At 36.1% G+C, this 230686-nt stretch carries 213 protein-coding genes, 2 tRNA genes and 1 riboswitch (2 of these 216 cut by a window edge); of the genes, 104 read left to right on the forward strand and 111 right to left on the reverse strand.

Annotated elements, in window-relative coordinates; genetic code table 11:
* Both AC5P2S_RS02515 and AC5P2S_RS02520 read right to left on the reverse strand, forming a co-directional pair.
* Positions 1-127: the beginning of a deoxyuridine 5'-triphosphate nucleotidohydrolase gene (locus AC5P2S_RS02515; RefSeq protein WP_494556098.1), read on the reverse strand. It extends 500 nt beyond the left edge of the window; only the first 127 of its 627 coding nucleotides appear in the window; the start codon lies at positions 125-127; the stop codon falls past the left edge of the window.
* Positions 127-882: a glycosyltransferase family 2 protein gene (locus tag AC5P2S_RS02520; RefSeq protein WP_494556099.1), complete on the reverse strand. Its 756-nt coding sequence runs from the start codon at positions 880-882 to the stop codon at positions 127-129. The genes AC5P2S_RS02515 and AC5P2S_RS02520 overlap by 1 nt, the downstream gene beginning before the upstream one ends.
* 158 nt (positions 883-1040) lie before the next feature.
* Here AC5P2S_RS02520 and leuS point away from each other — a divergent pair, with 158 nt between their 5' ends.
* From leuS to AC5P2S_RS02575, 11 genes are all read left to right on the forward strand, one after another.
* Complete coding sequence (gene leuS, locus AC5P2S_RS02525; RefSeq protein ID WP_494556100.1) at positions 1041-3854, forward strand: leucine--tRNA ligase; 2814 nt, start codon at positions 1041-1043, stop codon at positions 3852-3854.
* Positions 3855-4138: 284 nt separating this feature from the next.
* Positions 4139-5002 (forward strand): MotA/TolQ/ExbB proton channel family protein, encoded by an 864-nt coding sequence (locus AC5P2S_RS02530; RefSeq protein WP_283416203.1) that lies wholly within the window; start codon positions 4139-4141, stop codon positions 5000-5002.
* An 87-nt stretch (positions 5003-5089) separates the two neighbouring features.
* A complete protein-coding gene (locus tag AC5P2S_RS02535) occupies positions 5090-5692 on the forward strand; it encodes an ExbD/TolR family protein (protein WP_494556101.1) in 603 nt (200 codons plus the stop codon).
* A 9-nt stretch (positions 5693-5701) separates the two neighbouring features.
* Positions 5702-6241 carry an ExbD/TolR family protein gene (locus AC5P2S_RS02540; RefSeq protein ID WP_283416205.1) on the forward strand — a complete coding sequence of 180 codons (540 nt, stop codon included), beginning with the start codon at positions 5702-5704 and terminating at the stop codon, positions 6239-6241.
* Between the two features lie 34 nt (positions 6242-6275).
* Positions 6276-7100 (forward strand): energy transducer TonB, encoded by an 825-nt coding sequence (locus AC5P2S_RS02545; RefSeq protein WP_283416206.1) that lies wholly within the window; start codon positions 6276-6278, stop codon positions 7098-7100.
* 68 nt (positions 7101-7168) lie between these two features.
* On the forward strand, positions 7169-7354 hold the full coding sequence (locus tag AC5P2S_RS02550) for a C4-dicarboxylate ABC transporter (RefSeq protein WP_283416207.1): 186 nt from the start codon (positions 7169-7171) through the stop codon (positions 7352-7354).
* A gap of 1 nt (position 7355) precedes the next feature.
* Positions 7356-8228 carry a PstS family phosphate ABC transporter substrate-binding protein gene (locus tag AC5P2S_RS02555; protein WP_494556102.1) on the forward strand — a complete coding sequence of 291 codons (873 nt, stop codon included), beginning with the start codon at positions 7356-7358 and terminating at the stop codon, positions 8226-8228.
* Positions 8229-8347: 119 nt separating this feature from the next.
* The gene (locus AC5P2S_RS02560; protein WP_494556103.1) at positions 8348-9982 is read left to right on the forward strand and encodes a tetratricopeptide repeat protein; all 1635 of its coding nucleotides are present in this window, start codon (positions 8348-8350) and stop codon (positions 9980-9982) included.
* An 89-nt stretch (positions 9983-10071) separates the two neighbouring features.
* Positions 10072-10791, forward strand: coding sequence for a bacillithiol biosynthesis deacetylase BshB1 (gene bshB1 / locus AC5P2S_RS02565; RefSeq protein WP_494556104.1), 720 nt, complete (start codon positions 10072-10074; stop codon positions 10789-10791).
* A 37-nt stretch (positions 10792-10828) separates the two neighbouring features.
* Positions 10829-10904: transfer RNA gene (locus tag AC5P2S_RS02570), tRNA-His, on the forward strand.
* 63 nt (positions 10905-10967) lie between these two features.
* Positions 10968-12197 (forward strand): hypothetical protein, encoded by a 1230-nt coding sequence (locus AC5P2S_RS02575; RefSeq protein ID WP_494556105.1) that lies wholly within the window; start codon positions 10968-10970, stop codon positions 12195-12197.
* Positions 12198-12211: 14 nt separating this feature from the next.
* On the opposite strand, the gene AC5P2S_RS02580 is transcribed toward AC5P2S_RS02575, so the two are convergent.
* Together AC5P2S_RS02580 and AC5P2S_RS02585 are read right to left on the reverse strand one after the other, a co-directional pair.
* Positions 12212-12547: a DUF3276 family protein gene (locus tag AC5P2S_RS02580; protein ID WP_027383662.1), complete on the reverse strand. Its 336-nt coding sequence runs from the start codon at positions 12545-12547 to the stop codon at positions 12212-12214.
* A gap of 138 nt (positions 12548-12685) precedes the next feature.
* The gene (locus AC5P2S_RS02585; RefSeq protein ID WP_494556106.1) at positions 12686-14374 is read right to left on the reverse strand and encodes an ABC transporter ATP-binding protein; all 1689 of its coding nucleotides are present in this window, start codon (positions 14372-14374) and stop codon (positions 12686-12688) included.
* A gap of 171 nt (positions 14375-14545) precedes the next feature.
* Here AC5P2S_RS02585 and mqo point away from each other — a divergent pair, with 171 nt between their 5' ends.
* Positions 14546-16027 (forward strand): malate dehydrogenase (quinone), encoded by a 1482-nt coding sequence (gene mqo, locus AC5P2S_RS02590; RefSeq protein ID WP_494556107.1) that lies wholly within the window; start codon positions 14546-14548, stop codon positions 16025-16027.
* Positions 16028-16042: 15 nt separating this feature from the next.
* Entirely contained in the window at positions 16043-16438 is a 396-nt protein-coding gene (locus AC5P2S_RS02595; protein ID WP_494556108.1) for a hypothetical protein, read from the forward strand.
* Between the two features lie 37 nt (positions 16439-16475).
* Here the strand turns inward: AC5P2S_RS02595 and dapA are convergent, their stop codons facing one another.
* Positions 16476-17351, reverse strand: coding sequence for a 4-hydroxy-tetrahydrodipicolinate synthase (gene dapA, locus AC5P2S_RS02600; RefSeq protein WP_494556109.1), 876 nt, complete (start codon positions 17349-17351; stop codon positions 16476-16478).
* A 370-nt stretch (positions 17352-17721) separates the two neighbouring features.
* Between dapA and AC5P2S_RS02605 the strand changes: the two genes are divergently transcribed.
* The 5 genes from AC5P2S_RS02605 to AC5P2S_RS02625 are packed head-to-tail and all read left to right on the forward strand — an operon-like array spanning position 17722 to position 22892.
* Positions 17722-18489 carry a 5'-nucleotidase C-terminal domain-containing protein gene (locus AC5P2S_RS02605; protein WP_494556110.1) on the forward strand — a complete coding sequence of 256 codons (768 nt, stop codon included), beginning with the start codon at positions 17722-17724 and terminating at the stop codon, positions 18487-18489.
* Positions 18489-19439 carry a bifunctional metallophosphatase/5'-nucleotidase gene (locus tag AC5P2S_RS02610; protein ID WP_494556111.1) on the forward strand — a complete coding sequence of 317 codons (951 nt, stop codon included), beginning with the start codon at positions 18489-18491 and terminating at the stop codon, positions 19437-19439. Before AC5P2S_RS02605 ends, AC5P2S_RS02610 begins: the two co-directional genes overlap by 1 nt.
* 1 nt (position 19440) lies before the next feature.
* A complete protein-coding gene (gene porZ, locus AC5P2S_RS02615; protein WP_494556112.1) occupies positions 19441-21717 on the forward strand; it encodes a type IX secretion system anionic LPS delivery protein PorZ in 2277 nt (758 codons plus the stop codon).
* A 3-nt stretch (positions 21718-21720) separates the two neighbouring features.
* Positions 21721-22398: a DNA repair protein RecO gene (recO, locus tag AC5P2S_RS02620; RefSeq protein ID WP_494556113.1), complete on the forward strand. Its 678-nt coding sequence runs from the start codon at positions 21721-21723 to the stop codon at positions 22396-22398.
* 2 nt (positions 22399-22400) lie between these two features.
* Complete coding sequence (locus tag AC5P2S_RS02625; protein WP_494556114.1) at positions 22401-22892, forward strand: GNAT family N-acetyltransferase; 492 nt, start codon at positions 22401-22403, stop codon at positions 22890-22892.
* On the opposite strand, the gene recG is transcribed toward AC5P2S_RS02625, so the two are convergent.
* The 5 genes from recG to AC5P2S_RS02650 form a co-directional block, all read right to left on the reverse strand.
* Positions 22885-24972 carry an ATP-dependent DNA helicase RecG gene (gene recG / locus AC5P2S_RS02630; protein ID WP_494556115.1) on the reverse strand — a complete coding sequence of 696 codons (2088 nt, stop codon included), beginning with the start codon at positions 24970-24972 and terminating at the stop codon, positions 22885-22887. The genes AC5P2S_RS02625 and recG overlap by 8 nt on opposite strands.
* Before the next feature lie 122 nt (positions 24973-25094).
* Positions 25095-25628 carry a thioredoxin family protein gene (locus AC5P2S_RS02635; RefSeq protein WP_494556116.1) on the reverse strand — a complete coding sequence of 178 codons (534 nt, stop codon included), beginning with the start codon at positions 25626-25628 and terminating at the stop codon, positions 25095-25097.
* Positions 25629-25682: 54 nt separating this feature from the next.
* On the reverse strand, positions 25683-27194 hold the full coding sequence (locus AC5P2S_RS02640; RefSeq protein ID WP_283416223.1) for a peptide MFS transporter: 1512 nt from the start codon (positions 27192-27194) through the stop codon (positions 25683-25685).
* 22 nt (positions 27195-27216) lie between these two features.
* Positions 27217-28203, reverse strand: coding sequence for a PDDEXK nuclease domain-containing protein (locus AC5P2S_RS02645; protein WP_494556117.1), 987 nt, complete (start codon positions 28201-28203; stop codon positions 27217-27219).
* A 66-nt stretch (positions 28204-28269) separates the two neighbouring features.
* Positions 28270-29985 (reverse strand): peptide MFS transporter, encoded by a 1716-nt coding sequence (locus AC5P2S_RS02650; protein ID WP_494556118.1) that lies wholly within the window; start codon positions 29983-29985, stop codon positions 28270-28272.
* A gap of 132 nt (positions 29986-30117) precedes the next feature.
* Here AC5P2S_RS02650 and AC5P2S_RS02655 point away from each other — a divergent pair, with 132 nt between their 5' ends.
* Positions 30118-30627: a GNAT family N-acetyltransferase gene (locus AC5P2S_RS02655; protein ID WP_494556119.1), complete on the forward strand. Its 510-nt coding sequence runs from the start codon at positions 30118-30120 to the stop codon at positions 30625-30627.
* A gap of 93 nt (positions 30628-30720) precedes the next feature.
* Here the strand turns inward: AC5P2S_RS02655 and AC5P2S_RS02660 are convergent, their stop codons facing one another.
* The gene (locus AC5P2S_RS02660; RefSeq protein WP_494556120.1) at positions 30721-32391 is read right to left on the reverse strand and encodes a peptide MFS transporter; all 1671 of its coding nucleotides are present in this window, start codon (positions 32389-32391) and stop codon (positions 30721-30723) included.
* Positions 32392-32478: 87 nt separating this feature from the next.
* The gene (locus AC5P2S_RS02665) at positions 32479-33045 is read right to left on the reverse strand and encodes a hypothetical protein (RefSeq protein ID WP_494556121.1); all 567 of its coding nucleotides are present in this window, start codon (positions 33043-33045) and stop codon (positions 32479-32481) included.
* Positions 33046-33171: 126 nt separating this feature from the next.
* Here AC5P2S_RS02665 and AC5P2S_RS02670 point away from each other — a divergent pair, with 126 nt between their 5' ends.
* Positions 33172-33414: a hypothetical protein gene (locus tag AC5P2S_RS02670; RefSeq protein ID WP_494556122.1), complete on the forward strand. Its 243-nt coding sequence runs from the start codon at positions 33172-33174 to the stop codon at positions 33412-33414.
* On the forward strand, positions 33415-33696 hold the full coding sequence (locus AC5P2S_RS02675; protein ID WP_494556123.1) for a type II toxin-antitoxin system RelE/ParE family toxin: 282 nt from the start codon (positions 33415-33417) through the stop codon (positions 33694-33696).
* 49 nt (positions 33697-33745) lie between these two features.
* On the opposite strand, the gene AC5P2S_RS02680 is transcribed toward AC5P2S_RS02675, so the two are convergent.
* Positions 33746-35881 carry a S9 family peptidase gene (locus AC5P2S_RS02680; RefSeq protein ID WP_494556124.1) on the reverse strand — a complete coding sequence of 712 codons (2136 nt, stop codon included), beginning with the start codon at positions 35879-35881 and terminating at the stop codon, positions 33746-33748.
* Between the two features lie 103 nt (positions 35882-35984).
* Between AC5P2S_RS02680 and AC5P2S_RS02685 the strand changes: the two genes are divergently transcribed.
* The 4 genes from AC5P2S_RS02685 (at position 35985) to AC5P2S_RS02700 (ending at position 38701) form a co-directional block, all read left to right on the forward strand.
* Entirely contained in the window at positions 35985-36161 is a 177-nt protein-coding gene (locus tag AC5P2S_RS02685; RefSeq protein WP_494556125.1) for a hypothetical protein, read from the forward strand.
* Positions 36162-36349: 188 nt separating this feature from the next.
* Positions 36350-37717, forward strand: a complete 1368-nt coding sequence (gene trhO, locus AC5P2S_RS02690) for an oxygen-dependent tRNA uridine(34) hydroxylase TrhO (RefSeq protein WP_494556126.1) — start codon at positions 36350-36352, stop codon at positions 37715-37717.
* 12 nt (positions 37718-37729) lie between these two features.
* Positions 37730-38308, forward strand: coding sequence for a 5-formyltetrahydrofolate cyclo-ligase (locus AC5P2S_RS02695; protein WP_494556127.1), 579 nt, complete (start codon positions 37730-37732; stop codon positions 38306-38308).
* A 156-nt stretch (positions 38309-38464) separates the two neighbouring features.
* Positions 38465-38701, forward strand: a complete 237-nt coding sequence (locus AC5P2S_RS02700) for a hypothetical protein (RefSeq protein WP_283416234.1) — start codon at positions 38465-38467, stop codon at positions 38699-38701.
* Between the two features lie 46 nt (positions 38702-38747).
* Here the strand turns inward: AC5P2S_RS02700 and AC5P2S_RS02705 are convergent, their stop codons facing one another.
* Positions 38748-39326 (reverse strand): hypothetical protein, encoded by a 579-nt coding sequence (locus AC5P2S_RS02705; RefSeq protein WP_494556128.1) that lies wholly within the window; start codon positions 39324-39326, stop codon positions 38748-38750.
* The gene (locus AC5P2S_RS02710; protein ID WP_494556129.1) at positions 39310-40401 is read right to left on the reverse strand and encodes a hypothetical protein; all 1092 of its coding nucleotides are present in this window, start codon (positions 40399-40401) and stop codon (positions 39310-39312) included. The genes AC5P2S_RS02705 and AC5P2S_RS02710 overlap by 17 nt, the downstream gene beginning before the upstream one ends.
* Positions 40402-40567: 166 nt before the next feature.
* On the opposite strand from AC5P2S_RS02710, the gene AC5P2S_RS02715 reads away from it, so the two are divergent.
* The gene (locus AC5P2S_RS02715; protein WP_283416237.1) at positions 40568-40798 is read left to right on the forward strand and encodes a hypothetical protein; all 231 of its coding nucleotides are present in this window, start codon (positions 40568-40570) and stop codon (positions 40796-40798) included.
* Positions 40799-40847: 49 nt separating this feature from the next.
* On the opposite strand, the gene AC5P2S_RS02720 is transcribed toward AC5P2S_RS02715, so the two are convergent.
* The gene (locus AC5P2S_RS02720; protein ID WP_494556130.1) at positions 40848-41615 is read right to left on the reverse strand and encodes a TrmH family RNA methyltransferase; all 768 of its coding nucleotides are present in this window, start codon (positions 41613-41615) and stop codon (positions 40848-40850) included.
* Between the two features lie 244 nt (positions 41616-41859).
* On the opposite strand from AC5P2S_RS02720, the gene lptB reads away from it, so the two are divergent.
* Positions 41860-42588 carry an LPS export ABC transporter ATP-binding protein gene (gene lptB, locus AC5P2S_RS02725; RefSeq protein ID WP_283416239.1) on the forward strand — a complete coding sequence of 243 codons (729 nt, stop codon included), beginning with the start codon at positions 41860-41862 and terminating at the stop codon, positions 42586-42588.
* Positions 42589-42779: 191 nt separating this feature from the next.
* The gene (locus tag AC5P2S_RS02730; RefSeq protein ID WP_494556131.1) at positions 42780-43259 is read left to right on the forward strand and encodes a DinB family protein; all 480 of its coding nucleotides are present in this window, start codon (positions 42780-42782) and stop codon (positions 43257-43259) included.
* 44 nt (positions 43260-43303) lie between these two features.
* On the opposite strand, the gene AC5P2S_RS02735 is transcribed toward AC5P2S_RS02730, so the two are convergent.
* Both AC5P2S_RS02735 and AC5P2S_RS02740 read right to left on the reverse strand, forming a co-directional pair.
* Positions 43304-44266, reverse strand: a complete 963-nt coding sequence (locus tag AC5P2S_RS02735) for a helix-turn-helix transcriptional regulator (protein ID WP_494556132.1) — start codon at positions 44264-44266, stop codon at positions 43304-43306.
* Complete coding sequence (locus tag AC5P2S_RS02740) at positions 44259-45986, reverse strand: ABC transporter ATP-binding protein (protein ID WP_494556996.1); 1728 nt, start codon at positions 45984-45986, stop codon at positions 44259-44261. The genes AC5P2S_RS02735 and AC5P2S_RS02740 overlap by 8 nt, the downstream gene beginning before the upstream one ends.
* Positions 45987-46294: 308 nt before the next feature.
* Here AC5P2S_RS02740 and AC5P2S_RS02745 point away from each other — a divergent pair, with 308 nt between their 5' ends.
* The 3 genes from AC5P2S_RS02745 (at position 46295) to AC5P2S_RS02755 (ending at position 49107) form a co-directional block, all read left to right on the forward strand.
* On the forward strand, positions 46295-46867 hold the full coding sequence (locus AC5P2S_RS02745) for a cob(I)yrinic acid a,c-diamide adenosyltransferase (protein ID WP_494556133.1): 573 nt from the start codon (positions 46295-46297) through the stop codon (positions 46865-46867).
* Positions 46868-46989: 122 nt separating this feature from the next.
* Positions 46990-47625, forward strand: a complete 636-nt coding sequence (locus AC5P2S_RS02750) for a thiamine diphosphokinase (RefSeq protein ID WP_283416243.1) — start codon at positions 46990-46992, stop codon at positions 47623-47625.
* 90 nt (positions 47626-47715) lie between these two features.
* Positions 47716-49107, forward strand: a complete 1392-nt coding sequence (locus AC5P2S_RS02755; protein WP_283416244.1) for a type III PLP-dependent enzyme domain-containing protein — start codon at positions 47716-47718, stop codon at positions 49105-49107.
* A gap of 154 nt (positions 49108-49261) precedes the next feature.
* Here AC5P2S_RS02755 and AC5P2S_RS02760 read toward each other — a convergent pair whose 3' ends face one another.
* Positions 49262-49894 (reverse strand): NAD(P)H-dependent oxidoreductase, encoded by a 633-nt coding sequence (locus tag AC5P2S_RS02760; protein ID WP_494556134.1) that lies wholly within the window; start codon positions 49892-49894, stop codon positions 49262-49264.
* A 173-nt stretch (positions 49895-50067) separates the two neighbouring features.
* Here AC5P2S_RS02760 and AC5P2S_RS02765 point away from each other — a divergent pair, with 173 nt between their 5' ends.
* On the forward strand, positions 50068-50424 hold the full coding sequence (locus tag AC5P2S_RS02765; RefSeq protein WP_283416246.1) for a winged helix-turn-helix transcriptional regulator: 357 nt from the start codon (positions 50068-50070) through the stop codon (positions 50422-50424).
* A 28-nt stretch (positions 50425-50452) separates the two neighbouring features.
* On the opposite strand, the gene AC5P2S_RS02770 is transcribed toward AC5P2S_RS02765, so the two are convergent.
* The 5 genes from AC5P2S_RS02770 to AC5P2S_RS02790 all read right to left on the reverse strand — a co-directional run bounded on the left by AC5P2S_RS02770 (position 50453) and on the right by AC5P2S_RS02790 (position 55460).
* Positions 50453-52111 (reverse strand): serine hydrolase domain-containing protein, encoded by a 1659-nt coding sequence (locus AC5P2S_RS02770; RefSeq protein WP_494556135.1) that lies wholly within the window; start codon positions 52109-52111, stop codon positions 50453-50455.
* Positions 52112-52126: 15 nt separating this feature from the next.
* A complete protein-coding gene (locus AC5P2S_RS02775; protein ID WP_494556136.1) occupies positions 52127-52696 on the reverse strand; it encodes a YIP1 family protein in 570 nt (189 codons plus the stop codon).
* A gap of 4 nt (positions 52697-52700) precedes the next feature.
* Complete coding sequence (locus AC5P2S_RS02780; protein ID WP_494556137.1) at positions 52701-52967, reverse strand: DUF2089 family protein; 267 nt, start codon at positions 52965-52967, stop codon at positions 52701-52703.
* 136 nt (positions 52968-53103) lie between these two features.
* A complete protein-coding gene (locus tag AC5P2S_RS02785; protein WP_494556138.1) occupies positions 53104-53796 on the reverse strand; it encodes a hypothetical protein in 693 nt (230 codons plus the stop codon).
* Positions 53797-53831: 35 nt separating this feature from the next.
* Positions 53832-55460 (reverse strand): acyl-CoA carboxylase subunit beta, encoded by a 1629-nt coding sequence (locus AC5P2S_RS02790; RefSeq protein ID WP_494556139.1) that lies wholly within the window; start codon positions 55458-55460, stop codon positions 53832-53834.
* A gap of 306 nt (positions 55461-55766) precedes the next feature.
* Between AC5P2S_RS02790 and AC5P2S_RS02795 the strand changes: the two genes are divergently transcribed.
* The 3 genes from AC5P2S_RS02795 to AC5P2S_RS02805 are packed head-to-tail and all read left to right on the forward strand — an operon-like array spanning position 55767 to position 58536.
* On the forward strand, positions 55767-56666 hold the full coding sequence (locus AC5P2S_RS02795; RefSeq protein WP_494556140.1) for a DMT family transporter: 900 nt from the start codon (positions 55767-55769) through the stop codon (positions 56664-56666).
* A gap of 10 nt (positions 56667-56676) precedes the next feature.
* Positions 56677-57759: a putative type IX sorting system protein PorV2 gene (locus AC5P2S_RS02800; RefSeq protein WP_494556141.1), complete on the forward strand. Its 1083-nt coding sequence runs from the start codon at positions 56677-56679 to the stop codon at positions 57757-57759.
* Between the two features lie 21 nt (positions 57760-57780).
* Positions 57781-58536: a hypothetical protein gene (locus AC5P2S_RS02805; RefSeq protein ID WP_494556142.1), complete on the forward strand. Its 756-nt coding sequence runs from the start codon at positions 57781-57783 to the stop codon at positions 58534-58536.
* A gap of 69 nt (positions 58537-58605) precedes the next feature.
* Here AC5P2S_RS02805 and AC5P2S_RS02810 read toward each other — a convergent pair whose 3' ends face one another.
* Together AC5P2S_RS02810 and AC5P2S_RS02815 are read right to left on the reverse strand one after the other, a co-directional pair.
* Positions 58606-59241: a peroxiredoxin gene (locus AC5P2S_RS02810; RefSeq protein ID WP_494556143.1), complete on the reverse strand. Its 636-nt coding sequence runs from the start codon at positions 59239-59241 to the stop codon at positions 58606-58608.
* Between the two features lie 135 nt (positions 59242-59376).
* Positions 59377-59901 carry a hypothetical protein gene (locus AC5P2S_RS02815; protein ID WP_494556144.1) on the reverse strand — a complete coding sequence of 175 codons (525 nt, stop codon included), beginning with the start codon at positions 59899-59901 and terminating at the stop codon, positions 59377-59379.
* 113 nt (positions 59902-60014) lie between these two features.
* On the opposite strand from AC5P2S_RS02815, the gene AC5P2S_RS02820 reads away from it, so the two are divergent.
* From AC5P2S_RS02820 to AC5P2S_RS02840, 5 genes are all read left to right on the forward strand, one after another.
* A complete protein-coding gene (locus AC5P2S_RS02820; protein ID WP_494556145.1) occupies positions 60015-61763 on the forward strand; it encodes a glycoside hydrolase family 3 protein in 1749 nt (582 codons plus the stop codon).
* A gap of 146 nt (positions 61764-61909) precedes the next feature.
* On the forward strand, positions 61910-63064 hold the full coding sequence (gene bshA / locus AC5P2S_RS02825) for an N-acetyl-alpha-D-glucosaminyl L-malate synthase BshA (protein WP_494556146.1): 1155 nt from the start codon (positions 61910-61912) through the stop codon (positions 63062-63064).
* 209 nt (positions 63065-63273) lie between these two features.
* Positions 63274-64074 (forward strand): hypothetical protein, encoded by an 801-nt coding sequence (locus AC5P2S_RS02830; protein ID WP_494556147.1) that lies wholly within the window; start codon positions 63274-63276, stop codon positions 64072-64074.
* A 126-nt stretch (positions 64075-64200) separates the two neighbouring features.
* Entirely contained in the window at positions 64201-65469 is a 1269-nt protein-coding gene (locus tag AC5P2S_RS02835) for a DUF2851 family protein (protein WP_494556148.1), read from the forward strand.
* A gap of 17 nt (positions 65470-65486) precedes the next feature.
* Positions 65487-65723, forward strand: coding sequence for a PspC family transcriptional regulator (locus AC5P2S_RS02840; RefSeq protein WP_283416261.1), 237 nt, complete (start codon positions 65487-65489; stop codon positions 65721-65723).
* A 68-nt stretch (positions 65724-65791) separates the two neighbouring features.
* Here AC5P2S_RS02840 and AC5P2S_RS02845 read toward each other — a convergent pair whose 3' ends face one another.
* The 6 genes from AC5P2S_RS02845 to asnS all read right to left on the reverse strand — a co-directional run bounded on the left by AC5P2S_RS02845 (position 65792) and on the right by asnS (position 74720).
* On the reverse strand, positions 65792-66565 hold the full coding sequence (locus AC5P2S_RS02845; RefSeq protein ID WP_283416262.1) for a succinate dehydrogenase/fumarate reductase iron-sulfur subunit: 774 nt from the start codon (positions 66563-66565) through the stop codon (positions 65792-65794).
* A 23-nt stretch (positions 66566-66588) separates the two neighbouring features.
* Positions 66589-68598 carry a fumarate reductase/succinate dehydrogenase flavoprotein subunit gene (locus AC5P2S_RS02850; protein ID WP_379953374.1) on the reverse strand — a complete coding sequence of 670 codons (2010 nt, stop codon included), beginning with the start codon at positions 68596-68598 and terminating at the stop codon, positions 66589-66591.
* A 14-nt stretch (positions 68599-68612) separates the two neighbouring features.
* Positions 68613-69272: a succinate dehydrogenase cytochrome b subunit gene (locus AC5P2S_RS02855; protein WP_283416263.1), complete on the reverse strand. Its 660-nt coding sequence runs from the start codon at positions 69270-69272 to the stop codon at positions 68613-68615.
* 189 nt (positions 69273-69461) lie between these two features.
* Positions 69462-70925: an RNA polymerase factor sigma-54 gene (rpoN, locus tag AC5P2S_RS02860; RefSeq protein WP_120213943.1), complete on the reverse strand. Its 1464-nt coding sequence runs from the start codon at positions 70923-70925 to the stop codon at positions 69462-69464.
* A gap of 154 nt (positions 70926-71079) precedes the next feature.
* Complete coding sequence (locus AC5P2S_RS02865; protein WP_494556149.1) at positions 71080-73152, reverse strand: M13 family metallopeptidase; 2073 nt, start codon at positions 73150-73152, stop codon at positions 71080-71082.
* Between the two features lie 119 nt (positions 73153-73271).
* Positions 73272-74720 (reverse strand): asparagine--tRNA ligase, encoded by a 1449-nt coding sequence (gene asnS, locus AC5P2S_RS02870; RefSeq protein ID WP_494556150.1) that lies wholly within the window; start codon positions 74718-74720, stop codon positions 73272-73274.
* Positions 74721-74877: 157 nt separating this feature from the next.
* Between asnS and AC5P2S_RS02875 the strand changes: the two genes are divergently transcribed.
* Entirely contained in the window at positions 74878-75684 is an 807-nt protein-coding gene (locus AC5P2S_RS02875) for a helix-turn-helix domain-containing protein (protein ID WP_494556151.1), read from the forward strand.
* 186 nt (positions 75685-75870) lie between these two features.
* Positions 75871-77517, forward strand: coding sequence for a serine hydrolase domain-containing protein (locus AC5P2S_RS02880; protein WP_494556152.1), 1647 nt, complete (start codon positions 75871-75873; stop codon positions 77515-77517).
* Positions 77518-77521: 4 nt separating this feature from the next.
* Here the strand turns inward: AC5P2S_RS02880 and rimM are convergent, their stop codons facing one another.
* The 11 genes from rimM to AC5P2S_RS02935 all read right to left on the reverse strand — a co-directional run bounded on the left by rimM (position 77522) and on the right by AC5P2S_RS02935 (position 91290).
* Positions 77522-78064, reverse strand: coding sequence for a ribosome maturation factor RimM (gene rimM, locus AC5P2S_RS02885; protein ID WP_283416270.1), 543 nt, complete (start codon positions 78062-78064; stop codon positions 77522-77524).
* 78 nt (positions 78065-78142) lie between these two features.
* Complete coding sequence (locus AC5P2S_RS02890; protein ID WP_494556153.1) at positions 78143-78715, reverse strand: 30S ribosomal protein S16; 573 nt, start codon at positions 78713-78715, stop codon at positions 78143-78145.
* Positions 78716-78952: 237 nt separating this feature from the next.
* Positions 78953-81265 (reverse strand): FIDD domain-containing protein, encoded by a 2313-nt coding sequence (locus AC5P2S_RS02895; RefSeq protein WP_494556154.1) that lies wholly within the window; start codon positions 81263-81265, stop codon positions 78953-78955.
* A 64-nt stretch (positions 81266-81329) separates the two neighbouring features.
* Complete coding sequence (locus tag AC5P2S_RS02900; RefSeq protein WP_494556155.1) at positions 81330-82622, reverse strand: cryptochrome/photolyase family protein; 1293 nt, start codon at positions 82620-82622, stop codon at positions 81330-81332.
* A gap of 29 nt (positions 82623-82651) precedes the next feature.
* The gene (locus AC5P2S_RS02905) at positions 82652-83164 is read right to left on the reverse strand and encodes a nitroreductase family protein (RefSeq protein ID WP_494556156.1); all 513 of its coding nucleotides are present in this window, start codon (positions 83162-83164) and stop codon (positions 82652-82654) included.
* Between the two features lie 56 nt (positions 83165-83220).
* Positions 83221-83670, reverse strand: a complete 450-nt coding sequence (locus AC5P2S_RS02910) for a GreA/GreB family elongation factor (RefSeq protein WP_283416274.1) — start codon at positions 83668-83670, stop codon at positions 83221-83223.
* An 89-nt stretch (positions 83671-83759) separates the two neighbouring features.
* A complete protein-coding gene (trmD, locus tag AC5P2S_RS02915; RefSeq protein ID WP_283416275.1) occupies positions 83760-84434 on the reverse strand; it encodes a tRNA (guanosine(37)-N1)-methyltransferase TrmD in 675 nt (224 codons plus the stop codon).
* Between the two features lie 84 nt (positions 84435-84518).
* Positions 84519-85778 carry an NAD(P)/FAD-dependent oxidoreductase gene (locus AC5P2S_RS02920; RefSeq protein WP_283416276.1) on the reverse strand — a complete coding sequence of 420 codons (1260 nt, stop codon included), beginning with the start codon at positions 85776-85778 and terminating at the stop codon, positions 84519-84521.
* Positions 85779-85925: 147 nt separating this feature from the next.
* A complete protein-coding gene (locus AC5P2S_RS02925) occupies positions 85926-86957 on the reverse strand; it encodes a YncE family protein (protein ID WP_494556157.1) in 1032 nt (343 codons plus the stop codon).
* Between the two features lie 19 nt (positions 86958-86976).
* Positions 86977-88791 (reverse strand): TonB-dependent receptor plug domain-containing protein, encoded by a 1815-nt coding sequence (locus AC5P2S_RS02930; RefSeq protein ID WP_494556158.1) that lies wholly within the window; start codon positions 88789-88791, stop codon positions 86977-86979.
* A 25-nt stretch (positions 88792-88816) separates the two neighbouring features.
* Positions 88817-89011: riboswitch (cobalamin riboswitch) on the reverse strand.
* Between the two features lie 92 nt (positions 89012-89103).
* Entirely contained in the window at positions 89104-91290 is a 2187-nt protein-coding gene (locus tag AC5P2S_RS02935) for a T9SS type A sorting domain-containing protein (protein WP_494556159.1), read from the reverse strand.
* A 242-nt stretch (positions 91291-91532) separates the two neighbouring features.
* Here AC5P2S_RS02935 and AC5P2S_RS02940 point away from each other — a divergent pair, with 242 nt between their 5' ends.
* Positions 91533-93047: a tetratricopeptide repeat protein gene (locus AC5P2S_RS02940; protein ID WP_494556160.1), complete on the forward strand. Its 1515-nt coding sequence runs from the start codon at positions 91533-91535 to the stop codon at positions 93045-93047.
* Positions 93048-93137: 90 nt separating this feature from the next.
* Here AC5P2S_RS02940 and AC5P2S_RS02945 read toward each other — a convergent pair whose 3' ends face one another.
* Together AC5P2S_RS02945 and mutY are read right to left on the reverse strand one after the other, a co-directional pair.
* On the reverse strand, positions 93138-94022 hold the full coding sequence (locus AC5P2S_RS02945; RefSeq protein ID WP_494556161.1) for a T9SS type A sorting domain-containing protein: 885 nt from the start codon (positions 94020-94022) through the stop codon (positions 93138-93140).
* Positions 94023-94140: 118 nt separating this feature from the next.
* On the reverse strand, positions 94141-95172 hold the full coding sequence (mutY, locus tag AC5P2S_RS02950) for an A/G-specific adenine glycosylase (RefSeq protein ID WP_494556162.1): 1032 nt from the start codon (positions 95170-95172) through the stop codon (positions 94141-94143).
* 47 nt (positions 95173-95219) lie between these two features.
* On the opposite strand from mutY, the gene AC5P2S_RS02955 reads away from it, so the two are divergent.
* The 6 genes from AC5P2S_RS02955 to AC5P2S_RS02980 all read left to right on the forward strand — a co-directional run bounded on the left by AC5P2S_RS02955 (position 95220) and on the right by AC5P2S_RS02980 (position 101413).
* A complete protein-coding gene (locus AC5P2S_RS02955) occupies positions 95220-95510 on the forward strand; it encodes an HU family DNA-binding protein (protein ID WP_027383593.1) in 291 nt (96 codons plus the stop codon).
* A 236-nt stretch (positions 95511-95746) separates the two neighbouring features.
* A complete protein-coding gene (locus AC5P2S_RS02960; protein WP_283416282.1) occupies positions 95747-97303 on the forward strand; it encodes an Rne/Rng family ribonuclease in 1557 nt (518 codons plus the stop codon).
* A 138-nt stretch (positions 97304-97441) separates the two neighbouring features.
* Positions 97442-97948, forward strand: a complete 507-nt coding sequence (locus tag AC5P2S_RS02965; RefSeq protein ID WP_283416283.1) for a hypothetical protein — start codon at positions 97442-97444, stop codon at positions 97946-97948.
* Between the two features lie 170 nt (positions 97949-98118).
* Entirely contained in the window at positions 98119-99663 is a 1545-nt protein-coding gene (gene porX / locus AC5P2S_RS02970; RefSeq protein ID WP_283416284.1) for a T9SS response regulator signal transducer PorX, read from the forward strand.
* A gap of 270 nt (positions 99664-99933) precedes the next feature.
* The gene (locus AC5P2S_RS02975) at positions 99934-100698 is read left to right on the forward strand and encodes an exodeoxyribonuclease III (RefSeq protein WP_283416475.1); all 765 of its coding nucleotides are present in this window, start codon (positions 99934-99936) and stop codon (positions 100696-100698) included.
* Between the two features lie 82 nt (positions 100699-100780).
* Positions 100781-101413: a trimeric intracellular cation channel family protein gene (locus tag AC5P2S_RS02980; protein WP_283416285.1), complete on the forward strand. Its 633-nt coding sequence runs from the start codon at positions 100781-100783 to the stop codon at positions 101411-101413.
* 39 nt (positions 101414-101452) lie between these two features.
* Here AC5P2S_RS02980 and AC5P2S_RS02985 read toward each other — a convergent pair whose 3' ends face one another.
* From AC5P2S_RS02985 to panD, 5 genes are all read right to left on the reverse strand, one after another.
* Entirely contained in the window at positions 101453-102019 is a 567-nt protein-coding gene (locus AC5P2S_RS02985) for a DUF2892 domain-containing protein (RefSeq protein ID WP_283416286.1), read from the reverse strand.
* 59 nt (positions 102020-102078) lie between these two features.
* A complete protein-coding gene (uvrC, locus tag AC5P2S_RS02990; RefSeq protein WP_494556163.1) occupies positions 102079-103881 on the reverse strand; it encodes an excinuclease ABC subunit UvrC in 1803 nt (600 codons plus the stop codon).
* Between the two features lie 104 nt (positions 103882-103985).
* Positions 103986-105488 (reverse strand): DNA recombination protein RmuC, encoded by a 1503-nt coding sequence (locus AC5P2S_RS02995; RefSeq protein ID WP_494556164.1) that lies wholly within the window; start codon positions 105486-105488, stop codon positions 103986-103988.
* 69 nt (positions 105489-105557) lie between these two features.
* Positions 105558-106580 carry a lysylphosphatidylglycerol synthase transmembrane domain-containing protein gene (locus AC5P2S_RS03000; protein ID WP_494556165.1) on the reverse strand — a complete coding sequence of 341 codons (1023 nt, stop codon included), beginning with the start codon at positions 106578-106580 and terminating at the stop codon, positions 105558-105560.
* A 16-nt stretch (positions 106581-106596) separates the two neighbouring features.
* Positions 106597-106947 (reverse strand): aspartate 1-decarboxylase, encoded by a 351-nt coding sequence (gene panD / locus AC5P2S_RS03005; protein WP_283416290.1) that lies wholly within the window; start codon positions 106945-106947, stop codon positions 106597-106599.
* Positions 106948-107275: 328 nt separating this feature from the next.
* Here panD and AC5P2S_RS03010 point away from each other — a divergent pair, with 328 nt between their 5' ends.
* Complete coding sequence (locus tag AC5P2S_RS03010) at positions 107276-107566, forward strand: HU family DNA-binding protein (protein ID WP_283416291.1); 291 nt, start codon at positions 107276-107278, stop codon at positions 107564-107566.
* A gap of 72 nt (positions 107567-107638) precedes the next feature.
* Here AC5P2S_RS03010 and ribA read toward each other — a convergent pair whose 3' ends face one another.
* From ribA to AC5P2S_RS03055, 9 genes are all read right to left on the reverse strand, one after another.
* Positions 107639-108235, reverse strand: a complete 597-nt coding sequence (gene ribA / locus AC5P2S_RS03015; protein WP_494556166.1) for a GTP cyclohydrolase II — start codon at positions 108233-108235, stop codon at positions 107639-107641.
* 14 nt (positions 108236-108249) lie between these two features.
* Complete coding sequence (locus tag AC5P2S_RS03020) at positions 108250-108711, reverse strand: hypothetical protein (RefSeq protein ID WP_283416293.1); 462 nt, start codon at positions 108709-108711, stop codon at positions 108250-108252.
* Positions 108708-109322, reverse strand: coding sequence for a DUF4254 domain-containing protein (locus AC5P2S_RS03025; RefSeq protein WP_494556167.1), 615 nt, complete (start codon positions 109320-109322; stop codon positions 108708-108710). Before AC5P2S_RS03025 ends, AC5P2S_RS03020 begins: the two co-directional genes overlap by 4 nt.
* A 13-nt stretch (positions 109323-109335) precedes the next feature.
* Positions 109336-109536 (reverse strand): twin-arginine translocase TatA/TatE family subunit, encoded by a 201-nt coding sequence (locus AC5P2S_RS03030; protein ID WP_283416295.1) that lies wholly within the window; start codon positions 109534-109536, stop codon positions 109336-109338.
* 30 nt (positions 109537-109566) lie between these two features.
* A complete protein-coding gene (locus AC5P2S_RS03035) occupies positions 109567-111102 on the reverse strand; it encodes a murein hydrolase activator EnvC family protein (protein ID WP_494556168.1) in 1536 nt (511 codons plus the stop codon).
* Positions 111099-111899 carry a lipoprotein insertase outer membrane protein LolB1 gene (lolB1, locus tag AC5P2S_RS03040; RefSeq protein ID WP_283416297.1) on the reverse strand — a complete coding sequence of 267 codons (801 nt, stop codon included), beginning with the start codon at positions 111897-111899 and terminating at the stop codon, positions 111099-111101. The genes AC5P2S_RS03035 and lolB1 overlap by 4 nt, the downstream gene beginning before the upstream one ends.
* 127 nt (positions 111900-112026) lie before the next feature.
* A complete protein-coding gene (locus tag AC5P2S_RS03045) occupies positions 112027-113046 on the reverse strand; it encodes a sugar phosphate nucleotidyltransferase (protein WP_283416298.1) in 1020 nt (339 codons plus the stop codon).
* Between the two features lie 53 nt (positions 113047-113099).
* Positions 113100-114557, reverse strand: coding sequence for a lipopolysaccharide biosynthesis protein (locus AC5P2S_RS03050; RefSeq protein ID WP_494556169.1), 1458 nt, complete (start codon positions 114555-114557; stop codon positions 113100-113102).
* Between the two features lie 56 nt (positions 114558-114613).
* Positions 114614-116911 (reverse strand): GH92 family glycosyl hydrolase, encoded by a 2298-nt coding sequence (locus tag AC5P2S_RS03055; protein ID WP_494556170.1) that lies wholly within the window; start codon positions 116909-116911, stop codon positions 114614-114616.
* A gap of 177 nt (positions 116912-117088) precedes the next feature.
* Here AC5P2S_RS03055 and AC5P2S_RS03060 point away from each other — a divergent pair, with 177 nt between their 5' ends.
* Positions 117089-118426 carry a dihydroorotase gene (locus tag AC5P2S_RS03060; RefSeq protein WP_494556171.1) on the forward strand — a complete coding sequence of 446 codons (1338 nt, stop codon included), beginning with the start codon at positions 117089-117091 and terminating at the stop codon, positions 118424-118426.
* A 188-nt stretch (positions 118427-118614) separates the two neighbouring features.
* Here AC5P2S_RS03060 and AC5P2S_RS03065 read toward each other — a convergent pair whose 3' ends face one another.
* Entirely contained in the window at positions 118615-119217 is a 603-nt protein-coding gene (locus AC5P2S_RS03065; protein ID WP_494556172.1) for an FMN-dependent NADH-azoreductase, read from the reverse strand.
* Between the two features lie 113 nt (positions 119218-119330).
* Here AC5P2S_RS03065 and AC5P2S_RS03070 point away from each other — a divergent pair, with 113 nt between their 5' ends.
* Complete coding sequence (locus AC5P2S_RS03070) at positions 119331-119714, forward strand: winged helix-turn-helix transcriptional regulator (RefSeq protein WP_283416303.1); 384 nt, start codon at positions 119331-119333, stop codon at positions 119712-119714.
* Between the two features lie 108 nt (positions 119715-119822).
* On the opposite strand, the gene AC5P2S_RS03075 is transcribed toward AC5P2S_RS03070, so the two are convergent.
* Complete coding sequence (locus AC5P2S_RS03075) at positions 119823-120737, reverse strand: helix-turn-helix domain-containing protein (protein ID WP_494556173.1); 915 nt, start codon at positions 120735-120737, stop codon at positions 119823-119825.
* A gap of 49 nt (positions 120738-120786) precedes the next feature.
* The gene (locus AC5P2S_RS03080) at positions 120787-121626 is read right to left on the reverse strand and encodes an SDR family NAD(P)-dependent oxidoreductase (protein ID WP_494556174.1); all 840 of its coding nucleotides are present in this window, start codon (positions 121624-121626) and stop codon (positions 120787-120789) included.
* A 309-nt stretch (positions 121627-121935) separates the two neighbouring features.
* On the opposite strand from AC5P2S_RS03080, the gene AC5P2S_RS03085 reads away from it, so the two are divergent.
* The 8 genes from AC5P2S_RS03085 to AC5P2S_RS03120 all read left to right on the forward strand — a co-directional run bounded on the left by AC5P2S_RS03085 (position 121936) and on the right by AC5P2S_RS03120 (position 129594).
* Positions 121936-122817, forward strand: a complete 882-nt coding sequence (locus AC5P2S_RS03085; protein WP_120213991.1) for an SDR family oxidoreductase — start codon at positions 121936-121938, stop codon at positions 122815-122817.
* A gap of 9 nt (positions 122818-122826) precedes the next feature.
* Positions 122827-123453 (forward strand): Crp/Fnr family transcriptional regulator, encoded by a 627-nt coding sequence (locus AC5P2S_RS03090; protein WP_494556175.1) that lies wholly within the window; start codon positions 122827-122829, stop codon positions 123451-123453.
* Positions 123454-123525: 72 nt separating this feature from the next.
* Complete coding sequence (locus AC5P2S_RS03095) at positions 123526-124317, forward strand: sulfite exporter TauE/SafE family protein (protein ID WP_494556176.1); 792 nt, start codon at positions 123526-123528, stop codon at positions 124315-124317.
* Between the two features lie 80 nt (positions 124318-124397).
* A complete protein-coding gene (locus tag AC5P2S_RS03100) occupies positions 124398-125819 on the forward strand; it encodes an MBL fold metallo-hydrolase (RefSeq protein WP_494556177.1) in 1422 nt (473 codons plus the stop codon).
* 49 nt (positions 125820-125868) lie between these two features.
* Positions 125869-126492: a class I SAM-dependent methyltransferase gene (locus AC5P2S_RS03105; protein ID WP_494556178.1), complete on the forward strand. Its 624-nt coding sequence runs from the start codon at positions 125869-125871 to the stop codon at positions 126490-126492.
* Between the two features lie 13 nt (positions 126493-126505).
* Entirely contained in the window at positions 126506-127069 is a 564-nt protein-coding gene (locus AC5P2S_RS03110; RefSeq protein ID WP_494556179.1) for a YeeE/YedE family protein, read from the forward strand.
* A 10-nt stretch (positions 127070-127079) separates the two neighbouring features.
* A complete protein-coding gene (locus AC5P2S_RS03115) occupies positions 127080-127544 on the forward strand; it encodes a DUF6691 family protein (protein ID WP_494556180.1) in 465 nt (154 codons plus the stop codon).
* Positions 127545-127656: 112 nt separating this feature from the next.
* The gene (locus AC5P2S_RS03120) at positions 127657-129594 is read left to right on the forward strand and encodes a M1 family metallopeptidase (RefSeq protein ID WP_494556181.1); all 1938 of its coding nucleotides are present in this window, start codon (positions 127657-127659) and stop codon (positions 129592-129594) included.
* 103 nt (positions 129595-129697) lie between these two features.
* On the opposite strand, the gene ribB is transcribed toward AC5P2S_RS03120, so the two are convergent.
* Positions 129698-130819, reverse strand: coding sequence for a 3,4-dihydroxy-2-butanone-4-phosphate synthase (gene ribB, locus AC5P2S_RS03125; RefSeq protein WP_120213993.1), 1122 nt, complete (start codon positions 130817-130819; stop codon positions 129698-129700).
* A gap of 317 nt (positions 130820-131136) precedes the next feature.
* Between ribB and AC5P2S_RS03130 the strand changes: the two genes are divergently transcribed.
* A tRNA-Cys gene (locus tag AC5P2S_RS03130) sits at positions 131137-131207 on the forward strand.
* 136 nt (positions 131208-131343) lie between these two features.
* Here the strand turns inward: AC5P2S_RS03130 and AC5P2S_RS03135 are convergent.
* The 6 genes from AC5P2S_RS03135 to AC5P2S_RS03160 all read right to left on the reverse strand — a co-directional run bounded on the left by AC5P2S_RS03135 (position 131344) and on the right by AC5P2S_RS03160 (position 138417).
* On the reverse strand, positions 131344-132129 hold the full coding sequence (locus AC5P2S_RS03135; RefSeq protein WP_494556182.1) for a phosphatase PAP2 family protein: 786 nt from the start codon (positions 132127-132129) through the stop codon (positions 131344-131346).
* A gap of 23 nt (positions 132130-132152) precedes the next feature.
* Positions 132153-133175, reverse strand: coding sequence for a sulfite exporter TauE/SafE family protein (locus tag AC5P2S_RS03140; protein WP_494556183.1), 1023 nt, complete (start codon positions 133173-133175; stop codon positions 132153-132155).
* A gap of 78 nt (positions 133176-133253) precedes the next feature.
* Positions 133254-135239 carry an LTA synthase family protein gene (locus AC5P2S_RS03145; RefSeq protein ID WP_494556184.1) on the reverse strand — a complete coding sequence of 662 codons (1986 nt, stop codon included), beginning with the start codon at positions 135237-135239 and terminating at the stop codon, positions 133254-133256.
* A gap of 59 nt (positions 135240-135298) precedes the next feature.
* Positions 135299-136582 (reverse strand): sensor histidine kinase, encoded by a 1284-nt coding sequence (locus AC5P2S_RS03150; protein WP_494556185.1) that lies wholly within the window; start codon positions 136580-136582, stop codon positions 135299-135301.
* Positions 136583-136592: 10 nt separating this feature from the next.
* Positions 136593-137270 (reverse strand): response regulator transcription factor, encoded by a 678-nt coding sequence (locus AC5P2S_RS03155; RefSeq protein WP_494556186.1) that lies wholly within the window; start codon positions 137268-137270, stop codon positions 136593-136595.
* A 157-nt stretch (positions 137271-137427) separates the two neighbouring features.
* Positions 137428-138417, reverse strand: coding sequence for an SDR family oxidoreductase (locus AC5P2S_RS03160; protein ID WP_494556187.1), 990 nt, complete (start codon positions 138415-138417; stop codon positions 137428-137430).
* A gap of 278 nt (positions 138418-138695) precedes the next feature.
* On the opposite strand from AC5P2S_RS03160, the gene AC5P2S_RS03165 reads away from it, so the two are divergent.
* From AC5P2S_RS03165 to AC5P2S_RS03180, 4 genes are all read left to right on the forward strand, one after another.
* Positions 138696-139103 (forward strand): hypothetical protein, encoded by a 408-nt coding sequence (locus AC5P2S_RS03165; protein ID WP_494556188.1) that lies wholly within the window; start codon positions 138696-138698, stop codon positions 139101-139103.
* Between the two features lie 133 nt (positions 139104-139236).
* Complete coding sequence (locus tag AC5P2S_RS03170) at positions 139237-140574, forward strand: UDP-N-acetylmuramate--L-alanine ligase (RefSeq protein ID WP_494556189.1); 1338 nt, start codon at positions 139237-139239, stop codon at positions 140572-140574.
* A gap of 2 nt (positions 140575-140576) precedes the next feature.
* Positions 140577-140975 (forward strand): helix-turn-helix domain-containing protein, encoded by a 399-nt coding sequence (locus tag AC5P2S_RS03175; RefSeq protein ID WP_120213290.1) that lies wholly within the window; start codon positions 140577-140579, stop codon positions 140973-140975.
* A gap of 63 nt (positions 140976-141038) precedes the next feature.
* Positions 141039-141800: an SDR family NAD(P)-dependent oxidoreductase gene (locus tag AC5P2S_RS03180; RefSeq protein WP_494556190.1), complete on the forward strand. Its 762-nt coding sequence runs from the start codon at positions 141039-141041 to the stop codon at positions 141798-141800.
* Positions 141801-141825: 25 nt separating this feature from the next.
* Here the strand turns inward: AC5P2S_RS03180 and AC5P2S_RS03185 are convergent, their stop codons facing one another.
* The 3 genes from AC5P2S_RS03185 to AC5P2S_RS03195 form a co-directional block, all read right to left on the reverse strand.
* Positions 141826-142272, reverse strand: coding sequence for a thioredoxin fold domain-containing protein (locus tag AC5P2S_RS03185; RefSeq protein ID WP_494556191.1), 447 nt, complete (start codon positions 142270-142272; stop codon positions 141826-141828).
* Between the two features lie 85 nt (positions 142273-142357).
* Positions 142358-144397, reverse strand: a complete 2040-nt coding sequence (locus tag AC5P2S_RS03190; RefSeq protein ID WP_494556192.1) for a TonB-dependent receptor plug domain-containing protein — start codon at positions 144395-144397, stop codon at positions 142358-142360.
* Between the two features lie 165 nt (positions 144398-144562).
* Complete coding sequence (locus AC5P2S_RS03195) at positions 144563-145246, reverse strand: Bax inhibitor-1/YccA family protein (protein WP_494556193.1); 684 nt, start codon at positions 145244-145246, stop codon at positions 144563-144565.
* Between the two features lie 45 nt (positions 145247-145291).
* Between AC5P2S_RS03195 and AC5P2S_RS03200 the strand changes: the two genes are divergently transcribed.
* Both AC5P2S_RS03200 and AC5P2S_RS03205 read left to right on the forward strand, forming a co-directional pair.
* The gene (locus AC5P2S_RS03200) at positions 145292-145513 is read left to right on the forward strand and encodes a hypothetical protein (RefSeq protein WP_283416326.1); all 222 of its coding nucleotides are present in this window, start codon (positions 145292-145294) and stop codon (positions 145511-145513) included.
* A gap of 123 nt (positions 145514-145636) precedes the next feature.
* A complete protein-coding gene (locus AC5P2S_RS03205) occupies positions 145637-146788 on the forward strand; it encodes a homogentisate 1,2-dioxygenase (protein ID WP_494556194.1) in 1152 nt (383 codons plus the stop codon).
* A gap of 40 nt (positions 146789-146828) precedes the next feature.
* On the opposite strand, the gene AC5P2S_RS03210 is transcribed toward AC5P2S_RS03205, so the two are convergent.
* Both AC5P2S_RS03210 and AC5P2S_RS03215 read right to left on the reverse strand, forming a co-directional pair.
* Positions 146829-147548 carry a hypothetical protein gene (locus AC5P2S_RS03210; RefSeq protein ID WP_494556195.1) on the reverse strand — a complete coding sequence of 240 codons (720 nt, stop codon included), beginning with the start codon at positions 147546-147548 and terminating at the stop codon, positions 146829-146831.
* Positions 147514-147804 carry a hypothetical protein gene (locus AC5P2S_RS03215; RefSeq protein ID WP_494556196.1) on the reverse strand — a complete coding sequence of 97 codons (291 nt, stop codon included), beginning with the start codon at positions 147802-147804 and terminating at the stop codon, positions 147514-147516. The genes AC5P2S_RS03210 and AC5P2S_RS03215 overlap by 35 nt, the downstream gene beginning before the upstream one ends.
* A 242-nt stretch (positions 147805-148046) precedes the next feature.
* Here AC5P2S_RS03215 and AC5P2S_RS03220 point away from each other — a divergent pair, with 242 nt between their 5' ends.
* The 6 genes from AC5P2S_RS03220 to AC5P2S_RS03245 all read left to right on the forward strand — a co-directional run bounded on the left by AC5P2S_RS03220 (position 148047) and on the right by AC5P2S_RS03245 (position 154290).
* Positions 148047-149318 carry an acetyl-CoA hydrolase/transferase family protein gene (locus AC5P2S_RS03220; protein ID WP_494556197.1) on the forward strand — a complete coding sequence of 424 codons (1272 nt, stop codon included), beginning with the start codon at positions 148047-148049 and terminating at the stop codon, positions 149316-149318.
* A 111-nt stretch (positions 149319-149429) separates the two neighbouring features.
* A complete protein-coding gene (locus tag AC5P2S_RS03225) occupies positions 149430-150224 on the forward strand; it encodes a hypothetical protein (protein ID WP_494556198.1) in 795 nt (264 codons plus the stop codon).
* A 401-nt stretch (positions 150225-150625) separates the two neighbouring features.
* The gene (gene hppD, locus AC5P2S_RS03230; protein WP_494556199.1) at positions 150626-151756 is read left to right on the forward strand and encodes a 4-hydroxyphenylpyruvate dioxygenase; all 1131 of its coding nucleotides are present in this window, start codon (positions 150626-150628) and stop codon (positions 151754-151756) included.
* 83 nt (positions 151757-151839) lie between these two features.
* Positions 151840-153096, forward strand: coding sequence for a fumarylacetoacetase (gene fahA / locus AC5P2S_RS03235; RefSeq protein ID WP_283416332.1), 1257 nt, complete (start codon positions 151840-151842; stop codon positions 153094-153096).
* A gap of 97 nt (positions 153097-153193) precedes the next feature.
* Positions 153194-154015, forward strand: a complete 822-nt coding sequence (locus AC5P2S_RS03240; RefSeq protein WP_494556200.1) for a flavin reductase family protein — start codon at positions 153194-153196, stop codon at positions 154013-154015.
* Positions 154016-154041: 26 nt separating this feature from the next.
* A complete protein-coding gene (locus AC5P2S_RS03245) occupies positions 154042-154290 on the forward strand; it encodes a hypothetical protein (protein ID WP_283416334.1) in 249 nt (82 codons plus the stop codon).
* Between the two features lie 3 nt (positions 154291-154293).
* On the opposite strand, the gene AC5P2S_RS03250 is transcribed toward AC5P2S_RS03245, so the two are convergent.
* The 6 genes from AC5P2S_RS03250 to truA all read right to left on the reverse strand — a co-directional run bounded on the left by AC5P2S_RS03250 (position 154294) and on the right by truA (position 159374).
* Positions 154294-154653, reverse strand: coding sequence for a type II toxin-antitoxin system RelE/ParE family toxin (locus AC5P2S_RS03250; protein WP_494556201.1), 360 nt, complete (start codon positions 154651-154653; stop codon positions 154294-154296).
* Entirely contained in the window at positions 154604-154834 is a 231-nt protein-coding gene (locus AC5P2S_RS03255; RefSeq protein ID WP_494556202.1) for a hypothetical protein, read from the reverse strand. The genes AC5P2S_RS03250 and AC5P2S_RS03255 overlap by 50 nt, the downstream gene beginning before the upstream one ends.
* A gap of 55 nt (positions 154835-154889) precedes the next feature.
* The gene (locus tag AC5P2S_RS03260) at positions 154890-156638 is read right to left on the reverse strand and encodes an ABC transporter ATP-binding protein (protein WP_494556203.1); all 1749 of its coding nucleotides are present in this window, start codon (positions 156636-156638) and stop codon (positions 154890-154892) included.
* A gap of 210 nt (positions 156639-156848) precedes the next feature.
* Positions 156849-157616, reverse strand: coding sequence for an alpha/beta hydrolase (locus AC5P2S_RS03265; RefSeq protein WP_494556204.1), 768 nt, complete (start codon positions 157614-157616; stop codon positions 156849-156851).
* Positions 157617-157945: 329 nt separating this feature from the next.
* Positions 157946-158533, reverse strand: coding sequence for a Crp/Fnr family transcriptional regulator (locus AC5P2S_RS03270; RefSeq protein WP_283416339.1), 588 nt, complete (start codon positions 158531-158533; stop codon positions 157946-157948).
* A 106-nt stretch (positions 158534-158639) separates the two neighbouring features.
* Positions 158640-159374, reverse strand: coding sequence for a tRNA pseudouridine(38-40) synthase TruA (gene truA / locus AC5P2S_RS03275; RefSeq protein ID WP_494556205.1), 735 nt, complete (start codon positions 159372-159374; stop codon positions 158640-158642).
* 426 nt (positions 159375-159800) lie between these two features.
* On the opposite strand from truA, the gene AC5P2S_RS03280 reads away from it, so the two are divergent.
* The 4 genes from AC5P2S_RS03280 (at position 159801) to AC5P2S_RS03295 (ending at position 162264) form a co-directional block, all read left to right on the forward strand.
* A complete protein-coding gene (locus AC5P2S_RS03280) occupies positions 159801-160298 on the forward strand; it encodes a metallophosphoesterase family protein (protein WP_494556206.1) in 498 nt (165 codons plus the stop codon).
* 128 nt (positions 160299-160426) lie between these two features.
* Positions 160427-160921, forward strand: a complete 495-nt coding sequence (locus AC5P2S_RS03285) for a Smr/MutS family protein (protein ID WP_494556207.1) — start codon at positions 160427-160429, stop codon at positions 160919-160921.
* A 114-nt stretch (positions 160922-161035) separates the two neighbouring features.
* Entirely contained in the window at positions 161036-161875 is an 840-nt protein-coding gene (locus tag AC5P2S_RS03290) for an alpha/beta hydrolase (protein ID WP_494556208.1), read from the forward strand.
* Positions 161872-162264 carry a DUF1398 domain-containing protein gene (locus AC5P2S_RS03295; RefSeq protein ID WP_283416344.1) on the forward strand — a complete coding sequence of 131 codons (393 nt, stop codon included), beginning with the start codon at positions 161872-161874 and terminating at the stop codon, positions 162262-162264. The genes AC5P2S_RS03290 and AC5P2S_RS03295 overlap by 4 nt, the downstream gene beginning before the upstream one ends.
* 107 nt (positions 162265-162371) lie before the next feature.
* Here AC5P2S_RS03295 and AC5P2S_RS03300 read toward each other — a convergent pair whose 3' ends face one another.
* Positions 162372-162920 (reverse strand): YqgE/AlgH family protein, encoded by a 549-nt coding sequence (locus AC5P2S_RS03300; protein ID WP_283416345.1) that lies wholly within the window; start codon positions 162918-162920, stop codon positions 162372-162374.
* 341 nt (positions 162921-163261) lie between these two features.
* Here AC5P2S_RS03300 and pdxH point away from each other — a divergent pair, with 341 nt between their 5' ends.
* Positions 163262-163912 carry a pyridoxamine 5'-phosphate oxidase gene (gene pdxH / locus AC5P2S_RS03305; RefSeq protein WP_494556209.1) on the forward strand — a complete coding sequence of 217 codons (651 nt, stop codon included), beginning with the start codon at positions 163262-163264 and terminating at the stop codon, positions 163910-163912.
* A gap of 24 nt (positions 163913-163936) precedes the next feature.
* Here the strand turns inward: pdxH and hisIE are convergent, their stop codons facing one another.
* The 15 genes from hisIE to AC5P2S_RS03380 all read right to left on the reverse strand — a co-directional run bounded on the left by hisIE (position 163937) and on the right by AC5P2S_RS03380 (position 179221).
* Positions 163937-164524 (reverse strand): bifunctional phosphoribosyl-AMP cyclohydrolase/phosphoribosyl-ATP diphosphatase HisIE, encoded by a 588-nt coding sequence (gene hisIE / locus AC5P2S_RS03310; RefSeq protein ID WP_494556210.1) that lies wholly within the window; start codon positions 164522-164524, stop codon positions 163937-163939.
* Complete coding sequence (gene hisF / locus AC5P2S_RS03315; protein ID WP_494556211.1) at positions 164521-165273, reverse strand: imidazole glycerol phosphate synthase subunit HisF; 753 nt, start codon at positions 165271-165273, stop codon at positions 164521-164523. Before hisF ends, hisIE begins: the two co-directional genes overlap by 4 nt.
* Positions 165273-165989: a 1-(5-phosphoribosyl)-5-[(5-phosphoribosylamino)methylideneamino]imidazole-4-carboxamide isomerase gene (gene hisA, locus AC5P2S_RS03320; RefSeq protein WP_494556212.1), complete on the reverse strand. Its 717-nt coding sequence runs from the start codon at positions 165987-165989 to the stop codon at positions 165273-165275. The genes hisF and hisA overlap by 1 nt, the downstream gene beginning before the upstream one ends.
* Before the next feature lie 160 nt (positions 165990-166149).
* Positions 166150-166731 (reverse strand): imidazole glycerol phosphate synthase subunit HisH, encoded by a 582-nt coding sequence (hisH, locus tag AC5P2S_RS03325; RefSeq protein WP_494556213.1) that lies wholly within the window; start codon positions 166729-166731, stop codon positions 166150-166152.
* Between the two features lie 94 nt (positions 166732-166825).
* Entirely contained in the window at positions 166826-167962 is a 1137-nt protein-coding gene (hisB, locus tag AC5P2S_RS03330) for a bifunctional histidinol-phosphatase/imidazoleglycerol-phosphate dehydratase HisB (RefSeq protein WP_494556214.1), read from the reverse strand.
* Positions 167963-168002: 40 nt separating this feature from the next.
* Complete coding sequence (gene hisC, locus AC5P2S_RS03335; RefSeq protein WP_494556215.1) at positions 168003-169043, reverse strand: histidinol-phosphate transaminase; 1041 nt, start codon at positions 169041-169043, stop codon at positions 168003-168005.
* Entirely contained in the window at positions 169033-170328 is a 1296-nt protein-coding gene (hisD, locus tag AC5P2S_RS03340) for a histidinol dehydrogenase (protein WP_494556216.1), read from the reverse strand. The genes hisC and hisD overlap by 11 nt, the downstream gene beginning before the upstream one ends.
* A complete protein-coding gene (gene hisG, locus AC5P2S_RS03345; RefSeq protein WP_494556217.1) occupies positions 170325-171182 on the reverse strand; it encodes an ATP phosphoribosyltransferase in 858 nt (285 codons plus the stop codon). Before hisG ends, hisD begins: the two co-directional genes overlap by 4 nt.
* Before the next feature lie 231 nt (positions 171183-171413).
* Entirely contained in the window at positions 171414-172220 is an 807-nt protein-coding gene (locus tag AC5P2S_RS03350) for an aminotransferase class IV (RefSeq protein ID WP_494556997.1), read from the reverse strand.
* 48 nt (positions 172221-172268) lie between these two features.
* Entirely contained in the window at positions 172269-172655 is a 387-nt protein-coding gene (locus AC5P2S_RS03355; protein WP_120213323.1) for an START-like domain-containing protein, read from the reverse strand.
* Between the two features lie 392 nt (positions 172656-173047).
* Positions 173048-174226, reverse strand: a complete 1179-nt coding sequence (locus tag AC5P2S_RS03360) for an aspartate aminotransferase family protein (RefSeq protein WP_494556218.1) — start codon at positions 174224-174226, stop codon at positions 173048-173050.
* A 293-nt stretch (positions 174227-174519) separates the two neighbouring features.
* Positions 174520-176274, reverse strand: coding sequence for an OstA-like protein (locus AC5P2S_RS03365; RefSeq protein ID WP_494556219.1), 1755 nt, complete (start codon positions 176272-176274; stop codon positions 174520-174522).
* Positions 176274-176753, reverse strand: a complete 480-nt coding sequence (locus tag AC5P2S_RS03370) for a Fur family transcriptional regulator (protein ID WP_283416357.1) — start codon at positions 176751-176753, stop codon at positions 176274-176276. Before AC5P2S_RS03370 ends, AC5P2S_RS03365 begins: the two co-directional genes overlap by 1 nt.
* 27 nt (positions 176754-176780) lie before the next feature.
* Entirely contained in the window at positions 176781-178760 is a 1980-nt protein-coding gene (locus tag AC5P2S_RS03375) for a KUP/HAK/KT family potassium transporter (protein ID WP_494556220.1), read from the reverse strand.
* A gap of 134 nt (positions 178761-178894) precedes the next feature.
* Positions 178895-179221 carry a hypothetical protein gene (locus AC5P2S_RS03380; protein WP_494556998.1) on the reverse strand — a complete coding sequence of 109 codons (327 nt, stop codon included), beginning with the start codon at positions 179219-179221 and terminating at the stop codon, positions 178895-178897.
* A 41-nt stretch (positions 179222-179262) separates the two neighbouring features.
* Here AC5P2S_RS03380 and AC5P2S_RS03385 point away from each other — a divergent pair, with 41 nt between their 5' ends.
* Together AC5P2S_RS03385 and AC5P2S_RS03390 are read left to right on the forward strand one after the other, a co-directional pair.
* Positions 179263-179436, forward strand: coding sequence for a C1orf53 family protein (locus tag AC5P2S_RS03385; protein ID WP_494556221.1), 174 nt, complete (start codon positions 179263-179265; stop codon positions 179434-179436).
* Positions 179437-179491: 55 nt separating this feature from the next.
* Complete coding sequence (locus AC5P2S_RS03390) at positions 179492-180028, forward strand: DUF4136 domain-containing protein (protein WP_494556999.1); 537 nt, start codon at positions 179492-179494, stop codon at positions 180026-180028.
* 386 nt (positions 180029-180414) lie between these two features.
* Here the strand turns inward: AC5P2S_RS03390 and AC5P2S_RS03395 are convergent, their stop codons facing one another.
* The 3 genes from AC5P2S_RS03395 to AC5P2S_RS03405 all read right to left on the reverse strand — a co-directional run bounded on the left by AC5P2S_RS03395 (position 180415) and on the right by AC5P2S_RS03405 (position 184196).
* Positions 180415-181254, reverse strand: coding sequence for a restriction endonuclease (locus AC5P2S_RS03395; RefSeq protein WP_494556222.1), 840 nt, complete (start codon positions 181252-181254; stop codon positions 180415-180417).
* 141 nt (positions 181255-181395) lie between these two features.
* Positions 181396-182712: a sensor histidine kinase gene (locus tag AC5P2S_RS03400; protein ID WP_494556223.1), complete on the reverse strand. Its 1317-nt coding sequence runs from the start codon at positions 182710-182712 to the stop codon at positions 181396-181398.
* 140 nt (positions 182713-182852) lie between these two features.
* Positions 182853-184196 (reverse strand): sigma-54-dependent transcriptional regulator, encoded by a 1344-nt coding sequence (locus tag AC5P2S_RS03405; RefSeq protein ID WP_494556224.1) that lies wholly within the window; start codon positions 184194-184196, stop codon positions 182853-182855.
* 268 nt (positions 184197-184464) lie between these two features.
* Here AC5P2S_RS03405 and AC5P2S_RS03410 point away from each other — a divergent pair, with 268 nt between their 5' ends.
* The 11 genes from AC5P2S_RS03410 (at position 184465) to AC5P2S_RS03460 (ending at position 201043) form a co-directional block, all read left to right on the forward strand.
* The gene (locus AC5P2S_RS03410; protein WP_248875939.1) at positions 184465-185706 is read left to right on the forward strand and encodes an efflux RND transporter periplasmic adaptor subunit; all 1242 of its coding nucleotides are present in this window, start codon (positions 184465-184467) and stop codon (positions 185704-185706) included.
* 43 nt (positions 185707-185749) lie between these two features.
* Positions 185750-186526 carry a GIN domain-containing protein gene (locus AC5P2S_RS03415; protein ID WP_494556225.1) on the forward strand — a complete coding sequence of 259 codons (777 nt, stop codon included), beginning with the start codon at positions 185750-185752 and terminating at the stop codon, positions 186524-186526.
* Positions 186527-186562: 36 nt separating this feature from the next.
* Positions 186563-188020, forward strand: coding sequence for a DUF4932 domain-containing protein (locus tag AC5P2S_RS03420; protein WP_494556226.1), 1458 nt, complete (start codon positions 186563-186565; stop codon positions 188018-188020).
* A 21-nt stretch (positions 188021-188041) separates the two neighbouring features.
* Positions 188042-188908, forward strand: a complete 867-nt coding sequence (locus AC5P2S_RS03425; RefSeq protein ID WP_494556227.1) for a hypothetical protein — start codon at positions 188042-188044, stop codon at positions 188906-188908.
* 14 nt (positions 188909-188922) lie between these two features.
* Positions 188923-189645 carry an ABC transporter ATP-binding protein gene (locus AC5P2S_RS03430; RefSeq protein ID WP_120213337.1) on the forward strand — a complete coding sequence of 241 codons (723 nt, stop codon included), beginning with the start codon at positions 188923-188925 and terminating at the stop codon, positions 189643-189645.
* A gap of 83 nt (positions 189646-189728) precedes the next feature.
* Complete coding sequence (locus AC5P2S_RS03435) at positions 189729-192143, forward strand: ABC transporter permease (protein WP_494556228.1); 2415 nt, start codon at positions 189729-189731, stop codon at positions 192141-192143.
* Complete coding sequence (locus AC5P2S_RS03440; protein WP_494556229.1) at positions 192136-193770, forward strand: serine hydrolase; 1635 nt, start codon at positions 192136-192138, stop codon at positions 193768-193770. Before AC5P2S_RS03435 ends, AC5P2S_RS03440 begins: the two co-directional genes overlap by 8 nt.
* Before the next feature lie 13 nt (positions 193771-193783).
* Positions 193784-196222, forward strand: a complete 2439-nt coding sequence (locus tag AC5P2S_RS03445; protein ID WP_494556230.1) for an ABC transporter permease — start codon at positions 193784-193786, stop codon at positions 196220-196222.
* A 1-nt stretch (position 196223) separates the two neighbouring features.
* Positions 196224-197045 carry a GLPGLI family protein gene (locus AC5P2S_RS03450; protein ID WP_494556231.1) on the forward strand — a complete coding sequence of 274 codons (822 nt, stop codon included), beginning with the start codon at positions 196224-196226 and terminating at the stop codon, positions 197043-197045.
* Between the two features lie 21 nt (positions 197046-197066).
* A complete protein-coding gene (locus AC5P2S_RS03455) occupies positions 197067-198356 on the forward strand; it encodes a TolC family protein (RefSeq protein ID WP_494556232.1) in 1290 nt (429 codons plus the stop codon).
* A 587-nt stretch (positions 198357-198943) separates the two neighbouring features.
* On the forward strand, positions 198944-201043 hold the full coding sequence (locus AC5P2S_RS03460) for a type IA DNA topoisomerase (protein WP_494556233.1): 2100 nt from the start codon (positions 198944-198946) through the stop codon (positions 201041-201043).
* 124 nt (positions 201044-201167) lie between these two features.
* On the opposite strand, the gene AC5P2S_RS03465 is transcribed toward AC5P2S_RS03460, so the two are convergent.
* Entirely contained in the window at positions 201168-202655 is a 1488-nt protein-coding gene (locus tag AC5P2S_RS03465) for a glycoside hydrolase family 28 protein (protein WP_494556234.1), read from the reverse strand.
* A gap of 532 nt (positions 202656-203187) precedes the next feature.
* Between AC5P2S_RS03465 and fabV the strand changes: the two genes are divergently transcribed.
* A complete protein-coding gene (fabV, locus tag AC5P2S_RS03470; protein WP_494556235.1) occupies positions 203188-204390 on the forward strand; it encodes an enoyl-ACP reductase FabV in 1203 nt (400 codons plus the stop codon).
* Between the two features lie 93 nt (positions 204391-204483).
* Here fabV and AC5P2S_RS03475 read toward each other — a convergent pair whose 3' ends face one another.
* From AC5P2S_RS03475 to AC5P2S_RS03485, 3 genes are all read right to left on the reverse strand, one after another.
* Positions 204484-205281, reverse strand: coding sequence for a lysophospholipid acyltransferase family protein (locus tag AC5P2S_RS03475; protein ID WP_283416378.1), 798 nt, complete (start codon positions 205279-205281; stop codon positions 204484-204486).
* A gap of 43 nt (positions 205282-205324) precedes the next feature.
* Positions 205325-205954 (reverse strand): NUDIX hydrolase, encoded by a 630-nt coding sequence (locus AC5P2S_RS03480; RefSeq protein ID WP_120213347.1) that lies wholly within the window; start codon positions 205952-205954, stop codon positions 205325-205327.
* Positions 205955-206106: 152 nt separating this feature from the next.
* A complete protein-coding gene (locus tag AC5P2S_RS03485) occupies positions 206107-207459 on the reverse strand; it encodes a TolC family protein (RefSeq protein WP_494556236.1) in 1353 nt (450 codons plus the stop codon).
* 165 nt (positions 207460-207624) lie between these two features.
* Between AC5P2S_RS03485 and AC5P2S_RS03490 the strand changes: the two genes are divergently transcribed.
* From AC5P2S_RS03490 to AC5P2S_RS03505, 4 genes are all read left to right on the forward strand, one after another.
* Positions 207625-208314 carry an ABC transporter ATP-binding protein gene (locus AC5P2S_RS03490; RefSeq protein WP_120213605.1) on the forward strand — a complete coding sequence of 230 codons (690 nt, stop codon included), beginning with the start codon at positions 207625-207627 and terminating at the stop codon, positions 208312-208314.
* 62 nt (positions 208315-208376) lie between these two features.
* Positions 208377-209606: an ABC transporter permease gene (locus tag AC5P2S_RS03495; RefSeq protein WP_283416381.1), complete on the forward strand. Its 1230-nt coding sequence runs from the start codon at positions 208377-208379 to the stop codon at positions 209604-209606.
* Positions 209607-209625: 19 nt separating this feature from the next.
* Complete coding sequence (locus AC5P2S_RS03500) at positions 209626-210894, forward strand: ABC transporter permease (protein WP_494556237.1); 1269 nt, start codon at positions 209626-209628, stop codon at positions 210892-210894.
* A gap of 54 nt (positions 210895-210948) precedes the next feature.
* Entirely contained in the window at positions 210949-212142 is a 1194-nt protein-coding gene (locus AC5P2S_RS03505) for an efflux RND transporter periplasmic adaptor subunit (protein ID WP_494556238.1), read from the forward strand.
* An 87-nt stretch (positions 212143-212229) separates the two neighbouring features.
* Here AC5P2S_RS03505 and AC5P2S_RS03510 read toward each other — a convergent pair whose 3' ends face one another.
* The 3 genes from AC5P2S_RS03510 to dapF are packed head-to-tail and all read right to left on the reverse strand — an operon-like array spanning position 212230 to position 216652.
* On the reverse strand, positions 212230-214815 hold the full coding sequence (locus AC5P2S_RS03510) for a TonB-dependent receptor domain-containing protein (protein ID WP_494556239.1): 2586 nt from the start codon (positions 214813-214815) through the stop codon (positions 212230-212232).
* A gap of 26 nt (positions 214816-214841) precedes the next feature.
* Entirely contained in the window at positions 214842-215867 is a 1026-nt protein-coding gene (gene mltG / locus AC5P2S_RS03515; protein WP_494556240.1) for an endolytic transglycosylase MltG, read from the reverse strand.
* A 20-nt stretch (positions 215868-215887) separates the two neighbouring features.
* On the reverse strand, positions 215888-216652 hold the full coding sequence (gene dapF, locus AC5P2S_RS03520; RefSeq protein ID WP_494556241.1) for a diaminopimelate epimerase: 765 nt from the start codon (positions 216650-216652) through the stop codon (positions 215888-215890).
* A 213-nt stretch (positions 216653-216865) separates the two neighbouring features.
* Between dapF and AC5P2S_RS03525 the strand changes: the two genes are divergently transcribed.
* Positions 216866-217423, forward strand: coding sequence for an RNA polymerase sigma factor (locus tag AC5P2S_RS03525; RefSeq protein WP_283416386.1), 558 nt, complete (start codon positions 216866-216868; stop codon positions 217421-217423).
* Between the two features lie 15 nt (positions 217424-217438).
* Positions 217439-218293 (forward strand): lipoyl synthase, encoded by an 855-nt coding sequence (gene lipA / locus AC5P2S_RS03530; protein ID WP_494556242.1) that lies wholly within the window; start codon positions 217439-217441, stop codon positions 218291-218293.
* A 34-nt stretch (positions 218294-218327) separates the two neighbouring features.
* Here the strand turns inward: lipA and AC5P2S_RS03535 are convergent, their stop codons facing one another.
* Positions 218328-218516, reverse strand: coding sequence for a hypothetical protein (locus AC5P2S_RS03535; protein WP_120213357.1), 189 nt, complete (start codon positions 218514-218516; stop codon positions 218328-218330).
* Positions 218517-218691: 175 nt separating this feature from the next.
* Between AC5P2S_RS03535 and AC5P2S_RS03540 the strand changes: the two genes are divergently transcribed.
* Positions 218692-220035: an ammonium transporter gene (locus tag AC5P2S_RS03540; protein WP_494556243.1), complete on the forward strand. Its 1344-nt coding sequence runs from the start codon at positions 218692-218694 to the stop codon at positions 220033-220035.
* A 161-nt stretch (positions 220036-220196) separates the two neighbouring features.
* Complete coding sequence (locus tag AC5P2S_RS03545) at positions 220197-221528, forward strand: hydroxymethylglutaryl-CoA synthase family protein (RefSeq protein WP_494556244.1); 1332 nt, start codon at positions 220197-220199, stop codon at positions 221526-221528.
* A 92-nt stretch (positions 221529-221620) separates the two neighbouring features.
* Here AC5P2S_RS03545 and AC5P2S_RS03550 read toward each other — a convergent pair whose 3' ends face one another.
* On the reverse strand, positions 221621-222538 hold the full coding sequence (locus AC5P2S_RS03550) for a helix-turn-helix domain-containing protein (RefSeq protein WP_494556245.1): 918 nt from the start codon (positions 222536-222538) through the stop codon (positions 221621-221623).
* Positions 222539-222748: 210 nt separating this feature from the next.
* Here AC5P2S_RS03550 and AC5P2S_RS03555 point away from each other — a divergent pair, with 210 nt between their 5' ends.
* The 3 genes from AC5P2S_RS03555 to AC5P2S_RS03565 all read left to right on the forward strand — a co-directional run bounded on the left by AC5P2S_RS03555 (position 222749) and on the right by AC5P2S_RS03565 (position 226287).
* Entirely contained in the window at positions 222749-224275 is a 1527-nt protein-coding gene (locus AC5P2S_RS03555; RefSeq protein ID WP_494556246.1) for an aldehyde dehydrogenase family protein, read from the forward strand.
* Positions 224276-224604: 329 nt separating this feature from the next.
* Positions 224605-225639, forward strand: coding sequence for an alcohol dehydrogenase AdhP (gene adhP, locus AC5P2S_RS03560; protein ID WP_494556247.1), 1035 nt, complete (start codon positions 224605-224607; stop codon positions 225637-225639).
* A 258-nt stretch (positions 225640-225897) separates the two neighbouring features.
* Positions 225898-226287, forward strand: coding sequence for a DUF779 domain-containing protein (locus AC5P2S_RS03565; protein WP_494556248.1), 390 nt, complete (start codon positions 225898-225900; stop codon positions 226285-226287).
* A gap of 221 nt (positions 226288-226508) precedes the next feature.
* Here the strand turns inward: AC5P2S_RS03565 and AC5P2S_RS03570 are convergent, their stop codons facing one another.
* Complete coding sequence (locus tag AC5P2S_RS03570; protein WP_494556249.1) at positions 226509-227723, reverse strand: dicarboxylate/amino acid:cation symporter; 1215 nt, start codon at positions 227721-227723, stop codon at positions 226509-226511.
* 149 nt (positions 227724-227872) lie between these two features.
* Between AC5P2S_RS03570 and AC5P2S_RS03575 the strand changes: the two genes are divergently transcribed.
* Positions 227873-229123: a CinA family nicotinamide mononucleotide deamidase-related protein gene (locus tag AC5P2S_RS03575; protein WP_494556250.1), complete on the forward strand. Its 1251-nt coding sequence runs from the start codon at positions 227873-227875 to the stop codon at positions 229121-229123.
* Between the two features lie 40 nt (positions 229124-229163).
* Here the strand turns inward: AC5P2S_RS03575 and AC5P2S_RS03580 are convergent, their stop codons facing one another.
* Positions 229164-229907, reverse strand: coding sequence for a dienelactone hydrolase family protein (locus AC5P2S_RS03580; protein WP_494556251.1), 744 nt, complete (start codon positions 229905-229907; stop codon positions 229164-229166).
* A gap of 11 nt (positions 229908-229918) precedes the next feature.
* Positions 229919-230686, reverse strand: partial view of an MFS transporter gene (locus AC5P2S_RS03585; protein ID WP_494556252.1) — the 3' portion only. 426 nt of this gene lie beyond the right edge of the window; only the last 768 of its 1194 coding nucleotides appear in the window; its start codon lies beyond the right edge, outside the window; the stop codon is at positions 229919-229921.

The raw sequence follows: 230686 nt of genomic DNA on the forward strand, positions 1-230686 counted from the left end.
CGATAAGCTCAAAATACAATTTCTTGGACAGTAATTTGTCTTTCTTCAGTAATCTGAAAATCAACTTATCCTTTTCCGAATGCGAAAACTGACTGAGCGCGGCTTTAAATTCTTTTGAATATTCCATTAATTGAATAGTTTAGAATATTTCATAAATCCGTTAAAAGCCCAATTGGCTGTGTAATACAAAGATTTCAAAGTTGAAAATTTCATATAATTTTTATAAACCAGATATTGGTCTTTCATAATATTAGATTTATTCCTTGAAACACTGTTGGGAAGCATTCTGTATTTTGATAAAGTTTTTTGCAGAGGTTTTCCTTGTGGGATTTTTTTTAATAATTCCAGCCACATCACGTGGTCTTCACGTTTTGTACCTTCCGGAAAATAGAATTTCCCCACTCTTTCAGAATCATACATAGATGATAAAAGCGATAATCGGCAGGTCTTCAAAAGGTTACTGAAGGTCACAATGGTGTCTGCTTCAAAATCACCAATTTTTGTAGGATTTAGATTCTCATCACAACGAGAATAAGTGGAATAAGCCAATTCTGCATTTTCGGACTTCATAAAATTGACCATTTCTTCAAGGAAATTGGGTTCCCAAAAATCATCTGCATCCAGAAAAGTAATGAATCTTCCTGTCGCATTTTTTAACGAAATATTCCTAGCGTGACCCGCACCCCCATTTTTCTCGGCTTTGAAAACTTTGATTCGGGAATCTTTTTGATTGTGTAAAATTTCTACCGAATCATCTGTCGAACAATCATCAGTAATCAGCCATTCCCAATCCTGGAAAGTTTGATTGAGAACAGATTGGATGGTTTCATTCAGATATTTTGAAGAATTATAGTTCGGTGTGATGATAGAAATTTCTGCCACTTGCGATTTTTTGCAAAGATAAATAAAGCATGTAAGATAAAAGAATAAAGAGAAAGGACTCGAAAATTAATAGTGTTAAATTTAAAGTTGTCATTTCCTCTCAAAATCTTAACTTTGTGAATCTTAAAAAAAATCATTATTAATTCTTACTTCATAGAATGTTTTACGATCATCAGCAGATAGAAAAAAAGTGGCAGAAATACTGGGAAGACAATCAAACGTATAAAACTTCCAATAACACAGACAAACCCAAATTTTATGTTCTCGATATGTTTCCGTATCCTTCCGGAGCAGGACTTCACGTAGGTCACCCGCTTGGATACATTGCTTCCGACATTTATGCAAGATATAAAAGACATCAGGGTTTCAATGTGCTTCACCCTGTTGGTTACGACAGTTTCGGGCTTCCTGCTGAACAGTATGCAATCCAGACAGGTCAACATCCTGCGATTACCACTGAGCAAAACATTACAAGATACGAAGAACAGCTAAGAAAAATCGGTTTTTCTTTCGACTGGAGCAGAGAAGTAAGAACTTCCGATGCTTCTTATTATAAATGGACACAGTGGATTTTCATTGAATTGTTCCATTCATGGTATAATAAAGATACAGATAAAGCGGAACCTATTTCAACTTTAGTTAAACGTTTTGAAGAAATAGGAACAGAGGGTTTAAATGCCAATCAGAACGATGAATTGAATTTCACCGCAGAAGAATGGAAAGAAGCTTCTGAAATAGATAAGGAAGACATCCTTTTAAATTACCGTTTAGCTTATAGAGCAGAAACGACTGTGAACTGGTGTCCTGCATTGGGAACAGTATTGGCTAATGATGAGGTGAAAGACGGAAAATCCGAAAGAGGAGGTTTCCCTGTTTTCCAAAAGAAAATGATGCAGTGGAGCATGAGAATTTCTGCTTACTCTGAAAGATTATTACAGGGTTTAAAAACTTTGGACTGGCCGCAGCCTTTGAAAGATTCTCAGGAATACTGGATCGGAAAATCTCAGGGAGCACAGGTGAAATTTAATGTTGATGGTCATGACGAAATTGTTGAGGTTTTCACGACAAGACCTGATACAATCTTTGGAGCAACTTTTATGGTGTTGGCTCCTGAAAACCCTTTAGTAGAAACAATTACTACGGCAGAACAAAAAGCTGAAGTAGATACTTATATTGAAGAAACTTCCAAAAAATCTGAAAGAGACAGAATGTCTGACGTGAAAAACGTTTCCGGCGCTTTCACGGGAAGTTATGCTTTAAATCCTTTCAGTGGAGAAAGAATGCCAATCTATATTTCAGATTATGTTTTAATGGGCTACGGAACAGGAGCTGTAATGGCTGTTCCCGCGCATGATGAACGTGATCACAGATTTGCGAAGAAATTTAATTTAGAAATTAAAAAAGTTGTAGAAACGGACGAAGATGTTCAGGAGGCTTCTTTCGATTCTAAAGATTCGATTTGCGTAAATTCTGATTTCTTAAACGGTCTTAATTATAATGATGCAAAAGCAGCGATTATTGTAGCTATTGAGAAAAAAGGAATCGGTCACGGAACTACAAATTACAGACAACGTGATGCGATTTTCTCAAGACAAAGATATTGGGGAGAACCTGTTCCTATATATTATAAGGATGGAATGCCTTACACATTGCCAACTTCTACGTTGCCTTTGGAACTTCCTGAAGTTGAAAAATATTTGCCAACTGAAGACGGAGATCCGCCATTAGGAAATGCAAAAACATTTGCCTGGGACGAAGCAAATCAAAAAGTTGTTGATACGAATTTAATTGACGAAAAAACGGTTTTCCCGTTAGAATTATCTACAATGCCGGGTTGGGCGGGAAGCTCATGGTATTTCCTAAGATATATGGATCCAAATGATGATGAGGTTTTTGTAAAAAAAGAATTGGCAGATTATTGGGGACAAGTAGATTTGTATATAGGAGGTAGCGAACACGCAACTGGTCACTTATTATATTCCCGTTTCTGGAATATGTTCTTAAAAGATAGGGGATATATTAATCATGATGAGCCTTTCCAAAAGTTGATTAATCAGGGGATGATTTTGGGGATGAGTGCTTTTGTTTACAGAATTGATGGTACGAATCAATATGTTTCTAAAAATTTAGCAAAAGATTATAGAACGCAGGCTATCCATGTTGATGTATCTTTATTAAAAGGAACTTCTGATGAATTAGACACAGAAGCATTCAAAGCCTGGAGACCGGATTATGCTGATGCAGAATTTATTTTGGAAGACGGAAAATACATCACAGGCCGTGAAGTAGAAAAAATGTCTAAGTCTAAATATAACGTAGTAAATCCTGATGACATCTGTGAAGAATACGGAGCAGACGGTTTAAGATTATATGAGATGTTCTTAGGTCCGTTGGAGCAATCCAAGCCTTGGAATACACAAGGTTTAAGCGGAGTTTACGGTTTTCTTAAAAAATTCTGGAATCTGTATTTTGACGGAGATAATTTCTCTGTTTCTGATGAAGAACCGACAAAAGCAGAATACAAAGTTTTACATACATTAATAAAGAAGGTGGTTTACGATATCGAGAACTTCTCTTTCAATACTTCTGTATCTTCATTTATGATCGCTGTAAATGAATTACAAAAAATAAAATGCAACAAACGCAATATTTTGCAGCCTTTAGCTGTTATAATCTCACCATATGCGCCACATATTTGCGAAGAGGTATGGAATTTGCTGGGAAATAATGATTCTGTTGAATTTGAACCATTTCCTGTTCTTGATGAAAGCTATCTTGTTGAGGATGAGATAGATTATCCGGTAAGTTTCAATGGTAAGATGAAATTTAAAATCAAATTAGCGGCCGACTTAGGTAAGGAAGATGTTGAAAAATTGATGATGGAGAATGATGACGTAAAGAAGGTTTTAGGAGATAAATCAGTTAAAAATTTCATTTTTGTTCCGAAGAAAATCATTAATATTGTTATGTGATTTTACGGTTTTAAGAAATGTTAAGAAAAATTATCATTCTTTACATTGGAATTTATTAAAATTAAAATCATAATTTATGTAAATCAATTTTATATATCTTCCATTAATGTTTCTAAAAGAGATAATGAATTCATAAAAACACTGTTTTAATTTAATTAATAATTAAAAATTGCTATTTTAGCAGATAAAAAAATTGCAAGTCAAACGGAAAATAATTTTGCATTTTTCAAAAATTTGACTTTATTTTACACGATAAAATTTAACAATTATAATTTAGTTTTAATATGGAAATGAATGTTTCAAACACGGATGAGCAAGTAGTTGCTAAGAAAAAAGGAGGTCTTAACCCAGCGGTAATTATTCCTATCTTATTAGTAATAGGTATTGCCATTTATTTATTTGTTTGTGGTAACCCGTCTAACTTTCAAGAAGATGCGCGTATCAATGGTGTAGCTTCGGTTGCATTTGCAGATATCGAAAGTAAGGAATTGCACCCACACGGTCTTGGGATGGTTTACATGGGAGGGTTTATTGTACCAATCCTTATTACATTCATGATCACAGTAATAGTTTTCGCGATCGAGCGTGCATTCGTTTTGAGCAAAGCTTCTGGTAATGGTAATCTTGATAATTTTGTTTTAAAAATTAGAAGTTTATTGAACCAAAACAGAGTTGACGAAGCTCTTGAAGAGTGCGACAGACAACAAGGATCTGTAGGTAATGTTGTAAAAGAAGGTTTAACTACTTACAAAGCACTGGCGAAAGATACTACACTAGACAAAGAACAAAAAATGGCGGCTCTTAACAAAGCTATAGAAGAAGCAACAACTCTTGAAATGCCAATGTTGGAAAAGAACATGATGATCCTTTCTACTTTGGGAACAGTTGCAACATTAGTAGCACTATTGGGAACGGTAATCGGGATGATCAGAGCGTTCGCTGCTTTAGGTGGTGGAGGTGGAACTCCGGATGCTGCTGCATTATCAATTGGTATCTCAGAAGCCTTGATGAACACAGCTTTGGGTATTGGTACTTCTGCTATCGCAATTATCCTTTATAACTTCTTTACTTCTAAAATTGATGGTTTAACTTATAAGATTGACGAAATCTCTATGAGTATTCAACAGTCTTTTGCTGAGTTTCACTAAGAAATTAATAGCAATTGGAAATAAATAAAAATGTAAAACTTACATTTTTAAAATCATCATAAATTAGTTAACAAAGACATTTAAATAATGGCGAGAATTAAACCAAAAAGACATGGAGTAGTTACGGATATGACCGCGATGTGCGACGTTGCGTTCCTGCTACTTACATTCTTTATATTAACCACACAGTTCAAAAAACCTGATGTGGAGCAGATAAAACCGCCTTCTTCTATATCAGAGAAATTGCTTCCTGATGCAAGTCTTATGACGATTAATGTTACTCAGAATGGTGTATTCTATTTTCAACCGGTTGAAAACGGGACAGAAAGAATACAACTATTGGATAAAATGGGTCAGAAATACGGAATGAGTTTCACTGATCCTGAGAAAGTAGCATTTACAAAAGTACAGGCGGTAGGAGTACCAATGGGGCAGCTAAAAAGTTATTTGAATCTTCCAGAAGATCAGCAAAAAACTTTTAAGGCGAAAGATGGTATTCCAATGGATAGTACAAACAAGCAATTAATTGACTGGGTTCAACAAAGTTTAGCCGTTAATCCTAACTATAAGTTAGCAATTAAAGGAGATGTAACTACAAAATACCCGAAGGTGAAAAGTTTGTTTGAAGGTTTAAGAGATATTGACTTTCTTAAATTTTGGTTGATAACATCACAAGAAAAATCTGAATAATCAATAGAAATGGCAGAAGTTCAAGTAAAAGAGGATAGCGGGAAAGGCGGCAAAGTCCGTTCGAAAAAGCAGAACACCCGCGTAGATATGACGCCGATGGTAGACTTAGGTTTTCTTTTGATTACATTCTTTATGTTTACCACCACATTTAGCAAACCAAACGTAATGGATCTTGGTCTTCCTGCGAAACCGAAGGAAAACCAAAAACCACCAGATACAGAGATTAAACTAAGTAATTCAATTTCTATCATCATAGGCAAGGATAATAAGATTTTTTATCATCAGCAAGATCAACAAGGTCTTAACGATCAGACTCTTGTTGAAACCAACTTTGATAGAGAAGGAATTAGAAAAGTAATTGAGCAAGCAAAAGCTAGAGCAGCTGATAAAGACAAATTCACCGTAATTATCAAGCCGACTGACGATGCAGTATATAAGAACTTTGTAGATATTCTTGATGAAATGGCTATTACCAAAAATGAGAGATATGGGGTTACCGATATCAAACCTTGGGAATTGGCTGTTTATAAAAAGAAAGTTGGGGAATAACCTCTCTACAAGTATCATGTTAAAAATATAAACAATGGCAGATGATAATCTAAAATACGATCTGACTCTTGATGAGATTGTATTTGAAAATAGAAATAAAGAGTACGGAGCTTATGATCTAAGGACTACTTATCCTAAGTTGCTTACAAGGTCTTTTTTAATTGGGACAGCTTTCTTTCTTCTTTTGGCTGTTTCTCCGCTGATTTACCTTAAGATTCAACAAATGAATGCTAAGGAAAAAACCGAAGTGGATGCAAATCTGGTAAATATCCTGGAAGAAGAACCAATCATTGAGCAACCGAAAGAAGAAGAACCACCTCCACCACCTCCACCAAAAGAGGAAGAAAAACAGGAGGTAATCCAGAATGTTGTTCCGGAGCCGAAAAGAGTTCCAAAGATTGAAACACCACCACCACCAATTACACAACAATTGGAAACTACAACGGGGTTGCAGAATCAGGAAGGTGTGAAAACGCCAACTTATACGCCACCGCCACCGCCGCCGTCCACAGGTAAATCTACAACGGCTGAGGTAAAACCAGTAACAAACGAAGTTTATGAATCGGTTGATCAATCAGCTGAATTCCCGGGAGGTATTAATTCTTTCAGAAGTAAATTTCAAAATAATTTTGACTCTGGTAACTTGGAAGGTGAAGGTACTCTTAAAACGGAAGTTACTTTCGTAGTTGAAAAAGATGGTACACTAACTCAGGTAAAAGCCAATGGATCTAATGCTGATTTTAATAGAGAAGCTGAAGCTACTGTAAAAGGAATCAAGACAAAATGGACTCCTGGTAAAGTTAATGGACAGCCTGTAAGATCTAGATTTAGATTCCCAATTACAATGAATTTCCAATAGAATTTTTTTGTAATATCATATTAAAAAGAGAAGTTTTTATAACTTCTCTTTTTTTATTAGATTTGTATATGTTTAATTGGCTTTCTTTGATAACAGGAATTTTCTACATAGTTTTAGGAATCGTTGTTATACTTTATAAATTCTTCATCATTATTCTGGAACCTAATGTGGCTTACCCATTAGGAGGTTTATTAATAGCTTATGGTATCTTCAGAATAGTACGGGCTATTTTCAGAATTAAAAATGATAATTAAAATGAAAAAAATATTTTTCTTACTAGTGGCTATTTATGCTATTGCTTTTTCTTGTTCAAAAGAAAAGACAAAAGAAATTGATACGCCTAACAAAGGTGAAATTATCCTTGAGGCAGATGAGTCTTTTAAAAGCGTTACAGAAGCTTTAGTAGAAAGATATACTGCACTTAATCCTGAAACAAAAATCAATGTTGTTATCAAAAAAGAAGACTTAGGTTTACTTGATCTTTTAGATAAAAAAGTTAGGGTTATTGTAATGTCTCGTGAGCTTTCTGACGACGAAAAAAAAGCGTACGATGCCAAAATTGATTTGCCTTGGCAACCTGCCAAATTTGCTGCGGATGCAGTTCTTTTTGTTGTACCCAAAGATTCTCCTTTAGAATCAATTTCTATGGATGAAATTAATACTGAGTTGATGTCTGATAAAAAACGGTTGATTTTTGATGGTACCAACTCCAGTAATCTTAATTTCATTGCTCAAAAATTTAATAAAAATCCATCTGATCTGAAATTTTCAATTATCAATGGTAATGAAAATGTAGTAGAGCAATTGAAGAATTATCCCGACAAAATTGGCGTTATTAGTTTTAATACGATTAGCCGCCCTTTTGGGGAAGAAGCTCAAAAATTAAGAGCCCAATTAAAAGTTCTCAAAATTACAGAAGGAAATAAAAGCTATGAAGCTTCTCTTGATAATTTGAGAGATATGAGATATCCCTTTACAAGGGTTCTCTATTTTTTAACCAATGAAGCTTATTACGGATTAGGAAATGGATTTATACGATTTTCCTGTCAACAATTAGGGCAGATCATTGTTGAAAAAGAAGGTTTACAGCCTTACAATATATTCAAAAGGGAGGTACAAATGAGATAATATTAAATTTTAATATTATTTTAACTTAAAAAACTTTTTTTTATAAAATAATGGTCTGAATATTGCGATTCATACCAGCGATTTAATTTTTTGAAAAAATAATGAAAACAAAGTATATAATGAATTTAACGAAGAAAATTGCTTTAACTGCTGCAGTAGGTTTTTTTGTAAATCTAACTTTTGGACAAAGTGTCCAGGACGGTATCAATTATGTAGACAGTCAAAAGTATGCTAAGGCAAAACAAAATTTCACTGATTTAATTAATCAAAACCCTAAGGAAGCAAGTAATTATTTTTACTTAGGTAACACATATTTAACACAGTTCGATCCTAACTTCACAGAAGCTCAGGAAAGTTTTAATAAAGGTTTAGCCGCTGATCCGAAAAGTTATTTAAACAAAATCGGGTTGGCTTCTATAAAACTTGGTAAAGGTGACAAATCAGCAATCGCAGAAATTCAACAGATTGTAAAAGACTCTAAAGAAAAGGATGCGGAAGTATTGTTCAGAGCGGGAGAAGCTTTGACTTTATTTGAAAAAAACAGTTCTCCTGATCTAGCTATTACATATCTTAATAAAGCGATTGAAAAAGCACAAAAAGGAGGTGTTCCTGCCAATTATTATTATTCTTTAGGCGACGCTTACCGTTTGAAAAAAGATCCGGGAAATGCCATGTCTGCTTATGATAAAGCAGAAGCTGTAGCCAAAAATAAAGCTTCTGTATTCACAAGAAAAGGTACTCTTTGGATTGCTGCACAACAATGGCAACAAGCTAAAGAGAATATTGATAAAGCAATTGCCGTAGATCCTACTTATGCACCGGCTTACAAAGCTCTTGCTGGATTTAATATCAAGTATCAGAAAAATGCTGAGGCTACACAAAACCTTATTAATTATACAAAGTATGCGGACGATGATCCATATACCAAATTGGAAATTGCAAAACTTTACTTTACCAATGAAGATTATGCCAATGCTAAAAAAACCTTAGACGAGGTTTTTGATAAGGTTAATGACCCGATCAAATATAAATTAAGATCTTATATTCAATATGGAGATGGTGATTATGCTGGTGCGAAACAAAATATGGATACATTCCTTTCTCAGGCTGAGAAAAGTAGAGTACAGGCTTCTGATGAAGGTTTACAAGGTTTAATTGCTGCCGGATTAGCAAAAACTGAAAAGGATGCTGCTGTAAAAGCACAACTGGAAGCAGTGGCTCAACAGAAAGTTGCATTTGCGAAAGCCGCAAAAGATGAAACACTGAAATGGGACGAAGAATTGGCTAAAATAAAAGGCGGAATCAGTAATGCGTCTGCTAATCAAGGTCCAACAAATGCTACCATAGAGGCATTAAAAGCCAAAGTAGCAGCTAATCCTAAAGATACCGACTCACTTTATAAACTTGCTCAGGAATATCAAAATGTTCAGAACTGGAATGGCGCTATATTAACCTGGAGCAAGATGTCTTCTGCGTTACCAGATTGGGCTCCTGCTTATTATAGCCAGGGTTATGCTTATCAGCAGGCAGGAAATAATGATATGGCAAAATCTTCTTACGAAAAATTTATTTCTCTTGTGAAGCCGGCTGAGATAGAAGCGAGTAAGCAGAGTCTAGGTTATGCTTATTTCTTTATAGCTTATATGGAAAAAGATGCCAATCCTGAAAAAGCAAAACAAGCGATTGCGAAGTCACTTGAATATGAGCCGACATATCAGGATGCAATTAATCTTCAAAAGACTTTAAACAAATAATTTTTTAAAATTATTTTCATTATCAAACTTCCCAATTTCAAAAATTGGGAAGTTTTGTTTTAGTAAATTTGTATAAAAATTAGATTCAAATGAAATGTGATATTTTAGCAATCGGAGCTCATCCTGATGATGTAGAGTTGGGCTGTGGCGGAACCATTGTGAAATTGATTTCTGAAGGTAAAAAAATTGGTATTATTGATTTAACCGAAGGTGAATTAGGAACCAGAGGGACACGCGATACCAGAGCTGTTGAAGCGAAAAACGCGGCAGATATTATGGGAATCAGCATTAGAGAAAATCTTAAATTAAAAGATGGCTTCCTGAATAATTCTGAAGAGTATCAATTGAAAATTGTTGAAAAGATAAGAAAGTATCAACCGGAAATAGTATTGGCTAATGCTATAGATGATCGTCATCCGGATCATGCAAAAGCTGCAAAGCTAGTTTCCGATGCGTGTTTCTTGGCAGGATTGAGAAAGATAGAAACTTTTGATAAAGGAAACATTCAGGATGTCTGGAGACCGAAGCAAATTTTTCATTATATCCAATGGAAAAATATAACACCGGACTTTGTAGTTGATATATCTGGCTTTCTGAACAAAAAAATTGAAGCCTGTCTAGCCTACAAAACTCAATTTTATAATCCCGAATCCAACGAACCGATAACACCAATTGCAACCAAAGACTTTTTGGAGAGCCTGACTTACAGAGCACAAGATCTCGGAAGACTTTCAGGAGTAGAGTACGCTGAAGGATTCACAACAGAAAAATTGCTCGCTTTCAAAAATTTTGACGGAATTGTTTGTTAGTAATCGATAAAATTCTCTATATTTGCACACGCAAAACGGTGATTGTAGCTCAGTTGGTTAGAGCGTCGGATTGTGGTTCCGAAGGTCGTGGGTTCGAGACCCATCATTCACCCAAAACTAAAACGTTTCTCATAGAGAAGCGTTTTTTTTATTATATTGTAGGCTATAATTAATATATGGAAAATTACTTTAATCTTGTTTTTAATTATAAAAGATTATTGATAGCAAATATTCTTGTATTACTTTCTAAGTGTATAGTCATACTATTTTTTAAAGAACAATTTTCGGTCTTTGAAGATTATACTATTGCTGTAAACCTCATAAAATATCATCAATATTCCGAGTTTATTAATTTAGGCTCTACTGCTTATAAATTACCGATTTATCCTTTATTTGTCAGCATATTTGTCTATTTGTTCGACAGTGAAGCACTCAGATATGCTGCTGTAGCGCAATCCGTTTTATTTTTCTTAGTGCCTGTATTAATGTGCAAAATCACGAGATTTTTTAATCAGGAAAAAGTTGGGATAGCTGCAGGATATTTGTTTTTATTGTCTCCGGCTTACTATTTTTATTCATTTATAATAGAGGCGACTAACATATTTGTTCCGTTATTTCTTTATTGGATTTATTTATATTTAAAAATCTGGTTTCGGGATTCCGGTAGTTTTAAAGGCTATATTTTTTTCAGTTTTATAAGCGGAATATTATTTCTGACACAAGTTGTTGTGATTCCAATAGCCGGAATTTTAATTTTATCATTACTGATTTTCAAAAAGATTAATTTCAAAAATTTGATATTAATTTCTTTTGGAACAGTTTTGTTTTATTCGCCTTGGGTTATTAGAAATTATGTTGTATTTGACAAAATTATTATTTCAAAGACTCCGGTATGGCAAAACATTTATTTTGGATTCAAGGATAATGTTCAGTTTTTTGATGATTTGAAATTGATCCCTCTTAAAAGAGATGAAACCTTATATGAAATGAGAAGCGAGCATGATGAATTCTTATATGAAAAGGTTTTTAAAAATGAAGTAAGAAAAGTAACTAATTTTGAGCCTCATTTTTTCGTAAAGAAAGCTGTGGGCAATTTTATATGTCTTTGGTATGTGCCTTTGAAATATTATAATGACAATTCTTTATCAGTATTGGTAACAAGAAAATTGTACATTATTGTATTAAATATCCTAACCATAATCTCACTCGTATTTTTATACCGCCGATCAAAATTATTATTTTATTTTTCTCTTTTATTTTTTGCCAATTTTACCTTTCCTTATCTGATAGGTCATGCAGCAAACATTCGATTTAAGTTAGATTTTGAATGGTATCAGCTTATTTTAGCAGCATATCTGTCAACAGAATTAATAAAGAATTATAAACAAAAAAAGCGCATTATATAATGCGCTTTTTCTTTTTAAACCTCGTCGTCAGAATCTATCGTAAAAGATTTGGATTTGAAGTCTTTATCATGTCTTTCAGAAATTACATCCTCACCTTTTTGCTGGATAATAAAATCTGTCGATTCATTAAATAATTCCTGGAAACTTTTGAAATCTTCTTTATAAAGATAGATCTTGTGTTTTTCAAAAGTTGCTTCGCCATTTTCCCCGAAGTTTTTCTTACTTTCTGTAATGGTCAAATAATAATCACCCGCCTTTGTCTCCCGCACATCAAAGAAATAAGTTCTTCTGCCTGCTTTCAACACTTTAGTGAAAATCTCATTCTCATGTCGTTCCTTAAATTCACTCATTGTTAAATATTTTTTAGAAATCTGTATTAACAAATATAACAGAATTCTCGGAATTTCAAAATATTTTGTTAAAAAAATCTGTTAAATCCTCTTTTTTCTTAAAATATTGATAAAAAATGAGTTGAATTTATTTGTCGATTAATTCAAATATAGAATTTCATCTGCTCTTTTTGCGCTTGATTCTCTGTGAGTTATTATGATGGAAGTTGTATTTTTGATATCCTTATCAATGTTTTGTAAAATATTCTCTTCCGTTTCGGTATCCAAGGCGGAAAGGCAGTCATCAAAGATCAGAATATTGGGCTGTTTTATCATTGCTCTGGCAATACAAATCCTCTGTTTTTGCCCGCCAGAAAGCATTACACCGCGTTCACCAACCATCGTTTGATATTGCTCTTTGAATTCTTCAATATTTTTGTGAACATCTGCCTTTTTCGCCATTTCTACTACCAAATTATGATTTGGATTGTCAATGGCGAATCCAATATTGTTCTCTATCGTGTCAGAAAAAAGATAACTTTCTTGTGGCGTATAACCGATTTGGTCTCGGTAAAGTTTCAGATTATGAGTTTTTAGGTTCTTACCGTCGATAAGAATTTCACCTTCATCCGGATCAATTAACCGGCAAAGCAATTGTGCGATTGTTGATTTTCCGCTCCCGGTTTTACCCATTATTGCAAGCGATTTTCCGGCATTAATTTTAAAACTGAGATTTTCTATAGCCTTGATCCCCGTATTTGGATAAGTGTAGCTTACATTTCGGAATTCGATGTCGCCTGTTATCGGATAAACTTCATTATTTGTGTTAATAATTTCAGATTTCAAATCCAGAAACTCATTCACACGCTGCATACTGGCTTCCGCTCTTTGATTGACTGACGTTACCCAACCCAACATAGAGAAAGGAAAAATCAACATATTAATATACATAAAGAAGTCGGCAATGGTTCCTACACTCATTTCTCCGGCAATATATTTTTGCCCGCCAATGTAAAGAATCGCAACATTCAGAAGCCCGATGACGAAAATGATAATCGTAAAAAAGTAAGCTTCAGTTCTAGCCAGATCAAGCGCTTTGTCCTGATAATCTTTTACTTTGATTCCGTAATTTTTCTCAATATATCTTTCTTTACTGAAAAACTTTACAACCCGGATTCCGGAAAAACTGTCTTGTACAAATGTCGAAATTGCAGACTGGCTTTTCTGCATGACTTTCGATTTTTTGTTGATGATGTCGCTCACTTTATAAATCCCGTAAGAAAGGATCGGAAGCGGGATCAAAGTCCAAAGTGTCATCTGCAGATCGGTCATAAACATGTAAACGCTGGTAATGATTAATAAGATAATCAAATTCACAACATACATCACACCAGGCCCAAGATACATTCTGATGGCTACAACATCTTCACTCAAGCGATTCAACAGATCTCCAATGGTTGTCTTTTTATAATCTGTGACCGACAATTCCTGATAATGGCGATAGATTTTATTTTTTAGTTCGTACTCAATCCTTCTGGATGCTACAATAATAGTTTGCCTCATCATAAAGGTAAAGAAGCCCGAAAGTAACGAACACCCAATTAATATTCCTGAGTTGATAAAAATTACTCTGAAATAAGTCCAGTTATTCTTAACATTATCAATGATGTTAAGGTCTGATGATAAGTTAAGTGTTGAGTAATTTTTCTCAATGATATTAATGGTCTGACCGATATACTGGATTTTGTAGATCGCGAAAAAATTACTCAGGACAATGAATAAAAATCCCCAAAAAAGTAAGACGCGATGTTTCCAGAAATATGGATTCAGTGTTTTTAAAGCTTTCATTTTTTTACACTCCGATTTTCCAAAGTCCTTGCAAAATTAATGATTTAAAATTTCAGATAACACTTTACAACCAGATTTGAGATTTCTTAACAAATGATAAGTTATTTTGAAAATAATGAGGCACAAAACTTGACATTAATCTGTAATTTTGTAACCGAAAAATCTAAATAAATGACCCCTAAACCAAAGTATGATGTTGCATTGATCGGAGGTGGTATAATGAGTGCAACTTTGGCAACAATGCTTCACGAATTTGACCCGAATCTGGAAATTGTAATTTTTGAGCGATTAGGCGAAGTGGCAAAAGAAAGTTCATCTGCATGGAACAATGCAGGAACAGGACATTCCGCTTTTTGTGAACTGAATTACACGCCGGAAAAAGAAGGTAAAATTGACATCAAAAAAGCGGAATATATTGCTGAACAGTTCGAAGTTTCTAAGCAATTCTGGTCTTACCTGATTAATAAAGGTATTATTGATAAGCCGAAAGAATTCATCAATTCCTGCTCACATATGAGCTTTGTTTTTGGTGAAAAAGATGTGGAATATCTTAAAAAAAGACACGAAGCATTACAAAAGTCGCCTCTGTTCCAAGGGATGGAATATTCTGATGATCATCAAAAACTGAACGAATGGGTTCCGCTAATGATGCATAAAAGAATGCCATCGGACAAACTGGCTGCAACTAAAATGGATATGGGAACCGATGTCGATTTCGGAAAATTAACGTCGAAATTAATTGATCATCTCAACAGAACTGAATCTGTAGAAGTTTTCACTTACCACGAGGTTAAAGATATTGATGCCGATGGAAAAGGTGGCTGGGAACTGCAGGTCAATGACAGGAAAAATCTTCATAAACAAACTGTAAACGCTGACTTTGTTTTCATAGGAGCCGGCGGTTATGCTTTACCACTTTTGGAGAGTTCAGGCATCGAGGAAAGCAAAGGTTATGGCGGTTTTCCTGTAAGCGGGCAATGGCTGGTTACAACCAACCCGGAATTGGTGGAAAAACACCACGCTAAAGTTTATACACAGGCAACGGTTGGTGCGCCGCCAATGTCAGTTCCACATCTTGATCTTCGAATTATTGACGGAAAAAAAGCATTGTTGTTCGGGCCTTTTGCAGGATTTTCAACTAAGTTTCTAAAAGAAGGAAGTTATCTGGATTTGCCGGAAAGTGTTAACTTCAAAAATATCCGTTCTTTGTTCGGAGCTTGGTGGCACAATATGCCTTTAACGAGATATTTGATTCAGCAAGTAACGATGAACAAATCTCAGAGAATGTCACATCTGAGGGATTTTGTGAAAGATGCAAAAGAAGAAGACTGGGAACTGAAACATGCAGGACAAAGAGTCCAGATTATTAAAAGAGACCGTTTCGAAGGTGGAAGACTAGAGTTCGGGACAGAAGTTGTTGTGAACAAAGAAGGAAATATCGCATCATTATTAGGGGCTTCGCCTGGAGCAAGTACATCTGCATTTGCAATGATAATGGTTTTGGAGAAATGTTTTGAAAAGAAACTGACAACAGACTGGTATGATAAACTTCTGGAAATGATACCAAGTTATGGTAAAAAATTAGCTGAGCATCCGGAATTGATTCATCACATCAGAGATTATTCTAAAGAAAAACTGGAATTGGACTATTAATACAGAACTCAACCAATGAGTGAAACAAAAGTAAAACCGAATATCTCCGAAGACCTTCTTCTGAAACTGAAAACGGAAATCCTGGAAGAAAAGCAAGTCATATTGCATTGCTGTTACAAATCAGATGTGTTTTTGGAGGAGAAAATCAGAATTTGGTCTTCAACTTATTTGGTTGACAGGCATTCTGAACATATTTCCAAGCTGATTCATTTTGAGAATATCAGCTTGTTCCCGGATTGGACAGATGTCCCTTATGGAAAAGAATATTGGTTTACATTGATTTTCTCAGGATTACCAAAAGATTGCCTCGTTTTTGATTTTATCGAATTGATTCCTCAGAATGGCGGATTTTTTCAGGAAGGTATTGTAAGAAATTCTTCTGATGTATATAAAATCAAATTGGATATATAACAAGAAAGGTTCAGATATTTCTGAACCTTTTTATTTTTTAAGAAAGCTTTTGCATCTCTTGTCTTATTTTTTCCTGAAGTCCTTCCGAAGCCGCAACTAATGGAAGTCTCAAGTAATTTTTAATCAAACCTTTTTCCGCAAGGATAGTTTTGATGCCGCAAGGATTACCTTCAGCAAAGATCAATCTTGTGATTTCTACCAAAGAATTGTGAATTTTATAAGCTTCATCCACTTCTCTGTTGCGAGCCAATTTTACCATTGTAGAAAATTCTTTGGGATAAGCCTGGCCGATTACAGAGATCACACCGTCACCGCCCGCCAAAGTCACTGGCAAAGTATATTCGTCATCGCCGGACATTAGTGAAAAATTCTCTGGCTTTTGTCTCAGGATATCGAAATACTGCAAAATATTTGGCGCCGCTTCTTTAATCATAAAAAGATTCGGGAAATCGTTAGCTAAACGCAAAGTTGTAGAAGCTTCAACATTTTGACCTGTTCTTCCGGGAACATTATAAATAATAATTTTTTCGCCAGTTTCCGCCAAAGCTTTGTAATGCTGGTAAAGCCCTTCCTGATTTGGTTTGTTGTAATAAGGAGAAACGGATAAAACAGCATCAAAATCTGATAAATCTGTTTCCTTGATTTGTTTTACAATTTCCGCGGTATTATTTCCGCCAATACCTAAAACTAGTGGTAATCTGTTATTATTGATCTTGGTGATGTGAGCAACAACTCTGTCTTTTTCTTCCTTAGAAAGTGTTGCAGCCTCAGCTGTAGTTCCTAAAACAACTAAGAAACCGGTTCCGTTGTCTATATTATAATCGATTAATCTCGTAAGAGAATCAAAATCTACGGATAGATCTTCATTGAAAGGTGTTACCAAAGCTACACCTACGCCTTTTAGCTGACCCATTTTTATTTGAAAATTAAATTTCTCAAAGTTAATTTATTTTGATAAACAGACAATAGAACTCACTCACAATATTTATTTAAAAACATTGATGTTGCTGTTAAATTGTCAATATTAATATTTTTATTTGGGCAGCTATTTCCGTCCTCCGTTCCCGCTATCCGCCTGTGGCGGATGAGCTCCACTCAGGCCGGGCTGCGTGCAATTCATTTCATAAAAACAACATCTCAAAATGTTATAATTAAGAATCCAATTTGAAGAATCAATAACAGGATTAATTTAGTTTTAAAACCCGAAAATCATTAGATTTGTATCCATATTATTTTTAAATGAAATCGGAGATTCACGATTCAGTAATTAAGATAAAAATTAAATGAATAAAAATAAATTATTAGGATTTGGTATCATCAGTTTGTTGTTGATTGGTTGTAAAGCACCGCTCAATATAGCAAACATCCATACCGAAAAGAATATTTACATCACCAGCGATCTCACGGAGGATAAAGAAATGGCTGCTATCATAGAACCTTACAAACACGAATTGGAAGGTAAAATGAATACCAAAATTTCTCATACCAATACGGAACTTAATAAATCAGGAGACAACAGCAACCTGGGAAACCTTCTGGCGGATTATACTTTCGAAGGTGCTGACGAATGGGCGAAAAAGAATAATATTCCTGCAATAGATGCGGCAGTGATCAATATCGGAGGAATCCGAAATATAATTCCGAAAGGAGATATTACTCTGAAAAATATTTATGAAGTGATGCCTTTCAATAACGAAATTGTAATTGTAAAAATGTCCGGAAAGGTTATTGATGGTATGTTTCAATATTATTTAAAAACGCAGCAAAATAACCCAGTTTCTCATATGATAATAGAAACAGACGGAGGTGATATGATCTCGAAAAAGCTTATCAACGGCAAAACAATTGATGAGAACAAAACGTATTATATTGCAACATCGGATTATCTGGCTTTGGGAGGAGATAATATGTTTTTCTTTAACAAAGGCGAAATGATTCCTACCGGAATCAAAATGCGTGATCTGTTTCTGGAAAAGTTTAAGCAACATCCGGAAATTTCTGCGCCTGATGACGTCAGATTGATTTTCAAAAATAAAAAAATGCAGGAATAATGAAAAGAAAAGAGTTTCTAAAATATATTGGAGGCGGAAGTCTTGCTTTGACATTAGCGCCTAATCTTTTGTTAGCAGAACAATTTGATCTACTGAAAAAAGAATCTGCATACAAGCTGACGATTTTACATACCAATGATCAGCACAGCAGGATTGAACCTTTTGCTGATTCGTTTAAAAGTAATCCCAACCAGGGCGGTTTTGCAAGAAGAGCTTCATTAATCAAGAAAATCAGAAGCGAGGAAAGAAATGTTCTTCTTCTGGATTCCGGCGATATTTTCCAGGGAACACCTTACTTCAATTTCTTTGGCGGTGAACTGGAATTTAAACTGATGAGTATGATGCAGTATGATGCGTCAACAATGGGAAATCACGATTTTGATAACGGTTTGGAAGGTTTTCTGAAAGTCCTTCCGAATGCAAAATTCCCTTTCATTTGCTCTAATTATGATTTCAAAAATACAATCCTTGACGGAAAAACCGAGCAATATAAAATCTTCAACAAAGACGGAGTCAGAATAGGAATTTTTGGAGTCGGAATCGAGCTGAATGGTTTGGTTGGAAAGAAGAACTATGCAGAAACGGTTTATCACGATCCAATTGAAGTGGCTCAGCATTATGCCGATTTTTTAAGAAACGAGAAAAAATGTGATCTGGTAATTTGCTTGTCCCACATTGGTTTTGATTACCAGGATCAGCCTGAGAAAATGTCGGATAAACATTTGGCAGCAAAAACTTCCGGAATAGATTTGATTTTAGGAGGCCATACACATACTTTTTTGAAAGAACCATTAAACTTTCAGAATAAAGACGGTAAAAATGTCATTGTCAATCAGGTAGGATGGGCAGGGATTTTATTAGGAAGATTAGATTTTTATTTTGATAAAAACAAAAACATAAAAAATATTTCGTGGAATAATCAGTTAATAGATGAAAGCATAATAGTTTAAGATGAAAAAAATTTTATTACTTATATCAATTTTTATAACTCTGATTTCTCAGGCGCAGACAACCAAATGGAGTGATTTGTTTTCGTACAATAACGTTTTGGTAATACGTGAAGATGGAGATCGTATAATTGCGGCTACCGAGAATGGCATCTTTTACTATTATCCAGGAACAGGAGAGATTAAAAAGCTATCAAAAGCCAATGGTTTGCATGAAGTTAAAATTTCCGCCTTTGATTATAATGCAGAAACTCAAACGGGCATTGTGGGTTATCAAAGTGGTTCACTTGATGTAATTACTCCTAACGGTATTTTTATGGTAGTTGACATTCCTTTGGCAACAGGTTATAATGGTAGTAAAAATATAAATCATATATCCATTAATGGTGATAGAGCAATTATTTCATCAGGTTATGGCTTATCAATTTTTAATGTTTCGAGAAGAGAATTTGGGGATACTGCATTTTTTGCTGTAGGGGGAGTTTATCAGGCTGTAAATGCAGCAGTATTAAAGGATAACGTTGTATATGCAGCGACCGACGCAGGACTAAAGTATCATGAGGTTAATTCCACATTTCCCGTATATTCCAGTTGGGCAAACTTTCAGTCGGGAGCTTTTAAAAAAGTAGATGCAAATGCTGTTATTGTTTTTGCAAGTAATAATCAGGTCAAATATGGTACAGGGACAACTTTTTCAACAATTCCCAGAACGTTCACCAATATTCAGGATGTGAAAGTTACAAATAATCAGATCATCGTATCCGATGAATCACAGGTTTATGTTTATGGTACAAATGGAATTCAGCAGAAGAATTTTAATGCGGGAGAATTGATCAATACTGCTTTGGTATATAATACTGCTTTATTTACAGGAACCAAGGTTTCCGGGATGTATAATGAACAGAAAAGCAGTTTTAAACCGGATGGACCCTATAATAATAGATCTTATAAATTATCCCTTCTCAATAATCAGATATGGGTATCTTCCGGAAACAGAGACGCAGACCCTGTTGCTACGCCTACAAAACCTAATGAACAAAAAATTGGTTATTATCATTACGATGGCACAAAGTGGAACTACCCGCAATATTTTGTTAACAATTCGTCCATCCTTTTTAATATTTTGGATGTAGTTCCGGATCCATCTGATCCTAACACCGTTTATTTTACAAACTTTATTAGTAATGAATCTGCTCCAGCTGAGAAGGGTGTTTACAAAATGAAAAATAATGAGTTTGTAAAAAGATATAACTTTAATAATGGTAGTGCTTATTATTACAGACCTGTAGGGCTTACTTTTGATGAGCAAAATAACCTTTTCTGTAGTGTACAATGTACCATCCCGGCATTAAGCGGTAACTGTAGTGTTTCCAGTTTTTATCTGTTTAATAAAACCGCAGATGCTTTTGGGGCAGATCCTTTTACTACTTTTAATATCGGGGGTGTACAAAAACCGCTTACGAAAAACGGTATTATATATATTCCTGCACCTTTCTTTTCGGATGGGGGGCTTTTGATGTATGACTACAATAATACTGCGGCATCAACATCGGATGACAAATTCAAAGTTTTAAAAACCACTAATAATTTACCTATCAATGGAACATCATCTGTATCTGTGGATAATAATGATGATGTATGGATAGGGAATGGAGAAGGGCTTAGAATTCTATCTAGCCCCAAATCTGCTATCCTGGAAGAAAATCCGCAGAGCGATCCTATTGTTATTGAAGAAAATGGATTGGCCGAAGAACTTTTCAGGGATGCGAAAATTTTACAGATTGTAGTAGATTCCGGAAATCAAAAATGGATTTCTGTTGATGGTGGTGGTGTTTTTTATATCACACCCAATGGTGATAGAACAATTTATCATTTTACTAAGTCTAATTCATCATTACCCAACAACAGTGTAACAGATATCAAAATTGATGAAAAAACAGGCAAAGTTTATTTTGCGACTACAGATGGTATTGTGGTTTATCAAGGTGATGTTTCTGAAGTTACATCCAATTTTGGTAATGTATTGGTTTATCCAAATCCGGTAGTGTATGCTCAATACAAAGGTAATGTTAGAATCCGTGGATTAGCGCAAAAAACAAATATCAGAATTACTGATGCTGCTGGTAATCTTGTACATTCCGCAGTCGCGAATGGTGGTTATTTTGAGTGGAATCTTAATAATCAACGTGGTGTGAGAGTGGCTTCGGGGATCTATTATGTCTTGATGACAAACGAAGACGGAACAGATAAGGCTACCGCAAAAATTGCCGTTGTGAACTAATCAATGACACAGGAAGTTTTTTTATTGTCATATACAAAATATGGAGATCACGATGCTGTTCTCCATTGTTTTTGTAAGGAAAACGGATTCGAAAGTCTCTTTGCAAAAGGAATTTATGCCCCAAAGAACAAAAAGAAAGCATTCCTGTTTCCTTTGAACCAGCTATTTCTTCAGACATCAGACAGAAAGAAGAATATGCGGAATATATTGAAAATAGAACAAAAGAATGCTAATCTCTTCAGTTCTGATATCAGAAAAAATTCCATTTTGTTTTTTGTATCGGATCTGCTGAATCAGGTTCTCAGAAATGAAAGTCAGAATCAGAATATTTTTTATGAAATAACTAATTTTCTATATGAATTGCAAACAGAAAATTTCCAGTCACATTTGGTTTTTATTTTCCAGTTACTGAAGCATCAGGGCTTACAACCATTATTCAACCAACATGTTTTTTTGAACCCTGAGTCCGGAAACTTCGAAGAAACTGAATCACATCATTTTTTTAATAAGGATATTTCAGCCATTTGGAAAGAATTGTTGGTGTCAGAAAATCCTTATGACATTAAATTTAGCAGGATTGTAAAACAAAATTTTCTGGACTCTATTTTAGTATATTACCATTATCATTTAGCAGATTTCAGAGAGCCAAAATCCCTAGAAATTATTAAAGAAATTTTTTAATTATGATTATCAAAGCAAAAGAAAAAGATATTCCCACCATTCAGGATTTAGCAAAAAAGTCCTGGGTTGATGCTTATGCCGATATTTTGAAACAAGATCAGATTGATTACATGTTGGATATGATGTATTCTGGAGAAGCTTTGAAAAAACATTTTGAAAACCCCAATTTTCATTATTATCTGATCCGGAAAGAAAATCAGTTTTTAGGTTTTGTTGGGTTTGAATTCCATCAAGAACCGGAAACTACAAAGCTCCATAGGATTTACTTTTTGAAAGAAGCACAAGGAAAAGGCTTAGGCAAAGAAGTTTTGGAATTTGTGAAAAATGAAGCTAAGAAAAATGGAAACCGAAGACTGATTCTAACGGTTAATAAAAATAATTCTGCTCAAAAATTTTATGAATATCAAGGATTTAAAATTTATGAAGAAAAAATTTTGGATGTTGGAAACGGTTATGTAATGGATGACTATCTGATGGAATTACCAATTAGCTGATCTGCGACCATTTATTTTTTCCTTTATATTGCCTGATGTAATATTGTTTCATCACTTGATTATCAGGATGATTGAGAAGAGAATCTTTTTCCAGGATTTTTTCAACAGTTGATTTTGAAGCTTTGATAATTGCAGAATCTTCTATCAGGCTTAATTTTTTGAAATCGATAACACCACTTTGCTGAGTTCCGAGAATATCACCAGGACCACGCAATTCCATATCAACTTCCGAGATTTTGAAACCGTCATTCGTCTGAACCATCGTTTTGATTCTTGTTCGGCTTTCTTTGCTCAGTTTGTCGTCTGTCATCAGGATACAATAACTTTGTTCAGCACCTCTTCCAACACGCCCCCGCAACTGATGAAGCTGTGACAACCCAAATCTTTCCGCACTTTCAATCACCATAACAGAAGCATTGGGAACATTGACGCCAACTTCTATTACGGTTGTTGCAACCATAATCTGGGCATTTCCGGAAGCGAAGAATTGCATATTGATATCTTTCTCTGCAGGTTTCATTCTTCCGTGCACCATTGTTACATTATAGCTTTTGAAGAAAGTCATTACGTGATCCAGGCCTTCCATCAGATTTTTGTAATCCATGGTTTCCGATTCTTCGATGAGCGGATATACAAAGTAGATCTGGCGACCTTTTTCAATCTCATCCCTGCAAAATTGATACACGGAAAGCCGGTCTTTTTCCCGTCTGTGCGCTGTAATGATTGGTTTTCTTCCAACTGGCATTTCGTCAATCACAGAAACATCCAGATCCGAATAAAAACTCATCGCCAACGTCCTCGGAATCGGTGTTGCTGTCATTACCAAAATATGAGGCGGAATATTATTTTTTGCCCAAAGTTTCGCACGTTGAGCTACTCCAAATCTATGTTGTTCATCAATAATTGCCAATCCCAATTTTTGAAATTTCACTTTGTCTTCAAGGATTGCATGTGTTCCGATCAGGATAGATAGTTGACCATTTTCTAATTCTTCGTGGATGATTTTTCTTTCCGAAGCTTTGGATGAGCCGGTCAAAAGTCTGACGTTGATATCCGTATTTTGTAATAATTCTTGGATCGAATTGAAATGTTGCTGAGCCAGGATTTCTGTCGGAGCCATCAGGCAAGACTGGAATCCGTTATCCATCGCGATCAACATCGTTAACAAAGCAACCATCGTTTTTCCTGAGCCTACATCGCCTTGCAAAAGACGATTCATTTGAGTCGAACGTTTCATATCGGTTCTGATTTCTTTCAGAACACGTTTTTGAGCGTTCGTTAATTCGAAAGGAAGATTATTGTTATAGAAATTAGTGAAATGATCACCGACAATTGGGAACGGATTTCCAAATGATTTTGTTTTCTGATGCAGTTTTTTCAAGCCATAGCCTAGCTGCAAGAAAAAAGCTTCCTCAAATTTCAATCGTCTGTCAGCTGCTTCAAAATGTTTGAAATCTTTTGGAAAATGAATGTTGTAATAGGAATTCAGCCTTCCCATTAATTTCATCGATTTTAAAAGATAATCCGGCAGATTTTCTGAAATCAGTTGAGGCAGATCTTTTAAAAGGTTGAAAATGATATTTTGAAAAAACTTATTATTAATGCCTCGTTTACTCAGTTTTTCACTTCCAGGATAAACCGGTAAAAGCGTACCTGACAACGCTTTTTTTTCATCGGCTTCAATCTCTGGATGAGGCATCGAAAAATTCCCATTGAACAGGTTAACTTTCCCAAAAATAAAGATTTCTTTATTTAACGGAATCGAATCTTTCATCCAATTCGTATATCGGAACCAAACTAAATCCATCGTTCCGGTTTCATCCCGAAATTTTGCGGACAAACGTTTTCCCTTTTCGTAAACAACTTCCTGGATATCTGTGATTTTTCCTCTCAACTGAATATCCGCATCCGGCTCTTTTGTCAAATCACCGATTTTGTAAATCTTACTTTTATCAATATAACGTATGGGATAAAAGGTCAGCAAATCTTCCACAGTCGAGATTCCCAACACGTTTTTGATGAGTTTTGCGCGTTCGGTTCCGATATTTTTGAGAAATTCTATGGAAGTTTCTAAAGTCAAACAAGAAAAATTTGTTCCGACGAATTTCGGGAAAATTAAAGTAAACCACAAAAGTCACAAAAGAAAAACGCAAAATTTGTCACCGGAAAAGAATGTAGCATTAATTTTCTTTTGAATTTAAATTAATCCTTAATCTTCGACCTGAACTTTTTCTGGTAGCTTTCCCATTCTTTTCGGGTCTTGATGTTTTTATATTCGTCGGAAGCAATCATTGTGAAATAGGGTTCCACTTCTTTGGCTTTGAGCGCTCCGGAAAGGCTGGTGATTGGATCAGCTTTTTCATCCAGAAAAACCATTGTCGGAATCATATTGATGTTCATATACTTGGAAAACTGGTGAAGCGGATTTTTTGTTTTCTTGCTTTTATAGTCAGGATTGATGAATGTATGTCCGGCAAAACTAACCGTCTCATTGCCGTCACTTTCGAACTTAACAGCATAGAATTTTTCATTGATAATCTTCGCAATCTCCGGATGATTGAACGTGAATTTGTCCATCTCTTTACAAGGCGCACACCAATCAGCATAGAAGTCAATCAGGATTTTTTTAGGCTCTTTTTTCTGCGCAGCCAAAGCCTGCGTCATCGTCATCCAGCGGACCTGTGCAAAACCCGAAGCTTGAATTAGAAATAAGGTTAATAATAGTATTTTTTTCATCTGTGTTTATATTCAGTTAGCTTTCCATAATTATAGACGTTTCAATGATTCAGTTTACTTTACACCTTGCATTAGTTTTTTTACAAAAGGTGAAATCAAAATTAATATTACTCCGGCAATTAGAGCGTATAATCCCAATTGTTTATATCCATCGGTATAAGTGATGAGCGCATCATAGTTGTTGGCGCCGGCTTTTACCTTTGCCATTCCTGCACCTATTTGTCCCGCAACATATTGTCCATAAGCAGAGGCAAGAAACCACATTCCCATCATCATTCCCTGTAGTTTTTCTGTAGACAGTTTTGTCATAATAGACAGTCCGATTGGTGATAAACATAGTTCTCCGAAAGTGATTACTAATAATGCAATGGTGAAAATATTAAGCGAGGTGATCCCTTGCAGATTAGCGAAAAATTTGGTTCCGAAAAGAATATAATAACCTAGTCCCAGGAATATAAAGCCTAACCCGAATTTATTAATAGTATTCGGTTCCAGTTTCTTTTTATTTAACCAGATCCAAAGTAATCCAACCAGAGGTGCCAGAAAAATGATAAAGAAAGCACCACCAGAATTGTTAACGCCATTTGGATCCAATCCGAAAAGGTCTTTGTTGAGGTTTTTCGCTGCGAAAATACTTAATGAACCGCCGCTCTGTTCGTAGATTCCCCAGAATAAAATGGAGAAAATAATGAAAATCAACGCTGCCCAAAGTTTTTTGCGTTCGGCTGAATTCACTTTTGTCATCTCGTAAAAAAGATAGAGCAGTGTCAATGGTCCGACCGTCCACATAAAATAATCCGTGTATTGCGGAACGGAAACCATTATCATAATCAACGGAATGAAAACTAATGATAAAATGTAAACGCCATATTCTTTCCATTTGTCCAGTGGAGAAAATGTACCATCAGCATTCAGCTTTTGAGGCTGAAGTCCAATTGGCCCAAGGCTTCTTTGTGTAAAAATGAAATTAATCAGACTAACGACCATAACAATAGCCGCTAATCCAAAAGCTACATTCCATCTTTTATACTCCGGAATCAGATCCGAAAACATTTCGCCCTTTCCAATAGCAATACAAAGATAGCCTCCCAATAGCGCTCCAAGGTTGATTCCTGCATAGAACAGGGAAAATCCCGCATCTGTTCTGCTGTCATTAGGCTTATATAGTTTTCCAACCATTGTGGAGATATTCGGTTTGAAAAATCCTGTTCCCACAACAGTGAATGAAATTCCTAAAAAGAAATAATCGTGAGGATTGGCCGCAAGAATAAGGCTTCCGATAATCATCAGAATTCCGCCCCAAAATAAAGATTTTCTGAATCCAAGAATCTTATCGGCAAACAAACCGCCTACAAATGTAAATGCATAAACAAATGCCTGCGTTGCGCCATATTGAAGATTAGCCTGTTCATCGCCAAATTTTAATTGGGAAATCATAAAGAAAACGAGCATTCCCCGCATTCCATAAAAGCAAAAACGCTCCCACATTTCTGAGAAAAATAAAGACCAAATCTGTTTAGGGTATTTGCCTTTGAAATTCTGAATTTCTTCGAGGGTAAGATTCATAATAAGTTTATGATATTAAATTTTAATTATTGTTTTCTTTGTCTAGTTCAAACCGGATTCTATCTTGGTCTATAATCTGTTTCAGTTCTTCCTCTTTTGGAAGGTAGAGCAGATATTTACTGGCAAAGAGATTATTCTTATCATTAAGGACAGAATATTTTACAATGGTTTCATCTTTTTCAGAACACAGCAAAATTCCGATTGTCGGATTATCGCCTTCGTTACGTTTCAAATCATCGTACATTCTGACATACATATCAATTTGTCCAATGTCCTGATGAGAAAGTTCTCCGGTTTTTAAATCAATGATGACAAAGCATTTCAGAATGTAATTGTAGAAGACCAAATCAATATAAAAATCTGAAGTATCTGTAGAAATATGCTGCTGCCTAGCTACGAAGGCGAAACCTTTCCCAAACTCAAGCAGAAATTTCTGAATGTGGTCAATAATGGCAGTTTCGATTTCTTTTTCCGAAATCTTTTCATTCGTTTTTAATCCTAAAAATTCAAAAATGTATGGGTCCTTCAGAACGCTTTGGATATTCTCAACAGGAGATTTCTTATGTTCCAAAACTCTTTCGTAAGCCAGAGAATTGATTTGTCTTTTGAGGTCTCTGGAACTCCAGTTATTTTGTATAGATTCCTCAATGTAATAATTGATTTTTGCGGTAGAATCTATGTTTAATAGTAATCTATAGTGAGTCCAACTCAATTGTTGACGCACTGCGTCAAGAATTGGAAAAGTTTTATAAAACTTCCTCATATTAGAAAGATTCGTATAGTCAAAGCCTTTCCCGAATTCGAGAGTCAATTTTTTAGAAAGATTTTTTAGAACAAATTTTCCATACTCTGCCCGCTCATTTCCTTTTTGTTCATCTTCTACAATGAGTTGTCCAATTTGCCAATAAGAAATCAACAGAGTAGAGTTCGCCATTCGAAAAACACGTTCGCGCGATTGATTAATAATTTCTTTTACGGAAAGAAACAAAGAGTCTTCTGAGATTTCCATTATACGAATTTAACAAAAAACCACCGAATATCCGGTGGTTTGAATTTATAATCAATGTGAAAATTTTTATTTCACACCGTGCATCATTCTCTTAAGAATTGGCGATAAGAAGGCTAATAATACGGCTGCAATTCCACAAAGAACCACGAATACCATAAAGAATTCGAAAAGATTATGAATGGTGAAACCTGCGAATGTTGTGTATTCTGTCGGCAATTGTGCTGTAGCAAAAGCCTTTGCCTGTTCAGGATTAAGTGTTATTTTTTTATCCAGAACATCCTGAAGATTAACACCAATTTCCTGCGCTTTTGCAAATTTGTCTCCAGTTGCAGGGATGATTGCTCCCAAAGTTCCGGCTAACGCGTAACCTGCAGCATTGGCGATGAAGAATACACCATATAATAAAGATGAGAATCTTTTTGGCGCTAATTTACCAACCAAAGACAATCCGATTGGCGATAAACAAAGTTCACCCATTGTTTGGATCAGATACAGTAGAATCAACCATTTGATTGCTAATAATCCTGAGTTTCCAAGGTCTTTTACGTTGTAAGCGATGATGAAATAAGATAGTGCAATCAAAGCTAAACCGATCGCCTGTTTCAAAGGAGAAACCGGCTCTTTGTCTTTAGCTCTTAATTTATCCCAAAGTAAACTGAATGGTAAAGCCAAAAGCACCACGAAAAGCCCATTGAAAATCTGAACCATTGAAGGCGGCATATCCCAGCCAAAAATATTTCTGTCAGTTTGATTATCTGCGATGAAGGTTAGTGATGAACCTGCTTGTTCAAAAGCCGCCCAGAAGAAAATAATGAAAAACGAAACAATGTAGATCACCCAGATTCTTTGTCTTTCGATTTTATTTTCAGCAGAACTCATAATCAGGAATGCTAATGAAATCCCGGCTGCATAGATGAAAGGATAAATGATTCCCTTAATCAGCTGTCCCATTTCCACAGAATTGAATCCAAATTCGCCTACTAAAAAATATCTGAAGACAAAAAACAAAATCACAAATAATACCGTTGTTATTCCCATCGCTTTTCCTGTGAATTTTGCTGTTTGGGCTTCACCTTCTTCAAAGTCTTCGCTTGTATTATGCTTTGGTAATCCTCCGATTGGTCTTCCTTCCGGTGTTACCACATATCTGTTTTTAAGGATGAAGAATGTCACTGTTCCGATGATCATCGCAATAGATGCGGCTAAGAATCCCCATTTGAAAGCAAAGATATCTCTTACCCCGGCAGCATCTTTGACATCACCTACGTATGGACAAATGAACTGACCTAGAAATGCTCCGATATTGATTCCCATATAGAAAATCGTGAAAGCAGAATCCAGTTTAGATTTTTCTTGCTTTGGATAAAGACTTCCCACCATTGATGAGATATTCGGTTTGAAGAATCCATTTCCAAATATTATAATGAAAAGCGCCAGCCACATCAGGCCTTTTGCACCTCCAAGATTGTCAGAAAAAGTAGATGCACTTAGGAAAAGTAAGAATTGTCCAATTGCCATCAAACTTCCTCCAAGAATAATACAGTTCCTGTTTCCAAGATATTTATCAGAAATAAAACCTCCTAAAAGCGGCGTTAAATAACACAATGCTAAAAATCCACCATAGATGATAGAAGCATCGGCTTCCCTTATTAAGAGAGAGTTTACCATAAATAAGGTAAGTAAAGCTCTCATTCCATAGAAATTAAAACGCTCCCACATCTCCGTCCCAAAAAGGACCCATAAACCTCTAGGATGTTTTGAATTAGTCTGAACTGTCTCCATATAAATTAATTGTTAAATTTTCTTAAAGGTAACAAATATAGTTTTTTTTCATCAACGTAAGTGATTCAAGTTGCTGTTTATGCAAGATTTAATAATCCATATTTTACAGATTTGATTTAATTTTGTCTTTTTATGGAAATGTATTTAGAATTTAGAAAGGCAATTACCGAAGATTCTTCGGTGATTTGGGAAATATTACAGGACGCTATTACAAGGAGAAAAAACGACGGCAGCCGGCAGTGGCAGGATGGTTATCCGAACTTAGAAACTGTAAAATCTGATATCGAAAAAGGATTGGGTTATGTTTTACTGGTTGACGGGATTATTGCCGGTTACAGTGCACTTATTTTCAATGATGAGCCGGCTTATGACGCTATCGAAGGTGAATGGCTGACTAATGGAGACTTTTTGGTAGTTCATAGAGTTGCGATTTCAGATAAATTTGCGGGGAAAGGTTTATCTAAAAAGATTTTTAGTTTTATCGAAGATGTTGCAAAACAGAATAATACATTCAGTATAAAAGTGGATACCAACTTTGATAATCCGGCAATGCTGGCGATTCTGGATAAATTAGGCTACCAATATTGTGGAGAAGTTCATTTCCGGGGAAGTGCAAGGAAAGCTTTTGAAAAAGTATTATGACTTTATTGAAATTTAAGCAAATAAAAAGCGAAATTAATTAGACTAATTTCGCTTTTGCTTTCTATGAATTTCTATGAATAGGTCTTTGTCGATTTAATGTCCACTTTCTTTCATTATTCTGTTCAGTCGTTTTAGCATCATTAATCCTAGCAATGTTGCAAATATCAATAAGCCAAAATTGACTAGGAAATAATTGGCTTTGTTTTCATAATTGTACCAGGTACTTGCAAGGATTCCCGACAATTTGTTCCCAACAGAATTGGCTAAGAAGAATCCTCCCATCATCAAGGCTGTCAATCTTGCCGGAGATAATTTTGAAACGAATGATAATCCCATTGGCGACAGGCAAAGTTCCCCAATTGTTACTACGCCGTATCCCGCAATCAACCAAAGTGAAGAGACTTTTTCTGCACCATTATTTCCAGCATAAACGGCTGCAACCATTACAAGACAAGATAAGCTGGTGATGAATAATCCCAAAACGATTTTCGTGGGTGTCAAAGGTTCTTTTCCTCGTTTTCTCAGCATTGCCCAAACTCCGACAATTACAGGTGTTAATGCAATTACCCAAAATGGATTTATCGATTGGAATAATTCTGTATTATACAGGAAAACAGGTTTGTCGGGATTGGATTCTAATTCAGCTTTTTTCTCAGCGGAAACATTTCTAAAGTAAATATCTTTTCCGGTTTCTTTTAAGGTTTTTCCGTCAGCATCTTTCTGAGAACGGAATTGCCCATCAAAAATAGGTGTCTCTTTATCAGCATAACTTTTCTCCTCGACAAGATATAGCGAAGCCAAAGGCTTTTCGACTTTTTCAGACACGCTTCTGTCTGTGTAATAATTGGCCCATCTTGTCAAAGCCGTTCCATTCTGCTTGAAAACCGCCCAGAAAAACATACTGATGAGGAATATCGAAAGCAAAGCGCCAATCGCAGGTTTCTCCAATGGATTGGATTTGAAATAAAGTGAAACATAGAAGTAAATAACAGGAACACAAGCAAAAATAAAGGCATCTGTGTTTGTGCTTCCAAAGATATTAGTTCCTAAAACCATTGTTGGAACAAACCAGCCGATAACACCCGCTATAATCGCAGGAACAAAAACTTTCATCAGGATTTCAGACAATTTGGTGTCACCTTCCTGTTTCGGTTTCATCTGTGCCGCATGGATGTAGTGCTTTCTGCCAATCGTAAAAATGACCAATCCAAGCAACATCCCAACTCCTGCTGTTATAAATGCTTCGCCCCAACCGAATTTGTTACGCATAAATGCCGCAATGATATTACAGATAAATGCCCCGATGTTGATTCCCATATAAAAAATATTGTAACCGGAGTCTTTGTTAGCTTTATAAGGTTCTTCGGAATATAGATTTCCCAAAAGTGTAGAAATGGTTGGTTTGAAAAAGCCATTCCCAATAATAATTAATGCAAGCGAACCGTAAAACAGAGGCAATTCTTTAAAAACACCAACGCCGATATACCCAATTGCCATCAAAACACCGCCAAGATAAATGGATCTGATGTAACCTAAAACGCGGTCTGCCAAAAATCCGCCAAGAAAAGGTGTAAGATAAGTGAGCGCAATGAAGGTTCCGAAAATGTCATCAGCATCTTTATCCGGTATTCCCAATCCACCGGCAACACCTTGTGGCTCTATCAGATAGAGAACGAAAATGCCCAGAATCAAATAGTAACCGAAACGTTCCCACATCTCGGTAAAAAACAAATAAGGTAAACCTTTAGGATGCTTAGTCTTCATAACTTAATTTTTCACAACGTTTCCAAAAATAGGATTTTAAATTAATATACGAAAAAGCCTCTCTTATTTGAAAGGCTTTTGTTGTATTTACTCTTTAAGCATTTGAAAATAAGGCGTAATCCTTTTCTTCATTTCTTCTCTTTCTGCGTTCAACTCAGCCTGGATTTTTCCTTTGTCTTCCTGCAGAGCTTTAATCATTTGCGAATAATTTTTCGGGTCTTTCAGCTTTTTATAACCTTTGGTTTTGCTGATGTAGGTGTAATCATTGTTCTCATAATAATCCTGCGTCATTTTCAAAACCTTTGCATAATTGTCAGCATCAACAGCCAGATATATAAATAGACCTTCCTCCAGCAAGGTGTCATATTCACTACCAGTAGTATAATGTTCCTGTCCCAGATTATTAAGGTCTTCTGTTCTCATTTTCCCGAGATAGAATAGAAATCCACTTTCGTTATATTGATGATTCCTGAAATATTCCATTGATTTTTCAAAATACTTCACAGGATATTCTTTATCAGATAATTTGGCGTCCGAAAGAACTTTTTTGGAATCAATTTGCGCTATTTTCCCAACCGCTAATAATGAATCCGATTTTTCAATGACATTTTTGTACAGCAACAATACTTCTTTATCACTTTGACTAAAAATCATAATGTTAAATAGAAATAGAATGGGGACGATGATTTTGCGATTCATAAATTTAGGATGTGATTAAAGATAGCTTTTTTCAGCCAATTAAAAAAATTGCTAACTTTGATAAGGCTAAACACTTGAACAATGGAAATCACAATAAAAGATTTAGAAAAGGATTTGAAATCGCTGCCGACGGAACTTCTTCAGCAGGTGAGCGATTATGTGGCATTTTTAAAATTTAAGCACAGACAAGATTCAAATGATATGAGGCTGGAAGATTGGCAAAAAGAAATCTTGGATGAGAGATTATTGTATCTTGAAAAAAATCCTAATAATACTTTAGATTTTGATAATACAATTGCAGAATTGAAGAAAAAATATTCCTAAATGTATATTGAATTAAGTTTTCAGGCATTAAAAGATATCGAAGAGATTTTGGAATATTATTCTCAAATTAATCAAAAACTACCAGCTAAATTTCTTGAAAGAATTGAAGAAGCAAAATCGAGAATAGTTAATTCCGAATTAGGATTCGAAATAAAATACAAATCAGTTCGAACAGTCTTACTAAAACAATTTCCTTATCATTTACATTACGTTTTGAAAGATGACCAAATTATTATAATCGCAGTTTTACATAGTCGAATTAATCCCAAATTTTATTTATAAAAAAAGCATTCTGAAATCTCAGAATGCCTTTCAAAATTTAGATTAAGTTTTACAAATTCTCCAAAATAAAATTCGTCATCTTCTCATAAAGCTGAGATCTGGTGTTTCCACCATAGATTCCGTGATTCTTATCCGGATAAGCCATAAACTCAAACTGTTTTTTATTCTGAATCAATGCCTCAGAAAACTCCATAGAGTTCTGGAAATGCACATTGTCATCAGCTGTTCCGTGAATCAAAAGAAATTTCCCTTTCAACAGATTTGCAAAAGTGGTTGGCGAGTTTTGGTCATAACCTTCCGGGTTTTCCTGTGGCGTTTGTAAGAATTTTTCTGTGTAAACTGTATCATAATATCTCCAGTTTGTCACTGGTGCAACAGCAATTCCCAGTTTGAAAACATCCGCACCCTTTGTCAAAGCCAAAGAACTCATATAACCGCCAAAACTCCATCCGAAGATTCCAATTCTGGATTTGTCAATATAAGACTGATTCCCGAACCATTTTGCAGCAGTAATCTGGTCTTCGATTTCGTATTTTCCTAATTGCTTATAAATTACTTTTTTGAATTTAGAACCTTTGTAACCGGTTCCGCGTCCGTCCACACAAGCTATGACATAGCCTTTTTGAGCCAGCATTTCGAACCAGATTCCGTTTCCGCCGTCCCACGAATTGGAAACCTGCTGCGAACCAGGACCGGAATATTGGAACATAAACAATGGATATTTTTTGTTCGGGTCAAAGTTTTTCGGCTTGATGATCCAGGCATTGAGCTGGTCGCCAACCGAGTTTGGAATGGTAATGAATTCCTTCGTTACAAAATTATCTTTCTGAAGCTTAGAAAGCAACTCGTTATTATTTTGAAGTTCTTTGATTTCTTTTCCGTTTGCATCTTTCAATACATATTTATAAGGCGAAGCTGCTGTAGAATTGGTATTAATGAAATAATTAAATGACTTGCTGAAACTCGCTGAGTTGTTCCCTTCCGGATAAGAAATCAAAGTTGTTTTTCCGGAATTGATATTTAGCTTTGAAACTACCTTATTAAGACTTCCTTTTTCGGTGGTTTGAATATAGGCTTCTTTAGTTTTCGGATTGTAACCGTAATAATCTGTGATTTCCCATTGTCCTTTTGCGACCTGTTTTTTCAGTTTTCCATCTTTTTCGTACCAATACAATTGTCTGTAGCCATCACGTTCCGAAGCCCAAAGAAAAGAGTTGTCATCCAGAAATTCTAAAGTCAGATTGTCTGTTTCTATCCAGGCGTTATCTGTTTCTGAAAATAATTTGGTCAAATTACCGGATTTTGTATCTACTTTCAGCAAATCCACTTTGCTGTGGTGTCTGTTGCTGGTCGCCAACACTATTTCGTCTTTGCCATTCGTCTGCCAAAGTTGTGGGATATAATAATTTTCAAAACTTCCCAAATTCAAAGTTGTAGTCTTTGCCAAATTTAATTGATAAAGATTTGCCGTCACCGTCGAGTTCGTCTCGCCTGCTTTTGGATATTTGTAGCGCATCTCCTTTGGATATAGTGATTTTCCGTAGATAGGAATATAGATTTCCGGAACTTTGGACTCATCAAACCTCACGAAAACAATCGCATCACCTGCTTTGTTCCATTGATAATAATCAGCGTGACCAAATTCCTCCTCATAAACCCAATCTCCAAGCCCATTGATGATAGAATTTTTCTTCCCGTCATTCGTAATTTGCGTGATTTTTCCAGAAGTCAAATCTTGATAAAACAAGTTATTGTCAACAATGAAAGCGACTTTGCTTCCGTCTGGAGAAAATTTAGGTTCCTGGATATAATTGCCGTTATTAAGGGGCATTACTTTATTGGATTTCAAATCCTTCACATCAAATTTCCCTAAAAAAGAATGTCTGTAAATCTGTTCGCTTTCTTTCTGAAGCAAAATTTTGGATTCATCCGCCGAAAAAATATAAGACTCATAACTTCCATCCACAATGTTTCCAACTTTCTGGAAAGTCTTGTAGCTGTATTTTGCGATGCCGTCTTTTTCTATGGTTGCATAATTTTCACCATCATTCAGCGATGCAATTCCTGAAATTCCTTTTCCACGGTAATATCCGGAATAGATCTTATCTAATGTGATTTCCTGTGCACTAATGTTTTGGGAAAAAACTGCTGCCATCAAAACAACAGATAAGAGAATTTTCTTCATTTTTCAAATTTTAATGACGTAAATATAATAAAGATTAATTGTTTTGAGGCTAGTCCATATAAGGTTAATTGTATCTGTAATAGTCTGCTCAAATCTTGTAACAGTGTACTTAACTTTTGTAACAGTCAACATTGCTTCTGTAATTGCCAACTTTGGTCTTGTAACTGTTTACTTTACTTCTGTAATAATTTACTTTGCTTCTCTGACAGTCGACTTTACTCTTCTGATTGTCTACTTAACTCCTTTGGCAGTCTACTCAACACCTTTGATTGCTTACTGAAGCACTTTGATTGTCTATTTAAGAGCCTTTATTATCTACTGAAGGCTCTTGACGGTTTACTTAATTACTTTGACTGTTTAATCATATCGTTTGATGACCTACTGAATAGCTGACAACTATCAACCCAAAAATATTGGCCAAATTTCTTATCTTTGCGCCATTATTTTCTCACTTAAAACGTTTATAGCATGCAACTGTACAACACCTTAAGCGCAGAAGAAAGAGCTCGACTTATAGATGAGGCCGGAAAAGAGCGCCTTACATTATCTTTCTATGCGTATGCCAAAATTGAAGATCCCAAAAAATTTCGCGACGATTTATTTATAGCCTGGAATGCTCTTGATGCATTGGGTCGTATTTATGTCGCTCATGAAGGAATCAACGCTCAGATGAGTGTTCCTGCGGATCAGTTTGAGGCATTTCGCGAAACGCTGGAGGCTTATGATTTTATGAAAGGTATCCGTCTGAATGTGGCGGTGGAGCAGGATAATCATTCTTTTTTAAAACTAACCATCAAAGTAAGACACAAAATCGTTGCAGACGGTCTGAATGATGAAACTTTTGACGTTACCAATAAAGGAATTCACCTGAAAGCACAGGAATTCAACAATATGTTGGAAGATCCGAATACGATCGTGGTGGATTTCAGAAACCATTACGAAAGTGAAGTAGGGCATTTTGAAGGGGCTATTACTCCGGATGTTGAAAACTTCAGAGAAAGTTTACCGATCATCAACGAGCAGTTGCAGGATTTTAAAGAAGATAAAAACCTTTTGATGTACTGCACCGGCGGAATCCGTTGTGAAAAGGCAAGCGCTTACTTCAAACATCAGGGTTTTAAAAATGTTTTCCAGCTGGAAGGCGGAATTATAGAATATACACGTCAGATCAAAGAAGAGGGAATCGAAAGTAAATTCATCGGTAAAAACTTCGTATTCGATCATCGTTTAGGAGAAAGAATTACAGATGATATTATTGCACAGTGTCACCAGTGCGGAAAACCTTGTGATAATCATACCAATTGTGCCAATGATGCCTGTCATTTACTTTTCATCCAGTGTGATGAATGTAAGGCAGCAATGGAAAATACATGTTCTACGGAATGTCTGGAAACCATTCATTTACCTTGGGAAGAGCAGGTGAAACTAAGAAAAGGCCTTCAGGTTGGAAATAAGGTATTCAGAAAAGGAAAATCTGAAGCTTTAAAATTTAAAAATTCGGGAGATCTGTCGACACAGACTTTAGCAAAAGCGACTAAAGCTGAAACAAAGGATATCCGCCAGAAAATAAAAATCAAAAAAACTTTGATCGGAAAAGCGGAGCATTATTATTCAAAATCAAAAATCGCGCAGTTCTTCATTGAAAATAATGAACTTTCTGTAGGAGATAAGGTTTTAATTTCCGGACCAACAACAGGCGATCAGGAAATTACGGTTACTCAGATTTTTGTAAACGGTGATTTCAGCGATACGGCGAAAGCGGGAGATCAGATTACTTTTGAGCTGCCTTTCAGAGTCCGTTTGTCGGATAAACTTTACAAGATTTTAGAAAATTAATACAATTTAAAGGTGAATCTCAGTCTTACAAAAAAAGAACTTAGATCGATTTATAAAGCAAAAAGAATGGCCTTATCACAAGATGAGGTCAATTTTTTGTCTCAAAAAATCTTTGAACAATTCGTTTTACAATTTAATGTATTTGAAAATCAAAAGGTTAATGTTTTTTTACCGATTGGAAAAATGAATGAAATCAATACTCGGATTTTTATTGATTATTTTTTTGATAAAAAATTAAAGGTTTTTGTGCCAAAAATTAAAGGCGATAAAATGATATCTGTAGAGATTTTTCCTGATTCGGATTTTGAAATTAATAATTGGGGAATCAAGGAGCCGGTTTCTAATATTGACTCTAATGTTGATCTGGACTATGTTTTAGCACCTTTATTATACTGTGATCGATTTGGAAACAGAGTAGGTTATGGAAAAGGTTTTTATGATTCTTTCTTTTCAGGGGATTTTGGGATTCATAATAAAATTGGTTTAAACTTCTTTTTTCCGGATCAAGATGTTGCTGATGTTTTTGAATCAGATATAGCTTTAGATGGTTTGATAACGCCTTATAATTTTATTGATTTTAATATTAATTAACTGAAAATCAATAATATTTTTTTGTAAAATGCTTTACAAACGCTTTACAAGTTATTTCTAAATGATTTTTATCAGACCGTCCTAATTTTGTCTTGTTAATATGATTCAATATTAAAAGATAATATAATCACAATAATTAATTTAAATTTTTAGAAAATGAAAAAGTCATTATTTGTAGCTGCTATCGCTGCTATCGCTCTTGTAGCTTGTAAAAAAACTGATAACGTAGAAGCTGCTGCTGTTGATTCAGTAGACGCAAAAGCTGATTCTGCTGTTGCTGCTATCGATTCTACTGCTACTGCTACAGTTGATTCTGTAAAAGCTACTGCTGATTCTGCTAAAGCTGAAGTAAAAGCTGACGAAAAAGCTGCAAAAGAAGAAATCAAAAAATAATTAGAATCTAATTATTACAAAAAAAGCCGCTATTTAGCGGCTTTTTTTATTTGATACTGTCTATATTTTTTGGATAAAAACTTGTAAAATAGAATTTGAATTCTTTCTGGAATTTCACAGGCGAAGCCTTCAGCATATATTGTGCTTTTCTATTAACTGTAGTAATATAAGTTCTCTTGTTATCATAATATTCTACATCAAAAGTTGCAAAGTCAAGCGTATCCTTTTCCTTAATTTTTTTTGATGTCATTAGGTTATTGACTTTTGCATATCTTACTTTCAGGCTATCCATTTCCTTTAACAAAGGCTTAAGGTTATTTGAATCTTTTGTAAGAAAATGAGCTTGCATCTGTGTATAGATAACGGAATCTATTTCAGTATCCTTGTTTCCGGATGTATAAAGTGCCGATAAATCTAATAGATCCTGGACTTTTTGCGAAGTAATCACATTAGTAGCCTGCAAACTATCCAGCTTTGTTTTGGAATAGGTTACGTTATTGTTAGCATTTCTGAGTGTTTCCAGAGAATTATCATCACCTTCGTATTTTTTATTACAGGATATAATTCCGATAATCAGCAGAGCTGGTATCAACAACCATTTATATAAGTTATTTTTCTTTTCCATCATCAGTAATTTTGAATTTAATCATGACTATTTTACCGTTTTTCATCTGAGAATCGATCACTTCCAAATTTTCCAGTGATGTTGTAGGAAGCGTAACCAGCGAGATGTATTTTTGTTTATCCATTGTTTCAATGCCATAGATGTCACTATCTACAACCTGATAAATCAATGCGTTGTCGCTTATAAGCCTGTTGAGTTCATTAGTTTTTTTCTTAAAGTCCGTGATTGATTTTGAATAATAATAAAGCTGAATGGCATAGTCATTAGGCTTCAATTCAATATTTTCTGATTCCGGAGCGCTTGTCAAATCCCTGCTGACAGTGTCTGTCTTGTAGAAAGGGGAAGAGATGATCATCTTAAGCTTCTTGCTTTTTGTTTCATAAACAAAGGGAGAGTTAGGCTTCACTTTAAAAAGTATGGGAGATTCGTTTTCTCTGATGATTTTTACATCCAATTCTCCTTTTATAGAAGAATTTCTGTCAGCGTCAGTAAAAGCGTAAGTGTATTTTTTATAAAATAAATTGTCATAAAATACCAAAATCAAAACAACAGCAAATAAAAATGCAGAAATGCCTAACCACAAATATGTTCTCAGGAAATTTTGTTTAGGTTTATTAAAATTGATATTCTGATTAATCTCGTCAAACGCCTGATTGTCGATTGAGACCGGCGGTTTTTCAGCAATTGTAACTGGAACTTTTGACTCTATTACCTCAGGTTTGTTCTCTGAAGGAACTTCGACAGGTAAAGATGTCTGAAAGCTATCATTGACTGCTGTTACGATTGGGTTTTTCTTTTTGAATTCGAACCAGGAATTATAGCCTGCATAGACAGAAAGGATATTCAGCATATCGATTCTCGGGATTTTTTCCTGAGCATTATTTTTGAAATAAGTGTAAAAGGTTTTTTCGCTAATATTTCCTTTGGCTTTTTGTCTTAAGTCCTCTTGAAAATATATAATGTCAATACCCTTCCATTTGGAAATGTCATCATAGGACGGCGAGTGTGTCTCAAGATATTTTTCCTGAACGGCCTTTTTTAAGGATTGAAAATGTGAAAATTCTATATCGCTCAAAGTTGTATTTTGTTCTTAATTTGTTGATTTACAGTTGTTCTTATTTGTAAATCGTGTTTTACAAATATATTACAATTAATTTTCAAAAACAAGATTTATTTGTTGTCATAATTTTGTCCCGTTCAAATAAGGACAATCTATTAACTAACAATTTAATTTAATTATTATGAAAAAGTCATTATTCGTAGCTGCTATCGCTGCTGTTGCTCTTGTAGCTTGTAAAAAAACTGAAAACGTAGAAACTGCATCTGCTGATTCTGCTGTAGTAGATTCTTCTGCTGCAACTCTTGATTCTGCTGCTGCTAAAGTTGATTCTGCTGCTGTAAAAGTTGATTCTGCTGCTGCTAAAGTAGAAGGAGCTGCTAAAAAAGTTGATTCAGCTGCTGCTAAAAAATAATCTTAACCCTGTTAAGAATTATAAACCGCTTCTTTTAGAGGCGGTTTTTTTATTTGTCTAATTTCTGTCTCAGAATTTCGTAGCAAGTAATGGCAGCAGCGTTACTCAGGTTAAGAGAATCAATAGTTCCGGACATTGGAATCAACACATTTTCTCCTTTCCCTTTCCAGAAGTCACTCAAACCTGAATGTTCTGTTCCGAATAAAACAGCAGATTTGGCAGTCAAATCTTTCTCCTGAATAGGTTTTGCATCATCACTCATAAAAGTAGTGAAAATGCTATAATCATTGATTTTTAAGAATTCTAAAGTTTCTTCATTAGAAGCCTGGAAAATATTCATCCCGAAAAGACAGCCAACACTTGAGCGGATAACGTTTGGGTTGTAGAAGTCCGTTCTTGTATCGGTAACAATCAAAGCGTTTATTCCGAATGCTTCGCAACTTCTTAGGATTGCTCCAAGATTTCCCGGTTTCTCCACACTTTCTAAAATGATGATTGCCGAATCTTGTTTCGGTTTGAATTCATCAAGATTCCTTTGTTCTAATTTATAAATTCCTATAATTCCTTCGGTTGTTCCGCGATAGGCGATTTTTTCATAAAGCTTTTCCGAGACAAAATGAATTTTGGAATCGGGCAATATTCCTTTGAAAATAGTTTCGCAGATAAAATATTCTTCCGGTTTTCCGAAATGTAATGCGCGTTCGTTTTCCTGCTGACCTTCTACGATGAAAACACCGGCTTTTCTTCTGTCCTGATTTTTGGATAGAAGTCGTGTCAATCTTTTTATTTTTTCGTTTTGAAGGCTTTCTATGAGCATTTTTATATTTTTTGCAAATGTACAAAGTAGTTATGAATGATGCGTTATGAGTCGTGAAATGAATTTTTGACTAATATTTAACTCTGCGCAGTGCGTGAGGGATAGTAACGGAAATCCTTTTTGAACGCCCATGCGTTCAAAAAGATTGCAGTGGATAGCCCGGCCCGAGCTGTTGCATTGCTGAAGGCGAGGGACACGTCCAAATTGTTATAATGAGAAGATAAAAAATATCTATCTTTGTTTTATGATTTTACGAGGAGAAAATTTAATCAAGGAATACGGACCGAAAAAGGTGGTAAAAGGCGTGTCGTTGGAGGTTCAACAAGGTGAAATTGTCGGACTTTTGGGGCCAAACGGAGCAGGAAAAACAACATCTTTTTATATGATTGTAGGATTGGTGAAGCCAACCTTGGGCAATGTATTTCTGGATGATCAGAATATCACACAAGATGCGATGTACAGGCGAGCGCAGAAAGGAATCGGTTATCTCGCGCAGGAAGCTTCGGTTTTCAGGAAGCTATCTGTTGAAGATAATATCCTGGGTGTTTTGCAACTGACGAAGCTATCTAAAAAGGAGCAGAGAAAAAAATGTGATGAATTGATTGAAGAATTCCACCTGGAACACGTTCGTAAAAATCGAGGTGATCTGCTTTCCGGAGGTGAAAGACGTAGAACGGAAATTGCACGTTGTCTGGCAACAAGTCCGAATTTTATCCTTCTGGATGAGCCTTTTGCAGGTGTTGACCCGATTGCGGTGGAAGATATTCAGAAAATTGTAAGGTCTCTCGTAGAGAAAAATATCGGAATTCTAATCACCGACCACAACGTTCAGCAGACTTTGGCGATTACCAACAAAACTTATATTATGTTCGAAGGGAAAATCCTGAAAGAAGGTTTGCCGGAAGATCTTGCCAATGATCCGGAGGTGAGACAGGCTTATCTTGGAGAAAACTTCAGGTTTGAAAAGTTTTAGATTGTATCGCAAAGACGGACATTTTAAATTTGTTATAAATAGATAAAGTCGCAAAGGAAAACTTGGCGGCTTTTTTATTGTTCAAATCAAATATTTCTGCGCCTTAGCGAAAAAAAAATTATTCAAAAATCCTACTGACAAACTATTGTCACAACAGCGTTGTAAATTTGTATCAAATAAAACAAACTATTATGAACGCAAACGCAAAAGTCCTTGACTCACAACAACTTTTAATCCATTGGCAAGGCCACAGAAATCTGACCAGAAGAGTGATTGAAGCTTTTCCCGAGAAAGATTTATTCGAATTCTCGATTGGCGGAATGAGACCGTTTTCAAAATTAGCTCTTGAACTGATTGCTATTGGCGGACCAGCCCTGAAATCCATTGTTGAAGGAACAATTAATGAATTCGATGAAACTTTCAACCCGACAACTAAAGGTGAACTTCTTGCAAAATGGGACGAAGAAACGGAAACGATTAATGAATACTTTAGCCAAATTACAGAAGAAAGATTTCAGGAGACATTCAATTTATTTGGACAATATGAGTTTCCGGTTTATCAAAACATTCTTTATTTTGTGGACAACGAGATTCATCACAGAGGACAAGGTTATGTTTACCTGAGAGCTTTGGGAATTGAACCTCCGTTTTTCTGGGAAAGAGAAAGATAATTTTATACGCTTGATTTGATTTTAAAGTCTGCTTTTAGCAGGCTTTATTTTTTATTCAATTGGTTAGAAATCTGAGCAATTAAATCATTCATCGTATCTTTGAGATATTCAGGTTCAAGGATTTCCGCAAAATCTGCAAACGTAATTAGCCAGCGCGGAAAACCTTCATCGATCCACTCCGTTTCAAAGGTCATCAGCATCCGGTTACCACTTTCTTCTTCAGAAATCAATCCATAATATTTTTTAGAATTAACCAGAAAAGGCAGGATTTTTTTCTCAACCAAAAGTTTAACACTCACTTTTTGATTCTTTGATTTTTTTCGGTAATCTCCAACATTTCCATATTCTTGATGAAAGGAATTCTGAGTTTTCTCGATTTTCAAAATCCTATCAATCCGGAATTGTCTGAAATCCTTTCGCATTGTGCAAAACGCCATCATATACCAGTAATTGACTTCGTAGAAAATACCAACCGCTTCGATAATTCTTTCGCTAGCCTCGTCTTTTACATTTTTATAACTGATTTTTAACTGGTTCTTTTCGGCAATGCTTTCCAGAATTATTGGAATAATATTTTTGACATTGTCAGAATTTTTCGGGCGATAGGAATAGATGTCAATTTGATTCTCAATAGTCGTAACCAGATGTTTCTCCGAGTTTCTGATGACTGCTTTTACCTTTTCCATTGCGGAATTGTAATGAGAATCGAGACTTTCGTGAGAAAACTTCTGCATCAGTTTTTCTGCAGTAATGAAACTTAGAACTTCTTCTTTTGTGAACATCACAGGAGGAAGTTTGTAACCATCCACCAAAGAATAACCGGAACCAGCTTCCCCAAAAATCGGAATGCCGGCATTTTCCAAAGTCTTGATGTCTCTGTAAATCGTCCTGATACTGACATCAAATTTCTCAGCCAAATCCTGTGCTCGGACAATCGATTTGGTTTGCAGTTGTGTTAGAATCGAAGTAACTCGGTCTATTTTTTTAATGTAATGGTCTTCATTCATCCTTATAAGTTTTCACCAATCTATCCAGATTCAGACTCCTGGCAGACGCATCGAAAATTTCTCGGTAAGTTCCATCTTTTTCGTATAATTCTTCGTGCGTTCCGTTTTCCACAACTTCGCCTTTTTTCATCACGTAAATCATATCAGAATCCAAAATTTGCGACAACGAGTGCGAAATAATAATCACAGTTCTGTCTTTTTTAATCGCATCCAGAGAGTTTTTGATTTGTTCCGTTGCAATCGCGTCCAGACTTGCAGTCGGTTCATCCAGAAAAATAATCGGTGGATTTTTCAGGAATAATCTTGCAATTGCAATCCGCTGTTGCTGGCCGCCGGAAAGTTGCGTAGCGTCGTGATTATAACCATCCGGCAAATCCAAAATCTGCTCGTGAAGATAAGCTTTTGTAGCTGCTTCTTTGATTTGGTCTAAAGTGGCTTCAAGATTGCCGTAGCGTATATTATCTTCAATACTTCCTTTGAAAATATGATTTTTCTGAAGCACCAGACCAAGGTCATCACGCAAATAATCATTGTCAAAATCATTCAGATTATTGCCATCCAAAAGAATTTCTCCCGAATCCGGTTCGTAAAATTTACAAAGCAAATTGATAACTGTTGATTTTCCGGCGCCACTCAATCCAACCAAAGCCGTTGTTTTCCCATTTTCGATTTTTAGAGAAACATTTTTCAAGGCTTTCATACCGTTAGGATAAGTGAAATCTACATTTTTGATTTCGAAATTACCTTGAATTGGGATATTGTTAATAGTTCCGTTTGGTTCGGTTTCCTCATCGTCATTTAGGATTTCAAAATAACCTTCGGCATAGATAAACGCATCATTCATATCATCATAAATCCTGTGAAGCTGGCGAATCGGCGCAGAAACGTTATTGAACAACATAATATGAAGCATAATCGCACCAATCGTCATTTGCTGGTCAAGCACCAGATAAACGGTCAAAAGGATAATCAGAACAACGCCAAATTGCTCGATAAAAGTTTTCAAACCATCGAAAATAAAACTCGTTCTGCGCGTGTACAACTGGCTTTCCATCAAATGCATCTGGAGATTGTACTGTTTTCTGCCTTCAAATTTTTCACGGACAAAACTCTTAATGACCATTATGGAATTGATAAGATTCAGAAGTCCGGATGTTTTTTGTTCCCGTTGATTTCTTAAAGTCCGTCTTACATTTCCTAATTTTTTAGCTTGCCTCGAGGTTACATAAAAGTAAATCGGAATTACAAAAGTCGAAACCAAACCAACGTAAAGATTCTGCATATACATTACAATCAAAGCAATAATGGCAGTTGAAAATAAGGGCAAAATATCAATGAAAAAATTTTGAACCAATTTTGTCAAGCTTTCAATTCCTCTGTCGATGCGGATTTGAAGTTTTCCTGATTCGTGTCTATCGTCGTTATAATAAGCAATTCGGTAGGTTAGAATTTTGTCAATCGCCGCTTGTGCCAATTCTGAACTAACATTAATTCGGATCTTTTCGCCATAAAATTTCTGACCAAACTGAATGAAAATATTGGCTAATTCTTTTCCTAAAAGTATAATTGAAATCAGAATCAAAATATGTATCCCTTCCGACATCGGATGTGGAAGCTGCGTCAGCTTAGTTACTTCATCAACCGTATATTTCAAGACAATCGGATTGACCTGAGCGAACAAAGCACCGATAAAAGTCAAAGCCAAAGTCCCGAAAACCATCCATTTGTAAGGTTTTATAAAACTTTTCAGTTGGTTGAAAATATGGATAAGGTTGGTTGTTTTCTGAAAAGGTTTTTTCATATCAGCAAGTTAGGAAATATTGGAGTTTAACACAAAGACACAAAAGTTTTTATTCTCATTGATGATTTTTTAAGGCATAAGAAAAATCAAAGATTTTAATTTCTGACAAAGTCAAACCTTGTGCCTTAAAAACATTAGAATACTTCAAATTAATTCTTTGTGCCATTGTGTTTGACCTCAATATTCAAATAAAAAAAGTTAATTTTAAACTTTCATAAAAAGAAACAATGAAAATATATACAAAAACCGGCGACAAAGGTGAAACCGGACTTTATGGCGGAAGTAGAATCTCCAAAGCCAGCGCAAGAGTAGAATCTTATGGAAACATCGATGAACTGAATGCTAATATTGGCGTTGCGAAATCTCATATCGATGATGAAGCCGTGATTTCTCAGCTCAAAAAAATCCAGTTTGATTTGTTTACGGTTGGTTCCGAAGCTTCGACCCCGATTGATAAATTGTTTTTGGCTAATGGAAAAGCACGGCTTCCACTTGTGATTTCTGATAAAGAAATTGAAGAATTGGAAACTTGGATGGACGAAATGGAAGAGAAAGTTGAGCCTTTGCAATATTTCATTTTACCCGGCGGCGGAAAAGCGGCGACTTTTCTTCACGTAGCGAGAACGGTTTGCAGACGTGCAGAACGCAGTTTGGTTTTTCTCAATCAATCCGAAGAAGTACGAGCGGAATTAATCAAATATCTGAATCGTTTGTCAGATTACCTTTTTGTTTTGGCAAGATATGTTTCGAAACTTCATAATGAGCCGGAAGAATATTGGAATCCGAATGATAGAAGTTAAGATGATGATAAAGATAATTTTGATCTTAATTGGTGCTGTTTTTCTATCATCTTGCACAGTTTCGAAACCTACGAATGAGACTGATAAAGGCTTTTTCTTTAAATGGAAACATAAAAAAGATAATGAGAAATAAAGCACTTCTTTTCATCAACGGAGATTCTCCGAAATCAATTCCGAATTTGTCAGGTTATGATTTGATTGCTTGTACAGATGGTGCATTTCATTATTTGAAACAACTGAAATTTCCATTGGACAAACTGGACTTTATTTCCGGCGATTTCGATTCTCATAAAATTGAGGAAGAGATTCTTCGACAGGCTCAGAATGACAATTTTGAAATCATAGAAACGCCTGACCAGAACAAAACGGATTTTCATAAAGCCTTAGAAATCATTATCGAAAAAGGATTTGATGAAATTGATGTTTACGGTGGAAGTGGAGGTGAACAAGACCATTTTCTCGGGAATCTGAGTGTAGCTTTTGCTTTTAAGGATAAAGTGAATCTTCGTTTTTTTGATGAATACTCTTCATATTACTTTATTCCGAAAAAATTCGCAATTTCTGATGTTAAAGGGAAGATGATTTCTTTGATGCCTTTTCCTATAGCAAAAAATATCGAAACAAAAGGATTGAAATGGCCTTTGTATAAAGAAGATTTAATTTTGGGAGAACGGATCGGAACACGGAATGTTGCTGAAAATAAAGATGTTATAATTGAGTATAAACAAGGTGACCTGCTGATTTTTGTTGGGAATTAATTCATTAATTTTTATGGAATTATTAACGTGAATATTCAGTTTATTTCATCATTTTTGCATCGTAAAACAATTAAACTTTTTTAGCCAGAAATGAAAATAAAATATTCTGAACTAATTGACCAAACGCTTTATTTTCCAACTGAGGAATTCAGTGTAGAAGAAAATAATCTGAAGTTCCACGACATTAATCTGATGGAAGTTGTGGAAAAATTCGGGACTCCTTTGAAGTTCAATTATTTACCAAAAATATCTCAGAATATAGAAAGGGCAAAATTCTGGTTCAAAGAAGCTTTTGAAAAGAACGATTATCAGAAAAATTACAGATATTGCTACTGCACAAAGTCCAGTCATTTTGCATTTGTTGTAGAAGAAGCGTTGAAAAATGACATCAGTCTGGAGACGTCTTCGGCTTATGATATGGATATCGTGAAGTCGCTTTACGACAAAGGAAAAGTGACTAAAGATATCGAAGTCATTTGCAACGGTTTCAAAACTGATGATTATTTGGCGAAAATTTCGGAGCTTATTAATAATGGTTTCGAAAATATTACACCGATTCTTGATAACTACAGAGAGTTGGATAAGCTAACGGAAAGTATCGACAGGACTTTTGACATCGGAATCAGAATTGCTTCTGAGGAAGAACCGAAATTCGAATTTTATACCTCAAGATTAGGAATAGGATACAAGGATATTATTCCTTATTACAGCCAAAAAATTGCGGAGCATCCTAATGCTAGGCTGAAAATGCTTCACTTTTTCATCAATACCGGAATCAAAGACACGGCTTATTATTGGAACGAATTGTACAAATGTCTTCGCGTCTATGCTAGATTGAAAAAGATTGCGCCAGAAGTTGACTCGTTGAATATCGGTGGTGGTTTCCCAATCAAAACTTCACTTAATTTTGATTACGATTATGCTTACATGGTTAACGAGATCGTGTCTCAAATCAAAAAATTCTGCGAAGAAGAAGGTGTTGAAGAGCCAAATATCTATACAGAATTTGGAAGCTTCACAGTTGGAGAAAGTGGTGGCCATCTTTATAAAATAATTTCTCAGAAACGTCAGAACGACCGGGAAAAATGGAATATGATCGACTCGTCTTTTATGACAACTTTGCCTGATACTTGGGCGATTTCCCGTCATTTCATTATGTTGCCGTTGAATCGTTGGGATGATTCTTATGAAAGAGTTTTTCTTGGTGGATTGACTTGTGATTCAGATGATTATTATAATTCTGAGCAGCATACGAATGCGATCTATCTGCCAGTTTTCAACGAAACGAAACCTTTGTACATTGGTTTTTTCCATACAGGCGCTTATCAGGAGACTATTGGTGGTTACGGCGGTGTTCACCACTGTCTGATGCCTCAGCCAAAACATATTCTGATTGATAAGGATGAAGACGGAAACTTCACTTACGAACTATTCCGGGAAGAACAAAGACCAGAAGATGTTTTGAAACTTTTGGGATATTAAATTCAGACAATAGACTTTTAGATAAAAGATAATAGACGAGAAAAAGCGGAAATTTATTTCCGCTTTTTATTTGATTTTTTCTCGCAGGTTTTATGAATTAAACCGATTTTTTACAATCAGCGTAATCTGTCTAATCAGCGAGAGAAATATTTTTTTATTTGATTTCAGTAACGAACTCGTCTTTTGGAGTTCTGTATTTTTTAAGATTCACCAGCCAGTCGCCATTTTCTTCTCTGTAGCCCAGCGGTAAAATCACAACACTTTTCAAACCTTTCTCAGGGAATCCTAACAATTCATCAAGAGCAGCATTATTAAAACCTTCCATTGGTGTTGCATCTACTTTCTGCTCAGCAGCTGCAGCAATTGCCAATCCAAAAGAAATGTAGGCTTGTTTTGCAGCGTGTGTCGCATGCCATTCCTTTCCAAGCGGTTCGTACATTCCCCATAATCTGGTTTTGTAGTCATCCATTGCTTCTTTAGGGATTCCCCTTTCAGATGTTGTTTTTTCAAAAACTTCGGAGATGCTGTTGTGAGAATAACCGTCCCAGGCTGCCCATATCAAAAGATGAGAACCGTCTGTAATCTGCGCCTGGTCAAAAGCAATCGGCCGGATTTTTTCTAATAATTCTTTATTGGAAATGACGAATAATCTGTAAGGTTGCAAACCTGATGACGAAGGTGCCAATCTTGCAGCTTCTACGATGTAATCTACCTTATCTTGAGGGACGGCTTGTCCATTCATTTTCTTGGTTGCGTATCGCCAGTTTAAGTCTTCTAATAAACTCATTTTTTATAATTTTCTTGATTTGAGGCATCAAAGTTAAAAAACAAAAGTTTATATTTGTAATTAAGTTACTAAAAGTTACTGTTACAAAAAGGTAACTTATTTGATAATTAGTAAGTTGTGAAATTGAATTAACGTAAATTTAATTTACATTTCTTCAATAAAAGATATTATTTATGAAAATTAAATGTTGTAAAACCAACCTTCTCGCTGTACAGGATACAATGGATATTTTGAAAGGCCGATGGAAAGTTCAAATTATTGCGGCGCTTTGTTATGACAAAATGCGATTCTCTGATTTGCAGAAAGAAATCGCAGGTGTTTCTTCGAAAATGCTGAGCAGCGAACTGAAAGATTTGGAAATCAATCAATTGGTAACAAGAACAGTTCTCAGCACACAACCAATTAGTGTGGAATATGAATTAACGGACTACGGACGAACTTTGAAAAAAATCATTGAGAATCTTGCAGAATGGGGCATTGAGCACAGGAAAAAGATTACAGGCAAAATTCCCGAAGTTGCTGAAATTTAAAGGCTTCAAAAAAAGAAGCCTTTAAATTTTATTCCTTCGTGAAATAGTATGTTTTGCCGTTTTGCTTCAGCTGCAATTGATTCGGGAAGAAAACCACCTCGATGTTAGCTGGTGCGAATTTGAACAGATCTTTATCAACGTATTCCAAAGGAAATGCTGATTGTCCTTTTCCCTGCGCCAATAATTGATCATCTTCCGAATAGATTTTCAAACCCATAGCAATATCAGGCGAAGTATAATTACCAATATATTTTTGGAATTTCTCAGGTGTTTTAGAAATATCATTAGTTTGAGTTCCAAATTTTGGATATTCATAACCTGCATCATAAATCAAACTCAGGATCCCGATAGCCAGATTGTTGTGGGGAAATTCTTCTCCATTAATAATCATAGAAACCGAATAATCTTCTTTTGTATTATAAGAGGTGATCGAGTGGCTTCCGGCTGTATCACCTCCGTGTCCAAAAGAAACCTGATTGTAAAACGGAACAGGCATTATTCCTAATCCGAATTTTAAATCTGAACTTGGCTTTGGCAACATATTTTCCAGTGTTTCTTTTTTAACGAATTTATTGTTAAATAAGGCATTAATAAAAAGATTTAGATCATAAGGTGTTGAAACAATATCGCCCAAACCGATGCAATTGTGAAAATCGAAATCCTCTATTTCTGTCCAATTACCGTCTTTATTCTTGTAAGATCTGAAAACATTGGTAGGATTATCCAAAACTGACAAAGTATTTTTCATATTCGCTTTGCTCGTGATGTTTTCCTTTAAGAGAATATTATAAGGTTTTTTTGTAATTTTCTCCAGAATCCTGCTCAAAAGATAATATCCGGAATTGGAATATCTCGTTTTTTCTCCCGGCTGAAACTCTACGCCTTGTGCTTTGATCGTGTCAAGAATTGTTTTGTCTCCGACTGGTTTTTTGAATAACCATTGATAATGTTCTCCAACATAATCTCCCAGACCGCTGGTGTGATTCATTAGTTTTTCGATGGTGATTTTGTCTGCATTTGGAATGTCAGGACAATATTTGGACAGCTTGTCGTTGATGTTCAGTTTTCCTTTTTCTACCTGTTGCATCAGCATTACAGCTGTAAACAATTTGCTGATAGATCCAACCTGATACTGTGTGTCGGGATTCCATTTGACATTTGGTAATTGGTCTTGTCCGAAATTTCTTTGATAAATTTCTTTCCCATTTCTGAAAATCGAAATACTTCCAACAGACTGTTTGTTCGCCGTCAGGTAGTTTAAGAAATCATCAATTTTCTTAGTATTGATTTCTCTGTTGCCGATGTCTTTGATTTTTTGATCTTGTGGACTTGACTTAACGGTGCCGTCATTTCGGTAAAGATTTAACGGGAACGATCTTGAATTCTGTTCGAAGGTTCCTTCAAAATGATCGGTTTTGTATAGACCTTTGTAAGAAGCTTTCAGCTCATTCATTTCAAAAATCAATTCATCGTTACGGAATTCGGTTTTATCGACTGTAATAATTTTGTCTCCTTGCTTTGGACTTCTCGCAGTAGAAACATAAGCGTTGTTTTCTTTTTTGATATCAAGAAGCAAAGGCAGTTTCATTGCGCCTAGATCGATTTCTCCTCTCCAGGAACCTGTTAAATCCTGGGCGTAAAAAGTCTGTGCCAATAAAATCAGCACCAATAAAAGTTTGGTTTTCATAAAATTATATTTTGTTTAAAGTATAGTCTGGCTCGCGATTATTAGTATCAATGAAACAACTACGAAGAGAACAATGTGTTGCCACTTTTTGATATTGGTAGCCGTTTTGAATCCGTTATAATACAATACGAAACTGTAAATCATCAATGGTAAAGTTGCTAATGCAAAAGCCGTAACTATAATTAGATTAATTGTTTCCACTTGACCTGGATCGCCCGCGCTTTTTGTAACACTATCCGTAGCATTCTTAAAAAATGACATTCCGTAGACTGGCATTATTATAATTAATGGAATGGCAGATATGAGAATAGTATTAATGATATCGATGATTCTTGTTCTATTATTAAAGAATTTGGCAAGTATAAATAAAATAATAATTGCAAAGAGAAAGCTTAAAGAATTAATTCTCGCAACATCCCAAATCGTTTGATTTTCATCTAAATGAGAAAGATGAAAAATACTGTCATTTACATTTCCGGAATAATAACAACCAAAGATGTTCACAATGAAAAATATAATTCCTGTAATAAGCAGATGTATATCATTAAATTTCCCAAACGGATTGAATATAGTTTTCCAGGTCATAGGTTTAGTTTTGAAGTTTTTTTACTTTTTCGATGAGATCATCCATTTTGTTTCTCATTGTTGGGTAGGACAACTCAGCCTGTTTTGCCATTTCTTTGATGCTTCCGCTGGACAGAAAAAAATTGAGGACGAACTCTTGCTCTTCCCTGTTCAGTTTCAAAAGAACAGGTAATTCGTAGTCTCCATTCACCTGAGTTGCACAAGATGGACAAGTCATCTGGCTTACATTCAGAGTATGGTCGCAGCTTGGACATATGATTGGAAGTTTCATTTATTCTATTTTTGTTTTACAAATGTAATGATAATTTTAATAAAGTTAAAAAATATTTCAATTTTATTAAATATTTATTTAAATATAAAAAACCTCTCATTATTGAGAGGTTCACTTACATAAATACAATTTATAATTAATTTGTGATCTTAGTTTTATTTTCGGGTTTTACATAATCACTGTAGCTGATTGGCGAATAAGCTTTTTGCTCTACAATGTTTTTTGTAGCTCTCCAGTAATTCTGATCAAATTTTTTCATCAGTGTAATAGAGCACAAAAGCGCCTTGTTGGTTATTTTAACTTTTACGGAAGTAATGTAATTGCTGTCTGAATAATTGAATTGTGGAATCTTATCATCGGATTCGCTGGATTCTCCGTTAGAATAAGCAACAGTCCATTTGTAAAGATAATCAGAAGAATTGGCATTGGGAAAGAATGAAATAATGGATTCATTAACTTTCACATCTTTGAAATCATCGATTTTGATTCCGCAGCTGCTTTCAACAAGTTGTTGCCTGGAATCAATAATATTAATATCTTTCTCACATTGGACTAATCCTTTAGCTGTTAAAACAGAAACGGATATTGTGCTTTTACCAGTGCCTTTTCCTGTGACATTGATCTTATTGATCTTACTGTTTTCTTCAATTTTAACAACGTCATCATTTGATACTTTCCAGGAGTAACATTCTTCACATTGTGCTTTTGTGTCAACTGTGAAAGTTGTTGTTTCGTTCTGAACCGGAATTTTGCTTGCAGTGATGGTACATTGCCCATACAAGCTTGTGATCGCCAGGAATCCGGCAATCGGAATAAATAAATTTTTCATCTTTATAAGTGTGTCCTGCAAAGATAAAATAAATTTTATACCTGAATCACACCTAGATTAAATTTTTCTGTAATTGGAGAATGGTTGGCTGCTTCTATTCCCATACTGATCCACTTTCTTGTATCAATTGGGTTGATGATAGCATCTGTCCAAAGTCTTGCTGCAGCATAAGTAGGTTGGGTCTGTTTGTTATAATCCTTCAGGATTTTATCCAGAATATCTTTTCTTTCTTCTTCCGAAATTTCTTTTCCCTGTTTTTTGAGTGCTGATTCCTGGATTTGTAAAAGAACATTCCCTGCCTGTGAACCACCCATTACTGCCAGTTCTGCCCATGGCCAGGCGACAATTAATCTAGGATCATAAGCTTTTCCGCACATTGCGTAATTTCCAGCACCATAAGAATTTCCTGTAATCACAGTGAATTTCGGAACTACCGAATTGGATACAGCATTGACCATTTTTGCACCGTCCTTGATGATGCCGCCGTGTTCGGATTTAGAACCAACCATAAAACCTGTAACGTCCTGAAGAAATACCAACGGTATTTTTCGTTGATTACAATTCGCAATAAAGCGGGTCGCCTTGTCAGCAGAGTCAGAGTAGATAACACCACCGAACTGCATCTCGCCTTTGCCGCTTTTCACGAGTTTTCTTTGATTAGCAACAATTCCTACACTCCAGCCATCGATTCTGGCTGTTGCACAAATAATGCTTTTCCCATAATCTGGTTTATATTCTTCGTATTCCGAATTATCTACAAGACATTTGATGATTTCAAAAGTATCATATTGCTCAGATCTCACGGCCGGCATAATTCCGAAAATATTTTCCGGATTTTCTTTTGGAGGAAAGCTTTCGGTTCTGTCAAAGCCAGCTTTTTCGAAATCTCCAATAGATTTCATTATATTTTTGATGCGATCCAAAGCATCCTTGTCATCCTTGGCTTTATAATCTGTAACACCAGAGATTTCACAATGTGTAGTTGCTCCGCCAAGTGTTTCGTTATCGATATTTTCTCCAATTGCCGCTTTTACAAGATAACTTCCTGCCAGAAAAATACTTCCTGTTTTATCCACAATCATTGCTTCATCACTCATAATCGGAAGATAAGCGCCACCGGCAACACAACTTCCCATAATGGCAGAAATCTGGATAATTCCTGCAGAACTCATTTTCGCATTATTTCTAAAAATTCTGCCAAACATCTCTTTATCAGGGAAAATCTCATCTTGCATTGGAAGATAGACACCTGCAGAATCAACAAGGTAGATAATTGGCAAACGGTTTTCCATAGCGATCTCCTGAGCTCTCAGATTTTTCTTGCCTGTGATCGGAAACCATGCTCCGGCTTTTACAGTAGCATCATTCGCAACAACTATACATTGTTTACCAGAGATATATCCGATTTTTACAACAACGCCGCCTGCTGGACAACCGCCTTCTTTATCGTACATTTCATAACCTGCGAATGCCCCGATTTCTATAGAGTCAGAATTCTTATCAAAAAGATACTCAACACGTTCTCTGGCAGTCATTTTTCCCTGATCGCGTTGTTTCTGAAGTGCTTTTTCACCGCCGCCTAATTTGATTTTTGCCAAAGCTGCTCTGATGTCAGAAAGTTTCAGTTTGTTGATATCTTCTCTTTTATTGAATTCTAAATCCATAAGGGTTTTCTTTGGGCCTAAAGATAAAATTTTTTGACATATACCAAAACGAAAGAGTTTATTAATTATACAATCGTATTGATGGGTACTAAAATTTAATATTCGTTTTGTAATATTTTTTGATTTTTGGCGTTTTATTGATTAAATGAGATAAATTTTTAGTTAGTTTATGTTTATTTTTAATAAGTTTTCTTATTAAAAGATCCGTATAAAATTTTATACGGATTTTTTCATGTATTGATTAGAAAATATGCTCTGTGAACCCATAAATTTATCTTAGTTTTGCAAATTAAATCAATATTTCCAATGAAGAATTCTTATTTGCTGCGGTTACATTTTATCGTTTTTTTATGGGGATTCACGGCTATTTTAGGAAAATTGATTTCGGCTGATGCACACATCCTTGTTTTTTACAGAATGTCATTTGCTGCGGTTTTCCTTTACTTATATCTTCGGATTGTAAAAAAGGAAAGCATCAAAGTGACAAAAGGCTTATTATTAAAATTGGTAGGGATCGGAAGCGTAATGGCTTTTCACTGGCTGTTCTTTTTCCAGTCTATCAAGGTTTCTAATGTGTCGATTGCTTTATCATGTTTATCATTATCAACGTTATTTGCTGCATTGATAGAACCTTTGATATTCAGAAGGAAACCGGATTGGGTGGAAATTGTTATCGGCGTTATTATTGTGATTTGTATTTCTATGATTTTCAATGCCGAGCTGAAATATAAAGAAGGCATATTTTATGGCATTCTTTGCGCACTTTTCGGGACGATCTTTTCTGTTTTCAATGGTAAAATTTTTGGTAAAACCAGTTCCGGGAATATTATTTTCTATGAGATTGCCGGCGGTTGGTTAATCATCAGTTTGTTTTTTATTTTCACAGGACAAATTTCTTCTGTCAGTGAAATAAGTTATACAGATATTGCGTTAATAACATTATTGGCTTCTGTTTTTACTGCTTATCCAATGTTTGAAAGTGTCAAGTTGATGAAGTTTATTTCACCTTTCACGTTGATTTTGACTGTAAATCTGGAGCCTGTTTATGGGATTATTCTGGCTTTTTTTATCTTTGGAGCATCAGAACATATGAGTCCTGTTTTTTATATTGCTTCCTTGGTGATGATTATAGCAATTGTTATCAACGGCATTATAAAATCAAGACGGAAAAAAGAAGATATAACTACAGAAACCAACCATCTGTAAACAGCTTTTGATGAAAAGAATTTTATTTTTTTTACTGATTGTTTTTTCGCAACTTGTTGATGCTCAAATCATCAGGAAATATTCTAATGAATTTTTGAATATTGGTGCCGGTGCCAGAGGTTTGGCAATGGGAGGAGCAGTTGTTTCTAACCAGGATGATGTTTATTCCCCTATGTGGAATCCGGCAGGATTGATGAAAATTGACCGCGACTGGCAGGCTGCGGCGATGCATGCAGAATATTTTGAATCCATTGCCAAATACGATTATATCGCCTATGCGAAGCCTTTGGATTACGGAAACGGCGTTTTCGCAATTTCATTAGTAAGATTAGGTGTTGATAATATTCTTAATACAACTCAATTGATAGATTCTGAGGGAAATATTGATTATGATAAAATCAGTTCGTTTTCAACATCAGATTACGCAGCATTATTTTCTTACGCCTTTCATCCCAACGGAAATCAAAAATTAGATGTTGGGGCAACAGCAAAAGTGGTTTACCGAAATGTTGGAAAATTTGCAAGTGGTTATGGTTTTGGATTTGATTTAGGAGCTATTTACCATACAGATACCGATTGGAACTATGGATTTATGCTAAGAGATGCTACAACAACGGTCAATTTTTGGACCATTAATCAGAAAGAATTATCGGCAGTTGTGAATGGGGAAGAATTTAACCCGGCGCCAACGGACAAAATGGAAATCACGATGCCAAAACTGAATCTTGGTGTCAGCAGAACTTATGAGTTTAATAGAGATTTAAAATTATTACCGGAAGCAGGTGTCAACATAGATTTTGCTAAAACGGCTGCACTTATTTCCACCGATTTTGCCAGTATCACCCCTTATTTGGGTGGAGAATTGATTTTCCAGGATATGATTTTTGTAAGATTGGGATTGAATCGTTTCCAATCAATTACTGATATAGAAGACCTTAAAAGAAAAGTTTCTTTCCAGCCTAGTGCAGGTATAGGAATCCGTTACAAAGGTTTGACGCTGGATTATGCTATTACCAATTCCGGAATTGGCGGTTCTAATTTTTATTCCAATTTCTTTTCTCTGAAATTGGATATGCATGGTTTTAGAAATTAGAAAAATTATTAAATTCGAATTATGAAAAAGATACTTGGCTTATTATCAGTTTTTTTACTTGTTGCGATCAATGCTCAGACTGTTGGTGATTATAAATATGTCATGATTCCATCTGAATTTGCAACACTGAAAGAAAATTACGGAATGGATACGATTTTGAGAAATTCTCTGAAATCCAAAAAATATATAGTGTTATCTGCTGAAAAAAGTAACTGGCCTAATGATGCATTGATTAATCCATGTAAAATTTTGAATGCTGATGTTCTTAATGAAAAAAGTTTATTGAGAAACAAGATTTCCTTACAATTCAAGGATTGTAATAACAAAATCATTTACTTCGAAAAATCCAGCAGCACAATCAAAGAATTCGAACCTGGTTTTCAAGATGCTATGAGACAGGCTGCTGCAAAAATTCCTGTTTCCAATCCTGCCAATACATCTGTTGGTACAGCTCCCGCAAATGAAACCATTGCAATGCAAACAAATAACTCTGCTGCTAACAGCAAAGCTCAGGATATTAAAAAATCTGCCCAAAAATATTCTAAAGGTAACCTGACATTACAAAAAATACAAATTGATGAGTCTCAGTTTATCTTGGTTGATGGGAATAGCAGTGTTCCTTTTGCGACTTTTAAAACCACCGCAAAAAATGATGTTTTTCGTGTTAAACTTGCGTCTGGCGAGTCTACTTTGGGCTATTATGAAAATGGAAATATCGTTATAGAAATCCCTTTAAATACTGGAGACTTTGTCAAAGAAGTTTTTATAGCAAACTAAACAAGCAGTATTTCAAATAAAAATAAAAAGCTCAGGTAATCTGAGCTTTCTTTTTCTGTAAATCCAGAATTATTTATTTGGTTGTGGAGTATATCGTAAATAAGGTTTTATGACCTTCACGCCTTTTGTAAACTTCTTTTCAGCATCTTCCTGGGAAACTGCCGGCGGTATAATCACATCCTCGCCGTCTTGCCAGTCAACAGGTGTTGCAACGCCATAACCGTCCACTAATTGTAAAGAATCCAAAACTCTAAGGATTTCAGTGAAATTTCTTCCCGTTGAAGCCGGGTAAGTAATAATTAATCTTACTTTTTTGTTGGGATCGATAATTAATAAAGATCTTACAGTTAAAGTAGCACTGGCGTTCGGATGGATGAAATCATATAATTCTGAAACTTTTTTGTCCTGATCGGCAATAATCGGGAATTCAACTTCTGTATTCTGAGTTTCATTAATATCAGAGATCCAACCTTTGTGATTGTCAAGTCCGTCAACACTCAATGCTAAAACTTTTGTATTTCTTTTGTCAAATTCGGGTTTTAATTGTGATGTTTTTCCCAGTTCGGTTGTACAAACCGGCGTGTAGTCTGCGGGATGAGAAAATAAGATTCCCCAGGAATCGCCAAGATATTCGTAAAAGTTAATTTTTCCAAGACTGCTTTCTGCGTCAAAATCCGGAGCTGTATCACCAAGTTTAATAGACATATTTTTTAAATTTTGTAATTAATGGAAAACAAATTTAGTAATAAAAGTTTAATTCATACTAATTTAGTATTATTTATTTTTAATTATAAAAAAAACCACAAAAACTGTGGTTTTTAATTTCTTTATAAGATTGGATTATAATGTTCCAACTTTGCTGTCATTAATATTATATTTTTTAATAACCTCTTCGTAAGTCATTTTATGAATATCTGTAGCGTTCGTATTTTTATTACCAAACACTGCTGGCACAAGTACAACTCTGAAAGTCTTATTGTTCAGATATAATGAAGCCTGTTGTGATAGATCAAATGTTGCTCTGGTATAAATTTTAAAATCATTCACTGTAAAATCAAAGTCATAGTAAACTTCTTCACCTACAGCAGGATTAAATTTTGCAGGAAGTGCTGTCCATACAGGATTTCCATTAGAAGTTGTGTCTGTTTGAAGATATATCAAAACAATATCTTGACTAAGCATCGGTCTTGTAAAAGATTGAAAATAATTCCAACCATCATTTTGGTTGTAGGTAAAGTTAACATTTTTGAGATCATACACGGCAGGATAATCAACATTGACTTGTACATCATCATTATCGTCCTTACAACTGAAAATAAAAACACTAGTAACTAGCAATAATAAAAGGGGCAAAAACTTTTTCATAGGTATAATATTTTACGTTAAATTTTAATTGCAAATTGCAGACCATAAAAATAGCTAATTTCCGTGGAATTAATATCTTTATGGAAACTTTCTAAAATTTAGATTTTCAAAATATGAAAAGGTTAAGTCTATTTATAATAACTTTTATTTCACAATTTTATTTCACTCAGTATCAGCCTAAAAATCTATCTTCTATAGATATTAAAAAAGCAAACAGTTGGGTTGATATAACTTATAACTCACTTTCTCAGGATGAAAAATTGGGACAGCTTTTTATCGTAGCGCTTTATACCAACAAAGGTGAAGATTTTATTAATCAGATCAGGAACATTGTTGTCAATGATAAAATCGGGGGATTGATTCTGATGCAGGATGACGCCGCAAGAGAAATTAATCTGGTTAATGAGTTTCAGTCCAAATCAAAAGTGCCGCTGATGATTGGGATGGATGCAGAATGGGGGTTATTCCAAAGAATTGCAAAAGCACACAAGTTTCCCTGGGCGATCACACTAGGAGCAATACAGGATAAAAATCTGATTTATGAGATGTCTGCTAAGATTGCCGAGGATTGTAAAAGAATGGGAATCAACTGGGATTTTGCACCGGTTGTGGATGTGAACACCAATCCGAATAATCCGATTATCGGAAACCGTAGTTTTGGTTCTGATGTCAATAATGTTGTGAATTCTGCTTTGGCTTATTCCGATGGATTACAGGATAACAGAATTTTGGCAGCGATTAAACATTTCCCTGGTCACGGGGATACAGCTACGGATTCACATTTGGATTTACCATTGATTCCACACGATATGAAAAGATTGGAAGAAGTAGAACTCGCGCCTTTCAAAGCATTGATGAATAAAGGCGTTGGCGGTGTCATGGTTGCTCATCTGTATGTTCCGACTTTGGAAAACGAAAAAGGCATTCCGGCTTCGGTTTCAAAAAAAATAATTACAGGGCTTCTAAAAGAAAAGCTTGGTTACAAAGGTTTGATTATAACGGATGCACTGAATATGGGAGCTGTTGCCAATAAATTCAAAGCTGGAGAATTAGATGCGTTAGCTTTCAAAGCAGGAAATGATATTATGTTATTTTCACAGGATGTTGCAACCGGAAAAAAACTAATCCAGCAAGCGATTGATAAAGGAGAAATTTTACAAACCAGAGTAGAAGAGAGTGTTAAGAAAATTCTTTTGACCAAATATTATCTTGGTTTGAACCAATACAACAGCATCAATCCTGAAAACGTTAACGAAGATTTGAATAATGCATCACATTCGGCTTTGGTTCAGAAAATGTATGCAAATGCTTTGACATTAATCAAAGATGATAAAAAGTTATTGCCATTGGATTGTAAAGAAACTTATTATTACGTTCCGTTAGAAGAAGCGCCCTATGACACTTTCCTGAATCAAATCAATACAGGAACAACTGTAATTCTTAAAAAAGCTAATGAAATCAATACAATCCCTGCTAACTCAAAAGTGATTGTTGGTTTTCATAAAGATAATTCTACGGCTTACAAACCTTACAAAATTTCGGACACAAGCAAGAAGATTTTAGTGGATTTGAGCAAAAATCAGAATGTGATTCTGGATGTTTTCGGGAGTCCTTATGCTTTGAAAGATGTTGATATTTCTAAAGTTTCTACGGTTTTGGTTTCTTATGAAAACAATGACGATTCTATGAAAGCAACAGCCAGTGGAATTTTAGGACAAACAAAAATATCGGGAAGACTTCCGGTTTTGGTGAACGACAATTTGAAATTCGGAATGGGAATGGATGTCGAGGCTAAAATTCAAAATCAAACTGATAGAAAAAATAGTTCAGAAACTAAAAATTCTAAGATTGTAATGGAGTAAATTTATAACCACAAAAACTTAAGAATTTTCGTCTCGCAGATTTATAAGATATAACAGATTTTTATTTTAAATCTGCTGATTAGTGAAATCGGTGAGAATTTTAAAAATAAATTTTCACATTTTGTGTAAAACAATAAGAAAGTAAAATGAAAATAGGAATACTTTGCTATCCCACTTACGGCGGAAGCGGAATTGTGGCAACAGAATTAGGAATGTCTTTGGCCGACAAAGGTTATGAAGTTCATTTCATAAGTTCGGCATTGCCGGCACGTTTGGATGTTACGAATCCGAATATTTTTTTCCATAAAGTCAACGTTCAGACTTATCCGTTGTTTCAATATCAGCCTTATGATATCGCTTTGTCATCGATGATTTATCGCGTTGTGAATCTTTACAAATTGGATATTTTGCACGCCCATTATGCGATTCCTTATGCTTATGCGGCTTTTACAGCTAAGCAAATGTTAAAGGCTGAACACAAAGATGTGCCTTTGGTAACAACGCTTCACGGAACGGATATTACTTTGGTTGGTCAACATCCGAGTTATAAACACGCCGTGGAATTTTCTATCAACCAGAGTGATACGATAACTTCTGTTTCCGAAAGTCTGAAGAAAGACACATTACAGTTTTTCAATATTCAGAAAGAAATCCAGGTGATTACCAATTTTATTGATAATTCTGTTTTTGACGAAGATTGCAAAACTTGTCAAAGGGAGCAGTTTGCAAGTGATGATGAGAAGATTCTGATTCACGTTTCCAACCTTCGTCCGGTTAAAAGAATTCAGGATGTTCTGGAGATTTTCAAGAATGTCAACAAGAAAATAAAATCCAAACTGATAATCATTGGCGAAGGTCCGGATATGGAGAAGATTTCGGAGTTTATGGAAAACAATCCGGACTTGATTGGTAAAATCAAATTGCTGGGGAAAGTCAATGATTTGTATAGAATCCTTCAGTTGTCTGATGTTTTCCTTTTACCATCTGAGCAGGAGAGTTTTGGTTTGGCAGCTTTGGAAGCAATGGCTGCTAGAACACCAGTTATTAGTAGTAATGCAGGCGGAATTCCGGAAGTTAATATGCAAGGGGAAACAGGGTTTTTGGCCGAGATTGGAAATGTAGAAGCAATGAGTAATTATACAATCAAACTTTTGAGTAATGATGACCTTCTGGCGGAAATGAAGAATAATGCCAAGGCTCAGGCAATAAAATTTGATTTGAAAAATATTCTTCCGATTTACATTGATATGTACGAAACGACCATCGCTAAATTTGAAGAAGCGAAGTATAAAGAAGTTTGATAAAAATCTAAATTAAGAAAAAAGTCTTTCGACTCCGTTCAGTGTGACAATTATGGATATTACAATTGTCACAGTGAGCGGAATCGAAGTGTTTTAGGGAAATATTATAATGTATAATTATTTGAGGACTAATGTTTTGTTAAAAATTATTTTATAAATTAGAGAAAAATATTTCTGATAATTTATTGAATCATCAAAAGCACAACATTATGAGTATCAAAAAACACTTTCTTACAATCTTCTTTTTGTTAATTGGCTTCTTAGTTTATTCCCAAACTGATACCATTACAATGACCGACGGCAGCGAGCTCCGCGGAAAAGTCGTTAAGTATAATCCGAATGACATTACGTTTATTCATCAGAACGAGACTTTGGAATACACGCTCAACAAAAAAGACATTTCCAAAATCACATTTTCTTCCGGCCGCATAGAGTACCTTAATGCGACTGCTACTACGCCGAACACTTCACAGTCCATAGATTACAAGAACAAAGTAGCGATCTTGCCTTTCAGCTATGTAAGAGACCAGGAAAAAAGCAATGAGACAATGACCAAAAAAATCCAGCAGGAAACTTATACAATTTTCAATTCCAAAAAACAGAATCTTAAGTTCCAGGATCCTACGGAAACCAACGCGCTATTGTACAAAGCCGGAATCAATGAAAGTAATATGCAAGGCTTCACCATGGGCGAAATTGCCCACATCCTGAATGTAGAATATGTCATCAGCGGATTGGTTTCCATAGAAAAGACGAATACATATACCTCCAATTACGACAGCTCCAATACAGATGTTTCGCAGAAGAACAATGGTGCAAAGGTTAATTCCACGGGCTCGTCCTCTTCAACAACGTATCAGAATTACAATACCAGCATCACGATGAACATCTTTTCCGTTAATGGCGATAACCTTTTCACTCAAAACCATAATTCATTTTGGCCTTATGAGAATGCTTACAAAGCCACTTTAGAATATCTGGCGAAAAGAACACCGCTTTATAAAAGATAGTCTGAAATTATTGTATAAATTTTCGAATCTACATTTAAAATATTTCTGTAACTTAAAACCCTTTTAAAGTTTCAAACTTTGAAAGGGTTTTTTGCTTGAAAATTTTTATATAAAACGTCCACACAAATGAATGAAGAAATATTACAATACATCTGGAATTACAAAAAATTCCTGAACTTCGATTTTATCTCTACTGACGGGCGAATTATTGAAATCCCGGAGTTCGGAGAATGGAATAAGAATTCTGGTCCGGATTTTCTCTTTGCCAAAATTAAAATTGACAACATTATTTTTGCAGGAAATATCGAGATTCACACCAAAGCGTCCGATTGGTTTTTTCACAATCATTCCGGAAATCCTGAGTTTGAAAACCTTATTCTTCATGTGGTTTATATCAACGATTGTGATATCCCGGAATTAGAACGGCAGAATATTCCGACTTTGGAACTCAAAAATTATATTGATGAGAAGCTGATTCAGACCCATCAAAATCTAAAAGCAGAACACGCCTTTATTGCTTGCGAAGAATTATTTGATGAGAATAAAATCCCTTTGTTTTTTGAAGAAACGGTTTTGCTTAAGAAATTAGAAGCCAAATCCCAAATCTTCGAGGAATCACTACACAAAAATCATAACAATTATGAAGCTGTTTTATTCCAAAATCTGCTTTACACTTTTGGATTAAAAGTGAATGCCGAAATTTTTCTTCAAATAGCGGAAAGTCTTGATTTTGCAGTTGTCCAGAAAATCAAGCAAAATGATATACATCTGGAAGCTCTGTTTTTTGGAATCTGCGGTTTTTTGGAGGTTCCGAAAGATGAAATTATGCAAATCTGGAAACGGGAATTTGATTTTTTGAATTTGAAATTTAATTTGCCGGATGTCCGGATTTATCCCAAATTTTCCAAACTTCGTCCACCGAATTTCCCAACCATAAGATTATCCCAAATAGCCAATCTTTATCATTCTCAACCTAATCTTTTTTCAAAGTTGATTGAAGCAAAAACGATTGATGATTTGTACAGTCTGCTTAATAATGTCAAAGCTTCCGGGTATTGGGACAATCGGTTCAATTTCGGAAAGATTTCGACGGTAGAAAATAAAAAATATCTTAGTGAAGATTTCATTGATTTGATAATCATTAATACAATTCTGCCTTTGAAATATTTCTATCATAAAAATCACAATCCGGAAATAGTCGATGATATTTTTGATTTCTATAAGCAGATGAAATCTGAAAAAAATTCGATTATTGCTGAATGGAAAGTATTAGGAATGAAATTCGAAAATGCCTTACAGACCCAGGCCTTTCTTTATCAGTACAAAATATTTTGCAGTCAGAAAAAATGCTTAAATTGCAGTATTGGTTTTCAATTGCTGAAAACGGATGCTTAAAATTCGATTTAAAAGAAATGAAAGAGCCTAGAGTTGTTAACGGTTTACGACATAAGATGGAAAGGGAGTGGTTTGGTGTTTTGACGAGATACGGAACCAAACTCGGTATTCCTGTTTCCAAATTACGGGTTTTCTTTATATATTCTACTTTTGCAACAGCAGGGATTTTCTTTTTGTTTTATCTTGGCCTGGCTTTTATGCTTTGGGTAAAGGATTGTATCATTACCAAAAGGCCGAGTGTTTTTGATTTGTAAGTTATTCCAAATGAAAAATCCGGTTGAATTGCAACCGGATTATATTTTTTTATGCTCTGTTTTTTAGATTAAGAATTAGCTGTAGTAAGATTAGCTACGGCATATTCTCTGTTCATTCTTGCAATGTTTTCCAGAGAGATTCCTTTTGGACATTCTACTTCACAAGCTCCGGTATTGGAACAGTTTCCGAAACCTTCTTCGTCCATAGCTTTCACCATGTTCAGGACTCTTCTTTTCGCTTCTACACGACCTTGTGGCAATAATGCAAACTGAGAAACTTTGGCACCCACAAATAGCATTGCAGAACCATTTTTACAAGTAGCTACACAAGCTCCACATCCTATGCAGGCAGCGGCATCCATTGCTTTATCAGAATCTTCTTTTGGAACAAGAATATTGTTTGCATCGGTGGTGTTCCCGGATGTGTTCACAGAAATAAAGCCGCCTGCAGCCATTACTCTATCAAATGCGCTTCTGTCAACCACCAAATCTTTGATTACCGGAAAAGCAACACTTCTCCAAGGTTCGATGTGGATCGTTTCGCCATCCTTGAAATGACGCATGTGCAGCTGACAAGTGGTAATCCCAGTGTCCGGACCATGCGCTCTACCATTGATATATAGCGAACACATACCACAGATTCCTTCACGACAATCATGATCAAATGCAACCGGGTCTTTCCCGTCGTTGATTAGTTGTTCATTCAGGATATCCAACATTTCCAGGAATGAAGAATCTGTTGAAACGTCAGAAATTTTATAAGTTTCGAATTGTCCCTTCGATTTATTATTTTTTTGTCTCCAAATTTTCAGCGTAAGATTTAAGCCTTTTTTTGCACTCATTTTTATATATTTTTGAATGGAGATTATTTGTAACTTCTTGCTTTAACTTCGATATTTTCATACACAAGCTCTTCCTTGTGCATTACTTCGGCATTGATGTCCATACCTTTATATTCCCAAGCGGCAACATATTTGTAATTCACATCATCACGTTTTGCCTCTCCATCCGGAGTAGAGTGGTCTTCACGGAAGTGTCCTCCACAAGATTCGTTTCTGTTAAGCGCATCGATTGCCATCAGTTGTCCTAGTTCCAGGAAGTCAGCAACTCTGAAAGCTTTTTCCAATTCAGGATTCAGATTATCGGCTTCACCGGGAACTTTTACATTCTGCCAGAAGTCTTTTCTTACTTCTTCGATTTCTTTGATGGCTTCTCTTAAGCCCTCAGGCGTTCTTCCCATTCCAACTTTGTTCCACATGATGTGGCCTAGTTTTTTATGGAAATAGTCAACTGAATGCGTTCCTTTATTAGTTAAGAAGAAATTGATCTTATCTTTAATCTCTTTTTCTGCATCGTCAAAGGCTGCAGATTCTGTCGGAATTTTACCAGTTCTGATGTCAGCAGAAAGATAATCAGCAATTGTATAAGGCAAGACGAAATATCCGTCTGCCAAACCTTGCATCAAAGCAGAAGCTCCTAATCTGTTAGCACCGTGATCTGAGAAGTTAGCTTCTCCGATTACGAAACATCCGGGAATTGTAGATTGCAAATTATAATCTACCCATACGCCACCCATTGTGTAGTGTACAGCAGGATAAATTTTCATTGGCGTTTTGTAAGGGTCATCAGCGGTAATTTTCTCGTACATTACGAATAAGTTACCATATTTCTCTTCAATCCACTTTTTACCAAGATCGTATATCTGTTGTTCCGTTGGATTATGGATATGTTTTTCGATAGCGGCTTCTTTACCTTTTTTCATGATTTCTGTAGAGAAATCCAGGTAAACGCCTTCTTTCGTATCGTTATTTTCAATTCCGTAACCTGCATCACATCTTTCTTTACCAGCTCTGGAGGCAACGTCTCTTGGTACCAGGTTACCAAAAGCAGGATATCTTCTTTCAAGGTAATAATCCCTGTCTTCTTCTTTAATATTTTCAGGTCTAAGTTTTCCTTCTCTGATCGCTACAGAATCTTCAATATTTTTAGGAACCCAGATTCTTCCTGAGTTTCTAAGAGATTCTGACATCAAAGTCAGTTTAGACTGCTGAGTTCCGTGAACAGGAATACAAGTCGGGTGAATCTGTACGTAACAAGGGTTTGCAAAATAGGCTCCCTTTTTATGAATTTTCCAGGCTGCAGAAACGTTGGATCCCATTGCGTTGGTAGAAAGGAAATACACGTTTCCATAACCTCCGGAAGCAATAACAACTGCGTGGGCTGAATGTCTTTCGATCTCACCGGTTACAAGATTTCTTGCAATGATTCCTCTTGCTTTTCCGTCAACAATTACAAGGTCCATCATCTCATGACGGTTGTACATCTTGATTCTGCCTTTACCGATCTGACGGCTCATTGCAGAGTATGCACCTAACAATAGCTGTTGTCCCGTTTGTCCTTTTGCGTAAAATGTTCTTTTCACCTGAACCCCACCAAACGAACGGTTATCTAGCTGACCACCGTAATCTCTCCCGAAAGGAACTCCCTGAGAAACACACTGGTCGATAATATTAGCAGAAACTTCAGCTAATCTGTATACGTTAGCTTCTCTTGCGCGGTAATCTCCACCTTTGATCGTGTCATAGAACAATCTGTAAGTTGAATCACCGTCGCCCTGATAATTCTTAGCCGCATTGATTCCTCCCTGAGCTGCAATTGAGTGTGCTCTTCTAGGAGAATCCTGATAACAGAATGCTTTTACATTATAGCCTTGTTCAGCAAGAGTCGCAGCAGCAGAACCGCCGGCTAATCCTGTCCCAACAATAATGATATCTATTTTGTCTCGGTTGTTTGGAGCAACCAAGTTCATATGATCTTTATGATGTTTCCATTTGTCCTTAAGCGGACCAGCAGGAATTTTTGAATCTAAACCCATAATTAACTTTTATATTATTGAGTAACGAAATGATAAATTGCAATGATGATAAATCCAAGCGGAATGATAACGGAGTACCAATTTCCAAATGCTTTGATAAAAGGCGTATACTTTGGATGTCTTGCTCCTATAGATTGAAAAGAAGACTGGAATCCGTGTGCTAAGTGCAGGCCTAATAATACGAAAGCAATTACATACAGAACAACTCTCCATATATCATGGAACTTGTGGTGCAATTCTTCCCAATATCTCAACTCATCAGGATTGTTCCCTTGGATATACTTATAACTGATTTCCGGATACCAAAAATCATAAAAATGCAAAGCTAAAAATGCTAAAATAACAGCGCCGGAAATCAACATGTTTCTGGACATCCATGTAGAGTTTGCAGAACCATTGTTCATCGCATATTTTACAGGTCTTGCATTATTGTTCTTGATTTCCAGAACAAAGCCCATTACAAAATGGAAAACCACTGCAAAAATCAGGATTGGCTGCATCAAAAACTGAACGGCAGGATTGTATCCCATAAAATGAGATGCCGTGTTGAATCCATCTTCGCTGAAGATTGAAATAAAATTGGTGGACAAGTGCATCACCAAAAAAATCAGCAAAAACATTGCTGAAAGTGCCATAGCATATTTTCTGCCTATAGAAGACGTAATACCTGCCATAATTCTGTTGTTATTTGAATTTTCACAAATTTAGAAAATAGTTGAGTGATATAACATTGAGAAATGTCAGAAAAATATAGTTTGTAATCTTTCTAAATAACGTTAAAATAATGTTAACGAATGTTTCAAAATTTATAATACTCTGTTTGTAAAATCAATAAAAAACCTCGAAATAATTCGAGGTTGGATTTATAATTCTTTTCTTAATCTTGCTACCGGGATATTCAGTTGTTCGCGGTATTTTGCAATTGTTCTTCTTGCAATGTTGTAACCTTTTTCTTTGAGGATTCCCACAAGAGCGTCATCTGTATAAGGTTTTCTCTTATTTTCCTTGTCTATAGCTTCCTGCAGGTGTTGCTTGATTTCTTTTGTAGAAACCTCTTCGCCATCATCATTGGTTAATGAATCAGAAAACAGGTTTTTAAGATAAACAATTCCGTTAGGAGTGTCTGCATATTTGCTTTTTACGACTCTGGAAATGGTCGAGATATCGAAGCCTGTAATGTCAGCAACATCTTTCAGAATCATCGGTTTGATATTTTTCTCGTCGCCGGTCAGGAAATAATCTTTCTGAAGTTTTACAATCGCAGTAATAGTTTGCAGTAGTGTATTTTGTCTTTGGTTGATTGCATCAATATACCATTTTGCAGCATCCAGTTTTTGTTTGATGAAAAGTGCTGCCTGCTTATGTTCTGCAGAATTTTTATCGTGAGAATAAGTTGATAGGATCTCTTTATATTCTTCAGATACCCTTAGAGTCGGCGCATTTTTATTATTCAAAGAAGGAATAACTTGGTTGTCTTTGATTTGAATCACAAAGTCCGGGATAATCTCTTGATTAATAGTGATCGTTTGTGTATCAAAGTTTCCTCCAACTTTTGGTGATAATCTTGAGATTTCGTCCAAAGCTTCTTTCAGATCCTCTTCTTCGATGTCATACTTCTGAAGAATCTTATTGTAATGCTTATTTGCTAATGCATCAAACTGATTTCGCAGGATGTTTCCTGCTAAAATTACCGCGGAGTCAGAGCTTACTTTTTTCTCGATCTGCAAAAGAAGACATTCTCTCAGATCTCTTGCGCCAACACCTGGCGGATCCAGTTTTTGAACATAATTTTCAAGAATATCTGTTACTTTTTCGATAGTTGTATATATACCTTGTGAGAATGCTAGGTCATCAACGATGGATTTGATTTCTCTTCTAAGGTAGCCGTCTGTATCAAGGTTTCCGATAATATACTCTGCAATTTTCAAATCTTCTTCATCAATATTAGAAAGTCGAATTTGCTCCAAGAGATAATCGTAAAGTGTCTGACCTTCTGTTAAAAGGGACTGATTGTCAAATTCTTCATCATCGGCGGAATAATTACTGCTTGCGGTTTTATAGCTCGGTTCGTCATCGTAAAGATACTCATCAACATCAAAATCTGTTTCGATACTTTCATTGCCCTCACTTTCGTATTCTTCGTCTGCTTTGGAATAGTCTTCTTCCGCATTTTCATCCGCTACTTTTTCTAAAGCGGGGTTTTCTTCCAGTTCTCTTTCCAATTCCTCTTCGAACTCCAAAGTATGAAGTTGTATCAGTTTCATCAATTGGATCTGTTGAGGCGCTAGTTTTTGACCGAGTTTAAGTTGTAGATTTTGCTTTAGCATAATTTTTCAATTGTCAATTTAATGATCAACTTTACGAAGTTAGAAAAATATTTTTTAAAAACAACAAGTTTAGCACGATTTTTGATGTATTACTTTCAAGTTAAATAGTTAGTAAAATAAAAAACCTTCAGATTGCGGTCTGAAGGTTTTTTGTTTACCAGATTTTGATTCGGTTTTCCGGAGCTACGTACAATTTGTCTCCAGGCTTGATGTCAAATGCTTTTTGAAATGCATCCATATTCACCAGTGGTCCAAAACTTCTGTAATATCCCGGCGAATGCGGATCGGTTTTAACCTGGTTGGTCATATACTTGTCTGTAGATTTGGTTCTCCAAACGGTTGCCCAGCTCATAAAGAATCTTTGATCTTGTGTCAAACCGCTAATTTTTCCAGGATTTCCGTGGTCTTTCAGATACATTTGTAAAGCTGTGTAAGCAACATTAATTCCGCCTAAATCTCCAATGTTTTCTCCACTAGTGAATTTTCCATTCACGAAGCTTCCTTTCACTGGTTCGTATTTATCATACTGCGCTGCCAGCTGTCCCACTTTTTCATCAAAGTTCTTTCTGTCGCTGTCTGTCCACCAATTGTTCAGGTTTCCATCGCCGTCGAAACGGGAACCGCTATCATCGAATCCGTGAGAAATCTCGTGACCTATAACACCACCGATTCCGCCAAAGTTAACAGCAGGATCGGCTTTGAAATTGAAAAACGGCGGTTGCAATATCGCTGCCGGAAAGACAATTTCGTTATTCGAAGAACTGTAGTAGGCATTCACGGTTTGTGGCGACATTCCCCATTCCGTCTTATCTACCGGTTTTCCTACTTTGTCCAGATTCTTCGCATATGTCCACTCTGTGATTTTCTCGAGATTATCAAAGTAGGTTCCGCCATTGGATGCGAGTTTAAGATTTAATTTTGAATAATCTTTCCACTTGTCCGGATAAGCGATTTTCACTTTGAATTTTGATAATTTTTCCAATGCCTTTTCCTTGGTTACTGGCGACATCCATTCAAGATTTTCGATATGGAGTTTGAATGATTTTTTGATGTAATCTACATACGTTTCCATTTTTTGCTTGGCTTCCGCTGGGAAATTTTTCTCAACGTAAAGTTTTCCAAAAGCTTCTCCTAAAACGCCGTTGATTACTCCAAGTCCACGTTTTTCCATAGAACGCTGCTCCTGCTGACCTTGCAGATATTTGGAATAGAAATCAAAGCGGATATTGTCCAGATTCTGGTCCAGATTGCCTGCATTGTTGTTAAGAAGGTCATACTTCATATATTCTTTGATGAGTCCGATATTATTGTCTGTCATCCAAGAATCCATATTTTGATAATATTTCAATTCGCCAATAATCACTTTGTCTGTGTTAACGCCAACCGTTTTAAGATAATCCGGAAGGTTGATGTTTTTCACCAAAGGTTTTAATTCTTTAACGGTTTTCGGATTGTAACGCAAATTTGCATCACGACCTTGTTCCAGAGTCAAAAGATCTTGTGCCAGTTTTTTCTCGAAATCAACAATTTGCTGAGCTGTTGCATCAGGATTTTTGTTGCCTAAAACCGTCTCAAGTTTGGCAACATAGTTTTTATATTCAGCTAAAGTTTTGGTATTGGCATCATTTACTTTTTGATAGTAATCTTTGCCTAAACCTAAACTTGGTCCACCCAGATAAACCGCGTTCATTACGGAGTTTTTCATGTCTGCACTAACTCGCCATCCATAAAAAGGATTATCTCCGGAAGGTGTAGCTTCGATAAGATATTTTTGTAAATCCTTGACGTTTTTAATGGCGTCAATTTTCCCTAATTGTGATTGAATAGGCTTGATACCTTCTGCATTTCGTTTTTTCCAGTCTATGAAAGTTCCGTACAGTGCCTGAATTTTTTCGCCTTCCGAATTGGGTGCAAATTTCTCCGAAAGCACCTTGTTCAGAATATCCAAAGATGCCACGTCCACATCCTCTCTCAAAGCGTTGAATGAGCCCCAACTTGGCTTGTCAGAAGGAATTACTGCGGTTTTCATCCAGCCACCATTTACATAATTATAGAAGTCATCCTGAGGTCTCACATTAGTGTCCATATAGGAAAGGTTGATGCCTTCATCTTTTGGCGTGTTGGTTTGTACGGATTTCTGGCTTGCGGTTTTGTTCTGTGCCGTGACAGTACTGCCAACATAAAAGGTGGCGCCGACTGTCATCAGGTAAATGCTTAACTTTTTCATTAAAGATTTATTTTTAATATTTTCAAATCTAATGATTTTAAATTTTATCGATATTCATAAAAAAATTCCTTCAGTTTTAATTGAAGGAATTTTGCTTTTATTTATTGTCTGAATAATGCTTAGAATTCTGCACTTTTCGGTGTTCTTGGGAAAGGAATTACATCTCTGATGTTGGTCATTCCTGTTACAAAAAGAACCAGTCTTTCCAATCCTAAACCAAATCCGGCGTGCGGAACTGAACCGAATCTTCTAGTGTCAAGATACCACCAAAGTTCTTCTTCGTCAACGTGCATTTCTGCCATTTTCTTTTTCAAAACATCCAGTCTCGCTTCTCTTTCAGAACCACCGATAATTTCACCAATTCCAGGGAAAAGGACATCCATTGCTGCAACCGTTTTATTGTCATCGTTCAGTTTCATATAGAACGCTTTGATTTCTTTCGGATAATCGAACAAAACAACCGGACTTTCGAAATGTTTTTCTACTAAGAATCTCTCGTGCTCAGACTGTAAATCGGTTCCCCATTTTTCAACGGGATAAACGAATTTCCCTTTTTTATTTTCTTTAGAATTCAGCAAAATCTCAATCGCCTCTGTATAAGATACTCTTTTGAATCTCTTCGCAATCACATTTTCCAGCTTTTCGATAAGACCTTCTTTTGCTCTTTCTTTTTCTGGTTTTTGTTTTTGTTCTTCGGCAAAACGTTTGTCAAGGAAATCCAAATCGTCTTTGCAGTTATCCAAAACATATTTAATTACATATTTCAGAAAATCTTCTGCTAAATCGATATTATCTTCCAAATTGTTGAAAGCCACTTCCGGCTCAATCATCCAGAACTCAGCTAAGTGACGTGTTGTATTCGAGTTTTCTGCACGGAACGTTGGTCCGAAAGTATAAATTCTTCCCAATCCCATTGCCGCAGTTTCGCCTTCCAATTGTCCGGAAACTGTCAGGTTGGTTTTCTTACCAAAGAAATCCTGAGAAAAATCTATTTCGCCTTCTTCTGTTTTTGGAATTTGATTAAGGTCGAAGTTGGTAACGCCGAACATTTCACCAGCGCCTTCTGCATCAGCTCCTGTAATTACAGGCGTATTGATGTAGAAAAACTGATTTTGATTGAAGAAGGAGTGAATCGCAAAACTCACCGCGTGTCGCACTCTGAAAACTGCTCCAAACAAATTGGTTCTGAATCTCAAATGCGCTTGTTCACGCAATTTTTCCAAACTGTGTTTCTTAGGTTGAAGAATGGTTGCTTGTAATTCGTCAAAGAAATTATCTCCCAAAACAGTGATTTTCTTAGCGATGATTTCTACAGTTTGACCTGCACCTTGACTTTCCACCACTTCACCTACAACTTTCAAAGACGAAGCAGTATTGATTCTCTTGATAGTTTCTTCGTCGAAATTTTCAAAATCCACAACCACTTGCAGATTATTGATTGTAGAACCGTCATTAAGAGCTATAAAACGGTTAGAACGGAACGCTCTTACCCAACCCTGAACGGTAATGTCGTGATGCAAAACTTTTTTGTAATCTGCTAATAAGTCTTTAATCGTCTGTCTTTTCATCGTATAAACTTTGTAAAGTTCCTTCTTTAAAATTAAGTGAGTGCAAATTTAGAAAAAAAAGACAACCTGAATGTATAAATACTACCATATTGATATAGAATTAAATATAAATTTGTTTATTTGATGTAAATCCCGATATTTATTTTAAATTCAAAAAATGAACACACTTCGTAATGGCGAATTTTTTGGACGGACCAATGAAAAGCTCAACTTCGATGGATTGACCATTACGGACACAGAATACACGCATCCTTATGTCGATTGGCATTATCACGAGAATCCTTATTTCACTTTTCTGCTTCAGGGAAATATGACGGAAGGGAACAAGAAAGAAATCTACGATTGTTCTGCAGTAACTTTGCTTTATCATCATTGGGAAGACGCGCACTACAATATCAAACCTGACATTTTTACGCGAGGTTTCCACATCGAAATTACAGAAGAATGGTTTGAGAAATTTCATGTTTCGAAAGAAAATATGGAAGGCAGTTTCAATATCAAAAATCCTGCTTTCAAATTATTGATTTACCAGATTTTCAAAGAATCAAAATTGAATGATAATTCTTTTGAATTGAGTATTAATCAAGTTTTGTTGAATCTTTTCAGCCAATTGTCCAATCAGAAAAGTTACTCTGGAAAGAAACCGGTTTGGGTCAGCCAGATTGATGAAATTCTCCGCGAAAGTTTTACTGAGAAACTAAACCTCACAGAACTGTCTAAAACTTTGAATATTCATCCGATGCATTTGAGTCGTGATTTTCAAAAATATTTTCAGTGTAACTTGGGAGAATATATCAGAAAACTTAAAGTCGAAAAATCATTGATTTTACTTAATCAAAATGATTCTTTGTCCGAAGTTGCTTTGGAATGCGGATTTGCGGATCAAAGTCATTTTATCCGGTGTTTTAAAGAAAATATTGGAGTCACGCCATTTAAATTTAAAAATATTCTGAAAAAACTTTGATTTACCACAAAGACACAAAAGCTTATTTTTATAACACAAAGATCACAAGGCTTGACTTCGTAAAATATTAAAATAATTTGTGTTCTTTGTGAAAATCTCTGTGTCTTTGTGGTTAATCACAACGATGTTAATTTCATTCTATTTTTTCCGAAATTCAAAGTTTAATTTTGTCAGATAAAATTTACAATGAAATCAACTTTTTTATTTCTCCTAATTTTAGTCTTCGGATTTTCTCAAAGTCAAATCGAAAATATCGTTGAGCCTGAAAAAATCGAAAATCCCATTCAGAAAAAGCATTTGAACCAAATTCTGTTTTTAGATAAAGTAGTTTCAATTGACAATCTCCAGGAATCTGATTTTCTTAAAACTATGACTTTTCAGGAGGACAAAGATTTTGATATTCGGGTTTTTCTGGATAATTCTTTGGTCAATTATCTTTATCAGCTTGATGATTCTTTGACTGTTGATGAGTTGCTTAAAAAAGGAAATTACCAATTCAATTTTTATGTTGACGGAAAATTGATTTATACCGAAAATCTTAATTCCGGAGCGGGAAAAATGGAAGATAAAAAAATTAAAACCAATTTTAGAATTCCGTTTCTGAACACCCAAAATGAAGATTCTTGGGGAAGATATCTTTGGATGAGGTTTTTCTTTGCAAATGGCGGAATGGACGCTTTGGAAGTCGGAAATCATATTTTGAAAATCGAAATCAAACCATATTTGAAAACTTCAACATTGAAAGTTGGAAGCGTGATTGCATCCGGCAAAATCCAATTAACTGTTCCAAAAAAGAATATTTCCGAAGAACAAATCGCTGTTCAAAAAATCAAACCGAACAGCGGTTGGCAAATTTCTAATGAAAAAATCGACCAAGAGAAAATCAGACTTCTCAATCAGAAAATTGCTGAAAATAGATTCAGAGAGATTACAGGAATTGTTGTGATTAATGATGAAAAATTGCTGTTGGAAGAATATTTTAATGGCTATAATAGGGATAGTTTAAATGATACACGTTCGGTCGGGAAATCCTTTTCTTCAGCTTTGATGGGAATTGCAATCAAAGATGGTTATATCAAAAATGAAAATCAAACTCTGAAAGATTTTTATGATTTGAAACAATTCAAAAATTATTCTCCGAAAAAAGATAGTGTTACGCTTAAAAGCTTATTGACAATGGGTTCTGCTTTTGATGGCAATGATGCTGATTACGATTCTGTTGGAAATGAAGAAAATATGTATCCAACGGATAATTGGGTGAAATTCACTTTGGATTTGCCAATGACTGAGAATGAAATTGGAAAAATTTGGCATTATTTCACCGCAGGAGTCGTTGTTACCGGAGATATTCTGGACAAATCTGTTCCTAAAGGTTTAAAGGATTATGCAGACAAAAAACTATTCCAACCACTTGGCATTACGAATTACAAATGGCAGTTCACACCTCAAAACAAACCTTCTTTAGCAGGTGGATTACGAATGCGAGCTTTGGATTTTGCCAAGTTCGGACAACTTTACAAGAATAATGGAATTTGGAATGGCAGGCAAATTTTAGACAAAACTTGGATTCAGAAAACTTTCACCAACTATTTTGCTGATAACAAGGAATCAGAAGGTTACGGTTATCTGTTTTGGCGAAAAGTTTACAAGGTCGGAAACAAAAGCTATGAATCTTATCAATCCAGCGGAAATGGCGGGAACAAAATTATCATTTTTAAAGATCTTCCTATTGTAATGGTTATTACAGCAAAAGCTTATAACAGACCTTATGCACATTCGCAGGTAGATAAAATTGTTCAGGAATATTTACTTCCTTCTGTTTTGAATGAGTGATTTTTTATTCGTCCTTTTTAGAAGGAATTAAGAACACATCCATCAAACCTTCTGGTAAAAACATCTTGATGAATTTCTCTTCACGATTCACTTCCAGAATCCAGTCTCTGATAATCGGAATGATGATTTCTTTTCCGGCAAGGTCAAGGATGAAATAATTCTGAGCGGTCTGGTCATTGATAGAAACAATATTTCCACAAGTTTTTCCATCAGCTTCACGGATCTCGAAACCAATCACTTCATGGTAATAGAATTTTTTCCCGGTCAATGGCGGTAGAGTAGAAAGTGGAAGATAAACACCTTTTCCAAGCGATTGATTCACCAAGGCTTCGGAAGAATTTTTGAAAGAAATAATTTTGGTGTCTGCTTTGGACCAGGATTGTTTCTCCACAAAAAAAGGAACTAGTAAACCATTGACTTCCACAAAAATCGATTCCAGTTTGTTGTACATCTCAGGTTGGTCAGTGTCTAGTTTTAAGATAACATTCCCTTGTAATCCGTGTGTTCTGGTAATCGTTCCTAAAAAATAGCAATCTTCTTTTTTCATTATTTCCGATGATGAATTTTATTAAACAACAAAGACACGAAAACTTCGTGTCTTTGTTTTGTATCTTTTGTTAAAGAATTAAGCCTGAGTTTCTTCAGTTCCTTCTGCCTCAGCAGTTGGCTCTTCAGTAGCAGCTTCTTCTGTTGCAACTTCCTCAGCAGGAGCGTTAGCAGCCTCTTCAGCAGCTTTTGCATCAGCCTCAGCTTTCGCAGCAGCATCAATTCTTGCCTGGTTTACTTTTGCTTCAGCTTCCAGAGCTGCTTTTTTAGCATCAGCTTTAGCAGTTGATAAACCTTCAACTTTTCCTTGTACTTTAGCATCTTTTGCTTCAACCCAAGCAGCGAATCTCTTCTCAGCTTCAGCCTCGTCAAAAGCACCTTTGGCAACACCACCTTGAAGGTGTTTTTTGTACAAAGCACCTTTGTAAGAAAGGATAGCTCTTGCAGTATCAGTTGGCTGAGCTCCGTTGTTTAACCACTTTACAGCAGAATCAACGTTCAAATCGATAGTTGCAGGGTTAGTAATTGGGTTGTAAGTTCCTAGTTTCTCGATGAATCTACCATCTCTTCTAGCTCTTGAATCTGCAACCACGATGTGGAAAAAAGGTTTCCCTTTTGATCCGTGTCTTTGTAATCTGATTTTTACTGACATAAATTTTAAATTTGTGGGATCACGTCCCGATTAAATATTAAGTGCGCAAAGATACAAAAAAAGTTCAATGTTCAATAGCTTGAATTAAAAAATCTAAAAACCTTAAGAATAGAACTTTAAACTTTCAATTTTTAGGAGCCGGGAAACTGCTTTCCGTTGCAATTCCTCGCTGGGTCGGCTCCGCTATGCTCCGCCACCTCGCTGCGGGATTTCCACTACAATCAGGCTATTGAAGAATTATCTGTTTTTCAGTAAAATCCAGGAGCTGTATTTATGAATCACTCCTGTGTCTGGTTCTGTCCATTCCAGCATATACCAATATGATGCAGTTGGTAAAATTCGTCCGTTATGTTTTCCGTCCCAAATATATTTTCCGTCTTTTGATGCAAAAACGATTTGACCGTTACGGTCAACTATTTTAAATGTGACATGGTCTTTCAGGTTCAAGCTTGAGTAATCCAGTATATCATTTTTTCCGTCGCCATTAGGAGTTATAATATTAACAAGATTGATATTAGAAAATTCTCTCACAGAGGGAATGCATTTTTTAGCACTTCTTACATACACTTTCTGAATTCCTTTTGGAACATTATTAAAAGTATTTGAAGATTGCCAAATTATTCCATCCATAGAATACTCATATGGAGCGGTTCCCCCGGTTGCGGTAATTTTTAATATGTTATTTTCAATTTCTAAAATTTTGATAACAACTTCTTCCTCAGCAATTACATTCACTTTTTGTCTGGTTGTACAGCCATCAAATGTAAGGTCAACCCAATGTTCACCCACACTTAATGATCCAGAAGTAGAGAGTGTAGATCCAGAATCCCATAAATAACCATCAAAACCTGATCCGGCATCCAAGATTATATTGTTTTCTTTGCAGATAGTAACATCTTGTAGCATACTTGATATTTTCGGATTTTTGAAAATTAATTTTAATTCTCCGACTGCTGGGCAATCGATGTTATTTTCAAAGCGGAAAAAAAAACTTTTGCTGGTTTTAAGATCTTGTAAATTAGAAATACTATTTAGTTTTGTTTTTGCATCATTCGAGGTTTCATAGAAAGTAATGTTAGATGCCTGTGTAGTAAATAAATTGATGTAATCAATCAGGTTAATTGGTTCGTTTCCGGAGCGGTCTGTATCACATATTTCTATTGGTGATACACTATTCAGTAAAATCTGTGGGGCAATATTAAAATTGATTGTTCCAAAAACTGATGGACAAGCATTTTTACTTCTTACTTCAATAATGACTGAAGTATTTCTTGTGAAAGTGAAATTGTCAGATAAAGGTGTTGCCGGGTTAGATGTAAGATAGTAATAGACTTCAAAATTGTTAGGATTATTAACAATAATAGGAGTAATATCAGATAGTTTTAAGCTGATTGAATTATCCAGATCATTATCACAAAGATTAGCATTGTATAAGCTTGTATCTACATTGGGAACAGGATAGAAATTTAAAAATATTTCTGCAGAGTTTTCACACCCATTGGTTGTCATCACCCAGGCAAACACAGAACCTCCGGCTGAAGTGTAAGCTGAAGGATTTAGAATTTCTGTTCCGGGAATATGATCCTGAGCTTCCTGTAATGTCAGATAATATTTTATGCTTGATGTCGGTTCACTGGTAAGAACTGCAGATTTAAGATTAAAGACTCCTTGGTCCAAGTTGTTTTTACAAACTTTTAGATCAGGATTTAAAAGTGTAAGTGGTTTCCACTCGACCTTGATTGTTTCTACCCGAAAACATTCTGTTACTTTACTTTGAATCCTATAAAAATAGTTTTGATTGTTAAGTGTTAAAGGCCGGGTAATTCTATTTTCATCATAAGTAGCATCCTCGTATGTATCGTAATAAGTTACCTCAAAATCAGGATTACCATTTAATATATTAGATGTATAAGAAGAAAAATCATAAACTGTACTTGTGTTGCATAGTGCGATATCTGGAACTGTTCCGAAAGGATTGGGTGCAGAACTGAATGGGTCTTCCAGCATTGCTGTTCCTGTCCAATTAAGAGTAAATGAACCGTTGCCAATAGGTCTGTCAATAACTAAAAAGTAAGATTCACCAGCTAGAACATCTAGAGATTTTATATAACCATCGCCAAGTTCGCCCGGACCTTCAGAGAAATCACCGGCAGGTTCTGAATCTCTCATCCCTGTATGATTATCAGCCAAAAAAGCTGCTTCAGGATTTGTGGTAGAGCATCTGATAGAGCTTCCCAATGCGCTGCAAGAAGCCTTGGGCCCAAAAATCCAGAAATCATAATCGACATCAATGGCAGAACTTGTCGGAATAAGATCAAAGCCTAAAGTTCCACTGGTTTTTACTGTGAATTTCAGCCAAAGAGAATTATGTTCAATACTATGGCATACTTTGGTGCTGTCCAATTCCTGTACGCCATAGCCTGTTGGATTTAATGTAATGGTTTGATTTCCGCAGATTTGAATATAATTAATGCAATCATTAGCTTCGCGGTTTTGCGTGAAAAATAATTTACAGATTAGAAGAAAAATAACGATTGCAATTTTTTTCATCAGAGTTACGTGTTTTATTTTTTTGCAAAACTAAAAATAACTTTACTTTAAGACAAATATTTTATTAACTCAAAGCTTTCTTATAGACTGCCAAAGCTCTTTCTCTCGCAAATTGGTGTTCCACGATTCTGTTATTCAGAACACTGTTTTCAAAATCAGGATTCCACTTTTTGATATATTTCAAATCCTTATCAAATTTCTTTGTTTGCTCATCCGGATTGAAAACTCTGAAATAAGGCGCTGCATCGCAGCCGCAACCTGCTGCCCATTGCCAATTTCCGTTGTTGGCGGACAAATCATAATCCAACAATTTCTTAGCAAAATAAGCTTCGCCCCAACGCCAATCTATCAAAAGATGTTTGGTGAGAAAGCTGGCGACTACCATTCTGATTCTGTTATGCATTCGCCCGGTTTGGTTCAGTTGCCGCATTCCCGCATCTACAATTGGATAACCTGTTTCGCCTTTGCACCATTTTTCAAATTCAGATTCGTTGTTGCGCCATTGGATATCTTCATATTTTTCCTTGAAACAATGCTTCATTACTTTCGGAAAGTGAAAAAGAATCTGCATGAAAAACTCTCTCCAAATCAATTCATTCAGCCAGGTTTCATTATGACTCAAAGCAAATTTCACACACTTCCGAATCGAAATCGTTCCAAATCTCAATGCAATTCCCAAATGTGTGGTCGCATCCAAAGCAGGAAAATTTCTTTTTTTATCGTAAACATCAATGATTTTGGATTCCAGTTTTGGCTCTTCAAATTCCAAGTCTGTTTTCTCGAATCCGATTTCCTTTAAGGTTAAGATTTTCTTTTTTGGTAGTTTTTGAAATTGGTCGTTCTTCAGATTATTTGTGTTGTAATCCTTTTCTGAAAGCAATTTCTTCCACTTTTTAGAAAAAGGTGTGTAAACCGTGTAAGGCTCGCCATTATCTTTTACAACTTCGTTTTTCTCAAAAATCACCTGGTCTTTGAAATCGATAAACTCAATGTTTTTTGAATGGAGAAAATCCTTAACCTCGTCATCTCTTTTGATTGCCGAAGGTTCATAATCTCTGTTGCAATAAACCGATTGGATATCATATTCTTTTTGTAATTGTTTGAAAATATCCAAAGGTATTCCATAGAATGTCAAGAATGAACTTCCAATCTCGTGCAATTGGTTATTGATTCTTTCGACAGCTTGATGGATGTAATCTACACGACGGTCGTATTTATCTTCGAGAAGGTCAAGGATATCTTTGTCAAAAATAAAAATGGGGATTACTTTTTCATCAGCTTTCAACGCTTCGGACAAGCCTTTGTTGTCATCCAAACGAAGGTCTCTCCGAAACCAGAATATTGAGATTTTTTGCATTGATAATTTTATAATAAATCAATAAAAAATTATTCCAAACTTCCCAGATAAAACAATCCCAAACATTGTTGATTCTCTTCAATTTTCAAAGAATCTTTCAAGTTGTTTACGATTTTTGGAGAACTCCAATAACAGCCGATTCTGTAGGCGGTGCAAGTGAGATACATATTTTGTACAGCCATAGATGTTGCGGCAATTTCTTCCCAGTCCGGAACTAATCCGCTGAATTCGACCACAATTGAAATGACAGCGTTGGCTTTCGAAATTTTAAAACTAATATCATCATATTTTTTTTGCAGAAACTGAAAGTCTTGTGTGATTTCTTTGTAAATATTTTGTAATTCCTGTCCAAGATTTTGTTTTTCTTCTCCTTTGAAGACTTTGAAGCGCCAAGGTTTTGTACGTTTATGATTCGGAGCTAGGACGGCATTGCTGAGAATTTCGTCAATGATATGCTGTGGAATTTCTTTGTCCGAGTAATCTTTTGGGAAGATGCTTCTGCGCTCTTCTATAATGTGTTTGAGAATTGTTGCGTTTTCCATTCCGTAAAATTACGAATTAGAATTAGGTAATCTTTAATTTTGAAAATCAAAATCGATTAAAAAATTTCCACAATTTCCTGACTGATTCTATTAAGGATAAACGAATCGCCGGGTTTCATTCCCATCATTGTCTGCGCCATCGGACTTTCGGGAGAAATGGCATAAAAACGGTCACCCTGAAAGAAAAATTCTCCCAAAGAAACAGAAATATAAAAACGGGCTTTGTTGGTAATAACCAGTGAACCTAATTTTACAACATCGGATTCCGAATTCAGGACTTTTCGCATCTGGTTCTGCATACTTTTCAACGAAACCATTTGCTTATCCAAGTGATAAATCTCCTCCTGAATCTCCTCTCTTATCGAATCATATTTTGATGTTTTTTTGATGTCACGGCTGGCTTCCAGAGAGAAGTTGAGGTAAAATTCCAAAGTTTTCACTTTCCCCGAAATGCTGTCGTTCACAAAATCCCGTAATTCACTTTTATCATAAACAGTCTTCTGCATAAATCCAATTTTAAATAAAGATAATGATTTTAGAAACAAATAAAAACCTCTCTAGAAATTAGAAAGGTTATGTGTGATTATATCATTAATTATTCCAAAAGATCGGGTCTTCGCTCTTTCGTGATCCTCACAGCTTCATCGTGACGCCAATCTTCTATCGCTGCAAAATTACCGCTCAACAAAATTTTCGGAACAGCTAAATCCTTATAAACCTCAGGCCTTGTATAGATTGGCGGTGATAAAAGGTCGTCCTGAAAACTGTCTGTCAGAGCGCTTTGTTCGTCATTCAAAACACCAGGCAATAATCGGATAACAGAATCTGCCAAAACACAAGCTGCTAATTCTCCGCCGGTTAAAACATAATCACCAATGGAAATTTCTTTTGTAATGTGCAGATCACGAACTCTCTGGTCGATACCTTTGTAATGGCCGCAAAGAAAAATCAGATTCTTTTTAATTGATAAGGTATTGGCGATTCTTTGGTTCAATGTTTCGCCGTCAGGAGTCAGGTAGATGATTTCATCATAATCTCTTTGAGATTTAAGTTCGGAGATGCATTTGTCCAACGGTTCTACCATCATCACCATGCCAGCGCCGCCGCCATAAGGTTCATCATCGATCTGGCGATGTTTATTAATGCTCCAGTCTCTGATGTTATGAAAATGAACTTCTGCCAGTCCTTTTTCCATCGCTCTTTTGAGGATTGATGTTTTGAACGGACTTTCCATAAGTTCAGGAACTACGCTGATGATATCGATTCGCATATTTTTTTATAATTGATAAAAGATAAATGATGAATGATGAGCGACGAATTGTAATCAATTATCAATCATCGATTATCATCTATATTATTGTTCTGTTGGGTTTTTGTTGGAAGGTGCAATTATCAATCTCAGAGATGAGTCTTTATTAAAATAGCTCCACATCCAGTTGAAGAAAATCGCAATTTTGTTTCTGACGCTCAGAATCAGCATCAAATGTAAGAACATCCAGAAATACCAAGCAAGAAAACCCTGAAATTTAAATTTAGGCAAATCAACAACCGCTCTGTGTTTCCCGATGGTAGCCATAGAACCGCGGTCAATGTATTCGTATTCCTGCCAGTCTTTTTCTGAATTTTTTTTGAAATTTTTAGCGAGATTTTTCCCTTGATTGATTGCAACATTCGCGACCTGAGGATGACCTTGCGGATATTTTGGTGTTTCCATATAAGCGATATCACCAATTGCAAAGATATTATCGTAACCTTTTACCTGATTGTAACGATTAACGATATATCGGTTTCTCACAAGATTTTCTTTATTGAAATCATCAATGATATTTCCGGTAACACCTGCTGCCCAGATCACATTATTTGTGGGAATCGAGTTGCCACTTTGCATATAGATTTTGTCACCGTCATAATCTGTTACCCGTTCATTTTTCAGAAATTTCACACCAAGCTGAATCAGGTATTTTTCCGCAGCGTCCTGAGATTCCTGGCTCATTGCTTCCAACGGTTTGTCGCCGGAACTGATGAGAATGATGTTGAGGTCAGAAAAATTCATTCTTGGATAATCTCTCGGCATTATGTAGGTTTTCATTTCAGAAAATGCACCGGCTAGCTCAACACCTGTCGGCCCGCTTCCTACAATTACAAGATTCCAGTTGCCGTCATCGCTCGCTTTTCTTTCGATAATCATCTTTTCGAAAGTCATTAAAATGTGATTTCTGATGGTGATCGCTTCTTGAGTATTTTTCATTCCCAATGTCAGTTCCTGCATCTTTTGATTACCAAAAAAATTAGTTCTGCAGCCTGTCGCTATCACCAATTTATCATAGGTAAAAACACCATCTTTACCAATAATTTTATTTTCTGAAGGAATAATTTTCTCAATTTCTGTCATCCGGAACTGGATGTTTTTCGATTTCTGGAAAATCTTCCTGAAAGGAAAAGAGATGTTGGAAGGCTCAATGCGCCCGGTTGCAACCTGATAGAATAATGGCTGGAACATGTGGTGGTTCATCCTGTCGATGACCATTACTTTATATTTTGGATTGTTGTTAAGATGACGTGCGAGCTGTAAACCTGCAAAACCTCCTCCGATGATGACGATCTTTTCCCTCATTGTGAATTTTTTATAAAATTAAGCTTTATTTTTCGAATTCTGCTATGCAAAAATTGTGCTTAACAGTTTGGATTTGATTTTTATTTCCAAAAAATAAGCTCTTCCAAATACCAGGAAGAGCTTATAAAAACACAAATGATGAAAAAATTAATTTTTATAAAAACCTCCGGCGATAATGCCAGCTGAAAATGTTTTCTCAAGATTGCCGGTAAGAGAGTAAACAGAAATTTTAGATGCTTCTTTGTAATCCTTAGCATCGGAAATGAAAATTTTACCATTAAGAACTTCCAAAGCATAAATTGTAGAATAATCTGTAAACGGAGCAATCGTAAAAGTGGGAACAGGCGTAGATGTGCCTGATAAATCGGTTACATAAACGTTTCCTTTTGAATTGAAAACAACCTTGTTATTTCCAATACTCAGGTTTTCTCCATTTGGAATTCCTGCATATTTGGTTTCCTTTGTGATTTCACCCGCAGCATTGATTTGATATAAATAAGTATCCACATAATCATTGGTTAATGTATATACCACATTGTCAGCTGCAACAGTTTTAGTGATCTGTCCGTGTGGAAGTGTAATAAGTTTTTCTACTTCGTTTGCGCTGTTGATAACCGAAATTTTATTTCCAAATCCATAAGAAGCATGCTGAACAAAAACCTTATTACCAGCGGAAACAATCCTTTCTACAGTGTCTGTAAAGTTTATTTTTTTTACGAAATTGTTGTTGGCAGAATTATAAACCGCAACATATTGGTCTCCATTATAGGTGCTGTTTGTGACATAAAAACTGTTGTTCGCAAAAGTAATGTAACGTGGCTGCTTTACATTGTCCGTAATAGTTGCCGTTTTATTGAATCTGAAACGATTGACAACTTCGATTTTGTTAGAATTATTAGCAACAATATAGGCTTGATCTCCGGAAAACCCAATATTGTTAACAACATCTCCAAGATCGGCATTATTCACTTTTTTGTAGATTCCGTTTTCTATTGTAGAAAAATCGGCCGGGATAAAAGAAACTTCACCGCTAGGTGTTCCAAAGTTACCTTCATTTGAAACAAGGATTCCGCTGTATGACTTTTCCTGATTTTCGAAATCAAAGTCATCGTCATTACAAGAAGCAACCAGCAATAATGCCGATGCAAAAAAACAAGTTAAAAGGTTGTTGATTTTCATATGTATTAAAATTATTTATTTAAAAATTCAGGTTAAGATTGACAGCATAATTTCTTTTCGGCATAAAATAATAATTCACTGTTTGATAGATTTCATCAGTTATATTATTGATTTTAAATCCTAACTGTATGTGTTTCGTTGGATTCAGTTTGATTCCTGCATTGAGAACAAAATAATTCTCCAGAAAATTAATTTCACTGTCATCAACGTAACGCTTGCTGTTATACAAAGCCTGGAAAAATAATCCAATGATTTTGTATTGATAACTGCTGTTGAAATTGATCTGATGAAACGGAACGTAACTTAGCTGCTTTTTGGTTTCCAAATCTACAGATCTGGTGTGCGAATAGCTAATCTTGGCGTCAACCTTATGATTGTTCCAATTTTTATTAAAAGACAGTTCGGTTTCCAAGCCATAAAAATCAACTTTTTTTACATTCTTTGGAGACCAGATGGCAGGAGTTACAGGAACCCATTGGATCATATCAGTCATTTTGATATAATAAGGCGTAATTCCCAGTTTGAAATTGTGATAGCTAAAATAATGCGACATCTCTGCCTGATAAGAAGTTTCCGGAATCAGATCCCGGTTTCCGCCAGGTTCCCAATACAGGTCATTGAAAGTTGGGGCTTTGAAATTCCTGGAAATATTAATTGAGTTTTGATACCAGTTGTTGACGAGATATTTTGCACTGGCAGAAAACAGAAACGGACTCTTATAACCTTCTACAAAATCCTGTTTTGCGCCCAGCTCCCAGTAGAATTTTTCAAGGTTTCCGTTTCTGTAGAGTAAAGAAAAGTTAGCGGCGTTTCTTTTTGGATTCTGAATACCCGAACCAAAACCTTCTGCTTCATTATACTGATATTCTGTAATAAGGTTAAAAGATGATTTTTTTGAAACCAAAAAGTCAAGATCATTTCTTACAATATATTGTTTGCCAATTCCGCTGCTTGTTTTTGGTTTATCAATATCGCTGAAATACTGGAAATTGTCTTCTATATAAGCAAGCTTCAAATTATTTTTAAATTGTCCGGAACGTAATTTCCAACCCGCCAGATTTCGGATTGTCTGTACCTGATATTTTGTTTTGGTTTGATTTTCCGAAAAAATAGGGTAGTGCTGATCGCTGTCATAATATTGACTTTGCCAGTAGAGTTCATTATTCGGATTAATTTTATAACCTAAACCAAGATTGAAACTGGTGTTCTGGTATTCGCCGTTTCGGTTGATGAATTTTTTTTCAGTAATTTCAAAATCATTTTTGCTTTGTGAATGATTGATATCAGCATTGAAGCTGAAATTCTCATTACTAAATTTCCCCCGAACCAAAGAATTAATAGTTGCAAATGAACCATATTCTGAGAAAACAGTTCCTTCAAAACCCTTGTTATAATCCAGGCTATTGTTGAGATGTATTGATCCGCCAATGGCACCGCTTCCGTAGATTACACTTCCGCCTCCGAATTTGATTCCGACATTTTCATAACTCAAAGGATTCAAGTTATTAATGTCGCCTTGCCCCAGAAAAATTGAATTGATGTTGATTCCGTTCCAGACAAAAGCGGTGTGCGAAGCCAGTGTTCCCCGAAAAGAGGGTGATGAAGTTGAACCCCTTCCGTTCTCTTTGATGTAAATATTGGACTGGAATCTCAACAAATCTGATAAAGAAGTTGAATTTTCCAGGATTTTATCAGAAGTGAGGTTTGATGTTTTTGCAGTTTTTGAAACTTTACTGAATTGATTATCAATGAATACAGTGTCGATCAAAGATTCCTGGGCGGAAACCTGATGCAATAAGCTGATTAAAAAAAAAGTAACAATACGTCTCATCATAACCTGCCTTTCCTCCGAAAGCATTTATTAAAAATTATCCTTGGCAGGTCTCCTGACTTTCGCTGATTTTGCGCCTTCTCACTCGATTTTTGGCGAGCAATGGCAAGATTGCAAAATATTGGATTGCGATTTACAGTTGCGGGGACAGTCGGAGAATTGCACTCCGTTCCCTTTTAATCCCGAATAAAAACATTCGGAAACCAAAGTCCGGCAAAGATAATTATAATTAAATTAGTAAAAAGGTATTTTGAAAAGAAAATGCTGTCTCATACGTGAGACAGCATTTTATTAAAATAATTATGAAAGATGAATTTACTTTTTGACTATTTTGAAAGACTTGCTTTCTTTTTCGTTATTAGTTTTCAGGATGTAATTTCCTTTCGGTAATTTTGTGGTGTTTAGAACTGATGTTTTAGAATTTGCATCTTGTTCAATTACCTTTTTACCCGACATGTCATAAACTTCAACTTTGTTCAGTTTGTTGTCGGATTCAATATTAAGATGATCTCCTACAGGATTAGGATAAACTCTCACTGTATTTTTAACAGCATCATTGGTCGCTAATATCTCCTTAACATGAATATTAAAAACACAGGTATCTATAATCACACCGTCTTTTACCAGATTGTGGACAATTACATTGTCACCGATTGGAAAGTCTGAACCAGACTCCGCTCCCTGAACCAAAACTACTGTCGGAGCAGCAGATGCGCACTCATAATAAACTTTGAAAACGCCGTCTAACCCGTCTTTTACGGTCCAGTTATTACCGCTATTGCCGGAAATATAAGTGTTTGAAGTTGATCCGTCGTTGGTTTTAGCTTCCCAGGAAACTAAAGGTCCTTGTCCTTGCATTGCCACCCAGTATTTCCCGCTTTGTAACTCTACTGTTTCGGGTAATTTTATGGAAACTTCATAAACCGCAAATCCATTTGAAGCTGTTCCAACCTGATTTTGAGATTCATAAGTAAGGTTATCAAAAGATTTTACAAGCTCGCCAGGTTGACCGTTGTTGTCTTTATAGATGTAAACGCTTGTTCCGTAAGAGAATCTAACAAAGTTAGGGACAATTTTATTCACCTTCATTGTTTGTCCTGCCGGCACAATGAAATCATTTGCTACCAAAACATTACTAAAGCTAACTAAACTTTGAAAATTATTACTCGGATAATTGATACTGCAAGACGCCGTAGAGTTTCCGGTACATGCAAAAGGAAGAGTATAGTTGACTTTTGCAGTAGTTCCGCCAGGGTTGGTATTGGCATTGATGTCTGCAGGGCAAGAGAATTCACAGCCAGGATCAGTCATTCCATTTGTAATATTAAATGTATAATCTTCTGCCTGTCCGGAGTTATAATAATATCCCGATGCGCCAATCGGCCAAAACATAGAATATTCTGTTACAGACTGCATTTTCAGAACTCTCACTCTTGTATTTCCATTGATTGCATTTTGCGGAATAGTAATCGGGAACTCTGTAAACTTGTCGTCAACACCGGTAGATCCGAAAATGTAACCTTCGCTGATGATTTCATTATCTTCATCCAAGATACCGTTATGATTCCAGTCAATGAAAAGAGTGTAGGTGTCCGGTGCGTAATCTGTACGGTTTTCACCTTTTATTTTGACATTATAGGTCTGACCGGCTTGCAGATTAAAAATTTTGTCAGTCATATCTTCATAAAAATCTAAACTGTTCGGGTCGCTGTTATATCCAACGCCATTCACTTCAAAACGCGTTATTGGTGTAGATGGAATAAAATTTTCTACTTTATTTATTGGGTCGTATGATTGCGGGGTTGGGTTATTTGGCAATATTCTGAATTCTGTACTTCCAAAATAATTAGAGTTGTACTCACTTACGCTGACTCTCCAGGTTCCGGCTATATCCGGCATGGTTTCTCCCCAAGGATATGTTTTGGTATTTCCATTGAAAGAAATATCAAAATTTCCATTTTCATCAGCATAATACTGTCCTGTAATCCCTGAGCCGGATTCATTTGGTGAGAACAAGTGAACAACAACTTGTGCATTAGGTTGTACATTAGTAGCGTGGAGTTTTAAACCGAAGTTAAAGAATTGGTCCATTGTCAGATACTTGAAGTTAGTACTGGTGACGATTCTTTCATTTGGATTGGCAACCACAGTTAGATTAGCAGTGGTGGTCTTACCATTTTCATCAGTCGCCTTTACAATGTGCACTCCTTTTACCGATTTGTTTTTCTTAGCACTTATCTGGATAGAGAATTTCCCTTCGCTGTCGGCCGTCCCTTCAAAATCTCTCCATCTTTTACCATCTGGGTCAGTTGCAAAGACAGTTACTTTTGAATTAGGGGTAAATCCGGTTCCCAAAACAGGAAATCCACCAGACCAATACCACCATTCATCTATGGTTCCTTGTGTATCAGATACTAATGAGGTATCTAATGTAATGTGTTGGGCATTGAAAAGCCCGAAAAATAAAATAAACAAGCTTTTTAATAGTAATTTTACATTCATTTATTTAATTTTTTATGATTAATTGATGCAATGTTACAAGTAAGTGAGAACTTTTCAATTTTTTGATTGGTAACATTATAAATACTCTGTTTTTTGCCGAGTAACATTTTATATACATTTGATTTAAATTTCTGATTATCAATGCTTTTAAAGTAGGGTTTAATATAATCGAAAAATAGTCTTAACTTTGATTATTACTTCTCGGGATGCGGACTGTTTTAGCTTTATTTTTTATACTTTTTATGACATTTATCAATGCGCAGAATGATTCTAAAAATTCTGATGCCTACGTGAAACGCCTTGTGAATTTGATTAGGGAAAATAACAATAACCGTATCAAATCTATGAGTTATATCCAGGAGGCGCTTCGTTTTGAGAAAGAAATAGCGGACTCAACCCGGATTGAGCTTTATGTGACGGCCGGTAATTGTTATAAAGACCAGGAGTCTTATTATTTGGCTCTTAGCTATTATTATAAAGCTTTGGAGATTAAAAACGAGAAAGAATCCAACCGTTCTTTTAGTATTTTGAATAATATTGGAGGCTGTTATTATTTTATGGGTAACTATAAAAAAGCGCGGTATTTCTGGGAATCGGCACTTAAAAAATTCGAGTCTAATAAATCAAGCCAAAATGTTGAAGGCTCCCTTATCTATAATAATCTTGCGGTCCTGGAAAAAGAGCACGGTAATTACGCCAGAGCGTTGGAAATGCTGAAGGAATTCCTGAAAAGAAATGAAAAACTGAAAGATACTTTCAATATTATTATTGCTTATGAAAATATTGCGGATGTCAATGTCAAATTAAAAGAACAGGATCTGGCAATTTCTAACCTGTCAAAAGGCATCGGTCTCGCTAAGAAAATCAAATCAGATTATGACCTTGCAAGTCTCTATACAGACATAGGGAATATCTATCTTTCGCAGCCATCGCGCAAAGATTCATCTTATTATTATCTTTCCAGCGCTTTCAATATTGCTAACAGAAGCGATTTTTCTGACATCAAATTATCTTCATCGGAAAAGCTGGTTTCCTATTTTGAGAATCAAAAAGATTATAAAAGCGCATTATACTATCTTCACATTGCAAAATCTTTGTCGGAAGCAACCATCAACAAAGAAAATGCTAAGAAAGTTTCCAGGCTGGAATCGGAATTTGAGGAAAAGAATAAGCAGAAAGAACTCCTTCAGCAGCAGAAAAAAAGGGAGCGTTATTTCATCTCCGGAATGGTGCTGTTATTATTATTTTCGGTGATTGTTTTTCTGATGTTCAAATTACAGAAAAGTAAATCCGAGAAAAAAGCGACAGAAAATAAGCTGCTTGCCAAAAAACTGGACGAGAAAAATAAAGAACTGGCCAATAACGCGATCAAAATGATGCAGGCTTCCGAGATCTTCCAGACCACACAAAAGGAGCTGAAAGAGATGGACCCGAAGTACGAAGACGACAGGAAGATGATTTCCCGGATTATTATGGACTTCAAAAAAGGGTCACAAGCGCTCAATAAATCTGAGTTTGAGAAACTGTTTATAGAAACTGATGAGGATTTTTATAAAAAATTATTAGACAAATATCCGTCACTTACCAAAAACGAGCTTCGTCTCTGTGTGTTTCTAAGGCAGAATCTTTCTTCTAAAGAGATTTCGGCCATTACGCAGCAAAGTCCGCACAGTATTGTTGTAGCGAGGTCAAGGCTGAGAAAAAAGCTTGGTTTGGAGGAGTCTCAGAGCATCAGCAATTTTCTGATTCAATTTTAGTCCAGAATATTGATATAATCACGATTTCAATTGAATCCATAAAAAAGGCTGTTTCGTTTAGAAACAGCCTATACATTTGTTGGAGTTTATTTATTCTTTAATAAACTTAATATTGTCAACCGTATTGTTTGGCTTAGTCAAATTAAGCATATATACGCCTTTTTCTAACTTCGAAATATTTATTTCTTTGTTAAACGTTTGCTCCATTACTTGTTGCCCCAATAAATTGAAAATTTTCACAGATTTGTAATTCTCTTTGGAAGAGATATTTAAGACATCTTTAGCTGGATTTGGAAAGATGTTTATAGCATTTTTATTAACATCGGAAACAGCAAGTGTTTCTCTGTCAATAGAAAATGTATCTATACCAATAATGTCTGAGTTGCTTCCATTTGTACCACCACTTGTTACAAAATATCTAAATCCAAATTTGACAGGAACTTCGCTGGAACCAACTCCAGTAATAGTAAAAGTATATTTTGTCCATACCTTAGGATATACAAATCCTGCCAATAAGTTTGGATTAACACTAACACCTAGTGAAGTAAACGAGCCAACGCCAGTTGTTCCAGATGGATTTACGGTAGTTGCTGCGGAGCTATACCTTACCTCTAATCTGTCTGGGTAATCTGTTGTTCCATCTGTTCCTTTCCTTGTATAGAAACTTACAACATCACCATCTTTTACGTTCACAGCCGGCGACAAAAGCCAGTTGCTTATCGTTGCATTGGTTGCTGTAGATGTTGTACTAGTATAATTTACAAGTGCAAAAGAATTTTGACCACCTGCTTGACCTACAGGAATATTTCCTACACCACTTCCAAATATACCACTCGTCGCAGTACTGGCAGTGGTATAAGTTGCCTTAGACCATAATGATGTTGTGCTTGGACTTGTACTTTGATTAGTTTTAATCCATGTAGCAGGGAAGTCTGAATCGAATGAATAGCTGTAAACATTTGTTTGAGCATTCATTAATAAGGTAAAAACCGTTAATGAAGAAAGTAAAAATTTTTTCATAGATAATTGTTTAATAAATAATATGTTACTAATGCTAAATTAGGAATAAAATTTTGTAGTTTTAAAAATATTTTCATATTTTTTTTAAATAATATTTTTCTAATGGTTTTGGAAACGATTTTTCATCGGCCTGTTTTTCATTAACGATCAAAAAATCATTATCAGAAGCAAATTTTTCAAATTCTTTTTTAGAATCTATATTGATGAGATTGATTTCAATAGAAAGATTTTTATGCGTCAGTTTATGATTGACGATTTTTGAATTAATGATATACTCGTTCCAATTCTCAGAAATAGAAGTTGGGAATTCGTATAACTTTTTCCAGATAAAATCATTACCACGTTGTTTAATAAGAAATTGATTTTGATATTTCACAAAAAAATATTTCAGACTCAAATCTGACACTTTAACCTTTTTCGTTTTCACAGGAAATTCCGAAACTCTTCCGGTTTGGAAAGCCATGCAATCTTCATTTACAGGACAGAACATACAAAGCGGATTCTTCGGTCGGCAGATTTCAGATCCGATATCCATTATAGCCTGGTTGAATTCCCCAGGTTTTTCGTCCGGCATCACTAACAAAGCCAAATCTGAGAAATATTGAAAAGCTTTAGAACTGGAAATGTCAAAATCATCCGCAAAAATTCTTGACAAAACACGATAGAAATTACCATCAACTGCGGGTATTTTTTCATCGAAACAAATGCTTGCAATCGCAGCAGCAGTATATTTTCCGACCCCTTTTAATTTTAAGATATCATTATAATGATTCGGAAATTCACCCCCGAAATCTTCTACAACCTGATGAGCGGCTTTATGAAGATTAATCGCTCTGGAATAATATCCTAAACCTTTCCAATACAATAATACCTCGTCTTCCGATGCTTGATGAAGCTCTTTTACGGTCGGGAATCTTTCTATAAATCTGAGATAATGACTAAGGCCTTGTTTTACCTGGGTTTGCTGCAAGACGATTTCGCTGATCCATATATTGTAAGGAAGCTGGTTTTGTCTCCAGGGAAGTTGTCTGGCATTGGTATCGTACCACTTCGTAAGCTTTTTTCCAATGTGAAGAAAATCAGCATTTTGTTTGTTTGTTTTCAAAAATATGTCTTATATTTGCACACCAAAAATATAAAGAATTTTAGAAAATGACAAAGGCAGAATTGGTAAATACCATCTCGAACAAGCTGGGAGTAGAAAAGAATGATACACAGAAAGTTATCGAAGCTTTTATGCAAGAAATCAGAACCTCTATGTATAATGGAGATAATGTATATTTAAGAGGATTCGGATCTTTTATTATCAAAACCAGAGCGGCTAAAACAGGTAGAAATATTTCTAAGAATACAGCTATAGAAATCCCTGCTCATAATATTCCTGCTTTCAAACCTTCAAAAACTTTTGTGGAAAAAGTAAAGACCAAAGTTGCAGTAAAATAATTAGTTGAATATTAACAGTAAAAAAATATATAAATTATGCCAAGCGGAAAAAAAAGAAAAAGACACAAGGTAGCAACGCACAAAAGAAAGAAAAGAAGAAGAGCAAACAGACACAAGAAGAAAAAATAATTTAGCCTTTTTGAGTCTTAAACATATTAAATATAGTTGGCGTTTTGCCAGCTATATTTTTGTTTTATATTTACAACCTAATCTTAATAAAACCTTTTTATGAAGTTATGAAGAAAGAACTGATTATTTCCAATGAGGGAGACGCTTCAAAAATTGCTTTATTGGAAGATGGTCGCCTTTTTGAACTTCACGAGCTGGAAACAAAAACCGATTTTGTTGTTGGTGATTTGTTTCTCGGAAAGATCAAAAAACTGGCCCCCAATCTTAATGCCGCTTTCGTAAATATCGGTACGGATAAGGATGCTTTCTTACATTATCAGGATCTTGGTCCGCAATTTTTATCGTATCAGAAGTTTCTGAAAAATACGATTTCCAAAAAACAACAGACATCTAGTCTTAAAAATTTTGAAACAGCAAAGGACATTGATAAGCTGGGAACTGTTGATAAAGTTCTGACAGCCGGTGATCTTGTTTTGCTGCAAATTACAAAAGAACCAATCTCTACAAAAGGACCTAGAATCTCTACACAGATTTCTCTTACAGGTCGTTTTTTGGTTCTGATTCCTTTCGATAACAAAATTTCTGTTTCCAAAAAAGTTGGAGACCCCGAAGAAAAAAACAGATTGAAAACTTTGATAGAAAGTATTCGTCCGGAAGGTTTTGGGGTGATTATCAGAACTGTTGCAGAAGGAAAAAAAGTGGCTGAGCTTCATAATGATATGAATCAGCTGGTGAAAAAATGGGAATCCACATTTAAGAATATTCAGAAAAATAAAGTTCCTAGTAAGGTTCTGAGCGAAGAGGACAAAGCGTCTTCGATCTTAAGAGATAACTTTAACCAGGACTTCGTAAGCATCATTTGTGATGACGAAAAAATGGTGGAGGACATGAAATCTTACATCGAAGTAATTGCACCGGAACGTAAAAATATCGTTCAGTTTTATGATTCTCATATTCCTCTTTTGGAATACTATAATGTAGAAAAACAACTGAAACAGAGTTTCGGTAAACATGTGAACATCCCGGCTTCCAAAGGTGCTTACCTGGTAATTGAACACACAGAAGCGCTTCACGTGGTGGATGTGAATTCCGGAAATAATATCTCGTCATCTTCTACCAACAAAACCCACGCTTTGACTGTCAACAAAATGGCAGCTACAGAAATTGCAAGACAATTGCGTCTGCGGGATATGGGCGGAATCATTGTGGTGGATTTCATTGATATGACAGATCCGGAACACAGGAAGGAACTATACGAACACTTCCGTGAAGAAATGAAGCGTGACAAAGCTAGACATAAGATTTTGCCACCTTCAAAATTCGGACTGATCCAGATGACAAGACAACGTGTCCGTTCCGAAAAGCACATCGAAACATCCGAAGAAAATCCGAATAAGGACGGCGAAATCATCGCTCCAATTGTAATTGTGGAAAGAATGGAAGAATCCATCAGAACAATTATTCAAAAAGAAAAAGGCAAATTGTACCTTCACGTACATCCTTTTCTGGAAGCCTATCTTACGAAAGGACTGGCAAGTATCCAAAACAAGTGGTTTTTGAAATACAAAAAATGGGTAACCATCATCCCGAGAGATTCCTTCAAAATGCTGGAATTCCATCTCTATAATTCTAACAAAAAAGAATTGATGAGCTACTCTAATTAGAAAAGTAAACTGATTTCTGGAATAACAATTTCAAGGATCTATAATTTGAAAGTCTGTTTAATTTTGTTAAGCAGACTTTTATTTTTCATCAAATACTTATTATAGATATTATCCGTTTAATTTCTTAAATTTGGTTTTATGAAAAACATTTACGCGCTTCTTATATTTTGTCTTTTTACAAGCTGTTACACATATAGATCGGTTGCTGATGAAAAAGAGATCGAAACAAATAAAAATCCACGAACAAGACTTCAAAGTTCCGAAATGGCAATGGCTGCAAATGATAATGCTGCGATAGCTCATGTTCAAAAAAGTCAAATGCAAATTGCTAATACCGAAAAAATTGAAACGAATTCAAAGCCGAAGCAATCTATAAAATTAGGAATAAAAGATAAGTTGCAGCCAGATAAGATCTACAAAATAAAAGTTGCCGACAAGCGATACAAGATCCAGGTAGACCAATGGGAAAGTGATTCATTGGTGGTTCATCGGGTGAATAAACCTGAAAAGAAAATGAAATTCCATAAAAACCAGATCGAAGAAGATGCTATTTTGGAAAAACGTTTCTCACAGCCTATGTCCGATATAATCACCGTTACAATTTACGCCGGAATTGCTGCACTTATTGCTGCACTTGTACTTTAATAATATATTTTAAACTATTAATTGCTAATTGCGGTTTCGATTTTGAAAACGTTTTTAGCAATTTTTTATTGGCATTAACTAATATTTAACGTCAAGATTTAGTTAATTAATTATTATTAAGATATTTTGGTAATAATTTTGATAGAGATTAATCAAACATACAAATATATATGTCAGGAAAAATTTTATGGATAGATGATGAAGTGGATTTACTAAGGCCTCATATTGTCTTTTTAGAGAATAAAGGTTATAAAGTCACGCCCGTAAACAATGTGAACGAGGCTCTTGAAATCATTGAAAAAGAGAAATTTGCATTAACACTGCTAGATGAGAATATGCCCGGAATATCCGGTTTGGAAGCGATCCCGATGATCAAGGAAAAAGACAATGCTCTTAAAATTGTTATGGTCACCAAGAGTGAAGAAGAGCATATCATGGAGCAGGCAATTGGCTCGCAGATCGAAGATTATATCTTAAAACCGGTGAATCCCAATCAGGTGCTTTTGTCTCTGAAAAAGAACTTGCAGAGTGAAACGCTCGTAGAACAAAAAACAATTGTTGATTACCAGCAGGAATTCCGTAATCTGAGTATGGAATTGTCCTATCTCAGAACTTATCAGGATTGGGCGGAATATTATAAGAAAATCCTGAACTGGGAAATCAAATTCGATAAGGTCTTTGACAATGAGTTTGCTGATCTTCTGCAGAATCAGAAAGAAGAAGCAAACATCCAGTTTTCAAAATTTGTTGAGAATAATTATGAAGATTGGTTACACAGCAATGAAAAGCCGATGATGAGCCATACACTTTTCAAAGACAAAGTGAAGCCGGAAGTTGAAAAAGAAAAAGTTCTCCTGCTGATGGTTGATAACCTGAGATACGATCAGTGGAAGGTCATAGAACCGTTATTCACAAGGTTTTACAACAAGACCTCAGAAGATTATTATTTCAGTATTCTGCCGACGGCGACTCAATATGCACGTAACTCATTTTTCGCTGGATTGATGCCGTCAGAGATCGAAAAAAGATTTCCCGAATATTGGTTTAATGATAATGAAGAAGGAAACAAGAATGAGCATGAGAGAGACTTTCTGGAAGACCAGATGAAGAGAATCGGTTTATCCGGAAAATCAATGAAATATCTGAAAATCCTGAATGCGGATTTCGAAAGAAAAATTCTGGACGACTTCAATCAGCATAAGAACAATGATCTCTTGGTGATTGTGTACAATTTTATTGATATTTTGTCTCATGCGAAAACAGATAATAATATTGTAAATCAATTGATTAGAGATGATAAAACATTCAGATCCTTAACATATAACTGGTTTGAAAATTCATCATTAATCAAGATTATCAAAGCGGCCGCAGAAAATGGCTTCAAGCTGGTAATTACAACAGACCACGGCACGGTTTATGTTAAAAAACCTAGTAAAGTTGTAGGTGACAGGGAAACGTCAACCAACATCAGATATAAAACCGGAAGAAGTTTGACTTATGATGATAGGGATGTTTGGGCGATTGACAATCCCGACAAACTCTTTCTGCCAAAAGGAAACCTGAGTTCAAAATATATTTTTGCAAAGAACAACACATTCTTGGCATACCCGAAAAACTACAACCATTTTGTAAACTATTACAAAGATACTTATCAGCACGGGGGAATCTCTCTGGAAGAGGTCATCATCCCGATAAGCATATTAGAGCCCAAATAGTTTTTTTCATAGTTTATTTGATTTGGGTTTATTGGGCGGAAAGGATTGATTACCTTTTCCGCCTTTTTTATTTATAGAAGCAACAAGGTTGGCGACTATTTCACCATTCCCACCCGCTATCCACTATATCTTTTTCTTTTTTCATTAAAAAGAAAAAGGATGCCGTTCCTATCGGGGCTAGAAAGTAGTTTCGTATTTCTTTTGACCATTCAATTCAAAATCCCGAACTTTGAAAAACTAAAGTTTTTAAAAATCTATCATCATACTACTATGAGAATCATTTCCTATAATGTCAACGGAATCCGGGCAGCCTTTACCAAAGATTTTTTAGGCTGGCTTAATGTTGCAAGCCCGGATGTTATTTGTATCCAGGAAAGTAAAGCAGGAAACGATCAAATCGATATAGAAAGTTTCGAAAAGTTGGGTTATCATAGTTATTGGCATTCGGCAGTTAGAAAAGGTTACAGTGGCGTTGGGATTGCTTCCAAAGTCAAGCCTAATCACGTGGAGTTTGGTTGCGGTATCGAAAGTTACGATAACGAAGGTCGAATTATGCGTGCAGATTTTGACGGGTTTTCCGTGATCTCCGTCTACGTTCCTTCTGCTTCCAATATCGAAAGATTAGATTTTAAAATGCAATTCTGTTTCGATTTCTTAGCTTATATTAAAGAACTCAGAAAAACTATCCCTAATTTAATCATCAGCGGTGATTTCAACATCTGTCACCAGGCGATTGATATTCATAATCCAATTGGTCTGGCAAATACATCTGGCTTTTTACCGATGGAAAGGGAATGGATGACCAGCTTTATGCGCGAGAATCAACTCACAGACAGTTTCAGATATTTTAATGATCAGCCGGATCAGTATTCCTGGTGGAGTTACAGAGCGGGTTCAAGAGCAAGGAACAAAGGATGGCGTTTGGACTACAATTTTGTTTCCGAACCATTGAAAGATAAAATGACGAGAGCTGTAATTTTAGCAGAAGTCAAACATTCTGATCATTGTCCCGTAATGGTAGAACTAGGAATATAAATGATAAATAATAATTCATGAATGATTAATTATTATATTTAGATTTTATCGATTATCATTTATCAATAGTCAATTATAAAACGTGCACGAACAATTTAATCTTATCATAGAAATCCTCGGAACGATTTCCTTTGCAATGTCGGGTAGTTTTGCAGCGATGCAGAAACGCCTTGATCCTTTCGGTGTATTGATTATTGCTTTCGTTACCTCTGTTGGTGGCGGAACAGTAAGAGATTTGCTTTTGGATGTTCCCGTTTTTTGGATGACTGATATGATGACCTGCTCACTGATCTTTTTCACCTGTTTATTTTCTATGATTTTTAAATCCATTGAAAAAAACTTCAAAGTAACGCTGTTTATATTCGATAGTTTTGGATTGGGATTATTCACTATTATCGGTATTCAGAAAGGGCTGACAGCTGGTCTGCATCCTTTGATATGTCTCACGTTGGGAACTATTACCGGTTGCTTTGGAGGGATTATCCGGGATATTCTGTTGAACAGAATCCCATTGATTTTCAGGAAAGAAATCTACGCAACGGCCTGTATCGTAGGAGGTGGAATTTTCTTGCTAATGTCAAAATTTACAGGCTTATCTTACACGCTGGTTCAGATTTTTACAATAATTTTAATTGTTACGATCAGGACGTTGGCTGTCAAATACCATTGGAGAATTCCAAAATTCTATGGCTATGAGAATAATGATGAAATGTAAAGAAAAAGAGCAAAACTAATTTTGCTCTTTATTTTATAACTAGAAAAACTTTCCTCTGTTTCTCATATGCGGGTTGTGCATATGTTTTTGCATTGTCGGCATTTTCATCTGTTCCTTCATCATTTTGATTTGGTCAGCCATCATTCCTGCAGAATCCAACTGCTTAGCCTCGTCCAAAAGTTTCTGGGCTTCCGCTTTTCTCCCTTTGGAAAGTGCAGATGCTGCCAGATTAAGTTTTGCCATTGCTCTGTCGTGCTTCATATTCAAGCCATACTCCAAAGCTTTTTTCATCAATCCTTCTGTTTTTGCAGGATTGTCCTGAGCAATAGTCAATGCCTGCAGATAATGGAAATAGCCGTATTGACTTTTGTGAAGCTGCGATTTGTAATTGGTGATGTTAGACAAAAACTTAGAAGCTTTTTCGAGATTTTGTTTTCTCAATTGCCAAAAAGCCAAAAGGATGTTTTCGTTTTTGAAGAAAAGTGCGATTGGAATTGCAGAAAGCACAACCAAAACGATTCCCCAACCGATATTACGATTGAACATCAGATAAACGCCTAAAGCGATAATGATTGCAGCTGCTACAAATTTTATGTATTTGTTCATTTTTAAATTTTAGGTTGCAAAGATAAGAATTACGGATAAGAATTCCGATAGTTGCGGTGTTATGAATTTGGTGGATTATTAAAAAACTCCCAGACAATTTTAGCTTTAGCTTTTCCGAGAATTTCTTCCAGCGTCACAATGTCCGCTTCTTTCACTCGTTTCACAGATTTCAGTTTTGATAAAAGCAATTCAATGGTTTTTCCTCCAACTCCCGGAATCTCTTCAAGTTCAGATTTTATGGTTGAATTTTTTCTTCGTGTTCTGTGATGCTTCACACCAAAGCGGTGTGCTTCGTCTCTTACACGTTGAAGAATTTTCAGTGTTTCCGCTTTTTTATCAATATATAATGGAATCGAATCTTCGGGGAAATAGATTTCTTCCAATCTTTTAGCAATGCCGATAATTGTAATTTTTCCATAAAGTCCAAGCAGTTTCAGACTTTTGACAGCTGATGATAATTGACCTTTTCCACCGTCAATCAGAATCAGTTGAGGTAAAGGTTCGCCTTCGTCAATCAATCTTCTGTAACGTCTGTAGATGACTTCTTCCATTGTGGCAAAGTCGTTTGGACCTTCCACTGTTTTTGGATGAAAAATTCTGTAATCCGCTTTGCTCGGTTTTCCATCTTTGAAAACAACACAAGCCGAAACCGGATTGGTTCCCTGGATATTTGAGTTATCAAAACCTTCTATGTGTCTTGGTTCAACAGGCATTCTGAGAATTCTCTGCATCTCAGACATAATCCGGTTAGTGTGTCTTTCCGGATCAACGATCTGAACTTGTTTTAATTTTTCCAGACGGTATTCTTTAGCATTTTTTTCGGAAAGTTCTACGATTCGTTTTTTGTCTCCAACTTTGGGAACAATCAGTTTAACGTTCGGAATTTCAATTCCCAAATGAAAAGGAATCAGAATCTCTTTGGATGTAGAATCAAATTTCTGTCTGATTTCTACCAGCGCTTCTTCCAGGATATCTTCATCCGTCTCTTCCAGAACTTTTTTGATTTCTGTTGTAAAACTCTGAACAATAGAGCCGTTTCTTATTTTGAAATAATTGACATAAGCCGCCGTTTCATCACTTGTCATTCCAAAAACATCCACATCGTCAATACTTGGATTCACAACGGTATGCTTCGCCTGATAATCATCCAGAGACTCTATATTTTGTTTTAGCATCTGCGCTTTCTCGAACTCAAGATTGGCCGCAAAACGATACATCCTTTCCTCCAGATATTTCTTTGCAAAACGGAAATCTCCTTTTATAATTCCTCGGATAGCTTCTACTTTTTCGTCGTAATCTTCCTTGGTTTCGAGTGATTCACAAGGCCCGTTACAGTTTTTGATGTGATATTCCAGACAAACGCGATATTTTCCTTCCGCAATTTTTTCGGGAGCGAGATTCAGGTTGCAGGTTCTTATTTTATAAAGACTCTTAATGGTGTCAAGAAGTATTCTTGCGGGACGTACTTTGGCGTAAGGTCCATAATACTCAGAGCCGTCTTTGATTTTTGTCCTTGTCAGAAAAATTCGTGGAAAATCTTCATTTTTAATGCAAATCCAAGGATAGGATTTGTCATCCTTCAGCATCACGTTATAAAACGGCTGATGTGCTTTTATCAGGTTGTTTTCCAGTAAAAGAGCGTCATACTCGCTGTTCACCACGGTAGTTTCCAGCCGGTGAATCTTGGAAACCATAATCCGTGTCCGGTAACCGTTCTGGTTTTTGTTGAAGTAAGAAAGCACTCTTTTTTTGAGATGCTTGGCTTTTCCTACATACAAAAGCTGGTCGTTCTTATCATAATAACGATAAACGCCGGGTTCCGAAGGAAGAGTTTTGAGCTGAAGTTCTAGATTGGAATTCACAATACAAATTTACGGAATGTTTCTTTGAAATTAAATTTCAATGCCGCGGAATTCTGAACCTAAGCATACATTAATAATAAACTGCGTTTTTATTGAATGAGTTTTTATTGTTCAATAAGGTTGTTTTCCGAATTATCTATCAAGCTTTGCGGGATTTCTTTTTTATTTTTGATGCCGAGCTTTTTCAACTTCTCAGTTTGTCTTACAAGGTTATCGTTTCCTGTGTAAAGCTGTTTGTACGCATCAGTAAAAGAGGTTTTTGCCTGATCGATATTTTTTCCAACTTTGTCAAGATTCTCTACAAAACCTACAAATTTGTCATACAATTTTGCACCTTGTGATGCAATTTCCATAGAATTACGGTTCTGATATTCGCGTTTCCAAAGGTCGGCAATCAGTTTGAGAGAAGTGATGAGGTTGCTTGGATTTAGTAACAAAATCCGTCTTTCGTAGGCAAAGTTCCAAAGGTTCTGATCGATTTGCATTGCAGCGATATAAGCCGGTTCGCTCGGAATAAACATCATTACAAAATCAAGGGATTTTCCATAATCATCATAAGCTTTCTGAGACAGTTGCTGAATGTGATTTTTGATTGAATTAAGATGCTGTGTTTGTTTTATGCTGATGATGTTGGCATCGGTCTCATCCACCAATTCTGTAAAAGCAGAAAGAGAAACTTTGGAATCGATGATAACATTCCGTTCATCCGGATATTTCACAACCGCATCGGGACGCATTTTCTTGCCGGAAAATTCTGAGAACAAGGCTTTGTTATCCTCATCACGCAGCTCGTGTTCTAAGAAATATTCTCTTCCTTTTACCAACCCTGACTTTTCCAAAATACTTTCCAATATCATTTCTCCCCAATTTCCTTGCGTTTTGGATTCGCCTTTCAAAGCTCGGGTCAATTTTTTGGCATCATCAGAAATCTGTTGATTCAGTTCTGCCAATTCTTTTACTTTTTCAGCGAGAGAGAAGCGTTCTTTATTTTCCTTTTCATAAGCTTCGTTCACTCGATTTTTCAGCTCAACAATTCTTTCCTGGAAAGGCTCAAGAATCGTTTTCAAGTTGGTCTGATTAAGTGTTGTGAATTTCTCAGTTTTCTCTTCTAAGATTTTATTGGCCAGGTTTTCAAACTGTTCTTTTGCCTGTTCCTGGATTTTAGTGATTTCTTCTTTCTGGGAATCGAGAAGTTTCTGGAGTGTTTCGTTTTGCGCTGATAATTGTGATTTTACAGCAATCAGTTTTTGCAGTTCGTCCAGAAGATTTCGTATTTCCGAATTTTGGTTTTGATTAAGTTCCTGCTGTTCCGTTATTTTCTGTGATTGCGCATTGTTCTCTGCAGAAAGTGTCGCGACATTATTTTTTAACTGATTAAGAACATCAGATTGCTGAGCATTATTATATTTTTCTTCTTGTAAGAACCTGTTAAGCTCATCAATTTTTGATTGAGAATTCTGTAGGTCAGAATTGATTTTGATGAAGTTATTATTAAGTTCATCATATAGATTCCTGGCAACTGAAGAAGACTTAAGCACAAAATAAACTATAGCAGCGCCTAAAATACCGCCCACAAAAAAACCAATGATTAGATAAGAGATTTCCATTCTTCAAAAATACAATTTTGTAAGAAGAAAAAATACGGAAAGCCGTAAACTTTAAAAGAGAAAGTTGAGTTAAATTTTTCTATTCTTAGCTAACATCGGAATAGAAATAAGTCCCATTACGAGCATAATAATGATTTGTAGTGGCAATGTGATGAAAGAGTAGGCGAGTCCTAATTCTCCGCCTTCCACAGCGTCTTTTCCCATAGAAATGAATAATGCTGTGAATCCAAATTTCATAGCCAGATTAAAAGCGCCGATTCCGCCACTCGCAGGGATAATCATTCCTAATGTTCCGACAACCAAAATGAAACATCCGTCAGCGGGAGTAAAATCTGAGGTTTCCGGAAGTGAGAAGCAAACTAAATATGATGCAAAGAAATAGCAGATCCAGATTCCTGCAGTCAGAAGAATGAATTTTCCTTTTTGACGAAGTTTTAGAATGGATTTCAGACCTTCTAAAATTCCTTTTCCAAACCCAATAATTTTGTTGTAAATGGATGATTTTTGTAGATGTTTTCTGAAGATGAACAATAAAATGACCAGAAAAGCGATAAAGCCTAAAACGATATAACTCATGTTAGAATCGGATTGAGGTGCTGCTTGATTTTTTTGTTCAGTTGCAGATTTGTAAAAAGCAATTAAAGCATCATATTTAAAAATCAATGTTAATAATGCAAAGATTCCCATACAAACCAAATCCACAACCCGTTCCAGAATAATAGTTCCAAAAGATTTGTCAACAGGAACTTTTTCGACACCATAAAGGGCTGTTGAGCGGGCCACTTCACCACTTCTTGGGATCGTAAGATTCATCAGATATCCAAAAGAAATTGACCAGAGCGAATTGCTGTTAGAGATTTTGTAACCCATTGGTTCCAGTAGAAGGTTCCAGCGAACTGCCCTGAAAATATAAGCGGAAATACCAAAAACTGCTGCGAACAATACCCAAAGATAATTGGCTTTTTGTAAAGAATTTTTGATTTTGTCAACGTCCAGACCTCTGAGAGCAACCCAAAGAAAAACTCCTGCAACAGCAACAGAAATCAGAATTGTAATTGCATTTTTGAATGCTGATGACTTTTTTTCTTCCAAGAGCTATGAGTTGAAATTATGTTAGAAGATTGGTTGCTTCATCCGGAAAAACTATTTTTGGCTGGAAATTTTTTGCTTCTTCCGGCGTCATCTGTGCATAAGCAATGATAATGATGATATCGCCTTTATGAACTTTTCTTGCTGCAGGACCGTTAAGACAAATATCTCCGGATTTTCTTTTGCCCTTGATAACATAAGTGTCAAAGCGCTCACCGTTATTCACATTCACAATGTAGACTCTTTCACCAACAATTAAACCGGCCGCTTCTATAAGGTCTTCGTCTATAGTGATGCTTCCAATATAATTAAGGTCCGATTCTGTGACGCGAACTCTGTGAATTTTCGATTTAAAAACTTCAATTAACATAGGTACAAATTTACGTTAAATAAATAAAAGTTTGAAAAATTTGTTCCTTAAAAACTTATATAAGACCTCGCAAAATAAACGGCGATTATTATGAATTTATGAATATTGACATTAGTTGTTTTGTTTTGGCTCAATTGTTGATGAATAGTGGAAAATTGTATGCAATGAATTGCTGTAAAGTGAGTATTTTCGTTAATATTGATTTTAGTAAAAATTCATCATAATAAAATAAAAGATATATTTTTCACTAAATTTTATAAAAATATTTGCGTGATATTAAAATTGTCTTATATTTGCTATAACAACATAACTTTAATTAATAAATATTATGAACAAGTCTGAATTAATCGACGCTATTGCAAAAGATGCAGAAATCACAAAAGCTGCTGCTAAAAAAGCTTTGGAATCATTCGTTTCTAACGTAACAGAAACTCTTAAGAAAAAAGAAGGTAAAGTATCTTTAGTAGGATTTGGAACTTTCTCGGTATCTGAAAGAGCTGCAAGACAAGGTATCAATCCTGCTACAAAAAAACCAATCAAAATTGCTGCTAAAAAAGTTGCAAAATTCAAGGCTGGTGCTGATTTAGCTACTGCTGTTGCTGGTGCTAAAAAGAAATAATACTTTATTTGATTGTATCGAATAAAAAAACCCGTCATTTGACGGGTTTTATTTTTTTATAGAATTCGAGATTTATTGGTTTTCATCATCCAAAAGATGCCCGAAAAAGTCTTTTTTTGTCTTGAGGTAAGATGCACTGACTTCATTAGATTTAATTTGTAATGGTATCCTGGAATTGAACTCGATATCACTGTCTTTGATAATCTGTATTTTTTCAGGATTATTGGTCATTAGATTGACTGATTTGACACCTAATTTTTGCAGCATTTCTATTGCAACGCCAAAATCCCTGTCATCTGCAGGTAAGCCCAATTCCAAATTAGCTTGAACGGTATCCAGTCCTTTCTCTTGCAGTGCATAAGCTTTAAGCTTATTGATGATGCCAATATTTCTTCCTTCTTGTCTCAGATAGATAATCAGACCACCATTTTCCTGCATATATTTCATTGCTGAATCCAATTGCTGTCCGCATTCGCACTTTTGAGAATGAAAGACTTCTCCGGTGATACATTCGGAATGGATTCTCACATTAACAGGTTTTTCTAGATCTGTATTTTTTGCAATCAGAGCCATATGTGGCATCCAATTTTTATCATCTTCTGAAAAAGCCATCATTTTGAATTCCCCAAAATCTGTGGGAACGTTCGCTTCTGCTTGTGTTTTTAACATTAAATAAAAAGGTGTTAATTAGAAGACATAGAAGTTGACTCTATACTTTTGCTTTGAGATGCTTCCAGCAAATTCATATTGGTTTTTATCTTTACCATATATCTGTTAAGCACTTCGTCATCATCACGAGTCATAAACTTTCGTAATTTTTGTATCTTTTTATAATACTTTTCAAATTCTCTGAGAGAGTTATGTTTATCTGCCAGGTTAAAATTACGGATTGCAAGAAGATAATTGGTAAGCGAATTTTTTAAAGAGGAAACTTCCCTATTTACAGCATCATTTCTGAATTTAGGAAAAGTTGAAATAAGGTTGGAGATAGAAGAAGCATATACAATGGCTTCCGGTGTAAGATATGCGTATGTATCTGACAAACTATCCGAATGCAATTCCTCTGAGGCTGCCGAACTGGTAGAACAGGAGTCTGAAAGATTAATGATAAATATAACGGCTAAAAGTTTGTACAAACTTTTCATTTTCTCTGCATTTTTTGATACAGGATTGGGTTAAGACTCTCGTCATTATACATCTTCATCTGTTTATAAAGTTTCATCTTAACTTTACCGTTTTCTATGTCAGAAAGTAGCTGATCTATTGCGGTTTCCAAGTCTTTTTTCTGTTCAAGAAGGACTTGTAGTTTTTGAGAACATTGTAATCTGTGTTCTTCCGAAGCATCTTTTCGGGAAGCTTCTATAGACATGTGATATATTTTCAATGATAAGATAGAAAACCTATCGATAGACCAAGCTGGTGTTTCACTGTTGATTCTGGCATCCTGATCAGGAACAATATTTTCAAAAGTTTTATAGAACCAAAAATCGATTTGTTCAACCATATCTGTTCTTTTCTGATTGAGCTTATCAATCCTTCTTTTTATTTTTAAAGCTTCTGTCGGGTCAATATCTTCTTCTCGAATTATATCTTCCAGATGCCACTGAACGGTATCAATCCAGTTTTTTGAATACAAAATCCATTCCAAACTATTAGCTTGGAATGGATTGTTTTCTTGTGAATTAACATCGTCATTTATATGGTAGTCATTAACCGACTGGTTAAAGATTTCCCACGCTTTTTCAGTCAAATTCATTAATTATTTCTTTTTAAGAAGGATCATTCGGATTAGATGATGAATCTTTTTTCTTATCTTCATCCTTTACCGCATCTTTGAACTCTTTAATGCCAGAGCCTAAACCTTTCATCAATTCGGGAATTTTTTTACCTCCAAATAATAAAAGCAATATCAAAGCTACAATTAATATATGTTGCCAAGAAAGACTTAATATAACAGTTGCTAGTGTCATTTCAATTTTTTTGCAAAGTTAAAGTATTTTTTAATACGAAACCCAACCTAGAGGATCTACCGGAGTCGTACCATTCCAAATCTGAAAATCTAATGTAATAGATCCGTCAAAATCACTGCCAACCTCTCCAATCAGTGTTCCTGCAGAGACTTGCTGGTTAGCTTTTACCAATGTGCTGGTTAAGTTAGAGTATACAGTGAAATAATTGCCATGTTTTACAACAACTGTTCGGCTTCCATTAATTGCCTGGATGCTGGAAACCACTCCAGGAAAAACACAACGGGCTTTTGTTCCGGGCGAAACAGCGATTTTGATTCCAATGTTTTCTTCCACAATATTTTTGAAAACAGGATGTGGCTGTCTCCCAAAACGGTGCGTTACAGTTCCTCTGTCAACAGGAAAAGTGATATGTCCTCTGTTATCGGCAAAATTACTTCCGACAGTAGAGCCGACGCCATAACTTTTCATTACTTTTTTCTCCGCCTCATCTTTGGCGTCTTCATTCTTCTTGTTGATTGCTGCCTCATTAGCTTTTGCGGCAACTACTTTGTCATTAGCGGCTTTTGCTCTTTCTTCAGCTTCTCTTGTTGCTTTTTCTGCTGCTGCCTTTTTCTCTGCTGCTTTGTTAGATTCTGCTAATTTCCTTTCGTCTTCTGCTTTTTTAGCAGCTAATTCATTAGCTTTTTTCAGTTCAGCCTCTGCTTTTTTTCTTTCAGCTTCAGCTGCTGCCAGCCTGGCTCTGTTTTCTGCTTCAATTCTTTCTTTTTCTTTTTTAGCGGCAATTTCTGCTAACCTTTTTCTTTCAGCTTCAGCCTTTTTCTCTGCTTCTTCTTTGGCTTTCGCTATTCGGATCTCTTCAGCAATAATATTGGCGATCTGTCTTTGCAGATCTTTTTGCTGAACCTGCTTTTGTCTTATTTCTGCGGTTAATTGTGCTTCATTCTTTTTGAATTCATTCAGTAATTCCTGCTTTTGTTTTCTTTCACCTTCAATTACCGCCAGTTCTTTTTTCTGGGAAAGGAGAAGATTATCTTTTTCGTTCACAGATTTTTTCTTGAGTGCAATGTTTTTCTGGATTTCTTTGGCTTTATTAGAAATTTCCGCTGCTTTTTTGTCCTGATATTCGGAGTATCTTTTCAGATATTCTATCCTTTTAAGCGCTTCCCCGAGGTTTTTGGAAGAGAGGATAAAAGTGACTTTGTTTTGGACACCTTTTGTTTTATAGGCTTTTACAAGAATCTCTGCGTAATTCTTACGAAGGACTTTTAGTTCTCGGTTATTCTTATTGATTTCTAGCTGACGTTTGTAAATATCATCCTCTATAAATCTCTTTTCTTTTTGGGTGTTGTTGTAAACTTTTTCTCTGAGCGTCAGCTTTTGATTCACTGCATTGAGATAAGCTATAGAAAGTTTAGATTCTTGTTTTGTCTGATTCAAAGTTGCATTAAGAGAAGAAATCTGTTTCTTGAGCTCTGCATTTTGTTTCTGCAGTTGTTCTTTGTCCTTCTGTGCAAAAGCGATTCCGAATACTAAAATACTTATAAAAAAACTTAATTTCTTAATCATTTAATTTCTGTCTTTGTATAATTGGCAGGAACGGAATAAGTAGTTTCCATTCGGGAAAAATCAAATTTCGTGTTTTCAATCAATATTTCGTCTGTTTTCTTTGCTTTTATAATTATTTTAACACTTTTTGGAAAGCTTTCATTATTAAGGATTTCTCTATTAGAATAAGTGATTTCTAACTGATCGTTATTCCTCGGGTTGGTAAGTAATACATGATTCAGCTCCAGGTTTTTATCGTAATCCAATGAGATATTATATTCGGTTGTTTTTCCGTTTTCTGTAATTTTTTGAGTTTCCTTTGATGAGAGATTAAAACCCTGAGCATTTTGAGTCAGTTTATACTGATTGTCGGAAACCGGCAGAAAAGTTTTTCCTAACAGCAAATTCTGTAAAGCATTATAATCTATGAAATTGACATTCAATAGTTTGTTAAGATAACTAAAATCAGAATCGATATAAGTTTTATCAAGTTTATAATAACCTTTGATACCTTCGGGAGTTGCAACACCTCTTGCCGCCTGAAGAATAACTGCAGTTAAATTCATCCATATTTTTTGGCCGTTTTCCACATAGATCACTGCATCCAGAGTCGGAATAAACGAGCCTGTTTTTGCGTCAATTTTACTATTGATTTTTACAGCATCAAAGGTTGATTTTTTTTCTATTGCCGAGAAAAATTGAGAATTATTTTCAATTGGTTTTGTAGTACTTACCGGTTGTTCGGGAGTTGTCTTTTTCTGAACACTACATGATGCCACCAGTAACGCTGAAAATATGATTAGAAGATAGGTTTTCATAAACTTTTTTCAAGTGAATCTAACAATATTAACGCCAAATAGGAATTAATATTTCTAAAAACTTAGTTAAATAAAATGACAAACTTTGCCAGATGTCTGACAAAGTCTGTATTATAATTTGTACAAATTAATCTTTTGAAAGGAAATCTAAAACTGAATAATCACCTAAAGAAATCTCTCTTGCTACACCAAAATATTTGGCAGAGTTACCAATCATTGAATTGCTTAGATTCCCATGGTCAATAATGGTATTCTCCTGGATTAATGAGTTATCAATATTTGAATTAATGACAATTGTATTGTTACCAAGAGAAACATTAGGGCCAATTTTAGAATTAGAAATCTTAACATTTTCTCCAATAAAACATGGCGGGATAATTAAGCAGTTTTCGATTTTAGCAGATTCCGGATATTTTGCCATACATTCTTTTTCGTACTGCAAAATTTTGCTGTTAGTTTCTACAGTGGCATTTTTATTTCCACAATCCATCCAATCGTCAACTTTTCCTAAAGAAAATTTAGCACCTTTTGCTCTGAGGTTTTCTAATGCGGTTGTTAATTGATATTCGCCACCTTCAAGAATATGATTATCCATTATATGGTCAATTTCTGCCATCAATTTCTCCGCAGAATTGAAATAATAAATGCCGATAATGGCCAAATCAGAAACATATTCTTTCGGTTTTTCTACAAAATCTGTAATGAAACCATAATCATCCAGTTTCACAACCCCAAAAGCAGATGGATCATCAACTTTTTTTACCCAGATTACACCGTCCGCATTGGTATCCAAATGGAAATCTGCACGGAATAATGTATCAGCAAATGCAATAATCACCGGCCCACTCATACTTTTCCTTGCACAATTGATAGCGTGAGCTGTTCCTAAAGGTTCGTTTTGTGTATATATGCTTCCTTTTGCTCCAAGATTTTCAGCAACTTTTATTAATGATGCTTCTACTTCCGGTCCAAAATCTCCGATGATGAAGGCGATTTCCTCTATGGGCTCATTAGCTACTTTTGCAATGTCTTCTACCAGTCTTTGTACGATTGGCTTTCCTGCAATCGGGATCAATGGTTTTGGTACTGTCAGTGTATGAGGTCTAAGTCTGGATCCGCGTCCAGCCATTGGAACTATTATTTTCATAAAATTATTGTTAAATTTTTGGTTATTAGTTAGTTAATACTAAATTTGAGTTATTATTTCCTTTTAATTTTATTAAGAATTTTTGCCGGAATCAATTTTTCCTTTCTTAATAAGAAGGTTGCCAAAATTAGAAATATAACATTTCCTAGCCAAATGTTTTCTTTTAAATATTGATAACATACCAGAGACACTAGCATTGTGATGGTAATGACTGTAATATTTTTGTAAATATTGTAAGGGATCGGATATTTGTAATGCCCCCAAATGTACGAGATAACCATCATGGCAAAGTAACTCGCAATGGTTGCCCAGGTCGAAGCCCAGTAACCATATTTTGGAATGAAATAAAAATTAATAAGTATTGTTATCAAAACTCCAATTCCAGAAATGTAAGCACCGATAATGGTTTTATCAGTCAATTTATACCAAATCGAAAGGTTAAGATAAATCCCTAAAAACAAGCTGGCAAAAAACAATATCGGAAGAATTCCAATACCTTCATAATATTCAGGATTGTTGATGTAAACTTTTGCGATCCAATCAAGATTTACAGAAAGGAATAAAACAATCAGGCAATTGATTGCGACGAAAATATCCATTAGCCTTACGTACATCTCTTTAGCGTTATCTTTTTTGGAATTACTAAAGAAAAATGGTTCAATTCCTAAAGAATAAGCTTGTCTGAACAAAATAACAAATGTAACAACCTTTGCCACACCACCATAAACACCTAATTCGTGACGACCGATGTCTTCTGGTAAAAGAAATTTAAGAAACTGTCTGTCAAATGTTTCGTTGATGATTCCAGCCAAACCTGCAATGGTAATCGGCCAGGAATATTTTATCATCTTTTTCCAAAGTTCCCAAGAGAAATACTTTATCCTTGCGATTAATAATTCTTGCGATAACATCAAAAATGTGATTGAACTTGCAACAAGATTGGCTACAAAAACATAACCGATTCCAAATTCCGGACTGTATTTTAATCCGAAAATTCCATTTGGATATTTTGGCAGAATAATGATGAAAAATACAACCAAAAGAAAATTAATAACTCCGTTTGTGATTCTGATTCCTGCATATTTCAAAGGTCTTTCATTTTTCCTCAGCATTACAAAAGGCATTGCACAAAAAGCATCCAAAGCCAAAGTTACTGTTAAGATTGCCAATAAGTCAACCTGGTCTGGTGTTTTGAAAGCATTCGCAAGAGGTTGTCTGTAAATCAATGTGAAAAAAAGATAAACCAAAGTCACAGCCAAAACACTGAAAAATGAAGTTGAAATCAGTTTTCTATCATCTTTTTCGTCCAGAGCAAATCGGAAAAAAGTGGTTTCCATACCGTGCGTCAAAAGGACAGCAATAACACCTGCTACCGAATAGAAGTCGGCAAAAGGAGAGTAGGCCGTTGGTCCAAAAGTTCTCGTAATAATAGGATTGATAACGAATGGGAAGAGTCTGATAATCACAGTCGTTAATCCATAAAGCGCGGTTTGTCCGAGAAGTTTCTTCATTTTAATTTCGATTCGAAAATTTTTGCAAAATTAATGGATTCTGTTAAAGTTCAATTTTATTTCTTCGGTTTGTCGGTCATATAGAATGTCAGCTTTCCGCCATTCATAATATCCTGATGTCTGATTGTAAAATCTTTTATGGCTTTTCCATTCAGTTCTATTTTTTCTATGTAAACATTTTTATCAGACTGATTTTTAGCTTCAATTTCGAATGATTTTCCGTTTTCAAGATTCAGAGTTGCATTCTTCACACTTGGACTTCCAATTTGATATTCATCAGAACCCGGCGACACAGGGTAGAATCCTAAACTGCTGAAAATATACCACGCACTCATTTGTCCGCAATCGTCATTTCCACCTAATCCATCGGGCTTTGCTTTGTATTGCATTTCCAGAATTTTGCGGATTTGAGACTGCGTTTTCCAAGGTTGCCCGGCAACATTATAGAGATAAGCGACGTGATGCGCAGGTTCGTTGCCGTGAACATAACCACCGATAATTCCTTCTCGTGTAATGTCTTCAGTATCGGCAAAAAACTCGTCGGGCAAATGCATCGAAAATAATTCATCCAGATTTTCACTGAATTTCTTTTTCCCGCCCATCGCATCAATCAAACCATTCGGATTGTGTGGAACAAAGAAACTGTAATTCCAAGAGTTTCCCTCAATAAATCCTTGTCCGTGCGTGCTCAGCAAATCAAATTCTTTTTTGAAACTTCCGTCTGATAATCTCGGTCTCATAAAACCAATCGATTTGTCGAAGACATTTTTCCAGTTTTCGGAACGTTTCAGATATTCATTATAGATATCGGTTTTGCCTAGTTTCTTAGCGATTTGTGCAATCGCCCAATCGTCGTAAGCGTATTCCAAAGTGTTGGAAACCGATGTTCCGTTTTTCTCTGCAGAGATATAACCTTTGTCAACATATTCGCCGATGCCTTCGTAATTTCTCTTGTTGGAAGTGGCAATGCAAGCCTTCAAAGCTTCTTCTGAATTTCCTGTAAATGTATTTTTAATAATCGCATCAGCAATCAAAGAAACCGAATGATAACCGCTCATACACCAGTTTTCGTTGGCGTAATGCGACCAAACAGGTAACATTTTCAGGCTGAACTGGTCATAATGTGCCAACATTGATTTAACCATATCATTATTTCGTTTTGGTTGAATAATATTAAAAAACGGATGCAAAGCGCGGTAAGTGTCCCAAAGCGAAAATGTGGTGTAGTTTGTAAAATCTTTTGCCTGATGAACATTTTGGTCGAGACCTTTATACTCACCGTTGATGTCCATATAAGTCGTCGGATTGATGAAAGTATGATACATTGCCGTGTAAAAATTCACTTTATCATCGTCGTTTAAAGTATTGACAACGATTTTACTCAGTTCTTTATTCCAATTATTTTGAGCCTGATTTTTCACGTTTTCAAAATTCCAGTCCGGAGTTTCTTTCTGTAAATTTTCCAAAGCATTGGCTTGACTGACTGGCGAAATCGCAAATTTGACTTGAATTTTTTCATTGTCCAGAGTATCAAAATCGAAGTGCATTCTGATTTTCTTTCCGGCAATCTCAGGGAAATTATCATCCTGATTCCACTTTCTCCAAAATCCTCTATAAGCTTGCTTTGAATCAAAATTTTTCTGTCCGTAAGATTTGAAAGGCTTCGAAAATTCCATTGCGAAATAAACTGTTCTTGTTCTTGCCCAACCGTTGGTTTGTCTGTAACCTGTAATTCTGCGGTCGTTTTCTATCCTTACATAAGTCCAGATATTCTTGTCATCGTAATTGTAAATGCCTGACATCAAATCCAAAATAATATGCGCATCATCAGATTTTGGAAACGTGTATTGATGAAATCCAACTCTTGTAGTTGCTGTTAATTCCGCTAAAATATTAGAATCATCGAGTTTCACTTTATAATAGCCGGCTTCTGCTTTTTCATTCTGATGAGAAAACCTGGAACGAAATCCACTTTCAGGATTTTGTGCAGTTCCGGGATTCAATTTTAAGTTTCCAACAGTCGGCATTATCAGAAAATCACCCAAATCCGAATGTCCGGTTCCACTAAAATGCGTGTGCGAAAATCCGACAATAGTTTTGTCCTCATAACGATATCCGGCGCAATATTTATAAACATCAGGATTGTATTTTCCGTTGATTTCATAAGACAGCGTATCAGTTTCAGGGCTCAGTTGAACTGCTCCAAAAGGAACTGTTGCTCCAGGATAGGTGTGTCCCATTTTCTCAGTTCCGATAATTGGATTAACGAACTTAACTAAGTTTTCTAATTTCTGAGAATTGAATAATGAAGCAACTAAAACGGGAAGAATTAAAATGAATTTTCTTAGAGACATTCTTTGGAATTTTGAAGCAATTTAGTTAAAACCACAAAAGGCACAAAAGTTTTATTCATTTTAAATATTCTGAAAAATAAGCTCGATTTCATTTGAATTAACAATCAGATTTTCTTTTGTGACTTTTGTGGTTTATAAATTCAAAAACTTAATTTTGCTTTAATCTAAAAAAGTGAAATGAAGATCCTAATAAAAAATGCCCAAATCGTCAACGAAGGGAAGATTATCCAAAGCGATATTCTCATCGAAAACGATTTGATTTCTAAAATTCAATCCAATATTTCCGAAGAAGCAGACCAAATTATCGATGCTTCGGGAAAATATCTTTTACCTGGAGTGATTGATGACCAGGTTCATTTCCGCGAGCCAGGTTTGACCTGGAAAGGCGACATTGAAACAGAATCACGTTCTGCAATTGCCGGTGGAACGACTAGTTTTATTGAGCAGCCAAACACGGTTCCAAATGCTGTAACACAGGAGTTATTAGCAGATAAATATGAAATCGCTTCTCAGAAATCTTTCGCCAATTACGGTTTTATGATGGGTGGCACAAATGATAACCTCGAAGAAGTTTTAAAAACGAATCCGAGAAATGTTCCGGGAATCAAATTATTTTTGGGTTCGTCAACAGGAAATATGTTGGTCGATAATCCGGAAACTCTGGAAAATATTTTCAGCAATACCAAAATGTTGATTGCCGTTCATTGTGAAGATGAAGCAACCATTAGAGAAAATACTCAAAAATATTTGGACGAATTTGGTGAAGACATTCCTGTGAAATTCCATCATTTAATAAGAAGTGAGGAGGCTTGTTATAAATCTTCATCAAAAGCGATTGAACTGGCAAAGAAAACCGGCGCAAGACTTCACGTTTTCCATTTGTCAACAGCGATTGAAACGGAGCTTTTCAGAAATGATATTCCTTTAAAAGATAAAAAAATAACGGCGGAAGTTTGTGTTCATCATCTGACTTTCACCAACGAAGATTACGACACAAAAGGTGGATTAATCAAATGGAATCCTGCCGTAAAAACACAAAAAGACAAGGACGGACTTTGGGAAGCGTTGTTGGATGATAGAATCGATGTGATTGCAACCGACCACGCGCCGCACACTTGGGAAGAAAAACAGAATGTTTATACAAAATGTCCTTCCGGAGCGCCTCTGGTTCAGCATTCTTTGGTGGTGATGTTGGAAAATTACAAAAACGGAAAGATTTCTTTGGAAAGAATCGTTGAAAAAATGGCTCACAATCCTGCAATTTTATTCAGAATCGAAAAAAGAGGTTTCATCAGAGAAGGTTACAAAGCGGATTTGGTTTTGGTTGATTTGAATCAAAACTGGACGGTCGAAAAAGAAAATATTCTTTATAAATGTGGTTGGAGTCCGCTGGAAGGAACTGAATTTCATTCTAAAGTTACCCACACTTTCGTCAACGGAAATCTGGTTTACGAGAATGGAAAAATCAATGAAGGAAAATTCGGTGAGCGGTTGCTTTTTGAGGTTGAGGAATAAATTAAATGATTAAAATTTTGAATATGTCATTCTGAACGAAATAAAATGTAGTGAAGAATCTTAAGTTGTTGAGATTCTTGCTTTGTCAGAATGACAAATATCTTTCATATTACAATAAGAATTTATTAAACAAAATCCTTATCAAATTTAGCTTGATGAGGATTTTTATTTCTAACAATTAATTAAAATTAAACAATCACAATACTCTCAATTCCTTTTTCTAAAGCTGTTTCCTGCAGATGCGGAAGATTCAAACCTTCAGCCCGGAAAACGCTTACGTCTGTAACTCCGATAAAACCAAGAACACTTCTCAAATAAGGAACCACAAAGTCATAAGACTGATAATCGCCCTCAGAGAAAATAGAGCCACTTGCCACTGCGATATAAGCTTTTTTGTTTTTAACCAGACCTTCAAAACCATTTTCAGAATACCGGAAAGTCATTCCGCCACGAGCAATATGGTCGATATACGCTTTTAAACCAGAAGGAATCCCGAAATTGTAAATCGGAACCGAAATCACAATAATATCCGAAGCCTGCAATTGCGCAATCGCATCGTCCGAACGTTTGACGGCTTCATTTTGTTCAGGAGTTCTGTTTTCTGCCGGAATAAACCAGGAATCGACCTGTTGTTCTCCCAAATGTGGAAACGGAGTTTTCAATAAATCCAAAGTTGTGATCGAATGTTCCGGATAAGCTTCCTGTAATTTTTCTTCGATGGCATTTCCTAAAGTTCTGCTTGCTGAATCTTTCGTCCTTGAACTTGAAATAATGTGAAGTATTTTTTTCATTGTTTATTAATTAAAATTTCTTCAGCAAAATTATGTACATTTGCTTATCAAAAGTAAGTAGTGAACAAAAGGTTAGTAGTAACCTTTTTATTAGCAGTTTTAATTTTAATCTTATGGAAAACGAAGTAGAGGTTTATAAAGCTGGTTGTAAAATCACTTGTGGCGAAAATCTCGCGGCTGTTGAAGACGCATTATACGTTATTTCGGGGAAGTGGAAACTGAAAATCATTATCGTTCTGCAGGAAATGGGAAATATCCGTTTCAACGAATTGCAAAGATTGATTCCCGGAATTTCCGCAAGAGTTTTGTCTAATGAACTGAAAGATTTGGAACTGAATGGGTTTGTGAAAAGGGTAGTGCACGCAGAAATGACGCCGGTTGTGGTAGAATATATTTCCACAGATTACAGCAGAACGCTGAAAAATGTGATTATGTCACTTTCCGATTGGGGTAAAAATCACAAAAAAAACATTAGGGAAGATGTTTTTGAAAAATAATTATCAATAAGAGTGGGCTTTAGCCAAAATTTAATCTCTCGTAGATTAGGCAAATTAGTCAGATAAAATCTGCGTAATCAGCTCAATCTGCGAGAGGATTTTTTATAATTAATTAAACGACTTCCGGAACTCCAAAGGCGAAATGTCCGTTTTGGCTTTAAACAGTTTGCTAAAAGATTGTGAATGTTCAAAGCCCAATTCATAAGCAATCTCACTTACGGAAAGCTCAGTTGTAGAAAGCTTTTCCTTGGCTTTTTCAATCAGTTTTTCGTGGATGTGTTGTTGGGTCGTTTGTCCGGTCAGGGATTTTAATAAGCTTCCTAAATAATTAGTAGAAATATTCAGAGATTCTGCTATGTAATTCGCGGTTGGCAAACCTTTATTGAAGACTTCATTTTTGAAATAATCTTCCAGAATATGTTCCAATTTATCCAAAATCTGATGATTGCTCTTTTTTCTGGTGATGAATTGTCTTTGGTAAAATCGTTCGCAGTAATTCAGAATCACTTCAATTTGAGAAATGATGATATTCTGTGTGAATTCATCAATTCCTGACTGATATTCGCGTTCGATGCCTTTGAAAAGTCCAATCAACGTTTCTTCTTCTTTTTCAGAAAGAAACAACGCTTCATTGACATCATAACCGAAGAATTTATAATTGTGAATGGTCTTTGCCAAAGAGGTATTCCAGATAAAATCGGGATGAAAAGCTAAAAGAAATCCGGACGGTTTCGTATCATATTTATCAATAATCATTTTTACCAATTGTCTCGGCGCAATAAAGCACATCAGACCACCGTCAAAATCATACTGGCTTTGTCCATAATGCAATTTTCCCTGGATATCACGCTTGAAACCCATAAAATACAATTCCTGAACCCAGCTGATTTCCGATTCCTCGATTTGATATTCCACCTGGCTGTAATCCACCAGACTAATCATTGGGTGTTGAGGTTGAGACAATCCGCAAATCCTGTGAAATTCAGCAACGGTGTCAATCGTATATAATTTCCTGTTACTCATAATCTAATAAGATTAAAGGCAACAATCCGGAAACTGCTGCCTTACAAAGTTAGTAATCTGTTGAAATACTTAATGTTTTGAAATCAGAAATTTCATTTTGAAATGTGCTTAACTTGTTGTTCGCCATTTGAAAAGCATCGGAACCTAAAACCAAATGAACAGGTGGATTTTCCATTGCCGCTAATTCTATTAAGGCTACCGCTGCTTTTTCCGGGTCGCCGGGCTGATTGCCGTTGATGTCCTGCTCGTGCGCTTTTTGAATTTGTCTGGCCGTTGCATAAGCAGCAATTTCATTTTCAGGTGTGCGAAGAGAACCGCCGGTTAAAAAGTCAGTTCTGAAATAACCGGGATAAACAACGGTTGCATTCACTCCAAATTCTTTCGCTTCCGCAGCCAAAGCTTCCGTGAAACCGACAACGGCAAACTTGGTAGCGCAATAGATTCCCCAACCGGGAAAATCTCCTGAAAGTCCGCCAATTGATGAAATGTTAATCACAAGACCGCTTTTTTGTGCTGTGAGGTAAGGCATTGATTTTCTGATGATATTCAAAGAACCAAAGACATTGGTGTCAAAATTCTGACGGCTTTCTTTATCTGTTAATTCTTCTAGAGTTCCCAATTGTCCGTAACCCGCATTATTCACGATAACATCTAATTTTCCGAATTTCTCAACTGTTTTAGAAATCGCTTCTGAAACCGAATTTTCATTAACCAAATCCACTTCCAATGGAAGAAAATCAGAGTTTTCTGCGCTGATGACTTTCTTTAATTCAGAAACATTTCTTGAAGTCGCTGCAACGGAATAACCTTCAGTTAATAATTTTTTTACTAATGTCAGACCTAAACCTTTTGAAGCGCCAGTCACGAACCATACTTTTTTTGTACTCATTTTGATTGTTTTTAAGGGGTTAATTATTTACAGGACAAAGTTGAAAAATGATGAACGGAACGGTGTGACCAAATCAAAGATTGTTGTAGCCAAAACTACGATGAAGGATTTTTGGGCGCCTTTTCCGTCTTCCACTCCCGCTTTTTTGCTCCACTTCGTTCCGCAAAAAGAGCTCCGTTCAAGCCGGGGCGCAATCGTATGACGTTCATATTTTGTGCATAACTTTTGTTAATTCTCAAAACAAAATAAAAATCTAAATTTACCACAGACGCAAATCATCGTTTATTAATATCAAAAATCACTTACTAAATGAATCTATATACACAACCAATGTTGCGCGAAGACGCACTCAAAGATAAAGTCGCTATTGTGACTGGTGGCGGAAGCGGTCTTGGAAAAGCAATGACCAAATATTTTTTGGAACTCGGAGCGAAAGTCGTTATCACTTCAAGAAACTTGGAAAAACTGCAGGGGACAGCAAAAGAACTGGAAGAACAAACTGGTGGAAAAGTGCTTTGTGTGGCTTGCGATGTCAGAAATTGGGAAGAAGTGGAAGCGATGAAAGAAGCGGCTTTAAAAGAATTCGGGAGAATCGATATTCTTTTAAACAACGCTGCCGGGAATTTCATATCGCCAACCGAAAGATTAACACATTCGGCTTTTGATTCAATTTTAGATATAGTTTTGAAAGGAACCAAGAACTGTACATTGTCTGTCGGAAAATATTGGATTGACAACAAAATTCCTGGAACAGTTCTTAACATTGTGACAACTTACGCCTGGACAGGTTCAGCTTATGTTGTTCCGTCGGCTTGTGCAAAGGCGGGCGTTCTGGCAATGACCAGAAGTCTGGCGGTGGAGTGGGCGAAATATGGCATCCGTTTTAATGCCATTGCGCCGGGACCATTTCCAACGAAAGGTGCCTGGGACAGATTATTACCTGGAGATTTGCAGGAAAAATTTGATATGCGCAAAAAAGTGCCGCTCAGAAGAGTGGGAGAGCATCAGGAATTGGCGAATCTGGCCGCTTATCTCGTTTCCGATTATTCTGCTTATATGAATGGTGAAGTGGTCACAATCGATGGTGGAGAATGGCTACAAGGTGCAGGAGAATTCAATATGTTGGAGGATATTCCTCAGGAAATGTGGGATGCTTTGGAAGCGATGATAAAAGCGAAAAAATCAAATTGATAGTTAATAATGTCAGGCTCGGTTCTTAATACAGAGTTTAATTCGTCTCCTGAATTGGTTGAAAAGCTTTATCAGTATGGAATCACCAAAACCTATCATGAAGGAGATATCATTTTAGATGAAAATTCCTCTATCCGTTCGATTCCTATCGTGATGAAAGGTATGATGAAGGTTATTCGTACCGAAGAAGACGGGCGTGAAATTTTATTATACTATATCAAAGCCGGAGAAAGCTGCATTATGTCGTTCTTGGGAGGAATGCACAATGAAAAAAGCATTGTAAAAGCAGAAGTGGAAGAAGATACCGAGATTCTGTTTTTACCCATAGATAAAGTTTCGCTTTTCATTAAAGAATATCCGGAATGGTTGGATTATATTTTCCGTCTTTACCATAAACGTTTCGAAGAACTGTTGGATATTATTAATGCAATCGCCTTTAAGAAAGTTGACGAAAGATTGCTGAATCTGCTCCAGAAAAAATCAGAATTATCAAATTCGAGTACCATTATCATTACTCACGAACAGTTGGCCAATGAATTGGGAACAGCCAGAGTTGTTGTTTCCAGGTTACTGAAACAGCTGGAAGAAGAAGGAAAGCTGAAACTCGGTAGAAATAAAATTCAGCTTTTATTTTAAGTTATGTAACAAAAGTAGCGGTACAGAAATAATGGAATTTCCATTTTTGCTTTCAAATTGAAGGAAGTAAAAATGGAAATTTTTGGTTATATCGCATCAGTTTTAATTGGTGTTTCTTTAGGATTAATTGGCGGCGGTGGAAGTATTCTTACCGTTCCCGTTCTCGTCTATCTTTTCGGGATAGATGCATTATTGGCTACAGAATATTCGCTTTTTATTGTAGGAATAAGCAGTGTGGCCGGTTCCATGGCGTATTTCAAAAAAAGATTGGTGAATCTTAAAATCGCCATAGTTTTTGGAATTCCGTCTGTAATTTCCATTTTTCTTACCCGCAACTATCTTTTGCCTCTCATTCCGGAGGAAGTTTTAAGAATCAACAATTTGATGATTACCAAAGATATTTTTCTGCTGCTGATTTTTGCAGGATTAATGATGGTAGCTTCCTACAAAATGATCCGGAAAGATGTGCAACAGCCGGACGAAAAGCAAGAAAATAAAAATAATACCCTTTTAGCAGCAGGAGAAGGCTCTGTTGTCGGAGTTTTAACAGGATTAGTCGGAGCAGGCGGAGGATTTATGATTATTCCGGCATTGGTTAATCTTCTGAAAACTCCCATGAAAGTGGCGATCGGAACTTCTCTTGTCATCATTTCTTTAAACTCTTTGATCGGATTTTTTTCATCTGTTCACAATGCTACCATTGACTGGAGATTTCTTTTATCGGTATCGGTAATTGCTGTTGTCGGAATTATAATAGGTTCATATTTATCGAAAAAGATTGATGGGAAAAAGCTGAAGCCTGCATTCGGATGGTTTATTTTGGTTATGGGAATTTATATCATCATTAAAGAAATTTTTCTCTAAAAACCTTATGTAACAAAAGTAGCTGTGCAGGAAATACTAAAAAGAGAAATTTGTACTCAACAAAACAAAATTTATTAAAAATGAAAATAGAACAGATTTATACAGGATGTTTGGCTCAGGGAGCTTATTATATTATTTCTGATGGGGAAGCCATTATTATTGATCCTCTAAGAGAAACAAAACCTTACCTGGACCGTTTGGAAAAAGACAAAGTAACGCTTAAATATATCTTTGAAACTCACTTTCATGCAGATTTCGTAAGCGGTCACGTAGATTTAAGCCAAAAAACAGGAGCCCCTATTGTCTATGGACCCACTGCAACACCGGAATTTGAAGCGATTATCGCCGAAGACAACCAGGTTTTTGAGATTGGAAAAATTAAAATTAAAGTGTTGCATACTCCGGGACATACGTTGGAAAGTTCTTCCTTTTTATTAATGGATGAAAATGGAAAAGAAACGGCGTTATTCAGCGGAGATACTTTATTTCTTGGCGATGTAGGTCGTCCTGATTTAGCTCAGAAAGCTGCACATCTGACTCAGGAAGAATTGGCAGGACTGCTGTATGACAGCTTATATCAGAAGATTATGCCTTTAAATGATGATATTGTTGTGTATCCGGCTCATGGCGCAGGTTCGGCTTGTGGTAAAAATATGCAGAAAGAAACGGTAGATACCTTAGGAAATCAGAAAAGAACCAACTATGCCTTAAATCAAAAAGATAAAGAAAGTTTTATAAAGGCTGTAACTGACGGACTTTTGCCGCCTCCTGCTTATTTTGGGATGAATGTAGCGATGAATAAAAAAGGATACGAGAGTTTTGATGAGGTTTTATCTCATAGCTCAAAAACATTATCTCCTGATGAATTTGAAGAAACGGTAGAATTTTCCGGTGCCTTAATTCTTGATGTAAGAAACAATCTTGAATTTGCAAAAGGTTTTATTCCGCAATCCGTTAATATAGGATTGAATGGAGATTTTGCACCCTGGATAGGAGCTTTAATTGCAGATGTACAACAGCCGATTGTATTAGTGACCAATGAAAATGAGGAAGAAGAAACAATTACCAGACTGAGCAGAGTTGGGTTTGATCATGTTTTAGGTTTCTTACAAGGTGGTTTTGAAGCCTGGAAAGATAGCGGAAAAGAGGTGGATTCAATTCACAGGATTTCAGCAAAGCAGTTTGAAGATGAAATTAAGGACAAAGCAGTAAAAGTTATCGATGTAAGAAAAGAAAGCGAATACAATGCAGAGCACATCGATGAAGCTTATAATAAACCTTTAGCGTATATCAATGAATGGATCAGTCAGATTGATCCTGAAGAACATTTTTATCTGCACTGTGCGGGTGGATACAGAAGTATGATGGCTGCAAGCATTCTTCAGGCAAGAGGCTACCGAAATTTTACCGAAATTGAAGGAGGATTTAAAGCGATCGCCCAAACTGATATTCCTAAAAGTGATTTTGTATGTCAGACTAAGGTTTTTCCTTATATTAGTTAAAATCTACGTTACTTATAAAGTATATTATTCATAAAAATAGAACGAAATAATGATAAATTTTGAACAGCAGGATTATAAAAACCATTGGGAAAATGTATATGAAACCAAGAATCCGGATGAAGTAAGGTGGACACAAAAAATCCCGCAAACTTCTTTGGATCTTATAGAAGAGGCTTCGAAAGACAAGTCTTCAAAAATTATAGATATTGGCGGTGGAGACAGTAACTTGGTCGATTTTTTATTGGAAAAAGGATTTGAAAATATTTCCGTTCTGGATATTTCTTCAAAAGCACTGGAAAAAGCAAAAGAAAGATTAGGATCCCTAGCTGGAAATGTAGATTGGATTGTTACAAATATTACAGAATTTAAACCGCAAACAACGTATGACATCTGGCATGACAGAGCGGCTTTTCATTTTCTGACAACAGAAGAAGAGATAAAAAGATACGTAGAGATTGTAAAAAATGCAGTTTCCGATACGTTGATTATAGGTACGTTTTCTATAAATGGTCCACAAAAATGCAGCGGTTTGCCAATTGTACAATATAATGAGGATGATCTGAAATCTATATTTTCGGAGAGCTTTGAACTGGTAAAATCTTTTACAGAAGACCATATTACCCCATTTAATACCGTTCAGAACTTTATTTTCTGTCAGTTCAAAAAGAAATAAATTGAAATAACTTATGCTTGATATTATAAAAGAACCTTGGCCTTGGTACGTTGCAGGTCCGTTAATAGGACTTACCGTTCCGATATTACTGATTTTAGGAAACAAATCTTTTGGGATCAGTTCATCATTGCGACATATTTGTGCAGCCTGCATACCAGGAAATATTAATTTTTTTAAATACGACTGGAGAAGAGAAAGCTGGAATTTATTCTTTGTCTTAGGAATTTTCTTTGGAGGAATGATTTCTGCCCATTTTCTGATGAATCCTGGAGAAATTATCGTGAATCCAAAGCTTAAAGCAGAATTAGCCGGTTACGGAATTACAGATTACAGCAATCTTGTTCCCACCCAGTTAATGAATTTTAAAAGCTTATTGACTTTAAAAGGCTTTCTAACCATTGTTGTTGGCGGATTTTTAGTAGGCTTTGGAACCCGGTATGCAGGAGGATGTACAAGTGGTCATGCTATTATGGGACTTTCCAATCTGCAGTGGCCGTCTTTAGTGGCAACAATCTGTTTCATGATCGGTGGTTTTTTTGTGGCAAATGTTGTGTTGCCGATTATTCTTTCACTATAAAAAATAAACAATGAAAAATAATAATGCAGTTTGCAATAATGAAATTACTGTTCAAAATAAATGGTATTATAACCTTAAATACCTCTTAGTAGGAATTTTATTTGGGATTGTTTTTGTAAAAGCTGAAATTATCAGCTGGTTCAGAATTCAGGAAATGTTCCGTTTGCAATCGTTCCATATGTATGGAGTTATAGGCAGTGCGGTACTTACAGGAGTGATTTCCGTATGGCTGATTAAAAAGTTTAAGATAAAAACCCTTGATGGAGAGCCGATTACAATAGCACCTAAAAAGTTTAACAAAGGACAAATTTACGGAGGATTGATCTTCGGCTTTGGCTGGGCGATTACGGGAGCTTGTCCGGGACCACTTTTTGCTCAGATAGGAACAGGAGCTTTTGCTGTGATCATTACTTTATTAAGTGCAATTTTAGGAACTTGGGTTTACGGATATTTGAGAGATAAGTTGCCGCATTAATTAATGATTAGAAAATCAATTTTATTTTTTGGTCATGCTATACTTAAAGTTAAAATGTAACAACCTTTTGATTTTTTTGACTAATCTTATTTAATAATAAATCTTTCCATTAATGCAATTCAAACTCCCTAATTTGATTTCTGCTATAGCAATATTTGCTTTTGTCGGCAATTCTTACGCTCAGGAATCTCCAAAGTATGACTATACAGAAGCTTTCAAACCGTTTTTCTATCCTCAGACCGGAACCGAAACCCGTTCTGCAAGTGGACAACCGGGACATAAATATTGGCAGAATTCGGCCGATTATCAACTGAATGTCAGCCTTAACGAAGCTAACAATGAATTAACAGGCTCGGCTGAAATCACTTATACCAATAATAGCCCTGACCAATTGGGTTTCCTTTGGCTGCAACTTGATCAAAATCTTTTTGCTAAAGATTCCAGAGGGAATGCTGTAGTGCCTTTGTCTGGAAGTAGAAATGGCGCACACGGCGAAACATTTGACGGTGGTTACAAAATTAAGTCGGTAAAATACGATGGAAAAGATGTTAAATATACTATCACCGACACCAGAATGCAGATTGACCTGCCCAACGAACTGAAAGCGAATGGCGGTGTTGCAAAATTAAAAATCGAATATTCTTTTATTTCTCCAAAGTACGGATCTGACAGAATGGGTGTGGAAGATACCAAGAACGGGAAGATCTTCACATTGGCGCAATGGTATCCAAGAATGTGCGTGTACGATGATGTGATGGGTTGGAACACTTTGCCATATCTAGGTGCTTCAGAATTCTATTTGGAATACGGAACTTTGTCGGCTAATATCACGGTTCCGGCTAATCATTACGTTGTAGCTTCAGGAGAATTATTGAACGAAAAAGAAGTCTATTCTAAAGAAGAAGTCAACCGTTGGAACGACGCAAGAAAGAGCGATAAAACTGTGATGATTCACCCGGAATCAGAATTAGGAAAAGGAAATAATTCAGGAACAAAAACCTGGAAATTCAAAATAGAAAAAGCGAGGGATTTCGCGTGGGCTTCATCATCGGCATTCATTATCGATGCAGCGAGAATCAATCTTCCAAGTGGAAAAAAATCGTTGGCCATCTCGGCTTATCCTGTAGAAAGCGCAGGCGACAAAGCTTGGGGGCGCTCAACCGAATATACAAAAGCCGCCATTGAACATTACTCCGGAAAATGGTTTGAATATCCCTATCCAGCCGCAACCAACGTGGCCGGAAACGAAGGCGGAATGGAATATCCGGGAATCGTTTTCTGTCACAGAGCATCAAAAGGTGCTGACCTTTGGGGTGTCACAGACCATGAATTTGGACACACCTGGTTTCCTATGATTGTCGGCTCCAATGAAAGAGTGTTTGCCTGGATGGATGAAGGATTCAATACATTTATCAATGAACTTTCGACGGAAGCTTTCAACAAAGGCGAATATTACCATAAGCAAGATATCAGCAAAATCGGACCTTTTGTTCAGAGCGATAACTTTGAACAGATTATGGTTGGTCCGGATAATATGAAGGAAAGAAGCATTGGTGTTTTGGCGTATTTCAAGCCTGGCGTTGGATTGGGAATCTTGAGAGAAACTATTTTGGGTCCTGAGAAGTTTGATAAAGCATTCAAAACATATGTTCACAGATGGGCGTTCAAACATCCTACACCTTGGGATTTCTTCCACACGATGGAAAATGTTTCTGGCGAGGAGCTGAACTGGTTCTGGCGAGGCTGGTTTATGAACAAGTGGAAAGTAGATCAGGCGGTGAAAAATGTGAAACCTGTCAATGGCGATTTCAAAAACGGCGCTCAGATCACCGTTGAAAATATTGGACAATTGCCAATGCCGACAACAGTTCTTATAACTTTCAAAGACGGAACGACCCAGACGGTTAAATTACCGGTTGAGGTTTGGAAACGTAATACGGAATGGACGTTCCAAATCGATTCTAACAAAGAAGTAACGAATGTAAAGCTTGACCCGCAGTCTATCGTTCCGGATATCAATCCTAAAAATAATTTTTGGCCGGCGAATTAAAATTTAGATAGACAGTAGAATATAGACAGAAAACGCGTTCCAATTGGAACGCGTTTTTTATTTTATTGATGCGACGGATTTTCCATCGTCTATTATTTCAGGTCTACAATGCAACCATCTCAGTGACTTCCACATCATAACCGGAAAGGATCGGTTTAATATTAGGATTCTGGGTGATTACTTTAAATTTATTGATTCCAAGGTCTTTCAAAATCTGAGTACCGATGCCATAATCCCGGAAATTTGGCGCAATCGTCGGCTGTTCGCTGGTTCCATCCTGGAAATTAAGAAAATGTTTGATTCTGCTTAATGTATTTTCTTTGTTAGAAACATTGTTGATAAAAACGACAGCACCTTTTCCTTCCGCGTTGATGAGGTCTGTTACCTTCTGCATCAATGGATGTTCACCATTAGACAATCTGCTGAACACATCGAAGTAAGTTCCCGAAGACTGCACCCTCACAAGAACCGCTTCATCTGCAGACCAGGTTCCTTTCGTTAAGGCATAATGTATCTGTTCCGTTGGTTTCTCTTCAAAAACATAAAATTTGAAATCGCCAAAATGGGTTTTGATATCACGCTCTTCGATTCTCTCAACAAGGTCACCTTGTCTCAATCGGTAATGGATCAGATCTTCAATAGAAACCACTTTCAGATTATGTTTTTTACCAAACTCCAGAAGCTGTGGCAATCTGGACATGGTTCCGTCTTCGTTCAGGATTTCGCAGATGACTCCGCCCTCCTTCAGCCCGGCCAGCCTTGTCAGGTCAATAGCAGCTTCCGTGTGGCCGGCTCTTTTCAGAACACCGCCTTCTCTGGCACGGAGTGGGAAGATGTGTCCCGGTCTCATCAGGTCACCGGGTTTTGTATCGGGGTCCATAATGGCTTGGATCGTTTTCGCGCGGTCACTTGCCGAGATTCCCGTTGTTGCACCTTTTCCAAGAAGGTCTACGGAAATGGTAAAAGCTGTTTCCTTTGGATCGGTAGAGTTGGCCACCATCGAGTGAAGCTCCAGTTCATCACAACGTTTTTCGGTTAACGGCATACAAATCAAACCTCTTGCATAAGTTGCCATAAAATTAACAATCTCAGTAGTTGTCAGTTCGGCAGCAGCCAGAAGGTCGCCTTCGTTTTCACGGTCTTCATCATCTACAACGATGACCATTTTTCCGTTTTTCAGATCCTCCAGCGCTTCTTCTATCGTATTAAGTTGGAATTTATCCATTATTTCAAAAAATTTCTGCAAAGATACTTATTTAGAACCTAAATAAACATTGTAATAATCAATTAAAAATATGCGAAAAACGTATTTTCAGGAGCCGGGAACCTGCTGTCCACTCATACTCCTCGTGCCGGCGCTTCCCACCAGCCTTATCCTTCCGCTTTTCAAATCCAACTGCGGGGTAACCGTTACCATCAGGGCTATGATGCAATTCGATGGTTATTAAGTAAGTAAAATCAGTAACTCCAAATTTTTCCAAGAAAGTTGAAGATAAAATTTGAAATTTGAAAAAAAACACTAAATTTGCAGACCAATAAAACGGTGCTTTGGCCGAGTGGCTAGGCAGTGGTCTGCAACACCATCTACAGCGGTTCGAATCCGCTAGGCACCTCACAATAAAACCCTAATTCATTTACAGACAATGTTTTAGGGTTTTTTGTTTTCATATATCCACAAAAAAGTAGGAAGACCAACGAAGCATCCCCCTACTTACAGTTTTATAAGCAAGTATTTTGCCAATATTGGTTTTAGAAATTTTTCACCAATCCTATTCCGGCTGTTTTGTTTTGGTAGAAAGGCATAATCATCGTTGAAGAATTTTTATTTTTTCCGGATAACAAGTAGTTAATTTTAGGATATAACCAATAAGCGGCTTCTGTTGACAAAATCCCGATTCCTGCACCGGCAACCACATCGCTGAACCAATGCTTGTCATTCAGCATTCTGTAAACACCGGTAAAGACTGCAAAAGAATAGCCAGAAACTCCCAACCAAAAATTAGTGTCTTTATATTCTCTATACATGAATTGGGCAGATGCAAAGGCGAATGCCGTATGTCCAGATGGGAATGATAAGTTATTCGATTGGTCGGGTCTTTCTTCTTTTGCCAAATGTTTTGTAGGCAATACAACAGCTGAGGCAAGCAATAATGATGTACCGTAAATGATGCTTCGGTCCCGAAAATTATGTTTTCCCTCAACTCCGAAAGCATTCAGTCCATAGACCAAGGCTGCCGGCGCAAACTGCGTGTAATTATCCAGCCGGATTTGGTCGGGTTTGTGTTCATTGATTTCGGTTCTTGTTGAGAAATTGAGTTGTTTTAATTGGTCAATTTTCAAAGTTGCAACTCCATAGCTTATAAAAGCTGCAGGAATGATCAGTTTTTTATAACTGAATTGATGCGTATCATCTGAGTGTAATTCTGGTACATAAATACTGTCTGTAGAATTATTTTTTACGGCTATGCTGTCCTGAGCCAAAAGGTTTTTGGAGCTTAATAAAATAATCAATATGGTTGAGAATAAGTATTTCATCGGAGAAAATTCTGAATTAAAAATTAACTTTCAAATTTGGTAAGCTGATTGTCTTTGTAGCAATAAAACTCATAGTAAGGTTTGTTACGGAAAGTGAAAACTTTTTCGAGACGAATTACATCGTAATGATTTTTCAAAGAATCATATTTAGTTTTTAGATAATTGGGTAATTCTTCCCGATGAATCGGTCTTTCAATTTCCAATCCGTCATCGAAGGCAAACTCAATTACAAAATCTGTTGACCGCCACGAGATTATGGATTCACTTTTTGTGATCGTAACTCCCAGTTTATCTTCCTGGATAATTTTATCAGAAGTCCCGATTAATAAAGCAATTCCGGCAATAACCATTGCGCTGTATCCAATTTTTCTGAAGAGGTTTTCACTCAGGTAAGGAAGGATATATCTGACTGTATAAGACGAGATAATTGTTGCAACAGCAATCGCCAATCCCAACCACAAGGCGAGATTGGAATAAAGGCCGAGTGAAATATAAATCACCAATTTGATAAGATGAAGAAAGACTTCATTTGCTGCGCGGGTTGCCACAATTTCTTCTTTTTTGAGTCCGAACTTCAAATAAAAACGATTAAACAACAATCCAACTGCGCCGGTAATTCCGGAAACAAATCCTGCCAGAAACCCAATAATCGCAAGAACATATTTTGGCGAAGCTTTTTCATTGGTTTCGTTAGCTTTTATCTTTTTGAAAAGCTGTGGAATGTTGGCAATGAGGAAAAAAGCGACGATCAATTGCAGATAATTCGGATTGATATATTTGATGAGGTAAGCGCCAATCAAAACTGCAGGAATTGAAAACGGGACAAACCAAAAGAAAATCCTCCAGTTGATATGCTTTTTAAAAACGGCAATTCTTGATACAGAACTCGTAAATGTTCCAACGGTCAGGGAAAATGGAACAACAGAAGCCGGCAACAAGAGATTCAGAATCGGAATCAGGATGAGACTTGCGCCGCCTCCGCAAATGGCACTCAGCCAGAATGCAAAAATGGTCCCGAAGAATAACAAAACAACTTCAATAATCATTTTTATCAATAAAAAAGGTTACACCATCAATTTCACTTGACAAAGGTGCAACCTGATTTAGAAGATATTTAGAAGACCTTATTTCACTTTCATTTTCCCATTTTTGAATCTCTCACTAGCAGTCTGATAATAAGAAATCGTTTCGGAAACCAACTGCTGATTTTTGGATTTAATTTCATTCAAAGATTTGTCCGAATCTTTTACAGTAAACTGTTTTACTCTTTTTCTGTCATCGATTTGTGTGAAAGTATTGCCTTTTAGCATTCCCAAAGTTCTGTAATTTCCTATGAAAGCACGTTCGTCTCCAATTTTAGTTTGATTGATATCTTTCCCATACAAACTGGTTGTATAATTCCATCCCAAATAACCAAACAATGTCGGCATCAGATCAATCTGTGAAGTTAAACGATTGATTTTCTCCGCTTTTTGAGGAAGATTATAAATAATCGCAGGAATGTGATGCTTATCGATATTGATTTCCCATTTTCCGGCACTGCTTGCACAATGGTCTGCAACGATTACAAATACTGTATTTTTGAACCAGGGTTTTGTCTTCGCATCAGATAAGAATTTTCCTAAAGCATAATCGGTATATTTCACAGCCGCATTTCTATCTCCTTGCGGAAGGTCGATTTTTCCTGCTGGAAAAGTGTAGGGTTTATGATTGGAAGTTGTCATTACAAACTGGAAAAACGGTTTGTTCTGCTTAGTGCTTTTATCTGCATATTTAATGGATTGTTTGTAAAGATCTTCATCACAGATTCCCCAGGCATTTTCAAAACTCACTTCGTTGTCCGGAATATTGAATCGTTGTGTTTTGATTTCGTCTGACAAAGGATTTCCACGGTTTCTGTCTACAATATCAAAGCCTTGCCCTCCGAAAAAATTATTCATATTATCAAAATAACCATCACCACCGTAAATGAAGTAAGGCTGATAATTTTTCTTTTCAAAAATCGTAGCTACAGAGAAAAGGTTCTGATTGTCCGGTCTTCTCACAATGCTGTTTCCAGGCGTTGGCGGAACAGACAATGTTAAAGCTTCCATTCCTCGCACAGTTCGTGTTCCAGTTGCGTAAAGGTTGGTAAAGAAAATACTTTCGTTAGCCAGTTTATCGTAATTAGGAGTGAGATTGTCTTTGTTACCAAATGCTTTTAAAAAATCGCCACTGAAGCTTTCTATGGCAATCAGAATGACATTCGGGCGTTGTTCATTTTCAGATTTTGTAACTCTGGAGATATTGTCCCATTGGTTGGAAGCGTAAGTTTGATTGTTTTGCAAAAGATTTTTCTTCAGAACCGAGTAGGCTTCTTTGTCATCAATTTTCGGATAAAAAGTTTCGTAATCTAATTGGTTGGATTTGAAAGCTGCGAAAAAAGAGAATGTTCCGTTCTTACCTAATTCATTCATGACTAAATTGTTCGTGAAATCCGCCTGCTTGTTTCTCATAATTAAGCTTAATACCAAAGCCGGAAAAACTAATATTGAGAAAAAAACCAGACGTTTTGAAATTGGTCTTTTGTCTGAAAATGTTCTTTGGAATATTTTTCTTTTATGCAGGAAAACAAATGTCAGAACAATCAGTGCAACCAATACGAAAATGATGAGCGGCAAAGGATAGGATTCGTTGATGTTTGAGACAACTTCGTAAGTGTAAATCAAATAATCAACAGCGATAAAATTGAATCTCACGCCAAATTCATCCCAAAAAGGGATTTCTGCCAAAAGACTGAAATAGATGATTAAAAGGACAATCGCCAGATAAACATACGTGAAAATCTTATCGAATCCGGAACCAATCCACCTTTTCGGAAATAATAAAAGATAGACAGAATACAATAATAAGAATAACGTTCCGACAGCAAAATCATAACAGAATCCTGTGAAAAATGCTCTTAGAATATAGAGAATATTAAAGTCTAAATCCTTTGATGACCAAAACAGAAATACAATTCTAATTACCGCAGAAAATAGGATGTATAAGCTTAAAATAGAAATTAGAACAGAAAATCTGCTGTTGAAAATTTTGCTAAATGGCTTTGAATTCTCACTTTTTTGATTCATTAGCTACGCGTTTTTTGAAACGGTAAAATAATAAATCAATTTGGAAGAAATTTAGAATTTTAAATTTTTACTGAAAATATATGATAATTATTCCCGAATTGATAATCAATTGTCCAGTTCTGAGATTTACAAATTTCTTTTACAATAGCAAGTCCAAGGCCGCTTCCGTTGTTATCTTTTGAGAATCTCGAAAATCTTTTGAATAGCAGATCCGGATTCAGTTTTTCTGTTCCGGAATTTGATATCTCAAAAATAGATTGACTCAGTTTGATCCCAATTGAACCATTGGCCGGAGTATGCCGGATGGCGTTTAAAATCAAATTGTTAATCAGTACTTCGGTTAATCCAATGTTTCCGCTGACTTTTACCGGCGACGAAATTTCGCTATGGACAGAAATGTTTTTCTGCTCAAAATGTTCCTGCAGGATTTCCATACTTTGATTAAGTAATTCATCAAAATTTATTTCAGAATTATCAAACTGATTGTTTTCAATTTTTGCTAACAATAAAAGGTTTTTGTTGATTCTTGAACTTCTGGATAATGCGCGATTCATCTCTTCCGCAATATGATATTGCTTTTCTGTCAAATCCTCGTTTTGCAAAAGAATATCAAGTTTATTTTTTAAAATTGCTAAAGGTGTTTGCAGTTCGTGCGAAGCATTCTCTGTAAACTCTTTCTGGGTCTTATAGACCGAAATGTTATGTTCTATTAGCTTACCTAGCGACTGGTTCAGCTCATCAAACTCAGCAACATCGGTCGGCGAAAATTCAATTTTTGTCTCATTGTTCAGGCTGAAAGTTTTTAATTTATCCAAAGTCTCACGAAAAGGTTTCCAAACCGATGTTGAAAGCCTGCTGTTGAGAATTAATAATCCGCCGACAATCAGAATGAAAAGAATAACTGTCGTCAGCGATATGAAAAATATGGTTTCCTGGGACTCTTCGATATTAGTCTCGATATTGAAACGATATGGTTTTTTGTTGAGGTATATTATCTTTGACAAACATCGGAATCTGTCAATCTCTTCAAAATGAAGAAAGTCGTGAGGTTTCTCTATAATGAAAATGCTGTCTTTGAAATTATCATTTTTTTCTACATTTTGGATGTTTGTGGTGGGTTGGACTTCGTTCCAAAGCTTTATGGTTTCTAGTAATTTTTGATCGGATAATTTCAGGCTATTGATTTGAAAAGCCGTTTTTTTAGCGACAATTTCGTTATGCTCATCTAATTCGTGTTTCCAAATGGCATCAACAACAAGATAATAGATGGGAACACTTATGACCAGAATGATCAGGACATAAATAATGAATGGTTTGGTTGTTTTATTTAAAAGCGGTTTCACTAATTATAAGTTATGAATTCTCCCATTTATACCCCGTTCCGTAAACGGTTTTTAAATACCTGTCACAGCCGGCATCATTCAGTTTTTTCTTTAAATTCTTCACGTGTGCATAAACAAAGTCGTGGTTATCCAGCATATCTGCGAAATCACCGGAAAGATGTTCTGCTAATGTGCTTTTTGAAATGACTTTGTTCTTGTTCCCGATAAAGTAGATCAGCAGGTCGAACTCTTTTTTTGTCAGCGCAATTATTTCATTATTAACTGAAACTGTTTTAGCTAAAAGATCTATTTGTAATTCATTCTGATTGATGATATTAGAATTATTAAATTGTTTTCTGCGGATGATAGAGTAGATACGCGCCATCAGTTCAGACAAATGAAATGGCTTAGTAAGGTAATCATCTGCACCCAATTGTAGGCCTTTTATCTTATCTTCCAGAGCATTTTTTGCTGAAACAATGATAACGCCGTCTTGCTTGTTTTGTTTTTTCAGCTCTTCCAGGATCTTCAGGCCATTACCGTCAGGAAGCATGATGTCGAGAATAATGCAATCATACTGAAAGGTTTCTATCTTGTACATAGCTTCATAAAATGTAAAAGCAAATTCGCACAAATAGTTCTCCTCCGAAAGGTATTCTGCAACACTTTTCGCCAATTCGGTTTCGTCTTCAATAATCAGGATTTTCATCAGTCATTATTTTTATTCATAGTCTGAAATAACATCCGGCTAATTTATCATTCGAATTTAGAAGAAATTTTGAATGAATTCAAAATAAATAATCAATGACCAATTAAAAAGGTGAATGCTAATGCTTTCACCTTCGATATAAGAATCTAATGTAGGTTTACTTTTTCTTTCCTGACTTTGAAATGATGACCAGAGCTGCGGCTCCAAGCAATCCTGCCAACATTATTTTCTTTGTTTTTTTGGATGGGACCGGCAGAATTGTTTCGCCGTAGATCCGCATCGGGTTCTTGGATTGTGTCAGAACATTACCGTCCGTATCTGTATTGTTATCTTCTTTCATCAGCAATCTCAAAGCAGCGGAAGTAGAATTGATAACGGTTTTTGGGAAAAGCCCATAAGCAGTTCTCATAAGGAGAGACGACCAGTCTGTAAACTTGCTTTTTCGGGGATTTTTTGCCATTTCAACCATTGCTGCGGCTAATTTTTTAGGATCCGATGCAGTGGGCGGAATTTTAAAGTCTAGACCAGAATATTTTGCGGAGTGCATATTACCTGTAGAACGCTGGATACTTGGATACAACCCTACAATGTGGATATCCGGCTCATCAGAAACTTCGCCCTGCAGACATTCTACCATGCCACGGATACCATATTTTGAAGCGGAGTAAGCTGTTCCATAAGGAGCCGGCATCCAGCCGCCAATCGAGATATTATTAATGAGAACACCATGTTTTTGTTTTTTAAATATAGGAAGAACGGTTCTTGCGCCATGCATATATCCCAAAAGATTGGTTTTGATAACCTGATCAATGACTTCAATCGGTGTTTCTTCGAATTTTCCGGTTGCCATTACTCCCGCATTATTGATCCAGAAGTCAATACTCCCATTAACCTCCAACGCTTTCTCTGCCAGATGTTCAACTTCTTTGAACTCCGAAACGTTGGTTGGAACTGCGATGGCAGATGCACCAAGCGCCTCACAGATTGCTACAGTTTCGTCCAGGGCTTCTTTTCCTCTGGCGGCCAGTACAAGATTGCAGCCTTCTTTTGCAAAAGCTTCGGCAGCCGCCAATCCTACGCCACTGGATGCGCCGGTAATGACAACCGTTTTCTGACTAATGGACACTGGTTGTTCTGTATTTTTCATAAGAATTGATTTTGTGGTTAGGTCAACTTCAAAGAGCATACCACCAGAGTTCTTCTTTTTTCATAGTTGTTAAAATAAAAAAATTAAGTAATTGATAATAACATACTGACGCAGAATGGGCGAAGAAAGGACGGAGACATCTTAGAGCGGTAAGTGCGATTTCAAAAAATCAACTCTTCAATAATAATTGAAATTAATTATCAAGTTTCTATCATCTTGGCAAAGCTTTTGTTTATAGCTAGGGACACTGAATTTATAATCACTAATACTTTTTTGAAATGGAAGCCACAGAACTTAGACTTAATAATTTGCTGATGTACGGGGATTCGATTGTCCCGATTATGGGTGTCGAAAATAATAACGAGAGTTTCTTGGTCAAAATTGATGAAGATACTGCGATTGATTATAGAAAGTTAAAACCGATTGCACTCACGGTTGATTGGTTTTCAAAATTGGGATTCAAAGAAGCTTATCGCTCCAATAGCAGAATCAGATTCGATTTGCCAAATTGTTGCCGTTATGATTTTGATTTGGATTCAAACAAAATTTTGGAAGGATTTTTATTCTTCGGCAATTATATCAAGTGTAATTATCTTCATCAGCTTCAGAATATCTATTTTACATTAACTGGTGAAGAGCTCAAAATAGAGCATAAATCTCCCAAGATCCAAACCACTTTATCATAAATATTCTTGAAACCTGATTTTTATAAGTCAGGTTTTTTTATTTTATTAATAATGAAGGAAATCTCACTTCTCATTTCTAATTTCTAACATCTTTCAAAGAAAACTCCTTACTTTTGTGTAAAATTGTTTAGAATTGAAAACCCATTTTATTGCGATTGGCGGTTCTGCGATGCATAATCTCGCTATTGCACTCAAAGATAAAGGCTATCAGGTCACTGGTTCCGATGATGCTATTTTTGAACCTTCTAGATCCCGACTGGAAAAGAAAGGAATTCTTCCCGAAGAAATGGGCTGGTTTCCGGAAAAACTGACTTCGGATATTGACGCCGTGATTCTCGGGATGCACGCCCACACTGATAATCCGGAATTGGCAAAAGCAAAAGAATTGGGACTGAAAATCTATTCTTATCCGGAGTTTCTTTACGAACAATCCAAAGAAAAGACCAGAGTTGTGATTGGTGGTTCGCACGGCAAAACAACCATTACATCAATGATTCTTCATGTTCTGAATTTTCATCAGAAAGACATCGATTATATGGTTGGTGCGCAATTGGAAGGCTTCGATTGTATGGTTAAAATTACAGAGGATAATGATTTTATGATCCTGGAAGGCGACGAGTATCTGTCTTCCCCAATCGATCTGCGTTCCAAATTTTTATTATACCAGCCCAATATTGCTTTGATTTCAGGAATTGCCTGGGACCATATCAATGTGTTTAAAACGTTTGATGACTATGTGGAACAATTTAGAAAGTTTGTGGCGAGTATCACACCAGGCGGCGTTCTCGTTTACAACGAAGAAGATGCTGAAGTTGTAAAAGTAGTTGAGTCTGCCGAAAATTACTTCCGGAAAATCCCTTACAAAACACCTGATTATGAAATCGTCAACAGCATTGTAAACCTTAAAACTGATATGGGTGACATTCCGTTATCCATTTTCGGTAAGCACAATCTGCTGAATATGGAAGGCGCAAGATTTATCTGTTCTCAGTTGGGCATAATGGAAGAAGAATTTTATGAAGCTATTATGAGCTTCAAAGGCGCTTCCAAAAGATTGGAAAAAGTAGAGAGACAAGATGGCGGTTTGCTTTATAAAGATTTTGCCCACGCACCAAGTAAAGTGAAGGCGACAGTTGCTGCTTTTGCAGAACAGTTTTCAAAAACTGAAACATTCGGTTTTTTAGAATTACACACTTACTCAAGTCTTAACCCGGTTTTTCTGGAACAATATGATCATGCTTTGGATGGATTGGATAATGCAGTCGTTTTCTATTCGGAAGATGCGTTAAAAATCAAAAGAATGGATCCGATTTCTCCTGAATTGATCAAAGAAAAATTTAAAAATGAAAACCTTAAAGTCTTTACCAATGCAGAAGATTTGCATAAATATTGGGAAACGTTGGATAAATCAAAAGGCGCTTTTCTGATGATGAGTTCCGGTAATTTCGGTGGCTTGGATTTGACAAAATAATAATGACAACACTTCCTAAAAAAATATTAGCCAGACAAAAAGAAATCACCAATGATTTTCTGAAAATTGTTGACCAGAATCTGGCTGATGTTTTATCCGGAAAATCTGAAAATATCTACGAAATACGAGATGTTGCGGAGTTGATGCATATCCATCCGCGACATCTTAGTAATACCATAAAATTAGTCACGGGTAATTCGCCGTGTTCTTTTGTTGAAGATAAAATTCTTGATATTGCCAAGCAACATCTCGAAGACAACAAAATCAGCATCGCAGAAATTGCCAAAATGCTCACTTACGATCCTTCCAACTTTACTAAGTTTTTCAAGCGATTTGCAGGAATGACGCCGAAACAATATCGTGAAGCACATCTGGAAAAATCTGAAACTGTCACCATTTAAACTGAAACAGTCACCATTTTTTTTATTGGTTTAATTCTAACTTTGTGATATAAAATTTACATTATGTCACAAAACAAAATTGCACTGATTACTGGCGGAAGTCGTGGACTTGGAAAGGAAATGGCTTTCCGGATTGCAGAAAAAGGCTTGGATGTTGTTATCACTTATAACAGCAAAAAAGAAGCAGCGGAAGCTGTAGTTTCTGAAATCGAAAAAGCTGGTCAAAAAGCGTTAGCGCTCCAGCTGGATGTCTCTGATTCCAAAAATTTTGATTCTTTTTTCTCTCAACTCAAAACAGCTTTAAAAGAAAAATTCGGTGTTGAGAGATTTGATTATCTAGTAAACAATGCAGGAATCGGGATCAATGCACCAATTGCGGAAATGAATGAAACTGATTTTGATGCTTTGGTTAATATCCAGTTCAAAGCCCCTTTTTTCCTGACTCAAAAATCTCTTGAACTAATGAATGACGGTGGTGGAATTATTAATATTTCTTCCGGATTAGCAAGGTTTTCAATGTTAGGTTACGGTGCTTATGGTGCTTTGAAAGGCGCTATCGAAGTTTTGACAAGATATGAAGCTCAGGAATTTGGAAAGCGCGGAATCAACGTCAATGTTGTTGCTCCGGGCGCTATTGAAACCGATTTCGGAGGTGGCGTAGTAAGAGATAATGTCCAGATCAATCAGCATATTGCCGGAACAACAGCGCTTGGCAGAGTTGGACTCCCGTCTGATATTGGCGGTGTTGTCGCTTTTCTTTGTACCGATGATGCGAAATGGATTAACGCACAAAGGATTGAAGTTTCCGGTGGCGTTAATCTTTAAAAATACTCAAAGCCTTTTGTATCAATCAAAAGGCTTTTCTTATCATAGTTTTCAGCGACTTATTATCAATCAATCCTTCCTGATAAAACAACACCTTTCCTGCAGAATTAATGAAAATCCAGGTTGGATAAACCGGTTTTTTGTTTCTTGCCAATTCTAATGCTAATTTGTGGATACCTGCATTTCCATTCGAGATATACTGGTAAGTTTTGCCAAAGAATTCAATTTTCTCTTTCGATTTTTCTGTGTCGAAGATGATAAAATAAACTTTTTCATTCATTTGATTTTTCAATTCGGGATCTTTTTCAATCTGGTGCATCTGGATTTTACAAATCGAACACCAACTTGTTTTCATATAAATCAAAGTCGATTTCTCTAATTTCTCAGGTAAATTTTGGAATGAATAAGTTTTCAATTCCTGAGAATGAATAATTCCAAAAGTCATTAATAGTAGAGAAGTTAATAGTTTCATCTTTTATTTTCTTAACACTAAGTCACAAAGGAATCACAACGAACACAAAACTTTGTGATTCCTTTGTGTCTTTGTGGTTTATTAACTATCTGATTTGATACCGAATACCAATAAAACTTCGGATTCCCTGCATTGGCGCATAGCCGTATGTCGTATCAAAAGTGTAACCATAAGGATTATTTATTACATCATCTACATTTTTATCAAACGGATCAAACGGTCTCAAAATCGGATTTTTTGGAACAAAATTCAACAGGTTTCTGATTCCACCATAGATTTCAAAACCATTTTCAAATTTCTTACTCAGCTGGATATTCATCAGCGTAAACCAAGGCGAATATTCCGGCCGGAAATCATTGGGAACCGTCGGTAAGCGCATTGGTCCGTACAATTGCCCGGTTAAATCCAGCGAAAATTGATTTTCAAATTGATAAGTCAAATTATAAGTTCCGCTCCATTTCGGAGCGTGCAATTGTTGTGTTTTTTCTTTGTCGTTCACAGAATAGACATCCATATAAGTTACACCAAGCATCATTTGGAATGGTAAAGTCCAATTAGTGCTCACATCAGCCGAAATTCCTCTGGAAATGGCGTGACCAGATAAATTGTTGTAAATGATTTTGTCCGGCTCCGAATCAAAATCACCAATGATCTTATTATTGAAATAAGAATAAAATCCATTCAAATCAACATTGATAAAATAATTGTTTACCGGAATTTTCATCAAATAACTAAGATTCGTGTTTAGAGATTTCTCCGGTTTCAAATCTTCTTTGATGACAACTTCCCTTGAACCAGTGAGCGCTGCGTGGTCTTCTGTAAAAAGATTCACAACACGAAAACCAGTCCCGAAACTCAATCTCAAAGTATTGTATGGATTGGGCTCAAATTTCCAGGCCAGTCGTGGCGAATGCACAGATTTGTGAATCTTGTGATAATCATAACGATAACCGATCAATAAATTGTTTTTGTCATTGATTTCCCACTCATCTTCTACATAAATTCCAGCAATCGGTGATTTCATTGGTTGATTTTCTCCTGATAAATTGGCTGTTCCAGGTGTATTGTCATCGTAGAAATTTGATTTATAACTGATTCCTGATTTCAGGTTATGTTTTCCCAATTGCTTTTCCCAATTCAGTTGCAGAAACAACACTTTTTGAGTCGCCATATACGGCGTGTTACCGTAGAAAGAATTTTGATCGTGATAATTATAGGAATATTGAAGCAGGAATTTTTCTTTCATCGGGAGTTGATAAATCCCAAACAGTTCAAACCGATTAGTATAAATGCTTTCACCGTAAACATTGTCCGTACCTCGGTTTTTCTTTTTCCACTGCATTTCTCCGCCAAATCTGTCCTCATAAAAATACCTCAAAGCAAAACTCGCCAATCGACTTTCCTTTCTTTTGAAATTCCATTTGTTGAAGAAGGAGATTCTGTGTTGCAAAGCGGTGTCGGTAAAATTGTCTTTATTCTGGTCAATCCTGTTCCCAAAATAAAAATAATTTAAGCTCAATAAACTCGAAAAATTTTTGTTGTCAATCACTTTTTTCGCAATGTCTAAATTGATTTCTCCTTGACTTCCCGTCATTATATCCGTAGAAAAATCCGTTGCCTGCAACGCATTTTTTGTGATGATATTGATAACACCGCCCATCGCTTCAGAACCAAAAATAGAGGATGCCGGTCCTTTCGTAATCTCGATTCTGTCGATCAGACTATTCGGGATTCCGCTCAATCCATAGACTGTGGACAATGAACTTACAATCGGCATTCCATCAATTAAAATCATTGTATAAGCCCCTTCCAAACCATTGATATGAATATCGCCGGTGTTACAAACCGAACAGTTCAGCTGCGGTTTTACGCCGTTCACCATTGCTATAGATTCAAAAATACTGGGCGTTGGATTTTTCCTGAAAAACTGTTGCGAATAAACATCTGTCGAGATCGGACTGTTCAATTTCTTTACAGAAAATTGGGTGATTGTGACTTCATCAATTTCATTAGATCTTTTAATAGAATCAACAACATTAACTTTCACAGAATCAATTTTGATAGAATCTGTCTGAGCAAAAATAAAATTTGATAAAACGACAAAAGAAAACAGAATTAATCTCATTAAAACAAAAATGTTAGACAAAGCTAACAAATTTATTTTAAAATTAAAATTTTGTTTTAAGATTAAAATTTCTGCATAAAAAAACTCACCAAATTTTGGTGAGTTAATTATTTATATCTGTCTGAATTTATAAAATGCAGTCTGAGGCTCTCGAAGATTACTATACTAATCTCTTCTGCTCAGAAAGATTCTCAGGATGTACCAGAACAAAAGCATAATCGAAGCAAACATCTGCAAAGCTGCGCCGACATATTGCTCCTTATTGTAGATATTTTTGATGTTATATGTTTCGTAAAGAATGCTTGCACTTGCCAATCCCACCATAGCCAAAGAAAACCAAAGTCCCAGATTAAAACCAAAAACTGCACCTGCGACAATGACACCCAAAGCTACAAATCCGCCGATAACAATGATGTTTCTAAGAAAAGAAAAATCTTTGTTGGTGAAAAAAACGGTTGCAGTCAACCCTGCAAACATAAAAAGCGTTACCAGTGCGGCCTGAGTGATGACTTGTGGTGCATACAAACTTGCGATTCCCAACATCGGCAGAAAGATCAAGGCTTCTATCAGAACATATAGTCCCAATCCCATATACTGTGTATTTCTTGAAACTGAAAACGATAATTTAGTTGCCAGCATTGACGCTAACCAAAATACACCGATGACCAAAAGCCAGATGTATTTTCCGGAAATCATAGTTAGGATAGTTTCCAGCGGTACGGTTTTCAATAATAGATATTCCACCGCTCCAAACGCCAAAATAGCGACTGCAACGTGCATATATGTTTTCCTGTAAAATTCTGCTCTTTCGATTTCTGACAACTGAGAAACCATTAATGAATCATTCATCTGTATTAATTTTAATATTCTCAAAGATAACATTTTCTATTAAAAATGAGTCTTAACGATTTCATAATTCTTTTTAAAGCCGGAATTTTCAGAAGCCGGGAACCTGCTGTCCGCTATATCTTTTTTGTCATTGCGAACATAGTGAAGCAATCTGTTCAACATTGTACAATCGCAATGACAAAAAAGGATGCCGCTACCATCAGGGCTAGAGTTTTTAACATCCAGACAGAACAGCATTATGTTTTACCATTCATTTTTGCTGAGTGAAGCGTCTTTGCCAGCCTTTAAAATCTTTTCAATAATTATAAATTTGTATCATTTGCGTTCAAAATATTAACCTTATCAATTCTCAAAAAAATATTACATTTGAGAAAAGCCAAATCTAATAAAATGAGATACGTTCAGCTTGGGAAAGTTCCTCAAAAAAGACATACGATTTTCAAATCCGAAGATGACCAATTCTATTATGAGCAACTCTTTGGAACAGAAGGTTTTCACGGGATTGCATCGTTGCTTTATCATACGCATCGTCCGACTCAAATCAAATCGATTGGCAATGTGAAAGACGTCACACCAAAAATTGCGGTGGAAAAAAACGTAACGCCCAGAATGATAAAAGGAGCAAAAGTGACCGCTGAGGATGATTTTTTGGAAAGCAGGAAAGTTCTGATGCTAAACAACGACCTCAAAATGGGATTGGCAAAACCGAGAAAATCGACTGATTATTTCTATAAAAATGCTGAATGCGACGAACTGCTTTTTGTCCACGAAGGAAAAGGTGTTTTGAAAACAATGCTCGGTAATATTGAGTTTTCGGTGGGCGATTATCTCATCATTCCGAGAGGAACTATTTATCAGCTGGAATTGGTATCCGAAAACAATGTTTTCTTTTTTATAGAAGCGCATTCACCTATTTATACGCCAAAACGTTACCGGAACGAGTTTGGGCAATTGCTGGAACATTCGCCGTTTTGCGAGAGAGATATTATTCCGCCGACTTTTGCGGAACCAAAAAATGAGAAAGGCGATTTTCTCATCAAAGTCAAAAAAGAAAATCAAATTACCGATTTCGTCTATGCAACACATCCATTTGATGTTGTTGGCTGGGACGGTTATTTTTATCCTTATAAATTTAATATCAAAAACTTCGAGCCAATTACGGGTAGAATTCATCAGCCGCCTCCGGTTCATCAGAACTTTGAAGCGCACAACTTTGTGGTTTGCTCGTTCTGTGCGCGGATGTATGATTATCACCCACAGGCTATTCCTGCGCCTTACAATCATTCCAATATTGATTCCGATGAGGTTTTGTTTTATACGGAAGGCGATTTTATGAGCCGGAATCACGTGGATCTGATGGATTTTTCGCTGCATCCGGGCGGAATTGTTCACGGCCCGCATCCCGGTGCGATGGAAAGAAGCATCGGTAAAAAATTCACGGATGAATATGCGGTGATGGTGGACCCCTTCAGACCTTTGAAACTGACAGAGGAAGCCATAAAAGTAGAAGACCCGACTTACAAAACAAGTTGGTTGGAATAATATAAAAAACAATAAAAGCTAACATTTGTGTTAGCTTTTATTATCTCATCCAGCCTTCTACCATATAATTCTTCTCAATTAATTTTTGTTCAGGTTTATTATCTGGTTTAAAATAAACTGAAATTTTTGAGCCATAAGGTTTTCCCCAATCTCCTTCATAAATTGTAAAAATTTTATGGAATAATTGTAAGCTGTCGTTTGGTTTTACTTTTATCAAACTTTTCTCCTTTATTTGTTGTTTAGATAATGGAATATTCTGTGTGATTTCGGATGCTTTCACATATAATTTCCCTTTTTCACTCGGTTTGTACCAGAAATAATATTCATAAATCCCAGGTTGAGAGTCATTTTTAATTTCTAAAGTATTTTGTTCTCTGATAGTTAATGTATCAATTTCAATCTTCGGTTTTTCAAACTTTATATTTTTAGGAATTTCTAAATCATCAGCAAAAAAATCATTAGAATAAAACATTAAAAAAGTCATCAAATAAATTATTGTGACTCCCAAAATTCCTAATTGTAAAAGGCTGTAATACCATCTCGATTTGAAAACAAGATACACTGATGAAATTATTACAATGATGATTGGGAAATATAATAACCATTCAAATACTTCTATGATAAATTTGTTGACATATAATAAACTACTCAGGTAGATTCCATAAATAATTAAATACAGAACAATTGGTTTCCACCAGGTTTTAAGAAAGTTATCAATCATCATCTTAGCTTCCGGCAAACGGACTTCCGAAAATGCCAACTGCCAATTCTATCCAAACCAAAAAAAGAACTGCAAATGTTAACATAATCAATATCAATCGGCTTTTGGTTGTTTTGAATTTCTCCAAAATTAACTTAATGATGAATGCTGTTCCGAAAAGTATAAAACCTCCAATAGCAAAATCGGAAAACGACCAATTGACTTCTTTAGTAAACTGCATCGCAACCAATGGAATGCTTAACAATGCAGCCGGAATCAAAAATAGAATATTGTTTCTTTGACTTTTTGTAATCATAGCTCAAAATATTAAATTAAACAATTGTAAAGAACTTTGAATTACAAAGTAAATAAATTTTATTTGAATTTTGAAAATTTATTTTCAATTATTTTTCAAAAAGGCTGTTGACTTATTAGTAAACGATTGGTTTATAGATCGATTGGTTTCCACACTCTAATTTATATGACTTTTTACCAAACTGACAACGCTCATTTTTTTGCTTATCTTTAGAAAGTAAATTTGTAAAAAATTAACTCGTTATGATCAATTACGTTAGTGCAGAAGAAGCGGTTTCAATTATTAAAAGTGGTGACAGGATATTCGGACATGGTAGTGCTTGTACACCTAATCTTTTGTATGATGAATTAGCTAAACAGTCTTCCCGGTTGAAAAATGTAGAAATGGTTTCCATCACACAACAAGGGAATGTAGAGATCGCTAAACATGATTATAAGGATAGTTTTTATATCAATTCCTTATTTACATCAACGCCTGTGCGAGAAGCGGTAAACTCTGATCACGGTGATTTTGTGCCGATTTTCCTTAGCGAAATTCCGATTCTTTTCAAAAACGGAATTCTGCCGATTGATGTGGCTTTGATAACGGTTTCTCCACCGGATAATCACGGCTATTGTACATTGGGAACGTCTGTGGATGTAGCAAGAAGTGCTATTGATACGGCTAAATCCATTATTGCTATCGTTAATCCAAAAATGCCGAGAACACATGGCGATGGAATGATTCATATCAATAGAATCGAGAAAATGGTTTGGAGCGAAGAAGATCTTTTAACCATTGATTATGGTGCAAAAGTAGGTGCTGAGGAAATGCTGATCGGAAAAAACGTTGCGGAATTAATAGATGACAAAGCGACGTTGCAGATGGGAATCGGAACCATTCCTGATGCGGTTTTGAAATGCTTGGGAAATCACAAAGATCTTGGTGTTCATACGGAAATGCTAAGTGACGGTGTTATTGATTTGATTAAAAATGATATCGTTAATAATAAATACAAAGGAACACATACCAACAGAACGATCACCAGTTTCTGCTTCGGAACGAGAAAACTGTATGATTTTGTAGATGATAATCCATCGATTGCTTTTATGGATGTTCAGCACGTTAATTTTCCTATTAATATTATGAAAAATAAAAAAATGCATGCCATTAATTCAGCTATTGAAATTGATTTGACTGGCCAGGTTTGTGCAGATTCTATCGGAACTTATCAGTTCAGCGGTATAGGCGGACAAATGGATTTTATGCGTGGTGCTGCCTTGAGCGAAGGTGGAAAACCAATTATGGCAATCTCTTCCAGAACCAAAAAAGGCGTTCCGAGAATTGTTCCTTTTCTTAAACAAGGCGCAGGTGTTGTTACAACCAGAGGCCATATTCATTATGTGGTAACAGAATTCGGTACAGCTTATTTGTATGGTAAAAACCTGCGTCAAAGGGCAAAGGCTCTGATTGAGATTTCTCATCCGGACGATAGGGAGATGCTGGATAAAGCTGCATATGATCGTTTCAAATAATAAATTTCAAACTAACTTATTAATATTGAGGTTTTAAACACTTTTTGACGATTTTTGAAACCGGTTTTGTCCATTTATTGTATATTTGATTGAGCTTGAAAAAATGATGATTTGAAGTCAATTTACAATTTAATTAAAGAAAAAATCCGTCAGCATCCGATTGTCCAGAATTCTATATTGGGAAATTCGAACCCTTGGAAAAGAAGCCATTTTATTATTTTGTCCGAGATTATTAAGGATGAGCTTTCTAAAAAAGAAGAACTTCAGAATGAGAGGAAATTTGAATTAGGAACAAGTATTTCTCATATTACTCTACAGCGTTTTTTTGAAAGTGATTATGATTATAAAACACATAATGATTTACGCTTTCTCAAAACGCTTGACAAGATCTGCATTTTTCTGGGTTTCAAAGATCTTAATTCTTTTGTGAAAAGTGTAAAAGGGGTTAGCAGCTATATCGAATCCGGGGTTGGAACAGAGTTTACCAAGGATATCGTTTACAAATATTGTCAAGCGAATTTTGAGTTTTTTAAAATTTTTCCAAAACTAAGAATAGATATTTTTGATGATCATGTTTTTAAGGAGTCCCCTTTTATAGAAAGAATAAAAAACTACAGCTCGCAGCTTTGTGAAAAAAAACTGATGCTTTTCACTAATAACAACCGTTCGAATTTCGAGATTTTTGATATTGATGTTATTTCTGAAGAAAAAGAAATGGTAGTTGTAAAAACGCAGGAATTCTGGAATCTGGTTTTTGTAGTGGAAAATTCTGATGAAGAATATATTGTTAACGAATTGGATACACAAATCTATTTTATCAAAAAAATAGATAATACCTGGAAAATCTGGGATAATTATAATCCTAATTCCGGATTACTTAATCAGGTGATACAAAAAAAGCCATAAGGCGGACGGCTTCATGACTTCATTCTTACACTTATGTTCTTAGAATCTTCATAATTCTTAAACAAAAGTAGAAATCTAATTGATATATACACGAACTTAAATATACTTAAAAATACATATTGCGTTTTTTTTACTATTTTTTATTGTTTGTATAAAAATAATTAACAAAGGTTAAGTTTTTTTAATTATTATTTATTGTATAGTATAAAACATGGATTATTTCATAATATAGCATAGTGCAATCGATTTCATTTTATTTATTGTAATCTTCTTTGATATATTATTATATATGCTCTGTTTTTTTTAATATATATTCAAAAATATAATAAAACTAACAAATGTTAGTTTATTTTCGAAAAATGCTTATCTTGGCAACTGAGATTAATAAGTAAAAAAGTAAAATGTCAACACTCACTTTTGCAGAGAAAATCGCACAAGCAGAGAATTTTCTCCCTATCAACGGTACCGATTTTATAGAGTTTTATGTAGGAAATGCCAAGCAAGCAGCTCATTTTTACAAAACAGCGTTTGGATTTCAGTCTGTTGCTTATGCTGGTCCTGAAACTGGCGTCAGAGACAGAGCTTCTTATGTTTTGCAGCAAGGAAAAATCAGATTGGTTTTAACTTCGGGTCTTAAATCAGATTCTCCGATTTGTGAACATCAGAGAAAACACGGTGACGGCGTTAAGATTCTGGCACTTTGGGTGGATGATGCTTACAAAGCTTTTGAAGAAACAACAAAACGTGGCGGAAAACCATATTTGGAACCCAAGACAATAACGGATGAATTCGGAGAGGTGAGGATGTCGGGTATTTACACTTACGGCGAAACCGTTCATATGTTCATAGAACGCAAAAATTACACGGGCGCTTTTATGCCTGGTTACGAAAAGTGGGAAAGCGATTATAACCCTTCCGATGTTGGGTTGTTGTATGTTGACCATTGTGTAGGAAATGTCGGTTGGGACAGAATGATTCCCACGGTTGAATGGTACGAAAAAGTAATGGGATTCGTGAATATTCTTTCATTTGATGATAAACAAATCAATACAGAATATTCTGCATTGATGTCAAAAGTAATGTCTAATGGCAATGGTTATGCCAAATTTCCAATCAATGAACCGGCCGAAGGTCAGAGAAAGTCGCAGGTGGAAGAATACCTGGATTTTTACGAAGGTGAAGGCGTTCAGCATATTGCAGTTGCTACAAAGGATATTGTAAAAACCGTAACAGAGCTTAAAAATCGGGGCGTCGAATTTCTTTCGCCGCCACCGGAAGCGTATTACGAGATGATCCCTGAAAGAGTAGGAGATATTGATGAAGATATCAAAAAACTTCAGAATCTTGGAATTCTTGTGGATTGCGATGAAGAAGGTTACCTACTTCAGATTTTCACAAAACCTGTGGAAGACAGACCAACGTTGTTTTACGAAATCATCGAGAGACACGGCGCTCAGAGTTTCGGAGCTGGGAATTTCAAGGCACTTTTCGAAGCTTTGGAAAGGGAGCAGGAAAAACGCGGAAACCTTTAAACCCAAATTATTTTCTTATATTTTTACAATTAAAGCATTATTTTTAATGCTTTAATTTTTTAATCTAATTCTAAATTCAAAAAATGAAATCCTTCATCAATTATTCATCAGATTCCGATTTTTCAATTTATAATATTCCGTTTGGAGTTTGTGTTTTCAACAAAGAATTTATTGCTTGTGCCACAAGAATTGGCGATATTGTTATCGATTTGGCAACCTTATTTGACCTTGGTTATTTTGAAGATATCAAAGGCTTTGAAGAAAATGTATTCGAAGGTTACACAATCAACGAGTTTATAGAATTAGGAAAACCAATTACGAATAAAGTTCGTGAGAGAATTCAGCAATTGTTGTTAGAAGATTCTTTGTTGTCGAAAGACGAAAGAGCTTTGGAGGAATGCTTTTACAATCTGGATGAGATTCAAATGATGATGCCTTTACACATCCCGAATTATACCGATTTTTATAGTAGTATTCAGCACGCCACCAATGTCGGGATGATGTTCCGTGACCCGGCCAATGCGTTGTTACCAAACTGGAAACATTTGCCGGTTGGTTATCACGGTCGTGCTTCGTCGATTGTTTTATCAGGAATCGATATCACAAGACCTTGCGGGCAAATCAAGCCATTTGATTCGGACAAACCGATTTTCAGCGCATCCAGACAATTGGATTTCGAATTAGAAATGGCTTTTGTCGTGAATAAAAATACAGATTTGGGAGAAAGGATTTCTGTTTCTGAGGCGGAAGATGCGATTTTCGGGATGATGATTTTCAACGATTGGTCCGCAAGAGATATTCAGAGTTGGGAATATGTTCCTCTTGGACCATTTTTGGGGAAAAATTTTGGTTCATCCATTTCACCTTGGATTGTGACTTTGGAAGCTTTGCAGCCATTCAAAACACAGTCTCCGAAACAAGAGCCGGAAGTTTTGGGTTATCTGAAATTCGAAGGTGATAAAAATTATGACATCAATCTTCAGGTTTATCTTAAGCCAGAAAATTCTGAAGAAAACTTGATTTCTGAAAGCAATTACAAATTTATGTATTGGAATATGTGTCAGCAGTTGGCGCATCACACTGTGAATGGCTGTAATGTTGAAGTTGGTGATGTTTATGCCAGTGGAACTATTTCCGGAGAAGATGAAAAATCCTATGGTTCTATGCTGGAACTAACCTGGAGAGGAACAAAACCATTGCAACTCAAAAACGGAATCGAGAGAAAATTCATAGAAGACGGCGATACCATCACAATGAAAGCCTGGTCAGAAAAAGACGGAATCCGGGTTGGATTTGGGGAAGTTTCTGGAAAGATTTTGCCGGCTGTTTTACCACAATAGACACAAAGATTTCACAAAGTTCACAATGTTTTTCTTCTTGTGGACCTTGTGAAAGCATTGTGTTCCTAGTGTTTAAAAACTTTTTAACGATTAAATAATGAAAACTATCATTCCTTCCGATATCTCAGCAGTTCAGTTGCAACAAGTAATGCAAACCGCGATTGCGCCACGACCGATTGCTTTGGCGAGTACGATTAACAGCAAAGGAGAAATCAATCTTTCGCCTTTCAGTTTTTTTAATATGTTCAGCACTGTTCCGCCTGTTGTTATTATTTCTCCTTCCAGAAGAGTGCGTGACAATACCACAAAACATACTTTGGAAAATCTGAAAGAAGTGCCGGAATTGGTTATTGGAAACGTCAATTTCGATATGGTTCAGCAGGTTTCTTTGGCCAGTACGGAATATGAAGATGGCGTAAATGAGTTTATCAAATCCGGATTAACAATGAAACCTGCTGACATCGTAAAGCCACCTTTGATTGCAGAATCGCCAGTTAATTTCGAGTGTAAGGTTTTAGAAATTAAATCACTGGGTAATTTTGGAGGTTCAGGAAATCTGGTAATTGCAGAGATTGTCAAGATTCATATCAACGAAAAATATCTGGATGAAGCTGGAAATCTCGACCAAAAACAATTGGATTTGGTAGCAAGATTGGGAAGTAATTTCTATTCCAGAAATAACGAAAATAATATCTTCGAAGTTCCTAAACCCTTAGTTACAAAAGGAATCGGTTACGACCAGCTTCCCGACGAGATCAGACAAAGTGATATTTTTACAGGCAACGATTTGGGAATGCTTGCCAATGTAGAAATTTTACCGATTGGGAATTTCTCTTCTGAAAAAGATGTACATTTATTAGCCCAAAATCATTTAAGAAATAACAATATTGAAAATGCTTGGAATGTCCTGAAAATTTAAAACGCTAAAAAAACTAAAAACAAAAAATGATGAAGAAATCGGTTTATCAAGCCATTATCACTATGCTGATTTTGGTTATTGCAGTCTCTGTAATTGGTATTTTTAATACTGAAATCAGTCTGAAATATGAAACTGGAAATCCGAAAGATTGCATTTCTCTCTTAACTGGCAGAGACCTTTGTTTATGGATTAAAAATCTCAAAATCATCATCATAGTTTGTCTGATAGCGGCTTCGGGATTGATAAGTTTCAGGTATAAGATTATCAGAGATTAGCAATTATTTTTCCCGTTCAATTTTCAACGGATTTTGACGAGTGTCAAAAATGTCAACGATTCTTACTTGTAAACTCTCATCGTTTATTGAATATATTATTTTATAATTCGATTCTATAATATAGCTGTACTCAATATTTTTATATTCCAAGGAGATTTCTCTTTGTCCAATTCTTGGAGTATTGATTAACTTATCAGGAGCTAAAAGAATTTTAACCATGATTTTTTGTGCAACTTCATAACTTTTAGATTTTTCTTGATAGTAAAGAAAAATTTCATCGATTTGTTGTTCAGAAAACTTTGACCAGACAATTTTATAAACCATATTTTGAAAGAAGTTCTTCGGTTGTTTTGAATCTTCCATTTTCAAAATCTTCTTCGGATTTGGCTATTCTTTCGTTAAGTTCTTCAATCGTAAAAGGCTTCAATTCTTTTTCAACCTGTTTGGATTTCTTTAAAAGCTTTTCGAATTGAGAAATTAATTCCTCACTTTGAAGATTCAGAAAAGCCTGAACAAATTCTATTTTTCTCGATTCGATATTCATTTTTAAAAGGTTTAATCAAAATTACAAATTTATTCTTAATCAAAATTGAAATTAATTAAATCGTCTTCTCTCCATCCTCACTCACAACCTGAGCCTTATAAAGAACAGAGTAATAACCATTCATAGCCAAAAGTTCCTGATGCGTTCCTTCTTCCACAATCAGTCCGTGGTCCATTACTATGATTTTGTCAGCTTTTTCAATTGTAGAAAGTCTGTGCGCAATAATAATTGAAGTTCTGTTTTTAGTGATTTTTTCAGTCGCTCTTTGGATGAGTTTTTCACTTTCGTGGTCAATGGACGAAGTGGCTTCGTCAAGAATCAGAATTTTCGGGTCAGAAAGATAAGCTCTCAAAAATGATAATAATTGCCTTTGTCCCAACGAAATAGAAGAACCTCTTTCACTTACCACATAATCGTAGCCGTTTGGTAATCTTTCGATAAACTCATCGACTTCAATTTCGCGGGCCGCTTTTTTGATATTCTCGAGCGTGATATCTTCATCGCCCAGAGTCAGATTTTCAAAAATACTGCCGTGGAAAAGGAAAACATCCTGAAGCACAACACCAATATGACTTCTTAAATTGTATAATTCATAATCTCGGATATCCACATCATCCAGCATTATTTTCCCGGAATTGATGTCATACAATCTGGTAATCAAACTGATAATCGTCGATTTACCAGCTCCTGTCGCACCGACAATAGCGACAGTTTCGCCAGGATTTACTGTGAAATCAATGCCTTTCAGAACTTCTTGTTTGTCATCGTAAGCAAAATGAACTTTATCAAACTCAATTTTTCCGTCAAAATGGTCTTTGGCAATCGTTCCGTTATTAGGCATCGCTTGGTCTTCATCCATCACGCCGAGAACACGTTCTGCACCAACGATTCCTCTCTGGATATTATTAAATCTATCCGCAATCTGTCTCAAAGGACGAATCAACATATTGATGAACTGAATGAAAGCAATAATGACTCCAGGCGTAGATTTGATAAATCCACCATAAAATAAGATAAATCCAATGAAAAGCGACGAAATCAATTCAACAACAGGAAAGAACAAGGAAAAGATAAAAACCGTTTTCAGTAAAGCTTTTTTTAGCTCAATATTAATTGTATCAAATTTCTTAAACTCGGCTTCTTCTCTGTTAAAAACCTGAATCAATGACATCCCGGCCAAACGTTCCTGCACAAAACTGTTTTGTGTTGCCGTCCAGCTTCTTTCAGAACCAAATGCGACTTTCAGTTTCTTCTGGAAAACTCTCGTAATCACAACCATTATCGGGAGAATCGCTAACGAAATCATACTCAGATGTGTATCCACCTGGAACATTGCGAAAAGAACCATCACGATTCTCAGAATATCTCCGAAGACCATCAAAAATCCATCTGTGTAAACCGTAGCAATCGTTTCAACATCGCCGACAGCTCTTGTTACAAGATTTCCTATTGCGGTTTTGTCGAAGAACGCAGTTCTGAAATAAATCAGTTTGTGATACAACCTTTCCCTGATGTCACGAATAACATTCTGCGAAATGAAATTCGAAAAATAAACCAGGAAAAAGTTAAGAACCGTTTCCGCAATTACCAATCCGATCAGCAGATAAATGTGCTTCATCAGCTGGGCCTTATCCTTTAGCTTAACAATGTCTATATCGACTACATTTTTGGTAAGAATCGGTCTGTAAGTGGAAACTATGGCGAGAAAAATTGAAATAATCAGTGTGAAAATAAACCACGACCTAAATTTCATTCCGATTAAAAATAATCGCTTGACAATGTCCCAGGTATTTTGTTGTTTCATCTGTTTCTATTAATTTTTCTAAGGTCAGATGGAACACCTTTAATCATAAAACTATCATTAAAAGCAAATTTGGTAAAGAGGTGTTTCATTTTTATTCTTAGAATTCCGGAGTTTTTTTCACTCTCGAAAAAAATCTTTGCAAAAATAAGACTTTAAAAATTGAAACGCCGACCATTAACCAAATTTATTAATAGACAAAACGAATAAGATTTATTGTTTCTCAATCCAGTTCAAAACGTATCCGGCAACTTCTTCCCAACCTTTTTCTCCACAGATAAAATGACTTCTCCCTTCAAAGATTTTCAAATCCAGAATACTGTTTTTGTCTTTGTAAGAATTGGCAATTTTCACAGTGAAGTCAGCCGGAAAAATAGCGTCATTTGCACCACCGATGAATAATAACGTATTGTGAGCTTTATTAAAATCAACATTGCCAATCGATTTCAAAAGCGGGTCTCTCGCCAGTCTTCTGCTTTCCGGAGCAGCAACAGTTTCGTACAATTTATCACTTTCTTCTTGGGAATAATTATTAAAAAACGCACGATGATACCAATCTTTTGTTCCAAGATACGGGCTGTTTCCTTTGAAAAAATTGAAAACCGGCCAAACGATTTTTATCGTTGAAAAAGGCGCCATTACATTTTTTGGTGGTGCGCCGTCTATGCTAACTCCGGCAACAGCTTTATCAAGTTCAATCAGTTTTTGAACCAATAATCCACCGAAAGAATGTCCTACAACAATCGGTTTCTCAGGAAGCGTGTCAATGAATTTCACGAGATTGTTCAAGGTCTGTTCAAAGCTTACAGTTCTTAGTTCGGAAGGAATGTTTCTTTTCAATTCGATAGGGTTCCCTTCGTGTCCCGGATTTGAAGGTGTGTGAACCGTGTAACCTTGGTTTTCGAAATAAGTTTTCCATTCTTTCCAGCTGGTATTGTTGACGAATAATCCGTGAATCAATACGATAGTTTTTGTTTTCATAATATTTTGATGTTTAAATTATAAGACAAAGTTCAGAAGATTGAACTTGTAAAACTTTAACCCAAGTTAAAATCGTATCATTTTGATAAATAAATATTTATGAAGTAATTAATTATCTGCTCAATCGGAAAAATCTGCGAGAGTTTCATTATATGATATTTATTTGGGCAGCTTAATCCGCCTGTAGTTTATCCTGAGCTTGTCGAAGGGCTCCCAAACCTAACGAAGTGGTTCGACGAAGTCAATCTTTTCACTCCACTACGTTGCGTAAAAAGGATTTCCGCTCAAGTCGGGCTGCGTAAGATTCAACGTTTCAATAAAATTCAGAATTATTTCCCAGAAAGTCTTTTCCGAATCCTGCTAAGAGACGGCCCTTGAATCCCCAAGTAAGATGAAATATGATATAAAGGAACATTATTGAAAATATCCGGATGTTGCTTGATGAGGTCGAGATAACGTTCCTCAGGAGATTTCAAGAGAAAACCTTCGATTCTTGTCATTGTCACATTGAAAGCTTCCTGAGCCAACAATCGTCCGAATTTTTCCCATTGATGAGATTTTTGATATAAGGAAAGCAAATCCGTATAACGAATATAAATAATAGAAGCATCCGTCATCGCCTGTGTAAAATAGTCACAAGGAATCTGATTGATAAAACTCTTGAAAGAAACCACAAATCCGTTCGCAGAATAGAGAAAAACGTTCTTTTCTTCGCCCGCTTTTTCATCAATCGTGTAAGAGCGGAAAACGCCGTCAACAATAAATCCGAAATAAGTGCAAACCGTTCCGCGAAGATTATAGAATTCACCTTTTTTGTAATTCTTCACCAACCAAAAATCCGAAGACATTTTGAAATCATCTTCCGAAAGTCCGGCAAATTGATTTAATGCGAATGCAAGCTTGTCAATTTCGGTCATCAATTTACGGTTTTAAGAGGTTATTTGTTTTAAATCAATCAGTTAAATTTATAAAAATAATTTCACTTCTCAATAAAAAACTCTCAAACGCTCCGACTCTCAAATACTAAAACTCATACCCAACATCTACCAAAAAGAGTCCTTGAGCAGGCGCAGAAACGCCGGCAGAATTCCGGAATTTATCCTCGATGATTTTTCTCAAATCGTTCGGTGTGATTTTTCCGCTTCCAACTTCAACCATTGTTCCGACAATCGCTCTTACCATATTTCTCAGGAATCGGTCAGCAGAAATTGTGAATTTCAATTGGGTTCCATTTTGCTCCCATTCGGCTTTGTAGATTTTGCAGATATTGGTTTTGTTATCGGTGTGGAGTTTGGCGAAACTGGTAAAATCATCATATTCAAAAAGGATTTTGCATGCTTCGTTCATTAGATCGATGTTCAAAGGTTTTTGACGCCAATATTGCCATGAAGAATCCTTGGAAAATGGATTTTTTTCTAATGAAATGTAATATTCATAAGTTCTGTAAGTCGCATCAAATCTTGCGTGCAAATCCGCAGGAACTTCAAAAATCCTTTTAACGGCGATATTTTCTGACAGAAAAGAATTGAGTTTATGAACTAAGTTTTCATCAAGGGTTTGTTCGGTTTCAAAATGGGCAAACATTTTCTTTGCGTGGACACCAGTGTCGGTTCTTCCTGCTCCGGTTGTTTTGATGGGTTCGCGAAGAATGGTGGACAACGCCTTTTCCAATTCCTCCTGAACAGAAATCTGTTTGGGCTGAATCTGATAACCAAAATATGCAGAACCGTTGTAAGAAAACTCTATAAAATATCTCATGTCGGCTGTAAATTTCCTGATTTTTTTTTAATTATAAAGAAAATGTTAATTCGTAATTTCGTAATTCTAAAATCATTAAAAATGAGACCAGTCAAAAAAAATAGACTCTCTCAGCCGTCAGAATTTATAAAAATGATGGTTGTCAGTTTAGTTTTCGTATCCGTTTTTCTTTTTAGCAAGAAAATATCACAAGAACAGATGGTTATAAATTTGGCTGTTCTATTATTTTTATTTTTCATCTTGCAGTTGGTTTTTGTAATAATGTATAAAAAAGGAGTGAAAACTTGGGCGTTTTGGCTATTGATTTTATTGGGATTGATAGGTGTTGCTGGCGCAATAACAATCTGGTATGTTTTAAAATATGGCTTGACATTTCAGAATTAATGAAAAATCAGTTTGTACTTTTGTAATTGAATCTAATTTAAAATGAAACGTATTCTTCTTTTATCAGACACCCATTCCTACATTGATGACAGGATTATTGATTATGCGAAAGATGCCGATGAAGTTTGGCATTGCGGAGATTTTGGCAATATGGCTGTGATTGAAGAATTAGAAAAAATAAAACCAATCCGAGGTGTTTACGGTAATATTGACGAAGCAAAAATCAGGACAATTTTCCCTGAAGTTTTGAGTTTCAAATGTGAAGAAGTTGATGTTTTGATGATTCACATTGGTGGTTATCCTGAGCGATATTCACCTTTGGCCAAGAAAGAGATCGCAGAAAGAAAACCGAAATTATTTATTTCCGGACATTCCCATATTCTGAAAGCGATGTTTGATAAAAAGAATAATCTTCTTCATCTTAATCCTGGCGCTTGCGGAAAATCCGGATGGCATAAAGTGAGAACGATGATGCGTTTCACAATCCATAAGGATGAAATCAAAGATTTGGAAATCATAGAACTCGGAAGTCGGATTTGATAGTTTTAGAATTAAAGAGAATTAGGGTTTTATTTTTGCTGAGTGAAACGCCTTTGCGGCCTTAAAAGCATTTGGTCTTTAAAAAAGAACTTTGCGGCCTTTGCGTTAAAAATATTATTAATTACAAAATGAAAATTGGAGATTTAGTTTCAGTGATTGATGAAAATCTTAGAGGAAAAGTTATAAAGATTATTGCTAATCAAGTGAAAATTGAAGATGAACACGGTTTTACGTATAATTTTTCTAAGGATAAATTAACAATCATTGATTCCGAATTATACGAGAACTCTCCAATTATCAGGAAAAAAGAAAGTCCAAAAATCATTTCGAAAAAGCATAATAAAGCGCCGTTGAAATTAGACCTTCACTTTAATTTTTTGGTCAAAAACCCTGCAGATTATGAAGCTTTTGAAAGATTGATGATTCAGAGAGAAAAATTATTGGAAACGATTGATTTCTGTAGAAAAAATCATATTAAAAATCTGTTGATTATCCACGGAATAGGCGATGGCGTTTTGCAAAAAATGGTTTATGATGTTTTGGAAGGCCTTACCAATATAGAATATGACAGCGACGGATTTTTCTATCATCAATCCGGAAATGTCGAAGTCAAATTTTTATGAAATATAAAGTTACATCGTTTTTCTTTAATGAGTTTTACGACTTTGTGTAACTTTAAAAAATTGAATTGAACAAAAAAATCCTTGCAGACTTTGCGTTTAAATAAAAGTAAAATTATGTTCAGAAAACCAATCAGTCTTATTGTAATTTTAGTCTTCACATTCAGTTTTGCTCAGACAGAATATAAAACTGAAAGCAATATTTCTTATTACCCAGAAAAAATCAGTAATGCCGATGCTTACATCAGTTCCCAATGCAAACTGAAATTCTATTATCCAATCAATGTCAAAAATTTCCCGACTGTGATTTGGTTTCACGGCGGAGGTTTAACTGGCGGCAATAATGAATTGCCAAAAGAATTATTAGATGAAAATATTGCCGTTGTAAGTGTCGAATATCGTTTAGCTCCAAAAGTGAAGGCGCCGGCTTACATAGAAGATGCCGCTGCAGCAACGGCCTGGGTTTTTGAGAATATTGAAAAATACGGTGGGAATAAAAATCTGATTTTCCAGTCCGGACATTCGGCGGGAGGTTATCTGGCAATGATGATTACGCTGGATAAAAAATATCTTCAAAAATATAAAATTGATGCAGACCAGATTGCAGGACTTATTCCATTTAGTGGACAGGCAATCACGCATTTTCAAATCAGAAAAGAACAAGGAATCCCAGAATTACAACCGACAATTGACCAATATGCGCCTTTGTTCCACGTCAGAAAGGATGCGCCACCAATTGTTTTAATTACCGGTGACAGAGAATTAGAATTGTTCGGACGGTATGAAGAAAATGCTTATTTGGCAAGAATGTTGAATCTCGTAAAACATCCTTCAACCAAATTATTGGAGGAAGACGGATTCGACCACGTGAGTATGGCTCAGCCGGCTTTTCACTTATTAAAAAAAGAAGTCAGAGAATTAACTAAGAAAATAAAAACACAGAAAAACTTACAATGATGTTTACATTACAACAGATTCAAGATGCGCATTCCAACGTAGAAAGCGGAAAAGGATTCCCACAATTCGCAAAAACGATTAGAGAATTAGGCGTTAAAAGTTTGGAAACTTTCGTAGAAGACGGTTCTACTAATTATTTAGGAAACGACGATTACAAAGTTTCCGCACCACAACAATATGCACCATTATTGATTTACGGAATCCCGAATGCTGAAAAATTTTTAGCTGACTTACGAAATCATCAACAAGGCGGAACCGACTTTTTCCAATTTTGTAAAGATTGTGCAGATAGCGGTGTTTACAAATGGATTGTTGATATTGATGCAAAAACATGCACTTATTACACAGAAGCCGGAACAGTTATTTTTGAAGAACAGATCCCGATATAAATAAAAAAGTAATCACAAAGGCAAAAAAAATCGAATATTTTCCGTTTCCCTAGTGCAGTAAAACATTCTAAAAGAAAATTATTCCTTGTGTCTTTGTGTAAAACTCATCAGTTCAAACTCACATCTTCAGGCGCATTTGCCCAGAGAAGAAATTCGCCACCGAGATTCTGCATGATTTTTTTCCAGAGATTCTGGTCATTCGGAAGCGTATAATCCAGATTATAAACATCCACAATCGTCCACATTTTTCGTTGGATTTCACTTTCCAGCTGTAAAGGAGACCAACCCGAATATCCGGAAAAAACCTTGATGTCATTAATAGTTACAGAACCCTCAACAATCGATGAGACTACAGAATCAATATCTTCAGTAATGTAAAATTCATCATTGATTTCAGAATATTGCTCCGTGATTTTTTCACCTTTAAGAATGAAGAAAACCTTGTCATTTTCCACAGGTCCACCTTCATAAAGCTCCACCGGAAAACCAAAAATGCTCAAAAGACGCGAACTCATATTCTGATTTTTTTTATTCAGAATCAAGCCAAAAGCACCATTCTCATTATGATCAATAATAAGCACTACCGAGCGGGAAAATATGTCGCCGGAAGCATCGGGAGTTGATATTAAAATTTTACCTTTGTAAGAGTAATTCATCTATCAAAGCTATAAAAAAATATTTTTTTGAAAAAGAATTCAATGAAAATTTAAGTTAAATTGATTCAGATTTTAATAATTTAACTTCGTCGAATCTTTTGGATTGGGGCGCCTTTATCCGCCCTCCGTTCCCGCTTTTTTGTTTTTTAGAAAAACAAAAAGAGCTCCACTCAGGTCGGGGCGCGCTTCGCACAAAGGAAGAGTTGTCATAAATTCAACATATAATTTCCTTTGATGAGTGAAGCGTCTTTGTGACTCTTAAAAACAATTAGTAGTTTTTAAAAAACTTTGCGAACTTTGCGTTCAAAGGCTTTAACATTATAAAACATCTCAATCATAAAATGAACAACGAAAATCTACACGATAAAAGACAAGTCTACGACAAATCCCAGCTTATCGAAAGCGAAGTCAGAGAAAACCCCATCGAGCAATTCCGAAATTGGTTTCTGGAGGCTGAAGAAAATCCACATGTTTCCGAAGCTAATGCAATGGCTATTTCCACAGTCGAAGATGACGGTTGCCCTAGAGTCAGAATGGTTTTGCTCAAGTCATATAATTGGGAAGGCTTTGTTTTTTACACCAATTACGACAGTCGAAAAGGAAAATCGCTTGAGAAAAACCACAAAGCTTGTCTTCATTTTTTCTGGCCAAGCCTGGAAAGACAAATTATCATCAAAGCCAATGTTGAAAGAATTGCTGAAAATCTAAGTGACGGCTATTTTCATTCCCGTCCAAAAGGAAGTCAGTTAGGCGCTGTTGTTTCGCCACAAAGTCAGGAAATCCCAAATCGAGAATTTTTAGAAAGCAAGTTGAAAAGTTTAGAAACCGAATTTGAAAACAAAGAAATTCCAAAACCTGAAAACTGGGGCGGTTACATTGCAAAACCCTATGAAATCGAATTTTGGCAAGGCCGGCCAAATCGTCTTCACGACAGGATTTTGTATTCTTTAACAAAAAAAATTGAATGGAAAATTTCAAGATTGGCTCCATAAAAATCCAGCTTTTGCTGGATTTTTTTATTTACTCCTCGATTTCAGAATTTTCTCAACATCTTCAATCGTGAAACCTTTGGCTTTCAACAAAATCAAATAATGATAAATCAAATCTGAAGCTTCATTTAAAAATAATTTGTTATTGTTATCTTTCGCTTCGATAACCAATTCCACGGCTTCTTCACCTACTTTTTGAGCCACTTTGTTGATGCCCTTTCTGTAAAGTTCATTGGTATAAGAACTTTCATCATTAGTGTCAATCTTTTCAGAAATCTTTTTTTGCAATTCGTATAAAAAACCTTTGTCATTTTCTTCTGCAAAACAAGTTGTCGTTCCTTTGTGACATGTCGGTCCGAGAGCTTTTGCTTTGATGAGAATCGTATCGTTGTCACAGTCTAATTTCCAATCAATTAATTCCAAAAAGTTACCTGACGTTTCGCCTTTTGTCCAAAGTCTATTTTTAGAACGGGAAAAAAACGTAACTTTTTTTTCCTCTAAAGTTTTAGTTAAGGCTTCTTGATTCATATAACCAAGCATCAGGACTTTGAGATTAAGGTAATCCTGAATAATCACGGGAACTAAGCCTGTGTTTTTATCAAATCGTATGGTCATCTTATCGGTAGATTTTTAGATTTAAGGTAATTTTTAAGTTCCGGAATTTCGATTTCATTGAAGTGAAAAATACTGGCTGCCAAAGCTCCTGTTGCTTTAGTTTGTGTGAAAACATCTTCAAAATGCTGCATTGTTCCAGCTCCTCCCGAAGCAATTACAGGAATATTGACCAGTTCCGAAAGTTGTTTGGTGATTTTTATCGCAAATCCGGATTTTGTTCCGTCTGTATTCATCGATGTCAGGAGAATTTCGCCAGCCCCAAGACTTTCCACTTCTTTTGCCCAGGAAAACAATTCTTTTTCGGTTCCAATTTTTCCGCCGTTGCTGAAGACTTTATTCTGCCTTTTCACAAATTTGGTGTCAATCGCAACAACCATACATTGCGAACCAAAACGTTTGGCGACTTCTGTTATCAGATCAGGATTGGAAATTGCAGCCGAATTAATCGTGATTTTGTCCGCTCCGTTTTTCAAAAGTTCTTCTACATTTTCCAAAGCATTGATTCCACCGCCAACTGTAAATGGAATATTGATATATTTTGCGATTTCTCTTACCAATGGAATCAAGGTTTTCCGACGTTCTTCGGTTGCAGAAATATCGAGGAAAACCAATTCGTCTGCGCCTTGTTCAGAATATTTGATGCCCATTTCCACAGGATTTCCAACTTCTTTGATATCCAGAAAGTTGACGCCTTTTACTGTTTGTCCGTTTTTGATATCGAGACAAGGGATTATTCTTTTTGCTAACATTAGAGAAAAGGTTTTAAATCGCTAAGTGTAATCCGGTTTTCGTACAACGCTTTGCCGATAATCGCGCCTTCGCAGCTCAAAGATTTTAATTGAACTAAATCGTTAGTAGAAGTAATTCCACCAGAAGCAATCAGTTTTACAGTCTGATTTTCATCAATTATTTTTTTATATAAATCGAAAGAAGGGCCTTCCAACATTCCGTCTTTATTGATGTCTGTCGAAATCACATATCGGATTCCAACTTGCATTTTTTCTTTGATAAAATTGTAAATATTCATTTCGCTTTCTTCTAACCAACCCGAAACTGCAATTTTTTCTTTTTTGGTATCAGCTCCCAAAATGATTTTTTCTGAACCGTATTTTTCCAAACTTTCTAAAAATAATTTTGGATTTTTGACGGCAACGCTTCCCAAAGTCACTTGTTTTGCGCCACTTTCAAAAGCGATTTTGATGTCTTCCTCGGATTTCAAACCACCCCCAAAGTCTATAATTAAGTTGGTTTTGGTTGAGATTTCTTCTAATATTTTTTGATTGATGATTTGATTTTGTTTGGCGCCGTCCAAATCAACCAAATGCAAAAATTGGATTCCGTTATCCTCAAAGTTTTTGGCGACATCCAAAACGTTTTTGCTGTAAATTGTTTTCTTGTTGTAATCGCCTTTGGAAAGCCGGACGCATTCTCCGTTGATGATGTCTATTGCTGGGATTATTCTCATTTTCTATTTTGATTTTTAATGATTAAAAAGTTCAAACCACAAAAGTCACAAAAGATTTTTTTCATATTTGTTAGATATTCAAAATCTTAAAAAAATCTGTTTCTTTTGTAAGGTATAATTTTCAGTAGTTGCTTTTGTTCCTTTTGTGGTTTTAAAACAATCATAATTTCAAAAAATTTTCTAATATTTTACTTCCGAAAACGCCACTTTTTTCTGGATGAAACTGGACGCCGAAAAAATTGTCTTTTTGCAAAGCTGTGCTGTAAGTTTCGTAATAATCGGTTGTGGCAATTGTATTTTCATTTTTCTCAGCATAATAACTGTGAACGAGATACATATAACTTTGCTCAGGAACATTTTTGAACAAATCCGATTTCAAATCATAAATCTGATTCCAGCCAATCTGCGGAACCAACACAGAATCAGGAAATTTCTTCACCGAAACATCAAAAATTCTTAAAGCTTTTGTGTTACTTTCCTCCGAATCTTTGCAGAGCAATTGCATCCCAAGACAGATTCCCAAAAGTGGTTGTTTTAATTCAGGAATCAGTAAATCCAGGCCGGTTTTTTTCAGAGAATTCATTGCAAAAGACGCTTCTCCAACGCCCGGAAATATCACTTTGTCAGCCTTGAAAATTTCATCAGGATGATTGGTGAGTTTCGCTGAAAATCCTAATCTTTCTATCGCAAACAGAAGACTTTGCACATTTCCGGCTTTGTAATCTATAATAACTGTTTTCATATTTTTTAATTTTGAGATGATAGATAAAAGACGGATAGATAACAGATGCAAGATTCAAAATCTATTATCTATCTGTCTGTCATCTATTGGTCTATTACAACATTCCTTTTGTTGATGGTAAAATCATTTTTTCCGAATCACGTTTTACTGCAGACTTTAAACACTTTGCAAAAGCTTTAAAAATCGATTCAATTTTGTGATGCTCGTTGTTACCTTCGGCTTTGATATTAAGATTTGCTTTTGCTGCATCTGAGAACGATTTAAAGAAATGAAAGAACATCTCGGTTGGCATTTTTCCAATCATTTCACGTTTGAAATCGGCTTCCCAAACTATCCAATTTCTTCCGCCAAAATCCAATGCAACCTGCGCCAGACAATCGTCCATCGGCAAAACAAAAGCGTAACGTTTGATTCCCAATTTGTTTCCTAAAGCCTGATTAAATGCTTCGCCAAGTGCAATTCCTGTGTCCTCAATTGTGTGATGTTCATCAACATCCAAATCGCCGTTAGCCTTGATTTCCAAATCCATTTGGCCGTGTTTTGCAATCTGATCCAGCATATGGTCGAAGAAAGCAATTCCAGTATCGATGCTGGATTTTCCTGTTCCGTCAAGATTTAGCTTGATTTTGATTTTAGTTTCGTTGGTATTTCTGATAATTTCCGAAGTTCTGTTTTTGAGTTTCAGAAATTCATAAATAGCTTTCCACGAAGTCGTTTTTAGAGCAATAACATTTTCCAAATCATCATTTTCTAAAATCTCGTCAGCTCCAAGACTTTCGTCATTATTAATGAAAATCGCTTTTGAGCTGAGATTTTTTGCCAATTTCACGTCCGTAATTCTGTCGCCAATCACGAATGAATTTTCCAAATCGTAACTATCCTTATCAAAATATCTCGTCAATAGACCTATATTCGGTTTTCTGGTTGGCGCATTATCTTTGGCGAATGTTTTATCTATGAAAATATCTTCGAATTTAATACCTTCACTTTCAAAGGTTTCGATAATGAAATTTTGAACTGGCCAGAAGTTTTCTTCCGGATGAGAAGCTGTTCCTAAACCGTCCTGGTTCGTTACCATTACCAATTCATAATCTAATTCTTTGGCGATTTTTGAAAGATAAGTGAAAACTTGCGGATAGAATTTCAGTTTCTGAAAAGAATCAACTTGATAATCTTCTGGTTCTAAAACCAAAGTTCCGTCACGGTCTATAAATAATATTTTTTTACTCATTACTAATTTATTTTGTTTTGGAATTCGTGAATTTTCAATTTCATTTTTCAATTTCAATGGATTTAAGCGTTTCTATCAATTTTTTGTTTTCTTCGGGAGAACCAACTGTAATTCTCAGACAGTTTTTGAAGACAGAATTTCGGTTTCTGACAATCATATTTTGATTAACTAATTCTTGATAAACTGAATCTGCATTGTCAACTTCAATCAAAAGAAAATTGGTGTCGGAAGGAAAGATTTTTTTTACCAAATTCAGTTTTTCTAAATTTTCAATTAGGTTTTTTTTCTCTTTTAGAATGATTTCTATATTTTCTGAAACCTGATTAATTTTTTCATTATTAAGTGTATTTAGAATCGCATCTTGATTAAGCGTACTGATGTTATAAGGAGGTTTTACTTTATTATAAAATTTGATGATTTCTTTGGAAGCGTAAGCAATCCCAACTCTCACAGAAGCCATTCCCCAAGCTTTGCTAAAAGTTTGGCTAACAATTAGATTTGAATAATTTTTAATTTGATTTCTGAAACTTTCTTCTAGACTGAAATCTATATAAGCTTCATCAATGAAAACAATTCCTTTAAAATTTTCAAGAATATATTTTATGTCTCGAATGGAATTTCCTGTCGGATTGTTTGGCGAGCAGATGAAAATAATTTTCAAATTTTCGTCATTCAAATAGGATTTTAAAGTCCCAAAATCGATTTGAAAATTCTTGCCCAAATCAAGATTGATTAGCTCTACATCATTGATATTGGCTGAAACTTCGTACATCCCGTAAGTTGGCGAAAATGTCAAAACCTTATCTTTTTTCGGTTCACAAAATATCCGGAAAGCCAAATCAATCACTTCATCGCTCCCATTTCCTAAGAAAATATTTTCAGTTGAGATTTGATTTATTTCACTTAATTTCTGTTTTACTTTGCTCTGATAAGGATCGGGATAACGGTTCAGTTCTCCGAAAGGATTTTCGTTCGCATCCAGATAAATACCGTTTTCACCTTTGAATTCGTCTCTTGCTGAAGAATATGGTTCAAGATTCAGGATATTTTTTCTGATTAATTTTTGAATATCAACTTTCATTTTCTAAATATTTTAATCTTACCGAAACGGCATTTTTATGAGCCATCAACTCTTCGGCTTCCGCCATTAACTCAATGGTTTTTCCAATGTTTTGAATTCCTTTTTTTGTGATATTCTGAAATGTGATTTTCTTCACAAAACTGTCCAGAGAAACACCGCTGTAATTTTTAGCAAAACCGTTGGTTGGCAAGGTGTGGTTGGTTCCGGAAGCATAATCACCTGCACTTTCCGGACTGTAATTTCCAAGAAATACTGAGCCTGCGTTCTTGATTTTATCAGTGAAATTTTCTGCGTTTTCGACAGCTAAAATCAAATGTTCCGGCGCATAAATATTTGAAAATTGAATGGCTTCATCAATAGAATTCAACAAAATAGATTTGCTGTTTTGTAAAGCAATTTCTGCGATTTCTTTTCTTGGTAAATCCTTTAGTTGTTTCTTAATTTCAATATTAATTTCATTAATAATTTTCTCAGAATTACTTAATAAAATCACTTGAGAATCTGTTCCGTGTTCGGCTTGTGAAAGCAAATCCGCAGCAACAAAATCCGGAACAGAACTTTCATCTGCAATGACCAAAACCTCACTTGGACCAGCAGGAATGTCGATGGCAAGATTATAATTCAGAGCCAGCTGTTTGGCCGAAGTCACATATTGATTCCCAGGTCCAAAAATCTTATCAACTTTCGGAATCGTTTCTGTTCCAAAAGTCAAACCTGCAATTGCTTGACTTCCTCCAACTTTGAAAATGTTTTTAATTCCAATTAAGTTTGCGGTGAACAAAATTGTAGGATTGATTTTTCCATTTTTATCAGGTGGCGAACAAAGCGCAATGTTTTTACAGCCTGCAATATTTGCTGGAATTCCTAACATCAAAACTGTGGAGAATAAAGGCGCAGTTCCTCCTGGAATGTAAATCCCAATATTTTCTATAGCTTTGTTTTCTCTCCAACAGAAAACGCCTTCGGTTGTTTCAATAATTTTCCTTTCTTCTGCTTGAGAACTATGGAATTTTCTGATATTTTCAGAAGCAGTTTTAATCGCAGTTTTTAATTCGCCAGAAACTAGCTTGCTTGCTTCAAGGATTTCTGCTTCTGAAATTTTGAAATCATTTAAAATAACGCCATCAAATTTTTCTGTGTAAAACTTTAAAGCCTTATCGCCATTGATTTTCACTTTGTCAAAAACAGATTTCACTTGCTCAGAAAGATTTTCCTGATTTTGCAATGGTCTTTCGCAAAGTGATTTCCATTCGTAAACTGGTGGATATTTATATTGCCTAATCATAATATCATTTTTTCAATTTCTAAAACTAAAATTCCTTGTGCGCCTTCCTTTTTCAGGTTCTCAATCACATCCCAAAATTGATCTTCTTTGATGACTGAATGAATGGATGACCAACCACTTTCGGCTAAAGGAAGAATAGTTGGCGATTTCATTCCGGGTAAGAGATTGATAATTTTTTCAAGATTGTGATTAGGTGCATTTAAAAGAATATACTTGCTTTCGGAAGCTTCTTTTACGGCATTGATTCTGAATAAAAGTTTGTTTAAAATCTCCAGATTTTCATTAGATAGATTCTCATTGGAAATCAAAACGGCTTCACTTTCCAGAACAGTTTCAACTTCTTTCAAACCATTAGTCAGTAGAGTAGAACCGGTGCTGATGATATCAAAAATACCGTCTGAAAGTCCGATTCCAGGTGCGATTTCTACACTTCCGCCAATCTTTTCGATTTGTACATTGATGTTATTTTCTTGGAAATAGTTTGAAAGAATCTCTGGATAAGAAGTTGCCACTTTTTTATTTTCAAAATATGGGATTCCGTTATAATCTTCTTCTTTCGGAATTGCCAGAGACAATCTGCATTGGGCAAATCCAAGCTTTTGAACAATTTCAATATTTTTCTTTTGTTCCAAAACTTCATTCAGACCGATAATTCCGATATCAGCAACGCCTTGCTCTACATATTGCGGAATATCATCATCACGAAGAAATAAGATTTCTAGAGGAAAATTAGTGGAAACAGCCTTTAGTTTTCTGGTTCCGTTGGAGATTTTGATGCCACATTCTTCCAGCAGTTTCAGAGACTTTTCGCTCAGCCTTCCGTTTTTTTGTATGGCTAATTTTAGTTTACTCATTTTTGATTTTATAGATAAGGTCTGAGTAAACGACAAGGAAAATTGGAAAACAAAAAACCGCCTGATTACTCAGACGGTTAATATTATTTTGAAGTTATGACATACCATTACCTTCCCGCCTGAACGTGAGAATGGTGATGATGATGCATAAGTTGTATAGACATTTATTGCTTTTTTGTTGGGACAAATGTAGAACTAATTTTTAAATAATTATAAAATTATGTAAAAAAATTAATTAAAACTATTTTTCCATTGGGTAATCATTTCTGAAAATCTCGTGTTCTCAAAAGTTTTATTTCTGATTTTTGAAACTGTGTGAATGCCTTTTTCATCGGAAATTCTCAGGATTTCTTCAGCTTTTTGAGATTCGAAGGCGATGATTTCTGCTTCTTCAATTTCTGCCAGTTTATTTTTGTGAACAAAAGTGACAAAGTTTTCCATTAATGGTGAAATATAAGCACCTTCCGTTTGTTTCGGAATTTTAATCACATTATTCTGGAGAAACAAAAGATTTCCGAAGATACTTCTAGCAATTTTCTTGTTCGGATTCAGAAGAATAACGTCATCCAAATCATTTTCTTTGGCATAAATTTCAGCATAGATATTCTCGGCAGAATGAACACGGATGTTACTCAAAAGATTCGCATTAACATTGATTTCTTTAATGAGATCCAGTTCAATATTACCTTGGATATAAAGAATGTCCCCCGATTCTTCCACTTCAAAATAGAAAGCGGTTTCAGATTTCGGAAGCGGTTTGTCTTCCTGCTTTCTGTAAGCCATCAGTTGGATAATTCCATTCTGAATACCCTTACTCAAAACTTCTCTCTGAAACAGTTCCTGAAAAAATTCTAAGGTGTATGTCAGCGGAATATTCAGTCTCATTTTCCGCATCGATGCCATCAGAAAAAAATAAGATTCCTCGGCCATTATGAGATTTCCGTTTCTTACAAAGAACGATACCCAAACCGAATCGCCATAAAGAAAAGAACGGTTGATGAGTTGGAGATTATCTTCGGTATAAACTAATTTTTGCATTGTAGTATAAAAAAATAATGAACGATAAAATCGTTCATCCATTTATTTTTAAGCGGCGCCTAATTTTATCTGTAAGTTCTCTATCAGGTTTTCCCAATAGAGTTTGTTTTCTTCCTCATCGCCAGGCTCACAAAAGTCAGTGATGTTAAGCGAAAGGTCATCCGTTATTTCATCAATGACGATAGAAAGCTCGAAGAAATATTTTGTCCCTTCATCCTCTTCCCAACGGAAACGCACAAAACTTTCCGGCTTGTAACGGATCAGCGTCGCCTTCTCAGCAGGGCCACCGCCCCAGCTGAAATAGAAATCGTCTCCACGTTCTACAACGTCGTCTGCAAACCATTCTGATAATCCTTCTGCACTTGCCAGATACTCATACAAAATCTCCGAGAGACAATGCATATTGTATTCATACTGCACTTTCGTTTTCGCCATATACTAATTCTAATTGTGGCGCAATATATAAATTAATTTCTTATTTCCAAATCAAAATGTCTATGGAAATTCAAATTTTTTATAGAAAATAAATATGATTTTTATTAGCTGATTTTGTACCGTTGATGAACACTAATTTTTAAAATTATTTGACATCATCCAACCTAAAGATTTGGCAGCTTAATCCGCCTTCCGCTCCCAATCTTTTTTGCAGATCATTTCAGATTAAATAGAACTTGATGGTTGGCAAAAAAGGATTTCCGCTCAAGTCGGGCTGCAGATTCGTCATAAAAACAAAGGCTTCCCTCAAAACGAAATTTGTCATTCCGTAGGAATCTCGACAGCGACGTTTAGATTCCTACGGAATGACAAATTGGATGTTAATTTAAAATCTATTCCACTTCATTCAAAGCTTCCAGAATAATCGCGCAACCTTTTCGGATTTCGTCTTCGGAGATTGTGAGTGGAGGAGAAATTCTCAGATATTCATTTCTGTATAGTTGCCAGAAAACAATCAGACCTTTTTCCATACATTTTGAAGCGACTTTCAGAGTATATTCCGGAGAGCCGAGATTCACAGCTAACATCAGTCCTTTCCCGTTGACGTTTTTGATTTTCGGATGAACCAATAATTCCCGGAAGAGTTTTTCCTTCTTATCTGTCTCATTCATCAGTCCGTTTTCCAAAACTTCTTTCAGAGTAGCGTGAGAAGCCGCAGCAATCAAAGGATTTCCTCCGAATGTCGTGATATGTCCCAATTTAGGAGAATGTGAAAGGCTTGTCATAATTTCTTTCGAACTCATAAAAGCGCCAACCGGAACACCGCCGCCCATTCCTTTTCCCATTACCAAAATGTCAGGAACAATGCCATAATGCTCGAATGCAAACAACTTTCCTGTTCTTCCAAATCCAGGCTGAATCTCATCCAAAATCAACAAAGCACCAACTTCTTCGCAGCGTTTTTTGAGATTGATGAAATAATTGTCTTTCGGAGTAATAAATCCAGCCGCTCCCTGAATGGTTTCTACAATGACGCAAGCCGTTTTCTCCGTGATTTTATCAAAATCATTTTCATTATTAAACTCGATAAAATTAACCATTGGCAACAAAGGACGGAATTCTCTTTTGTGAACTTCATTCCCTGCAACAGAAAGCGCACCGTGTGTGTTCCCGTGATAGGCATCTTTGAAGGCAATGATTTCCTCTCTTCCAGTGTGACGTTTAGCTAATTTCAAACTCCCGTCAATCGCTTCCGCTCCGGAGTTCACAAGATAAGTGACTTCCAAAGGTTCTGGTGTGGCTTCTGCCAAAAGTCTGCAAAGCTCAACAGGTTTTTCCTGAGCATATTCGCCGTAAACCATGACGTGCAAGTATTTGTCTGCTTGCTCTTTAATCGCATTCACAACTTTTGGATGAGAATGTCCAAGAGTATTGGCAGAAACGCCGGCTACAAAATCTAAATAGGCGCGTCCGTCTTTTCCATAGATGTAGCTGCCTTCCGCTTTTTCCACTTCGAAACCTGCTGCATAAGGTGTTGTTTGAGCTTGATATTTGAAGAAATTTTGTTTCATTGGTAGGATAGATGTTAGATTTTAGAAGTTAGATTCGTAAGTCGTACTTTCGGGGATTTTTGAACTTCTTGACTTTTGCAAAGTTCGGGAATTTTGAGTTTCGATGCTATGAAAAGACAAAATTTTCAACTTTGTGAAGCGCGTCCCGACTTGAACGGAGCTCTTTTTTTTGTCATTGCGATTGTGAAAAGTTCTACAGATTGCTTCACTTTGTTCGCAATGACAGAAAAAAGCGGGAGTGGAAGGCGGATAAAGGCGCCACATTTTTACTCTACTCAATGAGACAGATATTCTTACTTCTTAACCCGAACCAGTGTTTTTGGCTTGTTTTTTTCCTCGAGTTTTTTACGTTCTGCTTCGGCGCGTTCAAAAAGAGAATTGTCGGATTGATAAACAATTTCCGGATAGTTCGGCGTGTCTAGAAAAATATCGCCCCATTTCTGCAGCCTGTCTTTGGTATTCCAGTTAAAATCCTTGAAGAAACGTTCATCTTTGGAGATTTTACTCATTGGATAAATATCCGAATTGGCACCGATATTACAATCGACCTGTTCCAGTTTTCGTTCTATGAAATGGGCCACAATTTCACCGCAAGTGGACAATGCGACTCCAATTCTGGTCACTTCTTTTGTTTTCTCGTTGGTGTCGTCTGCATAAGTTATGGCCTGTGCGTTGCCAACTGCTTTTGCAATGTCTATGGCGTTATCTTTGAGATAGACAATCATATTCTTGCTTTTGATCTGATTGAATTCATCTTTCAAATTCAATGAGTCGGCTTTGCTGATGGCAAAAGCGTTTCCAAGAACACGGATGGAATCGGTGATTTCTTTTTCAGGATTGCTGTAAACCCGGATTTCGTCGCCGGTGACCTGTTTTGCACCCATCCAGAGAATTGGTTTGCGCATTAGATGCATTTCGCCATCGGTCTCATTGAAGCTCAATGAGTCTGCGCGGCCCTGCATATTGGTTTTGAAAATCCGTACTTTTCTGAAGGCTCTCAGAAAGCTTTTCTTTTTCAAAGCGTTGGCAGAATCTGGCCTTTGAAATGTCAGAAATTTCTCTGCCGACATATATACCGAATCTTTGCTAAGAATTTTGACAGCGTAAGGTTTGTCGGTAATCATAGCCGAATCTTTCTTTTCGTAGATTTCACCGTAACCACCTTTGATGTAGCGGTTTTGTTTTGGATCATCCAAGGTCACGTTGCCGTTCCCTTTTCCAAAGCCTGTATTCCTGTTGAAGTATAATTTGTCTCCTGTCAGAATTTTGTCATTATAATGAATTCTGGAGTTTTTGTTAAGGAAAGATTCTCCTGTTTTGGAATTATAAGTTCCCTGTTCTGTATAAACATAATTTCTAGGGTTTTCTTTATTTCTGATGGTGGTCGGCCCAAAAAAATCTGAAACTCCTGTATTTTGATTTTGCTTAATATTGTCGCTGACAATGGTATATTTATCTGTTTCGATATTGGAACGGCCAACGAAATCAATCATTTTGGTGTTGAGATAGTATGTCGCCGTCTTGGTGTACATTACACTTCCATCGTTACTGTATATAGTTCCGCCGGTGTTGAAATAAGCCGTGTTAGGAATTTTATCGTAATAAAGTGTTTCTGTTTTTATGGTTTGCTTCGGGTCGGTAAGGACTACATTTCTTCTGGCGATTCCACGTTGTGTGTTGCCATCGTATTCCATTTCTTCGGCAGTGATTCTATTTCCGTCCGGTGTTGTTAAAACAACATTTCCAATCGCTTTGAGAAAATTTTCTTTTTGGTAAAAAACAACTTCGTCGGCTGTAAGAACAGAGCCTTGATGTTCAAACTGAACATTTCCTGAGAAAACCATATTTCCATCATATTTGTCAGGGCTTACACCGGCAGTATCAGAATGGATATGTTTTACTTTTTTGGAAGCATCAGTGTTAGAACCAGGATTTGAATTGCTAAAAAAAGGGTCTTTTACCAGACCTTGGTTTTGGACTGGTGGTGTAACCTGGGAAAATATTCTAACAAAAATCAGAACTAGAACAACAAAAAAGGATTTCTTCATTAATTTTCAGACTTCTTGTGTCCGTAGAAGTATAAAGAGTGCGTATCAATACTTACGCCAAATGCTTTCTCGATAGAATCTTTGATCCCTTGGATTCTTGGATCGCAAAACTCAATGATTTCTTCGATTTCTTTATCAGAATTTTCTTTATAAATAACCAAGTGGTCGTGCTGCTTATCAAAGTAAGACTTCTCGTAGGAAGATGTGCTCAATGTTTTTTCCCCGAACTGATGCTTTCTGATCAATCCGGCATCCAGGAAAATTTCAATTGTATTGTAAATCGTTGCTTTGCTTACATGATACTTTTTCTGCATCATTAGCAGGTAAAGGTCATCCACGTTGAAGTGGTGCTCCATATTGTAAATCTCCTCAAGGATCGTATATCTCTCCGGTGTATTACGGAAACCTTTATCCATAAGATACTGTCTAAGGACGTCTTTTATGGTTGCAATATTCAGATCTTTTTGTTTCGTATCCATAGTACAAAATTAAAGAAATTTTCGGGATTATTCGTAATGCTTGTTTTCGACTTTTTCGATTCTCTCGATTTTGATTTTCTGGTCTAGAAGTGGAGCAGACTCTACTACAACATTATGACTTGCAACACCATAGGCGGTGAAATCATTACTTCCCAGCTTCTTTACAAAATTATAAATGTTAAGAATGATTTTATCCTTGATGGTGAGAAGAAAATCATTGATGTAAACATTATCAATAATGACGAATTTCAGATCCGGCGGGATATTATGTGCTCTTAAGGAAGGGTGCGAGCTTCTTGCAGGAATTGTTCCATCTTCCATCATTTCAGCCAAAATCTGCTGAAAATAATCATTAATTCTTCGGTCTCTTTTGAATCCTAACAAGAAACTGATTTTATAAATTGTTCCGGGCAGAATTTCTTCCACATGATATTTGAAACTATATGGATCTTCCTGATTAACAATGTTTAGAATGAAGTAATGATCGGCTCTTTTAGGTTGCGCTCTGATAATGGAATAGATGATCTTCGATTCTACTTCATCATCCCGTTTTGCACGACTGAAGAATGCCAAATTGGTCGCATATTTCGGAATTGTCTCATCCAGTTTCATATCTTTTATTGTAGAGATATATTTCTGAAGTTTTACGAACTTAATGAAAGTCGTCTTGATAATTCTCCCATTATACCAGGCATACATACAGATACCTATGAAACCGGCCAGTAGAACGGACATCCAACCGCCTTCGAAAAACTTGATGATATTGGCACTGAAAAAACCACCTTCTATCACAATATAAATCAATGCGAAAAGTGCGATCCAGAGTTTGTTTGTTCTCGTTTTCAAAAACCAGAAAACCAGAAGAATAGTTGTCATCAGCATTGTCACGGTAATGGAAAGCCCATAGGCTGCTTCCATTCTTCCGGATTCTTTAAAATAGATCACAACCACAAAACACAAAAGCAGAATTCCCCAATTGATTTTCGGGATATACATCTGTCCCTTGATTCCGGAAGGATATTCGATTTCCTGATTAGGCCAGAAATTGAGCGACATAGCTTCTGAAAACATTGTAAATGCACCTGTAATTACAGCCTGGCTCGCAATAATTGCAGCAGCTGTTGCGATAACCACCCCTGGAATAATAAACCATTCCGGCATAATACCGAAAAATGGATTTTTGCCACGGAATACTTCGTGATAATTGCTTAACAACCAAGCGCCTTGTCCAAGATAATTCAGGATCAACATTGCTTTCACGAAAATCCAGCTCACTCTGATGTTCTTGATTCCGCAGTGACCAAGATCAGAATATAATGCTTCTGCTCCTGTTGTACAAAGGAAAACGGCTCCAAGAATAACAATTGCGCTAGGAGAATTATAAATTAATTTTATGGCGTAATAAGGGTTAAAAGCTTTTATAATCATTGGATGTTCAACTAAATGAACAAGACCGAATCCACCCAAAACCAGAAACCAAAGAACCATAACGGGCCCAAAAAATTTACCAATGAAACTGGTGCCGAATTGCTGAACGACAAAAATAATCACCAAAATAGTCAGTGTAATTGGAACAACCGGTGGTTTATGCATTACCAATTCAAGACCTTCTATGGCTGACATTACCGTCAACGAGGGCGTGATAATACTATCTGCAACAAGAGCCGCCGCTCCGATAATTGCAATGATGTACAACCATTTTTTCTTGAACCGTTTGACTAAAGAATAGAGGGACAAGATTCCACCCTCACCTTTGTTATCAGCCCTAAGAGCAATAATAACATATTTGATAGTGGTTTGTAAAGTCAGTGTCCAAATGATGCAGGACAATGCACCTTCAATATATTCTTCGGAGATAATTCCGCCTGCTTTTCCAGCATTGATGATGGCTTTCATCACATAAAGAGGCGATGTTCCGATGTCTCCGAAAACAATTCCTAACGAAACTAAAACTCCAATCCACGAAAGTTTTTTGAGGTCAAAATGACCGCTGCTATCTTGCGACATATTTGTGTTGTCTTGAAAATAATTCTGCAAATTTAGATTATTTTATATTCTGAGAAATTTTTTTCTGGAAAATGTAATATTGGAGAAAAAATCAACTCCGGAATTACTTTTTCTAATCGTGTCTCATATTGGACTTATAAATAATTAATGAAGCTCCAGAATTTTCTTTTTTTCAAATAATCCAGATTTTGGTCATTGGCGTAAGCTTCTCTTTCGAAACTGATGTTGCGGTATGCAAGTTGCGGGTTTCTGTATTTCAGATATTTCAGGTAATATTCGGAGAGATACCAGATGTAAAACGGAACGATTAACAATTCCAATTGCTGGCGAATATGAATGGTTTCGTGATTAATGAGAATCTTATTTTTGCTGTCTTCCTTTCTCTGAACAAAAATAAACGGAAATAAAGTTATCCCCGAAATTTTCATATTTTTGAGTAATTTTTTACAGACGATGATTATCATAAATCAAAGATAAAAATTTTGGTACAGTTTTTTAACTTATGAAACTAAATGACATCAAAGAGAATGAAGACTTTTATTATAACGAGCAGGGTTATAAGGTTTTTACGGAAAAATTCCATCTGAAGCGTGGTTATTGCTGTAAAAGCGGATGCAGACTCTGCCCGTACGGTTATGATAAAAAGACAGATACTTTTATTAAAAAACCTAAATAATCTTAATATTATGAAATCGACGATTCACGAATTCCAAAATAAAAATATATTAACGATGAGTAAAAAATATTTCTTCATATTAATGGCAGCAGTTTCTTTGGGAGTGACTTCTTGCAGCCCTTTCCAAGTTAAATCTGATTATTCGGCGACAGCAAATTTCGCCAATTACAAAACTTATCTGCTAAGAACAGATGATTTGAAACTGAACGATCTTGATAAAGACAGAGTTTTGAATGAATTGTCCAAGCAAGTTCAGGCAAAAGGATTGACATCGGCACAAAATCCTGATTTGATCATCAACGTCAAAGCGTCTCACAAAAAAGTTCAGGATGTAACAACAAGTATGAACTATGGCTGGGGTTGGGGAAGACCTTGGGGCTGGGGCGGCGGTTTCGGTATGGGAAATACCTGGACCAACAACTACAACAGCGGAACCATTGTGATTGATATCATCGATGCGAAAACTCAAAAATTGGTCTGGCAAGGTGCCGGAAGCGGAATTTCTGTAGATTCGCCAAAGTCAAAACAAAAACAAATCCCGCAGGTTGTAGCTGAGATAATGGCTAATTATCCGCCGCAAAAAGGGAAATAGTTTTCATTAGAAGATGATAGACTGATAGAATTGAGACTTTTGAAAATAATAAAGATTTTTATTAATTCTGTAGCTAGTTTATTTATAATATATTTTGTTACTGCATTATTTCTCATCACAGATGTTGAATGTGATTATTTTTGGGAAATGATTTTAAGAGCAATAAAATTTCACAGTCAATTATTTTTATTAGTATTTATAGTTACAACACTTTTAAATATTATTGTTGAAAGAAGGATTGACAAATTCAATTTTGTTAAGAATGTAACAAGACTTCAGTTATTACAACTTTCAATATTTATATTGTTTTTTATACTAAATAGCTTTTACTACTATTTTTCTAGATGCTAACCAAATAAAAAACCGCAAAAAATCTGCGGTTTTTTTTATTCCGATATTTTTGTTGTCATTAGATCTTTCACTTCTTTTAGAACTTCGGATTTTCTTTGTTGATTAAGTTCTAAAACATTCAACAAATTGTGATTGCTGAATAATTCCTTTACCAGAACACATTTCTTTTCCAATAGTTTTTGCTTTTGTTTTCCGTCCAGAGTCGTCAGGCAAGTGATTGGATAAAGCGCATTTTGGTCCACCAAACTTTTGATGTTCTTATCTTTCGGATAATCCCAGGATAACAATCTCAATCCATAATATTCTGAAAAAGCCACAGAATCTTTGGTAAAATAAGTATTGGTAATCAGCCAGCCGTCAGTAAATTCGGTTTTGGTTCCGAAAAGATTGTATTGGATATCAGAAATATCTTTTATTCGGGATAAAACATACATTGGCGTTGTTACTGATATTTTCGTGTCTTCCGCATTTCGAAATTTACATTCTACCCAATAAGTTTTGTCGTTTTTATTGGCGATAACGTCTGCTTCGTGTGTCACCGAATGGCCTTTTATCAATTGCCCGGTTTCAGTTTTGTAGCCGATGTTTTGAAAAACTCGGGCAATCCATTGTTCAAAATAGAATCCTGCAGGTCCCAACTCCAACAACGCTTTTTTCAGACTGTATCTTGCTGCGACAGAATTTGAGATTTTCTTCAATTCCTCAAAAGCCATTCTGTACAGTTCGCCGGTTGTGATGCCTTCGAAACATTTTGGCAAAACCGTTTCCAGAACTTTTTTCACGGATTGTTCGTCCGCTCCGGAGTTCCGAAGTGAGTTTTCCAATTTCGATATTTCGAAGTCGACCGTTTCTCCAGCGTTGTTTTTTATCTTCATAATTTATATTTTGAATTTATCGCAAAGTTTCCAATATGAATTTTATCGAAGATAAAATCTTTGCGTCTTTTAAACTTAGAATTTAATAAATTTTTGTGCCTTTGCGATAATTTTTTTTCGAATCTAAAGTCTTTTTTTCTTTTATTCCACAAACCAAATCTCAAACCGGCTTCCCTGTTCCAAAGGTTTATAATTCAAGTAGCCTTTATGGGCTTCGATAATGCTTTTGCTGAGCGTTAAACCAATTCCGGAACCATTGCTTCTTGTCGTGAAAAACGGAAGGAAAATTTTATCCTGGATTTCCTTTGAGATTCCGGTTCCATTGTCTTCCACACTTAGAATGATACGTTTGTTGTGAGTTTTGATTTCGGTTTTAATTGTTCTTTCAACATTATCGGAAACAGCGTAGATTGCGTTGAGATAAAGATTAATTAAACATCTTTCAATCATCTTTTCATCAGCAGAAATCAGATGATTTTCCAATGAATTGATAATTGTGATATGTTTTTTTTCAAATTCAGGCTTAAGAAAATTGAGTGAAGATTCTACAATATTAGATATAGAAATTATTTTAAAAACAGGTTTTGGAAGTTCGGCAACTTGGCGGTAATCGTCTACAAAATTTAATAATTGTTTTGATTTGGAATTGATAATCATCAGACTTTCCTTCATATCCTGCTGGTCTTCCTTTTCGATAATTTCCTGATTGGCAATGTATTCAAGATTCTGAATCAGACTGTTAACAGGCGTTAAAGTATTCAGAAGTTCGTGGGAAATTACTTTCATTAGGTTATTCCAGGCTAATTTTTCTTTTTGTTCAATAATTTTCTGAACCGATTCTAAACTGATGATGCAAAAGCGGTTTTTTACATTCTGAACTTTTTTCGTCCTTAATGAAAACGATTGTTTTGTATTTTCATTAATCGAAATATCAAAAAATTCCTGAGAGTTTTCGTAATTCGTTTGTTTGATGATTTGGTAGAAATCGGGCGCTTTATTTTCGTAAAGATTCCACGAATTATACTTCGGGATTTCTAGAATTTCAAGAAAAATAGGATTCACATAAAAAACTTCCCAATCATCATTTTTCATTGACAAAATCATCAAACCTATTTCGAGTTGATTCAAAATTTCCTCATATAATAGTTGGTAAGATGATAACGAAAGATGCTCTTCTTTACTTTGATAATACAATTTCACAGCATTATCAACCAGGCCGTTTTCCTCAGTTTTTGGAAACAATGAAAAATCCTTTTTCTGAATCGCCAAAAGCAGTTTTTCTGTTTTCTGGATGTAAGACAAAGCCGAGGTCTGTGCCAAAATAATGCAGACCAAACCGACCAATGAAAACAAAACGCAATTGATCCATTTATTTTGAGAATAAAAATCAAAAGCAAAAATTCCGCTGACAATTGCCAATAGAATAAATATAATCCAGAATATTTGTTGTTTTTTCATTTATTTTTTTATTAACCACAAAAGGCACAAAGTTTTTGTAGATCAATTTATTTAAAAGTTCAAAAAGTTATTCATTTTCTTTTTTGAACTTCTATTTTTAACGGAATAATTATCTTTTGTGACTTTTGCGGTTAATTATATTACAAGTCAAATTTCTCCATTCTTCTGTAAAGCGCAGCTCTTGACAATCCCAAATCTTCCGCCGCCAGAGAAATATTTCCCCGATGCTTTTTCAATGCTTTTTTAATCAGGATTTCTTCCATTTCTTCGATGTTAAGATTCACGATTGTATTTTCTGATTCTTCATCTTGGGGCATCAGCAATTTAAGATTTTTCTCGTTGGAAAGAATTACGCTTCGTTCGATGCAATGGTCGAGCTCACGGATGTTTCCAGGCCAGGAGTAATGGATTAATTCAGAAATTAAATTCTCATTTAAAACCAAATCAGGTTTATGATATTTCTGTTTGTATTTTTCTAAAAAATAATCAGCTAAAGTTGAAATATCTTCAATTCGTTCTCTCAGACTCGGAATATTCAATTCAACCGTATTGATTCTGTAATACAAATCCTTTCGGAAACGGTTTTCAGCAACGGCTTTTTTGAGGTTTTCATTGGTTGCAAAAATAAATCTCACATCCAACATTCGTTCCTTAGTTTCTCCGATTCTCGAAAGTTTTCTGTTTTGAATCAAACTCAACAATTTAGTTTGGAGATGAAGCGGAAGATTTCCGATCTCATCAAGAAAAACGGTTCCGTTTTCGGCATTTTCGATTTTTCCGGCATAATCCTGATGCGCATCCGTAAACGCTCCTTTTTTATAACCGAATAATTCGGATTCAAAAAGATTTTCCGAAAGACTTCCCAAATCGATATGAACAAAGGGCTGATTCTTCCTTTCCGACAATTCGTGAATGTGCTCTGCCAAAACATATTTTCCGGTTCCGTTTTCTCCCAGAAGCAAAACATTGGCGTCGGTTGCAGAAACCCGTTCAATCTGGTCCATTACTTCCCGCATTGCTGGCGATTGGGTTTCCAACTGATATTGATTGGTTTTGATGCTGATATTTTCCCATTGATTCAGCTTCTTATTTTTTCGGGAAATATCGACAGCCAAATTTACGGAAGCGTATAATTTTTCGTTATTCCAGGGTTTTAGAATAAAATCGGAAGCACCATTTTTTAAGGCTTCAACGGCTAATTCCACTTCACCGTAAGCCGTCATCAAGATAATCGGAAGCTGAGGTTCCAGCGTTTTGATTTCCTGCATCCAATACAATCCGTCCTGTCCGTTTTCAAAACCTTTCCGGAAATTCATATCCAGAAGGACCGCATCCACTTGCTGTTCGGATAAAAATTTCAGAATATTTTTAGGCTGACTGAGACAGCTCACTTCCGTAAAAAACTTTTTGAGCCAGACTCTCGCCGAAAACAAAATATCTTCGTCATCATCCACAATTAAAATATGAGCTTCTTTTTTTCGCATTTAAAATTTAAATTTTGGCTAAAGCCTTTTTGTTTTGTCCTCTTTTTAAATGAGCTAAAGCCCATTCCTATTGATATTAATGCTGATTTATCATTTACAATTCATCATTAATAATTAATCTGTCCGTTTCCGTACAAAAAGTGTCCGATAATGAACAGTTTTAAAATTAATAAAATTATATTTAACCACATTTACAGAGTGTTACAAGATTATAAATTTGTGGCATCCACATTGTGTAATTGTCTGTAAGTAAAACAGTTATCTAAATATGGATACGAAAATAGTAAAAAAGAAATCTAAACTAAAATTTGTCTCAATTATCATCATATCTGCATTAGCGGTTTCGGTTTTCGGATGGTATTTTTTGAATCAGAAAAAAACGTATAATGTAAAATCAGAAGATATCACGATTGATGAAGTGACAAATGGAAAATTCGAAGATATGTTGATGGTAACTGCACAAACGCAATCTCTTAATTCTTCTCTTGTGAATGTTTTGGAAGGTGGCGCGGTAAAAGAAATCTTTGCGGAAGACGGACAAATGCTGACAAAAGGACAACCCATCGCAAGAGTTTACAATCCGAATACAGAATTTAATTATCTGAATCAAGAAACGGGAATTATGCAGCAGATCAGCCAGATGAGGAGTTCGCTTTTAGAGTTAAAGAATCAGGAATTCAGTCAGGATAAAGAATTATTGCAGTCTCAGAATGATTATAATACGGCGTTGCAGACTTTTAATCTTCAGAAAAGATTGTACGATGCGGAAATCGGAAAGAAAACCGATTATGATATTGCTTTACAAAATCTGAATTATCAGAAAGACAGAAAACGAATTGTTGAAAAAGGAGCTTCTAATGAGAAAACTTCGAGAAATGCCCAGTTTGCGGCGATTAATAATTCCATTAATCAGATGGAAAAAAGTTTGAATATTCTTCGTTCTAACAAAAATAATTTCCTCATAATGTCGCCGGCTTCGGGAAGGTTGTCGTCATTCAATATTTCTCTCGGACAAAATCTGACAAGTGGAGAAAGCATCGGGAAAATCGATTTGATGGGAGGTTACAAGTTGGTCGCAAAAGTGGATGAATATTATATTAATAAATTAACGAACGGAATCAAAGGAACGCTTGATAATAATGGAAAAGAATATGAAGTTATCATTACTAAAATTCTTCCGGAAGTGAAAGACGGACAGTTTTCTGTAGAACTGAATTTCATTGATGCAAAAATTTCAACCCTGAAAATCGGGATGACTTTCGGAGTGAAACTGAAATTATCTGCCGATACACAAAGTATGATGATTCCGAAAGGAAATTTCTATAAAGACACGAACGGGAAATGGATTTTTGTAGTGAAAAATAACAAAGCTGAAAAGCGAAACATCAGTCTGGGAAGAGAAAATCCTCTGTATTATGAAGTGGTTTCCGGACTGAAGCAAGGCGAGTCTGTCATTACTTCGGATTATTCTGAATTGAAAAAATACGAATTATTAGATATTCAAAAATAACAATCAGAGACTGATTATTAAATAAAACTAAAAAAATATAACAATGCAAAAACTATTATTACTATTAATAACAATGATTATCGGTCTTTTTTTGACCTCTACGAGATTGAAAGGAAATGATTTTTCGAATGGGATTCAGAAATCAGAAACAAAGACTTTTAATTTGGGTTCATTCAATGCTGTGAAAACTTCCCAGGCGATTGAAGTGGAAATTGTAAAATCAAACGAAGAAAAAGCGGTTGCGACAAGCACGCATTTGTCAGAACTTAAAATCGAAGTGAAAAATAAAACGCTTTACATCCAATACAGACCTAATGTTTCGCTTCAGAATGCCGATACAAAAGTGGTTATTTACGCAAAAGACCTTGTAAAAGCAGAAGCCGGAAATGCCTCTTCTATAAAAGTGAAAAGTGTTTTTGAAACTGCTGAACAAACTTTTGAAAGCAATGGAAGCGGAAGAATTGTTGCGGATTCTAAAGCTTCGGTTGTTAATATCAACGCCGATAGTGCAGGTGGATTTTCAGGAAAAATCAATACGAAAAATCTGAATGTTGATGCTAATTCTGCAAGTTCGGTGAAAATCAGCGGTTCTGCAGATAATGCGAAAATCAATGTGGATAGCGCAAGTTCTGTGGATGCCAAAAATATGAATATTCAAACTGCAAAAGCAACTGCAAGTGCGACATCATCGATAACTTTGAGTGTTTCAAAAGAACTAACCGCTTCTGCAAGTTCATTAGCTAAAATCAGATATAAAACATTATCAGGAATTAAATTTTCTGCAAGCAGAAGTTCTGGAGGAACAATCGATTCAATTTAAAATAATAAACTATAAACTTAGAAAACTCAGATTAAAATGAAGACCTTAAAGATGATTAATAAAAGCATTTTGACTTTGATGATGTTTTTATTGGCGGCAAATCTGAAATCTCAATCAAAAGTTGATGTGGAATTCAATCCCAATATCGCCACGTATTCCATTGTTGAATATCTTGTAGCGAAGCATCAGGGAAGACTTTTCTACATCGACGGGAAAGCGGACATCGGTCATTTACCTTTGGCTGATTTGGCGAACAGGGAAATGGAAAAATATGATAATTCGAAAATCATCAAAGCGATGCAGGATTATCTGCAGGTTGCCGGCCAGCAACAGGATTTGACTTATCAGGTTTTACTGAAGCACAATATTTTTCCGGCAAAAGGCTACGCTTACCAGATTGAGGAAAATGATAATGCAAAGAAAGAAGCGGTGGAAAAATTCGCCGAACAGTTGAGAGAGTTTTATATCGAAAGAAATCTGGGAAAATTCTTCAAAGACCAAAACCGTTTTTTAGAAGGCGCAAAGAATGAGGTCAGAAAAAATATTCCGGCTGGCTATATGGCTAAAATGGAGCAATATTATGGTGAGAAGTTTCTGGCTTACAGATTCTGGATTAATCCGTTGGATATTATGCCTAATATTCCGGTCTTCTGGCACGGCAACGGCCCAATGATTAAGTCTGACAAAGGGCAGATTGCCAATATGATCAGCAGTCCTTATCTTCCGCTGGAAAAGAAAAATAATATCGGGGAGTATAAAGAATTTGGTTTCAATCATCCGGAGACGCTCAACTTTTTAATTACGCACGAGTTCGGTCATTCGTTTGTCAACCAGCATTTGGGACAATATGAAGACAGGATTAACAAGAGCAGTAATCTGATGTCTGAGGCTCTTGTTGATAAGATGGCGATGCACGGTTATTCTTACTGGCCGTCTTGCGTTGCCGAGCATATCGTAAGAACAGGAGAAATCCGAATTGCGCTGGCTGATGGCAATCAGAAATTGGCTGAAAATTTACGAAAACAACATATGAATGACTATTCCTTTGTTCTGATTCCTGAATTTGAAAAGAAAATGGAAGTATATGAAAACAACAGGAAAAAATATCAATCGTTTAAAGAATTTGTTCCTGAATTACTAAATGTTTTGGATGAAACCAGTGTCGAAAAAGTGAGAACAAAATTGGGTTTATCTAATGTAAAATACGAAGTGAATTTAACGGTAAATGTTCCCGAAAACAGCGGTGATGTTTATATTACAGGTAATCAGTCAAGCATCGGGAATTGGAATCCTAATGTCATTAAACTTAATAAAACTAGTGAAACAACCAGACAAATTACATTCAAAACTTATCCTGATTTGAAATTCAAATTAACCAAAGGAAGCTGGGAAACAGAAGGGAAAATCGACGGGATCGAAGAAGGGAAAGACATTTCTTTGTCACTGGATAAAAATACAAGTCTGAATTACACGGTGAAAAACTGGAAACAATAATTAAATAATCAATAAACTAAAATGCAAAATCGATTATTGTTTTTAATTACAGTCATTATAGGTCTTTTTGTTAAAGGGCAAAGTATTGATTTTAAATGGGAAAAAGATTCTATTAACGGGAAATTAGTTGATAAAATCGCAATGAGCGTGCCTTTCACTATCGAAAACAAAACGTATCGGTTTCAATTTGATTTAGGCGCCAATACGACTTTAATCTATGATAAATGCTTTGAAAAAACAGAGTTTATTAAGAATAAGAAGGTAGATGAAGCAATGGAAGCAGCTGGACATAAAGTTTTCACTGTCGATCATCAGAATTTCAGTGTTGGAAAATTAAAAATTGAGAATTATAAACTTAACGGGCTTTTGAACTTCGAACAGGAGGAAGCTTGCGGTGTCGTAGGGGCAGATTTGTTTCAAAATAAATATCTGATTATTGATTTTCCTAACCAAAAAATAACTGTAAGTGAACAATTAAAAACCACTAAAAAAATTGATTTTGTTGACATCAAGATTATCAATAACAAACCGATTCTTCCTTTAGAGATTGATGGCAAAGTATATCATTTCCAATATGATACGGGTGCGAGTGTTTTTCCAATAGTTTCTTATAAAAAGAATTTTCAAAACTTAATTGATTTATCCAAAATTATTGAAAACTTTAATATCAGAAATTTTAACAATCCTCTGGTTGTAAAAGCAATAGAAACCAATAAAAATGTGATCATCGGAAAATCGTCATTTAGTACCAAAGAGTTTTGGTTTACAGACGAAGATTACTTTTCCTTTGAACAACAGGGGCTCGACGGAGTAATGGGAAATGTTTTTTTCCTCGATAAAACAATAGTCATTGACTTTAAAAATAAAAAATTCGGAATCATAATTTAAAAAAATATACTACAATGATAAACATTCAAAACCTTTCAAAAGTCTATAAAACAGAAGATGTTCAAACCAATGCGCTTAACAATGTAAGCCTGCAAATCAAAGAAGGCGAATTCGTTGCGATAATGGGACCTTCCGGTTGTGGAAAATCTACTTTTCTTAATATTCTTGGACTTTTGGACAGCGCTTCTTCAGGTTCTTACCAGTTTGAATCGGTTGAAACTATTGGAACTTCTGAAAAGAAAAAATCAGAGATCAGAAAGAAAAACATCGGTTTCATTTTCCAGAATTTTAATCTGATTGATGAACTGACAGTTTACGAAAACATTGAATTACCATTAATTTACAACGGTGTTTCCTCCTCAGAAAGAAAAAGAAGAGTGGAAGAGATTATGGAGAAAATCAATATCGCTCACAGGGCAAAACATTATCCACAGCAGCTTTCCGGCGGTCAGCAACAGAGAGCAGCGGTTGCAAGAGCTTTGGTGACTAGACCAAAATTAATTCTGGCCGATGAACCAACAGGAAATCTAGACAGTTCCAACGGAAATGAAGTGATGAATCTCCTTGCAGAACTCCATAGAGAAGGTTCTACAATTGCAATGGTAACGCACTCTTCTTACGATGCAGGTTACGCCTCCAGAATCGTGAATATGAAAGATGGTGAAATTTTCTCCGAAGAACATTCTTCTCAAAGAAAAGATGTTTTCGAAAAAGCAGACGCAAAAAACTTCGAATAATTGTTAAATAAGGATGTCTGATGATGGATGTTAGGTGAAAAATTTCCGACATCCAGCATCCTTCCTGCAACAAAAAAATAACTATGTTTAAAAATTGGCTCAAAATTGCCTTCATCAATTATAAAAAGAACTGGTTGTCTACCATCATTAATTTGTTTGGATTAACGATTGGACTGACAGGATTTATGCTCATCCTGATGCATTGGAATGATGAAGAATCCTACGAAAAATGGAATCCTAAAAAGGAAAATATCTACGCTTTCCAAACTCATAACAAAGCAGAAAATACCTACGGAAATAATATTTCTGTTCCAATGGCAGAGCGTGCTGTAAAAGTGATTCCGGAGGTTAAGGATTTTGTCTTGTTCAATGGCTCGGGGATGGGTTATAAAATGACCACGAAAGTCAAAACTGTTTATCAGGGCGAAGGAATGTCGGCTTCAGAAAGTTTTTTCAATTTCTTCCCGTTCAGATTGGTCTCCGGAAGCTATAAAGATGCTTTGAAGGGTGATAAAGTAATGGCACTTTCCACAAAAGCAGCCAAAAATCTCTTCGGTAAAACCAATGTTGCAGGAGAAACTGTGAAAATCAATAATAAAAGTTTTGTTGTAACCGCAGTTTATGAATTGCCTGAAGCGAACAGCCAGATAAAACCGGATTTTATCTTCTCGCCGTATGAGCAGATGAAAGGTGATAAAGAACAATGGGGGAATTTCAATTACGGCTGTTTCTTTTTGCTGAAACCCGGAACAGATGTAGAAGCTTTACAACAGAAATTCTACGACAATATCTTTTTGTACAGAGCAAAAATCAGTGCGCAAGGTGCAGGGGTTACACCGCAAAAATATCTGGAATTGTACGGTCCTACAGGAAGTTTGTTTACTCCGATTGACAAGATAAAACTGCACGCCAAAGCCTCTTGGTTTGGAAATGGAGATTTCAAAACGATGATGATTCTGTTTACGCTTTCTGTTTTGATTGTTGTTTTATCAGCCATTAATTTTATTAATCTTAAAACCGCTCAGGCATCTCAGCGTGCTAAAGAAATCGGCGTCAGAAAAGCGATAGGAAGTACCAAATCCAATCTTGTTCTTCAGTTTTTGTTGGAAACTTTTGTGATTTGTTTGGCGTCATATCTTTTGTCTTTGGCTTTAACAGAGCTTCTTTTACCAAGCTTCAACAAGTTTTACAACAAGGAAATCGTGATGAATGACTGGCATATTTACTTCTATTCATTCTTGATGGTTTTGGCGGTTACATTGATTTCGGGATTGATTCCTGCTACTTATTTAGCCAACTTTAAAGCTATTGAAACTTTGAAAGGAAATTTCGCCAGAAGTAAACACGGCATTTGGCTGCGAAACGGGATTTTGACTTTGCAATTAATCATTTCGTCATTCTTTATCATTGGTGGTTTAATCGTTAACAAACAGGTGAAATATATGATGGATAAAGACTTGGGCTTCAGCGGGAAGCAGGTTTTCCTGATTAATTTCAGTGAAAATAGCGACAAGCCCTGGCTGAAATATGAGCGCGTCAAAAATGAAATGAGAAAAATAGAAGGTGTCGCTGATGTGTCTTACGGAGAAGCGGTTCCGGGAAGCGGGAGATTCAGCAATTCTAATATGGATTATATGGACAAAAGCATCTTTGCGCAGCACGGTTCTATGGATTATAATTACCTCCAGTTTATGGATGTGAAGCTTAAAAAGGGACGTTGGCTCAATCCGGATCTTGCTTCCGATACTATTACCAATGTCTTGGTCAATGAAGCGTTTGTGAACAAATTCGGTTGGACAGATGATCAGGCATTTAAGAATGAAGTTCGCCCGGGATTCGATAACAGACCTTACCATATTGTAGGGATTGTAAAGGATTTCAACGTTCTGAATCCCCGAAGAGCTATTGAACCCATTGTATTTTTCCATTACAGAGAAACAGACTGGAAACGATATAATGTCTATAACATTCAGCTGAAAATAAAACCGGACGATATCGATGGAACGGTAAAAAGAATAAAGTCTTATTGGCAGAAAAATGTAGAACCGGGTTATCCTTTTGATTCTTATTTTATCGATAAAAAATTCGCTGAAAGTTTTGTTAAATATCAGAAACAACAAACACTTTTCACCATCCTGAACGCAATGGTTTTGATGGTAGCTTTATTAGGATTATTCGCATTGTCATCATTAATGATCGAGCAGAAGCTGAAAGATGTGGCAATCAGAAAAACTTTAGGCGCATCAGACGGAACTTTAATTTTTGGGTTGACGAAGCAATTCCTTTGGATTACGTTAATTGCAGTTCTAATAAGTATTCCGATCAGTTATTATCTGATGAACGAATGGCTCAAGGATTTCGATTACCGAATTGATATGCCGGTTTTCCCGTTCGTCCTTAGTTTGATTTCTTTATTGATACTGACTTTTGCAGTGGTAAGTATCAAAGCTTATCAGGCAACGAAAGTGAATTTGGTAAAATACCTGAAATATGAATAAAATTTTAGAATCTTCTTTTATGAAATATATTTTAACAGCGGTATTTTTAATGTTCGGAATTGGTCTTGGCTATTCTCAAAATACTAAGGAAATAGACGAATTACTTTTAACATACGAAAAAGCCAATCAGTTTAGCGGCTCTGTCTTGGTTGCAAAAAAAGGGAAAGTTATTTTTGAGAAAAGCTATGGCTACAGAAATGCGGAAAACGGAGAAAAGAATACAAACGACAGTCAATACAAAATTTTTTCTACCACAAAAATGTTTACTGCAACAGTTGTTCTAATGCTGGAAGAACAAGGTAAACTTTCCATAAATGATAAATTATCCAGATATTATCCGGATTTTCCAAAAGCAGATAGCATTACTATAAAAAATATGCTTTCCCATACATCTGGAATACCAGAAGCAGAAGACTCAGACAATACCAAAAACGAAAAAACATTTTTAAAATATATTACTTCGAAAAAATTGGATTTCTCACCTGGCAAAAGTTGGGGTTATTCCAATTCCAACTATTATTTATTAGGTTATATAATCAAAAAAGTAACGGGATTGGAGTATGACAAAGCCATTGAAGAATTTATACTAAAACCTTTGAAAATGACATCAAGCGGATTTCACTTTAATGAACTGAAAAGTGAGAATAAGGCTGTAGGATATGAGTTTATTGATGGAAAGAATTCCAACAGAGCGTTACTTTTCAAAACAGACCACCCTTTTGCAGCGGGAGCCATCTATTCTACGGTTGGAGACCTATACAAATTCAGTGAAGCTTTATATGGTGGTAAGATTATCAGCAAACAAATGGTGGAAAGAATGTACACGCCATATCTTAATGACCATTATGGTCTTGCACAGGAAATCTACAAAACTCCGAATTCTGATATCATTCAGGTTGGGCACGGCGGCGGCGGTCCGGGTTACAAGTGTAGATTTGTTAAGGATTTGAAAAATGATATTACCATTATTATATTGATCAATTCCGAGATGATATCAGCAAAAGCAGCAGATAATATCACAGATATTATTTATAATAGACCTTATACTGCAATGAGCAAGAGCAAAATTGATGCGAAAGATCTACAAAAATTGCAAGGTATCTATTCTTTCAATTCGGAAAACTATTATATCAATGTCATTAATGGGACAGTGGTTTTAAACGGAGGTGGAATTCCAAGAATGCCTTTGGCTCCAATTACTAAAATCGACTACAAGCTTTTCGAAAATTTTGACTTAAAATTCAATGCAGACAATACAGGAAAAATAGGATCAGTTACTATAACTAATACGCAGGGAAAAAAAACAGCTAAAAAAATAGCGGATATTTTTTCCTGGGGAATCATAGGAACGGCAACTCCAAGTTGTTGGGAAGGGAAAGATATTGTTTTAGAAACTCAAAAAAGCAATCCTGATTTTTACTATCTCAAGAACTATAAATTGAAAGCTGGGGAATTGAGATTTCGTTCAAACAATGACTGGGCGAATAGTTTGGGACTCAACGGTGATAATAAAAGTATGTGTTACGACGGATATAATATCATAATTAAGGAAGATGGGTTTTATGATATTGTATTGGATCTGAGCATCAAATCTAAACCTCAATATTCAGTTAAAAAAGTAAACTAATAATAACACGATTATGCTGAAAAACTGGCTCAAAATAGCATTCATCAATTACAGAAAAAACTGGCTTTCCACCGTCATCAATATTTTGGGATTGAGTGTCGGCTTGTGTGTATTCTTATTGATATTTATCCATTGGCAGGATGAGAAGTCTTACGAGCAGCATAATCCTAATAAGGACAAGATCTATCTGATAGAAAATAAAAATGCGGATTTCGGAACAATGGTTGTTTCCAGCTATCCTCAGTTGACCGTTTCTAAAGAAAAATTTTCAGAAATTGAAGATTATTGTATTGCCAATCTTTGGATATCATATAAAGTCCGTTTAATGTCAGAAGGTAAATCTGCCTTTGCATCATCTTGTAGAGCATCAGATTCTTTTTTTGATTTTTTTCCTGTGGAAAGAGTAGCAGGCAGTTTTAAAAATGCTATTGATGACAAATCTAAAATTGCCATATCAGAAGAAACCGCAAAGACACTTTTTGGTGATGAATTTAAAAACTGCGTTGGAAAAACAATCACTCAGGATACGCCAGATGCTACACCACTTGTTGTAACAGCAGTTTATAAAAATCCTGAGATCAATACTGTTTTCAAACCGGGATTTATAATGAGAAATCAAGGTTTGGATAATAATGATAAATCTAACCAACAATGGACAAACTATAGTTATGTTGGCTATTTTAAACTTAAGCCAGGAACAGATGTTAAAAATCTTGAGAAAAAACTTTCTGATCAACAAGCCGAACAGGAAAAAAAGGCAGTAGAAAGCTGGGGAGAAAAATATAATGCTAGAATCAAACCTCAGGTTTATCTTACACCGATTAGTAAAATGAAGTTGGACGCCAAAAGCGAAGGTGTAGAAAAAGGAGATAAAAAATCCATTATGATTTTGCTGGGTTTATCTGCTTTGATTTTGATATTGTCAGGAATCAATTTGATCAATCTTAAAACGGCGCAGGCTTCCGAAAGAGCAAAGGAAGTTGGAATAAGAAAAGTAGTGGGAAGCACAAAATCGAAATTGATTTTACAGTTTTTACTGGAGACTTTTATGATTTGTTTTGCTGCTTATATTGTCGCTTTTGCAATGGTAGAGTTACTATTATCTCCATACAATAGATTTCTTAACAAAAACATCAAACTGAATGACTTTACATTGTTTATCTACACAGGATTATTGTTGTTTGTTTTTTCATTGATTTCAGGATTGATTCCGGCAATTTATCTTTCTAATTTCAAACCGATCAATACGTTAAAAGGCAACTTTTCAAGAAGTAAGAGCGGAGTCTGGCTGAGAAATTCTATTCTGGCTTTGCAACTGATTATTTCTTCATTTTTCATTATCTGCTCATTGATCATACATACACAAGTAAAGTATATGTTGAATAAAGATTTGGGATTCAGAGGTGAGCAGGTAATTCATATTCAATTTAAGAAAACTGATTGGCGGAACGATTACAACTCAAAAAAATATAATCGTTTGAAAAATGAAGTTTTAAAAATTGCAGGTGTTGAAGATGTTACAGGTTCCGTTAATTCGATAGGAATGGGTTTAGCTAATGCTTCTACAGTTCAAAACGCGAAAGATACGATGAAGTCTGTACAAAGCGTCTTGGTTGGCGGAATTGATTATAATTATTTTAAATTTTACAAGATCAAATTTACATCGGGAAGAGACATAGATTTACGCTTTGCTTCTGATACGATTTCCGGAGCAATTGCCAACGAAACATTCATCAAAAAAATGGGCTGGAATCAGAATCAGGCACTTGGTAAAGAAGTGATTCCAGGCTGGGAACACAAAAAGAAATATCAAATCCTTGGTGTCATCAAAGATTTCTACATCAATGGTGTGGATAAACCGATAGAGCCAATGTTATTTTTTAATTACGACAGAAACTGGGCGAAAAATAATATGAGCAACCTGCAGATCAAGATTTATCAAAACGATATCAGCGGAACATTGGAACGCATCAGAGAATTCTGGACAACTAAAGCAGAACCAGGCTATCCTTACGATTTTGAATTTGTAGATAAACAGTTCGCCAAAACATATGAGAAGTTCCTGAAACAACAGACTTTATTTACAGCTTTAAACATCGTTGTTCTCGTCATCGCGTTGTTAGGATTATTCGCATTGTCATCATTATTAATCGAACAAAAACTGAAAGACGTTGCTATCAAAAAGACTTTAGGCGCGGACGAAAAAACAATTGTTTGGGATTTGACTAAAAGGTTTTTACTGATTTGTGTGATTGCGGTTTTAATCAGTATGCCTTTCGGTTATTATGCGATGAATGAATGGCTGAAGGATTTCGCTTACAGAATCGATATGCCGGTCTGGCCTTATGTTTTGAGTTTACTCTTATTATTGATTTTAACATTTATAGTAGTGAGTTTCAAAGCTTACCGAGCAACCAAAATCAACCTTGTTAAATACTTGAAATACGAATAAAATGAAAAAAATAATCATCTTAATATTTACATTAATTATCAATCTGTTTTTCGCACAAACCAACAGATTCATTTACGAAATGGAAATGAAACTTAAGGATAAACCAATGAAAATGAATATGGTTTTGGACATTGATAAAGATTATACAAAATTTTACGATTACGATTTTCTAAAAAATGATTCTATCAGTAAAAAAACCGGGGAAAATTGGCAAACCAATACACAATCTGACCAGTTGATTCTGAGAAAAGCTAACTCCAACGAGAACAGAGCTTTTCACGACAATATGTTCGATTATTTTGTAATTGACTCCAAAGACGAAATGAACTGGAAAATCGAAAAAGAAACCAAAAAAAGTGCTGAATATTCATTACAAAAAGCGACTACAGATTTTGGTGGAAGAAAATGGACTGCTTGGTTTTGTTCAGCTATTCCTTTTCACGAAGGACCTTACAAATTCAGAGGTTTGCCAGGATTGATTTTCGAACTGCAGGATGATAAAGGTGATTACAATTACACATTGTCAAAAAGCATCAATCTTCCGGAGACTTTCGTAACCACTAATTTTCTGGAAACCCATTATGGGAATCAGCCTGTGAAAGTAAATTTGAAACAATTCCAAAAAGTAAAGCTCGATTATTACAGTGACCCGGTTGCCGAGATGAGAAATAATCTGAAAACTGGCGGAACGGTGATTATTGGAGGAGAGAAAATCACAAGTCAGGAACAGCTTGACCAGAAAAGGAAATTCATTCAGGAGAGCATCAAAAATTATTATAATCCGATAGAATTGGACAAAGCGATTCCATATCCAAAAAATTAAAATTGTCAACGACAAACTATTATGAAAAAATTACTCTTCATATTATTAATCAATCTTCTTCCCGCTCAGCAGAGTTGGACACTCCAACAATGTCTGGATTATGCTTCAGCCAATCATCCATTGGTAAAACAATCTGCGGTTAATATTCAGAAAAATGAAAGACAGATTTCTGCTGCAAAAGGAATTTTGTTGCCGTCTGTGGATGCTGGAGCCAATCATAATTATAATTTCGGAAACGGAATCAATCAGCAGAATAACCAGCGCGAAGCCATCAATACGCAAACCGATAATCTATACGCGCAAGCCAATTGGGAACTGATGAACTGGCGAAATTACCTCAATATTTCTTTGTCCAAAATCAACAAGGAAAGTTCAACTTTCAAAATGAAACAGGCTCAGAATGAAGTTAAACTGAATGTCATTCAGATGTTTTTCACTTATCAGAACAGCAAAAGCTGGCTCGAGGTTTTAGAAACACAACTTTCCGGAATCGAAGACCAAATTAAACGCACGGAGAAAGAAGTGGAAATAGGCAATCGTCCCAAAAGTGATATTTACGATATCAAAGCCAACCTTGGAACAATGCAGGAACAGTGGGTTTCTGCGAAAAATCAGCGTGACCTTTCAAAGATTAATTTGCTCAATGCATTGGCAATTACAAAAGATACTCTGGATTTCAAAATGACTGAAGAAAATTTGGCTGATTCCAATTTCAACGATGCTAATTTTATCCAAAATCTTCTGGAAAAAAATCCGGCTTATCAAACGACTCTCGCAGAAATCAAAGCCCAGCAGAAAAGTGTAGAGGTTGCAAAATCCGGCTATTTGCCAACCTTGAACGGCTCTTACATCTGGTCAAGTTTTTATAACAAAGTCTTGGGACAGCCAGCTCCGGCCAATTTTTCAGACCAAATTAAAACGAACAAAAACCAGCAATTAAGTTTCGGACTCAATATTCCGATTTTCAACAAACTGCAGGTTAAAAACAATGTCGAGATTGCCAAACTGAATGTCATCAATTCCAATTATGATAAAGATATTGTCATTAATGATTTGACAAAAAGCATCAATTCCATCAAAGCACAATTCCTGAATGCTCAGGAAAAATACAATCTTTTGGAAGCCAATTTCGAAAACCAAAAATTATCATTCCAGAAATCCGAAGAAAAATACAAAGAAGGATTAATGGATGCCTACACATTTTTCGTAGTAAGGAACAATTGGCTTCAGGCGAATTACAACTTGATTAATAGCAAAAATGACGTTATCCAGCAAACAGAACTGCTTAAAGTTTTTGAAGCTGGCTTATAACATTTAGATTCACAATGTCAGTCTGAGCGGAGTCGAAGACTTTCATCAAAAAATTCTTATTATTATTTTCTTATGAATCCTTCCGAAGACTCACACTTTGGAGGGATTTTTTATTGAAAATTATTTGACTTTGTGGAATCAATTCGTTGGGTTTGGGCGCCTTTATCCGCCTTCCGCTCCCAATCTTTTCACTCCACTACGTTGCGTAAAAAGGATTTCCGCTCAAGTCGGGGCGCAAATTCAGCATAAAACAACATTAGTCATAGTACATAATGTTTGGCATTCCGTAGGAAACCTAACAAAGCGGTTCGACGAAGTCAATTTCTACATTTTAGTTTTTTTCGAATGAGAAAAAAACCTTTGTGCACTTTGCGTTAAAAAAATAAATTTATAATCAATCTTTTATAAGCGAACCGCCTCTGTGAACCCTAAAATGTTTTCAATCAATTAATAAAATCTTTATGAACTTTGTGTTCAAAATCCCTCGCTTTTTAAATTTAAAAATCGCATTTTTGCAAACCTTCTCAAGCATAAATCAATGAAACGTTTTGACGTTCCATCTGACTTTAAAAACAATAAAAATTAAGATGAAACTTTGTATTGCCGAAAAACCAAGCGTTGCCCGTGATATAGCCAAAGTTTTGGGCGCTACAACTCCCAAAAGCGGTTATATGGAGGGAAACGGCTATTGCGTTACCTGGACTTTCGGTCATCTTTGTACTTTGAAAGAACCGCACGATTACGCTGAGCATTACAAATCCTGGGATTTGATTTTCTTACCGATTATTCCCAAAAACTTCGGAATAAAATTAATTCCCAATAATGGTGTTGAGAAACAATTTCAAACTATAGAAAAACTGGTTCAGGAATGCGATGAGGTCATTAACTGTGGTGATGCCGGTCAAGAGGGGGAACTCATCCAGCGTTGGGTTTTGCAGAAAGCGAAATGTGACAAACCAATGAAACGCTTGTGGATCTCATCTTTGACAGAAGATGCCATCAAAGAGGGTTTTGAAAATCTGAAACCGGCTGATGATTACAAAAATCTTTATTTGGCAGGCAATGCAAGGGCAATCGGCGATTGGCTTTTGGGAATCAATGCAACACGATTATTCACGAAAAGATTTGGAGGAAACAAGGGGGTTTTATCGATTGGGCGCGTTCAGACACCAACTTTGGCGATGCTTGTTCAGCGTCAAAAAGAGATTGACGCTTTTACGCAGGAAGACTATTGGGAACTCAAAACTAAATATCGCGATGTGCTTTTCAGTGCGTCAATTGACCGATTGAAATCGTTGGAAAAAGCAGAACGAGGCCTGGAATATCTCAAACAGAATCAATTTGAGATTGTCTCTTTTGAAATCAAAGAAGGAAAAGAAAAAAATCCGAGATTGTTTGATTTGACAGGACTTCAGGTCGAGGCCAACAAAAAATATGGTTTTTCCGCAGAACAGACTTTGAATTACATCCAAAGTCTTTACGAGAAAAAATATACAACTTACCCAAGGGTTGATACGACTTATTTATCCGAAAATCTTTATCCGAAAATTGCCGGGATTCTTAGAAGTATGACTATTTATTCGGAGTTTACAGCGTCGTTGCTGGCTCAGCCTATTCCGAAAACAAAAGCAGTTTTTGATGATACGAAAGTGACCGACCACCACGCCATTATTCCGACAGAGATTCCGCCTTCGTCCAATCTTAGTAGAGAAGAGAAGCTGGTTTATGATTTGGTAGCGAGACGATTCATTGCTGTTTTTTATCCTGAATGTAAGATTTCAAATACTTTGGTGGAAGGTCAGGTTGGAACGATTCCTTTCAAAGCTTCGGGAAAACAAATTTTGGAACCGGGCTGGAGAATCATTTATGCCAAAGACAAAAAAGAAGAAAAGGACGAAAAAGATAAAGACGAGGAACAGACGATTCCCGAGTTTGTTGCAGGAGAAAAAGGTGACCACGAGCCATTGATTCATCAGGGGAAAACTTCGCCACCAAAACCATACACAGAAGCAACTTTACTACGTGCAATGGAAACTGCGGGTAAACAGGTTGAAGATGAAGAATTGCGTGAAATGCTCAAGAATAATGGAATCGGAAGACCATCAACACGCGCCAACATCATCGAGACACTTTTCAAAAGAAAATACATCGAAAAGAAACGTAAAAATCTCATCGCCACACAAACCGGAATCGAATTAATCGACACGATAGAAGACGAACTTCTTAAAAGTCCGGAGCTCACCGGAGAATGGGAATCGAAACTCAGAAAAATCGAAAAAGGGGAGTATGAGGCTAATCAATTCAAAGAAGAATTGATAGAAATGGTTACGGATTTGACGAATAAAGTTGTCAATGGGAAATCCAAAATTATCGCATTTCACGAGGAGAAAAAAGTAACTCCAAAAGAAAAAAAGCCAAGAGCGAAAACCGAGATTGTCTGGGAAGAAACACAATGCCCAAAGTGTAAATCTAATAACCTGATGAAAGGCAAAACAGCAGTCGGATGTTCGGATTACAAAGGTTGTGGTTTCAAAGTTCCATTCGAGATATTCGGAAAAAAATTATCAGAAAAACAACTTCAAGATTTGATTCTGAAAAGCAAAACGTCCAAACTGAAAGGCTTTACAGGCGAACAGGAAGAAGGCGTTTTAACTCTTAACGAAGATTTTTCTATCACTTTAAAATAGAATAGTTACTAAAATAAAACCCTTCCAGATTTAATATCCAGAAGGGTTTATAATATTTTTATCTCGCAGATTTTACAGATTAGGCTGATGAATCTGCAAAATTCGCTAAATCAGCGAGAAATAATTATTTCACAACAATCGCTTTTTTCAGACCACTGTCGATTTTATAATCAGTCGAATTATTAATTTTCACATTGTCGAAAAATATATTCTGGGCGTTTTTCCCGACAATTCCTTTTTTACTTGTGATATTCACATTCTTGAAATATAGATTCTCAATCAATTTATCAGGTAATCCTGCAAAACTGAAAGCTGTTTCAGACGAAGAACAATTCACATTGCTTACATAGAAATCGTGAAAGTAAGGCACTTTTTCGCCGGTATGCTGTGCTGCTTCACTCTCTTTTGTGCTTCCCACGGGCGCATCAGCATAGAATGTATCAAACAAAACAGCTTCTTTGATGATGTTTTTCATTTCAATATTATCAATAAAAATCTGGTTCACATCACCGCCTCTTCCGGAGTTACTTTTCACACGGATGCCAATATCGGTACCGTCAAAAGTACAGTTGGTAACATAAATGTTTTTCATTCCGCCATCCGTGTTACTTCCGATGACAAAACCACCGTGACCTTCATTCACAGTACATTCTGCGATGATGATGTTTTGTAGGAGTGCTTCATCGTCTTTCGGCGTTCCACTGGATTTCATACAGATGCCGTCGTCGCCGGCATTCACTTTTGTGTTGTAGATAATCACGTTTTTTGAAGCACTGATGTCGATGCCATCACCATTCTGAGCCCAGCTAGGGTTATAAACGGTTGTATTTCTAATAACCAAATTCGTGATTTGTTTCGGATTGATAACAAACTTCGGCGAGTTTCTGAATGTTGGTCCGTCAATCAAAAGATTCGTCACTTTGGACAGCGTGAACATCATTGGTCTTAGATAATGGTGCAATTGTTGGTACATATCAAGCGTTGCATTCGGCATTTTGGTAATCACTTTGGCCAGTTCTTCCCCACGTTTTGCCGATTCGCTTGGATACCATATTTTCCCGTCGTCACTCAAAACACTTCCTGATTTTGCAACCAACTCCTGCCATTGTCCTGCCGTTGTTTTGAATTTCTTCACAGGTCGCCACGCTTCTCCGGCTCCATCGAAAATTCCTTTTCCTGTAAACGAAACGTCTTTCAGATTATTTCCCCAAATCGGTGGTGTCACTTCAAATTTCCCAGACGAAGTTTCTCGCATTGGGAATTGCTTAATATCGCTGCTGAATTGCACAATCGCACCTTCTTCCACGTGAAAATCGATTTTACTTTTCAATTCGATTGGTCCTGTTAACCAGGTTCCGGCAGGAACAACTAATCTTCCGCCACCGTTTTGAGCAATCATGGAAATCGCTTTTTCAAAAGCTTTTGTGTTTAATGTTTTTCCGTCGCCGACACCTCCAAAATCTTTGATGTTATAATCCTTCTGCGGAATCGTAGGCAAAACCATTTCTCCAAATTTGAAAGGCGCTTTTTCGATGTAATAATTGATGTCGTTTTTCTGTGCTGACATCATCGATACTACAGAAAACGTAAAACCTATTAGTAGTTTTCTCATTGTTTATATTGAAATTTATATTTAAAAAATTGATGATAAAAACTTCTAATGAAAATCATTTATCATTAATAATTCACCATTAATAATTATTTGGGCAGCTTAATCCGCCTGGAGTTTATCCTGAGCTTGTCGAAGGCTCCCAAACCTAACGGAGTGGTTCGACGAAGTCAATCTTTTCATTCCACTTCGTTGCGTAAAAAGGATTTCCGCTCAAGTCGGGCTGCAAGCAATTCTATGTCAAATTAAAGTCTTCGACTCTGCTCCGACTGACAATGTTTATCTTATTACAGTTAGTGTTAGGTTTGTCACACTAAACGGAGTCGAAGCGTCTTTCATAATAATTGAAAGATTTCGGATAAAATTAAACAAAATAACGAATTGCGCAATCGATTGCGCAAAATAAAAAATAACAACACTCGGAAAGTATTATTAAACCTAAGGAAACTCAAAATCGGAATACGCTTTTTTCCACATAATTCTTATTAATTGCTTCAAATTTCTTTAATTTGCAATGCTAAAAATAATTTCAACAATGATTATTCAACCTAGAACAAGAGGATTTATTTGTTTGACTGCACATCCGGACGGAGCGCATCAGGCTGTAAAAAACCAGATAGAATATGTAAAGTCGAAAGGCGAAATCAAAAACGGGCCTAAAAAAGTATTGGTAATTGGTGCTTCCACAGGTTTTGGTTTATCTTCCAGAATTGCTGCTGCTTTCGGTTCAGGCGCATCAACAATTGGTGTTTTCTTCGAAAAACCGGCATCTGAAGGCAAAATGGGAACAGCGGGTTGGTATAACTCTGCTGCTTTCGAGAAAGAAGCACACGCAGCCGGACTTTACGCCAAAAGTATCAACGGCGATGCATTCTCTGACGAAGTAAAAAAAGAAACCATTGAGCTGATTAAAAAAGACCTTGGCCAGGTGGATTTGGTAGTGTACAGTTTGGCTTCCCCAAGAAGAACACACCCAAAAACCGGTGTAGCTTATGCGTCAGTCCTTAAACCGATTGGCCAGCCATTTACTAATAAAACAGTTGATTTTCATACAGGTGTAGTTTCTGATATTACAATTAACCCGGTTGAAAATGACGAAGATATTGCCAACACGATTGCTGTTATGGGAGGCGAAGACTGGAAATTCTGGATAGAAGATTTGAAAGCGGCAGGTGTTTTGGCAGAAGGTGTTAAAACGGTAGCTTATTCTTACATCGGCCCTGAATTGACTTTCCCAATCTATAGAAACGGAACCATCGGCCAGGCGAAAAATGATTTGGAGGCAACCGTTCCGGTTTTGAATGATTTATTGAAAGACTTGAATGGAAAATCTTATGTTTCTGTGAACAAAGCTTTGGTAACACAGTCCAGTTCAGCAATTCCTGTCGTTCCATTGTACATTTCCTTACTTTACAAAGTGATGAAAGCTAAAGGAACGCACGAAGGAACCATTGAGCAAATGCAGAGATTATTTGCTGACAGATTATATACTGAAAATGGAGAAGTGGCGTTGGATGAAGCCGGAAGAATCCGTGTGGATGATTGGGAAATGGCAGACGATGTTCAGGCTGAGGTTGCCAAATTATGGGACGAAACAACCACAGAAAACCTTTCCGAAATCAGTGATATAGAAGGTTATAGAAAAGAATTTTTCAATCTTTTCGGTTTCGAACTGGATGGAATCGATTATGAGAAAGATGCTAACGAGAACGTACAAGTTCCAAGTATTGAAGCTTAGATTTTAGACTTAGAGATAATAGGACTGATAGATGATAGAATTTTTCAGTCTCATTAATAAACACAAAAACGGCTACTTCTCAGTAGCCGTTTTTTATTGTTGAGACTGAGATTTCATCTCTTTCTGTTTGACATCATAATCGTGAAGAAGGTTGTGTTCCGGAGTTTGCTCGATAGCGTGCATTATTTTGTCCAGGATCTGTGTTGCCGATTCATTATCATAATCGATATCCAAAGCCGGTTTGAACTCCATCGTGGGCTTCACACCAGTCACTTTTATTTTCAAACCTTTTTTGTCAAAAGCTCTTCGGAATCCATTAATTTTAATCGGGATTACAACAGGCCTTTGATTTTTAATCAATTTTGCAGTTCCTTTTCTGCCTTGTGCAAAAGCCGAAGTGGTTCCTTGAGGAAAAGTAATAACCCAGCCATTATCCAGGGCTTTCATAATATTTTCAACTTCGGTAAGGTCGACCATCCTGTTTACATTCTGACCTTCTGCTCTCCAGGTTCTTTTTACTGTTACTGCACCGGCGATTTTAAATATCCTTGCAAGGATTCCTTTATTCATCGTTTCTTCTGCTGCAACATAATAGAAATCTACTTTTGGATTCAGAAGATAAACAGGATTTTTTATGGTGTTGTGATAACCATTATTTACGGCACAAAATGCGTGGTACATCGCTGCAACATCAGCAAAGTAAGTCTGGTGGTTGGAGACGAAAAGAACATTGGTATCAGGCAAATCCGTAAGGTTTTCCGTTCCTGAGATTTTCAGTTTATTAAAACCGTTGAATCTTCTGTAAGAAACTAATCCCAGAATGAAAATGATTATCCTCTTCAGAATATAGATGTTTCCAAAAGAATCGGTAAAAATATTTTTTTTTGCCATTGATATTTGATTATAATTTCTAAGGTCGGAAATTACTGCAAAATTAAACATTTTTTAACAAGTTGCTGAACTCGCTCAAAATCATTGATGTAGCTCCCCAAATGATATACCCATTGAAATCGATCACAGGAACTTCATAACCTTTCGTAGAGGGTAAAGCCATTATTTTTGGCCGGTCCGGAAGATTAAGTAAAGATGAAATCGGGAATTCAATCAATTCAACGGCTTCGGTTTCCTGTAAAAAGAATTCCGGATTTTTCTTGGTATAAGAAACAAACGAATGAACATAGAAATTACTTGGCGGAATATAAATCGGAGACATCTCGCGGATGATTCTTACATAATGTTCATCGATTCCCAATTCTTCGGAAGTCTCACGTTTGGCAGTGTAAGCAAAGTCCGGGTCTTCTTTTTCTCTTTTTCCACCAGGCAGAGAGATTTGTCCGCTATGTCTGTCGTTTTCATTCACGCTTCTTACAATCAGAGGGAAATGCCATTCATTATTCTTTAGATAAAGCAGAATATTAACGGCTGCAAACTTCGGATTTTTGGTCAGGATATCTTCGTAACTGAAAACAGGACGATAAGGCGGAGAATAAATTTTGTGTGCATTTTCGCCCAATAATTCCGCTGCTTTGATATCTCTGAGTAAATCTTTTCCAAAAATCTGCATATCTCAAAGATAAGGAAAATTGTAGATTTGAGGATGTATTTATCAAAAGGCACAAATTTTTTGATTTATAAAACTCAAAAAAGTCGCAAAGATTCAACTTTGCGACTTTTATTATAATTGTTGTTATACTTGCGTCTTTGCGATAGAAAAAATTAAAGATTAATTCCACGTCCTGCATAAAAATCCAAAACCTTGATGCTGAACAGATAATTATATTTTGCCTGGGCGACAGAACCTTGTGAGTTTACATAATTATTTCGGGCAATCGTTACATCATAGATTGTAGAGCGTCCGGCTGCGTAACTTTTCTCCGCAAAATCTAATGCGAGTTTAGTGCTTCTTTCAGCTTCTATCGCAGCCAGATAGACTTCATAGTTAGAATCAGCGTTGAACTGCGCCTGCTGGATATCCTGCTTCAACTGGAATTTCTGTTGTTCAAGATTATTTTTAGCAATTGTCTCGTTGATTTTAGTCTGTTCAACCTGAAGTTTTGTAATTCCTTTATTGAAAATAGGAATGTTAGCCGACAAGCCAATTTGCTGCCCGAAGTTATCTTTGTATTGTTCAAAGAAACTGTGTTCCTTTACATAAGGCGCAGTCGGATTTCCAAAATTTAGGTTATTTGTATACAACTGATTGTTGTAAAGGGATCCAATTCCGGCAGTTGCAGAGATAGTAGGCCAGAAATTAGTTTTAATAACTTCCGTTTGTGCTTCTGCAGCTTTTATTCTTATTTCCGCAGCTTTCACGATTGGTTGAGATGTGTAAGCGATATTCAAAACCTCTTCGACAGATTCGGTTTGTGGCGTCAATTCATCGGGAACTGGAATATCAACGACATCAAAATCTTTATAATTAGGAAGCTGAAGAAGCTGAGCCATTGCAAACAATGCTTTATCCACATTGATTTGGGCTGTTTTCACATTTTGTTTTTCTCTTGCAAGAGACGCCGTCGCTTCTGCCAAAACGGTCTGAGCTGTGGTTCCAACATCTGTTGTTATTTTAGCTCGGTCGTATAATCTTTGTGCATTTTCCATTGCACTTTCAGAGATTTTTTTGATTTCTCTGTTCAACATCACATTCAGATATTGCTGAGCGATTTGAAGAGAAATATTATTTTTAATGGTTTCGATATCCTGTAAACTAGCGTCTAAATCAAAACTATTTTTTCGGATATTTTTTTCAAGCCTTCCATTATTATAAACCAAAATATTAGCGCCTACATTTGCATTATTGTTGAAGTTGTCATTCCTAACACTCGTATTTACAAACTGCGAGTTTCCAAAACTTGCAGTATTTGAAATCGTTCCGGAAACTGAAGGCAGATATTCCTTTTTCGCCATTTCCAGATTTTTTGTCTGTACATCTTTGTTGTAAGCCTGCGCCTGGATTTGCAGATTATTTTTAATTGCATAATCCACACATTCCTGAATTGTCCATTTTTTCTGAGAAAACCCCAAAATGCCCAAAGACAAAAGCGAGATACAAAAAACTTTTTTTAGCATAAAAGAAAAATTATACCCAATAAGACATCGGAATTACAAAAATGTTACGACTGCAATTAAATTTTTTTAAATTTCGATTGAATTTAAAAGTCAAAAATATTTTTTATTTGGCTGTAACAATTTGATATTCGGATTTACTTATAATGTAAAATCCAGGCAATGTCGATTCTGAAAATTGAAGACCTCAACAAATCTTACGATACGGGAAAAAGCAAGCTTCACGTGCTGAAAGGTATTAATCTTAATATTAATCAGGGCGAGTTTGTATCTATTATGGGAAGTTCCGGTTCAGGAAAATCAACGTTGCTAAACATTATTGGAATTCTGGACGAGGCAGATTCTGGAATTTATGAATTAGATGGATTTCCTATTAAACATTTGACAGAAGTAAAAGCTGCTGAATATAGAAGTCGTTTTCTTGGATTTATTTTCCAGTCATTCAATTTGATTAATTATAAAACGGCGTTGGAAAATGTAGCGCTCCCTTTATACTATCAGAATGTTTCCAGAAAAGAAAGAACGAAAAAAGCGGAAGAATACCTGGAAAAAGTAGGCCTCAGACAATGGGCAGAACATCTTCCCAGCGAACTTTCCGGAGGACAAAAACAGAGAATTGCTATTGCAAGAGCGCTCATCACAGACCCAAAACTGATTTTGGCAGATGAACCAACCGGAGCTTTGGATTCTAAGACGACTCACGATATTATGAAGCTGCTTCAGGATATCAACAACGAAGGAAAAACGATTGTTGTTGTAACGCACGAACCCGATGTTGCGGCACAAACCAAAAGAAATGTCGTCCTGAAAGACGGAAGAATAGAGAGCGACGAATTCATCAATCAAATTGTATTATAAGGCTTCGAGATCCTCGACCTGACAAAAATAACAACTATATACCATCAACCAAAAACCAAAGTATGTTTGACTTAGACCGCTGGCAGGAGATATTCAGTTCTATTCGCAGTAATGTATTGCGGACGGTGCTTTCCGGTTTTACGGTGGCGTTGGGATTATTCATATTCATTGTATTGTTCGGGATTGGAAACGGGCTTAACAATTCATTTTCGAAAGCTTTCATGAGAGATGCGACCAATCTCATTATGGTTTTTGCCGGAAAGACAACGATTCCTTATGCCGGGCTGCAATCTGACAGGCAGATTTCATTTAATAATGATGATTTTGATGCTGTTGTAAAACAAAGTGGTAAAAAAATGGAGTACGGTTCGCCAAGATATACCACCAATCTTACCGTTAAATATGGAAAAGAAAGTGGCAATTATCAGATCAATGGTGTTCTGGGTGACGAAAAGTTCCTTGAAAACCGTACAATGATAGACGGACGCTACATCAATCAAATGGATAACGAACGTAAGCAGAATGTCGCTTCTATCGGCAGAATGGTTTGGCGGGATTTGATACGCGACGGAAACCCGATTGGAAAATCTCTGGAAATCAACGGGACAATGTTCAAAGTCGTTGGTGTTTTTGAAGATCCTGGTGGCGATTGGGATGAGAGACATATTTCGGTTCCGCTTTCCACACTTCAGCAGATGAAAAAAAGTTCGGACACTATTAGCACGATAATGCTGTCTTATGACCAAAAACTGACACCAGACCAAGCCGTGGAATATGGTAAAGAAATAGAAAAAAATATCAGAAAAAGACACCAGATTTCTCCGGACGATCAGCAGGGAATTTTCGTTAATAATAATGCGGTCAATACCAAAGATTCTTTTGCATTCGTATTTGTAATTACTGTTGTTGTAGGATTTATCGGACTTGGAACTTTATTGGCAGGAATCATCGGTATCAGTAATATAATGGTTTATATCGTCAAAGAAAGAACCAAGGAAATTGGTGTACGAAAGGCAATTGGTGCAAAACCTGCCGGAATAGTCGCTTTGATTTTACAGGAAAGTATCGTTATTACGGTAATTTCGGGATTAATAGGGGTAGGACTTGGAGTCTTGGCTTTAAATCTCATCGGTAACCGGCTGGAAGAATATTTCATTACAGAACCTTCTGTTGGTTGGGGGCTTATTATAGCGGCGTTTTTCTGTCTTGTTCTTTCAGGAACCATTGCAGGATTTGTTCCGGCTTACAGAGCATCCAAAATAAAACCTATTGAAGCTTTGAGAGCGGAATAATAAAAATTATCAACTAAAGATGAATATACTTTTTAAAAGAGATACCTGGCAGGAGATTTATTATTCCCTTCGGAATAATAAGCTAAGGACTTTCCTCACGATGATAGGCGTGGGCTGGGGTATGTTTTTGTATGTCAGTCTTTTGGGTGCGGCAAAAGGAATGGAGAACGGCTTCAACAAATTGTTTTCCGGCTTTGCTACCAATTCTATTTTTCTTTGGTCACAAAGTACCAATATTCCGTATGAAGGTTTTCCGAAAGGCAGAGCAATGAGCCTTCATCTCAAGGATATCGATTATCTTCAGAAAAAGATTCCGGATATAGACTACATTTCTCCGCAAAGTGTACGCGGAAACTTCGGGACGCCGGGCGACCAGATTTCCAGAAACGGAAAGAAAAATACCTATATGATTACGGGTGATTTTCCAGTTGGTAACCAGATTTCCAAGAAAAAATTATTGTTCGGAAGATATATTAATGATGCTGACATCAGTGGCAAGAAAAACGTCATAGTGATAGGAGAGGAGGTTTATAAGAATCTTTTCGATGCCAAGAAAAATGAAAACCCGATAGGAAAGTCGGTGAATCTCAAAGGGATTTTCTTCTCGGTTGTTGGTGTTTTCCGTGTGGGAAAAGGGGGCGGAATGGAGAATGACCGTTCAGCGTACATCCCGTTTTCAACATATTCAGGACTTTATAATGAGGGCGACAAAGTTGGTTTCCTGGCCATTGTCGGAAAACCTAATGCCGATGTCTCCGTCATAGAAAACAAGGTAAAAGACGAGTTGAAAAAGATCAATCACGTTTCGCCGGAAGATACCAATGCCTTTGGAAGCTTTAATCTCGCTAAAGAATTTAAGAAGCTCACGGGATTTCTTACAGGGATGCAATTATTAACAATTATTGTCGGGACGTTAACGATTTTGGCCGGTGTTATTGCCATCTCAAATATTCTCCTAATCACAGTAAAGGAAAGAACTAAGGAAATCGGAATCCGTAGAGCGTTGGGCGCAAAACCAGCGGAAGTACGAAACCAGATTCTTCTGGAAAGTGTCGTGATTACTTTGTCATCAGGATTACTGGGATTTTTATCCGGAATTTTCTTGCTGATGATTCTGAATATTGCCACGATGAACAACGATTCATTCCCATTTTATAATCCGACGGTTGATTACAGCAATGTATTCACGGCAATGGGAATTATGATTTTCCTTGGATTGATTATCGGATTGATTCCGGCGCAAAGAGCGGTGAAAATCAGACCTATCGAAGCATTAAGAACAGAGTAAAACTAATAATTAACAATTAAATATTAATAATTAAAAAAACTATATTTCTACATAATGGAAAAGAAGAAAAAATTTACATTCAAAAAAGCGATTTCCATATTTCTGGGATTGATTTTTGTGCTGGCTGTGGTTGGCGGAATCGGGTATCTTGTCAAATCCAATTCTAAGGAGAATGAAGTGTTTCTAACGAGAAAACCAACGATCCAGAATCTTGACGATAAAGTTATGGCAACAGGAAAAATCGAACCCCGCGAAGAGATCGAAATCAAACCGAATATTGCCGGGATCATCCAGACTATTAATGTAAAGGAAGGCGATAAAGTAGAAGCTGGGCAGCTGTTGGCAACCATCAGAATTGTCCCTAATATCACCGAGGTCAATAATGCAACAATGCAAATCAATAACTCTCAGATTCAGCTGGCGAATGCAAAAATTAATGTCGAAAATCAGCAGAAGCAATATGAAATGCAGGCGAAATTGTATAAGCAAGGTGTGATTTCCAAGCAGGAATATATCACGGCTCAGCAACAGTTGGAAACAACATTGCAGCAGCAGAAATTAGCAAGTCAGCAATTGAATGCGGCTCAAAAGCAACTACAAATCGTAAGAACAGGCGCTACACCGGAATTGCAAAGCATGGCAACCACTCAGATCCGTGCAAAAGCCGCCGGAACTGTTTTGGAAATTCCTGTGAAAGTGGGAAGCCAAGTGATTGAAGCTAACTCCTTCAATGCCGGAACTACAATCTGTTCTATTGCTGATCTTAATTCTTTGATTTTTAAAGGTGACATTGATGAAGCCCAAGCCGGAAAACTGAAGCAAGGAATGGATATGAATGTTGTAATAGGTGCTTTGCAGAACAAAAAATTCCCAGGTAAAGTAACCTTAATTGCGCCAAAAGGAAAAGAGGAAAGCGGTACAATTAAATTTGCTGTGGAAGGTGATGTTTTCAACAAAACCGGAGAATACATCAGAGCGGGATTCAGTGCTAATGGTGAGATTTTGCTGAGCTCTCAGAAAAATGCATTACTTTTAGATGAATCATTGATTCAGTACGAAAAAGGAAATAATAAATCTTTTGTAGAAGTCAAACAGCCTAACGGAAGTTTCAAGAAAACTTATGTGAAATTAGGCGCCAGTGATGGTATTAATGTCCAGATCCTATCCGGAATCGATAAAAATGCTGAAGTAAAAGTTTGGAATCCTTCCGATAAAGATAAGGAAGAACTGAAAGACAAAAAGAAATAGATCTTTAAATTATAATTGTTAAAAGAAAATCGCAGCCAATTAATTGGCTGCGATTTTCTATTTTAAGATTTAGTATATGATCCGATATTACATTGGGCCTTGTTCATCACCGCCGTTATCATTAGCATTGATATCTTTTTTACGTTTAGGTTGCTCTACTTTTTCTCCCTGTTTGAATTTATATGTCAATGAAATTGCAAACTGTCTTGGCTGCCATTGCATATACGATTCTCTAATTCCCGTTGCTAAATAAATTGTTCTTCTCATTGAACGTGTATTGAATACATCTTGTAAGTTGAAAGAAATAATTCCATCTCCATTCCAAATAGTTTTAGAAGCTCCAAGGTTCATAGCATACATTGCTTTTCTGTCTTCACTTGTCGTTTTTTGTGGGCCTCTGTAAAAGCCTTGTAATTGGAAACTAAATGTTTTATCAACTTTGAAAGTTGCATTTAATCTTGCCCTAGTTGAGAAACCATTGCCATCATAAGGTTGGGTTCTAGTGACGTCTTTATTCCCTTCTGTATCAATTGTTTTGTATGTATAGGTCCCTTTTGTATTATAACCAAATAAACTTACATTTCCCATTAATTTCAACCAAGGGAAAACATCTGCTGTACCATTAAAATCTAAACCATATTGTTCATTAGTTCCTAAATTTACAGGAGTTGTATAATAAATATTGGTTCTTTCATCATCCTGATAAGCTACTATTTTATCATCGTCAGTTGTTCTTTTGTAGAATAAAGTAGGGTTTAGAGTAAATTTCTTTTTAGAAATACTATAGCCAATTTCATATGAATCAACATATGACGGATTAAGATTAACATTTCCTAAAAATAAATTCTGATTGTCAGTTATGGAGAAATATGGAATCAAAAACCAAGAACGAGGTCTGTCTATTCTTCTTGAGTAATTAACTAAAAACTGATTGTCCTTGCCCAGATCATAACTTAAAAATACGCTTGGGAAAAGATTATTGTAGTTTTTATTTTCATTAATAGGGTTGCTGCCCTCTAAATTTCTATAATTTACCTTAACGTTAGATATCTCGTCACGAAGTCCTAATTGATATCCAAATTTACCAATCTTGCTTCGAAACTGAAGATAAAAGGCATTAAACAATTCATCATAATTGGTAACATTAGTGAATTTTCCGAGTGGAGCAAATGGAATCTCTAATCCTAATGCTTCATTAGCTGTATTATCATAGAAGTTATCATTCCTGTCAATTCTATAACCAGCTTCTAATTTAGAGTTTTCACCAATAGGGAGCTCGTAATCTATTTTCCCGATCAAAGTTTTTGTAAGAGAGTATTGTGAATTATTGCTAAACTCATAACTCATTTGAGGTAGGATATTAGCAATGTTTCCAGAAGCATCTCTTGTAATTACAAAATTTGATTCTTGAGAAATATCCGTATAGTTGTCACTTTTATTTCTTTGAAGACTTAATGAAACAGATAAGTTTTGTCCATTGTCATCAAATTTGTGATCCCAACCCATATCCGTTTGAAGAGCAAGATTATTCATCAATCCATCACTTTTTCTAAAAGTGTATGGATTTGGAAATGGCGGGTTATTATATAAATAATTATAATTAATCCTTCCATCAGATTCTTCCTCAAAAGTCCTTATTGTTCCAGAAAGATTAATAGAGTTTCTATCATTAATATCAAATACGAAACCTGCTGTAGCATTATAGTTTTTACCATAATTCTTATTTTTGGTTTCTTGATCAGATTTTAATAATTGATAAAGTTGATTTCTATCATAATTTAAGTTGCTGTTTCTATTAGTTCTAGTTGATTCTGTGTAACCACCACCACCATTAAGAAACCATGTCCATTTGTTTTTTCTCCAACTTAGATTTGCATTTAAATTAGTTCTTGGTTGATAGCCAAGCGTTCCAATGACGCTACCGTTAAACCCAACTTTTTTACTTTTCTTGAGGATAATATTAAGAATGCCGGCAGTTCCACTCGCTTCAAATTTCGAGGATGGATTGGTAATAACCTCAATTCGTTCAATTTGATCCGCAGGTATAGTTTGTAAAGCATTACTTCCATCAGAAATACCAAGTAAGGCAGACGGTTTTCCATTGATCAAAAATTTGACGTTAGAACTTCCTCTCATAGAGACTGTTCCATCCGTATCAACTTCTACAGAAGGTACATTAGACAAAACATCTTGTAAACTTCCTCCTTTACTTACCAAATCCTGAGAAGGGTCATAAGTCTTTTTATCCAATTCCACCTTATAAGGCTTAGTAGATTGGGCAGTAATTACCACACCCTGGATATCGGTTGTATTATTAAGGTTGGCTTTTCCGTCAGAAACAATAACGAAAGGTGCAATGGCGCCAGCTTTCTCTACTCTGATGGTTTGGGTGAATTTTTTGTAATCAACCGCTTCAATGCTTACGTCATAGCTTCCTGGAGCCAAATCTAATTTATAGTTTCCGTCAGCATCTGCCAATGCAGCATCACTCAATTGAGAATTTTGTTGATTTTTAAAAGTTATGGATGCATATCCAACACCACCATTTGCGTCTTTTACATTTCCAGAAATAGTAATCTTCTGCTGTGCCATAATAAAGCTTGCAGCACCGACTGTCAGTGCCAGTCCGAAGATTTTTTTCTGAATTACATTTACAATTTCCGTTCGTTCCATTATTGTTTATTTTCGCTTTTTGCTCTTTATTTTATTTGTCTGCTGTCCAGCCAGTCTTGGTAAGCTTTCGCATTTCTGGCGTGTTCCGCATCATTATCCGTGAATTTATGATAACCGGGTCTTGCCGGGTCTGCGCACATAAAGATGTAGTTGTTCTTTTCTGCATCTAAAACAGCGTTCAGGGAGTTTTTATCTACGATGCAGATTGGTCCCGGCGGAATGCCTTTGTTTGCATAGGTATTATAAGGAGAAGGCTCTTTCAGGTATTTATAATAGACCCGTTTGATTTTCTGGGTGAAGTTGTTAGCTTTGTTCACAGCGTAGATCACAGTCGGGTCACTTTGGAGCTTCATTCCTTTTTTATAGCGGTTGATATAAAGCCCGGCAACTGTTCTCTGCTCATCAGGTTTGCCCCCTGTTTCTTTATAGACCAGCGATGCGAGAGCATAGATTTGATCTCTTGTCAATCCAGATTGTTTTTCTTTTTCGATTCTCTCGGCGGTCCAGAAATCTTTGTAATCTGATTCGAATTTGTCAAAGAATTCTTTTGGCGTTACCGTCCAGAAAAAATCGTAGGTGTTGTTAAAGAAATATTTTTTAAGGTCTTCAGCATTCTTATAGCCTTTGTTAACAGCAATTTCATCTAGTTTTTTGACAAACGTTGCAGAATCGATTTCTGTTTTTTTAGTAACTCTTCCCACCATTTGGTAAACATCGTCAAAGTCCTTGATTCTGAAAGAATTTGGAGTCTGATTGCCGGCGATGATCATATTTGTGATTTCGCGGTTGTTCATTCCGGATTTCAGTTCGTATCGGCCGGGTTTGTAATTGTCTTTAAGGTTTTTATCGTCAGCAATACTTGCAAAATTGTCCTGATTCTTGATAAATGGAGAGATTGAATCCAGAACTTGCTTATAAGAAGAATGATGCGGAATCAAAACAAATCCTTCTTTTTCTACATTATTTCCAAGATATTTATTGTAAAATCTCAATCCAAAAAAAACCAGGATTGCCACAAATACAACAGATATGATAAGAATTATTTTTTTCATAGTTTTGAAATCTCAGGCTTTTACAAATTAATATTTCCTTTAAAAACCTGAACCGCAGGGCCTTCTAGCCAAATGTTTTTGAATCCGTCTCCATTTTTTTCGGCATAAACTTTCAAGTTGCCGCCCATTACTTTAATTCCAACAAACGTTTGATTATTATTTTTCATAAAAGTTAAAGCTGCAGCCGTAACTCCGGTTCCACAACTGTAGGTTTCATCCTCGACACCACGTTCATAGGTTCTCACAAAAAGTTCTTTGTCAGACAATTTTTCTACGAAGTTAACATTGATTCCTTCCTGCTTATAAGTTTCAGAATTTCGGATTTCGTTACCGTTTTTGTAAACATTATAATTATTTAACACTTCTACGTACTTAACATAATGTGGCGATCCTGTATTCAGAACAAAATCATTTCCATCCGTATGAATGTTGTTGACATCGCCCATTTTCAATTTTACAGTGCCGTTTTTTATTTCCGCTTCGTGGATTCCGTCAATAGCAATGAAAGTCGTTTTATCCTCGATCATATCCAGAAAATGAGCAAAGGCAACAGAGCAGCGTGCACCGTTTCCACAAAAACTTTTGGATCCGTCAGAATTATAATAATCTACTTCAAAATCAACACTTTCTGCGGAATTGATTTTAATTAATCCATCTGCACCAATGCCAAATCTGCGGTCGCAAAGTTTTTGTATGTTTTCGATAGAAAGATCATCCCATTCTCCTAAACGGTTGTCTATCATCACAAAATCATTTCCTGTTCCTTGATATTTATAAAATTTCATTATTTATTTGTCTGATTTTTAAATATTTATTTTGATTTTTCTAATCCAAAATCAAGCCAGTAAAAATACTCAATTTATAAGGATTACAATCTTGATATTTGTTATTTAAATTCGCTCTAAATCTCAAAAGAGTTGGAATCAAAATAATAGAATTTCTCAATCTCTCGATATTAATAATTTTTAATAATATATAGCTATCTTTGTTCATTGAAAATGAAGGAAGAACAGTTACTCGCTCTCATTATAAAAGCCAGGGATAAAGATCAAAAGGCTCAGACACAACTCATCAATATGTTTTGGGTTGATGTTTTTTCTTTTGTAATGAATAGGGTAAAGGATGAAAATGATGCTGATGAGATTACGGTTTCGGTCTTTTCAAAAGTTCTTAACAAGCTGGATTTATTTGACCCTAATTTTCAATTCAAAACCTGGATTCTGACAATTGCTCAAAATACAATCATTGATTTCTGGAGAAGAAAAAACAGAGAGAATGAAGATGCAAGTGACGGATTGGAGAATGTAAAGAACGAATTTGCAAGATCGCCGGAAGAACTGATGATTTCTGAAGAAGACCAACAGAAAATCATCAAAATCATAGAAACAATGGATGCTAAAAATCAGGATATTATTCGTCTGAGATTTTTTGAAGAAAAGAGCATCAAAGAAATAGCGGAAGAACTCAATCTTTCCGTAGCCAACACAAAAGTAAGGATAATGAGAGCTAAGAAAATCTTGGCCGAATTATTAAAAGAAGACGAAACAGATTTTTAATTTCAAAAAATCAAAATGGAAGAAACAGTGACTCAAAAACCCAAATGGATTCGTGTAAAATTGCCAACAGGTAAGAATTATCGCGAGCTAAGAAATTTGGTTGATAAATATAAACTTAACACGATTTGCCAAAGTGGAAGCTGTCCGAATATGGGCGAATGTTGGGGCGAAGGAACGGCAACATTTATGATTCTGGGAAATATCTGTACCAGAAGTTGTGGTTTCTGTGGCGTGAAAACCGGGAAACCAATGGATGTCAATTGGGACGAACCGGAAAAAGTAGCACGTTCTATCAAATTAATGAAAATCAAACATGCGGTTTTGACTTCGGTTGACAGAGATGATTTGAAAGATATGGGTTCGATTCTTTGGGCAGAAACAGTGAATGCTGTTCGCCGTATTTCTCCCGGAACAACTATGGAAACACTGATTCCGGATTTTCAGGGTGTGACAAAACATATCGATAGATTGGTAGAAGTTGCTCCGGAAGTGATTTCCCACAATATGGAAACAGTAAAACGTCTGACAAGAGAGGTGAGAATCCAGGCAAAATATGAACGTAGCTTGGAGGTTTTAAGATATCTGAAAGAAGCAGGACAAAACCGTACAAAAACCGGTGTGATGCTTGGTTTAGGTGAAACAAAAGATGAAGTGTTCCAAACGATCGAAGATATCAGAAATGCTAATGTAGATGTGATTACATTAGGTCAATATCTTCAGCCGAGTAAAAAACATCTTCCTGTTCAGAGATTTATCTCTCCGGAAGAATTTGATGAATATGGAGATTTTGCAAAAAATTTAGGATTCCGTCACGTGGAAAGCTCACCTTTGGTAAGAAGCTCTTATCACGCAGAGAAACATATTCACTAAGAATTTACTTCATATACAAAATAAAAAAAGACTCCTATATGGAGTCTTTTACTTTTGGTTCCACTGGCTGTACTTTATCAGTTTGGTTCATCTGTTCCACTTGTTGCGGAATAAACATCATATACGCAAAATATCCTAAAAGGAATAAAACGACAATAATGATAATTGCCATCATGGGACCTTTGTTGGTCTCACTGTCAGGTTTTGGAATATCTGGTCTCATAATTTATTTTTATTGATAATATATCAAAACTGATGCCTTGTTGTTTTAATTTTTCAAGATATTAGTAACTGTGAGTGTATTTGTTTTTATTAATGAAAAATTAAGGGTTTGATTTTGAATTTTTATGATTATTTGAAATTAACCCCATATATTTGCAGGGTTAAATTCAAAATGTATGAAAATTGAAAAACGTTGGGTGATTTCATTTGTGATAATTAGTCTCATTTCAATTGCGGCATTATTCTGGCCGGAACAAACTTCTTTGCCAAAACCCGGGACTTTTCTAAAAGAGGATAATATTGTAGGTTCTGATGTAGCCTGGATCCTTGCTTCTTCCGGATTAGTTTTGCTAATGACACCAGGTCTTTCTTTCTTTTATGGCGGAATGGTTGGGAAAAAGAATGTCATTTCTACGATGTTGCAAAGTTTTATTGCCCTCGGTGTGATTAGTATTCTTTGGGTTGTTATTGGATTCAGTTTGTCGTTTGGCGATTCAATTGGGATTAAGATTAATGGCGAGCATTATGGATTGATAGGGAATCCCGGTTCATATCTGTTTTTTAACAATGTTGGTGTTTTGCCCCACAGTCAGATGGCTTCAACCATTCCTTTTATTTTGTTCGCATTATTTCAAATGAAATTTGCGGTGATTACTCCGGCTTTGATAACCGGTTCATTTGCAGAAAGAGTGAGATTCATTTCTTATCTGCTGTTTATGGTTTTATTCAGTTTGATTATCTATACACCGCTTTGTCACATGGTTTGGCATCCGGACGGCTTGTTAAATAAATATTTCGGAGTGAAAGATTTTGCGGGAGGAACTGTCGTTCACATGAGTGCAGGATTCGCTGCTTTGGCCGGAGCTATGATGATTGGAAAACGTAAAAATCCACATCACGAACCGTCCAATATTCCGTTTGTTATTCTTGGAACTGGAATGCTTTGGTTTGGTTGGTTTGGTTTCAATGCTGGTTCAGCTTTATCAGCTAATGCAACAGCGGCAATGGCATTTGGAACAACAACGGTTGCTTCTGCAACAGCAATGCTGACCTGGATCTTCTTTGACAGGATGAACGGAAGAAAAGTGTCTGCTCTGGGTGCTTGCATCGGCGCGGTTGTTGGTTTGGTCGCCATTACGCCTGCTGCTGGTTTTGTGACGATTCCTCACGCCATTTTCATAGGTTTCATTTCAGCGATTGTCTCCAATATGATGTGCAATTGGAAAAAACTGAAAAAAGTAGATGACACTTTGGATGTTTTCGCCTGTCACGGCGTTGGCGGAATTATGGGAATGATTCTCACAGCAATTCTAGCTCAAGGCGAAAACGCAAGTCTTCTTCATGGCGGATTTGAAGTGTTTGCACATCATATGATGGCGCTGGTTTTGGTTTCCGCATTTACATTTTTAGGATCTCTGATTTTATATAAATTAACGGATATGATAATTCCTTTGAGGGTTGCGGAAGATTCAGAAAATATCGGTCTGGATTTATCACAGCATGATGAAAGCTGCATTTAATTAGAAATTTTGATTTTGATATGAAGAGAGCCTCGTTTGTTTTTTTAACAGCGAGGTTTTTTATTGATGAGAAATTACTTAAAATAATTCTAAATTTTATGCCATAAATACAACTTAATTCCGCCAAAAAATCTCTAAATTCGTGTCTTAAAATTTTTAAGATGACGAAATTTGGTGTGGATGCGGCCAGTTTTTATGTGCCTTCTTTATATTTAGAAATCAAAGAACTTGCAGAGAAAAGAGGAATAGAACCAGCAAAATTGGAAAAAGGTTTGGGCTTACATAAAATGGCTTTAGCCGATGTTCACGAGGATGCAGCGACTTTTGCGGCGGAAGCTTTACTAAAATTGATTCAAGACTATAATATCAATCCGAAAGAAATATCAAGAGTTTATCTCGGAACTGAAAGCGCTTTGGACGCTGCAAAACCAACTGCAACTTACGCCGTTCAAATGGTGGAAGAATTGCTGAGTGCTGAATTTGGGGAAAGAAGTTTCAAAAACTGTGATGTTGTGGATATGACTTTCGCTTGCGTTGGAGCAGTTGATGCACTTCATAATTCGCTGGATTTTGTAAGAGCTAATCCTTTGAAAAAAGCTATCGTCATCGCCAGTGATTATGCTAAATATGAGTTGGCTTCTTCTGGAGAATATACGCAGGGTGGAGGAGCCGTGGCACTTTTGGTTTCTGCCAATCCAAGATTGATTGAGATTGATAATAATTGGGGCGTTGCAACAGAGAGCGTTTTCGATTTTTTCAAGCCGAGACGTCATCATTCTAAATCAGAATTTAATTCTGCACCAGAAAATTATCCGGACAAAATCGAAGTTTTTACAGACGAACCGGTTTTTGACGGTCAATATTCCAATCAATGTTATCAGGACAGAATCCGTGAAGCTTATCAGCATTATAAAGAACAGACTTTCACCGTTCGGCCTTATGAGGATTGGCGATATTTGATTTTCCATTTGCCTTATGCGTTTCACGGGAAAAGAGTCTTCACCGAGATTTATAGTTTAGAAAATCATCTTGATTTTTCTGATGCCGAGAAACAAAAAGCAATTGCGAAATCCGAAGATTATATCAATTTCATCAATGAAAAAATTGAGAAATCTCAAAGAGCTTCTTCCGAAATCGGAAATATGTACACGGCTTCTATTTTTATGGCATTGCTGTCTGCACTACAAACTTCGTTTAACGAAAATGAAGATTTAACTGAGAAAGAAATTGGATTCTTAGCTTACGGAAGTGGTTCCAAATCAAAAGTGTTTGTAGGGAAAATTTCTCCTGAATGGAAATGTGTTGTAGAAAAATGGAACGTTTTCGAAAGCTTGAAAAACAGATTAGCAATTGATTTTGATACTTACGAGAAATTGCATCGCAAACAACTAGATTCTTCTGTGAATCCGGATTATAAAGGATTCGGATTGACAAGAGTTGAAAAAGAAAGTCCTGTTCTGAAGGGCGCTAGATATTATTCTTATCAAAAATAAGATTCTTAAAGTATTTATGAAAAAGCGAAGACGAGCAAATGATGTATTTGCTCGTCTTCTTTTGAAAATCTATAACTAACTACTAACTTAATTCAAAATAATTTTTTAGACTGAAAGATTTTTGGTGTTACGCCCTCCATTTGCTTGAAAACCCGGATGAAATAATTCGTATCCGAAAAACCAGTACTGAAAGCCGCTTCACTCACAGAATTATTACGAATCAATAATTCTTTCGCTTTTTTAATCCGCTCCTGAATAATAAATTCATTAGGAGAAAGTCCCAATTCTTCTTTAAACATTTTGAAGAAATTCGATTTGCTGACATAAGCCATTTTTGCAATCGCATCAATGGATAATTTTTGATGAAGATTTTTCTTAATATAATCCGCAACAAAACCAATTCTTGATTTGTTTTTCAAAGTGTTTTTCTCAACCAGATTTCTCGCCTGAGTTTGCATCAGTCTTATCAAAAGTTCTTTCAAAGCAAAATCTGCAATTACATCTTTATAAGAATTATCGTCCATTGCAATTCTCATAATATTGTTAGTTGCAGAAGCCAGAGCTTTGCTGTTAAGCAGATAAAATTCTTCCAAAGAAATATTCCATTGCGAAGAATCATCCACCTTTGTCGCATTGAAATTAAGATGGTCTAATGACTGCTGCACAAATTCAGGATTCAATGTCAACGAAATACACTGCGAAGCATCTTTATCAGCATCAGGAAAATCAATCACCATTGTTTCTCCAGGCGCAACCAAAACACTTTCTCCAGGTAGGTATTCAAAATAATTGCTCTTGTCTTGGAGCTTCATCCATTTCTTTCCTCTCAACATTCCTGTGAACGCCAGATGTTCAAAGTGTAATTTCACGTCATATGCACTCTTATGCGTCTCATAGATACTGAATTCACAATTATTTAAACTGAACTTGGTTTGATTTTCCACCAATGTGTTCAGTTTATGTTCCTGTGTCAGATTAGGTTTGTTAAGTTGGAAATGATTTGGATTCATTACTCAAGATTTTTATAACATCTTGTTTCTCAAATATAATAAATTTAAAATTATAGCCAAACATAATTTTTTCTTAACGAAATGATAAAGAATCTTAAAAGTAGGATTTTACTATTTTTTTGGACAATTGTGCTACTCTGTTGTTAATAATGGAATTAACTTAGTCTTAATCAAATGTTAACTGATTATTAATTACAAAACAATATTATTATGAGCACAACAGTAGAAAAACAAAACTCGACAACATTAGCCTGGCCAGAATTCAAATCTAAATATGATAATTACATCGGTGGAAAATTTGTACCATCAGCTGGCGGGCAATATTTCGATGTAGTTTCTCCGATTAACGGAAAAGTTTTCACGCAAGCTGCACACTCCAACAAAGAAGATTTGGAAAATGCTGTAAATGTGGCAGCAGAAGCCTTCAAAATTTGGAAAGACACTTCTCCAACAGAACGAAGCATTATTCTAAACAAAATCGCAGACAGAATCGAGGAAAACTTGGAATACATCGCAACTGTAGAAACCATTGATAATGGAAAAGCAGTGAGAGAAACTTTAGCTGCGGATATTCCTTTGGCGATTGACCATTTCAGATATTTTGCATCGGTAATCAGAGCAGAAGAAGGTTCGCATAACGAGTTGGATAAAGACACCGTTTCATTAATCGTGCACGAACCACTTGGCGTCATTGCACAAATCATCCCTTGGAATTTCCCAATCCTGATGGCCGTTTGGAAACTAGCTCCGGCTTTAGCTGCAGGTAACTGCGTTGTTCTGAAACCAGCAGAAAGTACACCAATCTCAATTATGGTCTTGATGGAACTGATTGGAGATTTGCTTCCGGCAGGGGTTGTCAACATTGTTAATGGTTTCGGCGCAGAATTAGGAAGAGCTTTAGTAACCAATCCAAAAGTCAACAAAGCGGCTTTCACTGGTTCTACAGCAACTGGACGTCTTGTAATGCAATATGCAACAGAAAATATCATTCCCGTGACTTTGGAATTAGGAGGGAAGTCACCTAATATTTTCTTCAATTCCGTGATGGATGCAGACGACGAATTCTTGGATAAAGCAATTGAAGGCGCCGTTCTTTTTGCTTTAAACCAAGGTGAAATCTGTACTTGTCCTTCAAGACTATTGGTTCAGGAAGACATTGCAGACGCATTCATTGCCAAAGTAATCGAAAGAACCGAGGCTATCAAAGTAGGAAATCCTTTAGATAAAACCGTAATGATGGGAGCGCAGGCTTCTAAAATTCAAAAAGATAAAATCGAAGGTTATTTGAAATTGGGGAAAGAAGAAGGTGCAGAAGTGCTAACAGGAGGAGAAGCTAACCACATCGAAGGTTTGGAAGATGGTTACTACATCAAACCTACCATTTTCAAAGGTAATAACAGAATGAGAATTTTCCAGGAAGAGATTTTTGGTCCGGTGCTGGCGTTCACAACTTTCAAAGATGAAGCGGAAGCTTTAGAAATTGCTAATGATACGATTTATGGTCTTGGAGCCGGCGTTTGGACTAGAGATGCGCATCAGTTGTATCAGATTCCTCGTCACGTGCAGGCAGGTAGAGTTTGGGTCAATCAGTATCACGCTTACCCTGCCGGAGCACCTTTCGGAGGTTACAAGCAGTCCGGAGTTGGTAGGGAAAATCACAAAATGATGCTCGACCACTACCGTCAAACCAAAAATATGTTGATATCCTACAACAAAAACAAATTAGGATTCTTCTAATAAGATTAGAATATTATTTCTCTCGCAGATTTGACAGATTTAGCAAATGAATGTCTCAGAATCTGCGCAATTTGCTTAATCTGCGAGAAATTATAAAAATAGTTGTGTTTTTTAAGGGCGTGCCCGCTTGCCTTGGCTTTGTCCGGGGCGGCGGTCGGGCTTTTTAGGGCTCCTCCGCCGCAGGCGTATCCGGTGCTCCGCTGCGCTCCGCACTCTCGCCTGCGGCGAGACCCTTACAATCCCTCACGCAAATGACACATTGATAGAAATTTGGAACATCAAATAACAATAATAACAACAACAATAATTAACCATCTAAAAAGTAAATTATGATTCCAAAAACAATGAAAGCGGCCGTTGTACAAGGTTACGGACAGCCATTGAAAATTATGGAAGTTCCGGTAAGAGAACCCGGACGTTATGAAGTATTAGTAAAAGTAATTGCCTGCGGTGTCTGCCATACAGACTTACACGCTGTGGACGGTGATTGGCCGGCAAAGCCAAAAATGCCTCTGATTCCGGGACACGAAGGTGTCGGAATTGTAGTGGCTTGCGGTCCGGAAGCGATGGTGAAAGAGGGCGATGCAGTGGGCGTTCCTTGGTTGTATTCGGCTTGTGGATGCTGCGATTATTGTATCACGGGTTGGGAAACATTGTGTGAAGCTCAGCAAAACGGAGGTTATAGCGTAGATGGCGGATTTGCAGAATATGTGATTGCAGATTCCAGATATGTGGGACATTTGAAAGATAATGTGAATTTTCTGGAAATTGCTCCGATTCTTTGTGCTGGTGTAACGGTTTACAAAGGTCTGAAAGAAACCGAAACAAAACCCGGAGAATGGGTTGCCATTTCCGGAATCGGTGGATTAGGACACGTTGCTGTACAATATGCAAAAGCAATGGGAATGCACGTTGCAGCGATAGATGTTGCAGATGATAAATTGGAATTGGCTAAAAAACTAGGTGCGGATCTGGTCGTAAATGCAAAAGAAACCGACCCGGGAGAATATCTTCACAAAGAAGTTGGAGGAATGCACGGTGCATTGATTACCGCTGTTTCTCCAATTGCTTTCAAACAAGGAATCGATGTTCTTAGAAGAAAAGGGACTATTGCACTCAATGGACTTCCGCCAGGCTCTTTTGAACTTCCGATTTTCGAAACGGTTCTTAAGAGAATTACGGTGAGAGGTTCTATTGTCGGAACCAGAAAAGATCTTCAGGAAGCGCTTGATTTTGCCAACGAAGGTTTGGTAAAAGCTACGGTAACTTCTGCTAAGCTGGAAGATATCAATGAGGTGTTCGATAAGATGAAAGCAGGACAAATCGACGGGCGGATCGTTCTGGACATCGCCGGACAAAATTAATTTATTGTTATTTGTGTTTTTGAGCCCGGCAGATTTGTTTGTCGGGTTTTTGTTAAAATTAAAGATATTTGCTTTGAACACAAAGGTCACATAGTTTTAAATTTATCAAGTTCACAAAGCCACTTCGTTTAGATAAGATTTGTGTTCTTGTTTAAGTTTTACGCCTTTGTGAAACTATAATTGTAAATCAAATACTTTGTGACCTTTGTGTTCAAAAAGATATTTATGAAAATTAATCATTAATTTTAAAAGAAAAATATGGAAACCAAAGATAAAATCTCAAGACTTTCCGTAACCGAAAAAGCTTTGGAAGTCATCTGGGAGCTAGAAAAAAAACACGGCGAACTGATGTTTTATCAAGCGGGTGGCTGTTGCGAAGGGACACAGCCGCAATGTTTTGAGAAAGGAGGCTATTTTCCGAGAATGAATGACGCCATGATTGGAACCATCAATGGACACGAGTTCTGGATAGATCGCGACCTCTTCGAATATTGGCAATATTCCCATTTCACTCTGGATGTTCTGGACGGATGGGGACCAGGCGGATTCTCTCTGGAAACACCATTGGGCAAAACCTTTAAAGTTCATTATAGATTGTTCACACCAGAAGAATTGCAGAATCTGGAACCAGTGAAACGCAGTGAATAGTTTGCTAAAGATTTAGGAAGCCACGAAGTGGCGAAATGTTGGTAGAAAAACTAATTCCAAGGTGCGAAGCAACGACATCAAAAAAATCCAGCGAATTGCTAACTAGCCCCGATGGGAACGGCATCCTTTTTTGTTTTCTTGTTTCTCGCTTCAATCAAATGACAAATGTTGTGAAAACAAAAAAGATATAGTGGACAGCGGGATAAAGCTCCTAAAAAAATTTAAACAACTTCCGTTTTAACAAATTTGGAGACAATCATACTCGCCAAAATATTCCCAACCGAGTTGAGAACGGTCGCCAAAGGATCCACCAAAGTTCCGATGATAATAACTGCGGGGACAACATCGGGTGGGATTTTGTAAACCGAAATCATCAGCATTTCCCCGATGTAACCGCCATTCGGGATTCCGCCAGCGACGGCGCTTACGAAAACTGTGATTCCCAAAGCCATTATCAGGTTCATTGGTTCAAAGAAGTTCCAACCAAGCAATTGAAATGCGACATAAATCTTGATAATTGATGAAATGGAAGAACCATTTTTGTGAATGGTTGTTCCAATCGGAATGACGACATTAGCGATAGATGCAGGAATCCCCATTCTTTTGGCAGCCTCGATCGCGACAGGCATTGTTGCGAGACTGCTACAAGTACTAATAGCGGTTGCAGTGGGCAAAAGACTTTCTTTCCAAAAGGCTTTCACACCATTTCCTCCTTTCCAAATGAAAGCATAAAGACTGAAAAATACGATGAAATAAATCGTTCCGGCAATATAATACAACCCCAAAGGTTTGGCGTAAAACCCGAAAAGTTGCGGTCCGATGGTGCCAACCTGGTAAGCGAAATAAGCACCTAATCCAATTGGGGCAACTTTCATTATCAATAACAAAAGCTGTTTCATCACTTCGTTACCGGAAAAGATGAAGTTCTGGAACAATTTCCCTTTTTCTCCTGACTTCCTGATAGATATCCCGACTAGAAAAGAGAAGACCAGCAAAGCAAGCATATTTTGTCGGGAAAACAAGTGATAAAACTCGCTGACCGTGAAGAATCCTACGATCTGGTCATTGATATTGGCATTATTCTGGAGATTTTCTGATATAGTTTCGCTGATGTTTTTCGGAGTTTCGGTTGGAAAAAAATAGACCATTATGATACAAAACGTGGCCGAAATCAAAATGAAACTTAAAAAAGTCAAAGCCATTGTTCCGATGATTTTGCCCAGTTGATTTTGTTGTTCGATGCCGGAAATGGCTGAAACAATCGCAAAAAACACCAATGGAATTACCGTTACGAACAGCAAATTCAAGAAAATGTCGCCAATAGGTTTCAGATAAGTCACGAAGCCAGGAGCGAAAATCCCAACAAGACTCCCGATGAAAATCCCGATGAGAAGCAGAATAATGTTGCTGTAGTTGTTCCAGAAAGACGATTTCATTTCCCAATTTTAACCAAAGATAATTAATTCTTAACCACAAAAGAAACAAAAGAAAGTAAAGGTTGACAAAAGCTTTTGTTACTTTTGTGGTTTAACAAAAACTTTTTATTTTGACTTAAGTAATAGAATTATTTCCGAGATTTGTCTCTATGAAAACAGCAGTTCTGATTACTATCGGCGACGAAATCCTATCGGGAAATACCGTTGATACCAACTCCAATTTTATTGCAACGCAGCTCAAAGAAATTGGAATAAAAGTGCTTTCTATTTTTACAATTCCGGACGAGGAGCAGGCGATTATTTCCACTTTAGGAATGGCTTTTGAAATGGCTGACGTGGTTTTTACAACCGGCGGATTGGGACCAACGAAAGACGATATTACCAAAAAAGCTTACGCCAATTTCTTCGAAGATGAAATGATTTTCTCTGACGAAATATATGAACATCTAAGGGTTTACCTCGAAAAAAGAAAACGGCTCTGGATTCTGGAACATAACAAAGACCAGGCAATGGTTTTGTTCAAAGCAAAGATTTTTCTCAACTATTTCGGAACGGCACCTTGTATGGTTTTGGAGAAAAATGGAACTTATTGCTTCAGTTTGCCGGGTGTTCCCTACGAGGTAAAACCTTTGGTTAAAGACCAGATTATTCCTTTCCTGAAAGAAAAATTATCGCTTGAACATATCGTAACCAGAATTGTTTCTGTGGTGGATATTCCGGAAAGTATCTTGTCAGAAACCATTGAAGAATGGGAATTGGCTTTACCAAAACACATCAGCTTATCTTACCTGCCAGTTGGAACAAGAGTGAAATTGAGATTGACAGCTTCCGGAACTTCTCAGGAATTGCTGAATGCAGAACTGGAAAACGAAATCACAAAGCTGTTTCCTTTAATCGAAGAAAATATCATTGCTACACAGGAAGATAAAATCGAAAAAATCCTTGGCGAATTATTAACGGATAAACAACTGACAATTTCCGTTGCGGAAAGTTGCACAGGCGGAGAATTAGCTCATTTGATAACGTCGGTTTCCGGAAGTTCTAATTACTTTCTGGGAAGTGTTGTGACTTATGCCACCCAAAAGAAAATCGACATTTTGAATGTCAATCCCAAAACGGTTGAAGAATTCACGGTCGTAAGTGAACAAGTTGCTTCTGAAATGGCAATCGGTTGTCAGGATTTATTCAAAACCAATATTGCAGTTTCTACAACTGGCGTTGCTGGCCCATCAAAAGGCGAAGATGGAAAAGATGTCGGAACGGTTTTTTATACGATTAGAATCGGAAATGAAGAAGTAACTTCTAAGTTATTTCTGCCACATTTGGAACGGCTGGATTTTATGCATTTTGTTTCGCAAAAAGTAATTCAGGACATTGTTTCTTTATTGATCAAAAAATAAAAAAAGACAGCTCAAAGGCTGTCTTTCTAATATCTGATTTCTATTTCAAAATTTCTTTCAAAAAAGTCAAAGTGTGATTCCAGGCGCGTTTTGCCATTACTTCATTATAATCCGCAGATTCCGGACTGGTGAATGTGTGTTTTGAATTGGCGTAAGTGATGATTTGAAAATCCGTTTTTCCGTTTTTAAGTTCAGCAATCAGATTGGTCATATCTTCAGGCTTTACACTTTCGTCTTCGGCAGGATTTTCTACCAAAACTTTGGTTTTTATAGGGACGTTTACTCGATCGTTTGCTTTTGCCAATCCGCCGTGGATAGAGACAACGCCAGCTACTGGAAACCCAGCTCTGGCCGTTTCCAAAGCACCTGTTCCTCCGAAACAATAACCAATGACCGCAATTCTTTCAGGATTTGCACCTTGTTTTTTCAATTCTTCCAAAGCAACAGAAATCCTTTGCTGATAAGCTTTGTAATCCTGCTTGTATTGTCCTGCGATTTTTGCAGCTGCAGCGTTGTCAGCAGGAATGTTTCCTTCGCCATAGATGTCGGCCACAAACGCAATATAACCTTGCTTTTCTAATTCGATTGCAGCATTTTTTGCTTCATTGTCGATGCCTTTCCAGGCTGGTAAAATCAAAACTCCGGGAAGTTTTTTTCCTGCATTGGAAGTTACTAATCCATTCAGTTTTTGGTTTCCGTCTTTATAAGCCACGGATTTTAATTGCTGAGCTATTCCGGTCTGGATGCCTAACAATACTGCTAATACTGTCAATGAGATTTTCATAATATTCTTTATTATTGATTTGATTTTGATTTAAATGTTTTGAAGATATTCATCAAAAATACGATTAAACTAAAGATGACCAATTGTAACCCGACATAATGCCAGCCACCGAGTTCCCAGCACTTCAAACCGATAAATGTTCCGATAGCACCGCCAGCAAAATAGGAAGTCATATAAATGGTGTTGATTCGGCTGTTCGCTTTTTGGTCTAATCTGTAAATCAATGCAACGTTTGTCACCTGAATGGATTGAACACCAACATCGATAAAAATAACAGCTAAAATAATTGATATCAAATAATTTGGAAAAAGAAAGATAATAACTGAGCCCGCCAACAAAATAATACTTGCAATCAGCTGTGTTTTGCCGGAACCGCCTTTATCAGACGCTTTTCCAATCATTGGTGCAACTAGTGCGCCTGCAATTCCCAGCATTCCGAAAAGTCCGATGGTGTCAGAACTGTATTGGTAAGGTTTTTCGACTAAAAGAAATGTCAAAGTCGTCCAGAATGAACAAAAAATAGAAAATGCAATTCCACCCATCAACGCTAATAATCTCAGTTGTGGAAATCTTTTTAACTGATAAAATGAGGATGAAAGCAATTTAAAATAGGAATCGCTGAAGTTTGGTTTGACACTAGGTAATTTGAAATAAACGAAAGCTAATGACAAAATTGTGAATCCAGCCGAAATATAATACACCATTTTCCAATTGCTCCATTCGGCAATGTAACCGCTGAAAACTCTTGCCATTAATATCCCGACAAGAATTCCGGTGAA

The organism is Epilithonimonas sp. 33E (genome assembly GCF_059372615.1).

Bases quoted from the DNA above. Each gene is read 5' to 3' on its own strand.
- AC5P2S_RS02880 (WP_494556152.1), top strand. From the start codon at position 75,871: ATGAAATCAACTTTTTTATTTCTCCTAATTTTAGTCTTCGGATTTTCT.
- panD (WP_283416290.1), bottom strand. From the start codon at position 106,947: ATGTTAATTGAAGTTTTTAAATCGAAAATTCACAGAGTTCGCGTCACA.
- AC5P2S_RS02855 (WP_283416263.1), bottom strand. From the start codon at position 69,272: ATGGCAGGTATTACGTCTTCTATAGGCAGAAAATATGCTATGGCACTT.
- AC5P2S_RS02575 (WP_494556105.1), top strand. From the start codon at position 10,968: ATGGAAAATTACTTTAATCTTGTTTTTAATTATAAAAGATTATTGATA.
- ribA (WP_494556166.1), bottom strand. From the start codon at position 108,235: ATGTTAAAAACACAAGCAGAAGCGAACGTTCCCACAGATTTTGGGGAA.
- AC5P2S_RS02895 (WP_494556154.1), bottom strand. From the start codon at position 81,265: ATGAAAAAAATTGCAATCGTTATTTTTCTTCTAATCTGTAAATTATTT.
- AC5P2S_RS02920 (WP_283416276.1), bottom strand. From the start codon at position 85,778: ATGAGGGAAAAGATCGTCATCATCGGAGGAGGTTTTGCAGGTTTACAG.
- AC5P2S_RS02715 (WP_283416237.1), top strand. From the start codon at position 40,568: ATGAAAAAGTCATTATTCGTAGCTGCTATCGCTGCTGTTGCTCTTGTA.
- AC5P2S_RS03205 (WP_494556194.1), top strand. From the start codon at position 145,637: ATGAGATACGTTCAGCTTGGGAAAGTTCCTCAAAAAAGACATACGATT.
- AC5P2S_RS03575 (WP_494556250.1), top strand. From the start codon at position 227,873: ATGAAAACAGCAGTTCTGATTACTATCGGCGACGAAATCCTATCGGGA.
- AC5P2S_RS03020 (WP_283416293.1), bottom strand. From the start codon at position 108,711: ATGAAAAGTTTGTACAAACTTTTAGCCGTTATATTTATCATTAATCTT.
- hisF (WP_494556211.1), bottom strand. From the start codon at position 165,273: ATGTTAGCAAAAAGAATAATCCCTTGTCTCGATATCAAAAACGGACAA.
- AC5P2S_RS02650 (WP_494556118.1), bottom strand. From the start codon at position 29,985: ATGGAGACAGTTCAGACTAATTCAAAACATCCTAGAGGTTTATGGGTC.
- AC5P2S_RS03540 (WP_494556243.1), top strand. From the start codon at position 218,692: ATGAAAATTGAAAAACGTTGGGTGATTTCATTTGTGATAATTAGTCTC.
- AC5P2S_RS03260 (WP_494556203.1), bottom strand. From the start codon at position 156,638: ATGAAACAACAAAATACCTGGGACATTGTCAAGCGATTATTTTTAATC.
- trhO (WP_494556126.1), top strand. From the start codon at position 36,350: ATGCAACTGTACAACACCTTAAGCGCAGAAGAAAGAGCTCGACTTATA.
- AC5P2S_RS02810 (WP_494556143.1), bottom strand. From the start codon at position 59,241: ATGTCTATTAAACTTGGTGATACAGCTCCGGATTTTGACGCAGAAAGC.
- AC5P2S_RS03385 (WP_494556221.1), top strand. From the start codon at position 179,263: ATGAAACTAAATGACATCAAAGAGAATGAAGACTTTTATTATAACGAG.
- AC5P2S_RS03420 (WP_494556226.1), top strand. From the start codon at position 186,563: ATGAAGACCTTAAAGATGATTAATAAAAGCATTTTGACTTTGATGATG.
- lolB1 (WP_283416297.1), bottom strand. From the start codon at position 111,899: ATGAAAACCTATCTTCTAATCATATTTTCAGCGTTACTGGTGGCATCA.
- mqo (WP_494556107.1), top strand. From the start codon at position 14,546: ATGACCCCTAAACCAAAGTATGATGTTGCATTGATCGGAGGTGGTATA.
- AC5P2S_RS03445 (WP_494556230.1), top strand. From the start codon at position 193,784: ATGCTGAAAAACTGGCTCAAAATAGCATTCATCAATTACAGAAAAAAC.
- fabV (WP_494556235.1), top strand. From the start codon at position 203,188: ATGATTATTCAACCTAGAACAAGAGGATTTATTTGTTTGACTGCACAT.
- AC5P2S_RS03025 (WP_494556167.1), bottom strand. From the start codon at position 109,322: ATGAATTTGACTGAAAAAGCGTGGGAAATCTTTAACCAGTCGGTTAAT.
- hisG (WP_494556217.1), bottom strand. From the start codon at position 171,182: ATGAGTAAACTAAAATTAGCCATACAAAAAAACGGAAGGCTGAGCGAA.
- AC5P2S_RS03285 (WP_494556207.1), top strand. From the start codon at position 160,427: ATGAAAATTGGAGATTTAGTTTCAGTGATTGATGAAAATCTTAGAGGA.
- AC5P2S_RS03255 (WP_494556202.1), bottom strand. From the start codon at position 154,834: ATGAATATCGAATCGAGAAAAATAGAATTTGTTCAGGCTTTTCTGAAT.
- AC5P2S_RS02830 (WP_494556147.1), top strand. From the start codon at position 63,274: ATGAGTATCAAAAAACACTTTCTTACAATCTTCTTTTTGTTAATTGGC.
- AC5P2S_RS03465 (WP_494556234.1), bottom strand. From the start codon at position 202,655: ATGAGAAAACTACTAATAGGTTTTACGTTTTCTGTAGTATCGATGATG.
- AC5P2S_RS03080 (WP_494556174.1), bottom strand. From the start codon at position 121,626: ATGAGTACAAAAAAAGTATGGTTCGTGACTGGCGCTTCAAAAGGTTTA.
- AC5P2S_RS02785 (WP_494556138.1), bottom strand. From the start codon at position 53,796: ATGAAAAATTTATTTATTCCGATTGCCGGATTCCTGGCGATCACAAGC.
- AC5P2S_RS02790 (WP_494556139.1), bottom strand. From the start codon at position 55,460: ATGGATTTAGAATTCAATAAAAGAGAAGATATCAACAAACTGAAACTT.
- AC5P2S_RS02865 (WP_494556149.1), bottom strand. From the start codon at position 73,152: ATGAAAAAGTTAAGCATTTACCTGATGACAGTCGGCGCCACCTTTTAT.
- AC5P2S_RS03355 (WP_120213323.1), bottom strand. From the start codon at position 172,655: ATGGCGAAAACGAAAGTGCAGTATGAATACAATATGCATTGTCTCTCG.
- AC5P2S_RS02580 (WP_027383662.1), bottom strand. From the start codon at position 12,547: ATGAGTGAATTTAAGGAACGACATGAGAATGAGATTTTCACTAAAGTG.
- AC5P2S_RS02910 (WP_283416274.1), bottom strand. From the start codon at position 83,670: ATGCAGAAGACTGTTTATGATAAAAGTGAATTACGGGATTTTGTGAAC.
- AC5P2S_RS03215 (WP_494556196.1), bottom strand. From the start codon at position 147,804: ATGATTACAAAAAGTCAAAGAAACAATATTCTATTTTTGATTCCGGCT.
- AC5P2S_RS02945 (WP_494556161.1), bottom strand. From the start codon at position 94,022: ATGAATGCTCAAACAAATGTTTACAGCTATTCATTCGATTCAGACTTC.
- mltG (WP_494556240.1), bottom strand. From the start codon at position 215,867: ATGAAAAAAATAATTCTTATCATATCTGTTGTATTTGTGGCAATCCTG.
- AC5P2S_RS02795 (WP_494556140.1), top strand. From the start codon at position 55,767: ATGAAGAATTCTTATTTGCTGCGGTTACATTTTATCGTTTTTTTATGG.
- AC5P2S_RS03270 (WP_283416339.1), bottom strand. From the start codon at position 158,533: ATGACCGAAATTGACAAGCTTGCATTCGCATTAAATCAATTTGCCGGA.
- AC5P2S_RS02925 (WP_494556157.1), bottom strand. From the start codon at position 86,957: ATGAAAATCAACAACCTTTTAACTTGTTTTTTTGCATCGGCATTATTG.
- AC5P2S_RS02930 (WP_494556158.1), bottom strand. From the start codon at position 88,791: ATGATGAGACGTATTGTTACTTTTTTTTTAATCAGCTTATTGCATCAG.
- AC5P2S_RS02890 (WP_494556153.1), bottom strand. From the start codon at position 78,715: ATGTCAGTAAAAATCAGATTACAAAGACACGGATCAAAAGGGAAACCT.
- lipA (WP_494556242.1), top strand. From the start codon at position 217,439: ATGGAAGAAACAGTGACTCAAAAACCCAAATGGATTCGTGTAAAATTG.
- leuS (WP_494556100.1), top strand. From the start codon at position 1,041: ATGTTTTACGATCATCAGCAGATAGAAAAAAAGTGGCAGAAATACTGG.
- AC5P2S_RS03360 (WP_494556218.1), bottom strand. From the start codon at position 174,226: ATGAAACAAAATTTCTTCAAATATCAAGCTCAAACAACACCTTATGCA.
- AC5P2S_RS03455 (WP_494556232.1), top strand. From the start codon at position 197,067: ATGAAAAAATTACTCTTCATATTATTAATCAATCTTCTTCCCGCTCAG.
- AC5P2S_RS03095 (WP_494556176.1), top strand. From the start codon at position 123,526: ATGGAAATTTTTGGTTATATCGCATCAGTTTTAATTGGTGTTTCTTTA.
- AC5P2S_RS02735 (WP_494556132.1), bottom strand. From the start codon at position 44,266: ATGAATGAAGACCATTACATTAAAAAAATAGACCGAGTTACTTCGATT.
- dapF (WP_494556241.1), bottom strand. From the start codon at position 216,652: ATGAAATTTTATAAATATCAAGGAACAGGAAATGATTTTGTGATGATA.
- AC5P2S_RS03295 (WP_283416344.1), top strand. From the start codon at position 161,872: ATGATGTTTACATTACAACAGATTCAAGATGCGCATTCCAACGTAGAA.
- AC5P2S_RS02845 (WP_283416262.1), bottom strand. From the start codon at position 66,565: ATGAGTGCAAAAAAAGGCTTAAATCTTACGCTGAAAATTTGGAGACAA.
- AC5P2S_RS02670 (WP_494556122.1), top strand. From the start codon at position 33,172: ATGGAAATCACAATAAAAGATTTAGAAAAGGATTTGAAATCGCTGCCG.
- AC5P2S_RS03060 (WP_494556171.1), top strand. From the start codon at position 117,089: ATGAAGATCCTAATAAAAAATGCCCAAATCGTCAACGAAGGGAAGATT.
- AC5P2S_RS03175 (WP_120213290.1), top strand. From the start codon at position 140,577: ATGACAACACTTCCTAAAAAAATATTAGCCAGACAAAAAGAAATCACC.
- AC5P2S_RS02585 (WP_494556106.1), bottom strand. From the start codon at position 14,374: ATGAAAGCTTTAAAAACACTGAATCCATATTTCTGGAAACATCGCGTC.
- ribB (WP_120213993.1), bottom strand. From the start codon at position 130,819: ATGGATAAATTCCAACTTAATACGATAGAAGAAGCGCTGGAGGATCTG.
- AC5P2S_RS02805 (WP_494556142.1), top strand. From the start codon at position 57,781: ATGAAAAAGATACTTGGCTTATTATCAGTTTTTTTACTTGTTGCGATC.
- AC5P2S_RS02850 (WP_379953374.1), bottom strand. From the start codon at position 68,598: ATGGGTTTAGATTCAAAAATTCCTGCTGGTCCGCTTAAGGACAAATGG.
- AC5P2S_RS02660 (WP_494556120.1), bottom strand. From the start codon at position 32,391: ATGAAGACTAAGCATCCTAAAGGTTTACCTTATTTGTTTTTTACCGAG.
- AC5P2S_RS03035 (WP_494556168.1), bottom strand. From the start codon at position 111,102: ATGATTAAGAAATTAAGTTTTTTTATAAGTATTTTAGTATTCGGAATC.
- AC5P2S_RS03570 (WP_494556249.1), bottom strand. From the start codon at position 227,723: ATGAAATCGTCTTTCTGGAACAACTACAGCAACATTATTCTGCTTCTC.
- AC5P2S_RS03070 (WP_283416303.1), top strand. From the start codon at position 119,331: ATGGAAAACGAAGTAGAGGTTTATAAAGCTGGTTGTAAAATCACTTGT.
- AC5P2S_RS02820 (WP_494556145.1), top strand. From the start codon at position 60,015: ATGAAAAGGTTAAGTCTATTTATAATAACTTTTATTTCACAATTTTAT.
- AC5P2S_RS03090 (WP_494556175.1), top strand. From the start codon at position 122,827: ATGTCAGGCTCGGTTCTTAATACAGAGTTTAATTCGTCTCCTGAATTG.
- AC5P2S_RS03165 (WP_494556188.1), top strand. From the start codon at position 138,696: ATGGAAGCCACAGAACTTAGACTTAATAATTTGCTGATGTACGGGGAT.
- AC5P2S_RS02815 (WP_494556144.1), bottom strand. From the start codon at position 59,901: ATGAAAAAGTTTTTGCCCCTTTTATTATTGCTAGTTACTAGTGTTTTT.
- AC5P2S_RS02840 (WP_283416261.1), top strand. From the start codon at position 65,487: ATGAAAGAGCCTAGAGTTGTTAACGGTTTACGACATAAGATGGAAAGG.
- AC5P2S_RS02900 (WP_494556155.1), bottom strand. From the start codon at position 82,622: ATGCAAAAAATCTCAATATTCTGGTTTCGGAGAGACCTTCGTTTGGAT.
- AC5P2S_RS03280 (WP_494556206.1), top strand. From the start codon at position 159,801: ATGAAACGTATTCTTCTTTTATCAGACACCCATTCCTACATTGATGAC.
- AC5P2S_RS03155 (WP_494556186.1), bottom strand. From the start codon at position 137,270: ATGAAAATCCTGATTATTGAAGACGAAACCGAATTGGCGAAAAGTGTT.
- AC5P2S_RS02610 (WP_494556111.1), top strand. From the start codon at position 18,489: ATGAAAAGAAAAGAGTTTCTAAAATATATTGGAGGCGGAAGTCTTGCT.
- AC5P2S_RS03370 (WP_283416357.1), bottom strand. From the start codon at position 176,753: ATGGATACGAAACAAAAAGATCTGAATATTGCAACCATAAAAGACGTC.
- AC5P2S_RS02665 (WP_494556121.1), bottom strand. From the start codon at position 33,045: ATGATTTTTAGTCAAAGTGATAAAGAAGTATTGTTGCTGTACAAAAAT.
- AC5P2S_RS03500 (WP_494556237.1), top strand. From the start codon at position 209,626: ATGAATATACTTTTTAAAAGAGATACCTGGCAGGAGATTTATTATTCC.
- AC5P2S_RS02800 (WP_494556141.1), top strand. From the start codon at position 56,677: ATGAAAAGAATTTTATTTTTTTTACTGATTGTTTTTTCGCAACTTGTT.
- AC5P2S_RS02540 (WP_283416205.1), top strand. From the start codon at position 5,702: ATGGCAGAAGTTCAAGTAAAAGAGGATAGCGGGAAAGGCGGCAAAGTC.
- AC5P2S_RS03085 (WP_120213991.1), top strand. From the start codon at position 121,936: ATGAATCTATATACACAACCAATGTTGCGCGAAGACGCACTCAAAGAT.
- AC5P2S_RS03565 (WP_494556248.1), top strand. From the start codon at position 225,898: ATGGAAACCAAAGATAAAATCTCAAGACTTTCCGTAACCGAAAAAGCT.
- AC5P2S_RS02535 (WP_494556101.1), top strand. From the start codon at position 5,090: ATGGCGAGAATTAAACCAAAAAGACATGGAGTAGTTACGGATATGACC.
- AC5P2S_RS03120 (WP_494556181.1), top strand. From the start codon at position 127,657: ATGCAATTCAAACTCCCTAATTTGATTTCTGCTATAGCAATATTTGCT.
- AC5P2S_RS02750 (WP_283416243.1), top strand. From the start codon at position 46,990: ATGAGAAATAAAGCACTTCTTTTCATCAACGGAGATTCTCCGAAATCA.
- trmD (WP_283416275.1), bottom strand. From the start codon at position 84,434: ATGCGAATCGATATCATCAGCGTAGTTCCTGAACTTATGGAAAGTCCG.
- AC5P2S_RS02955 (WP_027383593.1), top strand. From the start codon at position 95,220: ATGACAAAGGCAGAATTGGTAAATACCATCTCGAACAAGCTGGGAGTA.
- AC5P2S_RS03405 (WP_494556224.1), bottom strand. From the start codon at position 184,196: ATGCGAAAAAAAGAAGCTCATATTTTAATTGTGGATGATGACGAAGAT.
- AC5P2S_RS02940 (WP_494556160.1), top strand. From the start codon at position 91,533: ATGACATTTATCAATGCGCAGAATGATTCTAAAAATTCTGATGCCTAC.
- AC5P2S_RS03185 (WP_494556191.1), bottom strand. From the start codon at position 142,272: ATGAAACTATTAACTTCTCTACTATTAATGACTTTTGGAATTATTCAT.
- AC5P2S_RS03510 (WP_494556239.1), bottom strand. From the start codon at position 214,815: ATGGAACGAACGGAAATTGTAAATGTAATTCAGAAAAAAATCTTCGGA.
- hisD (WP_494556216.1), bottom strand. From the start codon at position 170,328: ATGATTAGGCAATATAAATATCCACCAGTTTACGAATGGAAATCACTT.
- AC5P2S_RS03580 (WP_494556251.1), bottom strand. From the start codon at position 229,907: ATGAAAATCTCATTGACAGTATTAGCAGTATTGTTAGGCATCCAGACC.
- AC5P2S_RS03055 (WP_494556170.1), bottom strand. From the start codon at position 116,911: ATGTCTCTAAGAAAATTCATTTTAATTCTTCCCGTTTTAGTTGCTTCA.
- AC5P2S_RS03495 (WP_283416381.1), top strand. From the start codon at position 208,377: ATGTTTGACTTAGACCGCTGGCAGGAGATATTCAGTTCTATTCGCAGT.
- AC5P2S_RS03050 (WP_494556169.1), bottom strand. From the start codon at position 114,557: ATGAAGAAACTTCTCGGACAAACCGCGCTTTATGGATTAACGACTGTG.
- AC5P2S_RS02835 (WP_494556148.1), top strand. From the start codon at position 64,201: ATGAATGAAGAAATATTACAATACATCTGGAATTACAAAAAATTCCTG.
- AC5P2S_RS02965 (WP_283416283.1), top strand. From the start codon at position 97,442: ATGAAAAACATTTACGCGCTTCTTATATTTTGTCTTTTTACAAGCTGT.
- AC5P2S_RS03245 (WP_283416334.1), top strand. From the start codon at position 154,042: ATGATGAAGAAATCGGTTTATCAAGCCATTATCACTATGCTGATTTTG.
- pdxH (WP_494556209.1), top strand. From the start codon at position 163,262: ATGAACAACGAAAATCTACACGATAAAAGACAAGTCTACGACAAATCC.
- porX (WP_283416284.1), top strand. From the start codon at position 98,119: ATGTCAGGAAAAATTTTATGGATAGATGATGAAGTGGATTTACTAAGG.
- dapA (WP_494556109.1), bottom strand. From the start codon at position 17,351: ATGGGTCAGCTAAAAGGCGTAGGTGTAGCTTTGGTAACACCTTTCAAT.
- rpoN (WP_120213943.1), bottom strand. From the start codon at position 70,925: ATGCTAAAGCAAAATCTACAACTTAAACTCGGTCAAAAACTAGCGCCT.
- lptB (WP_283416239.1), top strand. From the start codon at position 41,860: ATGATTTTACGAGGAGAAAATTTAATCAAGGAATACGGACCGAAAAAG.
- AC5P2S_RS03045 (WP_283416298.1), bottom strand. From the start codon at position 113,046: ATGAAAATAATAGTTCCAATGGCTGGACGCGGATCCAGACTTAGACCT.
- AC5P2S_RS02935 (WP_494556159.1), bottom strand. From the start codon at position 91,290: ATGAATGTAAAATTACTATTAAAAAGCTTGTTTATTTTATTTTTCGGG.
- AC5P2S_RS02550 (WP_283416207.1), top strand. From the start codon at position 7,169: ATGTTTAATTGGCTTTCTTTGATAACAGGAATTTTCTACATAGTTTTA.
- AC5P2S_RS03240 (WP_494556200.1), top strand. From the start codon at position 153,194: ATGAAAACTATCATTCCTTCCGATATCTCAGCAGTTCAGTTGCAACAA.
- hppD (WP_494556199.1), top strand. From the start codon at position 150,626: ATGTCAACACTCACTTTTGCAGAGAAAATCGCACAAGCAGAGAATTTT.
- AC5P2S_RS03410 (WP_248875939.1), top strand. From the start codon at position 184,465: ATGGATACGAAAATAGTAAAAAAGAAATCTAAACTAAAATTTGTCTCA.
- AC5P2S_RS02775 (WP_494556136.1), bottom strand. From the start codon at position 52,696: ATGACCTGGAAAACTATATTCAATCCGTTTGGGAAATTTAATGATATA.
- AC5P2S_RS03065 (WP_494556172.1), bottom strand. From the start codon at position 119,217: ATGAAAAAAATACTTCACATTATTTCAAGTTCAAGGACGAAAGATTCA.
- AC5P2S_RS02675 (WP_494556123.1), top strand. From the start codon at position 33,415: ATGTATATTGAATTAAGTTTTCAGGCATTAAAAGATATCGAAGAGATT.
- recO (WP_494556113.1), top strand. From the start codon at position 21,721: ATGACACAGGAAGTTTTTTTATTGTCATATACAAAATATGGAGATCAC.
- AC5P2S_RS03300 (WP_283416345.1), bottom strand. From the start codon at position 162,920: ATGAATTACTCTTACAAAGGTAAAATTTTAATATCAACTCCCGATGCT.
- rimM (WP_283416270.1), bottom strand. From the start codon at position 78,064: ATGAAAAAAGAAGATTGCTATTTTTTAGGAACGATTACCAGAACACAC.
- AC5P2S_RS03140 (WP_494556183.1), bottom strand. From the start codon at position 133,175: ATGATTATTGAAGTTGTTTTGTTATTCTTCGGGACCATTTTTGCATTC.
- AC5P2S_RS03105 (WP_494556178.1), top strand. From the start codon at position 125,869: ATGATAAATTTTGAACAGCAGGATTATAAAAACCATTGGGAAAATGTA.
- AC5P2S_RS02655 (WP_494556119.1), top strand. From the start codon at position 30,118: ATGGAAATGTATTTAGAATTTAGAAAGGCAATTACCGAAGATTCTTCG.
- AC5P2S_RS03505 (WP_494556238.1), top strand. From the start codon at position 210,949: ATGGAAAAGAAGAAAAAATTTACATTCAAAAAAGCGATTTCCATATTT.
- AC5P2S_RS02560 (WP_494556103.1), top strand. From the start codon at position 8,348: ATGAATTTAACGAAGAAAATTGCTTTAACTGCTGCAGTAGGTTTTTTT.
- AC5P2S_RS03535 (WP_120213357.1), bottom strand. From the start codon at position 218,516: ATGAGACCAGATATTCCAAAACCTGACAGTGAGACCAACAAAGGTCCC.
- AC5P2S_RS02625 (WP_494556114.1), top strand. From the start codon at position 22,401: ATGATTATCAAAGCAAAAGAAAAAGATATTCCCACCATTCAGGATTTA.
- AC5P2S_RS03550 (WP_494556245.1), bottom strand. From the start codon at position 222,538: ATGAATCCAAATCATTTCCAACTTAACAAACCTAATCTGACACAGGAA.
- AC5P2S_RS03460 (WP_494556233.1), top strand. From the start codon at position 198,944: ATGAAACTTTGTATTGCCGAAAAACCAAGCGTTGCCCGTGATATAGCC.
- AC5P2S_RS02975 (WP_283416475.1), top strand. From the start codon at position 99,934: ATGAGAATCATTTCCTATAATGTCAACGGAATCCGGGCAGCCTTTACC.
- AC5P2S_RS03425 (WP_494556227.1), top strand. From the start codon at position 188,042: ATGCAAAATCGATTATTGTTTTTAATTACAGTCATTATAGGTCTTTTT.
- AC5P2S_RS02705 (WP_494556128.1), bottom strand. From the start codon at position 39,326: ATGGAAAAGAAAAATAACTTATATAAATGGTTGTTGATACCAGCTCTG.
- AC5P2S_RS02635 (WP_494556116.1), bottom strand. From the start codon at position 25,628: ATGAAAAAAATACTATTATTAACCTTATTTCTAATTCAAGCTTCGGGT.
- fahA (WP_283416332.1), top strand. From the start codon at position 151,840: ATGAAATCCTTCATCAATTATTCATCAGATTCCGATTTTTCAATTTAT.
- AC5P2S_RS03440 (WP_494556229.1), top strand. From the start codon at position 192,136: ATGAATAAAATTTTAGAATCTTCTTTTATGAAATATATTTTAACAGCG.
- AC5P2S_RS02605 (WP_494556110.1), top strand. From the start codon at position 17,722: ATGAATAAAAATAAATTATTAGGATTTGGTATCATCAGTTTGTTGTTG.
- AC5P2S_RS03390 (WP_494556999.1), top strand. From the start codon at position 179,492: ATGAGTAAAAAATATTTCTTCATATTAATGGCAGCAGTTTCTTTGGGA.
- hisA (WP_494556212.1), bottom strand. From the start codon at position 165,989: ATGAGAATAATCCCAGCAATAGACATCATCAACGGAGAATGCGTCCGG.
- AC5P2S_RS02745 (WP_494556133.1), top strand. From the start codon at position 46,295: ATGAAAATATATACAAAAACCGGCGACAAAGGTGAAACCGGACTTTAT.
- AC5P2S_RS02530 (WP_283416203.1), top strand. From the start codon at position 4,139: ATGGAAATGAATGTTTCAAACACGGATGAGCAAGTAGTTGCTAAGAAA.
- AC5P2S_RS02595 (WP_494556108.1), top strand. From the start codon at position 16,043: ATGAGTGAAACAAAAGTAAAACCGAATATCTCCGAAGACCTTCTTCTG.
- AC5P2S_RS02780 (WP_494556137.1), bottom strand. From the start codon at position 52,967: ATGAAACTTCCAATCATATGTCCAAGCTGCGACCATACTCTGAATGTA.
- hisB (WP_494556214.1), bottom strand. From the start codon at position 167,962: ATGAGTAAAAAAATATTATTTATAGACCGTGACGGAACTTTGGTTTTA.
- AC5P2S_RS02765 (WP_283416246.1), top strand. From the start codon at position 50,068: ATGAAAATTAAATGTTGTAAAACCAACCTTCTCGCTGTACAGGATACA.
- adhP (WP_494556247.1), top strand. From the start codon at position 224,605: ATGATTCCAAAAACAATGAAAGCGGCCGTTGTACAAGGTTACGGACAG.
- AC5P2S_RS03365 (WP_494556219.1), bottom strand. From the start codon at position 176,274: ATGAAGAAATCCTTTTTTGTTGTTCTAGTTCTGATTTTTGTTAGAATA.
- AC5P2S_RS03200 (WP_283416326.1), top strand. From the start codon at position 145,292: ATGAGTCTTAACGATTTCATAATTCTTTTTAAAGCCGGAATTTTCAGA.
- AC5P2S_RS02905 (WP_494556156.1), bottom strand. From the start codon at position 83,164: ATGGAAAACGCAACAATTCTCAAACACATTATAGAAGAGCGCAGAAGC.
- AC5P2S_RS02680 (WP_494556124.1), bottom strand. From the start codon at position 35,881: ATGAAGAAAATTCTCTTATCTGTTGTTTTGATGGCAGCAGTTTTTTCC.
- AC5P2S_RS03250 (WP_494556201.1), bottom strand. From the start codon at position 154,653: ATGGAAGATTCAAAACAACCGAAGAACTTCTTTCAAAATATGGTTTAT.
- AC5P2S_RS02640 (WP_283416223.1), bottom strand. From the start codon at position 27,194: ATGAATCTTACCCTCGAAGAAATTCAGAATTTCAAAGGCAAATACCCT.
- AC5P2S_RS03450 (WP_494556231.1), top strand. From the start codon at position 196,224: ATGAAAAAAATAATCATCTTAATATTTACATTAATTATCAATCTGTTT.
- AC5P2S_RS03030 (WP_283416295.1), bottom strand. From the start codon at position 109,536: ATGACACTAGCAACTGTTATATTAAGTCTTTCTTGGCAACATATATTA.
- AC5P2S_RS02755 (WP_283416244.1), top strand. From the start codon at position 47,716: ATGAAAATAAAATATTCTGAACTAATTGACCAAACGCTTTATTTTCCA.
- AC5P2S_RS02720 (WP_494556130.1), bottom strand. From the start codon at position 41,615: ATGCTCATAGAAAGCCTTCAAAACGAAAAAATAAAAAGATTGACACGA.
- AC5P2S_RS03145 (WP_494556184.1), bottom strand. From the start codon at position 135,239: ATGAATCAAAAAAGTGAGAATTCAAAGCCATTTAGCAAAATTTTCAAC.
- AC5P2S_RS03435 (WP_494556228.1), top strand. From the start codon at position 189,729: ATGTTTAAAAATTGGCTCAAAATTGCCTTCATCAATTATAAAAAGAAC.
- AC5P2S_RS02730 (WP_494556131.1), top strand. From the start codon at position 42,780: ATGAACGCAAACGCAAAAGTCCTTGACTCACAACAACTTTTAATCCAT.
- AC5P2S_RS03265 (WP_494556204.1), bottom strand. From the start codon at position 157,616: ATGAAAACAAAAACTATCGTATTGATTCACGGATTATTCGTCAACAAT.
- AC5P2S_RS02555 (WP_494556102.1), top strand. From the start codon at position 7,356: ATGAAAAAAATATTTTTCTTACTAGTGGCTATTTATGCTATTGCTTTT.
- AC5P2S_RS03400 (WP_494556223.1), bottom strand. From the start codon at position 182,712: ATGAAAAAACAACAAATATTCTGGATTATATTTATTCTATTGGCAATT.
- AC5P2S_RS03555 (WP_494556246.1), top strand. From the start codon at position 222,749: ATGAGCACAACAGTAGAAAAACAAAACTCGACAACATTAGCCTGGCCA.
- asnS (WP_494556150.1), bottom strand. From the start codon at position 74,720: ATGAAAAGACAGACGATTAAAGACTTATTAGCAGATTACAAAAAAGTT.
- AC5P2S_RS03395 (WP_494556222.1), bottom strand. From the start codon at position 181,254: ATGAAGATAAAAAACAACGCTGGAGAAACGGTCGACTTCGAAATATCG.
- AC5P2S_RS03220 (WP_494556197.1), top strand. From the start codon at position 148,047: ATGATCAATTACGTTAGTGCAGAAGAAGCGGTTTCAATTATTAAAAGT.
- hisC (WP_494556215.1), bottom strand. From the start codon at position 169,043: ATGAAAGTTGATATTCAAAAATTAATCAGAAAAAATATCCTGAATCTT.
- AC5P2S_RS02740 (WP_494556996.1), bottom strand. From the start codon at position 45,986: ATGGTTTTCGGGACTTTGGCTTTGACTTTTATCGGTGCTTTGTTCGCT.
- AC5P2S_RS03375 (WP_494556220.1), bottom strand. From the start codon at position 178,760: ATGTCGCAAGATAGCAGCGGTCATTTTGACCTCAAAAAACTTTCGTGG.
- AC5P2S_RS03160 (WP_494556187.1), bottom strand. From the start codon at position 138,417: ATGAAAAATACAGAACAACCAGTGTCCATTAGTCAGAAAACGGTTGTC.
- AC5P2S_RS03075 (WP_494556173.1), bottom strand. From the start codon at position 120,737: ATGAGTAACAGGAAATTATATACGATTGACACCGTTGCTGAATTTCAC.
- truA (WP_494556205.1), bottom strand. From the start codon at position 159,374: ATGAGATATTTTATAGAGTTTTCTTACAACGGTTCTGCATATTTTGGT.
- AC5P2S_RS02545 (WP_283416206.1), top strand. From the start codon at position 6,276: ATGGCAGATGATAATCTAAAATACGATCTGACTCTTGATGAGATTGTA.
- AC5P2S_RS03525 (WP_283416386.1), top strand. From the start codon at position 216,866: ATGAAGGAAGAACAGTTACTCGCTCTCATTATAAAAGCCAGGGATAAA.
- porZ (WP_494556112.1), top strand. From the start codon at position 19,441: ATGAAAAAAATTTTATTACTTATATCAATTTTTATAACTCTGATTTCT.
- AC5P2S_RS02960 (WP_283416282.1), top strand. From the start codon at position 95,747: ATGAAGAAAGAACTGATTATTTCCAATGAGGGAGACGCTTCAAAAATT.
- AC5P2S_RS03290 (WP_494556208.1), top strand. From the start codon at position 161,036: ATGTTCAGAAAACCAATCAGTCTTATTGTAATTTTAGTCTTCACATTC.
- AC5P2S_RS03350 (WP_494556997.1), bottom strand. From the start codon at position 172,220: ATGCAAAAATTAGTTTATACCGAAGATAATCTCCAACTCATCAACCGT.
- hisIE (WP_494556210.1), bottom strand. From the start codon at position 164,524: ATGACCATACGATTTGATAAAAACACAGGCTTAGTTCCCGTGATTATT.
- AC5P2S_RS02760 (WP_494556134.1), bottom strand. From the start codon at position 49,894: ATGAGTTTATTAGAAGACTTAAACTGGCGATACGCAACCAAGAAAATG.
- AC5P2S_RS03475 (WP_283416378.1), bottom strand. From the start codon at position 205,281: ATGGCAAAAAAAAATATTTTTACCGATTCTTTTGGAAACATCTATATT.
- AC5P2S_RS02700 (WP_283416234.1), top strand. From the start codon at position 38,465: ATGAAAAAGTCATTATTTGTAGCTGCTATCGCTGCTATCGCTCTTGTA.
- AC5P2S_RS03480 (WP_120213347.1), bottom strand. From the start codon at position 205,954: ATGCAGATTTTTGGAAAAGATTTACTCAGAGATATCAAAGCAGCGGAA.
- AC5P2S_RS03485 (WP_494556236.1), bottom strand. From the start codon at position 207,459: ATGCTAAAAAAAGTTTTTTGTATCTCGCTTTTGTCTTTGGGCATTTTG.
- AC5P2S_RS03195 (WP_494556193.1), bottom strand. From the start codon at position 145,246: ATGAATGATTCATTAATGGTTTCTCAGTTGTCAGAAATCGAAAGAGCA.
- AC5P2S_RS03415 (WP_494556225.1), top strand. From the start codon at position 185,750: ATGCAAAAACTATTATTACTATTAATAACAATGATTATCGGTCTTTTT.
- AC5P2S_RS03135 (WP_494556182.1), bottom strand. From the start codon at position 132,129: ATGAAATACTTATTCTCAACCATATTGATTATTTTATTAAGCTCCAAA.
- AC5P2S_RS03430 (WP_120213337.1), top strand. From the start codon at position 188,923: ATGATAAACATTCAAAACCTTTCAAAAGTCTATAAAACAGAAGATGTT.
- AC5P2S_RS03100 (WP_494556177.1), top strand. From the start codon at position 124,398: ATGAAAATAGAACAGATTTATACAGGATGTTTGGCTCAGGGAGCTTAT.
- hisH (WP_494556213.1), bottom strand. From the start codon at position 166,731: ATGAAAACAGTTATTATAGATTACAAAGCCGGAAATGTGCAAAGTCTT.
- AC5P2S_RS02985 (WP_283416286.1), bottom strand. From the start codon at position 102,019: ATGAACAAATACATAAAATTTGTAGCAGCTGCAATCATTATCGCTTTA.
- AC5P2S_RS03180 (WP_494556190.1), top strand. From the start codon at position 141,039: ATGTCACAAAACAAAATTGCACTGATTACTGGCGGAAGTCGTGGACTT.
- AC5P2S_RS03010 (WP_283416291.1), top strand. From the start codon at position 107,276: ATGAACAAGTCTGAATTAATCGACGCTATTGCAAAAGATGCAGAAATC.
- AC5P2S_RS02875 (WP_494556151.1), top strand. From the start codon at position 74,878: ATGAACACACTTCGTAATGGCGAATTTTTTGGACGGACCAATGAAAAG.
- AC5P2S_RS02770 (WP_494556135.1), bottom strand. From the start codon at position 52,111: ATGAAAACCAAACTTTTATTGGTGCTGATTTTATTGGCACAGACTTTT.
- bshA (WP_494556146.1), top strand. From the start codon at position 61,910: ATGAAAATAGGAATACTTTGCTATCCCACTTACGGCGGAAGCGGAATT.
- AC5P2S_RS02995 (WP_494556164.1), bottom strand. From the start codon at position 105,488: ATGGAAATCTCTTATCTAATCATTGGTTTTTTTGTGGGCGGTATTTTA.
- AC5P2S_RS03115 (WP_494556180.1), top strand. From the start codon at position 127,080: ATGAAAAATAATAATGCAGTTTGCAATAATGAAATTACTGTTCAAAAT.
- AC5P2S_RS02645 (WP_494556117.1), bottom strand. From the start codon at position 28,203: ATGGAAATCTCAGAAGACTCTTTGTTTCTTTCCGTAAAAGAAATTATT.
- AC5P2S_RS03190 (WP_494556192.1), bottom strand. From the start codon at position 144,397: ATGAGATTAATTCTGTTTTCTTTTGTCGTTTTATCAAATTTTATTTTT.
- AC5P2S_RS03110 (WP_494556179.1), top strand. From the start codon at position 126,506: ATGCTTGATATTATAAAAGAACCTTGGCCTTGGTACGTTGCAGGTCCG.
- AC5P2S_RS03545 (WP_494556244.1), top strand. From the start codon at position 220,197: ATGACGAAATTTGGTGTGGATGCGGCCAGTTTTTATGTGCCTTCTTTA.
- bshB1 (WP_494556104.1), top strand. From the start codon at position 10,072: ATGAAATGTGATATTTTAGCAATCGGAGCTCATCCTGATGATGTAGAG.